Raw genomic sequence first — 230,686 nt, forward strand, 5'->3', positions numbered from 1 at the left:
GCGAGAGAGGCGCCGGGTCATCGTGCCCACGCGAATGCACCGGCAAACGGTTGGAATGGGCGAGCATTTCCGGTTCGCTCGCGTGGGCACGATGAGGCCGTGCCCACCCTACGATACTGCCGGCTTGGTCGTGGCGGAGTACAGACAATTTCATCAACCGCAAGCGGGCCATTCGGTGCAATGCCCTTTGGTTATAGCACCCGACGATCATTACCGATCGGGATAAAAATGCTTGCACAGACAGTCATTTGCGCTATTCTTTACCGAACGGTAAAAATATCCCCTCAAAGAAGCTGGCACCATGAAAAATAGCCCGATCGGTAAAAAAAATCCGGTGCATCCGGCAATCATGTCGGTTCCCGAGCTGGGTGCACTGGTGCGTCAGGCGCGCAAGGCCCAGGGCCTGACCCAGGCCGACATCGCCGGGCTGGCCAATACCGGTACCCGCTTTCTGGTCGATCTCGAAAACGGCAAGCCTACCATCCAGCTGCAAAAAACATTGGACGTGATGGCCTTGCTGGGCTTGGAACTGGTGGTGGCGAAGAAGGGAGCGCCACGATGAAGATCACCGGCAACGACGATACCCTTGCCGTGTTCGTGGAGTCGGCGTTGGTCGGCACCCTGTACAACGACCAGCCGCTGGCGTTTGAATATGCCGCAGCAGCGACCCGGGCGCTGACGCCGGAAATCCCGCTGCAAGCCGGCAAGATCAACACCTCCTTTGTTCATGCCTTTTTCGAGAACCTGTTGCCGGAAGGTGACCAGCGCACGCTGATCAGTCTGCGACACCACGCCTCCTCCGTTTTCGGGATGCTGGCGATCATCGGCGGGGACACCGCCGGTAGTACCGTGTTACTGCCATCCGGCCAGCTGCCGCAGCCCGCGTCTTACCAGCGTAGCAGCTGGGAGGCGGTCAATGCGCTGCTGCACGGTGGTGATGGCGCTGCCGGGGAGAGTGGCGAATTGGCCGGTGGTAGCGAATCCGGACCGCGGCTCTTGATTTCCGGCGCGCAGTTCAAGTTGCTCGTTTCAATTGATCCTGACGACAATCCGCTGCTCCCGCTGGGTAACTCACCCTCGACCCATATCCTGAAGCCGGATATGGTGCGGTCCGATATCAAGCTATTCGCATCGGCCCTCAATGAAACCATCGTCATGCGCGCAGCCCATTTGTGCGGCCTGCCCACGGCTGCGGTGCGCTACCGCCGCGAGGTCAAGGCTTGCCTGGTGGAGCGCTATGACCGCTACCGCGATGCCGCCGGCGTCTTGCGACGGCACTGGCAAGCCGACTTTTGCCAGTTGTCCGGCAAGGCATCGGACGTCAAATACGAAGCCGACGGCGGGCCGACATTCGCACAATGTTTTGCGTTGTTGCGCACGCATTCAGTCCTGCCGGCAATCGACCAGCGCAACTTGCTGCGCTGGCTGTTCTTCAATTTGTCCGTCGGGAACAATGACAGCCACGCAAAGAACCTCTCGATCCTGGCGACGCCAGACGGACCGCGTCTGGCACCGTTCTACGATTTGATGAGTACGCGGGTTTATGCGGGACTGGGCAAACAGTTTGCCTTCCAGATCGGTGGGGAGAACCTGCCCGGGAAAATCGGTGCGCCGCAAGTGCAGTCGCTGGCGACATCGCTGGGTGTCACGCCGAAGTATTTGCTGACGATTGCCGGCGACATGGCCAGTAAGGTGGACGCTGCTATCGCGCTGGCAGCCAATGAAATCGGTCGGGATCTTAGCCCGGCCGAGATGGTCATCGCCGGGCGACTGCAGCTGAAAATTGCCGGGATCGTGAAGCAGATGCGGACGAGGATTTTGTCGCGGTGTTGACGTAGCCGGTTATCCCCGCGCCGCCCCGATCTCCCGTTCCAGAAACCGCCACACCCCCGCATCCTCCATCGTCGCCACATTGATCCGCATGCGGTGCGATGGCAACTGGCGTGGCGAGAACAGGCAACCTGGTGCCAGCAGCATGCCGTCGGCCATGGCTTTTTCGGTCAGCGCATTGGTGTCGCAGCCGGCATCGGCCCAGACAAACATGCCGCTGGTGCTGGCGTTATCGACACGGATGCCGATGCGTTCGAGCCGGCGTAGCGTCTTTTCGCGCACGCTGTCGAGACGGCTGCGCAAGCGGTCCAGATGTTTGCGATAGCGGCCTTCGGACAGGATTTTGTAGATCACGCGTTCGCCGATTTCGCTGGTGGTCAGCGTCGACAGGATCTTGCGATCGGCCAGCTGGATCGCCAGTTCGGGCGAGGTCGCAATGAAGCCAACGCGCAAGTTGGCGGCCAGCGTCTTCGAAAATCCGCCGAGGTAAATCACGCGCTGCAACTGGTCCAGCGCCGCGATGCGCGTGGTACTGCCGGCATGCATGTCACAGTAGATATCGTCCTCGACGATCATGAAGTCATGCTGCTCGGCCAGCCGCAAAATCTGGAAGGCCTTGGCCGCCGAGAGCGAGGTCGAGCTCGGGTTGTGCAGCACCGAATTGATCACGTACAAACGTGGCTTGTGCAGCGCGGCCATCTCGGCCAGCCGCACAATATCGGGACCATCGGCCAGGCGCGGGATGCCGATCACCTTGGCGCCTAGCAGCGAGAACGAACCGAACATCAGGAACCACGCAGGGTCATCGACGAAGATGGTGTCGCCCGGCTGCAGAAAATGCCGCGCCACCAGATCGAGCCCCTGCGTCACGCCGGTGGTGGTGATGAATTGCTCGGGCGTGGCGGTGATGTCGAGCTCGGCTAGCTTCAGTTGTAGTTGCTGGCGCAGCGGCAGAAATCCCTGCGGTACGCCGTATTGCAGCAGCAGGTTCTGGTTGCTGCGGGCGACCGAACGCAACGCATTGCCGATCAGGTCGGCATCAAGCCAGTCGTTCGGCAGCAAGCCGCTGCCGGGCATTTTTTGTGGCGGCAACTGGCGGAACATATTACGCACCAGCCAGACCACGTCGAGTTTGGGCGGGGGCGCAGCCGAGGCATCCGGATGCCGTCCGGCGCTGACCATCGCATGCCGCTCGCGCACGTAAAAACCCGAGCCGCGCCGCGATTCCAGATAGCCTTTCGCGACCAGCCTGTCGTAAGCTTCGACCACGGTAAAGCGCGAGACATCGTGCAGGTCCGAGAACTGCCGGATCGACGGCATCCGTGCGCCGATGCGCAACAGCTTGTCGTCGATGCGCAGGCTGACCGAGCGGACGATCTGTTCGACCAGGGATTCGGCGCTGTCGCGCACAAGGAGCGGAGGATTTGTACTGGCCATGGCACCGTGACAGTCTAGAGAAATGAATGGGTAATTGTACTGGTGCTGTACTGGTGTTGTCGATTACGATGAAGCCTCTTCCTGCTTGCGGTGCTGATCATGTCATCCCTGTTTTTTTCTCTGGTTCCTCTGATGGTGTTTGCCTTCGTATCATCGATCACGCCGGGACCGAACAACATCATGCTGACGTCGTCGGGCATCCGCTTCGGCTTCGTGCGCTCGATTCCGCACATGCTCGGTATTGCGTTCGGCTTTGGCGGGATGCTGGCGCTGTGCGCCATGGGCATTGGCAGCCTGATCCTGGCGGTGCCGGTGCTGCACCTTGGACTGAAGGTGGCCGGTTCCGGGTATCTGGTGTACCTGGCCTGGCAATTGCGCCGCATCGCGTTTCGCAAGGACGAGGGCGAGGACCAGCGGCCGATGACTTTTCTGGGCGCTGCGCTGTTCCAGTTCGCCAATCCCAAAGCCTGGGTCATGGCTATCACCGGCGTCGCGGCTTTCCTGCCGGAAGTGCAGCCGGTGGCGCTGGCCATCGCGCTGTTCTGCTTCGTATTCTGTGCGGTCAACCTGCCGTGTATCGCGGTGTGGGCCGGTGCCGGCTCGGTGCTGCGGCGCTATCTGGCACAGCCGGAATGGCAGCGCGTGTTTTGCGTCGTGATGGTCGTGCTGACGCTGTATGCGGCAGCAGCGATCTGGATGTGACGACTGCCGCCGTATAGCGGCGATAATGCGGGGTCAAATTTTTTACTGGCCGGTGGCAGGTGCCGCCGGCAATCTTATTTTCTGGAGACCACCATGTCCGTCTACGACAAACTGACCGCCCTCAATATCGAACTGCCCGCCACCGCCGCGCCAGCCGCTGCCTATGTGATGGCGGTCCAGACCGGCAACACCGTGTTCCTGTCCGGCCATCTTGCCAAAAAAGACGGCAAGGTCTGGGTCGGCCAGTTTGGCAAGAACATCACTACCGACGAAGGCAAACTGGCTGCGCGCGGTATCGCCATCGACCTGCTTGCGACCTTGCAGGCAGCCTGCGGCGGCGACCTCAACCGCGTCACGCGCATCGTCAAGTTGATGAGTCTGGTCAATTCGACCGGTGATTTCACCGAGCAGCATCTGGTCACTAACGGCGCGTCGGAGCTGATCGGCGAACTGTTTGGCGAGCAAGGCAAGCACGCCCGTTCGGCTTTCGGCGTCGCGCAAATTCCGATGGGTGCCTGCGTTGAAATCGAAATGATCGCCGAGATCCGCCCGGCCTGATCGCGTTCAGTCTTACCGGACGCTGCCTATCCGGCATCGTCCGTTCCCGGGGCGGCCACAAGCAGCCCGAATTTTTTATCTCCGGAGACATCATGCCCACCGAAAAAACACCCGCCTTGCAATGGCACTTTGCCGAACGCGCTTTGCGCCTGCAAGGCTCGGTTATCCGCGAAATCCTGAAGATCGCCCAGCGCCCGGAAGTCATTTCGTTCGCCGGCGGCTTGCCGTCGCCGGATACCTTCCCGATCGCGCACATGCAGGCCGCTTTCGACAAGGTTCTGTCAGCCAATGGCCGGATCGCGCTGCAATACGGACCGACCGATGGCTACCTGCCGCTGCGTGAGTGGATTGCCAATTCGCTGTCGATTCCCGGTGTGGCGATTGCGCCGGAGCAGGTACTGATGACGTCGGGCTCGCAGCAGGCGCTCGATCTGATCGGCAAAGTGCTGATCGATGAAGGCAGCAAGGTACTGGTCGAGACCCCGAGTTACCTCGGCGCGCTGCAGGCGTTTTCGGTCTACGGTCCCGAGTTCGTATCGCTGCCGGGCGACGAGGCCGGTTTGCTGCCGGAGGCGGTGGCGTCGGTGGGTGCCGGCGCACGGCTGTTGTATGCGTTACCGAATTTTCAGAATCCGACCGGCCGCACGCTGTCGCTGGAGCGCCGGCGGGCGCTGGTCGAGACCTGCGCCCGCCTTGGTCTGCCGCTGATCGAAGACGATCCGTACGGCGCGCTGAGCTATCGTGCCGCGCCGTTGCCCAAGATGCTGACGATGCATCCCGACGGCGTGGTCTACATGGGATCGTTCTCGAAAACGCTGACGCCCGGTATCCGCCTCGGCTATGTGGTGGCGCCGCTGCCGCTGGTGCGCAAGCTGGAACTGGCCAAGCAGGCGGCTGATCTGCACACCGCGACACTGACGCAAATGGTGGTGCACGAAGTGGTCAAGGATGGCTTTCTGGACACGCACATTCCGACTATCCGTGCGCTGTATGCGGAGCGCTGCGCGACGATGCTGGCGGCACTGAGCGCATTCTTTCCGGCCGGCGTCACGTGGACGCAACCGGAGGGCGGCATGTTCATTTGGGTCACGCTGCCGGCGCACATCGACAGTACGCAATTGCTCGACAAAGCGATCGCACAAAACGTCGCTTTCGTGCCGGGCGCGCCGTTCTATGCGACCAATCCGGTGCGCAATACGCTGCGCCTGAGCTTCGTCACCGTGACGCCGGAGCGCATCCGCGAAGGCATCGAAAAGCTGGGCAAACTGATCGCCGCACAATGCTGACCATGCGCACCTTCGATGCCGACCAGACCGTGTTGGCGCTGCCGTACTCACGTCTGGTGCCGGCCATCGCAATTGCCGCGCGCGAGCTGGCAGCGGGGCAGATCCGCTCACCTGACCGGTTGGTCGTGCCTCTGGATGGCGGCGGCGTCCTGTTGTGCATGCCGGCCACCGCCAGTGACATCGGCGTGACCAAGCTGGTCACTGTCCATCCGGACAATGCGCGCCGCGCGTTGCCGGTGATCCAGGGCGAAGTCGTGGTCTTCGATAGCGCAACCGGTCAGCGGCTGGCGCTGCTCGATGGCCCGACCGTCACCGCGCGCCGTACTGCTGCCGTCACGCTGCTGGGTATTCAAACGCTACTGCCGCGAGCACCGCAATCTGCGCTGCTGATCGGCACCGGCGTGCAGGCGCTGGCGCACGCGGAGGCGCTGATCGACTTCTTCGGTATCGGCGATTTCCGGATTGCGGCACGTGACGTTGGCAAGGCCGAATTATTCTGCGCGGTGCTGCGTTTGCGGTACCCGCAGATCACGGCAACGGCGCTGTCGAGTACGTTCGACGAGGTGCCGGTGACGGACGTCGTCATCGCCCTCACGACCTCGCGCACGCCGGTGATTCCCGCGCAGCTTGATGCAAGCACGCTAGCCATCGGCGTCGGTGCATTCAAGCCGGAGATGGCGGAATTTCCGGCCGCGCTGCTCAACACCCGCACCATCGTCGTCGATGACCTCGCCGGTGCGCACCACGAAGCGGGCGACCTGATTCAGGCGCAAGTCGACTGGACAGCAGTGCGTGGCTTGGCATCGGTGCTCGATGGCGGCTTGCCGGCATCGGCCGTGCTGCCGGTGTTCAAGACCGTCGGGCAGGCTGCCTGGGATCTGGCGGCGGCGCGGGTGGCGCTGGGCGCCTGACGGTCGTTCAACTTCATCAAGGAAAATCCCATGCTTGTCCTGCGCCCCGGCTGCGAAACCTGCGACACCGACCTGCCACCTGATTCAGGCAGCGCCATGATCTGTTCCTACGAATGTACGTTTTGCAGTGATTGCGCCGGCACGCTGCTGCACAATACCTGCCCGAATTGCGGCGGCGAACTGGTGCGCCGGCCGGTGCGGCCGCAAGCCCGGCTGGTGAACAGTCCGGCCTCGAGGGAACGTGTCTACCAGCCGCTGACCGGCGAGCGGTTGACGCGCCATGCTGCACTGGTCGCGCAGTACCACGGTGTGTTGCCAGCGCAGCGCTAAACCGCCGGGTGGTGGAAGACTTGCCGCAAATACGCCAGAAAAGTTTCGTCGGTACACAGCGTCTTGCCCGGCGAATCCGACAGCTTGGCCACCGGCTGGTCGTTGCAGATGATCAGCTTCATCACGATATTCAAGGGCACCAGGCCGACATCATTGGTCAGGCTGGTGCCGATGCCGAAGCCGGTCAGCACGCGGTCGGCAAAATGCCGGTACAGCGCCAGCGCGCGAGGCAGGTCGAGGCCGTCGGAAAACACCAGCCGCTTGGTCTGCGTATCGATGCGCAGTTTGGCGTAGTGAGCCAGCGCTTTTTCGCCCCAGATCACCGGGTCGCCCGAATCGTGGCGCAAGCCATCGAACAGCTTGGCGAAGTACAGGTCGAAGTCGGCCAGGAAGGCATCCATGCCGACCACATCGGTCAATGCGGTGCCGAGGTCACCGCGATATTCCTGCACCCAGTCTTCGAGGGCCGCTTTCTGGAAATCGCGCAGGCGCACGCCGAATGACTGGTACGACTGCAGGTATTCGTGCGCCATCGTGCCGATGGGCGTGAGTTGGTATTTGCGCGCCAGCCAGACATTCGAGGTGCCCTTGAAATACTGCGGCACGCTGGTGGCCAGCGTACGCACGACCTCGTCATGCCAGGCACCGGAGTAGCGCCGGCGCAGGCCGAAATCAAAAAATGCGAAACCGTTTTTGCGTAATGGTTCATCACCGAATGCGGTCAGCGTGGCGATCTTTTGTTGCAGGCGATGGCGTCCTTCTGCCAGCGCCGCCGCCTGATCCGAGCCCCGGAAATACAGCTCGTTGACGATCACCAGCACGAAGATCTCGAAGCCGGTCACATGCACTTGCGGACCGCGCGCATGGATAGACAGCGTGTCGCCTTCGACGGTGACATGGATGAACTTGCGCTGGAAACGGAACACCGTCAGGAAGTCGACGAAGTCGCTTTTCATGTAGCGCAGGCTGCGCAGGTAATCGAGTTCATCGTCGGCAAATGCGAGCGTGCACAGGTGATCGAGCTCGCGTTCGACATCGGCCTGCAGTTGCGCCAGCGGATACGCCGGCGTGTTGCGACAAGTGAAGGCGTATTCGGTTTGCGCATCGGGGTGGCTGTGCAGCAGCGCCTGCCACATCGTGAACTTGTAGAGGTCGGTTTCGAGCAGGCTATGGACGATGGGAGGCATGGGTGTGGTTCAGAATTTGACGGTTTCGCCGTGACGCAGTACGCCAAATTCACCGGCCGGTACGGCAGCATCCTTCAGCGCCTGAATAAGCGCCTTTGGTGGTTCATCGAGTGGCTCATCGGTCAGCTCGAAGGTGCCCCAATGGATGCCGATCGAGCGTTTCGCGCGCAGGTCACGATGGATGCGTACGGCTTCGGTCGGGTTGATGTGCTGCGGCGCCATGAACCAGCGCGGCGCGTACGCACCAATCGGCAGGAGTGCCAGATCGGTTTGCGGAAAGCGTTTGGCGATGTCGGTGAAGTCGGCCGAATAACCGGTGTCGCCGGCAAAGAAAAACGAAAACGGCTTCGTTGCCGCCGCATCGGTACGCACCATCCAGCCACCCCACAGCGTCTCGAAACGGTCGGTCAGCGTGCGCGCCGACCAGTGCTGCACCGGCACCAGATGCAGGTCCAGTCCGGGCACGCTGGCATGCTGCCACCAGTCCAGTTCGCGCACGTTGGTGATGCCGGCGTCGGCCATCCATGCCTTCAGCCCGAGCGGCACCAGAAACAGCGGCGGCCCGCCGGCCTGTTTGTTGAGCTGCTGCACGCTAGGCTTATCCAGATGGTCGTAATGGTTGTGCGAGATCAGCACCACGTCGACATGCGGCAGCTGCGCAACGGTCATCGGTACGCGCACCTTGCGCTTCGGGCCATAAAAACTGACCGGCGACGCGCGCTCCGAAAAGATCGGGTCGGTCAGGACATTGACGCCATTGACCTGCATCAGCACCGTTGCATGGCCGATCCAGGTCGCGCTGGTGACGCGTTGGTTTTGCGCCAGCCAGGGCAGATCGGGACTGTCGACCGGGAACTGGTAATTGTTGGCCGGTGGCTTGGGCAAGCCTTGCGTGATGCGCTCCCATTGCCACTTGAAGAACGAGCCGCCGCTGATGGCACCCTCCAGATAATTATTCTGGTAGCCGTCTTTCGTGTGATGCGACGGCGGGGGCGCACTGGCCGGTTCGGCCACTACGCAACCCATGCACAGCAGTGCCGTGGCCAGCGTGACCAGGCGCTCGAGCGCTCTCATGAGATCGCCGTCAAGGTGTGCGGCTTGAGCTTGGCTTCCAGCGCCTTGCCTTTGCGGGCGCGCTTGCCGGTGTGCAGCGCCATGCCGTTGGCCGATAGACTGACTTCCTGCGCCTTGCCGCCACGGCCTATGCCGGATACAAGCACGCCGCGCTGGCTGACCGGTTGCGCAGCCAGCAGTTTTTCGCCGTCTTCGAGTGCCATCAAAATCATCCCGCGCCCGCCGCTCATGGTCTTGAGTTCATCGAGACCGAACACCAGCAGCCGGCCTTCCCCGGACAGGCAGGCCACGGAACTGGCCGACGGCGTTAGCACCTGTGGCGGCAGCGGCAAGTCGCCAGCGTCCAGCGTGATGAAAGCCTTGCCGGCCTTGTTGCGACCGACCATGTCGGCGGCGCGGGCAATGAAGCCGTAACCGGCGGTCGACGCGAGCAGCATCGTGGTCGCGGCGCTGCCGGCAAAGTAATGCAGCACCGTGCTGCCGCTGGCCAGCTCGACCAGTGCGCTGATCGGCGCGCCATCGCCGCGCGCGCCGGGCAGGGCAGACACGGCGATCGAATAGATCCGGCCGTTCGAGCCGAAGGCCAGCAAGGTGTCGAGCGTGCGGCATTCGAAGGTGCTGTACAAGTCATCGCCGGCCTTGAACGCAAACTGCGCCGGGTCGTGGCCGTGGCCGGTGCGCGCGCGCAGCCAGCCTTTTTGCGAGATCACGACCGTCACCGCTTCGTCGACCACTTTCTGTTCGACGGTGGCGCGTTCCGCCGCCTCGATCAGCGTGCGGCGGGCGTCGCCATAGCGTTTTTCATCGGCTTCGATTTCCTTGATGATCAGCTTCTTCATCGCGCCGGGATTGTTCAGCAATTCTTCCAGCGTGCTTTTCTCAGTGCGCAAACCGGCCAGCTCCTGCTGGATCTTGATCGCTTCGAGCCGGGCCAATTGACGCAGGCGGATTTCGAGGATGTCTTCGGCCTGCCGGTCGGATAATTTGAAGGCACCCATCAGCGCGGGTTTCGGCTCGTCCGACTCGCGGATGATGCGGATCACTTCGTCGATATTGAGCAGGATGGTTTCGCGCCCTTCGAGGATGTGGATGCGGTCCTCGACTTTTTTCAGGCGGAAATGGCTGCGCCGGGTCACGGTGTCGAAGCGGAACGCGATCCACTCGCGCAGGATGTCGCCCAGACCTTTCTGGCGCGGCCGGCCATCGCCACCGATCATCACGAGATTGATCGAGGCGCTGGTCTCCAGCGAGGTTTGCGCCAGCAGCATGTTGGTGAATTCGGTCTGGTCCTGGTTCTTCGACTTCGGTTCGAACACCAGTCGCACCGGCGCTTCGCGGCCGGATTCGTCGCGTACCGCATCCAGCAGCGACAGCATCAGCTGCTTCTGCGCCATCTGTTCGGGCGAGAGCGCTTTCTTGCCGAGCTTGATTTTCGGGTTGGTCAGTTCTTCGATTTCTTCCAGTACTTTTTGCGCCGAGGTGCCGTGCGGCAGTTCCGTGACGACCGCTTGCCACTGGCCGCGCGCCATCTCTTCGATCTTCCACAGCGCCCGTACTTTCAGCGAGCCGCGTCCGTTGGCATACATCTCCGACAGCGCTGCCGCCGACGTGATGATCTGCCCGCCGCTCGGAAAATCCGGACCCGGAATGATGGCCATCAGCTCGGCATGCGTCAGCGCCGGATTGCGGATCAGCGCCACCGCAGCTTGGGCCACTTCACGCAAATTGTGCGACGGGATTTCAGTGGCCATGCCGACCGCGATGCCCGACGCGCCATTGAGCAGCACGAACGGCAGGCGTCCCGGCAGCAGCGACGGCTCTTCGGTCGAGCCATCGTAATTGGGCTGGAAGTCGACCGTGCCGAGGTCGATTTCATCGAGCAGCAAACTCGATATCGGTGTCAGACGCGCTTCGGTGTACCGCATCGCCGCCGCGCCATCGCCATCGCGCGAACCGAAGTTGCCCTGGCCATCGATCAGCGGATAGCGCAATGAAAATCCCTGCGCCATCCGCACCAGCGCGTCGTAGACCGACTGGTCGCCATGCGGATGCAATTTGCCGAGCACGTCGCCGACCACCGCCGCAGATTTGCGCGGCTTGGCGGCAGCGTTCAGGCCGAGCTGGTTCATCGCGAACAGGATGCGACGCTGTACCGGCTTCTGGCCGTCGCTGACATCGGGCAAGGCGCGACCCTTGACGACCGAGATCGCATAGTCGAGATAGGCACGCTCGGCGAAAGTCGCCAGCGTCAGGGTTTCGGCGCCGTCCGGTGGTTCCGGGGTGTCGCCGTCAAACAGGGTGGCTTGTTCAGTCATGGATACTCAGGAAATCAGTTGGTATTAAGAGTCAGCGGGGCAGGCATGTTGCTGCGCCCGGGAATGGTCAGGTGGATGCGCCCGGTAGCGACAGGTAGCGCAGGCACTTGCGGCAGATAAAACTGATAGAACTGCGTCACCAGCCGGACGTAGTTGCGCGTCTCGGGATACGGCGGAATTGTATTGCGGTACTTCTGCACCGCGCCTTCGCCGGCGTTGTACGACGCGATCACCAGCGCCTGCTGGTTCGGGAACAGCGCACTCAGTTCGCGCAGGTAGCGTGCGGCCAGGCGCACGTTGGTGGTCGGGTCGGTCAATTTTTGCTGGATGCTTTTTCTGGCATCGCCGACCAGTCCGTAACGCTCGGCGGTGGCGGGCATGATCTGCATCAGGCCGATCGCGCCCTTCGGTGAAATCGCAGCCGGATTGAAGCCCGATTCGGCCGCCATCATCGCCTTCATCAGGGCCAGGTCGACCTTGAATTCGGCGGCAGCGGCCGCCAGCACCGCTTCGAATTTTTTCAGGTTCGGATGTTCGGTGAGTACCTTGAACAACGGTGTGCGCAACGCTTCCGGCGCGGCCGGTGTCAGCTGCGACGAATCGAACACGCCATCGCCCTTGATGAACAACTGATAGCGCTCGTCGAGGGCTTCGGTCGAAAAGTGCGTGTCGCCTTGCGCATCGACGTAGCCGTACACATCGGCGCGGGCGGCCGATGACAGCAGGCAGGTCGCCAACAGGATGACCTTGAACGTCACGTCAAATATCGGCTTCAGCTTCATTGCCGTGCTCTTCGATCCAGGCCCGTCGCGCGGCGGCTTCGCCTTTGCCCATCAGCATATTGAAGCGCTCTTCCGACGAGACCAGGTCGAACTCGCCGAACGCCACCGGCAGCAGGCGTCGGGTGTCGGGATTCATCGTGGTTTCCCACAACTGCTCGGCATTCATTTCACCGAGACCCTTGAAGCGCGAGATGCTCCAGGCACCTTCCTTGACGCCGTCCTTGCGCAGCTTGTCTTCGATCGCGACCAGTTCGCCGCTGTCGAGCGCATAGATTTTTTGCGCCGGCTTCTTGCCGCGTGCCGGTGCATCGACCCGGAACAGCGGCGGACGGGCGATGCAGATGTGGCCGTGATCGATCAGTTTCGGGAAGTGTTTGAAGAACAGCGTCAGCAGCAGGACCTGGATGTGCGAGCCGTCGACGTCGGCGTCCGACAGGATGCAGATGCGGCCGTAGCGCAGGTTGCTCAGGTCAGGCGTGTCGTTCTTGCCGTGCGGGTCGACGCCGATGGCCACCGCGATATCGTGGATTTCATTGTTCGCAAAGAGCCGGTCGCGCTCGGTTTCCCAGGCGTTCAGGACCTTGCCGCGCAAGGGCAGGATGGCCTGGAATTCCTTGTCGCGGCCCATCTTGGCCGAGCCGCCGGCCGAGTCGCCCTCGACCAGAAAAATCTCGTTGCGCTTGATGTCGTTCGATTCGCAATCGGTCAATTTGCCGGGCAATACCGCCACGCCGGACGACTTTTTCTTTTCGACTTTCTGGGACGAGCGCAGTCGGGATTGCGCCTGCTTGATGACCAGGTCGGCCAGCTTCTTGCCGTATTCGACATGCTCGCTGAGCCACAATTCGAGCGACGGCCGCACGAAGGTAGAGACCAGTTTGACCGCATCGCGCGAGTTCAGGCGCTCCTTGATCTGGCCCTGGAATTGCGGGTCGAGCACCTTGGCCGACAGCACGAACGAGACCCGTGCGAAGACATCTTCGGACAATAATTTCACACCCTTGGGCAGCAGCGAGTGCATCTCGGCGAAGCTTTTCACCGCACCAAACAAACCTTCGCGCAAGCCCGATTCATGGGTGCCGCCGGCCGAGGTCGGGATCAGGTTGACATACGATTCGCGCACCACGCCACCGTCTTCGGTCCACGCCACGACCCATGCCGCGCCTTCGCCTTCGGCAAATCCCTCGGCATCCTTGCCTGCATATTGCTCGCCTTCGAACAGCGGAATCAGCGGGTCCGAACTGGTCGCTTGCGCCAGGCATTCGACCAGATAACCGCGCAAGCCCTGCTCGTATTGCCAGGTCTGCGATTCGCCGGTCTTGCCATTGACCAGCGTGACTTTCACGCCCGGCAGCAGCACCGCTTTCGAGCGCAGCAAGCGCTGCAGTTCGGATTGCGAGATGGCCGGGGAATCGAAGTATTTGGGGTCCGGCCAGGCAGTGACGCGGGTGCCGGATTTTTTGTCGTCGCGGGTGATCGCACGGGTGCTGATTTTTTCAATCAGGTCGCCACTGGCAAAAGCCAGGCTATGCACGCCGCCTTCGCGCCAGACCGTAATTTCCAATCGTGTCGACAGCGCATTCGTGACCGACACGCCGACGCCATGCAAGCCACCGGAAAACGCATACGCGCCGCCGCTGCCCTTGTCGAACTTGCCGCCGGCATGCAGGCGCGTGAAGACGATCTCGACGGTCGGCACGCCTTCTTCCGGATGGATGCCGACCGGGATACCGCGCCCGTCGTCATCGACGGTGACGCTGCCATCGGCATTCTGGGTGACGGTGATGTGCTTGCAATAGCCGCCGAGCGCTTCATCGGAGGCGTTGTCGATGACTTCCTGGATGATGTGCAGCGGGTTCTCGGTGCGGGTGTACATGCCGGGACGCTGCTTGACCGGTTCGAGTCCTTTCAGGACACGGATCGATGATTCGCTGTAATCGGAGGGGGCAGTTTTCTTTGTGGCCATTCAGGTTGGTGCTCTAGTGACGGTATTGCTGGTGGGCGGGTGTGTTTGTGCAGTGCATTCTAATGGGGTTTGCGGGGGCGGGGGATTTGGCGAGGGGAAAAAGAGTGGGGGCGGTGCGACGGTAAGACGTTGAAAGGGTTCAAGCCAGGCGGTATTTTTTATGACTTGGCAGCTTGAATCTCTTGCCGCGTTGGTATTGGCGACGGTCGGCGGTGCGCTCGGTGCAATGTCCTTTGGTTATTGCACCCTGCGCGAGAGGCCGTGGCTATTGTCGTGATGATGCAGCCGGATTCTCCAAAATCGTAGGGTGCAATAACCGCAGGGCATTGCACCGGCTGAGTTCGCAGTATTGGCACCGGGCTGAGGTGCATTTGGTGCAATGCCCGTTGGTTATTGCACCCTTGTATTATGGTTTTGAAGTTGTCTTAGTTTTGAAGTTGTCTTAGTTTTGAAGTTGTCTTAGTTTTGAAGTTATGCCGGCGCGGCACTGCCGGGATAAAGCTGTAGCAGTTCTTGAGGGGCACCTCAAGATCGAGTGGCTGGATGCCGTTTGCACCCTTTGGCTTCGCGCCAGTGTCGTAGATTTTTGCAGCAGTCGCTCACCTCCACATGAAGATCGGACAGTATCTTTGGCCCGGCTTGCCGGTAGCCCGCATTCACAAGGTAGATCACGAGAGGATGTTGTATGCACAAATATCATTTGGGAATCGATGTCGCAAAAGCCAAACTTGATTGCGCCCTGCGCATGCCTGATGGCAAATACAGAAACAAAGTCGTTGCCAATACGCCCGCCGGTTATACGACGTTGAGCCTATGGCTCAACAAGCACGGCGCAACGCTGCCTCATGTGTGTATGGAAGCCACCGGGGTCTACTGGGAAGCCGTCGCAGAGTATCTGGCTAGCCAGAACATGGTCGTCAGCGTCATCAATCCTGCTCAAATCAAGGCGTTTGGCACCTCCCGCATGGTGCGCACCAAGACCGATCGCGTCGATGCGCAGCTAATTGCGGCATTCTGCGTCGAACGTTGCCCCGACGCCTGGCAAGCGCCATCACCCGCCGAACAGGCCTTGCGCGCCATGGTGTTGCGCCTCGACGCGCTGCAGAACATGCGCACCCAGGAGAGCAACCGGCTTGACGTAGCACGCGACGCGGTACAAGACGGCATCGCCGGGCATATCACCTGGCTTGATACCGAGATCAAGAAACTTAGTGCCATGATCAAGAATCATATGAACGACGATCCTGACCTCAAGGACAAGCAGGCTCTGCTTGATAGTATTCCGGGCTTGGGCGAACGTACCATTGCTGTTCTGCTGGCCTTTTATGCCGACACCCAACGCTTTGATAACGCCAGAAAGGCGGTCGCGTTTGCTGGCCTTGATCCGCGCCAGCACGAGTCCGGCAGCAGCGTCAAAGCCAAGCCCCGCATGTCCAAAGTCGGCCATTCCTTTTTGCGCAAGGCGCTTTACATGCCAGCAATGGTGACCTTGTACAAAACAGCATGGGGCAAATCCTTTCGCGCGCGCTTAGCCGCTTCCGGAAAACCGCCCATGCTCATTATTGGCGCCATGATGCGAAAACTTGTTCATGTCGTCTTCGGTGTCCTCAAATCAGGAAAATCTTTCGATCCTGCGCTGCATGGCAGTTGACCGGCATAACAGTATCTACGGGCTGAATACATGTTGTGCTCTACAAATTGGAAACGGGGTATTGACGCTGTTTAATCCTCACTTGCTCAACAAGCGCATCCCCCGCTCCAGCCCTTCTATCGTCACCGGAAACATCCGGTTATTCATCAACTGCTTGATCACCGCGATCGATTGCCGGTACTGCCACAGGCCCTCCGGCTCTGGATTGAGCCAGATGAATTTCGGGAAGGCGTGCGTGAAGCGCTGTAGCCATTCGGCACCGGCTTCTTCGTTGTTGTATTCGACCGAGCCGCCGGCTTGCAGGATTTCATAGGGACTCATCGTCGCGTCGCCGACGAAGATCAGCTTGGTGTCGGCCGGGTATTTGCGCAGGATGTCCCAGGTCGGGAACCGCTCGGCGTGGCGGCGCCGGTTGTTCTTCCACAGGTAATCGTAGACGCAGTTGTGGAAGTAAAAAAACTCCATGTTCTTGAACTCGGTCTTCGATGCCGAAAAAAGTTCTTCGGTGCGGGCGATGTGGTCGTCCATCGTGCCGCCGACGTCCAGCAGCATCAGCACCTTGATCTTGTTCTTGCGCTCGGGCTGCATCTTGATGTCGAGGTAGCCGGCATTGTTGGCGGTGGCGCGGATGGTGGCGTCGAGCGCGAGTTCTTCTTCGGCGCCTTCGCGGGCGAACTTGCGCAGGCGGCGCAAGGCGACCTTGATGTTACGCGTGCCGAGTTCGCGTTCGGCATCGTAGTCGCGGTAGCTGCGCGCTTCCCAGACTTTGACCGCAGTGCGGTTGCCACCTTCGCCACCGATGCGGATGCCTTCGGGATTGGTGCCGCCGTGGCCGAACGGCGAAGTGCCGCCAGTGCCTATCCATTTGCTGCCGCCTTCGTGACGTTCCTTCTGCTCAGCCAGCAAATCCTTGAGCCGGTCCATCAGTTTGTCGTAGCCGAATTTTTCGAGTGCCACTTTTTGCTCGTCGGTCAGTTCGCGCTGCATGCGCTTGACCAGCCAGTCGAGCGGGATCTGCGGGTTCTTGTCGAAGATCGCATCAATGCCTTTGAAGTACAGGCCGAAGGCGCGGTCGAACTTGTCGAAGTGGGCTTCATCCTTGACCAGCGTGATGCGCGACAAATAATAAAACTCGTCGAGCGAATTGCTGATTACGTTCTTTTGCATCGCTTCGAGCAGGATCAGGAATTCCTTGATCGAGACCGGAATTTTTGCATCCTTGAGCGTGAAGAAAAAATCGATCAGCATCGTTTGCCTCGCTGTGCCAGCTTGTAGGTCAGGTGCGCGTTGATCTCGGGCCACTCGCCGGCGACGATGCTGAACATCACCGTGTCGCGCACGGTACCGTCGCGGCGCAGCGCGTGATGGCGGATCACGCCGTCGCGTTTTGCACCGAGCCGGGCGATGGCGTCTTGCGACACCAGATTGAAATTGTCCGCTCGAAAACCGACCACGCCACAGCCGAGCACTTCGAACGCATGGCGCAGCAACAGCCATTTGCAGGTGGTGTTGACGTGGGTGCGCTGCCAGGTCCTGGCGTACCAGGTGTGGCCGATTTCGACGCGGCCCAGAGCGGGTACGATATCGTGAAAACTGGTGGTGCCGATGACTTCGTTGCTGGCGATATCGCGTACCACGAAGGGCAGGCGAGTGCGGTCGTTGAGTGCGGTGGCTATGTACGCTGCTTCATCGCCGGGAGCGGGTGCCGAGGTCACGCGCAAGGTCCAGAGTTCGCCATCGGCCGCCGCTGCGGCAAGTGCCGGCGCGTGTTCGGATGCCATGGGTTCGAGGCGTACGCCGTGCAATTCCAGCGTGACGGGAGCGATCGGGATCATCTGATTACGCTCAGCGATTGGTGCGCGACATGAACACCAGTCGCTCGAACAGATGCACGTCCTGCTCGTTTTTCAGCAGCGCGCCGTGCAGCGGCGGCACGATGGATTTGGCGTCCTTGCTGCGCAGTGCTTCCGGCGGAATATCTTCGGCCAGCAGCAATTTGAGCCAGTCGAGCAGCTCGGAGGTCGATGGTTTTTTCTTCAGGCCGGGCACGTCGCGTACTTCATAAAATGTCTGCAGCGCTTGCGCCAGCAAGTCTTTTTTCAGGGTCGGGTAATGGACATCGACGATCTGCTGCATCGTGTCCTTGTCCGGGAATTTGATGTAGTGGAAAAAGCAGCGGCGCAGGAAGGCGTCCGGCAATTCTTTCTCGTTGTTGGACGTGATGATGACCAGCGGCCGGTGCTTCGCCTTGACCATCTCGCGCGTTTCGTAGACATAGAATTCCATGCGGTCCAGTTCGCGCAGCAGGTCATTCGGGAATTCGATGTCGGCCTTGTCGATTTCATCGATCAGCAGCACGACCTGTTCGTCGGCCGTGAAGGCTTGCCACAGCACGCCTTTGACGATGTAGTTGGCGATGTCCTTGATGCGCTCGTCGCCGAGTTGCGAATCCCGCAGGCGCGAGACGGCGTCGTATTCGTACAGGCCCTGCTGCGCCTTGGTGGTCGACTTGATGTGCCATTGCAGCAGCGGCATGCCGAGCGCGGCAGCGACTTCTTCGGCCAGCATGGTCTTGCCGGTGCCGGGTTCGCCCTTGATCAGCAAGGGCCGCTGCAAGGTGAGGGCGGCGTTGACGGCGAGTTTCAGGTCGCCGGTGGCAACGTAACTGTCGGAACCTTCGAAGCGGGTGACTGGCGGCATGGTGGGTGGTCCGTTGAAAAATGGAAAAACGAGTATAAGCGAGAAAGTTGACACTAAGTTGGCAGCAAGTGGAGTCCAACTGCCAGCCAGTCAGCGCGATTGCGCGAGTTTGTTACGTGGACTGGGCGAAGTTCTTGCGGTAGAATTCGCGGGTTTTGGTGCCGGGCGGCACGGATGTCCCGGGCTTGGAAGAGCGTTTGGATCATCCCAATCCAGTCTGCGCTCCACGTTTTTTTCGCATTAACTACCTTAGCTGACATGAAAAAACTACTTGCACTTCTCGTGCTGGCCGGATTGGCCAACTACGCTGCCGCAGCCGAGCTGGTTGGCGATGCCAAAGCCGCTGAAAACAAGATCGCACAATGCGTCGGCTGTCATGGCATTTCAGGTTACAAGGCTTCTTTTCCTGAGGTGTATTCAGTGCCGATGATAGGCGGGCAATCTGCCAAGTACATCGAGAGCGCGCTGCACGCCTACAAGAAAGGCGAGCGCACCCATCCATCAATGCGCGGTATCGCTACCAGCCTGAGCGAGCAGGACATCGTCGATGTCGCTGCCTACTACTCGCAAAAAAAATAACGGGGACCCACAGATGAATAAATTTTTCGCCGGCGCGGTCTTCGCGCTCTGCACTACAGCTGCGTTCAATGTGGCGGCGGCTGGTAATGTCGACAATGGCAAGGCACTGACTGCCAAGTACAATTGCGCCGCTTGTCATGGCGCTGACTACAACAGCCCGATCGATCCGACTTATCCGAAACTGGCGGGCCAGCATGCTGACTACCTGGCGCATGCGCTGTTGGCGTACAAGCGCGGTGGCGAAGGCCTCAATGGTCGCGGCAATGCGATCATGGGCGGGATGGCCAAGCCTTTGTCGACCAAAGACATGGCCGATATCGCGGCCTATCTGCATAGTTTGCCGGGTTCGCTGGTGATGGTGAAACAGTAACCTCGCCTTCGGGTCGATAAAAAAGCCACGACGCGTCGTGGTTTTTTTACGCCTGTCGATTCAGCAGCGTCGTCGTACGCTCTCGATGTAGGCCACGCCGTCCGGCGGCAAGCCGCTGCGCTGCGCGGTCCACATCATCTCTCCCAGACATTCCATGATCTGGTGATGTGCTTCGTGTTCGGAGTCGAGCTTGCGTGCCAGCGTTAGGAATGCCGCGCGGATACCGGGCGGCTGATCGATCGAGACCTGCTCGGCGATCGACAGGTGCATCGACAAATGCAGGAAGGGATTGCTTTGTCCGCGTTCAACTGAATAGTCGGCTGCCAGCGCACTGTCGAGGTCGTCCAGCGAATTTGCATATTCCGGATGCTGTGCAATCCAGTCGCGTGCAATCGCTTCGAGCGGACTGAGGATGGCACCGCTGTGATGCTTGTCGTAGGTGGTACAAAAAAAGCGTCGTACATCATCTTGCGAAGGTGTGAACATGGTGATGGTGCCGGGAAGAAAAGGGCGATTGTACGGGGGATAAGGCTGGCACGTGACCGGCTCGCTTCGATTACCATGTGCGCCAGTTCAACCATTACCGGAGTCTTCCATGATCGATCAAGCCGCCCTCGCTACCTTGTTTTCCGATGCCCGCAGCCACAACGGCTGGCTTGACCAGCCGGTCAGCCAGGCTCAGTTGCAGCAACTGTACGACCTCATGAAATGGGCCCCGACCTCGGCCAATTGCGAACCGGCGCGCATCGTCTTCGTGCAATCGGACGACGCCCGCGCCAAGCTGGCCGGCTGCATGGCCGCGGGCAATGCCGACAAGGTCAAGGCAGCGCCGGTGACGGCGATCATCGGCATGGACATGGCGTTTCTCGACAAGCTGCCGCAATTGTTCCCGCATGCCGACGCGCGCTCCTGGTTTGCCGGCAATCAGCCGCTGATCGAGGCGACGGCGTTTCGTAATTCATCGCTGCAAGGTGCTTACTTCATGCTGGCGGCGCGGGCGATTGGCCTGGATGTCGGGCCGATGTCGGGCTTCGATGCCGCCAAGCTCGATGCGGCATTTTTCAGCGGTACGACGGTCAAGGTCAATTTTGTCTGTAGCATCGGTCATGGTGATGCCAGCAAACTGTTCGCCCGTTCGCCGCGGCTGTCGTTCGAGGACGCCTGCTCGGTAGTTTGATCAGACGGCTTTGGCCGGGACCGGTGTCTTGTCCCGGTAATCGCACAGGTCCGCAATCATGCAGTTCCAGCATTGCGGACTGCGCGCCATGCAGGTGTAGCGGCCATGCAGAATCATCCAGTGATGGGCGTCCTGCAGGAACTCGCGCGGCACGAATTTCATCAGCTTGTGCTCGACCACATCGACATCCTTGCCGGGTGCCAGGCCGGTGCGATTACCGAGCCGGAAAATATGCGTGTCGACCGCTATGGTCGGCTCGCCGAACGCGGTATTGAGCACCACATTGGCGGTCTTGCGACCGACGCCGGGCAGCGCTTCGAGGCCGGCGCGGTCACGCGGTATCTGACCGCCATGTTCGGTCAGGATCAGCCGACAGGTTTCTATCGTGTTCTTTGCCTTGTTGCGATAAAGCCCGATGGTCTGGATGTACGGGATCAGCCCGTCGACACCCAGCGCGTAAATGGCGGCCGGCGTGCTGGCCATCGGAAAGAGCTTGCGGGTGGCCTTGTTGACGGCGACGTCGGTGGCCTGCGCCGACAGCAGTACGGCAATCAGCAATTCGAACGGTGTGCTGTAGGCCAGTTCGGTGGCCGGATTCGGATTGGCGGCTTGCCAGCGCTCAAAAATGAGGCGGCGCTTTTCGGCGTTCATCGGGCTTCTCCGGCATCGGTTTCTCGCTTGATCCTGGCCCGTTCGATGGCTGCCTGAATGATCGCTTTCTTGCGATCGCGTTCGGCACTGTCGGCCGCCGACAGGGTCGGCGCGCTTTCGACTTCCTTGAGTTTGGCAGCGGCTTTGGCGAGCAGGCGGGCATCGTTGTCGCGGCGCTCGCGCAGCAAGCGCGCGGCACGGAAATCATGCCGTGCGCGTGCCTCGCCGGCCTGTTGCTCAGTCCATGCCTGCCAGCCGGTCGTGGTGGTGACTGCGACCATCGCAATGCAATCGACGGGGCAAGGCGCCACGCATAAATCGCAGCCGGTACACAGGTCGGGCAGGATGGTGTGCATCTGTTTTGGCGCACCGAGGATGGCATCGACCGGGCAGGCCTGGATGCACAGCGTGCAGCCGATGCACAGTGCTTCGTCGATGATGGCGACCGGACGTGGTCGCTCGATGCCATGGACCGGATTGAGCGCAATGACCGGGCGATCCAGCAGGCTGGCCAGCCGGACAATGCCTTCCTGTCCCCCGGGCGGGCACTGGTTGATGCCGGCACTGCCATCGGCGATGGCCTCGGCATAGGGACGGCAGCCGGCATAGCCGCACTTCGTGCATTGGGTTTGAGGCAGGGCATCTTCGATGCGATCGGCGAGGGATTTCATGACGGGGTGCGACACGGCAGCAATCGGGTTTTCAAAGACCGCATTATCCTGCATATCGGGCCGCGCCGACTCCGGCTGTCACAAATGAAAAAGCCGTTCGACCCGGGGGGTGAACGGCTTCGCAGTCGGACGGTATGAAATCAGGAATGCGCCTTGATGAACGCGCCCACTTTCGGGCAGATCAGTTCACGCCAGCGACGTCCGGCAAAAATGCCGTAATGACCGCAACCTTCGGCGATGTAGTCTTCCTGCATGTCGGCCGGGATGCCACTGCACAGCGTGTGCGCAGCCTGGGTTTGGCCGGCACCGGAGATGTCATCGAGCTCGCCTTCGACAGTCAGCAGTGCCACTGTCTTGATGTCTTGCGGGCGGACCAGTTTGCCGCCTACTTCCCATGTACCCAATGGCAGATTGAAATCTTGAAACACGGTCTTGATGGTTTCAAGGTAGTACTCGGACGGCATGTCGAGCACGGCATTGTATTCATCGTAAAACTTGCGATGCTCTTCGGCCGAGGCGTCATCGCCCTTGCGCAGTTGCATGTAGAACTCCCAATGACTTTGCGCGTGGCGATCCGGGTTCATGGCGACAAAACCCGCATGCTGCAGAAAGCCCGGATAGACCTTGCGGCCGGCACCGGGATAATTCGCTGGCACCGTGTAGATCACGGTATTTTCGAACCACGAGAACGGTTTTTTGGTCGCGAGGTTGTTGACTTCGGTCGGCGATTTGCGCGGATCGATCGGGCCACCCATCATCGTCATGGTTTTTGGCAGCATCGGATCTTTGGCCGTTGCCATCAGCGAAATGGCGGCCAGTACCGGTACGGTCGGCTGACACACCGAAATTACATGCACGTCCGGCCCGAGCTGGCGGATGAAATCCTGGACATAGTAAATGTAGTCATGCAGATGGAATGCACCGGCGGCCAGGGGAACCATACGCGCATCGGTCCAGTCGGTAATGTAGACGTCATGCTCCGGCAATAACGCCTTGACGGTATCGCGCAACAAGGTCGAATGGTGACCGGACAGCGGCGCGACCAGCAGCACTTTCGGCTGGTTCAGCGCAGTGCGCTCGGCGACGGTCAGGTTCTTGGCGAAATGGACCAGCGTACAGAATGGCTTGACGGTGGAGGGCGCTTCGAGGATGCCAACGTCTTCGCCGTTGATGGTTGTCGATTTCAGGCCGAATTGCGGTTTTTCGTAATCTTTGCCAAGGCGGAACATCAGTTCGTAACCTGCAGCGATGCGCTGCGAAAACGGTGTGTGTGCCAATGGCGAAACAGGATTGGTGAACAGTTTTGCCGACGCTTCAGCCCACTGGATCAGGGGGCTCATTAAGCTGCGGTTCATTTCATGAAAGTGGTAGAGCATGATGGCCTCGTCGGTGATTGCCGTGCGTCGATCGGGTCGAACTCACGTTGTTGCACTGCATCTTAGACCAGATCATTCAGGATGTAATCTGGGTAATTCGGTAATTTTTTCCATGAACCAAGAGTGACGGAAGTGTTTTTCAGCGCCTTATAATAGAACGCGCTGGCCGTCATCATTGCCAATATTTTTCTTTTTGAGACAATTCCACCCGGTCGTGAACATCGACGATAACGATTTCGCACCAGATAAAGCCAAATGGCTGCGGAATTAAAACCGTCTTGTAAGAATTTCCTACTACTTACCTTCATACGTCGTCGCAGTGTACGGCACGCAGAAAGATTGCGTGCAATTCATTGCAATTCATCGCAATTCATGTAAAAAAACACGAGGTCTCCGAAGAGGCATCGTGCTTTTTTGATTGCCCATCAATACAAATTTAGTCGAAGACCGGACTTTCGACACCGAGGATTTTGTGCAGTTTCGGTGATGTCGTCGTGTACTGCATATGGATTTTCTTGTCAGGGAAAATATACGGTGCGGCTCCGAACGCTGCCAGTGCAGCTTCGTGAAAACCCGACAGTATCAGTTTCTTCTTGCCCGGGTAGGTGTTGATATCGCCGACGGCAAAGATACCTGGCACGTTGGTTTCAAACTTTTCAGTCCCCACCTTGATCTGCTTGCGCTCGATGTCCAGGCCCCATTCCGCGATCGGGCCGAGTTTTGGTGACAGACCGAAAAAGACCATCAGATAATCGAGTGGCAAACGACGTGTCACGCCATCGGTACCAGTGACTTTGATACCGCTTAATGTGCCATCGGCAGCCGATTCAAAGCCGGTAACCTGGCCGATGATCAGTTGCATTTCGTAGTTGTCGCACAGTTCGCGCATCTTTGCTACTGATGCCGGGGCGGCACGGAATTCGTCGCGACGATGCAGCAGAATCACGGATTCGGCCTTGCCGACAAAATTCAGTGCCCAGTCGAGCGCCGAGTCGCCACCGCCGCAAATGACAATATTTTTGCCGTCGAAACGAACCGGGTCGCGTACGCGGTAAAACAGCTGCGTGTTGTCAAACTGATCGATGCCTTCGACTTTCAATGTGCGCGGCTGGAACGAACCGACACCGGCGGCGATGAAAATGGTCTTGGTCACGAAGCGCGTACCGGCGGACGTTTCAAGATTGAAGCGGCCGTCTTCGCGTTTCTCTACGAGCGTAACTTCCTGATTCAGATGGAAGGTCGCACCGAAAGGCTCGATCTGCTTGAGCAGGTTGTCGGTCAGTTCCTGGCCGGTACAGACGGGGACCGCCGGAATGTCGTAAATCGGCTTGTCCGGATACAGTTCGACGCATTGGCCGCCGACGGAAGCCAACGAATCAATGACATGTGCCTTGATTTCAAGCAGGCCGAGTTCGAACACCTGAAACAGTCCGACCGGACCTGCACCGATGATGACAGCATCGGTTTCGATAGCCATGTGGGACGTCACGATGGAGGGAGTTGAGGAGGCAATGGCTCCTGATTCAAGAGTGGCGCTGGTAGTCATGCGACGTTGTGCTTCCTGTTTCATTGAACAATAAATTACCGCCAGACAGGTGGCCTGGCGGTGGGTGAGGCTTTGTTAGCGCTTCAGCAGGTGCAATTTTGCTTGCATATCCTTGAATTCGTCGGCTTCAGGCAGTGCTGCCTTGGTCTTCGTAATCGATGGCCAGCCACGCGACAGGTCGATATTCAATTTGATGAATTGCTGCTGATCCGCCGGTACGTCTTCTTCGGCGTAGATGGCATTGACTGGACATTCGGCCACGCACACGGCGCAATCGATGCATTCATCGGGGTCGATCGATAGAAAGTTCGGGCCTTCGCGAAAACAATCCACCGGACATACATCCACGCAATCGGTATAGCGGCACTGGATGCACGATTCGGTCACAACGTGGGTCATAACTATCCTGATTCTGTAAGGGTGAGGCGGGTTGCAGGGCTGTGCGTCACTATTCAGAGTATCGAAGCAGGACGCAGCATGAAAAGGGCAGCCGCAGAGGGGCGTATTTTAAGTCAGTTCGGGTATTCCTACAAATTGAGCTTAGACAGAATGCGTATAAGCAAATTCGGCGGCTTGGATGAGGAGTTTTACGCGGTGTTGATGCGCTGATTACAGCATTTTCAACTGCCTTTGCATCAGATTTTTCCGTGATTGTGAAAGATTGTGATTTTTTTCAAGGTGTTATTAAAGTGCCTATTGTTTTTATTTCTATTGAGATATTATCAACACATCTTAGTGCGCCATGGGTTGTTAGCTTGATTGGTGTTGCTGAAAAGAAATCCCCTAACCTCGTCATCTCTATTTGGAATAATCATGAAATTTAAGTTCGCCGCTGCTACTGTTGCGCTCGTAGCCATATTTGCCTCGCCGGTTGCGTTGGCAGCAGATTACTACTTTGATCTAACTGACCGTACTGGTAGCGGTGACTACACCGGTGGTTTTAGTGTTCTGCACAACGTTGCAGGTGACTTTTCGGATAAGTTAGTGTTCACCTTTAATGCGATGCCTGCTACCTCAGGCATGGTTGATGTATTGACGGCCTCGGCATCCGTTTATAAATTTGGCGGCATTTTTTTGAATGCCCTCACTTATACGAATAATTCGTCGACCTATGGAACCGTAAGTTCGAAGTACTCGAACAGTTTTTTAAAGTTAGATGCTCAATTCTTGGATAACGGTGCGCCGTTCGATGGCACGTTGACATTACTCGCCTCTGGCACAACTTTGCTAGGTGGTGGAACTTATTCGGGAAATATCACCGCAACGCCCGCTTTTGCAAGTCCGCCTGTTTCACCAGTACCGGAGCCAGAAACCTACGCAATGATGCTCGCCGGCCTCGGCCTACTTGGATTCGCTGCGCGTCGCAAAGCAAAAGTAAATCAGGGTTAATGAGTTAGTAGTGTTAATCCTGCCGATGCAGGATCGCAGTCCGAAGAAAAAATGCCTCGCTTTGCGGGGCATTTTTATTGGAAAATTGAAAATCAGAAGTAAATGTAAATCATGGTCGCAAATTGTAAATCGTAGTTGACCGGATTCAGTTTTTAAAATCGAATTTGTTTTGTACGAAGAGTCATATTTTCTTAATCGAATGTTACCAAGAAATTATCCGTGTAATTTCCTCTCCGTATTCCCTCACTAAAATATCGTCAAAAATCTCTTTGTATCTTTTGAGATAGTAAGTGCATCCCTACTTCGCTGATGCAGGAGTGTTGCCCTCATCAGTCGCAGGGGGCAATGCCCTACGGTTATTACCCCCTGCGACTGCCGGACCGCTCCCGGCTTGGTCGTGGCGGAGTACAGACAGTTTCATCAACCGTAATCCCAACGTCCCAACGCGCCGGCGAACAGGTAACCGATCATCCCTCGAGATGTTCGACCGAGTCTTGGCACGTCATTTCTCTCTTTGATAATTCTACGTCTCGTATCCGGTCGGTGAAATTTGTCGCGTTTCCTCCAGTGTCTTCGTCGTCTTCATTCTTTTTTGCAAGAATATCCACCAAGTAATAAATATTTTATTTGTAGTGAAATCCTGGAATAAAGTTTTCCATTAGTAATGCTAATAAGCAGCTATCGGTTTAATTTCGATAAAATTACTGCAGTAAAGAAACAGTCGATTAGGCAATAGTTCTTCATATAAATATATTTCAAAAGTAATAAAATGCTTGAAAGGATTATTTATGTAGGCGCTTGTGAATTTATTTGTAGGAATCAAGGAAGAGGTATGTAGGAGTTATAAAAAATCAAGTAGGTAAATAAGTGAATAGTTACTAAACCCGATTTTTATCAACACATTATCAAAATAACCACATATTTTTTTAATCCCTGCGATAAGATCCTCATTAGTTTCTGGTTCAAGCGTAGTCGTTTTATTGATATGTCTGATTAGAAATATTTCAGCATGTTAATTGCTTATTGATGTTGCTATTAACTGGTCACTTTCTTCCACCTACTTATAATCGAGATACTCATGAAACTTCAATACGCCGTCGCCGCATTAGCACTTTCATCTGCATTTGCCATGCCAGTTGCCTTCGCAGATACCGCTCCTATACAAACCGTTGCGCTTTCTGTTGACACCATGTCGGGAGATTTGTCGTCAGATTTCGGCGGTATTCATTCCGGGACATCGGTTTTTAACGATGTGTTCAATTTCACGCCGGTACTGGACTCCGGTTTCGCGTCAACACTGGTCAGCTCGTTCACGATGGCTGGTAGCGGGATTACTTTTAATTCAGCAACTCTGAATGGATACAATCTGGTCGCGCTTACGCCACTGAGCCCATCCACTGGGTTCACCATTTACAATCTTGTGTTAGGTGCGCAGCAGTTCACAGGTCCCTTGCAACTGCTGGTGAGTGGCAACTCATTTGGTAGCATCAGCAGCTACAGCGGAACAATCTCGGTATCAGCCGGCTCTCCCATCCCTTCCCCTGTCCCCGAGCCAGAGACCTATGCAATGATGCTGGCCGGCCTCGGTCTGCTTGGTTTCGCGGCGCGTCGCAAGGCGAAGTCCATTCAGGGCTGATGCGCCACCTGGTTCGGATGCCGCGATCGCGGCACCGGGCTGACACCAATGAAAATGCCTCGCCTAGCGAGGCATTTTCATTGGTGCGCCGTGCCTCTGGGCTAGAATGCAGGCCTCCCGGTAACAGGTATCCTGCCCCGCCATTTCCGGATCACTCCTTTCACGATTGCCCGCCATGACCAAGAAAAAAATCCTGATCGCCCGTGCGATATTCCCCGACATCCTTGCCGGGCTGGAGCAACAGTTCGATGTCGAGTCCAACCAGGCTGACACTATTTTTTCGCCGGCAGTCTTGCTTGAAAAAGTCCGTGGCAAGGACGCCGTGATGGTGACGGCGAGCGAGCAAATCAGCGCCGCGCTGGTCGCCGCCGCGTCGCCGCAACTCAAAGCGATCTGCAATATCGCTGTCGGCTACAACAACATTGCGCTCGACGCCGCCACGCAAGCCGGCATCCTGATCACCAACACGCCTGATGTCCTCAATGAAACCACCGCCGACTTTGGCTGGGCATTGCTGATGGCAACGGCGCGACGGATCACCGAATCCGAGCACTGGCTGCGTGCCGGTCACTGGAAAAAATGGAGCTACGATGGCTTCCTCGGTGCCGATCTGCATGGCAGTACGCTGGGGATCATCGGCATGGGCCGCATCGGGCAGGCAATTGCACGGCGGTCCATGGGTTTTGACATGAAAGTGGTTTATCACAACCGTTCGCGCCTGGCCCCGGAACTGGAAGCGCGTGCCAACGAGGCCGTATATCTCAGCAAGGAAGATGTGCTGCGCCAGGCCGACCATGTGGTACTCGTACTGCCGTATTCGGCAGCGACCCACCACACGATCGCGGCAGCCGAGCTGGCACTGATGAAGCCATCGGCCGTTCTGGTCAATATTGCGCGGGGCGGGATCGTCGATGATGCGGCACTGATTGCGGCCTTGCGCGAGCAGCGCATCGCCGGTGCCGGCCTTGATGTGTTCGAAGCTGAGCCGGCATTCAATCCGGAATTCCTGGCGTTATCGAACGTGGTGCTGACGCCGCATATTGCCAGTGCCTCGGCACCGACGCGCCGTGCGATGACCCATTGCGCCGCAGACAACCTGATCGCCGCCTTGGCTGGCCAGTTGCCGCCGAATTGCCTGAACCCGCAAGTGCACACGAAAGGATAAGGCGATGGCCGATATCAGCATTACCCAGCAACATCAACTGACACGGGACAGCGCCATTGCTGCCGCACAAACCGTGGCAGACAAAATGGCCGCCGATTACGACGTCGCAAGTGTGTGGGAGGGCGATGTGTTGTCGTTCACGCGCAGCGGCGTGGCGGGCACGCTGGCCATCGACGTGCATGAAGCCCGGCTCGATATTACGCTGGGCTTTCTGCTGAAATCATTTGCCCCGATGATCCAGGAAAAAGTCACCCGCAACATGGCAAAGGTGTTTGCCAGTCCGGGTTGAATGATCAGTTCTTGAGCCCGGCAATCAGGTCGATGTACTGCTGCATCGCGTCGTCCTGGCTAATCCCCTTCAACGCATCCCAGGCATCCCATTTGGCACGGCCGACCATATCGGTAAAGCCGGGACGGTCGCCATCGGTATCGCCTTTGCTGGCTTTCTTGTAGAGCGCGTACATTTTCAGCATCGTCATATTGTCAGGACGGTCGTCGAGATTTTTCGAGTCGGCGAGCGCCTGCTCGAACTGGCTTTGTAGTGTCATGGTGTGTTCCCGATAGAGATCATCGAAATAGTCAATTGACCAGCAGGCCGGCGGTGCCCTTGACGGCACTGCCGGCCACGCTGACTGCCGCCGAGCCGACGGTCACGCCGACACCGACGACCGTGCCGGCCACCGATACGGCTGCCGCTCCCACGGTCATGACGGCACAACCGCCAAGTGACAGCAGCATCAGGGCTGCAACAAGGCGGCTGATCATGCGCGTCAGAGACCGAGCAATTCCACGTCAAATATCAGCGTGGCACCAGGCGGAATCACGCCGGCCGCACCGCGCTGACCGTAGCCGAGCGCTGCCGGAATGACCAGACGGCGCTGACCGCCAACCTGCATCCCTTGCACGCCTTCATCCCAGCCGCGAATGACCTGGCCGCCGCCCAGCGGAAACTGGAATGGCTGTCCGCGGTCCCGGCTGGAGTCGAACTTCTTGCCGGTGCTGCCGTCCGGATTTTGCAGCCAGCCGGTGTAATGCACATTGACCTTGCTGCCAGACTTGGCGACGGCACCGGTGCCAAGCTTGACATCCTTGTACTGCAGCCCGGACGGCGTCGTCACCATCGCTTTGGCATCGACCGGAGCGACCGCATCCGCGGCAATACCGGCACCTGCCATCAAGCTCAGCAGCGCCGCAGCACACACATGTTTGAGGAAAGGTTTCATGCCTGGCCTTAGACGCCGAGCAGTTCGACGTCAAAAATCAGCGTGGCATTGGGCGGAATTGCACCACCTGCACCGCGTGCGCCGTAGCCGAGCGAGGCAGGAATCACCAGCGTACGGGCGCCGCCAACCTTCATGCCTTGCACGCCTTCGTCCCAGCCTTTGATCACATGACCGGCGCCGAGCGGGAAGTTGAATGGATCGTTGCGATCCTTGCTGGAATCGAATTTGCTACCGGCAGTGCCGTCGGGTTTTTGCAGCCAGCCGGTGTAATGGACGCTGACGTGATCGCCTGCTTTGGCTTCTTCGCCGGTGCCAACCTGGGTATCTTCGTATTGCAGGCCTGAGGCCAACATGGTGAGGGACATGATTTTTTTCCTGGAATGAGTGAGTGGGCGGGTAAAAACGCGTGACGATTGTAGCAGGCCGTACCGGTGCAGCGCCGGATGCAGGATGAAACACATGACTGCTACCAGTGCCTTGGCCGAAGCGGTAAAATGCGGATCGTTCCAACCCTCTTCAAGTGGTATTCATGCTTCGTCATTTAGGTAGTGCTTGCGCGGTCCTGGTCGCGCTGTGGAGTGCAGCGCCAGTTCACGCCACCGTCGTGGTGGTTCTTAATTCTCGTGATGCAACGGTAAGCCTGATTGATCAGGACACTTTCAAGGTCACCGATACCTTTTCGGTGGGCAAGGAACCACATCATCTGATGGCGACGCCCGATAACAAATCGCTGATCGTGGCCAGTGCCGCCGGCGATGAGCTGGTCTTCCTGGATCCCGCCACCGGAGAGATCCAGCGCCGCGTCAAGAATATCGCTGACCCGTACCAGATTGGTTTTTCTCCGGATCAGAAATGGTTTGTCGCCAATGCGCTGCGGCTCGATCGCGTCGACATTTATCGCTATGACGGCAAGGACATGACGTTGGCCAAGCGTGTGCCGCTGCCCAAGCTGCCCAGTCATATGGCCTTCACCGCTGACAGCAGCACCGTGTTCATTACCCAGCAAGGTAGCGACGAGATCAGCGCGATTGATCTGGCCACCCAGACCATCAAATGGACTATGCCGGTTGGCAAGCTGCCCGCCGGTATCACGCTCACTCCCGATGACAAATATCTGATGGTGGGCATCATGGGTAGCGACGTGGTGGAAGTCATCGACTGGCGCACGCAAAAGGTCGTCAAGCGCATCAAGGCCGGTGCCGGAACGCACAATTTCCATCCGAAGAGCGATGGTCGCCACATGTTTGTCTCGAACCGGGTGTCGAACACGATCAATCTGATCGACATGAAGACGCTCGAAAACGTCGGCACCATCAACGTTCCCGGCGGACCGGATTGCATGGAGCTGACCGCCGATGGCAAGACCCTGTGGGTCACGCTGCGCTGGATCAAGAAAGTGGCCGTGATCGACGTCGCCAGCCGCAAGGTCATCAAGCTGATTCCGGTCGGTCGTTCGCCGCATGGCGTGTATTTCATCAACCGTGCAGCCAGCTGACCAACGTGGACAAGCGCGCATGACCATGATGACTTTTCCTGCCGGCCCGATGCGACTGGCGTGCCTGTTGCTGGCATGGACTGTCGCCGGCAATGTGGCAGTTGCGGCGCCCGCCGCTTGCAAGGGCACCATTTACCTGACCTTCGACACGGGCAGCCAGTCGCAAGCCACGCTGATCGCCGACACGCTGCGGCGGCACCATGCCAAAGCGACGTTCTTTCTGGCCAACGAAAAAACCGTCAACGGCGACTTCTCGCTGGACCCGTCGTGGGCTCCGTACTGGAAAGCGCTGGTCGCCGAAGGCCATGCCTTCGGCACGCATACCTTTGACCATGTGTATGTCCAGCGCGATCTGCCCGATGGCAGGATCGAAATGAAACCGCAATTTGGCGCCCAGGCAGGCAAGAAAGTCGCCTGGACCAGCCAGCAGGTTTGCGATGAACTCAAGCGGGTAGCAACGCGCTTTCATGCGCTGACCGGTGCCACGCTCGACCCGCTGTGGCGCGCGCCCGGCGGCAAGCTGACACCGCAGTTGCGGGCCGCCGGCGCAGCCTGCGGCTATGCCCATGTCGGCTGGGCACCGGCCGGTTTTTCCGGTGATGAATTGCCGAGCCAGACCTGGTCGAATGCGAAGCTATTGCAAAAAACACTGGCCGGCCTGAAGGACGGCGATATCGTCATGGCGCACCTCGGCATCTGGTCGCGCAAAGACCCGTGGGCACCGGCCGTGCTCGAACCCCTGCTGAGCGGGCTGGAGCAAAAAGGTTTTTGCTTTGCGACCTTGCGCGACCATCCTGATTACCGGCAGCACATTGCGGAGCAACGTCGATGATTGCGTTCCTGGTCGATCTGTTCGGACAAGTTCAAGGCTGGTTGTTCCAGAGCGTGATCGAGCCCTTCATTTACCTGACCGGCCTCGGCGAATTTACCGAGCAAGCCTTCGAAGGCACCGAATGGCTGCTCATCGGCGTGTGCGAAATCATCTTGCTGTTCGTCCTGTTGCGACCGCTCGAAGCACTATTGCCGGCGCAGGTGATCACCGACAAGCGGGCGCGCCGCATCGATTTTCTGTACACCGCCATCCATCGCCTCGGCGCGTTTACGGTCGCGGTGTTCTTCGTGCTTGATCCGCTGATCGATCACCTGACCGGCGCGCTGCATCTCGAAGGCGTGCGTCCGTTTAATCTCGACGACCTCTGGCCCGGTGTGACCGATCTGCCGCTGGTGACCTTCCTGCTGTACCTGTTCGTGCTGGACTTTTTCGATTACTGGTATCACCGCGGCTCGCACCAGATCAACTGGTGGTGGGGGCTGCACGGCCTGCATCACAGCCAGCAGGACATGAACCTGTGGAGCGACAACCGCAACCACCTGCTCGATGATTTCATGCGCGATATTTACATGGCCGTCATTGCGCTGGCCATTGGCGTGCCGCCCGGTCAATACGTGTTGCTGGTGGCGGCATCGCGCATCCTGCAAAGCCTGCAGCATGCCAACGTCAAGCTGTATTTCGGCTGGCTCGGCGAACGGCTGCTGGTGTCGCCGCGCTACCACCGCGTCCATCATGGCATCGGTATCGGCCACGAGAGCTACGGCAAAGGCTCGCTGGGCGGCCATAATTTTGCCGTGCTGTTCCCGCTCTGGGACATCGTTTTCCGGACCGCGAACTTCAGCGAGAGCTTCGGTCCTACCGGCATCCGCGATCAGCTTCCAGCGCCGCTCGGCAGCGGCCGCGACTATGGCCGCGGCTTCTGGGCGCAGCAATGGCTGGGCCTCAAGCGCATGACCGGCTTCGACAAGCACCGCTCCTGATGTCGCCTGTACTCGCTGCTTTTTTTCGCGCGGTCTGGTCGCAACTGCATGCGCGCATGCTGCTGCTGACATTGATGCCGTTCCTGTTGTCGGTGCTGATCTGGGGTGTCGTGCTGTGGCTCGGTTTCCAGCCGCTGATCGACTGGATCCATGGCTGGTTTCTTGATAACGATGGCTTTCGCATCGTCGGTGACGTGCTTGGCTGGTTCGGTCTGGGCGCGATCAAGGCGGTCATCGTGCCGCTGCTGGCGATGTGGGTGTTGCTGCCGCTGATGATACTGACTGCGCTGGTATTCATCGGTACGCTAGCCATGCCGGCCATCGTCAGGCATGTTGCCAGCCGGCGTTTTCCAACGCTCGAACAGCGCGGTAGCGGTTCCCTCCTCGGCAGTCTCTGGATTGCCTTCACGTCCTTCGTCATCTTCCTGCTGCTGTGGCTGGTCACGCTGCCGTTGTCGGCGCTGCCACCGCTGGGATTTCTGGTGCAGCCGCTGTTGTGGGGCTGGCTGACCTATCGGGTACTGGCGTACGATGCGCTCTCGGTGCATGCGGACACCCTTGAGTTGCACGCCATCTTGCGCCAGCATAAATGGCCGTTGCTGGTGATAGGCGCGATTGCCGGCGCGCTCGGCGCGATGCCTACCTTGCTCTGGCTGGGCGGCGCGCTGTCGGTGGTGTTCTTTCCGCTGCTGGCGGCGCTGTCGATCTGGCTGTACGTGCTGGTGTTCATCTTTACCGGACTCTGGTTCGAGCATTACTGCCTGGCGGCGCTGACGCGATACCGCCTCGCCAATCCCCCAACAAATTCCCAACCGGACTGACACCATGGCCATCGGACTCATCATCATCGGCGACGAAATCCTTTCCGGAAAACGCGCCGACAAGCATTTCCCCAAAGTCGTCGCCTTGCTCGCGGCGCGTGGCCTGCAACTCGGCTGGGCTGAATACGTCGGCGACGAGCGCGCCCGCATCACCGCCACGCTGGCCCGCACGATGGCCACCGGCGACATCGTGTTCTCATGCGGCGGTATCGGCGCGACACCGGATGACCACACGCGCCAATGCGCGGCGGCTGCCTTCGGTACGCCGCTGGTGCAGCATCCGGAAGCCAAGGCCTTGATCGAAGGCCGGATGATCGAGATGGCACGCGAAAGCGGCACCGAACTCAAGCTGTCTGCGCCGGAAAATCTGCATCGGCTGCATATGGGCGAATTCCCGGCGGGTTCGTCCATCATCCCGAACCCGTTCAACAAGATCCCCGGTTTTTCATTGCTGACCGGCGATGGCGGCGCGCATTATTTCGTGCCGGGTTTTCCGGTAATGGCGTGGCCGATGATCGAATGGGTACTCGATACCCACTACAGCCACCTGTTCCATCAAGTGCCGCGCCTCGAAAAAGCCGCGCTGGTGTATGGCTCGATGGAGTCGACGTTGACGCCGCTGATGGAGCAGATTGAAGCGCAATATCCGCTGGTGAAAGTGTTCAGCTTGCCCAGCGTCGGCGATGCCGAAACGCGGCGGCATATCGAGCTGGGCGTGAAGGGCGAGCCGGCGCAGGCAATCGCCGCCTTCGATCAGATGATGGCAACACTCGACCGGATGGCAGTCGAGTATGTTTTGCTCACGATTCCATCAAGCCTTCCCGCCGGATAAATTCAATCACCTTCTCGACCCCATCGCCGCTGCGTAAATTGGTGAACACGAACGGCCGTTCGCCACGCATGCGTTTGGCGTCGGTGGCCATCACGTCGAGGCTGGCGCCGACATACGGTGCGAGGTCGGTCTTGTTGATGATGAGCAAATCCGAGCGTGTGATGCCGGGGCCACCCTTGCGCGGGATTTTCTCGCCGCCGGCAACATCGATGACGTAGATCGTCAGGTCGGACAATTCCGGGCTGAAAGTGGCGGCCAGGTTGTCGCCGCCGGATTCGATCAGGATCAGGTCGAGGTCGGGGAATTCGGCGCTCATGCGGGCGATGGCTTCGAGGTTGATCGACGCATCTTCGCGAATCGCAGTGTGCGGGCAGCCGCCGGTTTCGACACCCATCAGCCGTTCTGCCGGCAGCGCATCAGCACGCAGCAGGATCTCCATGTCTTCCTTGGTATAGATGTCATTGGTGATGACGGCCATGTCGTACTGGTCGCGCATGCGTTTGCACAGCAGTTCGCACAACGCCGTTTTGCCGGAGCCGACCGGGCCGCCGATGCCGACGCGTAGAGGATTGGAAGTTGTCATGGTCAATTCAAGGTAGGTTGATAGGACATCGGTAGTGGCGACGGTGATTGGTGCATTTGGTGCAATGCCCTTCGGTTATTGCACCCTACGCGATGGTTTGAAAATGGTTCTCCGTCGTTGGTGCAAACGGATGAACGGGTAATGTCACGCTCAAGACCGGTACAACCGGCTGTACTGCACCTCATGCCGCATCGACAATAAGGACAAGCCCGGCGACCAGCTCGACATATCCTCGTCGGCAAGCGTGCTGGCGACCGAAGCAGCCAGCGCCAGCTCCGGCTGCAACGACAACAGCAAACGCTGTCCCGCCACTTGCCCGAGCGGCACCGACTTCACGCACACCAGCACCTGGTTCTCGGCCCACGAAAACAGCATCCCGAGCAGCGCCGCCGCCGCCGGCACTTTCAGCGCGACTGCCGCATACGCATACGCCGTTGGCAGCGGTATCTCCGCTTGCGCCTGCAACAGCGCCAGCAAGCCGCCGTCATCGATCTGCAAATCGGTCATCAGCTTGCCCAGCGAATAGCCCATCTGGATCGTCTCGGCACGGAACTCGGCGGTGTCGCGCGCCGCAATGAATTGCTCGGTCCAGCTCGCGACGGCGACTTCATCACGCGTAGAAAACGCCTGCAGCAAGCGCCACAGCACCGGTGCTTCGAAACGCGCAACGACCTGATGCAAGGTGTCGACAATCCATGCACGCGCCATTGCGGCATCGGTCACAAGGCCGCTTTCCATCGCCGCTTCCAGCCCCTGCGAATAGCTGTACGCGCCGATCGGCAGCGACGGACTGGCCAGTTGCAGCAAGTGGAGCAGAGCGGTGGCGTGCATCTATTCTGTCGCCTTGTCCGTGACTTGCGCGGGCCGGTGAATGCGCTGGCGCAGTGGAACCGGTGCCAGCAAATTGCCATCGTCCCGATGCGCATGTCCGCCGCCATACGCGCCCGATTCCGGCTCGAACGGTGCCAGCTCCTCGGTCACGTTCGCGCCCAGTCCTTGCAGCATTTCCTTGAGCACCGGATCGGCGCGGATGCGCAAAAAGCCATCGCCGACCTGCGCCTGCGTATGGCGATTGCCGAGATGAAAAGCGCAGCGCAGCAAGTCATGCGCGGTCGGACAATCGATACGGCAGGTCGCTTCGGCAGCTGCCGTAATCCTGACCACGCGACCATCGTCGCCGCGCAGCAAATCACCGTCGCGCAGCACGGTGCCGCGCACGGTGAAGACAGCGACGACTTCGCCGCTGACAAGAGTCGCGCGCAAGCGGCTTTTTTCGCGCAGTTCGAAAGGCAGGACCAGCTCACCATCGATCTGGTCGGCACGGTCAACACGGGAATTCAGAGTCAGCATCAGTAGGGTCGATTCAGAATAAAAAGTAGCGCTGCGCCATCGGCAGGACCTTGGCCGGTTCGCACACCAGCAGCTCGCCATCGGCGCGCACTTCATAGGTTTCGGCGTCGACTTCCATCACCGGCGTGGCGCCGTTGTGGATCATGTCGGACTTGCGCAGCTGGCGCATGTTTCTGACTGCGAACAGCGTTTTGTTCAGCTTGAGTTTGTCGCCGATACCGTCATCCATCGCCGCTTGCGAAACGAAGGTAAACGAGGTCTTCAGGCCGCCGCCATACGCGCCAAACATCTTGCGGTAATGGACCGGTTGCGGTGTCGGGATCGACGCATTCGGGTCGCCCATCAGCGCCGCCGCGATCATGCCGCCCTTCAAAATCATCGATGGCTTGACGCCGAAAAACGCCGGCTTCCACAACACCAGATCTGCCAGTTTGCCGACCTCGATCGAACCGACCAGATGGCTGATGCCATGCGTGATAGCCGGGTTGATCGTGTACTTGGCGATGTAGCGCTTGACCCTGAAATTGTCATTGCGGCTGCTGTCTTCCTGCAATGCGCCGCGCTGGATTTTCATCTTGTGGGCGCTTTGCCAGGTGCGCAGAATCACTTCGCCGACCCGCCCCATCGCCTGCGAATCCGACGACATCATGCTGATCGCACCGAGGTCATGCAGGATGTCTTCGGCCGCAATCGTCTCGCGCCGGATGCGCGACTCGGCAAACGCGATGTCTTCGGCAATGGCCGGGTCGAGATGGTGGCAGACCATCAGCATGTCGAGATGTTCGTCGAGCGTGTTGACGGTGTACGGCCGGGTCGGATTGGTGGATGAGGGAAGGACATTCGCTTGCCCGACCGCGGCGATGATGTCCGGTGCATGACCACCGCCGGCACCTTCGGTATGGAAGGTGTGGATGGTGCGGTCCTTGAACGCGGCCAGCGTGTGCTCCAGAAAGCCGGCTTCGTTGAGCGTGTCGGTATGGATCGCGACCTGCACATCCATCCGGTCGGCTACGGCCAGGCAATTGTCGATCGCGGCGGGCGTGGTGCCCCAGTCCTCATGCAGCTTTAAGCCGATCGCGCCGGCGCGCACTTGTTCTTCCAAGGGCACGGGCAAACTGACATTGCCCTTGCCCAGAAAGCCGAGGTTCATCGGGAACGCATCGGCGGCTGAGAGCATCGCGTGTAAATGCCACGGGCCCGGCGTACAAGTGGTGGCCGAGGTGCCGGCGGCCGGGCCGGTGCCGCCACCGAGCATCGTCGTCACGCCCGACATCAGCGCGTCATCGATCTGTTGCGGGCAAATGAAATGGATGTGCGAATCGACCCCGCCGGCAGTGACGATCATGCCTTCGCCGGCGATGATCTCGGTCGCGCCGCCAATCGACATTGTCACGTTCGGCTGGATGTCCGGATTGCCGGCCTTGCCGATGGCGGCGATGCGGCCGTTCTTCAGGCCGATGTCGGCCTTGACGATGCCCCAGTGATCGATGATGACGGCGTTGGTGATGACGGTGTCCATCACGTCAGCATGATTGCGCTGCGACTGGCCCATGCCGTCGCGGATCACCTTGCCGCCGCCGAATTTGACCTCTTCGCCGTAGGTCGCGAAATCCTTTTCGATCTCGATGAACAGATCGGTATCGGCCAGCCGGACGCGGTCGCCGGTGGTGGGGCCGAACATTTCGGCATAGGCTTTGCGGCTCATCGAACTCAAGGGCGAACTCATTTCAAGGCTCCCATCACTTTGGCATTGAAGCCATAGACTTCGCGCGCGCCGGCCAGGTCGACCAGTTCGACCGTGCGCTGCTGGCCCGGCTCGAAACGCACGGCGGTGCCTGCCGCGATATTGAGGCGCATGCCATAGGCCGCGTCGCGATCAAATTGCAGCGCCGGATTGGTCTCGAAAAAATGGAAGTGCGAACCGACCTGTATCGGCCGGTCGCCGCTGTTGGCGATGACCACGGTGGCCGTGCGGCGCCCGACATTGAGGGTGATCTCGCCCGGTTCGATCAGCATTTCACCTGGAATCATGGCGGCCTCTAGGGTATCGGTTGGTGGACCGTGACGAGCTTGGTGCCGTCCGGGAAAGTCGCTTCGACCTGGATGTCGGGGATCATCTCGGCGATGCCGTCCATCACATCGGCACGGGTCAGGATGCGGGTGCCGGCCGACATCAGTTCGGCCACGGTGCGGCCATCGCGCGCGCCTTCCATGATGGCCGCGCTGATGAGCGCGATGGCTTCCGGATAGTTCAGTTTTACGCCGCGCGCCATGCGGCGTTCGGCCAGCAGTGCTGCGGTAAAAATGAGCAGCTTGTCTTTTTCTCGGGGAGTCAGATCCATGGGTTTGCCTAGGGTAAAAGTTCAGGTATTCCAGATGCGCGGCACGACCGCCTCGCGCGCCAGTAGCAGCGGGCGCAGCGCCTGCCAGGCCTGCATCATCAGGCCTCGCGCGACTTCACTGGAGTCGCCCAGATGGCGCACGACGAGGATGGCTTTCAGTTGCGTGATGCCGACGTGCGGGCCGAGCCTCTCGCGCAGTGCGGTCAGTGCGCTTGGCGTGAGCGATTTGCCGGCCACCAGCAGCGTCGCGCAGACGGTCTTGCCGGCCAGTCCGAGCGGACTGTGCATGACGCTGCCGGTTCCCTCGATGCGGCCCTGCTCGAACCAGATCAGCTTGCCGTCGCGGCGTATCGTGCTGTGCTGTGCGATGGTGCCCGCGTTAAAAGTTTCGCCGGACGCAGTGCGACCAAAGCACAGGATGTCGCAGCCGACATAGGTCGCGTCACCCTGCAGCGTGATGGCGCTGTCGAGGCGCACGTGGGCGTTGTTGAAGAAGATGGTTTCCTGCGGCAGCCATTCCAGCGACGCCCCGGCGGCGACGTCGAGGCGCACGGTCTGGCGCGACACATGGCCATTGGCGCGATACCACTTGGCCGCGCCCGGCGTGCTGATGAAGACCGCCGCATCGCTGCCGACCCGCACCGTGATATCGAGCTGGTCGCCACCGACGACGCCACCGGGCGGATGGACGATGACCGCGTGGCAGACCGACGGATGTTCGGGATACAGCGTCTTCTGCACGCGTAACGGCCCGACATGTTCGCGCCCGGTCAGGCGCGTGGTGCCGGCATCGTTGACGAAGCCGAGCGACAGGCGCGCGTGCCAGTAGCTGCGGGTAGAAGAGGGCGATGAATGGCTGGCGTCGGGCATGTGGGAAGTAGGATGGTCGATGCTAATCGTGGGTAGCAGTATATGTGCCAACCGATTGGAGCCGATCACCGCCCTGTTTGCCAATTTCAGGTGCGTGACCGCTTCGCTCCGGTGCAGCAATTGCGCCTGGCCTGCAATTGCGCACGAACGCTGCGCCATCCATTGTTATGATGACGTTCCTTTTTTCTGCTGCGGCCTGCCATCCATGTTCGATTTCCTTTTCAAGCGCAAACCAAAAACTCCGCCGGCTCCTGTCGTAGTGGTCGTACCTGCCGCCGTCGCACCGACTGCGCAGCGCACTGCCGCGATGGCGGCAGCGACCGACCTGCAACATGATGAGGCGGCCAGTGTTGCCTTCCTGCTCGCCTGTGACTTTGCCGATGCCCGCTTGCTGGCGGCGCAGGGCGTGCACTCGGCAACGGCCTTGCAGCAAGTGCTGGGGGCAATGCGCAATACCGACCGGCGCGTCGCCAAGCTGATGCAGGCCAGGCTCGACCAGCTCGACGCGCAGCGCAAGCTGCTGACTCTGGCCACTGCCTGCATCGCCGATGCTGAACGACTCGCGGCCGACCCGGCCTTGACGCCGAACCAGGTCAGCGAACTGGATCGCCGCTGGCAGGCGCTGACGGCGATACCCGAACCCGAACTACAGGCTTTTGCCACAGTGCGCGTCACGCTGGCCGCACGGCTCGCCGCGCAAGCAGCCTTGCAGCGCGCGGTCATCGATACGCTGGCGCAATTGCGCGCCTTGCCCGGCGAGCATGCACCGGATGTCGTGCGCTCGACGCTGGATGCGCTCGATGCCGCGCTGGCCGGCTATCGTACCTCTGCCGATATCGCCGCCGTGCCGAAGCAGTTGCTGATCCAGTGCGACGAGGCCGCGCAGGTCTTGCGCGCGTCGCTGGTGGCGATCGAGCAGCAACACGCAGCCCGTCAGGCGCGTCTGACTCTGCTGGAAGAATGGGAAGCCGCCGCGCCGGAATCCTTGCAGGAATCGACCTTGCGACGCAGCTGGCAAGGCGAGGTCGCGCCGGACTGGCAGCAGCGTTTTGACGAACTGCTGCAGCGCGTGGTTGTTGCGCGTCCGGTCAAGGTCGCTGCCACCGTGACGGTCTCAGTGTTCCCGGTATCCGAACAGAAGCCGGTTTTTATCGAGGCCCTGCAAGCAATGGAGCAGGCGCTCGATGAAGGCAGCCTGCAAATCGCCGCCGAGGCTGACAAACGCTTGCGCGCGCTCGACCTCGCCGCCGTGCGGCCGACGGAAGCGCAGACCGCGCAACTGTCGCGCCTGCGGGCCGAACTCGGTCGCCTGCAGGGCTGGGCGCGCTGGGGCGGCAACGTCTCGCGAGAAGAATTACAGAAGGCCGCCGAAGCCTTGCCCGAACAGGCTCTGGCGATTGCCGAGCTGGCAAAAAAAATCGGCAGCCTGCGCGAGCGCTGGAAGTCGCTGGATGTATCGGCCGGTCCTGCGCCAAAAGAACTCTGGCATGGTTTTGATGCCGCCTGTACCGCCGCCTATGCACCTGTCGCTGCGCATTTCGGCAAGCTCGCTGAAGAACGTCAGGCCAACGTCGTGGTCGCCTCAGACATGATCGCCGACATGCAGCGCAATGCCGACGCACTGGCCGGCGTCGACCATCCCGACTGGAAAGCGGTGGCGCTGTTTTGCCAGCGCAGCCTGCAAAGCTGGCAGCGTCTGGGACCGACAGAGCGCAAGGAAAAGAAACGTCTGGATACCGAATTCAATACCGTCCTGCAGCGCCTGCGTGAGCCATTGGCCGCCATCCGCGCCACCGAAATCGGCCAGCGTGAACAGATGATCGCCGACGTCGAGGCGCTGTCCGCCAATGATCGCTCCGCACTCGACACGCTGCGCGCGCTGCAGGATCGCTGGCAGGAATGCGCGAAGGCCTTGCCGCTGGAGCGCAATGACGAGCAGGCGCTGTGGAGCCGCTTCCGTGCGGCCTGTGATGTGGTCTTTGCCCGTCGCAAGGAAGCCGCTTCCGAAGCCGATGCCGGCCGGATCGACAACCTGCAGGCCAAAGAAGCGCTGTGCCTCGCGCTGGAACAGGCCGGCACACTGGCGATCCCGGAAGTGGCCAGCCTGCTGCGGGAAACCGCCACTGCGTGGCAACGCGCCGGCCATGTGCCGCGCGCCTCCGAAAACGCGATCGACACGCGCTACCGCCAGGCTGTGGCCGGCTTGCAGTTGCAGGTGGATCATGCACAGCGGGCCCGCGATGCGCTCGCCAAACAGGCGATCCTGGTCAAGCTGCAGTTGTGCCAGCAAGTCGAATCCACACTGGTGAGTGGTGACGGCGATGCGGCCGCGTTGCAGGATCAGTGGCAGGCACTGCCGGCGCTGACAGCACCGTTCGAGCGCGCGCTGGGCCAGCGCTTCGGGCAGGCGCAGGTCGCGGCGCAGCAAGCCGACACCGGCTACGCGGCGACTCTGGAAGCCAACCGCGCGGTGCTCGGGCGCGAATTGCTGCGTATGGAAATTGTCTTGTCGCTCGATAGTCCTGCCGAACTGATGCGCGAACGCTTGCAATTACAAGTCGAGGTTTTACAGGTAGCGCTCAAGTCCGGCCAGCCGGTGGCGACCGAACAGCAGATGCTGGTGGCTTTGTGCAATTTGCCGGCGCTGGCAGATGGTCCGGCGACCGCGCGCTTGCAGCGGGTTCTGGAACGGGTGCTGTAGCGGGGTGCAGGCGGGGCCTGGAATATTTGTTCCGGTCATTCAAAACTGATCGGATCGCGCTCTCCCGGAAATAAAAATGCCCCGACACATTGCGGGGCATTTTTTGCGATGCAGCGTGGCTGCGTGGCTTGTGATAGCAGTGGACTTACTTTTTTGCGGCAGCGCGGGGGGTGTTTTTTTCGACGGCTTCCGACATCTGGGTGACGGCAGTATTGACGTTGCCTTCGATCGTGGCGACTGCTTGCTTCGTGGTGCGCGAGAGTTGCTCGTAACCGGCGTTGGCATTGCCCAGCGCGGATTTGAACATGGCGATGACTGATTCGGAACCTGCGGGTGCGCCCTTGGTCGCATCGTCGATCAGCGTGACCACTTTCTGGTTCATTTCGCTGATTTGAGTTTCAGTGACCTTGGTGAATTCAGCTTGCACTTCGGCAGCAATGCCGGCAACGCTGCGTGCATAGGCAACAGCCTTTTCGGTGCCAGGCTGCGACTGTGCCGAGCCGAGCGCAAAAAACTCTTGCGGGGTCTTGGCTGACAGCATGTGCTTGAGTGCGGTATTGGATTCTTCCATCGAGGTGCGTGCTGCATTCATATTCAATGCAGTCAGTTTTTCGACGCCTTCAAATGCCTTATGGGTGAGCGCCGTCATGACGGCAAGTTGAGACTCAAAAGCGGACTTGGTGCTTGCCGAGAACTGTTCTGGTGTTGAAAACATGTGTTTCTCCTGTGGGTGGGATCGGTCTGCCGCGACTAACCTGCGCTTTCTTGGTGCACTGCAGCACGAGATATTCTAAGGGCTGATGATGTCGTGTCAAGCAGATTATTTGCCGCACGATCGCGCTATTTTGGCAATGGTTCATTGACAAAACCATTTTATAGTCAACAAACCTGGTTGATCGCAAGTTGGTTCGTTCCGGTGTTGCCATGCCGATGCTAAACTCGGACCACATTTTTTTGGACATCCCCGCCTTGAAAGCTTTTTACAGCGATCACTTCGTTCTGCCTCTGCCTGCCGGGCATCGTTTTCCGATGCAGAAGTACCGCCTGCTGCGCGAGCGCGCCGCCAGCGTCGCGCCGGGCATTAGCTTTGCCGAAGCACCTGATATCGGTAATGGCGTACTGGCACTGGCGCATCATCCGGATTACATCCGGCAGGTGAGCGCCGGCGAGCTATCAGACAAAGAGCAGAAACGTATTGGTTTTCCCTGGTCTCCCGGCATGGTCGAGCGTTCACGGCGGGCCTCCGGTGCCACCATCGCTGCCTGTCGCGCCGCGTTCGAGGATGGCGTCGCGGTCAACCTGGCGGGTGGCACGCATCATGCGCATGCGTCGCACGGCGAAGGATTTTGCGTCTTCAATGATGCGGCCATTGCTGCGCGGTTGATGCAGGCGGAACGGCGCGTCAGACGGGTCGCTATCGTCGACCTTGATGTGCACCAGGGCAATGGGACGGCCGAGATCCTCGCGCGGGACGACTCGGTGTTCACGCTGTCGCTGCATGGTGAACGCAACTATCCGTTCGAGAAAGCGGTCAGTGATCTCGATGTCGGCTTGCCGGACGATGTCGGCGATGCTGCCTATCTGGAGGCGCTGGCTAACGCGCTGACAACTCTGTTTGCGTGCTTTGATCCGCAACTGATTATTTTTCTGGCGGGTGCCGACCCGCACGAGGGCGATCGGCTCGGCCGCATGAAGCTGACGTTCGAGGGCCTGGCACAGCGCGACCGGATGGTGCTTGAAGCAGCCCGGCAGCGGCGCATTCCAGTCGCCATTTCAATGGCCGGTGGTTATGGTAGGGACATTGAGGATACCATTCGGGTCCATTTACAAACCATCGCCATTGCTGCGCAATACGCGGCGCACTGGACGATGCCACCTGCCATGCTGGCGACCCCGACACAATGAACAGAACGGCTACTCCTGCGATGGCGGCAATGCACCCGTCACCTTATCTGGCGGCAATGCCGTGGCTGTTCGTGCTGCTCTGGAGCACTGGTTTTATCGTTGCCAAGTTCGGGCTGCCGTACGCGCCACCGTTGACTTTTTTGCTGCTGCGGTTTGCCGGCGTGCTGCTGGTGTTGTTGCCGCTGGTGCTGATCCTGCGCGCACCATGGCCGACCGGGCGCGTCGGCCATGTCGCGCTGGCCGGCGTCTTGGTGCAGGCCGGCTATCTGGCCGGCGTCTGGTGTGCGATCAAGCTGGGCATGCCGGCCGGCCTGTCGGCATTGATCGTCGGCATGCAGCCGGTGCTGACCGCATTTGCCGCGCCGCTGATCGGTGAATCGGTACGCGGCAAGCAGTGGATCGGGCTGGCACTGGGCCTGTGCGGCGTGGCGCTGGTGGTGGCCAACAAGATCAGCCTGATCGGCTTGTCGACCGGGAGCATTTTGCTGTGCCTGATGGCGCTGCTGTCGATTACCGCAGGCACGCTCTACCAGAAGCGCTATTGCGCCCACTTCGATTTGCGCACCGGCACGATCATCCAGTTCGCGGCGTCGGCCGCCGTGGTGCTGCCATTCGCAATCCTGTTCGAAGGTTTTTCGCCGGCGCTTGATGCGGTGCAGTGGACCCCGAACTTCATCGGTGCATTGCTGTGGTCTATCCTGGCGCTGTCGATCGGTGCGATCTTCCTGCTGTTTTCGCTGATCCGCAAAAGCGCAGCGACCAGCGTGACGAGCTTGCTGTACCTGACACCGCCGACGACCGCATTGATGGCATGGCTGGCGTTTGGCGAGCAGTTCAGCTGGATCGGGCTGGTCGGCATGTTGCTGGCCGTGGCGGGCGTGGTTTTCGTGGTGAAGAAATAATGCGGCCTACAGCACACCGGCGCGTCGACTACGCGCACTTCCATCCGATCACGACACGCTGGCTCGATAACGATGCCTACGGTCACGTCAACAACGTGGTCTATTACAACTGGTTCGACACCATCGTCAACGAGCTGCTGATCTCCGGCGGCGCGCTCGATATTGTCCATAGCCCGGTCATCGCACTGGTGATCGAATCGGCATGCACGTACTTCGCACCGGTGGCATTCCCGGACCGGATCACTGCCGCGCTGCGCGTGGCGACGCTGGGCAATTCCAGCATCCGCTACGAGGTCGCTATTTTCTGCAACGACGATGATCGCGCAGCCGCCCAGGGGCACATGGTGCATGTCTGCGTGGAGCGTGCCAGCCGTGTTGCCACCCCCATTCCTGCAGCGATGCGGACCCTGCTTCACTCCTTACAGCTTCCTTCCCTTTCCGCGAGCCCGCCATGATCCAGACACCGCAGCAGCAGCATGTTGATGACGCCATTGTTTCCCGCCACTCGATCAGGGCGTTCCTGCCGGACCCGGTCAGCGCCGGAGACATCGAACAGTTGCTGGAGGTCGCGGCCCGTGCGCCCTCCGGCACCAATACCCAGCCATGGAAAGTCTATGTACTTACCGGTGCCATCAAGCAGCGTTTGTCGGCGGCGGTACTCGCGGCGCACAACGATCCTGACGGCGCGACCAAGTACGTCCAGGAATACAACTACTACCCGCTGAAATGGAATTCGCCATTCATTGATCGCCGTCGTAAAGTGGGTTGGGATCTTTATGCATTGCTGGCTCTGACGCGCGACAATAAGGCGGGCATGCATGCGCAGCACGGCCGCAATTACGCGTTCTTTGATGCGCCGGTCGGGCTGATGTTTACGATCGATCGCAGTCTGGAGTTGGGTTCATGGCTGGACTACGGCATGTTCCTGCAAAATGTGATGATCGCCGCGCGCGGTCGTGGCCTTGATACCTGTCCGCAGGCAGCCTTCACGCAATATCACAAGGTCATTGCCGATGTGCTGCAGTTACCTGAAAACGAAATGCTGGTCTGCGGTATGTCGCTCGGTTATGCCGACAACAGTAAAATCGAGAACACGCTCATTACCGAACGTGAACCGGTTGCCGGGTTTGTCCGCTTTCTTTTCGAGTAGTATTTTTTAAACCTGGTTAGCTTAGATAATGTACCGCAAAGTAAAAAGTATTGGCAAATTAGTATTCTTAGGTCGAATTCAAGTTAAAAGTACGCGCTAAGTCGTTAATTCGCTTGTAGTTGACCTTCTTTTTGCTACACTGCAAGGCGATCCTTTTTGCCCATACCCGGGAGCCCTGATGTCCAAGTCTGCCTTTTTAATTTTGTTGATGTGTTCGTTTTTTCTGTCTACGGGCACCGCAGCAAATGCTGCAGACAAGCCGGAGCGCGCGGCATCCGCAAAAAAACACACCAAAAAATCCACCGTCAAGAAATCAACGCGCCGGCATACCGCCGCTGCCAAGCCTAAGCGGGTTAGCCGCAGTCGCGCAGCGATCGCCGTGGTGCCGGCCGTCGTCAGTGCGGGTGATCTGGCCGGTCTGAACCTGACCCGTGATCCGCTTGACCTGAAATCGAATGTCGCGCTGGTGATGGACCAATCGAATTCGAAAGTCCTGTTCGAAAAAAATTCCAATGTAGCCTTGCCGATCGCCTCGATTACCAAGCTGATGACCAGCATGGTAGTGGTCGAGTCGAATCAGAACATGGACGAAATGATCGAAGTCACCAGCGAGGACATTGACCGTGAAAAAAATTCGTCATCGCGCCTGCGGGTCGGCTCCATCCTGTCGCGGTCGAACATGCTGCACATTGCGCTGATGAGTTCCGAGAATCGCGCCGCATCGGCACTGGGCCGGAATTATCCGGGCGGCTTGCCGGCGTTTGTCGGCGCGATGAATGCCAAGGCCAAGTCGCTGGGCATGCTCGATACCCGCTATGTTGATTCAACCGGCCTGTCGAGCCACAACGTGGCTAGTGCGCAGGATTTGGCCAAACTGGTTATTGCAGCGCGCCAGCACCAGATCATCGGCCAGTATTCGACCGATACCAAGTACGCGGTCAAGCCGGGCAGCGGTGTACTGCAATATTCGAATTCCAATCATCTGGTCGGTAATCCGGCCTGGGATATTGACTTGCAAAAGACCGGCTACATCAACGAAGCAGGTCGTTGCCTGGTCATGCTGGCGAATATCGAAGGCCGTCCTATCGTGATGGTGTTCCTCGACTCGAAGGGCAAGCAATCACGTACCGCCGACGCCGGCCGGATCCGCAAATGGATCGAGGCGCTGAAGCCGGACAACCTGACCAATCCACTGGCGGCACCTACCGCGCGCAACTTGCCGCTGGTGCATAGTTGATCCGGTAGCTGACGCGCACCACAATAAAAAAACGGGCCGGGGTCCGTTTTTTTGTTGTGGTGCGCGATCGCGTCGGTGGCCTTGCCCGCCAGCCGGCATTCGTGTGTTCTTACGCCTCTTGCGCGGAATATCCCAGCACAGCCGAAATCTGGTTCACGGTCAGCATCAAGTCCTCCAGCCATTCTTCCTGCAAGCGATCGGCTGGTGCCGAAATCGACAGTCCGGCGATCAGGCGACCCGAGTCATCGCGGATACCGGCGGCCATGCAGCGCACGCCCAGTTCGAGTTCTTCGTTGTCGCGCGCAAAGCCGCGCGCCCGCACCAGGCTGAGTTCGCGTTCCAGCGTCGTCAGCTCGGTGATCGAATTCTTGTTGTGTCCCGACAGGCCGGTGCGGGTTGCGTACGAGCGCACGGATTTGGGATCATCCACCGACAGGAACAGCTTGCCGGTCGAGGTCAGGTGCAGCGGGGCCCGACCGCCGATGGCACGTACCACCTGCATGCCGGAACGTTCCGAAAAAGCCCGGTCGATATAAACGATTTCATCGCCCTGGCGCACTGACAGATTGACTGTCTGGAAGGTTTTGCGGTGCAGCGCCCGCATGAAATCCACCGCCGCTTCGCGCACGTTCAGCCGGCTCTTGACCACATTGCCCAATTCCAGCAAGCGCATGCCGAGGCGGTAGGCCCCCGGCTCCGCCCGTTCGACGAAGCGCTTCAGTACCAGGTCGTTCAGGATGCGGTGGGCGGTGGATGGATGCAGGCCGGTATCGGCCGAGAGCTGCTTCAGGCTGACCGGATCCGGATAGCGGGCCAGCGCATCAAGCAGCGAGGTCAGGCGTTCGATAACTTGAATGGACGTTTTGTCTGTCTCTGAATGCGCTGTCGTGGTCATGACGTTTTCGTGGCGAATGGAATGCAAAGGGTTATACCACAATGCGAAAAGGTTCCTTGCATCCCTGACTGGCTGCCGGTGTTTTATGTCAGCGCGATGACCTGTCATATGGGGCGTCGATAAAGCGATCACGACGCTGATGCGCTGTTAAAATCCGCCGGCGACAAGCGTATCCGAGACGATTTTTGCGACCGCTTGTCCCCCATTTATTTCGACGATTTGTTTGATAACGCAATCCAGCCAGGGCCAGCATGAGCGACGACAATCAACCGATCAGCCAGTTCAAAAGCAAGAGTGGTCTCAAGCGCATCGCCGGTGCGTTTTTTTATTCGATGGAAGGATTCAAGGCGGCGTGGAAGGGCGAGCATGCGTTTCGCCAGGAGCTGGTGGTGATGGTGGTGGCGACCATCATCGCACTGGCGCTGCCTGTGCCGGCCTTGCAGCAACTGATGCTGATCGGCGTGTTCGTGCTGGTGCTGGTGGTGGAGCTACTCAATTCGGCAATTGAGGCAGTAGTCGACCGGGTGTCGCTGGAACGCAATCCACTGTCGAAAAATGCCAAGGACTTTGGCAGTGCTGCGGTATTTTTGACTTTTTCGCTTGCGGCGGCGACGTGGGGGGTGATCGTCTTGCCGCTGCTGCGGGGGCTTTGGGGCTGATTGATTTTTAGTCGATGTGACGCGGTCTCGTTTCCGTTTGTCTGGGGTCTGCCATAGAGAGTTTGTCGAAGGCGCGCAGGACAGTGTGCCTTCGACAAACTCAGGCCTGAGGGTCACTGGTCTGCAGGTGTTCTTGCGACCCCACCCATTGATCACTTACTCACGTAAATCCTGTCAAATTCGCCGCCATCATCGAAGTGTTTTTTCTGCGCCTGCTTCCAGCCACCAAACAGCTCATCAACCGAGAACAGCGCGATCGGTTTGAAGCTGGCCTGGTATTTTTTTGTTACTGCATCAAGGCGCGGACGCAGGTAGTGCCGGGCGGCGATTTCCTGGCCTTGCGGTGAATACAGGAATTGCAGGTAAGCCGTAGCCTGCTTGCGGATGCCGCGTTTGTCGACGACTTTATCGACCACGGCTACCGGCGATTCGGCCAGGATCGATACGTCCGGATAGACCACGTCGAAGTCGTCGCCAAATTCTTTGCGCACCAGTTGCACTTCATTTTCGAACGTCACGAGTACATCGCCGATGGCACGCTGGGTGAAGGTCGTGGTCGCCGCGCGCCCGCCGGTGTCGAGGATCGGGACGTTCTTGAACAGCTTCGTCACCAGTTCACGCGCCTGCGCTTCGGTGCCGCCTTTTTTCAGAACCGAACCCCATGCCGCCAGATACGTGTAGCGGCCATTGCCCGAGGTTTTCGGATTCGGCACGATGACCTTGATGCCTGGCTTGGCCAGATCATCCCAGCCCTTGATCTGCTTCGGATTGCCCTTGCGTACCAGGTACACCATCGTCGAATAGAACGGCGCGGCACCGTTCGGGAATTTCTTTGCCCAGTCCGCCGCCAGCAAACCGCGATCGGCCAGCAAGTCGATGTCGTTGGCCTGGTTCATCGTCACGACCGATGCTTCAAGGCCATCGGCGACCGAGCGCGCCTGCTTGCTGGAACCACCGTGCGACTGGTTGATGGTGAGGGTTTCGCCGGTGTTTTTTTTCCAGTCGGCAATGAAGGCCGGGTTGATGTCCTTGAACAGTTCGCGGGTCACGTCATACGAGACGTTGAGCAGGACTGTGTCAGCGGCGCTGGCGGTGCGGGCAAACGGAAATGTCGCTGCCACCAGAATCAGGAACTGGCCAACGCGGCGCAACAGGGCAGGGCGTTCGAAAAATAGAGTGGACATAAGCGTGCCTCGGGAAAATGGACTGATGATTGTGCAAACTGCGGCCGCGAAAGCCAACAATCCATTCGTCATAAGCTTAGGGAATTTACGGTAAGGGAATTTTTTCCGGGCATCACTTCGGTAAGATGGCGCGATTCTTTCAGGTAAGGCAATCGATGGCATCTGATCCGGACTCAGGCAACCGCTACGGCGTACTGCGTTACCGCAATTTTCGTTTCTACCTGGCAGCGCGATTGCTGTCGACGCTGGCCGTGCAAATGCAAAGCGTGGCAATAGGCTGGCAGGTCTACGCCATGACCGGCGATGTTTTCGACCTCGGCCTGATCGGGCTTGCGCAGTTCGCGCCGTTCCTGCTGCTGATCCTGTACGCCGGCCACGTGGCTGATCGCTACGACCGGCGCAGGATCATCACCGGCTGCATCGTTGCGCAACTGGCGTGCGGCCTCGGCCTGCTGGCATTCACCTGTCTGAACCTGCAAATCGTCTGGCCGATCTTTGCGGTGCTGGTGCTGTTCGGCAGCGCGCGCGCCTTCATCATGCCGGCCAGCCAGGCCATCCTGATCAACATGGTACCGGCCGACAGCTTCGGCAAAGCTGTCGCGCTGAGTTCATCGACCTTCCACGTCGCCGTCATCGCCGGTCCGGTGCTGGGCGGCGTGCTGTATCTGGCCGGACCAAAGACGGTTTATCTGATTGTCGCCGGCCTGCTGACGTTGTCTGCGGTGCTGATGCTGATGACCAGCAGCACGCCGCAAGTGACTCACAAGGAACCGGCCACCTGGCACAGCGTGATGGGAGGCTTGCGCTTCGTCTGGTCGCGTCCGGTCGTGCTCGGCGCGATTTCGCTGGACCTGTTTGCGGTACTGTTCGGTGGTGCCACCGCGCTGCTGCCGGCGATTGCCAGCGATATCCTGCATGTCGGTCCGACCGGCCTCGGCCTGCTGCGTACGGCACCCGCCATCGGTGCAGCGGTTACTTCGATCGCGCTGACCTTCCGGCCGATCACACGCCGGGTCGGCGTGTGGATGTTTGGCGGCGTCGCGCTGTTCGGTGCCGGCACCGTGGTGCTCGGCCTGACCGGTAGCATTGTTGTGGCAATGATCGCACTGGTGCTGATGGGGGTCGGCGACATGGTTAGCGTGTACATCCGGCACTTGCTGGTGCAGTTCGAAACACCGGATGCGATCCGTGGCCGCGTCAGCGCAGTCAATTCAGTCTTCATCGGTGCCTCGAACGAGCTCGGCGAATTTGAATCCGGCATCACCGCAGGCTGGTTCGGACTGGTGCCGGCGATCTTGATCGGCGGGGTGGCGACACTGGCGGTGACGGCGGCTTGGTCACTGGGTTTTCCGGTGCTGTCGAAGATGGATCGGTTTCCGCATGCGAGCAAGGATGCTGAAAAAACCTAGCCAAGCAGATGCCGCAGCCCATCCCAGCTCAGCTTCAACCCGGTCAGCAGCAGGAATCCATACGAGATCCGGTAAAACACGTTCGCATCGATACGGTCATGCATCCACGCACCGAGCTTGACGCCGATCGGTGCCAGTGGCGACAGCACTGCCGCCGTGGCGAGGTTGTCCAGGCTGAGTTGGCCGAGCAGCGCATACGGCACGATCTTGGCGTAATTGATGGTCGTGAACAGGATGGTCACGGTGCCGACATAGACCGCCTTATCGAGATGCTTTGGCAGCAAATAAATCGCCATCGGCGGACCGCCTGCATGCGAGACAAAACTCGTGAAGCCCGACAGAAAAGACCATAGCCCGGCACTGGCCTTGTCCGGCAAATGCACCGGCACGCGCACTTTACCTTTTAGCCAGTAATTGAGCGCGAACACCAGCGCCATCACGCCGACCATCGCCGTCACCATCGCATCGTTCAATTGATGAAACATCAGCGCGCCGATCAGGATGCCGACCAGCGCACCCGGCAGCAGCAGCTTGAGCAAGGCGGGATCGGCGCGCTTGCGCCAGGTCACGAAGCCGGTCAGATCCATCACGCACAGGATCGGCAGCATGATGCTGGCGGCCTGCGTCGGCGAGATCGCCAGCGCCATCAACGGTACCGCCACGATGCCGAGGCCGCCGGCAAAGCCGCCTTTTGAAATACTGGTGATCAGCACGGCCGGAATGGCGGCGGCGTAGAACAACGGGTCCTGGATGATCTGCATGATTGCTAGTTGGTAACTTGGCGGAACGCGGAGCATATCTGAAATCTGCATATCGAACCGCGAAAGCATTCGTTCGGTTCTGCCGGTACGGCGCATATTGTGGAGGCCTCAGAAACTACCCGCCCCGGGAAACGCCGATGTCATTCACCCCTTTGCTCAAGTCGCTGCTCGTAGCCGCCGTGCTGATCCCCGCCGTGCACGTCGCCAGTGCCGCCGGGCTGTCGCTGCTCAACGTATCGTACGATCCGACCCGCGAGCTGTACCAGGATGTCAACCAGGCCTTTGCCAGGCAGTGGGCGTCCAGGGGCGGCGACACGATCCGCTTCAAGCAATCGCATGGCGGTTCGGGCAAGCAGGCCCGTGCGGTCATTGATGGTCTCGAAGCCGATGTCGTCACGCTGGCACTGGCCTATGACATCGATGCGATTGCCGAACGTGGACTGATCGCACCGGGCTGGCAAAAGCGCTTGCCGCACAACAGTGCGCCGTACACGTCGACGATTGTTTTTCTGGTCCGCAAGGGCAACCCGAAAGGCATCACCGACTGGAGTGATCTGATCAAGCCGGGTATCGCCGTCATCACACCGAATCCGAAAACCTCCGGCGGCGCACGCTGGAACCATCTGGCCGCATGGGGCTATGCGCTCAAGCAACCGGGCGGCAATGAAGCGACGGCCCGTGAGTTCCTCGGCAAGCTTTACAAGAACGTACCGGTGCTCGATTCCGGCTCCCGCGGCGCAACCACGACCTTCGTCGAGCGCGGCATCGGTGACGTGCTGATCGCGTGGGAAAACGAAGCGCTGCTGGCCATCAAGGAACTCGGTCCGGACAAGGTCGAGATCGTCGCGCCGCCGCTAAGCATCCTGGCCGAACCACCGGTGGCCGTGGTCGATAAAGTGGTCGACAAGCGTGGCACCCGCAAGCTTGCCGAAGCCTATGTCCAGTATCTGTATTCGGACGAAGGACAAGAGATCGCGGCCAAAAATTATTACCGCCCGACCTCGGCCGCCGCCGTTAAAAAATACGCCGCGCAATTTCCGAAAGTGCAATTACTGACCATCGAGGAAGTCGCCGGTGGCTGGACCAAGGCACAGAAAACCCACTTCGCCGATGGCGGCGTGTTCGATCAAATCTACCTGCCTGCCCGCAAATGAGTGCATGCGAGCGTCCCGACGAAGCCGCAAGCGCGTAATAATCCGGTTAGTTCCTGCAAGCCGATTGCGTCGGCACCATGCCGCAACGCAAAGCGCTCGGTGCCCGGATAAACCACGAAACGCTGCGTGATGCCAAGGTCATCGCAGGCAATGGCAAAGCCTTTTGCCGGACTCGGCGAGGACGAGCGTTTGACCTCGATGGCCATCTCGATCCGGCCCCCTTGTTCGAACAGTAAATCCAGTTCGGCACCGGCCTGGGTGCGGTAGTAATACGGCATCCGGTGCGGGCCCGCGGCGGCGATCAGGTTGTCGATGCAATGCCCTTCAAAACTGGCACCACAGACCGGATGGCCGAGCACGTCATCCGTGGTTTCCAGTGACAGCAGCGCATGCACGATGCCGCTGTCGCGCACGTACACTTTCGGAGTCTTGACCAGGCGCTTGCCGACGTTGCCGCTCCATGGACGCAGTCGACGCAGCAGTTGCAGGTCGACCAGCAAATCGATGTAGCGATTCACGGTTGGATTGGCCACGTCCAGGGCGCTGGCCAGGCGCGTCTGCGTCAGCACGCTGCCTTGCTGATGCGCCAGCATGGTCCAGAGCCGGCCAATAGTTTCGGCCGGCAGGCGCGGGGCAAACATCGGCACGTCGCGCTCCAGATAGCTGCGGATGAAGTCGCGTCGCCAATCCAGGCTGCGCCTGTCGTCAGTCGCCAGCAGGCTGTCGGGGAACCCGCCGCGCAGCCACAGCGTGGCGTCGGCGATGCCTGCGCCGCTGGCTTCGCCGGTGTCGATCGGGCCGATTTCCATATAGGCGATGCGTCCGGCCAGCGTTTCGCTGGATTGGCGCATCAGGTCCAGCGAGGTCGAACCCAGCAGCAGGAACTGGCCGTTGCGCTGGCCGGCGCGGCGGTTGTCATCGATGATGCCGCGCAGGACTTCAAAGACGCCGGGCGCGCGGTGGATTTCATCGAGGATGACCAGCTTGCCTTGCTGCGCGCGCAGATAGCTGTCGGCATCTTCCAGCCGCAGCCGGTCAGCCGGGCGTTCCAGGTCCAGATACACCGCGCCACCGGGCCAGCCATCGGCGACGGTGCGCGCCAGCGTGGTCTTGCCGACCTGGCGTGGTCCCAGCAGCACGACGGCCGACGTGTGCGAGAGCTTTTCCTGAAGCAATAATAACAAGGTAAAAATATGAATTCGCGGCGTTTCAGGCAAAGACATCGATCTTTCCGCTAACGCCCGCAGGCGCGGCCGCGGCGTTTGCCGACGCAGGCTGTCGTGCAGCACTGCCGGAGGCGACCTCGTCGATGCGAAGCCGAAGGCTGCTGATCTTGCCGCTGATCGCCTCGATATCGGCTTTACCCTGCGGCGTTTTTGCGGAGGCGCAATTCACGCATTCCGACAATTGTTTTTGGTAGCGCGACAGTTGATACTCGAGACCGGCTGCTCTGGCAGAATTGGAGTACGTCACATTTGTCGCGGTCCCGCCGATTGCCTGCACCATGAGAACTCCTTGTCGTGATTGCCGCAGACTGCTTGTTGACGGGCTTACCAACGCAAAATACGGGGCCCGATCAGCGCACCGATGGCGGCCGGAATCAGCATGCCAAGCAGGTACCAGAACGCCACGAACGGCGCTTCGATTTCAGGGCAATGCAGACAATAAATGGTCGCCGCCGTGGCACCGGCAGTGAATCCGGCGGCCGCGCCAGCCAGACGCAAGCGGGTCGGTGCCAGATCGCGCATCGCCATCAATAGCGCTGCAAAAATCGGCAATGAAAGACCTGCGATCAGGAAGGCGCAGATGCGCCATGTCGAACCCCAGAAAAGCTGTGCGCGCTGGCCTGGCGCGGCATCCATCAGAACAAGGCCCGCCGCCACAAACATGATCACGAGCGGCAGCGCGATTAACGCCGGCAGCATCGCTGTGCGCGCGCCGGGTAAGGACAGGCGCGCAACCGCGATTTTTCCAGTCCATGCCAGGGCGGCGACAAAGGCGACTTTCAGCAGGAATGCGGGCTGCGTGGCCACTTCGATCAAGTCTTTGCGCACGCCGAGCAATATCATCATCAGTGACATGCTGACCAGTACGGCACTCGCCATTAGCAGCGTGTTGCGCCATGCCGGTAGCGCTTGTGCGCTTACGTCCGGCCCGGTCGCCAGCATGTTGATCAACTCGTCGGTTTTCATGATTCCTCTCGTAAGGTTGCTGCCAATGTCTTCAAGCCCCGGTGCACGGCCACCTTCACCGAGGCTTCCGATATGTCCATCGCAGCGGCGGTTTCACGGACCGACCAGCCATCAATCTTGGTGTAACGGATCGCCGCTTGCTGTTGCGCCGGCAACTGCGCCAACAAGGTCGCCAGATCGCGCCGCGCTTCGCTGGCGTTTTCGTCGGCACTGGAAAAAAGTTCATGTTCGTCGTCCAGCGGCTCGTTACGCAGTTCGCGTCGCGCGTGCCGCCGTAACCAGTCAATCAGCTTGTATTTCGTAATCGCCACCATCCACGATGTCAGCGGCACGTTTGCGTCATAGGTCAGGCGCTGGTTGTGGATTGCCAGCAGCGATTCCTGCACCAGATCTTCGACTTCGTCAGGCCAGCGGCTCAGGCGACGGCGCAGAAAGGCGCGCAGATGCACGGAGGTCGATTGCAAAAAACTGCGGTAAGCCACGGTATCGCCGGCCATGCCCCGTTGCAGCAGATCATGCAGGCGTGACTCGGTGGTTCGCATCACTTCACTCTGCTGTATTCGTTCCATCTGCGCCTTAAGTTACATCGTCCGGAAAATAAACAGGTGCGCCACAAATTAATTTTTTCGCACTGTAACCAAAGTCGTCGTGATGACGAACTACCTTGCACACCACCACTGGATCGGGAAGCACCATGACTCTCATCACTCTGCAATCGATTCGCCTCACTGTCGTAGCTTGTGCCTGTTGCCTTACATTGCCTGCCTATGCCGGCAATGTCTGCAAGGTAAAAAGCGGTGCGGCGACCGCCGCGCTGGTCGAACTCTACACCAGCGAAGGTTGTTCCAGCTGTCCTCCGGCTGACCTGCAACTGCGCCAATTGAAGCAAGTGCTGGATGCCGGTGCGGTGGTGGTGCCGCTCGCACTGCATGTCAGTTACTGGGACCGGATCGGCTGGAAAGACGTCTTTGCGCAGCCACAATTCGATGCCCGCCAGAGCGCGCTCCTGACCGGCCGGGCAAGCCGTATCGTCTACACCCCGCAGTTTTTTGTCAATGGCGATGAGCTGCGCAGTTGGCGCAACGATCTTCCGGCCACGGTGCGCCGTGTCAATGCCCGCGCCGCACCAGTGACAATCACCTTGACGTCGGCACCGAACGGCAGCGATGGCGTGGCACTGGAGGCGGACGTTGTTGCGGCCGATCCGCAACTGAGCGGCGCGCTGTACCTCGCCGTCAGCGAGAGTGCATTGGTGTCGCAAGTGACGCGTGGCGAAAACAGCGGTACGACGCTCCGCCATGACAACACGGTACGCAAGTGGTTCGGCCCGATCGCCCTGAAGCAAGGGCGCGCGCAATTGCAACAGCAGATCGCGCTGCCGGCAGACTGGCACCGTGAAAACCTGCAAGCCGTTGCCTTTGTCCAGAATCAGGATGGGGTGCTGCAGGCCCTTAGTACGGCGCAGTGTCAGCCGGCGCGGGGACTGTGATGGGGGCCGTCATGCGTACCCACCAGGGCGCCAAGCCCGCCATCATTCACCCATTCTGGCTGCGTGCCACGCACTGGATCAATGCCGTTGCGGTCGTGCTGATGATCGCCAGCGGCTTGCGTATTTATAACGCATCACCATTTTTCGACTTCACGATTCCGGCCGCGTTGACGCTGGGTGGCTGGCTGGGCGGCGCGCTGCAATGGCATTTCGCGGCGATGTGGCTGCTGGCTGTCAACGGTATCGCTTATCTGGCGATCAACCTGTTCTCGGGTCGCTTGCGCCGCCAGTTCTTTCCGCTCTCGCCGCGCCAGTTCCTGCGTGATCTGGGTGCCGCACTGAAAGGCAAACTGGCCCACGCCGATCCGCGCCACTACAACGCGGTACAACGTGCGGCGTATCTGTTCGTGATCCTCGACATCGTCCTGATCGTGTTGTCCGGGCTGGTGCTGTGGAAGTCGGTGCAGTTTTCGATGCTGCGCGAGCTGCTCGGCGGTTACGAAGCAGCGCGGCGCATACATTTTTTTGCGATGTCAGCGCTGGCCGGTTTTATCGCACTGCATCTGGTGATGGTCGCTCTGGTGCCGCGCACGCTGCTGGCCATGCTGCGCGGCCGTTGATGGTCGACGTCTAATAAAACTTCCAGGAGGATCCCATGAAGAAAAAAAATATCGTGATCAATGTCGACGGTGCAGCGATGCTGGCCGATGCGATCCGGCAGATCAGCGTGCCATCGCGGCGGGCGTTCCTGCAGCGCACGGTGACGCTAGGCGGCCTGGCACTGCTGACCGGTTGCTCCACTAGCGATGCCGACAGCATCGATGCCGCGCTGACCGGCATGTCACGCTTCAATGACAAGGTGCAGGGCCTGCTGTTCGACCCGACCCGATTGGCACCGACCTATCCCGAGTCGATGATTACGCGACCATTTCCGTTCAATGCGTTTTACGGCGAAGACAAAGTCAAGGAAGTCGATGGTGAGGCCTGGCGGCTCGAATTAAGTGGCCTGATCGCCGATCGCAAGCCGTGGTCGCTGACGCGTTTGCGTGGTTTGCCGCAAACCGATCAGGTCACCCGTCATATCTGCGTTGAAGGCTGGAGTGCGATCGGCAAGTGGGGGGGCGTGCCGTTTTCGACATTCCTGCGCCAGGTCGGCGCTGACCTCACGGCCAAGTACGTCGGCTTCAAATGCAGCGACGATTACTTCACCAGCATCGACATGGCGACCGCACTGCATCCGCAGACGCTGATGGCGCTGACCTACGATGGCCGGCAACTGCCACCGCGCTACGGTTTTCCGATGAAGCTGCGCATGCCGACCAAGCTCGGCTACAAGAATCCCAAACATATCCAGGCGATTTTCGTCACGAATACCTACCCCGGCGGTTACTGGGAAGACCAGGGGTACAACTGGTTCGGAGGCAGCTGAACACAACGGCTGCACTGAAGTTTCAATGTCCGTCTCATTATTTGCAGTTCAACCGTACGACCTTAACCACCCCAAGGAAAACACCATGAAAATCATCACACTTGTACTCTCCGCTTGCCTGTTGATCTCCGGTACCGCCTTTGCCCAGGACGCCATGAAGAAAGATGGCATGGCAATGGACGGCATGGCCAAGGACGGCATGATGAAGAAAGACCCGATGGCCAAAGACGGCATGATGAAGAAGGACCATATGGAAAAAGACGGCATGATGAAGAAAGACCACATGGCCAAGGACGGCATGATGAAGAAAGACGGGATGGCCAAGGATGGCATGATGAAAAAAGATGAGATGGGCAAGGATGGCATGGCGAAGTAACGCATCCGGGTAGTCGGCTTATGTAGAATCCGACTATCCACATGCATAAAAAATCGTTTTCGTTACTCGGTACGGATGCAATGATCGCGCCTCGATAGTTGGATCGGTAATAACGAGGCGTCAATGACTACTGCAGCAACCTCTCTTCCCGGCCGGGCATCCGCATTTCGCGTGATGCCCGGCTTTAATTTGTCGCTCGGGTTCACCGTGTTTTACCTGAGCCTGATCGTGCTGCTGCCGTTGTCGGCGGTATTCCTGAAAACCTTCGGCATGACCTGGGAAGCGTTCTGGGGCGCCGTCAGTTCCGAGCGCGTGGTGGCGTCCTATCGGCTCACCTTTGGCGCGGCGCTGATCGGCGCGTTGCTCAACGTGCTGTTCGGCGGGATCGTCGCCTGGGTGCTGGTGCGCTACGAATTCCCCGGCAAAAAAATCATCGATGCACTGGTCGACCTGCCGTTCGCGCTGCCGACCGCGGTCGCCGGTATCGCGCTCACCGCGCTGTATTCGTCCAATGGCTGGCTCGGGCGTTATCTCGAACCGCTCGGCATCAAGGTCGCATTCACGCCGCTGGGCATCATCGTGGCGCTGACCTTCATCGGTTTGCCGTTCGTGGTGCGCACCGTGCAACCGGTGCTGCAGGATGCTGAGCGCGAACTCGAAGAAGCCGCCGCCAGCCTCGGTGCCTCGCGCTGGCAAACCTTCATCCGCATCATCATGCCGACGATTTTGCCGGCCTTGCTGACCGGTTTTGCGCTGGCGTTTGCGCGTGCCACCGGCGAATACGGCTCGGTGATTTTTATCGCCGGCAACATGCCGATGGTGTCCGAAATCACGCCGCTGTTGATCATCACCAAGCTCGAGCAATACGATTACGCCGGCGCGACAGCGATTGCGACGGTGATGCTGACTGCCTCATTCGTACTGCTGCTGACGATCAACCTGTTGCAAGCCTGGACCCGCAAGCGCGGCCAGTCGGAAAGGATTTGACATGGCGGCAACCCGGATTTCCTCTACCGTCGAACCGGCATGGATACGCTGGACGCTGATTGGCGTCGCGCTGACTTTCCTGACGCTGTTTTTGTTCGTGCCGCTGGTGGCGGTGTTTGTCGAAGCCTTCAAGAAGGGCTGGGAGACCTACCTCGCGGCGGTCGTCGAGCCGGATGCGCTGTCGGCGATCCGCCTGACTTTGCTGATCGCGGCGATTGCGGTGCCGCTGAACCTGGTGTTCGGCGTGGCGGCTGCGTGGACGATTGCCAAGTTCGAATTCCGTGGCAAGAACATCCTGCTGACGCTGATCGATTTGCCGTTCTCGGTGTCGCCGGTGATTTCGGGCCTGATCTACGTACTGCTGTTTGGTGCGCAAGGCTGGTTCGGACCGTGGCTGCAAGCGCATGACATCAAGATTTTGTTTGCCGTGCCGGGCATGGTGCTGGCGACGATCTTCGTGACCTTTCCGTTCGTGGCGCGCGAGCTGATTCCGCTGATGCAGGCGCAGGGCAGCGAAGAAGAAGAGGCTGCGCTGGTGCTGGGCGCGTCGGGCTGGAAGACCTTCTGGCATGTCACGCTGCCCAATATCAAGTGGGGTTTGCTGTATGGCGTGATCCTGTGTAATGCCCGGGCCATGGGCGAATTCGGCGCGGTGTCGGTGGTGTCGGGCCACATCCGCGGCGAGACCAACACGATTCCGCTGCAGGTCGAGATCCTCTACAACGAATACAACTTTGCGGCTGCCTTTGCCGTCGCCTCGCTGCTGGCCTTGCTGGCACTGGTGACACTGGCACTCAAATCATTCATCGAATGGCGCTTGCAGGACAGCGGCGCCCATCAACCGGAAGGACATTAATCATGGCCATCGAAGTCAGGAACATCCATAAGCGTTTCGGCAATTTCATCGCCCTCGATGACGTGTCGCTCAATTTCCCGGCTGGAGAATTAACTGCACTCTTGGGGCCGTCCGGCTGCGGCAAGACCACGCTGCTGCGCATCATCGCCGGCCTCGAACAAGCCGATCGCGGCCAGGTGCTGCTCGATGGCGAAGACGCGTCGGCGCGCCATGTGCGCGAGCGCCAGGTCGGTTTCGTGTTCCAGCATTACGCGCTGTTCAAGCACATGACCGTGTTCGAGAACATCGCCTTCGGCTTACGCGTGAAGCCGCGTGCGACCCGTCCGTCCGAAGCGCAGATCCGCGACAAGGTCAAGAGTTTGCTTGAGCTGGTGCAGCTCGACTGGCTGGCCGACCGCTTCCCGCCGCAGCTCTCCGGCGGCCAGCGCCAGCGCATCGCATTGGCCCGGGCGCTGGCGGTTGAACCGCGCGTGCTGCTGCTCGACGAGCCCTTCGGCGCGCTCGATGCGAAGGTGCGCAAGGAGTTGCGGCGCTGGCTGCGCCGCCTGCATGACGAGCTACAGGTGACCAGTATTTTCGTCACGCATGACCAGGAAGAGGCGCTCGAAGTGGCCGACCAGATCGTCGTCATGAACAAGGGCGTGGTCGAGCAGATCGGCGCACCGAAGGATGTCTACAACCATCCGGCCTCGCCATTCGTCTATGGCTTCCTTGGCAACGTCAACCTGTTCCAGGGCCGCGTGCATGAAGGCGTGCTGGAGTCCGGCGGCGTCACCTTCGATGCGCCCGATCACGCACTGGCGCAGGACGCGTCCGGAGTCGGTTTCGTGCGGCCGCATGACATCGAGATTGATCGTTATTCAGTGGGTGCCGAAGGCATCGTCGCAAAACTGCGCCGCGCTCACGCGATCGGTCCGCTGGCCCAGCTTGATCTCGAACGCGACGACAACGGCGAGATGATCGAGGCGGTGATTCCGAACGAGCGCTTCATCCAGCTCAACCTGAAAGAGGGCGAGACACTGGTGGTGCGGCCGAAGCGCTTGCGCGTGTTTGTCAATGAACCGGTCGACGAATCGCTATGAATTTCCAGCAGCTGCGCTCGATCCGCGAAGCCACCCGTTGCAACTTCAATCTCACTGAAGTAGCCAATGTGCTGTTCACGTCGCAGCCCGGCGTGAGCCGGCAGATCAGAGAACTCGAAGACGAGCTCGGCGTCGAGATTTTCGAGCGCAACGGCAAGCGCCTGACCGGCCTGACCGATCCCGGCAAAGGCATCCTCGACATCGTCGAGCGCCTGCTGATCGAAGCCGACAACCTGCGCCACGCCAGCGCAGAATATGCCGGCAAAAAGAGCGGCACGCTGACGGTGGCGACCACCCACACGCAGGCGCGCTATGTGCTGCCGCGCGTGGTGCAGGCGTTCCGCGCGGCCTTCCCGGAAGTGCGCATCGCCTTGCAGCAAAGCTCGCCCGAACACATTGCCGAATGGGTCCTGTCGGGCAAGGCCGATGTCGGCATCGCCACCGAAGGCCTGAGCCAGTTCGACGAACTGGTGTCGTTCCCGTGCTACGCGTGGAATCACGCGATCGTGGTGCCGGACGGTCATCCGCTATTGGCGCTGGCTAGCGTGTCCTTGCAGGATTTGGGCGCGTACCCGTTGATCACATACGACGTCGGCTTCACCGGGCGCGGCCATATCGACGACGCGTTCCGGCAAGTCGGCATCGCCACCGACATCGTCCTGACAGCGATGGATTCGGACGTGATCCAGCAGTATGTCGCGCTCGGCATGGGTGTCGGCATCGTCGCCTCGATGGCAATTGAAGCGAGTCAGCGCAATGGTCTCAAGGCGATTTCCGCAGGCCATCTGTTTGCACCGAACGTAACGCGATTGGCCGTCCGGCGCGGGGCCTACCTGCGCTCGTACACGCGCGACTTCATCCTGCAATTTGCGCCGGAGCTGACGCGGGCGGATATTGATGAGGCGATGAAGCACGGGGGGTGATGTCGGCTTATTCGTCCTGACAAAGCCTTTTTGCGCAGGTCAGCACGACATTGATTCAGACAAAACATTCTCTACACCGTGTGTAGAGAATTGGGCTGGAGCCATTTTCACGCGCACTTACAAGTGCTTGCGCTATTGCCCCGGATTCGTGATCTCTTTGTGGATCACATTGATTGCGGCAATCACCTCGTCGCTCAGCACGACCGTGTGCGCGTCGATGTTTTCTTTGAGTTGCGCCAGGCTGGTCGCTCCGATGATGGTCGAGGCAACGAACCAGCGCGAGTAGCACCACGCCAGCGCCAGCGCGGCGGGCGTCATGCTCTGCTCGGCAGCCAGTGCAGCATAGCGGCGTGCGGCGGCAATCACGGTCGGGCGTAAATAGCGCGGGCTCCAGGTCGGCGGGAAAATCGTCAGCCGGCCGCTGGCTTTCGCATCGTTCAAGTATTTGCCGGTGAGCTGGCCGAACGCCAGCGGGCTGTAAGCCAGCAAGCCGACCTGCTCGTGGAAGCAGACTTCGTCGAGGGCACCTTCGAAACTCCGGTTGGCCAGATGGTAGCCATTCTGGATCGAGACGATGCGTGGCGTGCCGTGCAGTTCGGATTGCTTGATGAATTCGCTGACACCCCAGGCGCTTTCGTTGGACACACCGATCTGGCCGATCTTGCCTTCCTTGATCAGCTCGCCGAGCACGGCTAGCGTCTCGGCGACCGGCGTGCACGGACGTTCGGCTTCCGGATTGAATGCCAGCTGGCCAAAAATCGGCACGTTGCGGCTTGGCCAGTGCAACTGGTACAAATCGATCCGGTCAGTTTGCAGCCTCTGCAGGCTGGCATCGACGGCGGCACGGATGTTGACTGCATCATGGTTGCTCTTGCCACCGCGAATCCAGTGCATCGCCGGATTCGGGCCGGCAATTTTGGTGGCCAGCACGATGTCGTTGCGGCGGCCGGATTTTTTTAGCCAGGTGCCAATGAAGCGTTCGGTGGAACCCTGGGTTTCGGCGCGCGGCATGACCGGATACATTTCGGCGGCATCGATGAAATTGATGCCGCGTTCTAGCGCGTAATCGAGTTGTGCGTGCGCTTCGGCTTCGCTGTTCTGTTCGCCGAAAGTCATCGTGCCGAGGCAGATGGGTGTCACCTGCAGATCGCTGCTGCCGAGCCGGATTTTTTTCATGAGTTCCCTTTGAGGGCGCTGGCGCATTCGCGCACCAGTGCCGGACCGCGATAAATCAAACCGGTGTAAAGCTGGACCAGCGCGGCACCGGCATCCTGTTTTTCCTTTGCATCGACACCTGACAAAATGCCGCCGACACCGATGATTGGTACCGTATCGCCGAGTTCGGCTTTCAGGGCGCGGATCACGGCGGTCGACAAATCTTTCACCGGTGCGCCCGACAAGCCGCCGGCTTCGTCGGCATGCGTCATATCTTTGACGGCTGCGCGGTTAGTCGTGGTATTCGTCGCGATGACGCCGTCGATGCCATGGCGAAGCAGGGCGGCGGCAATGGTCTTGATCTGTTCGGTGTCGATGTCAGGCGCGATTTTCAGGGTCAGCGGCACGTAGCGGCCATGCTGGTCGGCCAGTCGCTGTTGCGCGCTCTTGAGTTGCGACAGCAAGGCATCGAGCTCGTCGGCACCTTGCAGCTGGCGCAGGTTCTTGGTGTTCGGCGACGAGATGTTGACGGTCACGTAGCTGGCGTACGGATAGACTTTTTCCAGGCAGATCAGGTAATCCCCGGCGGCGCGTTCGATCGGCGTATCGGCATTCTTGCCGATGTTCAGACCCAGGATGCCGGTCTTTTCCTGATAAAAACGCGAGGCTTGCACGTTGCGCACGAAGGCATCCGCACCACCGTTATTGAAGCCCATCCGGTTGATCAGTGCGTTGGCTTGCGACAAGCGGAACATGCGTGGTTTCGGATTGCCCGGTTGCGCGCGCGGCGTGACGGTGCCGACTTCGATGAAGCCGAAACCGAGCGCGGCGAGGCCGTCGATGTAGGCGCCATCCTTGTCGAGTCCGGCGGCCAGGCCGACCGGATTCGGAAAACGCAAGCCCATCACGGTGCGCGGATCGGCGGCGGGTTTCGGGATCAGGCCGGTCAGGCCGAGCGCGGCGGCGCGGCGCAAGGTCGGTAACGTCAGGTTGTGGGCGTCTTCGGCATCAAGCAAAAAGAGGAGCGGGCGGGCGGCAGCGTAGAGAAGTTTGTCGGACACGGGTCAGGTCAGGAAAAAGTAAATGGATGGGAATAATGGGGCGTGTGGTCGCGTCAGAGTCGCGCCCAGACACCGAGTCGCAGCGCTTCGAGCGGTTTGAAATTGACCTTGTAGGCCATCTTTGGACTAGCTTCGATCCAGTAGCCCAGGTAGACGAAGGGCATGCCCAGCGTTTTGGTCTGCTCGATTTGCCACAGCACGTTGTAAGTGCCGAACGACATGCCTTCGATGTCGGGTTCGTAAAACGTATAGACCGAGGACAGGCCATCATCGAGGACGTCGATGATGCTGACCATGCGCAGCGTGCCATCGTCTTCGCGGAATTCGACCAGTCGCGTGTTGACTTTGCTTTGCAGCAGGAACTGTGCGTACTGGTCGCGACTGTCCTGGTCCATGCCTCCGCCGGCGTGGCGTGCGGCCTGGTAGCGCAGATACAGGTCGTAGTGTTCGTGGCTGTAGGCGAGTTTGGTGACGGCGATGGTCAGGTGCTGGTGCTGCGCCCAGGCGCGACGCTGGCTGCGGTTGCGCTTGAAGGCATTGACGTCGACGCGTACCGGCGTGCAGGCCTGGCAACCGTCGCAATAAGGGCGATAGGTGAACACACCGCTGCGCCGGAAACCGGTCTTGACCAGTTGCGAATAGACATCTGCATTGATCAGGTGCGACGGCGTGGCGACTTGCGAGCGGGCTTGCCGGTCGTCCAGATAGCTACACGGATACGGTGCCGTGGCATAAAACTGCAAGGTGGAAAACGGCAGGTCTTTAAGGTGCGTCATGAGAATTCTGGCCTGTTCGCGTTGCCGCTGATGATAAATCGACGGGTGCCCAGTGTTCGATCTGCGGTTGCGCGATAGCGTCGCGCAGATGCCGGAGGAACGCGGCACGGCTGATCGGCGTGGCTCCCAGGGAAGCCAGGTGCGCCGTTTCCTGCTGGCAGTCTATCATCGAAACCGACTGGCTTTTCAGGAAGCCAACCAGATGGGCGAGGGCGATTTTGGACGCATCGGTGACGCGCGCGAACATCGATTCGCCGTAGAACATGCGACCGATGCTCACGCCGTAGGCACCGCCGACAAGTTCGCCATCACGCCAGACTTCTGATGAATGGGCGTAGCCAAGACGATGCAAGCCGCAGTAACCGGCAACGATATCGTCGCTGATCCAGGTTCCCGGACCGTCGCGGCGCGGCGCAGCGCAAGCGCGCATGACGTCTTCGAAGGCAGAGTCGAAGCGGACTTCCCAGCGGCTGTCGCGCGCGACCTTGCGCAGGGTTTTTTTCAGGCTGTCAGAGACAACAAAGTGCGCAGTCTGCAGCACCATGCGCGGGTCAGTGCTCCACCACAGGATGGGCTGACCCTCGGAAAACCACGGAAAGATGCCCTGCCGGTAGGCTTGCAACAGCCGCTGCGGCGACAGATCGGCACCCGCCGCCAGCAAGCCGGGCGCGCCGTCAGCGTCGACCAGCGCCTGTCCGACATCCGGAAACGGCTCGTCGCGATCTAGCCAGGGGATGTTCACTGCCGTCGTATCCGCTTAGCTGGCTTGCATCGGTTTCAGGATGTCCCGGGCATGGAAGCCGAACTGACCACCTTCACGGACCTTGCGTAGATCAGCGAAAAAGAGTACGAGCGTGAGGCCGACCGTCGGAAAGGCGATGTCGTCCCAGGGGATTGTTGCCTCGGAAAACAGTTGGACTTCCAGGCTTTCGATCCCGGCCACGTAATCAAGATCGAGCAGCGTGGCGCGATAGAACAGATGGACCTGATGTACGTGCGGCACATTCATCATCGTGAATACGTCGTGCAGTTCGATGCGCGCGCCGGCTTCTTCTTCGGTTTCGCGTTGTGCCCCGGCGGCAGTAGTCTCCGCGTTTTCCATGAAACCTGCCGGCAGAGTCCAGTAACCCATCCGTGGCTCGATGGCGCGGCGACACAGCAGTACCTGCGCGTCACCGGCCTGATCCCATACTGGAATGGAGCCAATGACCAGCTTTGGATTCTGATAATGAATCACGCCACATCCGGAGCAGACGTAACGCAAGCGGTTATCGTCGGGAGGAATCAGTAGCGTGACGGGTTGCGCACATTCGGAGCAGAAGTTCATGGCTTGTCGCTTAGTGAGGAGGGGAGGTACGTGAGTCGGTGCCGGTGCAGTGGGGCAGGCGGTGTCAGAGTGTATCACTGCAAAATGCCGGCCGAAGTCGTTGCAATGTGCTCCGATAGGCTGTATATTTCGTGCCATCAGACGCGGGGTGGAGCAGTCTGGCAGCTCGTCGGGCTCATAACCCGAAGGTCACAGGTTCAAATCCTGTCCCCGCAACCAAGTCTCTTTCAGCAGCACCAAATCACAACGCACAATAATGACTTCCCGCTCATCCGCCATCTCCATGGTTCGAGCGACGGAACGCAAGATCAACGGGTTCTCTGACCTGCAATCATTCGCATGATTGCCGTTGAATATAAAACGACTACACGCTGACACGATAAAAAGCCGGACAACAATTATTAATGAATACCGCTGAGGCGAAAAAAGTCCTCGAAACAGCCCTTTTGTGCGCGCATGAGCCATTGTCCATTTCTGCGCTGAAAAAACTGTTCGTTGATCCCGATGGTCGTGGCGATGACGTCGGCGCTGATACTATCCGTTCGTTGCTCGAGCAACTGCGCGGCGACTGGGCTGGCAAGGGGATCGAAGTGGTTAGCCTGGCGACCGGCTGGCGTTTCCAGAGCCGCCCGGAAATGAAAATTTATCTTGAACGCCTTAACCCCGAGCGGCCGCCGAAGTACTCGCGTGCGACCCTCGAGACCCTGGCGATCATTGCGTACCGACAGCCCGTGACGCGCGGCGATATCGAAGAAATCCGCGGCGTGGCGGTCAATTCACTGACGATCAAGATGCTTGAAGAGCGCAACTGGGTAGAAGCCATCGGGCATCGTGATGTGCCGGGACGGCCTGCCTTGCTGGCGACTACCCGGCAATTTCTTGATGACCTCGGGCTGGCGTCGCTGGACCAAATGCCGCCTCTGCAGCAGGCCCTCAAGGGGGCTGAGCAGGAAGGCTTGCTGGAGCAGATACAAAGCCTGGATGCCGGCCTGAAGTCCTGGGTGGAGCGCGATGGTGCTCCGCGGTTCTCCGTAGTACCGCATTCCGAATCAACCGAATCAACCGTAGCGCCGGCAGCGTCACTGGGTCAGGTCGTAGTTCCTGACGAAACGCATGTCCCTGACCCGATGGCCGACACCTTGTCGGTCGAGCACAATAAAGAATCCAATAATGAATCCGCCTAAGCCGAACGACGACAGCACGATCGATGCCACTCCTGCCGCATCTGCCGAACCCAAAGTGCCGCGCAAGCGCACTCCGCGCGCAAAGCCGCCGGTTCAGGCAGGCGCTGAGGCGTCCGACGCGCCGGCAATTGCTACGGTAGCGAGCGCCGCGCCGGAAGCGCCGTCGCTGTCGCTGTCGTCGACGCCGGATGCCGCCGCTGCGCCTCGGCGTAATGTGCGCGGTCCGCGCAACCTGCGACGCACCCGGGATCCGGTCGAACGTAATGCTGTCGCGCAGGACGGCGCGGCAGTCGTTGCGCAGGAAGGCGTTTCTGATCCGGTTCAGCCGGCACAGGTCCGGCCGCCGCGTCAGCATGCCCCGCGTGAGGCGCGTCCCCGTTCCAATGAAGATCGTCCGAAAGGACAGGGCGGTGCCCAGAAGTCACGTCAAAAGACACCTGCCGGCAACGCACCGCGCAATGCGCCGCGCGGTACTGACGCGGATTCGGTGTTTTCTTTTGTGACTTCGGCAGCGTTCGATGATTCCACCGGTGAAGAGTCAGGCAATGGTCGCTCGCCAGCGCCCAAGGTCGTACGTCGCGACCTGACGGCCGATGATGACGCGCCTAAGCTGCACAAAGTTCTGGCCGAAGCCGGACTTGGTTCGCGTCGCGACATGGAAGAGCTGATCATCTCGGGGCGCGTCTCGGTCAATGGTGAGCCAGCCCATATCGGTCAGCGCATCCTGGCGCAGGACCAGGTCCGCATCAACGGCAAACTGATCCAGCGCCGTGTTAGCAAGAAGCCGCCGCGCGTTCTGGTGTACCACAAGCCGGCCGGTGAAATCGTCAGTCATGATGATCCCGATGGTCGCCCATCCGTCTTCGAGCGCCTGCCCAACATGAAGGCCGGTAAATGGCTGGCGGTGGGTCGTCTCGACTTCAATACCGAAGGCTTGCTGTTGTTCACCACCTCGGGTGACCTGGCCAATCGACTTATGCACCCGCGTTATAACATCGACCGCGAATACGCCGTGCGTACATTGGGCGAGCTCGAAGAAGGCATGCGCCAGAAGTTGCTGGCTGGTGTTGAGCTCGACGATGGTGTCGCCCAGTTTTCGCGTGTTGCCGATGGTGGTGGCGAAGGTGTCAACAAGTGGTATCGCGTCACGATTGGCGAAGGCCGTAACCGCGAAGTGCGCCGGATGTTCGAGGCGATCGGGTTGACGGTATCGCGCCTGATTCGTACGCGCTACGGTGCGATGGTGCTTCCGCCTAACCTCAAGCGTGGTCGCTGGGAAGAAATGGACGAGCATTCAGTGCGGGATCTGCTGAAGATCAGCGGTCTCGAAAAAACCGTCGGCAAGAGTGAGCCATCGCGCGGTCGCAGTGATGAACATGACAGCGAAGGCGGCGTCAATGGCAATCGCATCGAGCGTGCGCCCGCGACGGCGCGCCATAGCGCACCAAACGGCAACCGTGCCAATGCGCCGGAGCCGGGTCAATGGCAAGGCAAGGGTCGCAGTGGTCCGGCGCGTGGTCCCGGTGGTTTCGCCGGTCAGGGTCAGCCACGCGGACCGGGTGCCTATCCGGCGCAAGGGCAGGGCGGACAAGGTCAGGGCCGTGGTGCGCCAGCCAAGCCGCGCAGTCGTCAGCCGGATCCGATGCAAACCGCGCTCGGCTTTCCGGGTATGGGTCAGCCGCGTCGCTCGAACGGGCCGCGCAGTCCGGGTCAGGGCGGTCAGGGCGGGCAGGGTCGCGGTGGCCAGAGTGGATTTGGTGGTGGTCAAGGCGGCAATCAGGGTGGCGGTCAAGGCGGTTTTGGTGGTAATCAGGGCGGTCCCGGCGGTCAGCGACGTCGTTCGCGCGGTTGATGCGCGGCGACTGCGAAGCTGAAAAAAACCTGTTTCATGCAGCGGTTCCGGCACCTTGTTTCGCCTGATTTCATACCCGAAATCAAGCGACTTCAGCATTGCAGCGCACAAAGTAATGGACTATACTGCGGCAGTTATTAAAATCGTCGAAAAGCCTGCGCACGTACTTGTACGCAAATAAAAGCTACCGGCGAAGCAGAATTGTAAGATGGGCATCTGCCCATTTTTTTTTTGTTAAACAGATTGTGTCGATCGTGCTTGCATGGCAGCGGACTGGTTCTGCTGCTCAATTTGGAGAATCGCCTTGCAGTTGCTGGAATTAATAGAAAAAACAGTGGTTGGCATGGAGTATGAGCTGGTCGATTTCGAGCAGGCCGCACGCGGTCTGCTGCGCGTGTACATTGACTTTCCTCCCGAGCAGGCCGCGCGCGGCATGATTACAGTCGAAGACTGCGAGAAAGTCACGCACCAGTTGCTGCATGTGCTGACTGTCGAAAATGCGGTCTACGAGCGTCTTGAGGTTTCCTCTCCCGGTCTTGACCGGCCGCTGAAGAAGCTGGCGGACTATCTGCGTTTCGCCGGCATGGAAGCGATCGTCAAGCTGCGCATGCCGATGCCGGGCGCTGCCAACCGGAAGTCATTTCAGGGCGTGTTGCATGCCCCGGAAGGCGACCAGATCAAGCTCGAATTTGAAGGAAAAGAAGGGTCGGCGATGCTGGAGTTTACGCTCGCCGATGTGGACAAGGCACATTTGGTGCCGAAGGTGGATTTTAGGAGTCGCAAAGCATGAGTCGCGAAGTTTTATTGTTGGTTGATGCGCTGGCGCGCGAAAAAAATGTCGACAAAGATATCGTCTTTGGCGCTCTGGAGCACGCGTTGTCCCAGGCGACCAAGAAACGCTATCAAGGTGATGTCGACATCCGGGTAACGATCGATCGTGATACCGGACTGTTCGAATCGTTCCGCCGCTGGCATGTCGTGCCCGATGAAGCCGGGCTGCAATTGCCTGACCAGGAAATCCTGCATTTCGAAGCGCTTGAGCAAATCAGCGACATCGAAGTCGATGACCACATCGAAGAGCCGATCGAGTCCGTTGATTTTGGCCGTCGCTTTGCTCAGGACACCAAGCAAGTCGTGTTGCAACGTATCCGTGACGCCGAGCGCGAACAGATTCTGCAAGACTTTCTCGACCGCGGCGATTCAATGGTCACCGGCACGATCAAGCGCATGGAGCGCGGCGACGCAATCGTTGAATCCGGCAAGATCGAAGCCCGCCTGCCGCGTGACCAGATGATCCCGAAAGAGAACTTGCGTATCGGGGATCGCGTCCGCGCTTTCATCCTGCGGGTTGACCGCAATGCACGTGGTCCGCAAGTAATCCTGTCGCGCACTTCGCCGGAATTCATCATGAAGCTGTTTGAGCTTGAAGTTCCCGAGATCGAACAAGGCTTGCTGATCATTAAGTCGGCAGCCCGCGACGCCGGTGTTCGCGCCAAGATTGCCGTATTCACCAGTGATAAGCGCATCGACCCGATCGGTACCTGCGTCGGCATGCGCGGCTCCCGCGTTCAGGCCGTCACCGGCGAGCTCGGCGGCGAACGCGTCGACATCGTGCTGTGGTCCGAAGATCCGGCGCAATTCGTCATTGGTGCACTGGCGCCGGCGAACGTGTCGTCGATTGTGGTCGATGAAGAAAAACATGCGATGGACGTCGTGGTCGACGAAGAAAACCTGGCCATTGCGATCGGTCGTGGCGGACAGAACGTCCGTCTGGCAGCAGAACTGACCAACTGGCAAATCAACATCATGACGGCCGAAGAGTCCGCCAGCAAATCCGCCAATGAGACTGCCGCGATTCGCGCGCTGTTCATGGAAAAGCTCGATGTAGATCAGGAAGTCGCCGACATCCTTGTCGATGAAGGTTTTGCCAGCCTCGAAGAAATCGCTTACGTGCCGATCAGTGAAATGCTGGAGATCGAATCGTTCGATGAAGACACTGTCAATGAGCTGCGCACCCGCGCCCGCGACGCCCTGGTCACGGAAGCGATTGCTTCCGAAGAAGGTCTCGAAGGCATGGATGATGCGTTGGCCACGATGGAAGGCATGGACCGGGTTACCGCCGGCAAGCTCGGACTGGCTGGCGTGAAAACGCTGGCAGCATTTTCCGGTTTGGCCTACGACGAGTTTGGCGCGATCCTGGCTTTGCCAGCAGACCGCGCACGGCAATTGATAGACGATGAATTTAAAGATGTGACCGATGAAGAGATGAAGCTCATCGATGCCAAGTACGATGATCGTGTCAAGGCGCTTCAAGCCAAGGCATGGAACCTCGCGGAAGCCAAATGATCCGAGAAGTTCGATTATCATCTACCGCGCCACATAGAAAAGAGGACTGAATGGCGAGTAACAACGTAGCCCAATTTGCGACCGAGTTGAAGATGCCGGCTGACCTGCTGCTGACTCAGCTGCGCGCTGCTGGCGTAGAAAAAAATACGACCGAGGATGTGCTGTCGAATGAAGACAAGAACAAGCTTCTTGATCATCTGCGACGTGCGCATGGCTCCGTTGCGGCCAGCGAAGCAAAGAAAATCACCTTGACCCGCAAGGAAACAACCGAGATCAAGCAGGCTGATGCCACAGGGAAGTCACGCACCATTCAGGTCGAAGTCCGCAAGAAACGTACTTTCGTTCAGCGTGATGAAACACCGGTCGCGCAGCCTGCCGTGGTTGCAGCGGTCGTGCCAGTCATTGACGAGGCGGAAGTTGCCCGTCGTGCCGACGATGCCCGTCGCCAGGCCGAGTTGATTGCGCGTCAGGAAGCCGAGTTGCGCGAAAAGCAGGAACGTCTTGCCAAGCTTGAAGCGGATAATCTGGCACATGCCAAGGCCGTGCAAAAGGCGGAACTTGATGCCCAGAAAGCCGCCGCTGCGGAGGCTCCCGTTGTAATCGCCAAGCCGGATGAATCAGTGATCGAAGAGAAGAAACGGTTAGAAGCCGAAGAAGCGAAGAAGAAATCCGCCCAGCTGGCGAAGGATGCTGCCAGGGAAGCCGCCGAAAAAGCCGCTGCCTCGGACAAGGCCCGTCAAGCTGTCGCCGATGAAGTCGCCCAGATCAAGGCGATGATGAGCGCGCCGCGTCGGGTGATCAAGGCACCGGAGCCAGTGGCACCGGTCGTCGTGACCAAGGTTGCTGAAGGCACGTTGCACAAGCCGGCTGACAAGAAGCCGGGTGAAAAGAAAGACGACAAGAAGCCAGCCGTTGCGGTCGACAAGAAGGCCATCAAATCAGCCAATGTCTCGTCGACCTGGCAGGACGACGCCAAGAAACGCGGCGCCGGTATCAAGACCCGCGGCAATGCCGGTGGTGGTCGCGATGCATGGCGCGGTGCCAAGGGTCGCCGTCCGTCGCACGGCGGCGCGGATGATCGCGAAACGAATTTCCAGGCCCCGACCGAAGCGGTCATCAAGGATGTGCTGGTGCCGGAGACGATTACCGTCGCCGAGCTGGCCCACAAGATGGCAGTCAAGGCCTCCGAGGTCATCAAGCATCTGATGAAACTGGGTCAGATGGTCACGATCAACCAGGTACTCGACCAGGAAACTGCGATGATCCTGGTCGAAGAGATGGGCCACACCGCCCATCCTGCGAAGGCCGATGATCCGGAAGCATTACTCGAAGATGGCGTCGAACACGCCGATGCAGAACTATTGCCACGTGCTCCTGTGGTGACCGTCATGGGTCACGTTGACCATGGTAAAACCTCGCTGCTCGATTACATCCGTCGCGCCAAGGTCGCCTCCGGTGAAGCCGGCGGTATCACCCAGCACATCGGTGCGTATCACGTCGAGACACCACGCGGCATGATCACCTTCCTCGATACCCCGGGTCACGAAGCCTTTACGGCCATGCGTGCCCGCGGTGCGAAAGCAACTGACATCGTCATTCTGGTGGTTGCCGCCGACGATGGCGTGATGCCGCAAACCAAGGAAGCGATTGCTCACGCCAAAGCTGCCGGCGTACCGCTGGTCGTCGCGATCAACAAGATCGACAAGCCGGGTGGCAATCTGGATCGTGTCAAGCAGGAACTGGTCACTGAAAACGTCTTGCCGGAAGAGTACGGTGGCGATTCGCCATTCATCTCTGTGTCCGCCAAAACGGGTCAGGGTATCGATGACTTGCTCGAAAGCGTGTTGTTGCAGGCTGAAGTGCTCGAACTGATGGCGCCAATCGCGTCGCCAGCCCGCGGTCTGGTGATCGAGGCGCGCCTCGACAAGGGACGCGGTCCGGTCGCAACAATTCTGGTGCAATCCGGTACTCTGCGTCGCGGTGACGTGGTGCTGGCAGGTTCGGCCTACGGCCGCGTTCGGGCCATGCTCGACGAGAACGGCAAAGCGATCAACGAAGCTGGTCCATCGATTCCGGTCGAGATCCAGGGTTTGACCGAAGTGCCGATCGCCGGCGAAGAGGTCATGGTCATGCTCGACGAGCGCAAGGCGCGTGAAATCGGCTTGTTCCGTCAAGGTAAATTCCGCGACGTGAAGCTGGCCAAGCAGCAAGCCGCCAAGCTCGAGAACATGTTTGATAATCTGGGCGAAGGTGAAGTCAAGAACCTGCCAATGATCATCAAGACCGACGTGCAGGGTTCGCAAGAAGCGCTGGTGCAGTCGCTGCAAAAGCTGTCGACTTCCGAAGTCCGGGTTCAGGTCGTGCATGCCGGTGTCGGTGGTATCACCGAGTCCGACGTCAACCTCGCCGTGGCATCGAAAGCCGTCATCATCGGCTTCAATGTCCGCGCCGATGCACAGTCGCGCAAAGTGGCCGAATCGAACGGTGTCGACATTCGTTACTACAACATCATTTATGATGCGGTCGACGAAATCAAAGCCGCGATGTCGGGCATGTTGTCACCTGAAAAGCGCGAGCAATCCCTGGGTCTGGTCGAAATCCGCCAGGTTCTGCTGGTCAGCAAGGTCGGCGCGATTGCCGGTTGCTACGTACTCGAAGGCCTGGTACGTCGCGGCGCGTCGGTCCGGCTGCTGCGCGACAACGTCATTCTCTGGTCGGGCGAGATCGATTCGCTCAAGCGCTTCAAGGATGACGTCAAGGAAGTCAAGTTCGGCTTCGAGTGCGGCCTGACCTTGAAGAACTTCAACGACATCAAGGAAGGCGATCAACTGGAAATCTTCGAAGTCCAGGAAGTCGCGCGGTCCCTGTAAGACAGTTTGTGAACATGCGCAGGCCTGCGTGGCTGCGCGAGTATCCGACCTTCACGGTCGGGTCTCGCGCGGGCACACAGGCCTGTACTATTTGGGGCAGCCCATTTGCAGTACTTCGACCGGCCGGCGTTGTTCCGCCGTCGAATCTATCGAGTCATCATCATGGCAAAGCACAGCAAAACCATTCCCGTCCGCGGTATCCGCGTGGCCGACCAGATTCAGCGCGACCTCGCTGAAATCGTCGCGTATGAACTAAAAGATCCGCGCGTTGGCATGATCACCGTCACCGAAGTCCAGCTCACGCCGGACTACGCGCACGCCAAAGTATTTTTCACGATGCTCAGCGATGACAAGGAAGCGATCAAGAATACCGTCACCGGCCTGAAGATTGCCTCCGGTTTCATTCGCGGTCAGCTTGGTCGTCGCCTGCATGTGCACACGCTGCCGGAGCTGCATTTCGTGCACGACACGTCGACCGCGCGCGGCATGGAATTGTCGAAGTTGATCGATGAAGCCAACGCGACCCGTGCCAAGGATGACGATCAGGCGTAAGCCCGGTCGGATCCGGCATCACGATGGCAACTTTTCCACCCCGTAAAAAACGCGTTCCGGTGCATGGCGTGCTGCTGCTCGACAAGGCAGCAGGGCACTCGAGCAACGATGCGCTGATCAAGGCCAAGCGCTTGTTCAATGCCGAGAAGGCCGGTCACACCGGTACGCTAGACCCGTTCGCGACCGGCTTGCTGCCGCTGTGTTTCGGCGAAGCGACCAAGTTCGCACAGGACTTGCTCGAGGCCGACAAGACCTACGAAACCGTGGTGCATCTTGGCTTGCGCAGTGATACCGGCGACACCGAAGGCCAGATTCTCGAGACCTTGCCGGTGGATGTGACGCGGGCGCAGATCGACGCCGTGCTCGAAAAATTCCGTGGTCCTATCGATCAGGTGCCACCGATGTATTCGGCCCTGAAACGTGACGGCAAACCGTTGTACGAATATGCACGCGCCGGCATCACGCTGGAACGCGAAGCGCGTCCGGTAGTGATTCATTTGCTGGAGTTCGTCCGTTACGAAGCGCCTTTTCTGACCTTGCGTGTGAGCTGCAGCAAAGGCACTTACATCCGCGTACTCGGCGAAGACATCGGTGCGGCGCTCGGTTGCGGCGCTCATCTGAACGCGTTGCGCCGGACCCGGGTGGGCGATCTGGTATTGGCCGATGCAGTCACGCTCGAACAGATCATGGCCTTCGCGGAAGACCAGCGCGGCACCATGCTCGCGCCGGTCGATGCCTTGCTGGCGAGTTTTCCGCTGCTGTCACTGACCGATGAACTGGCGCGCCGCTTCCTGCACGGACAGCGCCTGTCGCTGGGCAAGGAAGCCATTGCGCTGCCAGCGACCGAAGGCAGGGTGAGAGTGTTCCGGGAGTCCGATGCGTGCTTGCTGGGTACTGGCCTGATGCAGGAATTCGGCGTACTGGCACCGGAGCGTCTGGTTTCTACAGCAACGTGAACATGATGGCGATGTCACTGAAAAGTCATCTGCCATTGTGCGGTTCGTGCAGCGCAACATGTTAGAATGCACGGTTTTCGAAATTACACACTCATCTCTTGACGCTTCAGGCTCGAAGCAAGCACCCCAACCAGCACCAAACGAGCACTGAGCAAGAACGAACCACGCAAGAATTCAGCCCGAAAAGATCATGTCAAATACAAAACGCGCCATCCGTAACATCGCCATCATCGCTCACGTTGACCATGGCAAAACCACCCTCGTTGACAAGTTGCTGCGTCAGTCGGGTACCTTCCGCGATAACCAGCAAGTCGATGCACGCGTGATGGACTCCAATGACCTCGAAAAAGAACGTGGCATCACGATTCTGTCGAAAAATTGCGCCGTCGAGTATGAAGGCACTCACATCAACATCGTTGACACCCCGGGCCATGCCGACTTCGGTGGTGAAGTCGAGCGCGTCCTGTCGATGGTCGACAGTGTGCTGCTGCTGGTCGATGCACAGGAAGGTCCGATGCCGCAAACGCGTTTCGTGACCCGCAAGGCACTGGCGCTGGGCCTGAAGCCTATCGTTGTCGTCAACAAGATCGATCGTCCGGGCGCCCGTCCTGAATGGGCCATCAACGCCACCTTCGAATTGTTCGACAAGCTCGGTGCGACCGAAGAGCAACTCGATTTCCCTGTCGTGTTCGCTTCCGCACTGAACGGTTATTCGAGCCTCGACTCGACCGTCCGTGACGGCGACATGAAGCCACTGTTCGACGCTATCCTGCGCCACGTGCCAGCGCGCGAAGATGACCAGGACGGTCCGCTGCAGCTGCAAATTTCTTCCCTTGATTATTCGTCGTACGTCGGCAAGATCGGCATTGGCCGCATCACCCGCGGTCGCGTGCGCGGCCTGCAAGACGTCATCATCATGGACGGCCCGGACGGCGTGCCACGCAAGGCCCGCGTCAATCAAGTCCTGAACTTCAAAGGTCTCGATCGCGTGCTGGTCGACGAAGCCGTTGCCGGCGATATCGTCCTGATCAACGGTATCGACGAACTCGGTATCGGCACCACGGTGTGCGCTCCTGACATGCCGGATGCATTGCCGATGCTGACCGTCGACGAGCCAACCCTGACGATGAACTTCATGGTCAACAACTCGCCACTGGCTGGCCGTGAAGGCAAGTTCGTCACCAGCCGTCAGTTGCGCGAGCGTCTTGACCGCGAACTGAAAGCCAACGTTGCCTTGCGCGTTGCGCCTACCGACGACGATACGATTTTCGAAGTCTCGGGTCGCGGCGAATTGCACCTGACCATCCTGATCGAAAACATGCGTCGCGAAGGTTTCGAGCTGGCGGTTTCGCGTCCGCGCGTCGTGTTCAAGATGGTCGACGGCGTGCGTCATGAGCCGTTTGAACTGCTGTCGGTTGATGTCGAAGAAGTCAACCAGGGCGGCGTCATGGAAGAGCTGGGTCGTCGTCGCGGCGATCTGCAGAACATGGAATCCGATGGTAAAGGTCGCGTGCGTCTTGAATACCGTATCCCGGCCCGTGGCCTGATCGGTTTCCAGGGCGAGTTCATGACCCTGACCCGCGGTACCGGCTTGATGAGCCATATTTTTGACGAGTACGCACCGGTCGACAACACTCGTGGCGAAATGGCTTCCCGTCGTAACGGCGTACTGGTCTCGCAAGATGACGGCGCTGCCGTTGCCTACGCGCTCTGGAAACTGCAGGATCGCGGCCGTATGTTTGTGGTTCATAACGACCCGGTGTACGAAGGCATGATTATCGGTATCCACTCCCGTGACAATGACCTGGTCGTCAACCCGATCAAGGGCAAGCAATTGACCAACGTGCGTTCGTCGGGTACCGATGAAGCCGTGCGCCTGGTCCCGCCTATCCAGATGTCGCTGGAATACGCTGTCGAATTCATCGATGACGATGAACTGGTCGAAATCACGCCGAAGAGCATTCGTCTGCGTAAGCGTTACCTGAAAGAAGCTGACCGCAAGAAAGCATCGCGCGACGCGTAATTTACCGTGAACGGATCGGACTTCAGGTCTGATCCCTTGCATCGAATTTGCAATGAGCCCGTCGGGTTCCTGCTGCCTTCACCGGCAGTATGGATCCGGCGGGTTTTTTACTTCGGGAGCCTTATGTTTTCGCTGTTGAATCACCGCCGTGCCGTCTTGCTGATGATCATTGCCGCTGTCTTGTGGAGTAGCGCTGGCGTCATGACGCGCCAGCTCGACGCGGCGCGCGGCTTTGAAGTGACCTTCTGGCGCAGCTTTTTTGCTGCCGTGTTTGTGGTGGGCGCATTGCGGTGGCAGCAGCGCGGCCGCGTGCTGACTAAGCTGCGCAATCTGGGACCGGTCGGGCTGGTGTCCGGTGCGATGTGGGCTACGATGTTTTGCTGCTTCATGATTGCATTGACGATGACCACGGTTGCCAACACCCTGATCGTGCTCAGCGTCGCGCCGCTGCTGACCGCCTTGCTAGCCTGGCTGTTGCTGCACCAGCGCATCGCGTCGCGTACCTGGCTGGCAATCGCGGTGGCCTGTGTTGGCATCGGGTGGATGTTTTCGAGTGGTGTCTCGCACGTTAGCGGTACCTCGTTAATCGGCATGGGGATCGCGTTTGGCGCACCGCTGGCGGCCTCGGTTAATTTTATTTTGCTCAAGAAGGCCGGGGCGCAAGTCGATCTGATTCCGGCTGTGCTGGTGGGGGCCACTTTATCGGCATTGGCGATGTTACCGTTCAGCTGGCCGATGCAGGCATCGCTGCATGATGTCGCGATCCTGGCCGGCCTCGGATTTTTTCAGCTCGGGCTGCCGTGCATGATGGTAGTGACGGCATCGCGGGCGTTATCGGCGCCGGAAATGTCTTTACTGGCGTTGGTCGAGGTATTGCTGGGCCCGGTCTGGGCCTGGCTCGGTGCCGGTGAAATCCCGGCAACCGACACACTGGTTGGCGGCGCGCTGGTGATCGCCGCACTGGTGTTCAACGAGCTGGTCGCATTGCGTCGACCAGCCGCGGTTGCCTGAAATCAGACCGTCATTTCTTCGACATCCGGCACGGTCTTCTGGCTCTTGAGGATTGCGCCTATCGCACCGAATAGCTGATCGATCTGCGGCTTGTCGATGATCAGCGGTGGCGACAGCGCAATGATGTCGCCGGTGGTGCGGATCAGTACGCCTTTTTCCCAGAAGGCTTTCAGAAACACATCGAACGCACGCATGCCCGGCTTGCCGGCGACGCCATCGAGTTCGATGCCGCAGACCAGGCCGAGGTTGCGGATGTCTTTCACGTAGGGCAAGCCTTTCAGGCTGTGCGCCGCCTGTTCGAAATACGGTGCCATCGCGGCGGCGCGCTCGAACAGGTGCTCGGATTTATATACGTCGATGGTGGCCACCGCTGCAGCCGCCGCCAGCGGATGGCCGGTGTAGGTATAGCCGTGATAGAACTCGATCGCATTTTCGGGGGCCATGCTCATGAAGGTGTCATGGACATCCTGGCGCACGATGACCGCACCCATCGGCACCGTGGCGTTGGTCAGGCCTTTGGCGCAGACGATCATGTCCGGCACGACGCCGAAATAATCGGCACCGAACGGCGTGCCGAGTCGCCCGAAGCCCGTGATGACTTCATCGAAGATCAGCAGGATGCCGTATTTATCGCAGATCGCACGGATCTTTTGCAGATAGCCTTTTGGCGGCAGGATCACGCCGGTCGAGCCTTGCAACGGTTCGATGATGACTGCTGCCACGGTGGCCGGATCGTGCAGCGCCAGCAGGCGCTGTTCGAGCTCGTCGGCCATCTCGGCACCATGTTCCGGCAAGCCTTTTGAAAACGCATTCTTGCTGATATCAAGCGGATGGCGCAGATGGTCGACCGCTGGCAAGCCGGGGCCGAAATGCTTGCGGTTGCCGGCAATCCCGCCGACTGAAATACCGCCGAAACCGACGCCGTGATAACCGCGTTCGCGGCCGATCAGCCGGTGCCGCATGCCATCGCCACGGACACGGTGATACGCCAATGCGATCTTCAGTGCCGAGTCGACTGCTTCTGAGCCGTCATTGCAAAAGAAGACCCGGTTCAATCCTTCCGGTGCCAGCGACACCAGCGCCGTGGCTGCCTCGAAGGCTTTCGGGTGACCCATCTGGAACACTGGTGCGAAGTCCATTTCGCCGGCCTGGCGGCGGATGGCTTCGGTGATTTTCGGATGACAGTGACCGGCATTGCTGCACCACAGGCCAGCGGTGCCATCGAGGATCTGGCGGCCATCGTCAGTTGTGTAATGCATGCCGGAGGCGGCGACCAGCATCCGCGGTTTGGACTTGAACTGGCGATTGGCGGTAAACGGCATCCAGAAATGGTCGGTGTTGAGCATGGCAGCAGGTCCGTGGGTGGTGAGGGAAGGCAATCATGGTAGTCCTGTTCGCGGGCAGGCGGGGGCGTATTTCGGGTTGCTTATGGGGCGTCGTCGCTACCGGCAAGTTCGCGCTCGATTTGTTCAATGCTGGGCAAGCTGGTTTGTAATTCCGCAGGCAAGGATTCCAGCAGCTTGTATTCGGCCACGCCGAGCGGCTGGGCAGTGTTGCGCAGCGCGTATTCAGCGACCACCTTGTTCTTGCTCGTGCAGAGCAACAGACCAATCGTCGGGCCGTCCTGCGGATGCTTGATCTGGGCGTCGACGGCAGTGAGATAAAACCCCAGCTGGCCGAGATGGTCCGGCTTGAACTTGCCGCCCTTGATTTCGATTACCACATAGCAGCGCAACTTCAGATGGTAGAACAGCAGGTCGATGAAGAATTCGTCACCTCCCACATCCAGCAGCACCTGTCTTCCGACGAAGGCAAAGCCGGCGCCCAGTTCCAGTAAAAAATCGGTGACATGTTTGATCAGGGCGATTTCGATCTCGCGTTCGCGCGCCTTGTCGGTCAGTCCCAGAAAGTCAAAACGGTAGGGGTCTTTCAGTGATTCGCGGGCCAGATCGGACTGCGGTTTGGGCAGGCTGGTACTGAAGTTGGTGACGGCAGCTCCTGTACGTTCCAGCAGTCGGGCGTCGATTTGCATGGCCAGAATATTGCGGGACCAGTTGTGTTCGATGGCTTTTGCGGCATACCAGCGGCGGGTTTCCGGACCGGGCAGTTTGTCCAGTAACACTAAATTGTGACCCCATGGCAATTGTGCAGCAGCTTGCTGCACAAATTGCGCATCCGGCCACGCCTCTGCAAAAGCACGCATGTACTTGAGATTGCGCGGTGAAAATCCTTTCATCTCCGGAAAGGCTGCGCGCAAATCCAGCGCCAGTCGCTCGATCACTTTGGCACCCCATCCCTGCGCCGCTTGCCGCGTCAGAATATCCCGTCCGATCTGCCAGTACAGCAGCACCAGCTCCCGATTGACCGCGAGCGTGGCGCGCTGTTGTGCGGTGTGGATGCGGCTTTTCAGTTCGGTGAGCCAATCGGTATAGCCCTCGGGAGGCGGTGTCAGACCAACAGCTTGATCGTTCATGGGTACTTTCCCTTCGTTGTCGGTTTTTCAGCTGGTTGGCACCGCCTTTGCAGCGGCGAGCCTGGATGACGTGCTGCCGATTCTCGGCAATGTGGCACCCGCTCGTCCGGCATATTGTCGTCACCGCTATGGAAGTGCTTGCAATCGTCCGCACATGTTGGTATCTGTGCTGATCGATTTTGGGTTTGCACCGCACGCGACCCAAAGAAATTTCTCTAATCATCCAATTCAAGTCAATGAAAACAAGCACGTACAAGAGCCGGCGCATCTCCGCCGCCCCGATGATGGATTGGACAGACCGCCACTGTCGCCTGTTCCACCGCCAGATTTCCCGCCACACCTGGCTCTACACCGAGATGGTCACGACCGGGGCGCTGGTCCATGGCGATGTCGCGCGGCACCTCGATTTCAATGACGAAGAACACCCGGTGGCGCTGCAACTCGGCGGCAGCGATCCGGCCGATCTGGCGCACAGTGCGCGGCTCGGCCAGCAGTGGGGCTACGACGAGATCAACCTCAATTGCGGTTGCCCGTCCGAGCGTGTCCAAAAAGGCGCCTTCGGTGCCTGCCTGATGGCCGAGCCGCAACTGGTCGCCGATTGCGTCAAGGCGATGCGCGATGCGGTGTCGATCGATGTCACGGTCAAGCACCGGATCGGTATCGACAAAAACGAGTCGTACGCCTTCATGCGCGACTTCGTCGGTACCGTCGCCGAGGCAGGTTGCACGACCTTCATCGTCCATGCCCGCAATGCCATCCTCAAGGGGCTGAGTCCGAAAGAAAATCGCGAAGTGCCACCACTGCGTTACGACGCCGTGTACCAGCTCAAACGCGAATTCCCCGACCTGGAAATCATCATCAACGGCGGCATCAAGACCGAGGCCGAAATCGACCTGCATCTGCAGCACGTCGATGGCGTCATGCTGGGACGCGAGGCCTATCACAACCCCTACCTGATGGCCGGCTTCGATGCGCGCTACTACGACGATCCAGCCACGCCGCGCACGCGCACCGAAGTGCTCGAAGCGATGCTGCCCTATATCCGCAGCCAGCTCGGCCCGACGCCCTCGATACCCTTGAAAGCCGGTCCGCGCCTCAATAGCATCACACGCCACATGCTCGGATTGATGGCCGGTTTGCCCGGTGCAAGGCATTTCCGGCAGACTTTATCGGACTCGAAACGGTTGGCCATCGGTGACGCGGGATTGCTGCTGGAGGCGATGGAAAGCATGCAGGTCCGTTGAAGAAGCAGACTTGAGCAGGATCAAAGGCAGCAAGAGCGATCACGCTACGCTGTCCGCAGGCCTCCCGCCTGTCGAAAACAGACTGCATTCCCGCGGTCTTTACCTTAAGGGAACATCAATGAAAGTGACTTCTTCTACCCTGACATTCGTAGTGACTGCAGCACTGGGCGCTGCCTTGCTGGGCGGTTGCGACCGCCGTTCGCCAACGACAGACCAGCCCGGTGCGGGCATGCCGTCCTCCGGCACACCGGCCAGTCCGCCGTCCTCGATGATGCCGAGCCCGCCGGCCATGCCAGGCGCATCGCCGCCGCCAGAAACTGGCAAGTAACGACGTCTAAGAATTTCAAGCAAGGTGATACGTAGGTGCGGTCAGGCAGCCGCATCGCTGTCCAGGTCGAGCGCTTTGGTTCGCCCTGGACAGCGCAGTCACGACGATGCAGCGGCGGTGTGGCTATCAGCTGTCATCATCATGCCGCTGCGGCGAACGCAGGAAGGAATCGAATTGCATGTCGATTTTTTGCAAGGCTTTTTGCGCGTTTTGCATCTGCTTGCGAAATTCCGGCCCGCGTCGTAGCGCAAGACCCACGGCGAGGATATCGATCACGACCAGATGAGCCAGACGCGCCGAAATCGGCGTGTAAGGGTCGGTATGGAAGTGAAGATCAATCGGCACCAGTACGGTCGCCAGGTCGGCCAGAGGCGTACCGCTAGGCGATAACGCAATCACGTCGGCACCCACCTTGCGTGCCAGTTGCACGCTGCGCAGCAAAGCCACGCTATTGCCGCGCTGCGAAATCGCCAGCACGACATCGCCTTTTTTCAGGAGCGATGCAGCGATGCTGTGAATATGCGGATCGGAATACGCCACCGTCGGCACGCCGGAGCGAAAGAACTTGTGCTGCGCATCGGTGGCAATGATGCCGGACGATCCCTGTCCATAGAATTCGATCTTGCGCGCCTTGGCCAGCAAATCCAGCGCCCGTTCGATGGCAGCCGGATCGAGCGTGTTACGCAAGTCGAGTAGCGCATTGATCGAGCGGCTGCAAATTTTGCCGACCAGGTCCGCCGCCAGGTCGTTGGGTGTCAGGTTTTCATTCGCGCCGGGCAGGGCGACCGCCAGTGCCTGTGCCAGTTTCAGCTTGAACGCTTGCCAGCCGTCAAAGCCGACGGCGCGACAAAACCTTACCACCGTCGGCTCCGATACCTGGGCGCTCCGTGCCAGCGCAGTGATATTGCCGGAGACCGCCAGCGTCGGATCGCGCAGCACCGCCAGGCCGACCTTGCGTTCGGATTTGGAGAGCGCGTCCAGTTGCGTGCGTACGGAATCGAGCAGCATCGTCGTCACATTTCCGGCAGCGCTTCTTCGCGCCATTGCAAGCCGTCCCGACCGATCAGCGCGCTTGCGGCAGCCGGTCCCCAGGTGCCGGCCGTGTACGGAATCGGTTCGTTTTCTTCCTGTTCCCAGTGGTTCAGGATGGGCTCGATCCACTCCCAGGCGGCTTCGAGTTCATCGCTGCGCATGAACAGGGTCAGCTGTCCGCGCAGCACATCGAGCAGCAGGCGTTCGTAGGCATCCATGCGCGGTGTCTTGAAGGTCTCGCGGAAATCCAGTTCAAGATCGACCGGCTTGAGGCGCATGTTGTCGCCCGGTGTCTTGGCCATCAGGTTCAGGTGCAAGCCTTCATCGGGTTGCAGCCGGATCACGAGACTGTTGGGCTGAAAGCTGCCACTCGATTGCGCGAAGATCGAATGCGGAATGGCCTTGAAGCGGACCACGATTTCGGCCAACTGGTCGGCCATGCGCTTGCCGGTGCGCAGGTAAAACGGTACGCCAGCCCAGCGCCAGGTATCGATTTCGGCGCGCACGGCGACAAAGGTTTCGGTCTTCGATTCCGGATCGGCACCGGGTTCCTTGCGATAGCCGGGCACCGCCACGCCATTGACGTGGCCAGCGCGGTACTGGCCGCGCACGACGTTTTGCGTCAGCGTCGTGGTGGTGAATTTTTTCAGGGCGTGCAGCACCTTGAGTTTTTCATCGCGCACCGCATCCGGCGTGATCATCGTCGGCGGCTCCATCGCGACGATGCACAGCAATTGCAGCAAATGGTTTTGCAGCATGTCGCGCAGCGCGCCGGACGTGTCGTAGTAACCGGTGCGATTGCCGACCCCGAGTTCTTCGGCGATCGTGATCTGTACATCCGAAATCCACTCGCGCCGCCACAGCGGTTCGAACAGGATATTGCCGAAGCGCAGCGCCAGCAAATTCTGCACTGCTTCCTTGCCGAGATAATGGTCGATCCGGTAAATCTGCGATTCAGTGAAGACGCTGCCGACATCGGCATTGATCTGGCGCGCGCTGGCCAGATCGCGGCCGAGCGGTTTTTCGAGCACCACGCGCGAATTCGGCGTGGCGCTGCCGCAAGCGGCCAGGTTCAGGCAGATGGTGGCAAACAGCGTCGGCGGCGTCGCAAGATAAAACACCCGCACCAGCCCCGGATCATCACGCAAGGCCGCGGCCAGCGTGCAGTAGCTGCCGGGTTTGCCGGCATCGACGGCCACGTACTGGATGCGCTGGCAAAAGCGCTGCCAGACAGCTGCATCGAGGCTGCCAGCGGTCAGGTTTGGCTTCGCGTTTGCCTCCACCGATGCGAGAAACTCCGCCGTCGTCAAGTCATGCCGGCCAACGCAAATGATGCGCGCGGTGGCGGGAAAATCCCGGGCGCGGTCGCGGGCATACATGGCCGGCAGCAGTTTGCGCATCGACAGGTCGCCGCTGCCGCCAAATAGTACGAGATCGAAATCAGTCAGAGCCATGGGTTTCATCAGGTTGTGTGCAAGTTAATCGGGTGCGATGGGATTGTGCATCAGTGCGGCTCTGGCCATCGCGATGAGCGCGTTAGTTGAGCTGTCATGCTGCGCCGGTTGCGCCGTGCCGGTCAACTCCTGCGCGATCGTTTTGGCCAGCACCTTGCCGAGTTCGACACCCCACTGGTCGAAACTGTTAATCCCCCAGATCACGCCCTGCACGAACACCTTGTGTTCGTAGAGTGCCACGAGAGCGCCTAGCGTTGCCGGTGTCAGTGCCTCCATCAACAGCATGTTGGACGGGCGGTTGCCGGAGAAGGTCTTGTGCGGCACCAGCGCTTCGGCCGTCGCCGCATCGAGTCCCTGCGCTACCAGATCGACACGGACTTCGTCGGCGGTCTTGCCGCGCATGAAGGCTTCGGCTTGCGCAAAACAATTGGCCAGCAGTGCCGCCTGATGTCCGGGCAGCGTGTGGCTGGCACCGAGCACCGCAATGAAATCAATCGGAATGAGGTCGCTGCCCTGATGCAGCAACTGGAAATACGCATGCTGGCCGTTGGTGCCGGTATCGCCCCAGATGACCGGGCCGCTGGCGGTAGTCAACAGTTCGCCGTCGGCACTGACGTGCTTGCCGTTGCTTTCCATATCGAGCTGTTGCAGGTAGCCGGCAAACAGGCTCAGGTCTTGATGGTAAGGCGCAATCGAGACCGAACTGCTGCCAAGAAAATTGCGGTACCAGACACCCAGCATCGCCAACAGGACCGGCATGTTGCGTTCCAGCGGGGCTTCCCGGAAGTGGGTATCCATTTGGTAGGCACCGTCCAGAAAAGCGCGGAACGCAGGGAAGCCTACCAGTATCACGACCGACAGCCCGATCGCCGACCAGATCGAATAGCGACCGCCGACCCAATCCCAGAACGGGAACATGTTGACCGGATCAATGCCGAAACCGGTCACACCGGACAGATTGGTCGACACCGCGACGAAGTGTTTTGCCAGGTCGCTTTCGTTACCACTCTGCAGGAACCAGCTGCGCGCTGACCGTGCATTCGTCATCGTTTCGGCGGTGGTGAAGGTTTTCGAGGCGATGATGAACAGAGTTGTGGCCGGATCGATGTGCTCCAGAATCGCCGCAAGATCATGGCCATCGACGTTCGAGACGAAGTGGCAGCGCAGGCGCGGATGGGCAAAGGTGCGTAGCGCCTGGCAGACCATCTTCGGTCCGAGGTAGGAGCCGCCGATGCCGATGTTGACGATGTCGGTGATGGCGCGTCCGTCGCGACCGGTCCAGTCACCCGAGCGCACTCGTTCGCTGAAGATCTGCATCCGTGTCAGCACTGCTTGCACATCGGCGTCGATGTCCTGGCCATCGAGCACGAACCCCTGTCCTGCCGGCGCGCGCAAAGCGGTGTGCAGCACGGCACGCTGCTCGGTCGTGTTGATTTTTTCGCCGGCGAACAGCTTGTCCCGATGGCCTTCGATATCGCGTTCGCGGGCCAGCTCGAGCAGTAAATCCAGCGTGCTGCGGTCGATCCGGTTCTTGGAATAATCCAGCGTCAGGCCGGCAGCATGCATCGAGAATTGCCGGAAGCGATCCGGCTCGCCGTCAAACCGGGTGCGCATTGTCGTGGAACAGGTTTCAGCATGGCGGGTCTGCAAGCGCCGGAAAACCGGACTGTCGTTCAGTGGTGTCGAAGCCATGTCAGGAGTCCTTTGAAGTAGGATGGTTGTGGTCAACTATACATTAAGTGAAGGTAATTTCACTACAAAAAATCAGGGCTTGTGAGGTTTCCACCGCTTTCAAGCAAGGCGATTTTTGGCTTGGATAGGGTTCTATTGCACTTTTGCAATTAGCAGAGTCAGGTAAATCGCGCTGTACCGTCAATTAAATGTTTGTAGTAAAATTACGTATTCAGTCCTCACGCAAGGAGTTTCCATGAAAATGCATTCCGTTCTGACCGCCGTCACCGACCGCATCATCGAACGTAGCCGCCCATCACGTGGCGCTTACCTGACCCGTATTGAAGCGGCCTTGCAGCAGGGCGTTCAGCGCAACGCGCTGTCCTGTACTAACCTGGCGCATGGTTTTGCCGCCTTCCCGACCAACGACAAATTGGCGTTGCGGCAAGCGCGCTTGCCGTCGGTGGCGATCATTTCTGCCTACAACGACATGCTCTCGGCGCATCAGCCGTTCGAGCGTTTTCCGCAATTGATCAAGGAAGCCGCGCGCAAGGCCGGCGGCGTGGCGCAGTTTGCCGGTGGTGTTCCGGCCATGTGCGATGGTGTCACGCAAGGCCAGCCTGGTATGGAGCTGTCGCTGTTTTCACGCGATACGATTGCGATGGGCACGGCCGTGGCGCTGTCGCACAACATGTTCGATGCCGCCGTGTACCTCGGCGTGTGCGACAAGATCGTGCCGGGCCTGCTGATCGGCGCGCTGCACTTCGGTCATTTGCCGGCGGTGTTCATTCCGGCCGGCCCGATGACCAGCGGCATGTCCAATCCCGAGAAAGCCCGCGTGCGCCAGCTTTACGCGCAAGGCAAGATCGGCCGCGCCGAATTACTCGAAGCCGAATCGCAGTCCTATCACGGTGCCGGTACCTGCACGTTCTACGGCACGGCCAACAGCAACCAGATGTTGATGGAAGTCATGGGTCTGCACTTGCCGGGTGCCGCCTTCATCACGCCGGGCACGCCGTTGCGCGATGCGCTCACCGCTGCGGCGGCCGCGCGCGCAGTCAAGATCGCCACGCACACGCCCGACTACACGCCGGTCGGCCGCCTGGTCGACGAGAAAACCATCGTCAATGCGATCATCGCTCTGCTCGCCACCGGCGGTTCGACCAACCACACGCTGCATCTGGTGGCCATCGCCAAAGCAGCGGGTATCGTCATCGACTGGAATGATTTTGCGGCGCTGTCGGCGGTGATCCCGCTGCTGACGCGGATCTATCCGAACGGCGACGCTGACGTCAATCATTTCCATGCGGCCGGCGGTACCGGTTTCGTGATCCGCGAGTTGCTTGATGCCGGCTTGCTGCATGACGATGTCCTGACCGTTCTCGGCAAGGGCTTGCGCTCGCATTGCAGCGAACCCTTCCTGCAGGATGACGTCGTGGTCTGGCGGCCGGTACCACTGGAAAGTGCCGACCGCAATGTCGTGCGCCGCGCCGCCGAACCGTTTTCGGCCGATGGTGGATTACGCCTGCTGACCGGCAACCTCGGACGCGCCGTCATCAAGGTCTCGGCTGTCAAACCCGAGTACCGCCGTGTCGAAGCACCGGCCATCGTGTTCGATTCGCAGGAAGCCTTCATGCAGGCCTACAAGGCCGACGAACTCAATCGCGATTTCATTGCAGTCGTGCGCTTCCAGGGACCGCGTGCCAATGGGATGCCGGAACTGCATGCGCTGACACCGGCACTGGCCAATCTGCAGGATGCCGGTTTCCATGTTGCGCTGGTGACTGATGGCCGCATGTCGGGTGCCTCCGGCAAGGTGCCGGCAGCCATCCATGTGTCGCCGGAAGTATTGGCTGGCGGACCGCTGGGACGACTCCGCACGGGCGACCTGTTGCTGCTCGATGCCGAAAACGGCGTGCTGCAAGCGCAGGTGCCGGCTGCGCAATGGGATGCGCGCGAGCAGGCCACGGCTGATCTGCGCAGTAATCAGGTCGGCATGGGACGCGAGCTATTCAGCATGTTCCGCGCGACCGTCAGCGCTGCCGAAGAAGGCGCGACCACCTTTGATTTGCCACCCGTGTTGCCTGTCGTCGAGAAAGTGACCGTATGAATATGACTCCCAACCTGATGCCCGACCTGCTACACATCATGCGTGTCTCGCCGGTCATTCCGGTCATCGCCATTGATGACCTCGAGCATGCGGTGCCGCTGGCACGCGCGCTGGTCGCCGGTGGCATCCGCGTGCTTGAAGTGACCTTGCGCACGGTCCACGGACTGGCCGCGATCCGTGCGATGGCCGAGCAGGTGCCTGATGCGATCCTCGGCGTCGGTACGCTGACGCTGCCCGAAGAATTCGCTGCCGCACGCGACGCCGGCGCGGTATTCGGTGTCTCGCCCGGCCTGACACCGGCACTGATCGCGGCGGCACGTGCGAGCGGCTTGCCCTTGCTGCCGGGCGTGATGACGCCCTCCGAAGTGATGGCGGCGCGCGAAGCCGGCTTTCGCCAGCTAAAACTGTTTCCGGCCGTGCCGGCAGGTGGTGTTGGCATGCTCAGTGCGATCGCCGGGCCGCTCGGTGACGTGATGTTTTGCCCGACCGGCGGGATTTCGCTGGCGACGGCACCGCAATTTTTGGCTTGCAAGAACGTCGCCTGCGTCGGCGGTTCATGGCTCACGCCAAAAGACGCGATACTCGCCGGCGACTGGGCCCGCATCACCGCGCTGGCCAGCGCAGCGAGCGCATTGCGGCCTGCCTGATCCGCGCGTAGTTACTTCCTGATGGCTACCCGGTGTGGCGTTATCGTGCCGGTTTGGTGCGCCAGCGCACGGACGGTATGGTTACTTCTGCTTAATCTCGAGACGTCTTCGGTGATGAAGAAAACCGCAGTTCAATCCGTTCAGGAGGTCGCTATGGGCACTATTTTATTGATCATCCTCATCCTCGTGCTGATAGGCGCGTTCCCATCCTGGCCGCACAGCCGCAGCTGGGGTTATGGCCCGAGCGGGTTAACCGGCCTGATCGTCGTGATTCTGATTATCATGTTGCTGACCGGGCGACTTTAACCGTCGCCTTCACCCGATTGCGTGACGCAATCGGGCAGCCACCCTGACGCAGGAATCCGATGAAGTACAAAGACTATTACGACACGCTCGGGATCGAGCGCGATGCGACCCTTGATGACATTAAAAAAGCCTACCGCAAGCTGGCGCATCAATATCATCCGGATGTCTCGAAAGATCCGAAGGGCGAAGAGAAATTTAAGGCAGTCGCTGAAGCCTATGCCACCCTGAAAAATCCCGAGAAGCGGGCCGAATACGATCAGCTCGGCAAGCGTTCGGCGGGCGACAATTTCGCCCCGCCACCGCAATGGCAGCAACGCTATGGCTCGGGTGCCGAAGCCTTTGATGATGTCGACTTGTCCGACCTGATGGGCGCATTCCGCTCCGGTGGTACGGGCCGGCGCACGCGGGCCAATCTTCCCGAAGAGGGTACCGATTATTCGGTCAACGTCGAAGTCACGCTCGAACAGATTTACAGCGGTGCAGAAACCGACGTATCGGTCGAGCTGCCCGAAATGGACACGCACGGATTACCGCACCGGGTCGCGCGCACCTTCCGCATCACGGTGCCGAAAGGGGCGACTGATGGCCAGCGCCTGCGACTGGCCGGCAAGGGCGGTGCCGGCCGGCATGGCGGTAAAACCGGCAACCTGTACGTCGTGCTGGCTATCCTGCCGCATCCGCTGTACCGCCTCACGGGACGCGACCTGGTGCTCGACCTGGCACTGGCGCCGTGGGAAGCGGTGCTGGGAACGACGGTTGAAATTCCTACGTTGGGCGGCAAGGTCGAACTCAACATCAAGCCCGGCACGTCGTCAGGGCAGCGCCTGCGTCTCGGCGGTCGCGGGCTGCCAGCTGCCACGGGTGCGGCCGGTGACCTGTTTGCCCTGGTGCGTATCGTGGCACCAAAAACTCTCAGTCCGACCGAGCGGACCTTGTATGAACAGCTGGCGACGCTCTCGGATTTCAAGCCGCGCAGCGCTGGTTACACGGAGGCATGATGAAGCTGACTATCGCAGAAAGCGTCCCGCTCGATGCCGGGCATGTCTGCACGATCGCGCACCTGGCCGAGGTATCGGGCTTGTCGCGCGAAGAGCTGGAGGAGCTGGTCGGTATCGGCCTGATCGTGCCGGCGGATGCGCAGACCGAGCCGTTGCTGTTTCAGTTGCGTACCGTTGTCACGGCCTGTACCGCACGCCGCTTGCGCGACGATTTCGAGCTTGACCACAACGGCGTAGCGCTGGCCTTGACGCTACTGCAGCGCATCGAACAGCTGCAGCAGGAATTGACTGCATTGCGTGCACGATCACGGTAAGCCTGCAGTACGCCATTCGTCACGACCACGACATCACCAGATTGCCAGAACCGGCGCGCAACAAGTCATCCTGACAGCGTAGCCACTTTTTTCGGAGGCATCATCATGAGCGACACAACTCTCGCCAATTTTCAAGAATTTGACACCCTGTTGCGGCAGCGCCGTGAGGAATTGCAAGCCAAAATCGACCCGCAGACGCACCGCTCGGCCAGTGCCGGCGAGTCGGTCGCGACGCCGCCGGAAGCCGTCGATGACGAGGCCGCCAACGCCGGCGTGCAAAACGACACTGACCTCGCCCAGCTCGAATTAGAGCTGGCCGAACTGGTCGACATCGACGCTGCCCTGGGGCGCATCAAGGCCGGTACCTACGGAATCTGCACTGCCTGCGACGAAGCGATTCCGCCGGCACGTTTGCGCGCGATGCCATCGGCGCATTTCTGTATCGGCTGCCAGTCAAAAAGCGAACAGCGCCAGGGTTTCCCGCACAACACCTCGCTGTAACCGGCCTTGCATTCAAACCGAAAGGAAACACCATGAGCTATCCCACTATCCTGGTCCATGTCGATGCGTCCGTCCGCACCGCCGAGCGCATCCGTATCAGTGCCGAACTCGCCCTGCGAACCGATGCCCATCTGACCGGCACCGCCAGCACCGGCGTGTCGGGGCTGTTCTATTTGCCGGGTGCCATCGGCGAGGGCAATCTGCAGCTCGGTGCCATGCTCGACATGCTCAAGCAGCGCGGCACCTTTGCGCTCGAAGAGTTCGAACAGATGGTTACCGGGATGGGTGTGAAGTCCTTTGAAAAACGCCTGGTCGATGAAGAAGCCGGTCCCGGCGTGAGCCTGCAGGCGCGTTACAGCGACCTGGTCATTGTCGGCCAGACCAATCCGGACGAGCCATCGCCATCGACCGCCGACGAGTTCCCCGAATACCTCGTGATGCACTCGGGACGGCCGGTGCTGATCATTCCGTACATCGGCCATTTTGAACATATCGGCCGGAAAATCCTGGTGGCCTGGGATGGCAGTATGCAGGCCACCCGTGCCGTGACCGCCGCTATTCCACTGCTGCAGCAAGCGCAACAGGTACAACTGGTGGTCTTCAATCCGGAAGCCAAGCCGGACGTACATGGCGACGAACCCGGTGCCGACATCGCGCTGTATCTCGCGCGGCATGGCATCAAGCTCGAGGTCACTATTCTGACCACCACCGAAAAAGCCTCGAAGAGCGGACGCATGGACGACCTCGACGTGGGCAATGCCTTGCTGTCGCATGCGGCGGACGTGGACGCGGACCTGATCGTCATGGGTGGCTATGCCCATTCGCGCTTTCGGCAGGTGTTGCTTGGCGGGGTGACAAACACGATCCTGACATCGATGACGGTGCCGGTGCTGATGGCACATTAATCATTCTTGCTGGATATTTTTGGTGGAATGCGTGTGGCACCGTACAGACGTATTTTTCCGTGCCGGCTAGGCTTCCGGTAGATCGACGGACGTGTCCGATACTGGCACGTCGTCGTAACGAAAGGGAGTCCAGCATGAACAAGAAAGCCATCGTCAGCGTCATCCTCGCCATGTCGCTCGGCACCAGCGGATTTACATTTGCGCAAGGCCGGTCGGACCACGACCGTGGTGACGACCGCGGCGATCGTGGCCGTCACGAACAAGCCCAGCGTGGCGGTCCGCCGGATCGCGGCGACAAGGGCCGTGGTCCCGATCGACGTGATGATGATCGTGGCCACGACAAGCGCGGCTATGACAACCGCGGCCATGACAACCGTGGTCACGACAGCCGCGACCAGGTCCGCTACCACGACGGCCGCGATGGCCGCGGTGCCGGACCGAATCATAATTACCGCAAGGGCGACCGCATGCCACGCGACTATCGCAGCCGCCAGTATGTCGTCGACGACTGGCGCGGCCATCGCCTGTCGGCGCCACCGCGGGGTTACCACTGGGTCCAGACCGGCGGCGATTATGTCCTGGTCGCGATTGCCAGCGGCATCATCCTGCAGCTGTTTCTGGGGAATTGATGGCGTCCCTCTTTGCGTGCATCCGGGATTGAATTCGGATGGTGCAATGCCCTTCGGTTAGTGCACCCTACGGTTTTTAATGCCGTTAGGTCATTGCATCGGACGGTTCTTTAATGCTGCTTGCGTAGGGTGCAATACCCGAAGGGCATTGCACCGGATGCACCGGCCACCGTCATCAATCCGGATTGGCTCGCGCCAATCCATCCGCTTCAAAACTCTTTCCAGTCAGCACCAGATTCTGATGCAGGCAACAGCTTGCGCACCACCGGTTTCTGAGTGCGCGGTGTCGCAGCCAAAGCCGGCGCGCGCGCAGGCACGCTGTGCCTGGCAGGCGTTAGTCCGGCATGTGTGCCATTGGTCTTGAACACACTCACCACTTCGACCAGGCCACCGGCCTGATCTTGCAGCGACGCCGCCGCCGCTGCCGCCTGTTCCACCAGCGCGGCATTCTGCTGTGTCACGTCATCCATCTGCATGATGGCCTGGTTGATCTGGTCGATGCCGGCGGTCTGTTCCTGGCTGGCGGCCGTGATCTCGCTGATGATGTCCGAGACCCGCTTGACGCTGGCCACCACTTCGTCCATCGTCGCGCCGGCCTGATCGACCAGCCGTGCGCCGGCATCGACTTTCTCGACCGAATCCCCGATCAGCGCCTTGATTTCCTTGGCGGCACCCGCACTGCGCTGCGCCAGATTGCGCACTTCCGATGCCACCACGGCAAAGCCGCGACCCTGCTCGCCGGCACGCGCTGCTTCGACGGCGGCATTGAGGGCAAGGATGTTGGTCTGGAAGGCAATGCCATCGATGACGCCAATGATGTCGGCGATCTTGCGGGCTGATTCATTGATCGATCCCATTGTCTCGACGACCTGCGCGACCACGGCACCGCCCTTGACGGCAATCTGCGATGCCGTCGCTGCCAGCTGGTTGGCTTGGCGCGCGTTGTCGGCGTTCTGCTTCACGGTGCCGGTCAGTTCTTCCATCGACGAGGCGGTTTCTTCAAGCGCACTGGCCTGCTGCTCGGTGCGTGACGACAGGTCAAGATTGCCACTGGCGATCTGGCCGGAGGCGGTGGCAATGGTATCGGTCGATTGCCTGATCGTGCCCACCGTTCTGGCGAGATTCTGCTGCATCTGCTGCATCGCAAACAGCAGGCTTTGCTGGTCATTGGCGCGCGTGTTCACGGCCACGGACAGGTCACCGTCGGCAATCGTGCGCACGATCTGTGCAGCATAGGCCGGTTCGCCACCCAGCTGCCGGTAGACGCTACGGATCAGGAGCACGCCGCTGAGTGCGGCAAGCAGCGCGCCAAGCACGATGGCGGTGACGACGGCGGTGCGCAGGACGCCGTAGCGTCGGGTCGAGAGATCGAATTCTTTCCTGGCTTCGTTGACTTGCAACGCGCGCAGCGCTTCGACGCCATTCGTCACCGGCACGAATAGCGCCAGGTAAGGCGCTTCAAGCTGAAGGGCCTCCCCTAACTTTCCATGGCGCAGCGCGGCAACGATGGGTTGTAAACCGCCCTTGACCATACTTTTGCGGTCGTTTAAAAATTTGTCAGCGAGAATTTTTTCTTCCGGGGTCAGGTAGGTCGACGTGTAGTCGGCCCATAGCTTGTTGATACGGTCAATATTGCTGTTGATTAGATCGATCCGTTGACTGATGCCGGCACCCTTGGTATCGCGCAGCGCTTCAGCGACGGCCAGCCGGTTTTGCAGCAGCATCCGGTCGATGCTGGCGATCTGTTCCAACGCCACGGTGCGGTCTTCATAGACCGTACGCAATCCTTCATTGGCTTGGCCCATGCCGAATACGCCAGCCAGCCCGACGCCAATCGTCAGCAGGATCAGAAAACCGATGACGGCGCCTAAACGTGTCTTCAAAGTCATGTTCATTGTTTTTTCCTGGTAGCGGAGTCGCGATCTGGAGTAGAAGTGCTTGACCTTCGTTAAGGCTCGGCATTAGTTCCGTGAATAAACATACCAATTGTAACAATGTATTGCAACAAAATTTGCCATGTGGAAATATTGCTGCAGCTCACTACGTGCCAGCAGCCCCGTTTGTACCCTGTCAAATTCATCGACGCCCTCACGTTTGCGTCTACACTACCGGCTCGTCCACTTTCCACCCCTCCATGCAAGACTTCATGCTGATTTTCCTGGCGCTGTTTCTGGTTGCCCTCAATGGTTTTTTTGTTTGTGCCGAATTCGGCATGGTCAAACTGCGCGAGACCCGCATCCGCGAGATCGCCAAGACGCAGGGCCTGCGCGGACGCATCCTGGCTACCGTCCATCGCGAGCTCGATTCCTATTTGTCAGCCTGCCAGCTCGGCATCACGCTGGCCTCGCTGGGCCTCGGCTGGGTTGGCGAACCGGCTTTTGCCAGCCTGTTGCATCCGGTCTTCATCGCCATCGGCGTGACCTCGGAAAGCTTTATCCAACTGGTGTCATTCGGTTTTGCCTTCCTGGTCATTTCGTTCCTGCACATCGTGGTCGGCGAGCTGGCCCCGAAGTCGATGGCGATCCGCAATCCCGAGGCCGTCGGCTTGTGGTGCTCGGTGCCCTTGTACGGTTTTTACTGGAGCATGTATCCGGTCATCTGGGTACTCAACAAGAGCGCCAATGGCGTCTTGCGACTGGCCGGATTGGGCAGTTCGAGTGGCCATGACACCGCGTATTCTTCCGATGAACTCAAGATCATTTTGCGCAGCAGCCATTCCGGCGATAAATTCAGTTCGGACGAATGGAAGGTGCTGGCGCAGACGCTCGATTTCAGCGAACTCGATGTCGGTGATTTGATGCGTCCGGCGCATGAAATGGCCGCCTTGCATGCCGGTCAGTCGCTGGCGGAGAACCTGCAGGTGGTGTATCGCAGCCGCTTCAGCCGCTATCCGTATTTTGATGCCGAGCAACGCGAAGTGCTGGGCGTGATCCATCTGAAAGACCTTTTTCTGGGCCAGGAACAAGGCAAGGCGATCGAGAGCCTGGAGCCGTTTTTCCGGCCGGTGCAATATGTCTCGCCGCGCATGCCGGCACCGGAATTGTTCCGCCTGTTCCGCCAGGGTGCACCGCATTTTGCGGTGGTCGGCCAGCCCGGCCGGAAGCCGGTCGGCTTCCTGACACTGGACAATTTGCTCGGTGCGCTGGTCGGTGAAATCCGCGATGAATTCCGCCAGAACGATCAGGACTGGAGTCGTCTGGATGACGGCACGCTGGTCGGCAAGGGCAGCCTGCCGATTTACACGCTCGAACGCATCCTTGCCATCGACATCGAAAACGAAGCGCTCGACCTCGACGATATCGATTCGGTCGGCGGCCTCGTGATGGCCAAGCTGGGCGACATACCGACCGAAGGCCAGCGTATCGCATTCGACCAGTTCGACGTGATGGTCAAAAAAATGACTGGCCCGCGCATCGTGCTGGTCTATGTTTTCCCGAAGCAGGTCGATGTCGATGAATTCGGCCTGTCGGGCTGATCACTCTCTTTTTATTTTTTTACGATAACGACCATGACCCAAGACGAACTCAAACAAGCGGTCGCCCGCGCCGCCCTCGACTATGTGGTTGACGGTGACATCATCGGTGTCGGCACCGGCTCCACCGCGAATTTTTTCATTGATGCGCTGGCCGGTATCAAGCACCGCATCAAGGGTGCCGTCGCGTCTTCCGAAGGTACTGCCGAACGGCTGATGGCGCATGGCATCACCGTGGTCGACCTCAATGATGTCACGTCGATGTCGGTCTATATCGACGGGGCGGATGAGATCACCAGCGCCGGCGCGATGATCAAGGGCGGCGGCGCGGCACTGACGCGCGAAAAAATCGTCGCCTCGGTCGCGACAAAATTCATCTGCATCGCTGATGGCTCCAAGCTGGTCGATGTGCTGGGCGCGTTCCCGTTGCCGGTCGAAGTCATCCCGATGGCGCAGGCCGTGGTTATGCGCAAGCTGGCCGCACTGGGCGGCACGCCCCGTTTGCGCGTCAAGGATGGCCAGACGGTGCTGACCGATAACGGCAATATCATCATCGATGTGCTTGGCCTGCAGATCACCGATCCGGTCGCGATGGAGCTGGCAATCAATGCGATTGTCGGTGTCGTGACGGTGGGATTGTTTGCGGCGCGGGGTGCGGATGTGGCGTTGCTGGGGACGGCGGATGGGGTGCGGACGCTGGTGTTTTAAGGGCCGTTTTCAGGGCGCTTGGTGCAATGCCCTTCGGTTATTGCACTCTACGTTAGTCCCGTAGGGTGCAATAACCGAAGGGCATTGCACCGTGTCAATCAATCCGCTGGCGGTACATAGCCTACGGCCGCATCGGCACCATCACCAAAGAAATGCTTTTCCATTTGCGTCGCCAGATATTTGCGGGCGCGCAGGTCGGCCAGGTTCAGGCGGTTTTCATTGACCAGCATGGTCTGATGCTTGAGCCAGGCGGCCCAGGCTTCTTTCGAGACGGTCTCCCAGAGTCGCTTGCCGAGTTCGCCCGGGTACGGTGGAAAATCCAGGCCTTCGGCTTCCTTGTCGAGTTTGATGCAGTGAATCATGCGTGCCATGTGTGTTTCCTTGTGCGATTGAATGAGGGGGAGGGCTGGTTCAGAGTGTCTTGACCAGCACCAGTGATTTGCGCTGCCAGTTATACATGTGCTGGCGATCTTTGGGTAAGGCGTCGACCGAGGCCGCCACGAAGCCGCGCTTGAGAAACCAGTGCGCGGTACGGGTCGTCAGCACGAACAGTTTCTTGAAGCCCTGTGCGCGCGCGCGGTTTTCCATGTGCTTGAGGATGCGTTCGCCGTCGCCTTGCGCCTGCACTTCCGGGTTCACCGTCAGGCAGGCCATCTCGGCCATTTTTTCGGCCGGGAACGGGTACAGCGCAGCGCAGCCGAAGATCACGCCATCGTGTTCGATCACTGAAAAATTCTCGACTTCGCGCTCGATGAGTTCACGACCGCGCTTGACCAGCGTGCCATCGTTTTCGAGCGGTTCGATCAGCTTGAGGATGCCACCGACGTCTTCGATGGTCGCTTCGCGCAGGGTTTCGAGGTTTTGGTACGAGATCATCGTGCCGACGCCATCATGCGTGAACAATTCCAGCAAGGCCGAGCCGTCGAGTGCAAACGGCACGATGTGCGCGCGGGCGACGCCACCGTTGCAGGCCTTGATCGCATGCTGCAAATAGAACGAGGCATCGCTCGGCAGAAAGCCGGCCCCGAGCACGGCTTCGGCCTGGTGCGATGACAGCTCGCGGATATCTTCGCCTGCGGCATCGATCATCATCGGGATTTCGCTGATGAAGATCAGCTTGTCGGCGCGTAGCGCGATGGCCGCAGCGACGGCGACGTCTTCCATGGTCAGGTTGAAGATCTCGCCGGTCGGCGAAAAACCCAGCGGCGACAACAACACCAGGCCGCCGGCATCAAGGATCGGATGGATGGTTTCGTACGCGACCTTGCGCGCCACGCCGGTCAGTTCGAGGTCGACGCCATCGATCACGCCTAGCGGTTTGGCGGTGACGAAATTACCGGAGATGATGCGGATCGCCGCGTGTGCCATCGGCGTGTTCGGCAAGCCCTGGCTGAACGCGGCTTCGATATCAAGGCGCAATTCGCCGGCGGCTTCTTTGGCGCATTCGAGGGCGGCACTGTCGGTGATGCGCAAGCCGTTATGAAAACGCTCCTTGGCATTGCGCAGCGCAAGCTGTTCGGCCACTTGCGGGCGCGAGCCATGGACGATGACGACCTTGATGCCGAGCGCGTGTAGCAGTGATAGATCCTGGGCCAGTACGGGCAATGCACCGGCAAGCACCAGTTCTCCGGGGAACGCCACCACGAAGGTCTTGTTGCGGAAGGCATGGATGTAGGGTGCGACTGAGCGCAACCACTGGACGAACTCAATGGGGGTTTGCATGTTGCGCATTATAATTCGCTCCGCCATGACATCCCCCCAACCGATACAAAAAAGTCCGCCCGGCGATCGCGCCCGCCGACCTTCCCGCCCGCCTGCCGGTTCCGTCCGCCCTGCGCCCGTGCGCAATCGGCTGCCGCCGATTACCTATCCCGAAGAATTGCCGGTCTCGGGCCGGCGCGAAGATATCGCTGCCGCGCTGCGCCAGCATCAGGTCATCATCGTCTGCGGTGAAACCGGTTCCGGCAAAACCACCCAGCTGCCGAAGATCTGCCTCGAACTCGGACGCGGCCTGACCGGCATGATCGGCCACACGCAACCGCGCCGGATTGCCGCCTCGGCGACAGCCAAGCGGATTGCGCAGGAACTCAATTCGCCGCTGGGCGAGCTGGTCGGTTTCAAGGTGCGCTTCACCGACACGCTGTCGGCCGGCGCGTGGATCAAGCTGATGACCGACGGCATCCTGCTGGCAGAAACCCAGACCGATCCGCTGCTGCGCCAGTACGACACCATCATCATCGACGAGGCCCACGAGCGCAGCCTGAACATTGATTTCCTGCTCGGCTACCTCAAGCAATTGCTGCCGAAGCGGCCTGACCTGAAGATCATCATCACCTCGGCCACGATCGATGCCGACCGCTTCGCGCGCCACTTCGGCAGCGACGACAAACCGGCACCGGTGATCGAAGTCTCGGGGCGTTTGTATCCGGTTGAAATCCGCTACCGTCCGGTCGATTCGACCGACCGCAGCGAGGTCAAACCCGGCGGCGTCCAGAGCAATGCGCAAAAGGAACGCGGCCAGCGCGACCTGATGGAAGCGCTGACCGAAGCCGTCGATGAACTGTGCCGGATCGGCTCCGGCGACGTGCTGGTGTTCCTGCCCGGCGAGCGCGAAATCCGTGACGCCGCCGAAGCCTTGCGCAAGCACCATCCGCCGCATGTCGAGATCCTGCCGCTGTTTGCGCGACTGTCCGCGCAAGAGCAGGAGCGGGTTTTTAAACCGTCCGGCGCGCGTCGCATTGTGCTGGCGACTAACGTCGCCGAGACTTCGCTGACGGTGCCGGGTATTCGTTACGTGGTCGATGCCGGTCTGGCGCGCGTGAAACGGTACAGCTACAGGAATAAGGTCGAACAACTGCAGATCGAAGCGGTTGCGCAGTCTGCCGCCAACCAGCGCGCCGGTCGTTGCGGCCGCGTCGCCGCCGGCGTCTGCATCCGCCTGTACGAAGAAAAAGATTATCTGGCGCGCCCCGCCTTCACCGAGCCGGAGATCCTGCGCTCGTCGCTGGCCTCGGTCATCTTGCGCATGAAGTCGCTGCACCTGACCGATGTCGAGACCTTCCCGTTCATCGAACCGCCACCGGGGCGGGCGATCGCCGATGGCTACCAGTTGCTGCAGGAGTTGGGCGCGGTCGATGACAATAATGACTTGACGCCAACCGGTCGCCAGCTCGGCAAATTGCCGCTGGACCCGCGCGTCGGCCGCATGATCCTGGCCGCGCTCGATAACGTCTGTTTGCGCGAAGTGCTGATCATTGCGTCGGCGCTGTCGGTGCAAGACCCGCGCGACCGGCCACTGGAAGTGCAGGCCGCCGCCGACCTCGCGCACAAGAAATTCGCTGATGAGAAATCCGAATTTTCGAGCTACCTGAAAATCTGGAGCTGGTTCGAAGAGGCCATCGAGCACAAGAAAACCAATCGCCAGTTGCAGGACAGTTGCCGCGCCAATTTCCTGTCGCAGATGCGTTTGCGCGAATGGCGCGACGTGCATTCGCAATTGCTGACCATCGTCAAGGAGCAGGGCTGGCGCCTAAACGAGACACTGACCACCTACGAGAACCTGCACTCGGCGCTGCTGACCGGCTTGCTCGGCAATGTCGGTTTCAAGTCCGACGAAGACACGCATTACCTCGGCGCACGTGCGATCAAGTTCCATATCTGGCCCGGTTCCAGCCTGCTCAAAAAAGCCGGCAAGTGGATTATGGCTGCCGAGCTGGTCGATACCACGCGCTTGTATGCGCGCTGCGTCGCGCAGATCCAGCCGGAATGGCTGGAGCGCGTTGGCGCGCATCTGCTGAAAAAATCGTATGGCGAACCGCACTGGGAAAAGCGCACCGCGCAGGTCACCGCGTCCGAGCGCGCGACGCTGTACGGACTGGTGGTGTACAGCCAGCGCCGCATCAATTTCGGCCTGATCAATCCGGTCGAGGCGCGCGAGATTTTTATCCGCGATGCGCTGGTCGGCGGCGAGTTCGATACCCGCGCCCCGTTCTTCGCCTTCAACAACAACCTGATCCGCGAGATCGAAAACCTCGAACACAAATCGCGCCGGCTCGATGTGCTGGTCGACGATGAATTGATCGCGGCGTTCTACGACAAGATGCTGCCGGCCGACATCTGCAATGGCATCAGCTTCGAGAAGTGGCACAAGGACGCGACCCGCGCCGAACCGAAACTGCTGTACCTGAACCGCGATGACCTGATGCGGCACGAAGCGGCCGGCATCACCACCGACCTGTTTCCGAAACTGCTGCCGGGCATCGGCATCGAGATGCCGCTGGCGTATCACTTCGAACCCGGCACGCCGCGCGATGGCGTCACGCTGACGGTGCCGCTGTTCGCGCTGAACCAGCTGTCGGCAGCGCGCTGCGACTGGCTGGTGCCGGGCATGCTAAAAGAAAAAGTCCATCTGCTGCTGAAGTCGATGCCGCAAAAACTGCGCCGCAATTGCGTGCCGCTGCCGCATTACGCCGCGGCTTTTCTGGACCGGGTCAGCGAGCAAAAAACCTTTGGTCGCGGCAGCCTGATTGAAGCGATTATTGCCGACGTGCGCGTGCATGCGCACATCACGCCGCTGCTCAGCGACTTCAAGGCCGAGACCTTGCCGGCGCATCACTTCATGAATTTCAAGGTGGTCGACGAGCATGGCCGGCAGCTTGAAATGGGCCGCAACCTGAGTGCGCTGCAAGCCGAATTCGGTGGCCAGGCGCGCGAGAGTTTCCAGAAAATCGCCGAGTCGACCGCGATCACGAACGTACCGGTGGCGCAGGCCAAAGTGCTTGGAAAATCGATGCAGCCAGCCGTGTCAGTCGTTGCCTCGACAGCCGCGCCAACCCAGCACCAGAAGCTGACCGCGTGGACCTTCGGTGAATTGCCCGAGCTACTTGAAATCCAGCAGGGCAAGCTGACGCTGATCGGCTTTCCGGCTTTGGTCGACAAGGGCGCGCATTGCGACCTCGAAGTTTTCGATGATCCGACCGAAGCCGCGCGCATCCATCGTGGCGGCTTGCGGCGTTTGCTGGCGCTGCAGTTGCGCGAGCAGCTCAAGTACCTCGAAAAGAATATCCCCGGCCTGCAGCAGATGGGCATGCAATTTATGGCGCTCGGCTCGCAGGAAGAACTGCGCGACCAGATCATCGAGGCCGGCCTGGAGCGGGCCTGCCTGCAGGAGCCGTTGCCGCGCACGGCCATCGAATTCGATGCCCGCAAGGAAGCCGGCAAGTCGCGTCTCGGTTTACTGGTCAATGAAATCGCGCGGCTGGTCGGGTTGATCCTGACCGAGTACCACGCGCTGCCGAAGAAGCTGCAAGGCGCCAAGGGACACGCTGCCACTGTGGCTGATATCCAGGCGCAATTGCAGGGACTGGTCGGCAAGCGCTTCGTGACCGAGACCAGCTACACCAGCCTGACCCAGTTCCCGCGTTACCTGAAAGCGGTCAATGTCCGGCTGGAAAAGTTGCGCATCGATCCGTCGCGTGATGTCCGCTGGATGACCGAGTGGCAGCAGGCCGCCTTGCTGTGGCAGCGCGGCCTGAAAGAAAAACAGACCGGCCGCACGGCGGACCCGAAGATGGCGGAATTCCGCTGGTTGCTGGAAGAGTTGCGCGTATCGCTGTTTGCGCAGGAATTGAAAACGCCGATGCCGGTGTCGGCCAAGCGGCTGCAGAAGGTGTGGGAGTCGATGCAGCGGTAGATCTACCTTGTTTTGAAGTACGCGGTAACGCTGACGCGGTCGGGTTAGCTTTGCAGCAGTGCACTGACTTGCTGTTGCAGGCGTGTGGTCGCGGGTGCTTGCTGATCTGCCGGCAACTTACGGATTTTGCCTGCCAGCCCGCACAATGCATTGCGCTGATGATGCGCCGGCAGTGTCTGTACCTGGCGCGCAATCGCATCGAAGGCGGCGGTGCGCCGGCCTTCGGGCAAGACACCAAGATGCCGGATCAGGCCAGGCAGCGTGCGTCCTTGCGCGTCGGTATCCAGCGTCAGCGTCCTGGCGTGTACGGCATGAAACTGACCGGCATCCTTGCCACTGGCGGGAAGCGCACGGGTCAGCGCCGGCAAGGCGATGGTCCGGCCCGCTTGCGGCAACCGGTCAATACTGGTGGCGAGAGCGGCGAAACCGCTGCGGCGTGCGCTGGTGGGTAAGGTGCGCAGGCGCGCTGCCAGTGCGGTTAGTACGCGGGCTTGCTGGTCGACGGGCAGCCGTTTTGTCATGGCCAGCATCAGACGGAAGGCGTCGGCCTGGCGCGTCTGACTGAGTTGTGGAAGCTGGCGCGCCTGCGCTTGCAGTTCACGCGCCTGGCTATCCGGGGACAGCGTATCGGTGCGGACAATATCAAGAAAAAACCGCGCGGCGCGCGCCACAGCCATCGGATTATCCGGCGTGCGGTGTGCTGTATGACGGTGTAGTTCGGCTTGGCGAGGCGAGGCAGGCAGCGGCTTAGTGAGGGTGTTTTTTGCGCGTAGCGTCGCGTCGAGTGCCGTTCTGAGTTGCCTGCTGCGCAGCTGTCCGGCGCGTTGCGGCAAGCGATTATCGGGATTTTTTTGTGATGCTTGATCAAGAGGGGGCGGGTTCGCCATCCCGGCCGGGAGAGCGCGGGCGGTCCGAACGGAGGGCAATGCAGGGTGCAGTGAGTGTGTTCGCATGATCGGATCCCATCGCTTATCAAAGTGGCTCACCGTCAGTGGCATCGGCGCGATCTAGGTTCCAACTCTTTTAGGTCGATAACGGGTGCCGATGTGGCGGGGTTCAAACAACTTTTCTGTGAGCGACTACACTGCCCCCCTGTCGCGGAGCGGTGAACCTGGCGCTCCCGGCCAACTTTTAGTTTGGAAATCATGGACAGCATCGACCTCGACGTACTCAAAACCTGTGACCAGTGGCTGCGTGACGGTCACCGTTGCGAACTCGTTACCGTGATCCGCACCTGGGGTTCCAGCCCGCGTCCGCAGGGCGCAACGCTGGCCATTTGTGATGACGGCCGGGTGGTCGGTTCGGTCTCCGGTGGCTGCATCGAAGACGACCTGATCGCGCGCGTGCGTAGCGAAGGCATTACCCGCACCGTGCCCGAAATCGTGACTTACGGCATCACCGCCGATGAAGCGCACCGCTTCGGCTTGCCCTGCGGCGGCACCATCGAACTGGCGCTGGAGCCCTTGTCGGCGCAAAGCCGGATCGGCGAATTGCTGGCACGGCTGGCACAACATGAACTGGTCGCGCGCCGGCTTGACCTGTCCAGTGGCGCGGTGGAATTGTCCCTCGCCGACGCCGGTGCAGGCCTGCTGCATAGCGCCACGGCATTGACGACGATTCACGGACCGCGCTGGCGCTTGCTGATCATCGGTGCCGGCCAGCTGTCGAGCTTTCTGGCGCAGATCGCACTCGGCATGGAGTACCACGTGACCGTCTGCGATCCGCGCGAAGAATACCGCGCCGGCTGGCAGGTGCACGGCGTCGAAGTGCAGCACATGATGCCGGACGACCTCGTCATGGCCATGCAGCTCGACAGTCGCAGTGCCGTTGTGGCCCTGACGCATGATCCGAAACTCGATGACCTGGCACTGATGGAAGCCCTGAAGTCCGAGGCGTTCTATGTCGGTGCCATTGGTTCGCGTGTCAACAATGCCAAGCGTCGCGAACGGCTGGCATTGTTCGATGTCACGCCGGCCCAGATCGACAAACTGCATGGCCCGATCGGGCTGTACATCGGCAGCAAGACACCGTCCGAGATCGCCATTTCCATCCTGGCCGAGCTCACTGCCGTCAAGAACGGTGTGCTATTGCCGGCCTCGGCACAGGTCGCCCAAGCCAAGCAGGATGCCGAAATACTGGCGTCGGCAGCGGCCTGCAGCATCGACTGACGACGTGACAACGCCCCGCCTGACGGTCTCGACAGCGCTGCTGCTGACCGTGCCACCGCTGATGTGGGCCGGCAATGCCATCGTCGGCAGGCTGGTGCACGAGATGGTGCCGCCGATGACGCTCAACCTGTTGCGCTGGGTGATTGCTTTCCTGATCCTGTTGCCGCTGGCCGGCTCCGTGCTGCGGCCCGTCAGTGCGCTCTGGCGCAGCTGGCGGCGCTTTGCGTTGCTGGGTTTGCTGGGCATCGGACTGTACAACTCGCTGCAATATCTGGCGCTGCAAAGCTCGACGCCCATCAACGTCACACTGGTGGCGGCCGGCATGCCGGTCTGGATGATGCTGGTTGGCGGGCTATTTTTTGGCGCGACCGTCAGACGCCGGCAAATGCTGGGAGCGGCGCTGTCGATTGCCGGCGTGCTGCTGGTGCTCAGTCGTGGCGACTGGCATCAGTTGCTGAGGTTGCAGCTGGTGCCGGGTGACCTGTTCATGATCGCCGCGACGATTGCCTGGTCGTTCTATAGCTGGCTGCTGATGGTGCCGGACGAACCGACAGAAATCCGCAGCAACTGGGCGGCATTCCTGCTGGCGCAAGTGAGTTTTGGTGTGGTCTGGTCGGGGCTGTTCACGACGATCGAATGGCGCATCAGCGAGCCGCACATCGCTATGAGCTGGACGCTGGCGGCGGCGGTACTGTTTGTCGCGGTCGGGCCGGCGCTCATTGCGTTTCGTTGCTGGGGTGCCGGCGTGCAGCGGGCCGGACCCACCGTAGCCGGATTTTTCAGCAACCTCACGCCGCTGTTTGCGGCGCTGATGTCATCGGTCTTTCTGGGGGAACTGCCGCATGTGTATCACTTTGCGGCGTTCGGGCTGATCGTCGGCGGCATTGTGCTGTCGTCGATGCGCTGACCGGTCTTTCAAACACTCAGGCCAGCGCTTCCTTGGCCGCCTGTTCCGGTGTCAGGCCATCGTAGAACTGGTCGGTGAACCACTCGACTTCGTCTTCGATATGTTCCTGTGCCTGCGCCAGTGTCGCGCCGCCGGCCACCAGAAAACCTTCGACTTCGGTGCACCACTGGATCAGTGCCAGCGTGTCGGGATCGAGTACTTCTTCTTTCTTGGCCATGGTGTTTCCTTGGTAATTGGGGAGGAGGGTTGCCGGATGAATTCGGCGTGCGTATTTTCTCATGGTTGCTTCCGGCCGGGCCAGAGATGACATGCCCCGGCATCCTTCCATATCGGCTGCTACAGGTGGCTAAGTGCGGAGGAAATTGCAACAGATACGCCCTTGTAAGGTGCTTTTTGCAATATTGCCAACGTGTAGCCCTATGTGGTTTGCCGTACGCAGTGCCGGACGGTGTGCATGCTATCTTGCGAATAGAAATTTCACCTCGAGGAGACACAATGAATGCAATCCGACTGCTGGGCGCAGCCCTGATTATTGCCGGCGTCCTGGGCCTCGCCTACGGCGGCTTCAGCTATACCAAGGAAACTCAGGCCGTAAAAATAGGACCGATGGAACTCAACGTAAAAGAAAAAAAAGACGTCAACATTCCGATGTGGGCCGGGATTGCCGCCATCGTGGCCGGTGGGTTGATGGTGGCAGCCGGCGGGAAAAAGGGCTGATGGCAGACTGAGGCTTGCCTCGAACGCAGCATTGTTCGGGTGAAATCGTCAGGCGAAGGCATACCGGCGAGATCGCCCGTCCGCCGCCGGTCCATCAGTACCGACGGTCTCGACCTGAATGATGTCTGATTGGCGAGGCGTGGCGGTAGCGCTGCGGTCTGTAATTGGCGCTACGATTTTTTGTGCAAGGTGTTCCGGGGCAAGGTGCGGGTGCCGGCGCGTGACGGATGGTCAGCCGTGCCGGCAATTAGGACGAAGTGCAAGACGACTTTTCACGTAAAATCCCGATTTGGCATTTTGCCTGCTGTTGTATCGGCACTTCGCTGCACCGGTACAGCGCCCGCCACCCACCGCACCATCACTGCCCGAGAAAACAATGAGCATCAAGTCCGACACATGGATCCGCCGCATGGCCGCCGAAACCGGCATGATCGAACCGTTCGAGCCGAACCAGGTGCGCGAAGCCAATGGCCAGAAAATCGTTTCCTACGGCACCTCGTCGTACGGCTACGACATCCGCTGCGCCGATGAATTCAAGATCTTCACCAACATCAACTCAACCATCGTCGACCCGAAGAACTTCGATGAAAAATCCTTCGTCGATATCAAGAGCGATGTCTGCATCATTCCGCCGAACTCATTTGCGCTGGCCCGGACGATGGAGTATTTCCGGATACCACGCAGCGTATTGACCATCTGCCTCGGTAAATCGACTTATGCGCGTTGCGGCATCATCGTCAACGTCACGCCGTTCGAGCCGGAATGGGAAGGCTACGTCACGCTGGAGTTTTCCAACACGACGCCATTGCCCGCCAAAATTTATGCCGGCGAAGGCTGCGCCCAGGTGCTGTTCTTCGAAGCCGATGAAGTCTGCGAGACCTCGTACAAGGACCGCAACGGCAAATACCAGGGACAGCGCGGCGTGACCTTGCCGAGGGCTTGACGCCGGCGATTGATCCACTACAAGTAGCAAGGTCGCGTGTGCGACACTTTGCCGCGCGCGTCTGTCCAAGTAGCTTTGTCAACTGTCCGGATAGGCAATGAAAGTACTTGAATACATCGGCCTCGATACCAACGCGGTCACTGCCGCCTATCGCAAGGTCGTGGCCGCCATCGAGCGCGATGATTTTTCGGCTGCGCAGGTCAAGAAACTGGTCAGCCTCAGTCACGGCAAGTTTTATCGCGCCAAGCTTGGCGACGCCGACCGCTTGCTGTTTTCGCTGGTGCGGCATGGCGAGCAGGTCTGTGCGCTGATGCTCGAAGTGATCCTCAATCACGACTATGACAAGTCCCGTTTCCTGCGCGGTGCGCGTGTCGACGAAGCGCGCATTCCGGATCTCGACATTCCCGAAGCACTGCGTGAGGCCCAACCGCTGCGCTATCTGCATCCCGATTCGCTCACTATCCATTTGCTCGACAAGCCGATCTCGTTCGATGCGGCGCAAGAAGACATTTACCGTCAGTCGCCGCCGCTGATCGTGGTCGGCAGCGCCGGCAGCGGCAAGACCGCGCTGACCCTCGAAAAACTCAAGCAGGTCAGCGGCGAGGTGCTGTATGTCACGCACTCGGCTTTCCTCGCCCGCAACGCCCGTGATCTGTATTACGCCAACGGCTACGAGCAGCCCGGCCAGGAAGCGATCTTTTTGTCGTACCGCGAATTCATCGAATCGATCCGGGTGCCGCCCGGACGCGACGCGCAATGGCGCGATTTTGCAGGCTGGTTCGAACGCGTGCGGGTCGGCTTCAAGGGCATCGATGCGCATCAGGCCTTCGAAGAAATCCGCGGTGTCATCACGGCCGGCAGCGCTGGCGTGCTCGATCGCGCAGCTTATCTGGCGCTGGGTGTCCGGCAGTCGATTTTCAGTGACGAGCAGCGCCCGGCGCTCTACGACCTGTTCGATAAATACCGCGTCTGGCTCGACGGGAGCGGCCTGTTCGATGTCAACCTGGTGGCGCAGCAATGGCAAGCGCTGGCCGCGCCGCGCTATGACTTCGTCGTCATTGACGAGGTGCAGGACCTGACCGCCGTGCAGCTCGCGCTGGTGTTGCGCACATTGAAGCAGCCCGGCCGGTTCCTGCTGTGCGGCGACTCGAACCAGATCGTCCATCCGAACTTTTTTTCGTGGGCTACCGTGCGCAGCGTGTTCTGGCACGATCCGGCGCTGGCCGAGCGCCAGGCGCTGCGCGTGCTGACCGCCAATTTCCGCAATGGCACCGAAGCCACCCGCGTGGCTAACCAGCTGCTGAAGATCAAGCAGCAGCGTTTCGGCTCGATCGACCGCGAGAGCAATTTCCTGGTCAGCAGTGTCGGCGGCACGACCGGGCAAGTCGCGCTGATGGCCGACAAGGACAACGTCAAGCGCGACCTCGATCGCCAGACCCGCCAGTCGACCCGCTTTGCGGTGCTGGTCATGCGCGATGAAGACAAGCCCGCTGCGCGCCAGCATTTCGGCACGCCCTTGCTGTTCTCCATCCATGAAGCCAAGGGGCTCGAGTACGACAACATCGTGCTGTACCGCTTTGTCTCGGATCATCGCGCCGAGTTTGCCGGCATCGCCGACGGCGTCGACAAGCAGGCGCTCGACATCGACACGCTGGACTACCGGCGTGCGCGCGACAAGACCGACAAGTCGTTGGAGGTCTATAAATTTTTCGTCAATGCGCTGTATGTGGCGCTGACGCGGGCGATCTCGAACCTGTATCTGGTCGAGTCCGATGTCTGCCATCCGTTGTTCGATCTACTCGACCTGGCCGCCGGCGGCGCGGTACAAGTCGAGGCCGGTCGCTCGTCGATGGAAGACTGGCAGAAGGAAGCGCACAAGCTCGAACTGCAAGGCAAGCAAGAGCAAGCCGAAGCGATCCGGCGCGACATCCTGCGTCAGGCTGCCGTGCCGTGGCCGGTCTTCGATACCGGCAAGACGCGCGAATTGATGGAGAAAGTCTTGCGTGACCACGTGCCCGGCAACAAGCAGCGTCAGCAGCTCTATGACATCGCTACCTGCTTCGATTTGCCGCTACTGGCGCAGTGGCTGGTGGTCGAGGCCAGGTTCGATGTGGCCAAAAATTTTGCGGCGCAACGCACCGCGTTGCAGGGCAAGAGCTATTCGCCGTATTTTACGAATCACATCAAGGACGTGCTGCGCCAGTGCGATCAGTACGGCGTTGATCACCGCCTGCCGCTGAACCAGACACCGCTGATGGTGGCAGCGATCGCCGGCAATATCGCGCTGGCCGGCGCCTTGCTCGACCGTGGTGCCGACCGCGAGGCCGTCGATCACTACGGCTGGAATGCGCTGCACTGGGCCATGCGCGAAGCCTTCCGCGACAAGGACTTCGCACGCGGCCCGTTCGCTGCCCTGTATGAATTGCTGGCACCATCCTCGATCGATGTCAGCAGCGGAGACCGGCTGGTGCGTATCGATCGGCATCTGGCCGAATATTTGCTGTTCCAGACGATGTGGGTGCTGTTTTCGTCGCGTTTTACGCAGCCCCAGCGGCGACGGTATGCGGCCTTCGAGTCGGCCGCCATCCTCGACGCGTGGCAGCACATGCCAGCCAACGTAGTCCGGCCCGAGCGCCGCCAGCGCCAGCATATTTCCAGTGTGCTGTCACGCAACGAAGTCGAGCGCGACTATGCCCACAACCGGGCCTTGTTCGTGCGGGTGATGCAGGGTTGGTACCAGTTCAATCCGCAGTTGCGGGTGCGCCGCAACCTGCAGGGCAGTGATACCTGGGTGCCGGTGTTCGAGGCCTTGAACCTGCCGCTGATTGGCGAGTTTGCCGCGCCGTTTCTGGCCGATCGCATCGCTGCCTATCTGCAGGCAGGCTGATCAGCACAACCTGATTAGCGTGTGCAGTCCGGTCAGCCTGAGCTCGCATAAAACAAGCCTGCGAGGCCGACTCCGCCCGGAGCCGGCTGGCCGGATCTACTTGCGCACGCAATCCACGAAGTAGCCGCGCTTGCCATCCACCTCGCGCGTCACCAGACCATGCACATCGGTCTCGAAGCCCGGAAACTTCTCATTGAAATCCCGCGCGAATTTCAGGTAATCGACGATGGTCTTGTTGAAGCGCTCGCCAGGAATCAGCAGAGGAATACCCGGCGGATAAGGCGTCAGCAGGATAGACGTGACACGACCTTCGAGTTCGTCGATCGGTACCCGGTCGATTTCGCGGTGCGCCATCATTGCAAACGCATCCGACGGTTTCATCGCCGGCTGCATGTCCGACAGATACATCTCGGTAGTCAGGCGCGCGATATCGTAGGCCTTGTAAAAATCATGGATCTGCTGGCACAAATCGCGCAGGCCGATGCGCTCGTAGCGTGGATTGGCTGCCGCAAATTCGGGCAGGATGCGCCACAGCGGCTGGTTTTTGTCATAGTCGTCCTTGAACTGCTGCAATGCGGTCAGCAGCGTGTTCCAGCGACCCTTGGTGATGCCGATCGTGAACATGATGAAGAACGAATACAGCCCGCACTTCTCGATGATCACGCCATGCTCGGCCAGGTACTTGGTGACGATCGACGCCGGGATGCCGGTCTCGCCGAACTTGCCGTCGAGCGACAGGCCCGGGTTGACGATGGTGGCCTTGATCGGGTCGAGCATGTTGAAGCCCGGCGCGAGGTTACCGAATCCATGCCAGTCGTCTTCGGCGCGGATCATCCAGTCGTCGCGCTCGCCGATGCCGTCTTCGGAAAAGGTGTCCGGTCCCCAGACCTGGAACCACCAGTCGTGGCCCCATTCGAGGTCGATCTTTTTCATCGCACGGCGGAAGTCCAGCGCTTCGAGAATGCTTTCCTCGACCAGCGCAGTACCGCCCGGTGCTTCCATCATCGCCGCCGCGACATCGAGCGAAGCGATGATCGAATATTGCGGTGAGGTCGAGGTGTGCATCAGGTAAGCCTCGTTGAAGGCATCCTGGTCGAGTTTCACGGATTCGGATTCGCGCACCAGGATTTGCGAGGCCTGTGACAGGCCGGCCAGCAACTTGTGCGTCGATTGCGTCGAAAAAATCATCGACTTCTTGGCGCGCGGGCGGTCCTTGCCGATCGCGTGCATGTCCTTGTAGAAGTCATGGAAGGTCGCATGCGGCAACCATGCTTCGTCAAAATGCAGCGTATCGATTTCGCCGTCAAGCATCTGCTTGAGGGTTTCGACGTTGTAGATCACGCCGTCGTAAGTCGATTGCGTGATGGTCAGGATGCGCGGTTTCTTGTTCTTGGCTTCGCGCGCAAACGGATTGGCTTCGATCTTCTTGCGGATGTTTTCCATCGTGAATTCCGACAGCGGAATCGGGCCGATGATGCCGAGGTGATTGCGCGTTGGCATCAGGAATACCGGGATCGCACCGGTCATGATGATCGCGTGCAGGATCGACTTGTGGCAGTTGCGATCGACCACGACGATGTCGCCCGGCGCGACCGTCGAATGCCAGACCATCTTGTTGCTGGTGCTGGTGCCGTTGGTGACGAAGTAGCAGTGGTCGGCATTGAAGATGCGTGCCGCGTTGCGTTCGCTGGCAGCGACCGGACCGGTATGGTCGAGCAGCTGGCCGAGTTCTTCGACAGCATTGCAGACGTCGGCGCGCAGCATGTTCTCGCCAAAAAATTGATGAAACATCTGGCCGATCGGCGACTTCAAAAATGCTACGCCGCCCGAGTGACCCGGGCAATGCCATGAGTACGAACCGTCATTGGCGTAATGCACCAACGCGCGGAAGAACGGGGGCGACAGGCCATCGAGGTAGGACTTGGCTTCGCGGATGATGTGGCGCGCGACGAATTCCGGTGTGTCTTCGAACATGTGGATGAAGCCGTGCAGTTCGCGCAGGATATCGTTGGGGATATGGCGCGAGGTGCGGGTTTCGCCGTACAGGTAAATCGGGATGTCGGCATTCTTGTGGCGGATTTCGGCGACGAAGGCGCGCAGCGATTTGAGCGCGTGGTCGGTTTCTTCGTGCGAACCGGCACCGAACTCTTCATCGTCGATGGAGAGGATAAAAGCAGAGGCACGTGATTGCTGTTGCGCGAACTGCGACAGGTCGCCGTAGCTGGTCACGCCGAGCACTTCCATGCCTTCTTTTTCCATCGCATCGGCGAGGGCGCGGATGCCCAGGCCGGAGGTGTTTTCAGAGCGGAAGTCCTCGTCGATGATGACGATAGGGAAGCGGAATTTCATGTGTTCTCCAGTGGCCGTATGGGTCACGCGGCAAGTGAGGCGCACCGCAGGTCGGGGTACGCCGTGAATCGGTAAATTGCCGACAAAATACGGGAACGCGAATTCTCGCAGAAATAGGACGATGGCGGGATGTCCGTTACGTGACATCGCGCCGTGCCGGACACCGGCTTAGTGCGCTGCGCCCAGCAAATGCGGGTACCAGGCCAGCACACCGAGACCAAGGCCGACAGCTGCAATGCCGTAGGCAAGATACTGCATCCAGCGCCGCCGCGTCAGCAGTGTGATTGCTGCCAGAGAAATTGCGATCTGCTCGGCCGTGGTGGCCAGGGCCCAGCGGTGGTGTTCATGCATTTGCGCTTCGGACTGCGCGTTGAAGTCGAGCGAGGCTGCTTCCAGTTTTTCGGCGGCTTTCTTGATCTCTTCTTTTTCGGATTTGTAGCGCGCAGCGTCTGCTTTGTACTTCTCGACGTTGACGCCCGGCAGCGACATCGCCAGTTCGGCCAGGTTTTGCTTGTTCGATTTGGCCTGGTAATAATTCCACTGATTCGAGGCTTCGGTTTTCTTGATGGCGGCATCGTTCTTGAGCATCGCCGCATTGTTCTGCGTGGCACCGCCCAGGTAGCCAAACAGCGCGCCGACCGTGGCCAGAATTGCCGTCATGACCGCGATGCGGCCCGAAAATTTGTCGCCGTCGTGACCGGCGTGTTCGACCGCGTGATCGTGGGGTCCGTGGACATGAAAACCGTCTGACATGATTAACCTTTCTGGCGTTGGTAAGTGACGAAGGCGAAATCGAATCCGTTCGATATCGACTGGTGGGGTTCGCGTGCGGTGGCAACCCATTCTGCCTGATCGATCGCCGGGAAGAACGCATCGCACTCAAAGCGCTGGTTGATTTCGGTAATGATCAAACGGTCAGCCAGCGGCAGCGCCAACCGGTAGATTTCTGCACCGCCGATGACGAAGACCTCGGCCGCCTGCGGCAAGTCCAGTGCCGCCTGCAGCGAGGCGACGGTCTCGACGCCTTCGTGCTGCCAGTCCGGGTTGCGGCTGATGACGATGTTGCGGCGGTTTGGTAGCGGCCGGCCGATCGACTCGAAGGTCTTGCGGCCCATCAGGATCGGATGGCCGGTGGTGGTGCGCTTGAAATGGGCCAGATCTTCCGGCAGTTTCCACGGCAACGTGTTGCGGATGCCGATGCCGCCGGCGTTATCGGTGGCGACAATCAGGGTCAGAGTAGTCATGGGGCGTCTGGGTTTCCGGCAGGCAAAGTGAGCGGGTCGCACGCGATGCGGGATCGCACGTGCCGCCGAATTATACCGGCGCACGCGCTCGTGGCAACTCTGCACTACGGGCGGCGATCTGTCGGTTAGTCCCCACGAATATCGATGTTGTTCATGCGATCTCGGTGGCCGGTTCGGTGTGGCAACCGAAGCGGACCGGAGCGGGTTACGGATGCATTACTTTCGGATGTTTTCGTCATCAATTCAACGGGGAGTCGTACGCATGAAAGTCAGTCAGAACGTCAAATCATGGACCATAGCCGCAGTGAGCGCGTTGCTCATTGCCGGATGCGGCGGTGGTGGTAGCAGCAACGACGGGGCGACATCACCCCCGGCCGGCGATGCGCCGCCGGCAGCCGCGGGCGCATCAGGTCGCGTCACCGGCACCGCCGTCGCCAGCGATACCGGCTTGCCACTCGGCAGCGTGCAAGTCCAGCTCGCCGGCAAAACCGTCCTCACGGCGGTCGATGGCAGTTTTAGCCAGGACGAGGTCGCCAGCGCTGAGCGGCTGGTCGTGCGTCTCGTGCGTGACGGTTACGCCGATGCCTACGCCACCACCGCGGTCACGGCCGGCGCGACCGCCAGCGTCACCGCCCGCATGACGCCCATTTCTGCCAGTGCCACGTTCGATAACAGTGCCGGTGCCACCGTGACCGACAGCACCAGTCCGGCCCGCGTTACGCTGCCACCTTCCAGCATCGTCGACGCTGTCACCGGCGCAGCGCCGCAAGGTGCCGTCACCGTCCGGCTCGCCGCCATCAACCCCGCCACCAATCCGGCCAACATGCCGGGGGACTACACGACCAGCGCCGGTTCGACGATCGAGAGTTTTGGTGCGTTGTCGGTGCAGTTGCGCGATGCTGCGGGCAAGTCGCTCAACCTCGCACCTGGTAAAACTGCGACGATCCGCATCCCGCTAGCGAGCCGCTCGGGTTTGCCGCCACCGACAATTCCGCTGTTTTATTTCAATGAGACGACCGGCTTGTGGGTCGAGGAGGGCGTGGCGACGCTGGCGGGGGTTGCACCGAATCAGTATTACGAAGGAAGCGTCAAGCATTTTACGGTTTGGAATGCCGACAAGGTGGCGGACACCATCTTCGTCAATGGGTGTGTGGCAAGCGCCGACGGCAAATTATTGAGCGGGGCTACCGTGCTCAGTAGCGGCATCGATTACTCTGGATCCACCACCGGCAACACCGATTCACAAGGAAAATTCCGAATCGCAATGCGTCGTAATGGGTTGGCCAGCATCGGTGCAACTTACCCGCGCTCATCGTTAGCGGTAAAGGCCGGGCCATCATCGACTGACATTACCTTGCCTGCCTGCCTGGAACTTCTTTCGCCCGGAGCTATTGTTCCCCCGTCATTTCTTGCATCGCCGGATTCGATCAGCGCACCCAACGGCACGCCAGTGGACTTCCGGGCAGTGATGGCAAATGGCGATACGGTTACCTATCAATGGTCACGCAACGGACGTCCGATTACTGGCGCTACCGAATCCAGATACCGTTTGCCTGCTGTTTCTCCAGCCGACGATAAGGCGCAATTTACTGTGACTGCGACCAATAAAGCGGGTTCTGTGACCAGCGCACCGGCAACCCTGACAGTGACCCCTGGCGTACCTCCTGCCGAGCTGTCGAAGCTGGTGAAATTGCTGCTTCAATCTTTTGATCTGGGGACAATGGTCTCTTCCCCGTCAAGCGAGTTTATCGACGGCGACGTCGTGGATAAAATGCGCTGGCTAAATCCTGCTCTCGCCTGCCGCACGGGCAGCGCTACCGGGTCATTCAATGGCCAGGCAATACCGGTTGGTACGGAGTTAGCCAGCGGTAGCAACCGTATTAGTGGCACCTTCAATGATTGTGCGGTTGTTAGCAATTCTGGTGTGGTGCTCAATGGCACTGCGAATATCAGCTATACGCTCGATGCCGGCTTGACCCGTTATAGCGATATCGGTGAAATCACCAACTTCCGCCTCAGGAAGGATGTGGGTACGCCGGATGCAACCGACCTGACGGGTAACGGCAGCGTGCAATTTGTGTCTACAAGGTCGCGTGCCACTGGGCCCACAGATTTTTTAGCCACGATGACGCCGGTTCCCGGCTCGACATTGCGCGATAACCTGACCGGTCAACTGACCCAATTTACCGGCGGGGATATCGTATTTTCGGGTTTCGTGAACGCGACAGGAGTAGTTCTGGAAGGCAGCACCGAGCATCGTAATGTCAGTTTTATCTTTGATGGTGTGCCCTACGTGGCAAACGGGACCTTATCGTTCAAGTCACCTGTGGGGGGGATCCCCAGTGGGTCCGGGCAGCTAAGCCTGATGCGCAACGGCTTCCAGGTCGGGCGGATTTTTGTCACGCCGGACGGCTATTTCGTCGAGATCAACGGCGTGGTGCAACGCTTCTGATCTAACTGGCTTATCCATAAAAAAAGCCACTGTCGCAATCCGCGCCAGGGGCTTTTTTTCATACCCGATTCACACCGCCACCGGTGCCTTGATATGCGCATCCGGCGTGTACCCCGTGATCTCGAAATCCTCAAACCGGTAATCAAAAATCGACGCCGGCTTGCGCTTGATGACCAGCGTCGGCAGCGCTTGCGGCGTGCGCGTCAATTGCAGATCGACCTGCTCCATGTGATTTGAATACAGGTGGCAATCGCCGCCGGTCCAGACAAAGTCGCCCACTTCCAGCCCGGCCTGCTGCGCCATCATGTGCGTGAGCAGCGCATACGACGCGATGTTGAATGGCACGCCCAGAAAGATATCGGCGCTGCGCTGATACAACTGGCACGACAGCTTGCCGTCGGCCACGTAGAACTGGAACAGCGCGTGGCAGGGCGGCAGTTTCATGTTCGGGATATCGGCGACGTTCCAGGCCGACACGATCATCCGGCGCGAATCGGGATTGGTCTTGATCTGCTCCATGACCTGCGTGATCTGGTCGATGTGGCTGCCGTCCGGCGTCGGCCACGAGCGCCATTGATAGCCATAGATCGGCCCGAGGTTGCCGTCGGCATCGGCCCAGTCATCCCAGATCGAGACGCCGTTTTCTTTCAGGTAGGCGATGTTGGTTGCGCCATTGAGAAACCAGATCAGTTCGTGCAGGATGGATTTCAGATGCAGCTTCTTGGTGGTCAGCAGCGGGAAGCCATCCTGCAGCGCAAAGCGCATCTGATGGCCGAACACCGAGCGTGTGCCGGTGCCGGTGCGGTCGGTTTTTTCGGTGCCATGTTGCTGGACATGGCGCATGAAGTCGAGGTATTGGCGCATCGGGGAAGCCTGGAAAAAGGATGCGTGATTGTAGCGCAAGCCTTGCTTGTTTCTTTTCGTTGGCGGAGCTGATTTTATGCTCTCTTTTTGATGGCGATTTGTCGCGCGTAGCACCTCGAATGCGGGTGGGCGGACCCGAACGGTCGGGAATACTCCGCCGTTTCATGCACGGATTGCAAACTCTCGCTCTGTTCACTCCTTGATCAAATTTCGGCCAGTAGGTGTCGCGCTTGTTAAAAGCCAACGCATAAATTTCATATCGATTTTTTTCTCTGGTTCATAGCTAATACGAGTTTCAGCATCTAATGCGATAACTTGTTTAATGGTGGAAACAATGCGTGAAAAATTTTCTACTTTGGCAGACAGTGATCGGTCGATTATTTTGACGTTCGCTGCATCGCGCAAAAATGTAGTGGCTTCTGCTACATATTTTTTAAGTTCGTCCATGGAGAGTTGTGACCCCATTTTTTTAGATAATTCTTCCGCTATGTGAAGTTGTCTTTCTTTCATTTCCTTGATCGTCATGACAGTGTCTGGATTATGAACGCCTGTGTTTTTGACTCCACTTTTTACTGTTAGAGATGCAATTTCCGGCTGTAACCTGATAGCAAGATCCATCCATTGTCTAGATTCTGTCTCCAAAAAATCAACATAGCCATGCGATTTCCATTCCACAATCTGTTGCACATCAACGGGCATTTCTCTTAATAGAAAATCGGCCAGGACAGGATCGCTCTTTGCGTTTTTTTGTAAATTTGAAAAATCTCGTAAATCAGGTACGATAATTAGTCGATCAAAGCAAGCTTGATTTTCAAGAATAATCTTGTTTTGGTTCGCTGGACTAGGTATCTTTAAAGTACGTGTTTTTAATGGTTGAGGTAGGCGTTTTTCATTAGAAATCGCAATTACTTTCGAAATTATTCTTTTTGCTTCCGCGTCGTCCAGAATGCTGTCATTGAAAAAAGGGGTATCAGCAATTTCGGAAAACTGAATACGCTGATGCGGCTCAGGAAGAAGCATCTTGTTGACAGCATCTGAATAGGCTAAGTTCACGGAATAAGTGCCGGGTTGATGTTGCACCTTATTATGGTCATCGCGAATAGTTGTGAGACGTTTATACAATCCATCCTTTGGAGCGACGTTATAACAATCTTCCGTGCCTGGGTAATAAGGTGCGGTGTCCGTGTTATAAAAAATTTCCTCATTTTTTTTAAAGCCGATACGGCCTTCGATGCCGTTCACTAGCGTTGCTCCTATTGTAAAGAGATCGCTTAGTTCGCTGAGTGGTCTCCCATTACGTGCTTCGGGTGACATGAAAATCGGTGTTCCTGCTATTTTCCTTCCGCCCTTTTTTTTCCAAAGACCTAGATCGATCAAAATAGGTTCGCCCGTCTTGGCATTAACTAAAAAATTTTCCGGTTTTATATCGTTATGTACAATCCCTGCCTTGCCCAGATGTTCAGTTACGGCAAGTAATTTTCGGCCGATGAACTGGTGTGCGCTATAGTATTCGGCGGTCGAGATTGCCCCTCCGTCCCATGCAGAACGCAGATCGGCAAATAATTTTTCACCGCTTGGTCCCGGGACTTTTTCCATTAACAATGTTCGTTTTGGACCATCGGCAGTCGGAATTATTGCAATGCCATACACATTCACCAAATTTGGATGCGGTCCCAATCTCGGGTTTTTATAGATGGTTTGATAGGCTTTCATTTCATCGGCAAGATCATCCTTGACTCTGCCATTACGACCTATCATTTTGTTTTTGCTTATTTTCCCGATAAAGGTGTCGCCATCTTTATTCGTAAATATAGACACACTACCAAAAGCGCCGTTTGCGATGTCAGCCGTCTTTAATGTGATTCCCCGAAATGATAATGTGCAGTCCGGATGGATGGGGCCCACGCCGGCTTCCCATTTGATATGATCTGATAAAGCAACGCGCAGTTCTGGCCTTATCGTGATAACGCTGTCAAAAATAAAGTCATCGATATTTTTTTTAAATTTATCGGTTTTCAGTTGTTTTATTTTTACGTCTTTATCGGAATTGTTGTCATTTTCAAAAATACTTTGTAATTCCTTGCTTATAGAAAGTTTTGATTTTTCTGTAAGAGCTGCAATATCAAGCTTTAAAGAGGCAATAGACTGCTCTGTAATATATTTTCTTTTGTTTAATAACTTATCAATATCCAAGGCGATGTCCGACGTTATTTTTTCCAAAAAGGCATCTTTTTTTTGGATCTTGCGAAATGGAATCTTTGACTGGTGCAAGCGTATGCTGCGGGATAGTGTTACTGAGTCCGATTGAAGGAATGTTTTTGAAAGAGTATCGGATTTTTTAGAATTCGGATTAATCTCCGTTGGGCTAGTTGAATGTCCTTCCATCGTGAATGAATTCGTCCCTGACGAACTGGCAGTAGCAGTACTCTTCATGTACGAGAGCGTCCCTGACGAACTGGCAGTAACAGTACTCTTCATGTACGAGAGCGTCCCTGACGAACTGGCAGTAGCAGTACTCTTCATGTACGAGAGCGTCTCTGACGAACTGACTGAAGGCATGATATTTGCAGATGTCTTTTTTTCGGCAGGATTTATTTTCGAGAAAAATTTTAATAAAGCCGTTGGTATATTTCCTCGGAAAGCGGAGAAATTTTTCTTGCCGCTTTGGTTCGCCATGCCAGACCTGTCTGGCGCTTCATTTTCTTTGCTGGCTTTTGGCGCGGCTTTACTCTTAAAAAAAACTGGGATGCTGAATTTGGTTAGGTTAAACATCGTTCATCTCTTTTCATGATTGGTCGTCGATGGTATCGAACAGGGCGGACACGCGCCGTAATGAAAAGTTGGTTTTGATGAATGAGCGCCGCGTGTTTATGTGTCTCGCGAACCCAACGAAGGTTCCGGACAGGGCCGACCCCCAATTAGCGGGGGCACTTTATTGGAGTTCGGAGATGCCGTCCAGGTATCTGCTGGCAGGCTGCCGGGCCTGATTGCCTCGCTACTCGTTACTCGTTCCACCCGCGCGAGCGCTCCACCGCCCGCCGCCACAGTCGCAAGCGCTCGTTGCGTTCATCACTGCCCATCGCCGGTTCGAAGCGGCGCTCCATTTGCCAGTGCGCGGCGATTTCTTCCTGCGAGTCCCAGAAGCCGACCGCCAGTCCTGCCAGATACGCGGCACCCAGCGCCGTGGTCTCGGTGACTACTGGCCTGACCACCGGCACGCCCAGGATGTCGGCCTGGAATTGCATCAGCAAGTCATTGCACGACGCGCCGCCGTCGACACGCAATTCAGTCAGCGCGATCAGCGCATCTTTCTGCATCGCCTCCAGCACATCGACGCTCTGGTAAGCGATGCTGTCGAGCGCAGCGCGGGCAATATGCGCGCTGGTACTGCCGCGCGTCATGCCGACGATGGTGCCGCGCGCATGGGCATCCCAGTACGGCGCACCCAGGCCCGAAAAGGCCGGCACGAACATCACGCCACCGGTATCCGGCACGCTGGCTGCGAGCGCTTCGACCTCGCACGAATGCTTGATGATGCCCAGCCCGTCGCGCAGCCACTGTACCGTGGCGCCGGCCATGAAGACGCTGCCTTCGAGCATGTAGTCGGTCCTGCCCGGCAAGCTGTCGCCACAGGTCCAGCCTATCGTGGTCAGCAAATTGTTATGCGACGAAATGACTTCCTGGCCGATGTTCATCAGCATGAAGCAGCCGGTGCCGTAGGTATTTTTTGCCATGCCCGGCTGATGGCAGGCCTGGCCGAAGGTAGCGGCTTGCTGGTCACCGGCGATGCCGGCAATCGGGATCGCCGCACCGAGCAGGTCGGCGCGGGTGGTGGCGACAACGCCGCTGCTGGGCATCACAGTCGGCAGCATGTTGCGCGGGATGTTCAGTAACGCCAGCAACTGGTCATCCCACTGCTGGGTGCGGATGTTGAACAGCAGCGTGCGCGAGGCATTGCTGGTGTCGGTCACGTGTTCGCCGCTCAGTTTGTAGACCAGCCAGCTGTCGACGGTGCCGAAGGCCAGTTCGCCACGTTCGGCGCGGGCGCGGGCACCGGGTACGTTGTCGAGCAACCAGGTCAGTTTGGTGCCTGAAAAATAGGCATCCAGAACCAGTCCGGTCTTGTGCTGAAAAATCCCGGCCTTGCCCTCGGCCTGCAGTTTTTCACAGAGTGCCGCATTGCGCCGGTCTTGCCACACGATGGCGTTGGCGATCGGCTCGCCGGTCTGGCGGTCCCAGACCACCGTGGTCTCACGCTGGTTGGTGATGCCGATGGCGGCGATGCGGTCGGCGCTGACATGGTGTTCGGCCATGACTTGCTGCATCACGGCCAGTTGCGTTTCCCAGAGCGTGTTGGCGTCGTGCTCGACCCAGCCGGGTTGCGGAAAAATCTGGCGGAATTCCTGTTGCGCCATGCCGCATAGCTTGCCGGCATGGTCGAACAGGATAGCGCGGGAACTGGTGGTCCCTTGATCGATGGCGAGGATGAATTCGGGTTTCATGCGAGCCTGTCTGTAATCGGTGTTGCGGTGGTCATGCCCGGGTGGGGATGACGGCGAGGTCGTCCGGTGTGCGCCGGGCGACCTCCTTGCAGGCTTACTTCACGCGACCTTCTTTCCACGCTTGCAGCAACTTCTCGTAGGCGATGGTTTCGCCCTTGGGCTTTTCATTGACCAGCTTTTTCCACGGGGCGTGATCATCCGACAGATACTTGGCCGGATCGCCTTTCGGGTTGAGCTTAGGCGGGCAGTGGGACATTCCGGCTCGTTCGAGACGGGCCATGATCTGGTCCATTTCTTCGGCCAGATTATCCATGGCAGCTTGCGGGGTTTTTTCACCGGTGACGGCGACAGCCACATTCTTCCACCACAGTTGCGCCATTTTCGGATAGTCCGGCACGTTATTGCCGGTCGGCGTCCACGCCACGCGGGCAGGGCTGCGATAGAACTCGATCAAACCACCGTACTTGGCGGCATTCTTCGTGAAGTACTCGCTACGGATATCCGAATCGCGCACGAAGGTCACCCCGACAATCGATTTTTTCAGCGAGACCGTCTTCGCATTGACGAACTGCGCATACAGCCAGGCTGCACTCATGCGATCCGGCGGTGTGGTCTTCAGGAAGGTCCATGAACCGACATCCTGATAGCCGTTCTGCATGCCTTCTTTCCAGTAAGGGCCATGCGGACCCGGTGCCATGCGCCACTTCGGTGACCCATCGGCATTGCTGACGGCTTCGGCCTTGGTCATCGGCGCGGTGAACGCGGTGTACCAGAAAATCTGCTGGGCGATTTCGCCCTGGCCAGGTACCGGGCCGGACTCCGAAAAGGTCATGCCATTGGCAACCGGTGGTGCGTATTTTTTCATCCATTCGATGTACTTGGTCAGCGCATACACGGCCGCCGGCGAATTGGTCGCGCCACCGCGCGACATCGAGGCACCGACCGGCGTGCATTTGTCGTCGGCGACACGGATGCCCCATTCATCGATCGGCATGCCGTTCGGCAAACCCTTGTCGGCGGCACCTGCCATCGACAGCCAGGCATCGGTGAAGCGCCAGCCCAGCGACGGATCTTTCTTGCCATAGTCCATGTGGCCATACACCTTGTGGCCGTCGAGTTCTTTCACGTCGTTGGTGAAGAAGGCCGCGATGTCTTCGTAGGCCGACCAGTTTTGCGGTACGCCGAGCTCATAGCCGTACTTGGCCTTGAACTTGGCCTGCAAATCCTTGCGCGCAAACCAGTCGGCACGGAACCAGTACAGGTTGGCGAATTGCTGGTCCGGCAGCTGGTACATCTTGCCGTCCGGCGCCGTCGTAAAACTGGTACCGATGAAGTCCTTCAGGTCCAGGCCCGGATTGGTGTAGGCCTTGCCGGCAGCGGCCATGTAATCGGTCAGCGCGATGGTCTGGCCATAGCGATAGTGCGTGCCGATCAGGTCCGAGTCATTGACCCAGCCGTCATAAATCGATTTGCCTGATTGCAGCGATGTCTGCATTTTTTCAACCACGTCGCCTTCCTGGATCACATCGTGGTTGACCTTGATGCCGGTGATTTCCTCGAAGGCCTTGGCCAGTACTTTGGATTCGTAGACATGGGTGTCGATGGTTTCCGACACCACATTGATTTCATTGACGCCCTTCGCTTTGAGCTTGGCGGCGGCATCAATGAACCATTTCATTTCTTCGAGCTGCTGTTTTTTGGTCAGCGTCGAGGGCTGGAATTCCTTGTTCACCCAGGATTCTGCTGCTTTCATGTCGGCCCATGAGGACCCGCTGAGCAGCATCGCCGCCATCGCGACGGCCGTTAATTTTATTTTCATTTCTGTCTCCAATTGAATCCTCGCCTGACTTGTTCCACCTGCCGCAGGCGAAGGCGACGGCAAGCGTTGAGGCAGCAGCCGACCCGCAGGTCAGCCCCAGCGCATCACGATCAACAACACGATAAAACTCAGTACGGTGCCCGGCCATTGCGCACCCGTGGTCAGCGCGGTCCAGCCCAGGTTGATATAGGCGGCGCTCAGCAAGCCGATGAACAGGCGGTCGCCGCGTGTTGTGATCATCGGAATGAAACCCTTGCGTTCAATGGTCGGCGACTTGAGTTCCCAGATCGTCATCCCGGCCAGCATCAGGCCGACTGACACAAAGAAAATCGCCACCGGTGTGGTCCATGCCATCCAGGCAAATGCGTTACCCATATCAGACCCTCCCCATCGCAAAACCCTTGGCGATATAGTGCCGCACGAACCAGATCACCAGCGCGCCCGGCACGATGGTGAGCATGCCGGCAGCGGCCAGCGTGCCCCAGTCCATGCCGGAGGCCGAGACGGTGCGGGTCATGATGGCCGCGATCGGTTTGGCATTGATCGAGGTCAGCGTACGCGCCAGTAATAGTTCGACCCAGCTGAACATGAAGCAGAAGAACATCGTCACGCCAACGCCGGACTTGATCAGCGGCAGAAAAATCCGCACGAAGAAACGCGGAAAACTGTAGCCGTCGATGTAGGCGGTTTCGTCGATTTCTTTTGGCACGCCGGACATGAAACCTTCCAGAATCCAGACCGCCAGCGGCACATTGAACAGCATGTGTGCCAGTGCCACGGCCAGGTGCGTATCCATCAGGCCGACCGTCGAATAGAGCTGGAAGAACGGCAGCAGAAACACTGCCGGTGGCGTCATCCGGTTGGTCAGCAACCAGAAGAACAGGTGCTTGTCGCCCAAAAACGAATAGCGCGAAAAGGCATACGCTGCCGGCAATGCGACGGCCACCGACATCACCATGTTCATCAGCACATAGATGATCGAATTGAGATAGCCGCTGTACCAGGACGCATCGGTGAAGATGGTCTTGTAGTTGCCCAGTGTCAGCTCGCTTGGCCACAGCGTCATCACGCCAACGATCTCGTCGTTGGACTTCAGGGACATGTTGAGCATCCAGTAAATCGGCAGCAGCGACGGCAGTAGGTAGAACGCCAGCATGGCGCCGCTAATACGCTTGTTCATCATGATTTATCCCCTGTACCGGCACGCTGCATCCAGTTGTAAAGCACAAAGCAGAACAGCAGGATGATGAAAAAGTAGATCAGTGAAAAGGCTGCCGCTGGTCCGAGATCGAACTGGCCGACCGCTTTCTGGGTCAGGTATTGCGACAGGAACGTGGTCGCATTACCCGGTCCGCCGCCGGTCAGCACGAACGGTTCCGTGTAGATCATGAAGCTGTCCATGAAGCGCAACAGCACACCGATCATCAGCACGTTGCGCATTTTGGGTAGCTGGATGTAACGGAACACCGCCCAGCGCGATGCGCCATCGATGCGCGCGGCCTGGTAGTAGGCATCCGGAATAGAGCGCAGGCCGGCATAGCCGAGCAGCACCACCAGCGGCGTCCAGTGCCAGACATCCATTACCAGCACCGTGACCCACGCATCCATCGAATTGCCGGTGTAGTTGTAATCGATGCCGAGCTGGTTCACCACCACCCCGAGCAAGCCGATATCGCTGCGCGCAAAAATTTGCCAGATGGTGCCGACCACGTTCCACGGGATCAGCAGGGGCAGGGCGATCAGCACCAGCGCGAGCGAGGCGCGCCAGCCGGTGGCCGGCATGGTCAGCGCGATCAGCACGCCGAGTGGCAATTCGATAGCCAGCACCGATAGCGAAAAAATGATCTGACGCAGCAGTGCGCCGTGCAGTTCGTCATCCTGCATGATGATCTTGAACCACTCGGTGCCGACGAAGACGCTACGGGTCGGACTGAGGATGTCCTGTACCGAATAATTGACCACTGTCATCAGCGGCAGGACAGCCGAAAATGCCACGCAGATCAGGACGGGCAAGACCAGCAGCCAGGCGCGGTTGTTATAGGTTTTCATGGTAGGCCACCCGTTTGTCGTTGACGTAAAACAGCGTGCGCTGCGGCGGAAACACCAGCCATGCGGGGGCACCGGCATCACCCGCGCTGACCGGTAATTTGGCGGCGATGATGTCGTGACCGAGCTCGAATTCGGCCAGGAAATGGGTGCCGAGGTTGCGCATCGAGCGCACCGTGGCAGGCAGCGCGTCGGCACGCGGCGCAGTCAGGCATTCGACAAATTCCGGTCGGATGCCGACGGTGGTTTTTCCTGGCGTCTGTGCCAGCCGGGCTTGCACCGTGGCTGGCAAAGGCACGCGGTTACCGGCCAGTAGCGCGTGGCCATCACTGACTTCGCAGCGCATCAGGTTCATGCCGGGGTTGCCGATAAAGTAGGCGACAAAGGTATGGTCGGGTTGCTCGAACAGGTCTTGCGCCGAGCCGATCTGCACCACTTCGCCTTGCGTCATCACGACCACTTGATCGGCAAAGGTCAGTGCCTCGACCTGATCATGCGTGACGTAGATCAGCGAGAGCTTGAGCTCGTGATGGATTTCCTTGAGCTTGCGGCGCAACAGCCATTTCAGGTGCGGGTCGATGACGGTGAGCGGTTCATCGAACAGCACGGCGGCGACATCGGGACGCACCAGTCCGCGTCCGAGCGAAATTTTTTGCTTGGCATCGACGGCCAGTCCGGCAGCGCGATGCTTGAGCTCAGGGGTCAGTTCCAGCATGTCGGCGATGTGCAGCACGCGCTGGCCGATGGCGGCCTCTTTCCAGCCGCGATTGCGCAGCGGAAAAGCCAGATTGTCGTACACCGTCATCGTGTCGTAGATCACCGGGAACTGGAATACCTGCGCGATGTTGCGCGCTTCCGGTGGCAGCTGCGTGACGTCCTTGCCATCGAACAGCACCTTGCCATGCGAGGGTTTGACCAGTCCGGAAATGATGTTGAGCAGCGTGGTCTTGCCGCAGCCCGATGGTCCGAGCAAGGCATACGCACCGCCGTCATCCCAGGTCATTGTCATCGGGCGCAAGGCGTAATCGCTCGGATTCTGCGGGTCCGGCAGGTAGGCGTGCGCCAGTTCCTGTAATTCGATGCGGGCCATGGTTACGCTCCTGCCGTTGGCTGGACCGGCGCAAACAGCAAGGCACCGTCGGGGTCGAAAATGAACAGGTCATCGGGCTTGAAATAGACCGTGCAGCGCGCGCCGATGTCGAGCGCATGGACGCCGCTCAGTTGCGCCACCAGCGACAGATCGCCGCGGTGCAGGTGGGCATAGGTTTCGGAGCCGCTGATTTCGGACAGGTCGACTTCGGTCGCTATCGGCAAGGCTCCGGATTGCTCCGGTGTCAGGCGCAGACTGTGCGCGCGCAGTCCGAGGATGACTTGCGGGTGCCCGGCAAGTTGCTGGCGCTGTTGTGGCGTGAGCGGGATCGTCAGTCCGTCGCCGAGTTGCGCGAACCCTTTGCCATCGACGCTGGCCGGCATCAGATTGATAGGCGGATCGCTGAAGGTGCGCGCGCTGTTGATGCAATTGGGTGCGTTGAAGACATCGAGTGTCCTGCCTTGCTGCAGCAAGCGGCCCTCGTGCAGCACGGCGATGTGGCCACCGAGTTGCAGTGCTTCCAGCGGCTCGGTGGTGGCATAGACGACGGTGGTGCGGCCATCGGAAAACAGCTCCGACAACTCCTTGCGCAGTTCTTCGCGCAGCTTGTAATCGAGGTTCACCAGCGGCTCGTCGAGCAGCAGCAGTTCGGTATTCTTGATCAGTGCGCGGGCCAGCGCGCAGCGTTGCTGCTGGCCGCCGGACAGCTGGGCCGGCACGCGTTCGAGATGCGGCGTGATGTGCAGGCGTTCGGCCATATCGTGCACGCGGGTACGGATTTCGGCTTCGGGCACGCGCTGGATGCGCAGCGGCGAAGCGATATTTTCAAATACCGAAAACGACGGATAGTTGATGAACTGCTGATAGACCATCGCCAGATTGCGCTGCCGTACCGGCACACCGGTGACGTCCTGGTCATCGACCAGAACGCGGCCGCGGGTCGGGCGATCGAGTCCGGCCATGATCCGCATCAGCGTGGTCTTGCCGGCCTGCGTGGTACCGAGCAGCACGTTGATCGTGCCGGGTACCAGGGCCAGGGACAGCGGATACAGATGGTGCTGGGCACCCTGCTTCTTGCTGGTGTTTTCTAATACGAGGCGCACTGTGTCTCCTGCTATGTTGTCGCGTCGGCCTTTTTGTCCGGTCGATCGCGAGGTTGTCGTGGCTAGTTGTTGTGTTGTGCTGCCATCCAGCTGTCGAGTCGTTGCGCTGTGTCGGCTGGCAGGTGTAATCCCAGCTTTGAGCGGCGCCACAGGATGTCGGCGGCGCAGCTTGCCCATTCATGCTGCATCAGGTAGTGCACTTCCGTTGCGTACAGACCGGTGGCGATTTCTTCGCCAAGGTCGGCGATGCCGGTTTTATCTGCCAGCAGCAAATCGATCCGGGTGCCGTAAGCGCGCGCGTAACGCGCGACCAGTTTTGCCGGCAGCCATGCGTATTTTTTCTGCAGGCCCTGCACGTAGCCGTCGAATTCCAGCACCGCACGGTTGGCCGGGACCGGGCCGTACAGGTCGCCGCCGGGCAGGCAGGCATCGGCGGTCCAGCTTGGCGTGTGGTTGCCGAGTGCCGGAGCGAGCAGGTCGACCGCTTCTTCGGCCAGCTTGCGGAAGGTGGTGATCTTGCCGCCGAAAACCGAGAGCATCGGTGCGCCGCCGTTGCCAGCGTCAGCGCCGGTGTCGAATTCGAGCCGGTAATCGCGCGTCACTTCCGAGGCAGCAGCCGACGCATCGTCGACCAGCGGACGTACGCCTGAGTAGGACCATACCACGTCGGTCGGCACTATCGGTATTTTAAAATACCGGCTGGTTAGTTCGCACAAGTAATCAATTTCATGCTGTTCGATGACGACCTTATTGGTATCGCCGTGGTATTCGAGATCGGTGGTGCCGATCAGCGTGAAGTCATCTTCGTAGGGAATGGCAAACACGATGCGGCCGTCCGGGTGCTGGAAAATATACGCATGCGGATGCGTGAACAAACGCTTGACGACGATGTGGCTGCCCTTGATCAGGCGCACGGTTTTGGTCGATGGCTGGTGAGCAGCATCCTGCAGGAAGTGGGCAGCCCACGGACCGGCGGCATTGACGATGCTGCGCGCATGCACCACGACGGTGTCGCCGGCCTCATTGCGCAAGGTCACTGCCCAGTATTTGTCATGGCGTACCGCCGAGACGCAGGTGGTATGCGTATGGATTTGCGCGCCGCGACTGGCCGCATCAATGGCATTGAGGACGACTAGTCGAGCATCGTCGACCCAGCCATCGGAATACATGAAGCCGCGGGTAAAAGTGGATTTGAGTGGCGTGCCGGTCGGGTCGGTGCGCAGGTTCACGCCGTGCGAGCCGGGCAGCATCTCGCGGCGGGCCAGTTTGTCATACAGGAACAGGCCGATGCGGATCATCCAGGCCGGGCGCTGACCGCGATCATGCGGCATCACAAAGCGCAGCGGCCACATGATGTGCGGTGCCGAGCGCAGCAGCACTTCGCGTTCGATCAATGCCTTGCGCACGAGATTGAATTCGTAATGTTCGAGGTAGCGCAAGCCACCGTGGATCAGCTTGGTCGAGGCCGACGAGGTGTGCGCGGCGAGGTCGTCTTTTTCGCACAGAAGCACCGACAGTCCGCGGCCGGCAGCGTCACGGGCGATGCCCGCACCATTGATGCCACCGCCTACGACCAGCACATCTACTTCGATGTTGGATTGATTCTGGACCATCTTGATCTCGCCTCCGTCTGCAAAGTTAGCTATGATTCAGGGAACAAGATACGACATATACCGAACAGTAACCAACATTTATTTTGTTTATTTATTTTCGTTTGGGTTCGTTTTAACGGTAATCACCTCATCCGGAGAATTTTGATGACGCTCAATCCTCGTCAACGGCAGTTGCTGGACGTAGTCCGCAAGCGCGGCACGATCTCGGTAGAAGAGCTGGCGCAGCAGCTCGACGTGACGCCGCAAACCGTACGACGTGATGTCAAGCAGATGGAACTGGCGCGCCTGCTGGCGCGCTATCACGGTGGTGTCGGCTTGCCCTCGTCGGTCGAGAATATCGACTACCGTCAGCGCCAGATCCTCAACAGCGATGCCAAGCAGCGTATCGCCGCTGCCGCCGCCGCGCGAGTGCCGGCGGGCAGTTCCCTGCTGATCAATATTGGTACGACCACGGAAGCGGTTGCCCGCGCACTGATGAAGCACAAAGGCCTGCACGTGGTGACCAACAACCTCAATGTCGCCACCATCCTGTCCGACAATCCGGATTGCGAAGTGATTGTCACCGGCGGGCTGGTACGCGGACGTGATCGTGGCATCGTCGGCGAAGCGACCATTGATTTCATTCGTCAGTTCAAGGTCGACATCAGCATCATTGGTGTTTCGAGCATCGAGGCGGACGGCACACTGCGCGACTTCGATTCGCGCGAGGTCAAGGTCGCCCAGGCGATCATCGAACAGGCGCGCGAAGTCTGGCTGGTGGCCGACAGCGACAAGTTCGGCCGGCAGGCGCTGGTGCGCATGGCGCATCTGTCGCAAATCGATGTACTTATCACGGATGCTCCACCGCCGGAGGCGCTGGCCGCGGTGCTGGAAGCCGCACAGGTCTTGGTAGTGGTGGCGGCGTAAAAAGACGCTTACTGGTCACTTTCAACATCGTTTCCGGATGTGTGCGACAGTAGCTCTACAGTTTCGGCAGAACCGAAAACCAAGTTCATCTGTTCTTTCCACTTCACTTTATCAAAGGGATTACATCATGAAAAAAATTATATTAGCCGCCGTCATCGCCTCCGCCGCCTTCGCCGCACAAGCCAAGGACATCGTTGACACCGCAGTCGGCGCTGGTAATTTCACCACACTGGTTACCGCGATCAAGGCCGCCGGCCTGGTCGACACGCTCAAGGGCAAAGGCCCGTTCACCGTCTTCGCACCAACCGATGCCGCCTTTGCAAAAGTACCAAAGGCTGACCTGGATGCACTGTTGAAAGACAAAGCCAAGCTGACCGCCGTACTGACCTATCACGTCGTGCCAGGCACCGTGATGGCGAAAGACATCAAGGCCGGTGACGTCAAGACCGTTCAAGGCTCAAACGTGACACTGGCCACCACCGGTGGAGTGACAGTCAACAAAGCCAAAGTCACCACGGCTGACATCGTCGCCGACAATGGCGTGATCCATGTGATCGATACCGTGCTGATGCCGAAGTAAAAGCAAGATATTGGCGGTTCCGGAAGTCGCGTCATGATCTGGCGCTGCGACAGGAACCGGTCGATTGCATTAAACAAAAAACCCGCCGTTACCATCGGCGGGTTTTTTGTTTAATGCGCGTCCGGTACAGGTATTTTGGTCCACGATGATGGTTCTGCGGTGCATCCGCGTGCGCACAAAAAAACTCTGCCCAAGTCACGGCAATACAGGAATTTGCAGGGTGGGCACAGGTTCATCGTGTCCACGCGAGCGACACAAAAACGTGGGCATTGATGGCATTTTCCGGTGCGCTCGCACGCCGACCCGAAAGGTGGGTGCCAGTCCTGGAGGGCAGTGCACCGTCTGTCCGTTAGTCGGCCATCTTCGCCGCACGCCGCTGTACATCTCCCAGATCGCCGCTGATGGCTGCCGTCAAACGGCTGCCGAAGATCGGATCCGCCTTGTAGAAGTGCATCAGCATGATCTGCTTGATCTCGCTGTTATTGACTTTGCCGAGATCTGACGCGAGGTTGCCGATCAGGTTGGTTTGCTGCGCGCTGTTGAGCCCACGGAAGAACTCGCCGGCCTGCGTAAAGTTATCCGTTTTCTTGATCGGTGCCTGGATGGTCGTGCCGGTCAACGGGGTTTCGACATATTTGTAGTCAGGGTTTTCAGTGGCTGTTCCGGCCTGACGGGAAGGTTGGTAATTGACTTCACCGGAGCGTCCGCCGCGATTGCCCTGACCGTCCGAGTTACCGTTGCTCACCCTGACCAACGGCGCATTGATCGGCAAGGTCTTGCTGTTGGCACCCAGTCGGTGGAGTTGCGTATCGGCGTACGAAAACAAGCGTCCCTGCAGCATCTTGTCTTCGGACGGTTCGATGCCGGGCACCAGATTCGATGGCGCAAAAGCAGCCGACTCAGTGGTTTCAAAGAAGTTATCCGGCACCTTGTTCAGCGTCATCGTGCCCAGCAAGGTTTCGGGCAAACCGGGCCATGTCTTGGTTGCGTCAAGCGGGTTGTAAGCGTACTTGTCGAGGTCGGCTGGCGGCATCGTTTGCACATACAAATCCCACTTTGGCAGATCACCGTTGCGGATGGAGCCGTACAGGTCGTTGGTCAGGTTATTGAAATCCTCACCCTGTACACGCGCTGCCTCGGCACGGGTCAGGTTCTGCTCACCCTGCCGGCTCTTCCAGTGGAACTTCACATAGGTCACGATGCCGGCCTGGTTGACCATCTTGAACGCATGCACGCCGTGGCCATCCATTTTCCGGTAGGACGCCGGAATACCCATGTCCGAGTACAGACGGGTCAACTGGCTGGTACTTTCCGGCACGTGACTGAAGAAATCGAAGAAGCGATTCGGGTCCTGCACGTTGGTCACAGGGGAGGGCTTGAGAGCATGAATCATGTCCGGAAACTTGATCGCATCACGAATGAAAAAGATCGGTAGGTGGATGCCGGCCAGATCCCAGTTGCCTTCCTGGGTATAAAACTTGGTCGCGAATCCACGCGGATCGCGTAGTGTTTCGGGTGAGCCTTTCGGATGGATGACCGTCGAGAAACGGACGAAGACGGGTGTCTTTCTGCCGGCGGCGGCAAACATATCGGCGCGCGTCAATGCTGATGCATTGCCGGACGAGACAAATTCGCCGAACGCACCGGTACCACGGGCGTGCACCACGCGTTCCGGAATCCGTTCGCGGTCAAAACGCTGCAGTTTTTCAATCAGGTGGGAATCTTGCAGTAACGAGGGACCATTCGGTCCGGCCGTTTGCGAATTCTGGTTGTCGCCGACCGGCGATCCGTTATCGCGAGTCAGCGTCTGGGCATGGGCGCTACTGGCCAGTACGGTAATAAGGCCAAGCACGGCCAGGCGGGAAGCGGACAATCGGGGGGATGCAAACATCATGTGACTCCAAGTTGAACTGCGCAACAGCGCGCGATGGAGTCTTTATAGCTTGATAGAAGAAAACTATATATTTGCAATTACTGATTGGGTTTTAAGATTATCGCTATGAGTGACAATACTCGAGTTACTTTTGCTACCACTGTTGTGTAAAAAGAAGGTTTTGACCGTTCGGTGACGGCCTTTTCGTTACCCTGTAAGTACTGTCAGCGTCAGCCTTGCACGCCGAACTGCAGCGCCGCCAGACTCGCATACAAACCATCGAGTGCGACCAGTTCCGCATGCGTACCCATTTCGACGATGTGGCCGTGTTCGAGTACGACGATGCGATCGGCCCGCTTGACGGTCGCCAGTCGATGCGCAATGACCAGCGTGGTCCGCCCGACCATCGCTGCTTCCAGCGCGCTTTGCACCAGCCGTTCGGACTCGGCATCGAGTGCGCTGGTGGCTTCATCGAGCAAGAGCAGCGGCGGGTTTTTCAGCATGGCGCGGGCGATGGCGATGCGCTGGCGTTGACCGCCGGACAGGCGCACACCGCGTTCGCCGAGGAAAGATTGATAGCCTTCCGGCAGGCGCTCGATGAACTCGTGCGCGGCAGCCATCCGGGCGGCGGCAATCACCTCCTCATCGGTGGCGCCGGCACGGCCGTAGCGGATGTTTTCCATCGCATTGGCCGAGAACACCACGGTGTCCTGCGGCACGATGCCGATGGCACCGCGCAGTGTGTGCAGATCGAGTTCGGTGATATCGACGCCATCGAGCAGGATACTGCCCTGCTGCGGGTCATACAGGCGCAACAGCATCTGGAACAGCGTGGTCTTGCCGGCACCGGAAGGCCCGACGATGGCGATGGTTTCTCCGGCCGGAATGGTCAGCGACAGGTGCGTCAATGCGGGGCTGTCCGGACGTGATGGATAGTGAAACGTGATGTCCTTCAAGGTCAGCGTGGCACCGCCGGCACTCTGTTGCGGCAAAGGTTTCGGAACCGCTGGCGACTGGATCGGCGACTCTTCGGCCAGCAGTTCAAGCAGGCGCTCGGTGGCTCCGGCAGCGCGCTGCGCTTCGCCGAGCACTTCGGACAACGCGCCGATCGAGCCGGCGACGATGGCTGCGTACAGGATGAACTGCCCGAGCGATCCGCCGGTCATCGTGCCCTGGATGACCGCATGGGCACCCAGCCACAGCACAAACACAATCGCGCCAAAGACCAGCAGGATCGCAATCATCGTCAGCAGCGAACGCGCACGGATGCGCCGCATCGCTGTCACGAAGGCGTTTTCGACGAGGCTGCTGAAGCGCTGCGATTCGATTTTTTCATGCGTGAAGGCTTGTACGGTTGGCATCGCATTGAGGATTTCACCGGCCATCGCCGAGGCATCGGCAATGCGATCCTGGGTGTCGCGCGACAGCTTACGCACGCGCCGGCCAAAGATCACGATCGGTGCGACCACCAGAAACAGTGCGCCGAAAATGATGGCCGTCAGCTTCACGCTGGTGATGAACAGCATCACCATGCCGCCGATAAACAGCAGCACATTGCGCAGCGCCATCGAGATGCTGGTGCCGACGACCGACTGGATCAGCGTCGTGTCGGTAGTCAGGCGCGACAGCACTTCGCCGCTTTGGGTCGTCTCGAAAAACTGCGGGCTTTGTGTCACCACATGCGCGTAGACCGCGCTGCGGATATCGGCCGTAACGCGCTCGCCGAGCCACGACACCATGTAAAACCGCGCCGCTGTCGCAATGGCCAATACGCTCGCCACGCCGAACAGCGCCAGAAAATACAGGTCGATGTGGTCGGCGCTTCTGGTGCCGTTGCCGCCGAAACCGAGGTCGATCATTTGCTTGAAGGCATACGGCACGGCCAATGTCGCGCACGCCGCCACCAGCAGGGCAACGCCCGCAAGGAGGAACTGGCGCAGATACGGTTTCAGGAATGGCAACAACTCGGCCAGCGTGGCGAGGCTGGCTTTTTTGGCGACGGGTGTTTCGGGTGCGTTGGCAGGTTTGGCGATGTGCGCGGTGGTACTGGAGTTCGTGGTCGTCGTGGTCATAGTTTCAAAGGTTTTACGTAGCCGGTCATTTCGAGGTAACCGCGGCCTGCCGGTTGCCCTGCGCGCAGAATCGTCACGCCACCTTCCCAGTACACCGAGCCGGTCGACTGGCGCGAATCGAGCTCCTGATCGTCCTGCAGCGGGATCAGTTGCCAGGTCGTGCTACCGGTCGTGATCCGTGTCGCCACGGGATACGATGCGTTGGTCCGCGGCGAGCGCCAGTGGCGCTGCGGCGCGAAGTGTACTTGGTCCGGCTTGAATTGCGTGACGACACCGGATTTATCGCGCAATGCAGCGTGGGCCCAGAGTTTATCACCCTGCTTGTTACGAATCTGGAAAGCCATCAATGCGCCGCCATCGTCGAGGTTGGCACCGAGCCAGTCCCAGCCGCTGGCATCGGCATCGAGCACGCTGGTCGACCATTCATGATCGAGCCACGCGGTACCGGTGATGGCCACCGGCGCGCCATTGCGGGCGAGCTGGCCGCTGACCTGCAATTGCGGCTGGCTGTAGTAATAGCTGGCCTGTTCGATGCGCGGCCCCTTGCGCGAAAAACCGCCATCGCCTTGCACCAGCGGTGGCTGGGTCGGCACCAGCGATAGGTTCAGCGTGAAGTCGCGGGCCGTGATCGTTGCGTCGTAACTGCCGTCGGCATGCCGCAGCAGGTGCCAGTCATCGAGCAGGATGTCGGTGTTGCCTTCGCGGGCGTAGGCCAGCCCGAAGCCGGCGCGCGCCGTGCGCTGGTCGTGCACCAGCTTGCCGACGGCGGGATCGGACAAGGCCGCATGCGCGATGATCAGTTGCGACGGCGCGAACGCGCTCGGGTTGCTGCGGTCATGCTCCGTGGCTGAGCGGAAGAAGGTGATCTGGAAGCCGAGCGGCTTTTTGTCCGGTGTTTCGATCCAGCCGGTGGCGTACCACCATTCGGTGCGGAAGTCCGGATGCGATCCGAAGTCGGCAGGAAATCGCAGCGGCATGTCCGGCCTGACGGTGGCGAACACCGGCGGCGCGGCGTGCGCCCAACCGCACAAGGCCAGCAGCACGATCAGCCAGCGCATCACCAGTCCTCCCGCACGGCGCGGATGGCGTCACCGGCCACCGCCCGCGAACCGGCGATGACGGCCGTTGCCGCCGATGACACCAGCAGCAAACCGGCCACCGATCCCAGCATGATCCAGGGCATGTGCAATTGCATACTCCAATGAAAAGATTGCGGATTGACGATAAAGATCAGCACCAGGCTGATGACCCAGCCGAGCACGAAACCGACCGTGATGCCCAGGCCGGTCAGCAAGCCGCCTTCGATCCCGAGCACCAGCAGGATTTGCCGGCGCGTCACGCCGACATGGCGCAGCATGCCGAACTCCTTGGCGCGCGCCAGCGTCTGCGCCGAAAAAGTCGCCGCCACGCCGAACAGGCCGATGACGATGGCGACCACCTCCAGCAAGTAAGTCACCGCGAAACTGCGGTCGAAAATTTTCAGGCTGAGGGCGCGGATTTCACCGGGATCGGAAAACTCGACAGCACTGCCGAACGGCAGCGCCCGGAAATCGCGGATCACCTGGCCGGTCGTCACGCCAGGCTGAAAAAATAGCGCGGCATCGCTGACATTGAGGTCACCTGTCAGTCGCTGGTAATCGGTCAGCCGGATTTGCACCGCACCCGACTGCCGCGCGTAATCACGCCATACCCCGACCACCTTGAACGGTGGCGCGTTGGCCCCCAGTGGCAGCGTCACTTGCTGGCCGACCCGATAGCCGTACAAGTCCAGCATCGCTTCCGAGGCCCACAGCGGCAACACCCCGGCCGGCAGTTGCGTCGCATCGATGACATCCTCGGTCAGCGGCAAGGTGCGGTCAGGATTGGCAGCGTCGATAGGACGCGCCAGCAAGGCCACGGCCGGACGCGCCGGATCCAGCGTCAGCGGCAAGGTGCGTAAAAATTCGGCACGCTCCACGCCGGGCAGGGCGCTGATCAGACGCTGTTCGGCCGGCTTCATCGCACCCGTGTCACCACTGGTCGCTGAGCGCACATACAGATTCGCTGACAACAATTGCACCAGCCAGTCATCGACCGAGACCCGGAAACTCGACACCATGATCGCCATCGCCACCATCAAACTGAAGCTCGACAGCACGCCGCCCAGCGCGATCGAGGCCTGGTTGGGAGCATTGGCCAGCCGCGCCAGCGCCAGCATCGTGACCGGTTGGCGTTGCCCGCGCCGGCTCAGCGCGGCAAACACCAGTGCCGCACAACGCGGCATCAGCGCGATCCCGCCGACCAGCAGCAAGGCCACCGCAAGATAACCGAATAGCGGCAGCTCGAACACCGGCGGTAAGGTCGTCAGTAACGCCGCCAGCAGCAGACAGGCCAGCGCCGGCCACGGCGTCGACAGGCGCGACAGGGCGACGTCTTCGCTGCCGGATTTGAGTGCCGGTGCCGGTTGCGCACGGGCCGCTTCGAGTGCCGGCGCAAGACTGCCGAGCAGCGCAATGCCGGTGCCGAGCACGAAGAAAATAATCGCTGTCGTCCAATTTAATTGCACGCTAGGCCGGATGCCGGGGAAGTACCCGCCGCCCAGATCGCCACCAAAAAATCGCAGCGCCAGCGCCGCCAGCACGTAGCCGCCAACCAGCCCGACCAGCGAGCCGAGTGCGCCCAGCAAGCCACCCTCGAGCAATACTTGCCGCAGCAGCAGGCCGCGGGTCAGGCCGATCACGCGCAGCAGCGCGAACTGGGAGCGGCGTCGCAGTACCGACAAGGCTTGCGTCGAAAACACCAGGAACGCGCCGGTGAACAATGCCACCAGCGCCAGCACGTTCAGGTTGACCCGGTAGGCGCGCGACATGTTGGCGCTGCGTGATTCCAGGTCGGCATTCTCGGTCACCAGCAGCGTCGGGAATTGGCTGGCCAGCGTGCGGCGAAAGGTCGCGCGCGAGACACCGGTCGCCAGCTTCAGGTCAATACGTGACAGCTTGCCGAGTCGCTCGAAACGCCACTGCGCGGCAGCGATATCCATCACCGCGATGCGCTGGCCGGGGCGCGCACGGACGATGCCGCCGGCCACGCGCAGGCTCACCGTGCCGGTGCCGTTTTGCAGTTGCAAGGTATCGCCGACCTTGACCTCGAGCCAGTCCTGCGCGGCCGGTGACAGAAAGATCGCGTCATCGGCCAGCGTGTCGAATGGCTGGTCGGCGGACGGCACGCCGAGCAGATCGGGAGCGAGGGCAGAGGCGCGGAACAGATCGATGCCGAGGATCTTCAGCGCGCCGCGCTGACCCGGAATGGTGGCATCGATGTCCAGCACCGGATTGGCCAGCACGACGCCGTCATGGCGTGCCAGTTGCGGATAGACTTTTTCATCGAACAGCGGTTGCGCACCGCGCACCTGCAAGTCCGACTGGCCAGTCAGGCTGCGCGCGGCAGCCGAGAATTCATTGAAGGCCGCGCCATTGATCAGGTCGATGGCAAAGCCCAGTCCGACGCCGAGCGCGATCGCCGCGATCGCTGCCAGCGCGCGCCACGGGTGTGCGCGCCATTCGCCGAACACCAGCCAGCGCGTCAGCAGCGCGATCATGCAGCAGGTAGCGGATGCAAGCCGGCGCTGGTCAGGATCAGGATGCGGTCGGCGGTCTCTGCGGCTGCCAGCGAATGCGTGACCATGATGGCCGAGGCACCGTTGGCCTTGATCTCGGCGCGCAGCAAGTGCAGCACGTCGGCAGCGGTGTCGGGGTCGAGGTTGCCGGTCGGTTCATCGGCCAGGATCAGCGTCGGCCGGTGCACCAGCGCACGCGCAATCGCCACGCGCTGCATTTCGCCGCCTGATAACTGGCGCGGAAAATCATGGCCGCGTCCGCGCAGGCCGACCTGGTCGAGCATGTCGGTGGCGCGTTCGAGCGGCGCGCCATTGAGCAGCAGCGGCAAGCCGACATTTTGTGCCAGCGTCAGATGTGGCAGTACATGGAAGGCCTGAAAAATGAAGCCGAGTTTTTCGCGTCGCAGGCGGGTCGCGGCGTCGTCGCTGAGGCCCGATATCGGCACGCCATCGAGCAGCACGCTGCCGCTGTCGGGCATATCGAGGCCGGCGATCAGGTTGAGCAGTGTCGATTTGCCGACGCCGGATTCGCCCATGATCGCGATGTATTCGCCGGGCTGCAGCACGAAGTCCAGCTGCGCCAGCACCACGCGGCCATTGCCGTAAGCCTTGCGCACGGCACGGCATTCGAGTGCTGCCGGTAGGGCGGGCGAGGTCATTTCCATCCGACCACCCACACGGTGGCATCGTCGAGCTCGCGCCAGAAAATAGTTTCAGTGCGTAGGGAATGGACGGCCTGCAAATCCACTTGGGTGATCGGCGAGCCATCTTCCGGCACGACGACGCGTGACACCAGAAAATGTTTTTCGCGATTGACCGGTGTCAAGGCTGTCCACTTTGAAAGGAGGAGTTTTTTGGGCGAGATCGTCATGCGGTGATTTTTTGTTGGGTAAGCTAAACTTGGTCCAGTTTAGTGTGGATTGCAAAACAGGGTTGGCGCTCCGGGCGTGGCCGCAATCTGCGACAGCCCAGTTAATTTATTTCTTCAGGGAACACCATGGATCGTCGTACCTTCCTTAAAACTACCGCCATTGCCTCGGCCGTCTCCGTCATCCCGTTCGGCCAGGCAGCATTTGCCACCGAAGGTCCGTGGCGCACGTTCGACGTGACGACCCGCGTCGAACTCAACAGCACCGGCGCAGCGAGCGTCTGGTTGCCGATCCCGACTGTCAATACCGATTATCAGAAAGTCCTGGAGACCACCTTCAAGACCGCCGACGGCAAGGCGCAGATCGTGCAGGACGCCAAATACGGTGCCGGTATCCTGGTGGCCGAATTCAGTGGTGGCGGCAAGCCGGTCGTCGAAGTCACCACCCGCATCATGACGCGTGATCGCCGTGTTGACCTTACCGCCGCACCGAATAACGAACAACTCGATCCTGCCGAACGCAAGCTGGCACTGGCTGCGACCGACCTGCTGCCGACCGATGGCATCGTGCTCTCGACAGCGCAGGACATCACCAGGGGAGCGAAGACTGACATGGCCAAGGCCCAGGCCTTGTACGACTGGGTCGTCGACAATACCCGCCGCGATGCCAAGGTGCGCGGTTGTGGTGTTGGCGATATCAAGGCGATGCTCGAATCAAATAACCTCGGCGGCAAGTGCGGCGACCTCAATGCTTTGTATGTCGGGCTGGCCCGTTCGGTCGGCATTCCGGCGCGGGATGTCTATGGCGTGCGCGTCGCTGACTCACGGCTGGGCTACAAATCGCTCGGCAAGTCAGGCGACATCACCAAGGCGCAGCATTGCCGCGCTGAAGTCTATCTGGCCGGTTACGGCTGGGTGCCGGTCGATCCGGCCGACGTGCGCAAGGTTGTGCTCGAAGAAGGCGGCGGCTTGCCTCTGACCGACGTAAAAGTCGAGGCGGCCCGCAAGCGCTTGTTCGGTTCGTGGGAAATGAACTGGATGGCCTTCAATTACGCCCACGACGTGCAGCTGCCCGGCGACAAAAAAGGCGCGATCGGCTTCTTCATGTATCCGAACGCGATGATCATCGAAGACGGCAAGGCGGCCCGCGTCGACAGCCTCGATCCGGACAACTTCAAGTACCAGATCACGTCACTTGAAATCACCGGCTGATCGGGCTTGATGCGCACCTCATTACGAACGCTGCTGCTGGCGGCGATGACCTGGCTGGCATTGGTGGCGGCACCGGCGGTGCAGGCACAAGCCAGCTGGATGGCGTTTTCCGGCCAGGGCCAGCCGCCTATGCCGCTGCTGCTCGATGACCTTGACGGCAAGCCGGTTGATCTCGCGAGCCTCAAGGGCCAGGTGGTAGTGGTGAATTTCTGGGCTACCTGGTGTGATGGCTGTAAAGCAGAAATCCCGGCGCTGAACCGCCTGCAGCAACGCTTCAAGGACCGCAAGCTACATATCCTCGGCATCAACATCGGTGAAGGCAAGGCGCGCATCGGCCAGTTCACCCAGCGCATCCCGATCCAGTACACCATTCTGCGGGACGCCGATTCGGTCGCCATGAAAGCCTGGCACGTGCGCATCATGCCGACCACCTTCCTGATCGACAAGCAGGGCCGGCTGCGCTACGAGCTGGTCGGCGAAGCCGATTGGGACGACCCCGTAATTCAGGCACCTGTCCTCGACCTCTTGAAATAGGAGACTGACCTTGGCCCAATTCATCCAGCGTTTTCACGCCGACAAATCTGCCATCCGCGATGAACTGCTGTCCGGTTTGCAAGAGCCGCAAGCCATCACCTCGCCCAAATATCTGTATGACGCGCTTGGCTCGAAACTGTTCGAAGCCATCTGCGAACTGCCCGAGTACTACCCGACCCGCACCGAAGCGGCGATCTTCGACGCCCACGCCGACGAGATCGCTGCCTCGGTCGGTCGCGGCCGCACACTGGTCGATCTTGGTGCCGGTAATTGCGCCAAGGCGGCGCGGTTGTTTCCGGTGTTGCAACCGGCGCATTACGTGCCTATCGATATTTCCGTCGACTTCCTGCGCGACTCGGTCGATACCTTGCAACAGCGTTTTCCGGCGATGGAAATCACCGCGCTGGGGGTCGATTTTTCGGCACCGTTTGCCTTGCCTGACCATGTCGGTCCGGCGCAGCGCCTGTTTTTTTATCCCGGCTCATCAATCGGCAATTTTGCGCCCGCGGACGCTACGGCGTTCCTCGCCCGGCTGGCGCAGGCCGGTGACAATGACGGCGGTCTGCTGATCAGTGTTGATCTGGTCAAGGCCAAGCCATTGCTCGATGCCGCGTACGACGACGCGCTCGGTGTCACTGCCTCGTTCAACCTGAACCTGCTCAACCACCTCAACACGGTACTTGAGGCCGACTTCAATGTACGCGGCTGGCAGCATGTCGCCTTTTTTAATACCGACCAGAGCCGTATCGAAATGCACCTCGAGGCGAAGGCTGCACAGACGGTGCGCTGGCGCGGTGGCCAGCGTCACTTCGCCGCCGGCGAGCGCATCCATACCGAGAACAGCTACAAATACACGGCCGCAGGTTTTGCCGCCTTGCTCGAGCGCGCCGGCTTCACGCTGCAGCAGAGCTGGACGGATCCGCAGGGCTGGTTCATGGTGTGTCACGCGAAGGCCAGCGGAAACCGGCCATGAACGCGCCGGCCGAATTGGCCCGGCAGCAGCCGGCAGAAGCACTGGCCGCGCAGTTTGCGGCAGTGCGCGCGCACACGGTCGCACTGGCCGCACCGCTCTCGCCCGAAGACGCGTGCGTGCAATCGATGCCCGATGCCAGTCCGGCCAAATGGCATCTGGCGCATACGACCTGGTTTTTCGAGACCTTCATTCTGGAGCGCTTCGAAGCTGGTTTTCAGCCGCATCATCCGGCCTTTCGCGTACTGTTCAATTCGTATTACAACGGCATCGGTGACAAGCATGGGCGGGCGCAGCGCGGCCTGATCACGCGGCCGTCGCTGGCTGCGGTGCTGGCGTATCGCGTGGCTGTCGATGCGCGGGTTAGTGCCGTGCTGATGGCACCATCGCCCGAGCTGGCCGCGCTGGTGCGGCTTGGATTGCAGCACGAACAGCAGCATCAGGAATTGCTGCTCACCGACCTCAAGCATTTGCTGTCGATGAATCCGCTGCATCCGGCGTATGCACCCGGGGCAGCGTTACCGCCGGCGTGTCGTGCACCGCTTGACTGGCATCAGGTCGAGGCCGGCATTGTCGGGATCGGAGGCGATGACGACGGGTTTTGTTTCGACAATGAACGGCCGCGCCACCGGCAATTCGTCGAAGGATTTGCGCTGGCCACCACGCTGGTCAGCAATGCCGACTATCTGGCATTTATCGATGCCGGCGGGTACGCCGATTCTGCGTTGTGGCTTTCGGAAGGCTGGGACTGGGTCTGTCAAAACGCGCTGACGCAGCCGCTGTACTGGCAGCGCAGCGACACGGGCTGGCGCGAGTTCACCTTGCGTGGACTGCAGCCACTGGACTTGCAGTGCCCGGCGATTCACTTGTCGTATTTTGAAGCCGACGCTTACGCGCGCTGGGCCGGTGCGCGTTTGCCGACCGAAGCGCAATGGGAATCGGCGGTGCAATCAGCCGGCCCCGACCGCTTCGATGACCTGTTCGGCGCGTGCTGGCAATGGACTTCGAGTAGCTATGCGCCGTATCCGGGTTTCGTCACCGCCGACGGCGCGCTGGGCGAATACAACGGCAAGTTCATGGTCAACCAGTACGTGTTGCGCGGCGGCTCGTGCGTCACGCCGGAAGGGCACGCGCGCAGCACCTATCGCAACTTCTTCCCTGCCACGGCGCGCTGGCAATTCAGCGGTGTGCGTTTGGCGAAGTAGTTATTGAAAGAGGCTAGTTCGATCAGCCGGAAAATCAACATTGATATTGAAGTATGACAATGTATAAAGCCACAAGGCTATATAGTTATATACAAACTTATACATTGCTATAATTTTTCTGTTTTTATCATTTATTCGATCACCATCCTATGGATCCAGTCCACAACCCGTTTGCCCCCGGCGCAGGCAGCCAGCCGCCACAGCTTGCCGGCCGGCAAGCCATCATCGACGAAGCTGGCGTCGCCATTCAACGGGCCTTGCTATACAAATCGACCCGGCCACAGATGTTTCTCGGGCTGAGGGGCGTGGGCAAGACGGTACTGTTGAACAAAATTCAGGAAATGGCCGAGCAAGCCGGTCACCTGGTGTCTTTCGTCGAAGCGCCGGAGAACCGGTCGCTGGGCGAACTCCTGATGCCAAAAATTGATCAACTGCTGCACAAGCTGTCCGTGACAGCGAGTGCCAAGGCCAAGGTGTACAGCGCGCTGCGGGCCTTGCGCTCGTTTGGCTCGGCGTTCAAGCTGACCTATGGCGACGTCTCACTATCCGTGGAAGCCGAACCCGGCGTTGCCGACAGTGGTGATCTGGAAAGTGATTTATCGGAGCTGTTTGTTCAGGTCGGTGAGGCGGCGAAGGCGGCAGGAAGGGGCTGGACCTTGCTGATTGATGAGGTGCAATACCTGAGACCCGCAGACCTCGCGGCATTGATCGTCGCCCTGCACAAAATCAATCAGAAACGGTTGCCGGTTTTGTTTTTTGGCGCTGGCCTGCCTCAGGTTGCTGCCTTGTCCGGGGATGCCAAGTCCTACGCTGAACGCCTTTTTCTCTACCCTGTTGTGGGGCCGCTGGAAGTTGCCGATGCCAAAATGGCGATCAGGCATCCGGTGAACGAAGAAGGTGCCCGCATTTCCGAGCAGGCCCTGGATGAAATTATAGACAAGACGCATTGCTATCCCTATTTCCTTCAAGAGTGGGGGCATCAATGCTGGAACATTGCACAGGCGGGCAAGATCGATCTTGCCGACGCGAAGAATGCCGCGCTGCGGGCGACCAAGCGACTTGATGAGGGATTTTTCAAAGTCCGGTTTGAGCGACTGACTCCCAAAGAGCGTGAATACGTGATCGCCATGGCCAGGCTCGGTGCCGGGCCGTACCGGTCATCCGACATTGCTGATGCGCTGGGTGAGACGTCCCAAAGCCTCGGACCGCGACGGGCCCAGATTATCAACAAGGGGATGATTTACAGCCCCTCGCACGGCGACATTGCTTTTACGGTGGCGATGTTTGACCAATACCTGATGCGAAATTTTGTGACGAAAGACGATGGCTCGTCATCTGCATGAAGTCCCGGTCGTCACTGTTTTCCTGTCACGGCGCGCCAGCAATTCAGCGGTGTGCGATTGGCGAAATAGTCATTTTCAGGAGATCCCTTGATCCAGCTCTACTACGCCCCCGGCAATGCCAACCTGGCACCGCACATCCTGCTCGAAGAACTCGGCATCCCACATGAACTGGTGCTGGTCGATCGCGACAATCAGCTCCATCGCGGCGAGGTCTACCGCAAGCTCAATCCGAACGGGCTGATCCCGGTGCTGGTCGATGGCGAACTGGTGCTCTACGAAACCGCCGCGATCTGCCTGCACCTGGCCGATACCCATCCTGGAGCGCAACTCGCGCCACCGCTGGCCAGCGCCGCACGCGCCCATTGCTACAAGTGGCTGATGCACCTGACCAACACCGTGCAGGCCGAAATGATCACGTACTTCTATCCCGAGCGGATGGTCGACGACGCGGTGGCCGCAGCCCAAGTGAAAGCCCACGCCGAAGCACGGCTGGCGCACATGTTCGATCTGATCGACGCCGAGCTTGCCGCCAACGGACCGTACTTGCTCGGTGCGCAGTACAGCATCGTCGACCCCTACCTGTTCATGCTGTCGCGCTGGAGCCGGATGATGGCGCGGCCGGCACGGGAGCGCGGCGCGCTGGGAGACTATTTGGCAATGATGGCGCAGCGGCCGGCGGTGCAGCGGGCGTTTGCGGCGGAGGGGATCGCTGCGCCGTTTTGTTGAGATTGCTTTTTGCGTAGTTGAATCATCGGCTTGAACTTTTGCCGTGACGACTTACGCCGCAATTTTTTTCGGCGCAGTGGCATTCCCGCGTCCAGCGAGCAAACCGGCAATCGAGATATCTTCATCGAGTGCCTCCCAATGAATACCATTGACCGAGAGCTCGCATTGCTGGCGCTGCTCCGGGGTCGCATGAAGCAGCCTCGGGAACCATGCCAGCGGCACACCGAGTGTGCGGCCGTCCGACAAAGCGAGCCACATATTGTTGTCGTCGAAATGTACGGATTTAGCGGAAGTAGTCATTCCAGGTCCTTTCAATCAATGCGGCATTTTGTTCTGCGACGTCGGCAAGTTCTCGTAACGTTCGTGCGTCAAACCCATTGCTGTCACTCAAACAAACGGTGGGATGTAGCTAGAATTTTGCTTCATCGTCACTGCTGCGAACATGCACATGCAATGGCTCCCTTGGACTGCCTTCGTTCGAGTAGAAGAAAAATCGGTATCCCTTGTATCGAAACACAACTGGCATTGGTTTTCCCCGAACGATGTTTGTTATCGCGAGTCATCGTGTGTTCCAAACCGATTGACCCGAGAACGTGCCTTCGCATGAATCAGGCATGGCTTTCAAGCGTAATCGGTGCTGATCGTTTTGGAACTGACCTGTTTGCGGGGGCACTCACTGGCTAGCTGCGATGGCCGGAAGGCGATCGCTTTCATCGGTTTTTATAGCGGGTAATGAAAGTCATCACATGAAACTGCCAACGTTCCTCGGCAAGGTGTTCCGCATGTTCGGCGGAAATGAAAGGCAGACAGCCAGTAGTGCGTCGCCGCCACGGTCCGGGGTCGTACCGCGCTCAGCGGTCAGTATGCCTGCCCGTGACGCCGGACTGGCGCGGTCTTCGCATGTCAGGCAAGAGTTGCTGGACAAAATCCTGCTGACGCGGAGTGCCGAAGAGCGGGCCCTCCACGCCAACATTGAAGCGATTATCAACGCCCATTCGATGCCAGCACCGGATGCCGCGATCGTTGCAGCCCCGCCAGCGTTGCCGGTGTCGCAGCGGTTGATCGAACTGCCGGCCGCGCCGGCGACAGTGACCGTGTTTCATTTGCTCAATGTGAATGCACCGGCGCTGGTGGGCAGTCTTGAAGCGACCCACCAGTCCAAGAATATTTCAGGTGCCGGCGCCAAGTGTGCCTGGCGTTCCGCGTGGACGGCGGTGATGCTGACAATGACACCGGAACAACTGCATGACGCAATCATCAACACGCTGGGCAACGCGCATGCATCGAAGGCGATCCAGATGCGTGAAGCCTGCGCCGCGGTTGAGCGTAACGGCATCCTGTCTATTTTTAATGACAAGAATTTGCAGGGAAATAGCCAATTGCATGTGCCCGGGTTTGTCAGCGAACGTGGCGAAGAATTGCTCGACGAACTCACCTACCTGTTTCTGCGCAAGGGCGGCGCATCGGATGACAAGGCCACGGCATTGGTCTATCGCGAACAGTTTGCAGAGGCGGATGACGTGATGAAACTCTTTCGCCCGTTGGGCGTTATCGCGGCAGTCCTGGAAACCCGCCAAGAACCGGTAGCGGATAGTCCCGGCCGGGAAATAATGGCAGCCACGCTGACGGTCTGTGCAACGCATGCCATGCGAATTCCTGATCCCGAGGATAGCGCCGGTACGATGGAAACACGCACCGGCGTCCTCAAGGGCTTGCTGGCGGATATGCCGGTGCTGAGAATTTCGGGTTCCCACTTCACGGTACAGATTCCGAACAAGGACTTGCCAGGCGGGCCTCGGTGATCGGTTACGGGGGAGTTGGCCGTATTGTGAAAATTACCCTGGCTCCAGGAACTTGCGTTTGCGTTCTTCGGTGTTGACGTAAGCCACTCACACTCACACTCACACTCACATTCCCGCTCCCGTTTCCGTTTCCGTTTCCGTTCGGCCTGAGCCTGTCTAAGGCGCACCGACCTGTACGCCTTCGACAAGCTTCCTTCGACAAGCTCAGGACGAACGGTTTTTAATTTATCAGCATCAGCATCAGCCGCCAACCCTAAGCCCCCCGCAACTTCCGCCACAACGTCGTCCTGCTCACCCCGAGATACTTCGCCGCCGCTTCCCGGTTGCCATCAAACCGCGCCAGCACGTCGGTCAGCGATTCCGCCGGAGCAGACGCCAGCACCATCGGTGCGACCGCGCCGGCGCGCATCAATTCCGGTGCCACTGCCAGCAGCAATCCCGGCGACAAGGCCTGCAGCGGTTCGGCTGCCAGATACAGCGCGACCCGTTCCATCATGTTGCGCAGTTCGCGCACGTTGCCTGGCCAGCCATAACCGGCCAGCAGCGTCGAGCACGCCTGCAACTCGGCTTGCAGGTTCGGATGCGGCCGCAAGCCCATCGCGGCTAGCGCATTTTTGAGGCACCAGGCCGCCAGTTCGACCTGATCGTCGGGCCGCTCGCGTAGCGGCGGCAAGGTCATCCGCAATACGCCCAACCGGTAAAACAGGTCGGGCCGGAAGCGGCCTTCCTGCATGCGCAAGTCGAGGTCGCAGTGTGTCGCGCTGACGATGCGTACATCCACCGGAATCGGTCGGGTGCCGCCGACGCGCACCACTTCGCGTTCTTCCAGCACGCGCAACAGGCGCGTTTGCAGCGGCAGCGCCATTTCGCCGATTTCGTCGAGGAATAGCGTGCCGTGCTGCGCCGCTTCGAACAGGCCGGCGTGACCGCCACGGCGCGAGCCGGTGAACGCACCTTCTTCATGGCCGAACAGTTCGGCTTCCAGCAGCGACTCCGCCACCGCGCCGCAATTGAGGGCCACGAACGGCTGCCGCGCACGCGTGCTTTCGCGGTGGACCGCTTGCGCCGCGAGTTCTTTGCCGGTGCCGGTTTCGCCCTGGATCAGCACGGTTGCCGGCGAGCGGGCGAACAGCGTGATGGCTTGCCGGGCTCGTTGCATCGCCATCGATTCGCCACGCAAGTCGTTGAGACCGTGGCGCGCCCGCAGCGTATCGGCAGGCGGGGCAGGGCGACGCCGGTTGCTGTCGATGCGGGTGAAGCGGGCGATGTCGAGCGCGTCGTCGAAGGCGAGCCGGATCGACGCGGCCGAGTACACGAACACGCCAGCCAGTCCTGCTTCTTCGGCCAGGTCGGTGATCAGGCCGGCGCCGACGATGGCCTGGATGCCGGCGGCTTTCAGTTCGCTGATCTGGGCGCGCGCATCTTCTTCGGTGACGTAGCTGCGCTGGACGATGTCGAGGCCGAAGGTGGCCTGGAAATCACTCAGCTCCGGCATGGTCTGCTGGTAGCTGATCAGCCCGATCCGGGGCGTGATCTTGCGTGCCCGCGCCAGCGCCTGCAGTACGTCGAAGCCGCTGGCCTTGGCGATGATGACAGGCACCGATAAGCGACTTTTGAGGTAGGCGGCATTCGAGCCGGCGGCGATGACGGCGTCGCAGCGCTCATTGACGAGGCGTTCGCGGATATGACGTACCGCATCTTCGAAGCCGAGATTGATCGGCTCGATGGTGGCGGCGTCGCCGTACTCCAGCATGATGTCGCGGAACAGGTCGAACAGGCGCGAGATCGAGACGGTCCAAATGACCGGCTTGTCGTTCGGGTCGATCGATACGGGGAGGTTGGGACGGTGCATGTTTCACTTTGGCGTTTCAGTGTTGCGAGTGTAACGCAGATTGAAACGTTCCCGGGGCCACGAAACACCGGTGTAATTGCGCCAGCGCCAACATTGGCGGGACTTGCCGCCAGTCCGCAAAAGGTGGCACGGCGATTGCAATAGAAGCCGCAAGCAATTCCGATGAAACACACTCGAAAGTGACCTTCCCATGTCCCAGTATTCCGCAGGTGCTGCCTTCCGCAAGGCGATGCAAGAAGAATCCCCGTTGCAAGTCGTCGGCGCGATCAATGCCAACCATGCGTTGCTGGCCAAGCGCGCCGGCTTCAAGGCGATCTATTTGTCGGGTGGCGGTGTGGCTGCCGGTTCGCTGGGCTTGCCGGACCTGGGCATCACCACGCTCGATGATGTGCTGACCGACGTGCGCCGTATTACCGATGTCTGCGATGTGCCGCTGCTGGTTGATGTCGATACCGGCTTCGGTTCGTCGGCCTTCAATGTGGCCCGCACGGTCAAGTCGATGATCAAGTTCGGTGCCGCCGCGATGCACATCGAAGACCAGGTCGGCGCCAAGCGCTGCGGTCATCGGCCGAACAAGGAAATCGTCACGCTGCAGGAAATGGTCGACCGTATCAAGGCCGCCGTCGATGCGCGCACCGACGAAAACTTCGTGATCATGGCGCGCACCGATGCGCTGGCCGTCGAAGGCCTGGAAGCCGCACTGGAACGCGCGATTGCCTGCGTCGAAGCCGGTGCCGACATGATCTTCCCGGAAGCCATTACCGAACTGGCGATGTACAAGCAGTTCGCCGCTGCCGTCAAGGTGCCGGTACTGGCCAACATCACCGAGTTCGGTGCCACGCCGCTGTTTTCCGTCGATGAACTGAAGTCGGCCGATGTCGGGCTGGTGCTGTATCCGCTGTCGGCTTTCCGCGCGATGAACAAGGCTGCCGAAAACGTCTACACCGCGATCCGCCGCGACGGTTCGCAGCAGGCCGTCGTCGACACGATGCAGACCCGCAAGGAGCTGTATGACCGCATCGATTATTACTCGTACGAAGACAAGCTCGACGCGCTCTTTGCTGCACAGAACGCCAAAAAATAATCCCTGCCAAATTCAAAAAGAGAGACACCCCATGACCGAATCCGTACCGGCCTTCAAGCCGAAAAAATCCGTTGCGCTGTCCGGCGTCACTGCCGGCAATACCGCGCTGTGCACCGTCGGCAAGACCGGCAATGACCTGCACTATCGCGGCTACGACATCCTCGATATCGCCGACACCTGCGAGTTCGAAGAGATCGCCCATCTGCTGGTGCACGGCAAACTGCCGACCAGCGCCGAACTACATGCCTACAAGACCAAACTGAAAGCCCTGCGCGGCTTGCCTGCCAATGTGAAGCTGGTGCTCGAAGCGCTGCCGGCGTCGTCGCATCCGATGGATGTGATGCGCACCGGTGTCTCGGCGATGGGTTGCATGCTGCCGGAAAAAGACGATCACAACACGCCGGGCGCACGTGATATCGCGGATCGCCTGATGGCGTCGCTGGGCTCGATGCTGCTGTACTGGCATCACTACAGCAGCAACGGCAAACGCATCGAAACACAGACCGAAGACGAATCCATAGGCGCGCATTTCCTGCATCTGCTGCACGGCAAGAAGCCATCCGAAGCATGGGAAAAAGCCATGCACACCTCGCTGATCCTGTACGCCGAACACGAATTCAATGCCTCGACCTTCGCTGCGCGCGTGGTTGCTGGCACGGGTTCCGACATGTTCTCGGCCATCACCGGCGGTATCGGTGCCTTGCGCGGGCCCAAGCATGGCGGTGCCAATGAAGTCGCGTTCGAAATCCAGAAGCGCTACGACAATCCCGATGAAGCCGAAGCCGACATCCGTCGCCGCGTCGACAACAAGGAAGTCGTGATCGGTTTTGGCCATCCGGTCTACACGGTTTCGGACCCGCGCAACAAGGTCATCAAGGATGTCGCCAGGTCACTGTCGATCGAAGAAGGCTCGACCAAGATGTTCGACATCGCCGAGCGCCTCGAGACCGTGATGTGGGAAGCCAAGCGGATGTTCCCTAACCTCGACTGGTTCTCGGCCGTGTCATATTACATGATGGGCATTCCGACCGCGATGTTCACGCCATTGTTCGTTATTGCACGGACCTCCGGCTGGGCTGCGCATATCATCGAGCAACGCATCGACAACAAGATCATCCGTCCGAGCGCCAATTATGTCGGCCCCGATGATCTGGCCTTCGTGCCGATCAGCAAGCGCAAGTGAGCGCAAGTGAGCGCTTCCACACCTTCTTCCAAGGACGCCATGAATAGCGACTACCGCAAACCCCTGCCGGGCACCACGCTCGACTACTTCGACACCCGCGCCGCCGTCGATGCCATCACTCCCGGCGCTTACGCCACCTTGCCGTACACGTCGCGCGTGCTGGCCGAGAACCTGGTGCGCCGCTGCGGTCCGGCGACGCTCAAGGCCTCGCTGTTGCAACTGATCGAGCGCAAGCAGGAGCTGGATTTTCCGTGGTTCCCGGCGCGCGTGGTCTGCCATGACATCCTCGGCCAGACCGCGCTGGTCGACCTGGCCGGCCTGCGTGATGCGATTGCTGCCGAAGGCGGTGACCCTGCGCTGGTCAATCCGGTCGTGCCAACCCAGCTGGTGGTCGACCACTCGCTGGCGGTGGAATTTGCCGGCTTCGACAAGGATGCGTTCGAAAAGAACCGCGCCATCGAAGACCGTCGCAATGATGACCGTTTTCATTTCATCGACTGGACCAAGAAGGCGTTCAAGAACGTCGACGTGATCCCGTCGGGCAACGGCATCCTGCATCAGATCAACCTCGAAAGCATGAGCCCGGTGGTGCAGGTGAAAGACAACGTGGCCTTCCCGGACACGCTGGTCGGTACCGACTCGCACACGCCGATGGTCGATGCGCTGGGCGTGCTGGCGATTGGCGTCGGCGGTCTCGAAGCCGAGAGCGTGATGCTCGGACGCGCGTCGTACATGCGCCTGCCGGACATCATCGGCGTCGAGCTGACCGGCAAGCCGCTGCCCGGCATCACCGCCACCGATACGGTGCTGGCGCTGACCGAGTTTTTGCGCAATGCCAAAGTCGTGTCGGCGTACCTCGAATTTTTCGGCGCCGGTGCGGCCCACCTGACGCTGGGTGACCGCGCGACAATCTCGAACATGGCACCGGAATATGGCTCCACCGCAGCGATGTTCTACATCGACCAGCAAACCATCAAGTACCTGAAGCTGACCGGACGCGATGACGAGCTGGTCAAGCTGGTCGAACTGTATGCGCGTGAAACCGGCCTGTGGGCCGACACGCTGACCGAAGTGAAGTACGAACGCGTGCTGCACTTTGACCTCAGCACAGTCGTGCGCACGGTGGCTGGTCCGTCGAACCCGCACAAGCGCGTGCCAACGTCGGAGCTGGCCGCACGCGGCATTGCCGGCAAGGTCGAGAATGAGCCCGGCCTGATGCCGGACGGTGCGGTCATCATCGCCGCCATCACCAGCTGCACCAACACCAGCAATCCGCGCAACATGATTGCTGCCGGCCTGCTGGCACGCAATGCCAACCGGCGCGGCCTGACCCGCAAGCCGTGGGTAAAAAGCTCGCTGGCTCCTGGCTCGAAAACTGTCGCGCTGTATCTGGAAGACGCCAAGCTGCTGCCGGAACTCGAGATACTGGGTTTCGGTGTGGTCGCCTTTGCCTGCACGACCTGCAACGGCATGAGCGGTGCGCTCGATCCGGTGATTCAGGAAGAGCTGATCGCGCGCGACCTGTACGCCACGGCTGTGTTGTCGGGTAACCGCAATTTCGACGGTCGTATTCATCCGTATGCGAAGCAGGCCTTCCTGGCATCGCCGCCGCTGGTGGTGGCGTATGCGATTGCCGGCACCATCCGTTTCGATATCGAAAAAGACGTGCTTGGTCTTGATCACGATGGCAAGCCGGTGCTGCTGGCCGACATCTGGCCGCTCGATGAAGAGATCGATGCCATCGTCGCTGCCAGCGTCAAGCCGGAACAGTTCCGCAAGGTCTACACGCCGATGTTCGCGCGGCAGGCCGACGATGGCGTGAAGGTCAGCCCGCTGTATGACTGGCGTCCGGCCACCACCTATATCCGCCGTCCGCCGTACTGGGAAGGCGCGCTGGCAGGCTTGCGCACCTTGTCCGGCATGCGTCCGCTGGCGGTCCTCGGAGACAACATCACCACCGACCATCTGTCGCCCTCGAACGCGATCATGCTCGACAGCGCTGCCGGTGCGTATCTGGCCAAAATGGGCTTGCCGGAAGTCGACTTCAACTCGTATGCGACGCATCGCGGCGACCACCTGACGGCGCAGCGCGCGACGTTTGCGAACCCGACGCTAAAGAATGAAATGGTCCTCGAGAACGGCAAGGTCAAGGCCGGTTCGCTGGCCCGCATCGAGCCTGAAGGCCAGGTCACCCGCATGTGGGAAGCGATCGAAACCTACATGGAACGCAAGCAGCCGCTGATCATCATTGCCGGTGCCGACTACGGACAAGGTTCGTCGCGCGACTGGGCAGCCAAGGGCGTGCGGCTGGCCGGCGTGGAAGCGATTGCGGCCGAAGGCTTCGAGCGCATCCACCGGACCAATCTGGTCGGGATGGGCGTGTTGCCGCTGGAGTTCAAGGCTGGCGTGAACCGCCTGACTCTGGGCATCGACGGCACCGAAACCTTCGATGTGATCGGGGATCGCACACCGCGCAGTACGTTGACACTGGTGATCACACGCAAGAATGGCGAACAGGTCGCCGTACCGATGACCTGCCGTCTCGATACTGCCGAAGAAGTCGCGATCTACGAAGCCGGTGGCGTACTGCAGCGCTTTGCGCAGGACTTTCTCGAGTCGACCAAAGCGGCGTAATCTGCGCTGATCATCCGTAGCCGGAATCAGCCTCGCGGGGTGGTGCAGCGATGTGCCACCCCGTTATTTTTTTCAGGAGAATCATCTATGTTCCACCCACCCCAGATCAAGATTCCCGCCACCTACATGCGCGGCGGCACCAGCAAGGGCGTGTTCTTCCGCCTGCAGGATTTACCTTTTGCGGCACAAGTCCCCGGCGCGGCGCGCGATGCGCTGCTGCTGCGCGTCATCGGCAGTCCCGACCCGTACGGCAAGCAGATCGACGGCATGGGTGCGGCCACGTCCAGCACCAGCAAGACCGTCATCCTGTCCAAGAGCAGCAAGCCCGACCATGACGTCGATTACCTGTTCGGCCAGGTCGCCATCGACAAGGCCTTCGTTGACTGGAGCGGCAACTGCGGCAACCTGTCAGCTGCCGTCGGCGCGTTCGCGATCAGCAGCGGACTGGTGCATGCCAGCCGCGTGCCTAAAGACGGCATCGCCATCGTCCGCATCTGGCAAGCCAACATCGGCAAGACCATCATCGCGCACGTGCCGGTCACCAACGGCGAAGTGCAGGAAACCGGCGACTTCGAACTCGACGGCGTGACTTTTCCGGCGGCCGAAGTGCAACTCGAATTCATCGATCCGGCAGCTGATGAAGAAGGCGCAGGCGGCGCGATGTTCCCGACCGGGAACGTGGTCGATCAGCTTGAGGTGCCCGGCGTCGGTACCTTCACGGTGACAATGATCAACGCCGGTATCCCGACGATTTTTGTCAACGCCGACGCGATCGGCTACATCGGTACCGAGTTGCAGGACGCGATCAATGGCGATGCAAAAGCACTGGCCATGTTCGAGACGATCCGCGCTTATGGTGCCGTGCGCATGGGCCTGATCAAGCACATCGACGAAGCCGCCAAGCGCCAGCACACGCCGAAAGTGGCTTTCGTCGCGAAGCCGGCGGCCTATGTCTCTTCGAGCGGTAAACCGGTCGCCGTCGGTGATGTGGATTTGCTGGTGCGTGCGCTCTCGATGGGACAGTTGCATCACGCGATGATGGGCACGGCGGCTGTCGCCATCGGCACGGCGGCAGCGATTCCGGGCACGCTGGTCAATCTGGCGGCGGGTGGCGGGGCGCGTAATGCGGTGCGCTTCGGGCATCCGTCGGGGACATTGCGGGTGGGGGCTGAAGCCAGTCAGGTCGATGGCCAGTGGCGTGTCGCGAAGGCGATCATGAGTCGTAGTGCGCGGGTGTTGATGGAGGGGATGGTGCGGGTGCCGGGGTGAATGGGGTAATCGCTGGAAGAATGGGGTAATTTGGTAGAGAAATACCTCGATTCTCGATTAGAGTTTCCCCTTTTATGCCGACCCACGCGCCATGTACTCAGCCACGCATTGTGGATGCGGAAGAAGAGAATAAAAGGGGCACAAAATTAGCATGAATGAAGCTTTGTCTTGGGTGGTCTTCAGTAAAATTATTTTATTAGCCAGTACCCAGTCTTGTTGGAACCTATTCGGGCAATCACGCCTTGGTCTTGCAGTACCTTTAACGTGTATTTGATGCCGTCTTCACTAATGGCGTTTATTGCCTGACTTAATTCCTGACGGGTAGCCGAAGGGTGCAGCCGCAAATAGTCTAGAACCTCTTGTTGCTTTTGATTTAGTCTTGGTTTCGGTAGTTTGCCGGAGATCGTTTCGTGGGTAGTTTCTTGGGTAGTTTCTTGGGTAGTTTCTTGCGGAGTACTACCCCAATTCAGTTCCATCACTGTCTGGTCAAAAGGTGCCGCTTCGTCCAATAAACGCAGGTTATTCCCTTGTTCTGTCCAGCCTTGCCGAATTTTTGGCACACCTGATCCAGCACGTTCACCCAGTCCGATTATTAGAAACAATTCATCCTGTGTTTCGCGATCGCGTCGCCAGCAACCCAGGCAAGTTAAAAAATCCTGATCATTCAAGCTCAGCCAGGGATGGCTGTTTTTATGTGCAGACAATAAGTGGCGAAAACTTTGCACGGTTTCCTTGTCCAGATCGGCAAGAGAAAAGCCTTTTAAAATCTGCTCGTCACGACTTTGATCCTGCCTCAGGTCGTCCGGTCCAGTGTCAAGCAGCGCATCGATCCCGGCAAGTTCACCCATTGCGTGTATGGTCCGCACGATGGTGCCCCATGCCACAGTGCCATCGTCTTTTTTCAGGTTGCGTAATGTCGCCACCGAAATGCCGATACGATCCGCCATCGATACTTGGGGTTGGCGGATGAGCACGCCCGGCGGCATTGCTTAAAGCAGTTCCCTGGCCCGCTCCATCTGCACATGTTCAAACGCCGGTGCGAAGTCCGCAAGGTCACGCGCCAGCATCCCGATCGGTTTGGTCATCGCCATGTCGCGCCATCCACCGATGGCCTTGACGACCTGCGCGAGGATAGCTAGTGATTGCTCCGGCTTGAGCCAGAAATAGCCGGCGAGTTGCATGACTTCCGTGATCGACGACACCGGGCCTGATTCTTCGGATAGCCAGGTCTTGAGTTCCTGCTCCTTGTCAGGGAATGGATTGATATCGAAGGCGGGTGCCAGCCGCCATTGCCCGTGGCCGGCATGCAGGAATCCATGATTGTGCAAATGATCGTCGACATTGGTGATCAGCAGGTTGAAGACGATCCGTCGCCACAGTTCGGCCAGGTCGCGTTGCGGGTCGGGGCTGCTGGCGATGAGGCAATCGGCGATTTCGGTATAGGCGCGTTCGTCGTCCCGTCTGGCCTGCAGCATCGATGCCGCTGACAAGTACGGAATCCGGTTGCCGTTGGCGGTGCGGTCGAACCGGCGTATCACGGCAACCGGATCATCACCGGTGCAGACGATGCGGGCTTGAGCGGCGTTGATGCCGGCCGCTTGTGCCAGATGCAGCGCCAGCACTTCTCCGCGGGTGACGCTGCGTGCGTCGTTCACGCTAGCGAATTTACCGATGGCCAACTGCCCGTCCTCGTCGACGATGCTGCACTTTGGACGGAGTCCGCCGAGCGACGTACCGCGTCCGCGCAGATAGCGCAAATCGGCAGCGGATTCGGTGCCGCGCTCGACGGCATGGCTCGCATCGAGCAGATGGTCCAGTTCCAGCAGCGGTGGCGTTGCACGTTCGCCGGCGTCGATATTGCGCAGAAAATGGCCCTGGTCATCCCGCAGGCGCAATGCACCGATGCGACTGATGTCATCAACGCCAGTCAGATAATCCCATTCGGTGAGCGCCGCAAAAGTGACGTCGCTGCCCTTTGCGAGGGCCGACTTGCGACGCTTGGCATGATCCCTTGCGATCACGCGACAGCCCCAGCCATCGGGTGCAGTATCGGCAATCGCCAGATGGAACACGGAATCGTTTTTGGTTGCCGCCTTGTGAAACTGGTTGCCGCTGAACAGTGGCAAATCCGGCGACAGCATGAAGCGGTCGGCACTGTCCAGCCATGCTGTGCTGTAGGCAAACGTCGTGTTTTCGCGGGTACCGCTTTTGGCATAACCGAGCGTTCCAGCGAGGGTGCCGGCTTCCCCTATGCACACCGCAACATTCCGGACCATCGCCGCGCTCATAAGCCTCCACTTTCCGGATTGGTCTTCTTGCGACGGATGCGTTGCGGCAGTTGCTGGTCCAACAGTGCCAGTCCGAGGTCGTCCTGTCCGGTGTCAAGCAGCGTATCGATCCTGGCCAGTTCGCCCATCACGTGCATGGTCCGCACGATGGTGCCCCATGCCACGGTGCCATCGCCTTTTTCCAGGCGGCGCAATGTCGCCACCGAAATGCCGATACGTTGCGCCATCGAGACTTGCGAATAGCGCCGGCGGCGGCGTGCGAGGGCGAGATCGTGGCCGAACTTGGCCAGCGCGCGCCGGACCGGCAACGGCGGCGGTGATGATACGAGTTTAGCGCTCGTATCTGATCGGTTAACTGGTTTAATCGCTTTCATACGAGCGATTGTCGTGCAAGCGATCCGCCATTGCAAGCGCATTGAGCGCACCAAACCACCCCGCAGCCCGCCCTATGCCAGAATAGCGTCCCCATCACCCCACCCCCGGAGCCCCCGTGAGATCCACCCGTGCCACTGCCGCCGTCGAACGCCTGAAGTCCCGCAGCGGTAATCCCGATTACGCGATGATGCGCACCTCCGCCGGCCTGTTCTGCCTGCTGCTTGGCCCGGCTGCCGACCCGGCGTCGCGCTTGTCCGCATTGCTGGAACTCGATGACTTCGTCGCCTTCGTCAACACCTTCGGCCCGCAGATTCCACGCCGCATGACGAAGAACGATGCCGCGTTCGAGAAGCAACTGGTCGGCAAAAAACCACTGGCCTGAGCCGCGCTACCGCCACAAAGCCCGGATAAGTGAGCCGTCGCACATACGCCACCGATTAAGTACTGCGATCATCTTCGCGAAGGAACTGACGCGTGTCGCGTTCGTCATACTGGCAGTCGGGTGCTGGCTACACCAACCGTGCCACCGGCATTCCCGACGCACCACTTATTCATTGAGCTTACGGAGAACGCATGAACAAACTTTCCCTCGTCATCCTGATGACCTTCGCCGGCCTAGCCGGCACCGCCAACGCACAACTGTCCGCCGGTATTACCGAGAGCACCGACCCCGCAAAAATCGCCGCCATCGAGCAGCGTGCGCAGGCACTCGGCTACGCTCAATCGGCACCTTCCGGCAGCAACATGCTGGACGGCACCAAGACAATGCGCAAAATGGAATACGGCAACAAGCCTCATGGCGAGATGCACGGCGACAAAATGCATCATGGTAAGAAGCACCACGGCAAGAAGCATCACCGCATGATGCGTGGCGACAAAGCCGCCGCTGCTGAGATGCCAGCCGCTACCGCGAAGTAATCGCAGCGCGCACCGGAGCGACGCCAGTGGCGCTGCTCTTTTTTTCTGCTGTGCCGCCACCGATAATTTTCTGGAACCAGTTCCAGAGAACGGTTACTCACCGGTGGTTTCAATGGATCGTGGCAGGTCGCGTTCGTAGCACCCCGCGTTTTATTTCCCCCAAGGCATGATGCATTGATCCCGGTACGGCGCCGCGCGCCGGTTTTTTTGGGATTAACTCATGCCTCCTCGCGTTGCTACTTCTCGCCGCTCCTTTTCTACCCGTTCCAACACCCCATCAGGAAACACACCTTCTAGCTCGCCCCGGTCACCAGGTGTACGCGAGTACATAGCAACGCTGTGGACGACGCTAAAAGAAAACGTGATGCAGCGAGTCCCAGTCACTTTTTATGCGCCAACGATTGTTCGGCCTAACTTGACTAAAATCCAATGCGTCAAGAACGACAAGACGATCTCGGTCGGAGAGCCCGGCAAGGGCCCGAAAATCCATGCCCACATGCTTACGACCAATGGACGCAATTACGCAGTGGGACAGTCGCCTTCCGACGAAGACTCGTGCAAGAATTTTGTGCTGCAGGGAGTTGAGTCTGGGCAGGGTATTTTTCAGTTCGTTTCCACCAAGGCGCATCGCTTTGGCGAGGATTCAAAGGGCAAAACAATGGCGGTGATGCTTCAGGAGATGTTGGACAAAAATGAAAGCAATCCCATAGAACTCAACGGGCGTTATAGCCTGACCAGTATTTCGCAAAACCATGACGGTAGCGAGGATGGCAGGTCTTTTAGCTTGACGGTCACCGACAACGATTCTCCGACCCACTCACTGACCATCCCGCTAGTACAAGCGGGCTATAAGTTCACCAATAAATTGTTGGACGCACGTCAGATCGATCGCGCAAGCAAGCTGCTGGATATGCACCAAGCACCCCCATCGGCAAACGAGAACCCACTTGATCAGTGCGATCCGCTGATACTCAGCACCGCCGGCTATGGCCGTAATGCGGTCCTGATGACGTATCGGGAAATTTGCCGGCAAATAGCGGACGGCACGGTAAGAGACGAAGCTCAATTACGCAAAGCATTGAAGCCCACCATCGACGAGGGGCGCGAGATCCGTAGTTCGCATTTTGTGCATTCGGAGGCGCAGTTGTGGGAGTTGTACGGGGCGTTGGAAAAGAAGTTGGGGGACGTGTCGCCGCGCAGGGCGAGTCCCGTTAGTCCCGGAGCAAGTGCGGCAGCGCAGAGCTTGCGTTTAGATGTGGCGAGTACCTCGAGGCAAGGCGAGACGCCTCCACAGCCTAACGATGACGTTTTGCAAGGTCCCAGCATCCCTTCAGTCAAAGACGAAATAATTATTACTTAAAAAATATTGGAAGATTTATCGAAACCAGAAAAAATATTATCTATAGATAATATTTTGGAGTGTCGGGATAATCCAGAAATAATAAGAAATATTTCAGATAAATTTCATCGAACCCTAAAGGCGGGTAATCTCATATTAAATGGAAGTGTAGTCGTAAAATCCGCAGGTATTGAACCGTCGAATTATCCATGGATACTATCTTCGGCTGACGATAAGGCATTTTCAACCGCCATCCGTTCCATGAGTCTTTTTGGTAAGTCATTAGAGGCAAAAGCGTTATTTAATGTGTTGAAAGAAAATGTTAATTCGAATGACAAGGACATTAGGATAAATTCTTTCAGAGCAGCTCTTTTGAAGCCGGAATTACTATCCAAGCCTGGCGAAATGTACGAATCCTATTTGTTTCCTTGTAAAACACTGCCGGATTTAGCGATGTTCGAATTGAATTCAAATAAGGAAGCTTTATTCAAGCAACAAAATATACTGTATGCAGAACACCGAAGTCACGCGAACGCACCGCTAGCGGAACCGCCGCTGAAGGCGTTCTTTTCAAAGGCGGCGACGGTTGACTCATACCGCGATGGCAATCATCTGGAAAAGGAAATTGGCGACCCTGACCAATGCACGGTCAGCAGCGATCCAGCTTTTTATTTTGCATCGAAGAAAAGTCCCGAAGTTGGCGCGGCGTCAGCCTCGCAGCCTGTGCCCCGGAAACCGGTCTATGAAGTGCATGTTGACTTCGCGAATTCCTGCCTGGGTGGAAGCTGGAAGCGTGACGATAACTTCGCACAAGAGGAGATAGCGTTCATCGAGAATGTCGGATTGGGCGCGATTGCCAGCTACGCGCAAGAGGACGACATGACTGCACTTGCTCATCTGACCAATGACAATTTTTTTAAAAAAGAAAAGGAATTTCCAGCGCACTATTCTTACGGACGCAACTTCTTGACGAGGCGGCCTGACAACAATGCGCCCGCGTCTATTTTGATTGAAGGTGCCGAACGCGTAGCGAATTTTTTATCTTACGGCGGCAAAGCGGCACACCTTGATAAAGATAAATTATTAGGCGAAATCTATAAAAAAATAGACGACTGTCTGCAGACAAATTGGCTTGCGATTGCTGCGCCGAATTTTAGTTTCTATGTCGGCAGGAAAAAATTCAGGCCAGATTGGAAAAAAGCAGAAGAGGCGGACATTAATTCCGCGTTCATGGATATTTTTTCAACTGCGCATGCCGGCTTTGCAATGGCGAAAAATAATGCAGGTAATGAGCGGGAATTACGTATTCATACCGGCCAGTTTGGCTGTGGCGCATTCGCTAACAATCTGGCTATTTCGACGGCAGCACAAATGCTGGCAGCGAAAATAGTCGGGGTGGATGACATCGTCTTCCATGATTTTTCCGATGACCGCGCTAAGGACTTGCTCGGTAAGCTCGAACCTATCGTTTCAAGGCATGTTGTCAGTGCGCAGGCAAAGAACGCGACGGTACAAGTCTCGATCAACTCGATTCTGGCCGATCCGGAATTTCGCGGTCTAATCTAGTCCTGATCAGCCCAACCCAACCTAATCGTCGCCACCACCGGCGTGTGATCCGACGGCTGCTCCCACTTGCGCGGCACCTTGTCGATCACGCAGGACGTACAGGCCGCCGCCAGTTCCTTCGACAGCAGGATATGGTCGATCCGCATGCCGGCATTGCGGCGGAATCCCATCTGCCGGTAATCCCACCAGCTGAACAGTTTGTCGGCCTGCTCGAACAGCCGGAACGCATCGGTCAGTTCCAGCGCGATCATGCGCTGGAAGGCGGCGCGTTCCGGTTCCGACACCAGGATCTGCCCGACCCACGCAGCCGGATCGTGGACGTCACGGTCTTCCGGGGCGATGTTGTAATCGCCCAGCAACGCAAACTTCGGATGCGCCGCCATCTCCAGCGCCAGCCATTGCTGCAAGCCATCCAGCCAGCGTAATTTGTACTGATACTTGTCGGAATCCGGCGCTTGCCCGTTCGGGACATACGCGCAAATCACGCGCACGCCATCGATGGTCGCGGCGATCAGGCGCTGCTGCTCGTCGGCAAAATGCGGGTTGTTGCGCACCACGTCCGTCATCGGCTGCTTCGACAGGATGGCCACGCCGTTATAGGTTTTCTGGCCGCTGAACGCGACGTGATAACCGGCCGCCTCGATCTCGGCCTGCGGAAATTTTTCATCGATGGTCTTGGTCTCTTGCAGACAGAGCACATCAATCGGGTTGTCGGCCAGCCATTGCAGCACTTGCGGCAGGCGGACTTTGAGGGAGTTGACGTTCCACGTTGCTATTTTCATAAGTAATCCATCAGATTGATTTTAAATACGGGTATCTTTTTAGTTCTTTGCAGGCCCCGAAGTGGCCGCAAACGGCATCTCTTACAGCCCTTGGACAACGAGTCAAGTGAAGCCTGTGCTTCTGTCCTCGGTCCCATCAAGCCCGCTCATGAACTCTTTCCCTCGTTGAGGCCATAGGCCAGTGCGATTCGATCCAGAAAATCGGCGAGCGGCGCCCGGCCAAGTCCCAGGGTCTTGGGATCAATGGTGTTGTCGGTTACCGCGGCATCCAAAAATCTTCTCATGTCATCTGCGATTTTCGCTTCGAGAGGGATGCGCGTTGTGGGCGCGAGCAATTGCGAAAGTCGCAGGACATCGTTGGCATGCTTGCGGATGTTCTTGGCGTCTATCTGTTCGCCCTGTTCCCGGCGGGCGCTCAGGTCCAGCCAGGCGATGGCTTTCAACGGGATCAGGCGATCCTCGCCGACCCAAGGCAAACCATTGATCTCGCGCCGCCCGGCCAAGATGAACGCATAGTAGGCGTCGTCGAGCAGGATGGCCGACAGGCTGGAAACTGCTTCGTCGAAAGGGATAGGCGTGAGCTGCCCGTTCGCGACGGGTCGCAGGCTGTCGGGCGCACGAGAGAATAGTTCGACCATGACCGGAAAGCTGTTGTCGGCTGGCTTCTGAAAGCGGTAGAAAGCCGGTTTGCCCGTGTCGCTGGTTTGCCGGATCGTATAGCCACCGGCTTCGATGAACCGCCAAAAGGTTGCGCCGAATGCGGGCGTCAGCGCCTCGACATGCAACACGACATCCAGGTCCCTGGTGGCGCGGAAGTCCAGCCCCGCCTCTTCCATAGCCAAGGTGGCCGCCGTGCCGCCGATCAGGACGTACTGGTCCTGGTAGTCGGCGAACCATGCCCGGAAAACATCGAGCCCCTTCACCATGGCAATTGCTCCTTCAAGGCGTCCAGTGCGCTTTGGACACGTTCATCGGTGCTTTCCCGCAAGCTCAGCATCAGCGAGAGCGGGTCCACCGTGTCGCTGTCTGGTTGTAGCGTCGGGGTGTAGTTCCACAACTGCCATTGGCTGGCCCCGGGCATGGCTTCTGGCAGTTCGACGATGTCTGCCTTCAGTGCCTGCCATGCGGAGCGGCTCACGGCGAATACCTGCGATGCGGGTTCCGTGAGCATCGAGCGTTGCGCCAGTGCGCTCAGGCCAGCCAGGCGCACCGGTAATTCGGTCGGTGTCTGCGTGGATGTCCAGACGGTGCGCTGCACGGGATTGCGCAGCAGCGGGATTGCTCGCTCCCAAGTCTCGCGCGCAGGGTGCGTCATGTTCAGATACTGCGACCGGCCGGCCTTGTGGGCCTGTGCGAGTCCTGCCGCCACCAGCTCGCGTACCGCGCGCGAGAGCGTCATCGGCGTGTAGCCCAGGATGGTGGCGGTCTCTGCAGGGTGCCATTCTGTCTCCCAGCGGGGGCGCAGCAGAGCGGCGATCAACATGGCCTGGGCCGAAGGGCTGAGCGGAACGTCTGCCGGGCTGGGGCGCTGGCGGAAGTATTCGCGCAGGTCCAGGCCCAGGTCGGGCAGATAGAGCTGGTTGCCGGGAACAATGAACGGCACTTTTTGTGCGATCAAGCGTTTGCGTTCGTAGGAGGCGAGTGCCTCTGTCACATAGACCACCGGCTGTCCGGCGACCGACCGCAACTTGTCCAGCCGGTTCCGGATATCGGCAATGGACGGTTGGTCCGGATGTCGTTCCAGGGCCAGCAAAACCTGGTGGCCAAGGATGTCCAATTGCCAGAAGTCGAAGGCGTCCCGCAAAAAATAGGGCAGGTTCTCTAGGCCCGCCCACGGCTGGTGTTTCGACGTGGCGACGCCGAGTGTTTCATGCAGGTAGTTCTGAGCGCTGGTGGCAAGGGCGGGCACGGTGTTTGGGATTTGTAACTCGATAAACGCACGATAACATTGCTATTGTTATCGTGCAAATGGAAGTTATTGTTGATGGCAGTTAGAGGCAAAGTTAGGGATCGGGGGGCCGTCCATCTAGTCACCGATCGTGATGATCTGGTTTAGCAGCTTGCCAGCCGAAGTCATGACGTCTGTCGGTATTTTTTTCCACGGATGCGGTTTAGCTCCGCGCAACTGCCAATCAAAGCTTTTCGGCTGGTGCGCGAGGATGTAACCCGCCTTTCCTTTTTCGCCAACGAATTTCACGGCAAATGGATTGGAGTCGTTGGATTGCGATGTCGTCATCGGCAATCCAATCACGATCCGGGTGCGAGCATTGAATTCTTTGGGCGACAACACCAACAGCGGGTGCATGTCCTTCATTTCACGTCCGACTTGCGGATTGAAATCGATCCAGATGATGTCCTGGCGATCTGGGACCCAGATTTTGCTGGCCATCAGAACACTTCGGCACCAAGACGTCCTGCGGCCATGGCTTCTCCACCATGTTTTTCCGGATCGAATGCGGCCAGTCTTTGTGCGAGAGTCATTGGTGGCGACCCTTTGCGATGAACCACCACACCCAGATCATCCGTCGTCACCTCCACCGATTGTCCTGCTACAAAATTGACTTTGCGGGCAAGCGCGGCGGGAATCCGAACAGCGAGGCTGTTGCCCCACTTCTGCACGGTCAAAGTAGCGGTTTTGCTCATGGTTGCTCCTTGGTTGTTGACAGGCTCAGTGTAAACAAAGCGGATGACGTGTCAACGTGTATATCCGTCTTGTGCATTGCTTAAAATAGGGGGTGGAACGACGCAATAACTGGCATGCCCTGCGCACTGGACACGCCATCTTCGTCACATCCGGCGTCAATGTGCCGGACTCTACTGATGGCGTTGTCCGCATGACGGCGCTATCACCGGCTCGCCTTACTCAAAAAATTTCCGAACAGCCGGCGGCGGTTGCTGTCCTCCTTCGGATCCGGTAGCGGCTTCACGGTCTCGTCCCCCAGCCTTCCTTGCAGGTCGGTAATCGCCAGCGACATCAGATTGGCGTGTGCCTTCACTTCTTCGAGGTCAGCCTGTTGACCTGTCGCACCTCGCCGGCCTTGTGCGCGGCTCAGCTGAACCTGTACTTGACCACTTCCTGACGGTGCGCCGGGATCGGCCTCTGCTTCCAGTTTGCTTACCGACTGTTCCAGCTTCCGCACCACGCCGTCAGAACGCTGGTTGGCTTGCACCAGCCGAGCGACGTGATCGCCAAGTTTGACTAGCTCGACTTTTGCGGGCGTATCGTCAAGCGTCGCCTGCATGGCGTTGATTCCTGCGCTCAGATCGACCAGCGTGGCCTGTTGTGCTTGCCGCTCGCTATGCAGCTGCGCGTTCTGCTGCCGCGCCTGTTTCATTTGCATTCGCGTATCGAGCTGTCCCGCCGCATTCAGCACCTCGTCTTCATCCCCCGACAGGTACATCTTGTCCAGCAAGCGCCGTGATATCGGTGAAATGGCCTCGCCGGCCGCAGGTTCCTTAGTTCCCATCTCGTTCACCAAGTCCTGCCGCACGGCCTCCTCGGCCTGACCCATCCTGATGAACTGCGCAGGTCACGCACATTAATTGTCCGCAATGCTGGGCGCGCCGGTGCCGTGTCGACAGGTCCGGCATTTGCCTCCAGCCTGCCGATGATTTGTCCGTGTCGTTCGGCGAGCTGCATGGCTGTTTTTCTTGCCTCCGCAGACGATCGTTTGAAGCTGGTCAGCGCCCCGGTAAGCAGATGGGTGATGACGTCATCCAGATTGCCAGCCTTGAAGACATTCGCTGACTCCGACGACATGATCGCGTCGGTTATTCTCACTGCATAGTTCTGGAAATTGGTGATGCTGCGGTCGTCTATGCCGAGCATGCTCTTGGCGGACCGCATGACCATGCCGTCCTCCCGCGACAGTTTGTCGCAGTGGTGCAAGGTCAGCCGGTACACCAGTGCATGGGTGAGTCGTTGCATCGCCGGCTCCTGCTGCAGCCGCGTGCCGGTATTGCCGATCGATGCCATCGCATTGAGCCCCGTCAGCAAGTCTCTCGCCACATGTTGTTGGTCGATTTTGTCGAAGGCGGCGCGTGCCGCCGATGCCAGCTGATTGCCGCCCATCGGCATGAGGTTCAACACGTTGAGGGCTTTGCCAATCAGTGCCCCGCCCGACGACGCCGCGCCGGCGTTGATGTTCGCCGCGCCGGAAAATAATTGTGGCGAGTTCTTGTGCAGGCCGATCAAGGTACCGAACAGCAGGTTATAGAGCAGCAATCCGCTTTTGGCAGTCGCCGCATGCACCGTTTTCAGCGCCCCGATTTCGGCTTCCCACTGCTGTTTTTCAAGGTCGTCGGCAAATTTGATTTGCATGAAATTGATCAGCTTGTTCATTTCTTCGTGGGGTATCGATGCGCCCGGTGCTGGCGCTGGCTGGATGATGAGGGTGTTGATGGCGTCCTGTATCGATAAAAACGTGTTCAGGTTGGTGCGGTCTTCGGTGGTGAATGTGGGGTGGTTCGATGCGGGGTTAGCGGCCAGGAATTGCTCGATGCGGTGGTGTTGGTCGGGGGTGAGGGTGGGTTGGTCGGTGGGCGAAGCGGTGATCGTGTCCGTCGCTAGGCTGGCGTGCGGGGCTGGTGTTGGTGGTGTATTAGGGAGGTGCAGGAGTTCGTGATTCCTTGAACTTCCCTCGAACGCTGGCATGTTGCGGACTCGTTCGGACGAAAATAACAATGGGTTGACAGAAACCTCCAAGTAGAAAATTTTTGATGATTTTGCGACCCATTCAGGTAATTCCGTGAGTTGATTGTTGTCTACAATCAAAGCACAAAGCTTTGACAAGTCGGCGATGCTGTCAGGCAGTTCTGTTAGTTTATTGTGGTTGATAAATAAAAATCCAAGCTTTGACAAGTCGCCGACGCGGTCAGTCAATCTTGTGAGTTTATTGTCCATGACTGCCAGTAGTTGAAGCGATTTCAAGTCGCCGATGCAATCCGGCAAAGTTCGCAATGCAAGCTTATCCAAGAATAATTCAGTGCCATTTTCCCGAAAGCACTCAGAAATTCTTCTGGCAGCCTCCGTTCGGTTTTCATTCCCCTTGGCTTTCGCAACCCATTCGTTAAGCTCCTTTTCAAACTGCTCAGTGCTGACCGGTCCGCTCAGCGACCGAATCAGCTCTCTCCGTGTCGCGGGCCGCATGCGGCCCGCGCGGCACAGACGAACCACCCGCCGTTGGTGAAGCAGGTTGATCAGGCTGACGCGAGGCGGCCAGTTCGGGTAGTTCTGAAGTTGAGGCACGAGGTGACGCACGGTGATCAAGTTTGTTCAGCATGGCAATGGAGAGTGACGGTGGTTGGTTGGCGTATCCGGCACAAGCCGGTGCATGAAATGGCAGCATTGAGTGATCATCCCTAGCCGACAGTTCCATTACAGCGCGCATGACGTTGCCGGGCGCAGGGTGATTTACGCGATACAGCTTGCGGAAAAAATGCCGACCCTGGCAAATCGCGTTTGCAGCGAGCAACCTCCGGCACAACCCGCGCTTGCAGACCGTCGCGAGCCACCGGCATTGGCGACGGTGATCAGTGCATTCGGTGCAATGCCCTACGGTTATTGCACCCTACGACTTGGCAATGATATTCAGTGGCAAATCCGTTTCCAATCAGGTGACAGATTGCTCGCAAAAACTCACCCCACCACCAGCTCCACCCGATGCTCCCGACCATCATCCACCATCGCGACCGTCGCCCCGTCGACCGCAACCCCATCCACCATCAACCCCGCCACCGCCCCACGCCGCACCGTGATCAGGTACGCACTATCCCGATACCGGTAGCGCAGCGTGAACGTATTCCACCCCGCCGGCAGCAACGGCGCCAGATGCAGCCGATCGACTTCCAGCGTAATCCCCAGCAGCGATTCGATGATCAGCCGGTACATCCAGCCTGACGAGCCGGTGTACCAGGTCCAGCCGCCGCGTCCGACATGCGGTGACACGGCATAGACATCAGCCGCGACCACGTACGGTTCGACCTTGTACAGCGCCACCTCGTCGGCGGTGCGGGCATGGTTGACCGGATTGATCATGTCGAGCAATTCCCAGGCGCGCGCGCCGTCGCCGAGTTTGGCGAAGGCCATGGCGGTCCAGATCGCGGCGTGGGTGTACTGGCCGCCGTTTTCGCGCACGCCGGGGACGTAGCCGCGGATGTAGCCGGGGTTCAGGTCGGAGGTGCTAAACGGCGGATCGAGCAACTGGATCAGCGCGGCGTCGCGTCGCACCAGGCGCTGGTTGACCTGCTCCATTGCGTGGGCGGCACGGACCGGGTCGCCGGCACCGGACAGTACGGCCCAGCTTTGCGAGATCGAGTCGATCTGGCATTCGTCATTGCCGGCCGAACCGAGCGGCGTGCCGTCATCAAAATACGCGCGCCGGTACCAGTCGCCATCCCAGGCGTTGGCTTCGATATTGGTGCGCAACAGCGCGGCCTGTTCATGGCAGCGCGTGGCGAACGGCAGGTCGTCGACCAGGGTCGCGACTTCGGCAAAGCGCTGCAGCACGTCGACCAGGAAGAACGCCAGCCAGACACTTTCGCCCTTGCCGTGTTCGCCGACCTTGTCCATGCCATCGTTCCAGTCGCACGAGCCGATCAGCGGCAAGCCGTGGCTACCGAAGCGCAAGCCGTGTTCGATCGCGCGCACGCAGTGCTGGTACAGGCTGGCGGTGTCGACCGAGCGTTGCGGCAAGTCGTAATACGAATCCTCGCCGGCGGCGAGCGGCCGGCCTTCGAGGAAGTGCGTGACTTCGTCAAGCACGCCACGGTCGCCGCTGGCGGTGATGTAACGATGCGCTGCCAGCGGCAGCCACAGGTAATCGTCCGAGCAATGCGTGCGCACGCCGCGGTCGGCCGGCGGATGCCACCAGTGCTGGACATCGCCCTCGACGAACTGGTGCGCGGCGCAGCGCAGCAGTTGGTCGCGCAGCAGCCGCGGTTCGGTATGGATCAGCGCCATCGCATCCTGCAACTGGTCGCGGAAACCGTACGCACCGCCCGATTGGTAGTACCCGCTGCGGGCCCACAGCCGGCAGGCGATGGTCTGGTACATCAGCCAGCCGTTGGCCAGCACGTTGACGGCCGCGTCGGGGGTCTCGATCTGCACTGCGCCCAGCACGTGAAGCCAGTGCGCATGCACCGCATCGAAGGCCGCGCGGGCCGGGCCGGTGCCGCGGTTGCGTTGCACCAGGTCGCTGACATCGGCACTGCGCCGGCCGGCCACGCCGAGCATGAAAATGACTTCGCGCTGCTGGCCATCGACCAGCTCCATCGGCACCTGAATCGCCGAGCACGGATCGAAGCCGGCACCGGTCTTGCCGGACAAGCGCACCCGGCTCAGCGCTGCCGGATTCTCCAGCGTGCCGTTGCGGCCGATGAATTCGGTGCGGTCGCCGGTGACGCTGCGCTGCGGTGTATCGACATCGAAGAAGGCGATGCGCTCGGCGAATTCGGTGTTGTACGGATTGCGTGCAAACAGCGCGCCGGTCAGCGGATCGAGCTCGGTGACGATGTGCATCGACGACTTGGCGCGCAGGTCCGCCAGCACCCATTCGACATAGCCGGTGGCCGACATGCGGCGCGGCCTACCCGAGCGGTTGGTGACCTTCAGCACCGAATACTTGATCGCCGCATCGAGTGCGACATACACCCACAGTTCGGAATGGATGCCGTCCTGCTGGTGCTCGAAGACGCTGTAACCGAAGCCATGCCGGGTCTGGTAAGTGCCACTGCCGCGACACGGCAACGGTGTCGGCGACCAGAATGCGCCGCTGTCGTCGTCGCGCAAGTAAAACGCTTCGCCGCTGCTGTCCGAGACCGGGTCGTTATTCCATGGCGTGAGGCGGAATTCATGCGCATTCTCGCTCCAGGTGTAGGCCTGTCCGCTCTCGGAAATCACGCTGCCGAAATGCGGATTGGCCAGCACGTTGCTCCACGGTGCCGGCGTGCGCTGGCTGGCCGAGGTCGTGATCAGGTATTCGCGGCCATCCGCACTGAAGCCGCCCAGGCCATTATCGAGGACGCGTTCGGCAGCGGGGATCGTTACCGGCGGCATGGCGGATGCATCGGGGGCCACGCGCAACGGCACCAGTGGCGGCACGCGCAGTTCGGGGATGCTGCGCCGATTGATCTGTTCGGCCAGCGTGCCGCGCTGGTCGCTCAGGATGGCGCGGGCCACCGACTTGATCAGGATGCGGTCTTCCGGCCCGATCTGTTCGGCCTGGCGCACGAAGATGCCGCCGGGCCGGTCGATCGCTTGCGCATCGATGCCGGAAGCGATCAGTCCGATGATCTGTTCGTGCAGTTGCTGGCGGTAGCTGGCGTGGTCTTCATTCCAGATCACGAGGTCGACCGCGAGGCCTTTCAGGCGCCAGTACGCATGCGCCTGCACCAGCTGGCGCACCAGTTCGATATGGGCCAGCTCCTTGATCTGCACCAGCACGATCGGCAGGTCGCCCGAAATCGCATAGCTCCACAGGCCCGACTGGCCGCGCCGGTTCTTGATCAGCGTACTGGCATCGGCGCGCAGGGCCGGGTTCATGCTGACGATGGAGCCGGCCAGCCGGCCATACAACTGGGCATCGGTTTCGCTGGCATTGAGCTGGCGCAGCACGACCTGGCTATGGGTCCAGGCCAGCTCGAAGACGCGGTCGGCCAGATAGCGGTCGCGGTATTTGGCGATCAGGTAGAGCGCCGCGTCGCGCGTGTCGACCACGCCGGTGACGATGTCGACGATGACCGATTCTTCGGGCGCGAGCGTGATCTGGTAACGCACCGCGACGATCGGATCGAGCACCGAACCGGCGCTGTTCGACAGCGCCCCGGCGCGCGTGGTCAGTGCCGCCGGTGCCGTCAGGGCATTGCCGCGGCCGATGAAAGCCAGCCGGTCGGTTTCGAACGAGACCGTGCCGACGGCGCGGCCATGGACCACGACCTGATGCAGCATCCACGGCAGCTGTTCGCCGAACGCACGCGGGCGGCGCGTGCACAGGATTGCACCGCTGTCGGCCAGCAGTTCGGTCTGCACGAACAGGTTGCTGAACGCCGGATGGGCAGCGTCGGCGGCGGCCGGTGCCAGCACGACTTCGGCGTAACTGGTGAGCTCGATGGTGCGGCGATGGCGTGAGCGGTTGGTGATTTTGCTGCGGCGGATTTCAATGTCGTCTTCGGGCGAGACCACGACTTCGGTATGCATGTCGATGTCATGGTCGGTACGGCGGAACTCGGCCCGGCCTTCCGAAAAAATCACTTCGTAATGCTGCGGTTCGACCAGCGTCGGCTGATAAGTGCTGGACCAAAAATAGCCGTCGTCGACATCGCGCACGTAGCAGAAGCTGCCCCAGTTGTCGCGCGTGCTGTCGGCCCGCCAGCGCGTCACGGCCAGGTCTTTCCAGCGGCTGGCACTGCCGCCGGCATGACTGATCATGACGTGGTAACGGCCATTCGAGAGCAGCTGGATTTCGGGGATGCGGCTGTCGGTGCGCTGGAACACCCGCATCGGCATCGCGTGATCGCTGGCGCTGGTGCGGATATCGGCCAGATCGGTGGTGTTGGCATAGCCGGCCGAGGCTTTCGGGATACGTTCGTGCAGCAGCAGCATGGTGGCCTGGAACAGCGGGTCGGCGGCAAAGCGGCGCTGCATCGGTTGCTCGCGCAGCAGGTAGGCCAGGCTCAGAAAACCCATGCCCTGGTGATGCACCATGTACGACTGGATCACTGCAAAGGACTGGCCGCGCGGCAGCCGCGACGGCGTGTAATCGATTGCCTCGATCATGCCGTAGCGGCCTTCGAAACCGTCACCCGAGAGCCGCTGCAGATTCAGGCAGGCCGCTTCGGGCGCGACCATCAGCGCCATCATCGTCGCATACGGCGCGACCACGAGATCGTCGCCCAGCCCGCGCTTGAGGCCCAGTCCCGGCACGCCGAACGCGCGGTACTGGTAATTGAGCGCGGCGTCGAAGGTGTTGTAGCCGGACTCCGAAATGCCCCACGGGACATCGCGCTGCGCGCCGTAATCAATCTGGCGCTGGACCGCGGCGCGGCAGGTCTGGTCGAGCAGGGTGTTGTCGAAGGTCGGCATCACCAGCAGCGGCATCAGGTATTCGAACATCGACCCGCTCCAGGACAGCAGGATAGGGTCGCCGCCGGCGATCGTCAGCTGACGACCGAGCGCGAACCAACTGATCTGCGGCAACTGGCCCTGGGCGATGGCCACAAAGGTGGCCAGCCGTGCTTCGGACGCCAGCAAATCATAGAAGCTGTCGTCACGCCGGCGCTCGCTGACGTTGTAGCCGATGGCCAGCAGTTTGGTGGTGTGGTCGACCAGGAAGTCGACATCGGCACGGGCAAATTCGCCGGCCTGCAGGGCCAGCCGTTCGAGTTCGGCGATGCGCCCGGCGGCGCACTGACTGCCTTGCTCCAGGGCTGCCATCAGCAGGTGGGAACTACCGTCGTCTTCCGGCAGACCGGCGCGCTGGGCATCGAGCAGTGGCTGCAGCGTGCCTCTGAGTCGAGCCAGGCCGGCCAGCGTCGGGACATCGTCGAGTGCGCTGCGCAGGGCCGGTAACCATGCCTGCTGCTGCGCCACCGGCAACAGCAGCCACGGTGCCAGCACGATCAGTTCATCATGCAGTTCGCGGCACTGGCTGGCCAGCGCAGTGGCCCACCAGTGCAGATCGATATTGGCGCTTGCCGGCAGGCCGGTACGAAAGGCTGCCGCATCAGCGGCCAGCGCAGCGAGCATCGCGCAGGCACCGTGCAGGCTGACTACGGGCGTGCCGCCGGCCTGTTCGAGGCGTGCACGCAAGGTGGCCAGCGGTGCCAGCACGGTCTTGTCGCCACTGGCCACCAGAGCCGCCAGCGTATCGGCAATGCCATCGATGCTCTGGGGCGGCAGGATGGGGGCATGTACCAGCATCAGCAGGCCGGGACGCAGTGTCAGCAAGTGGCCGGACAGGTTGCCGCTGTCGACGCTCGAGACATACATCGGCGTGAGCGGCTTGAGGCTTTGCGTGTCGTACCAGTTATAAAAATGGCCCTGGTAGCGCTCCAGTAAATCCATCGTGCGCAACGTGTTGCCGGTGCGTTCCAGTAGCCGGCCCAGCGTCAGATAGCCGAAGTCCCAGGCGGCCAGATTGGCCAGCAGCGACAGGCCGATATTGGTTGGCGAGGTGCGTCTGGCGATCACGGCCACTGGTTGCTCCTGCACGTTGTCGGGCGGCAGCCAGTGGTCATCGGGACCGAGGTAGGTCTCGAAAAAGCGCCAGGTCTTGCGTGCCAGCCGGCGCAGGTAGGTGGTTTGCTCCAGCGTCAGCGCGGTCGCGCGACGCTGTTGCGGCCGGCTGATCCACCAGGCCACGGTCGGCGAAATCCACCACAACAGCAGCAACGGCGCAGCGAACACCAGCGCCATCGGCCGCACCGCCATCAGCCAGCCGGCACTCGCCAGCGCCAGAGCCGGTGCCATCCACATCGTGCGCCAGCTGTCGAGCAGGCCGGACCCGTCGCGGCGCGCCAGGCTGCCCGATGGCTGCCATTCGAGCAGGTGGCGTTGCGAGATCAGCATGCGCCATAGCGTGCGGCCAATCGCATCGAGGCTGTAGACCGCTTCGTGCGGCAAAAAGGTCAGCTGCAGCGCGCCATGCGCGAGATGCTGGCCGGCGCTGCGGCCGACTTCATTGAGATGCTGCACCAGCAGCACTTCGGCCGGCTTGCGCAGCACGCCGACCAGTATCGTGATGCAGCTGGGTGTCAGTACGATCAGCAGCGCCACCAGTGTCCAGATCCAGCCGCTCTCGAGCAGCGTCCAGCCGACCAGCACCAGCGCCGTCAGTGCCGGTGCTACCAGACTGCGACGCAGGTTGTCGAGTACTTTCCAGCGTGCCAGTGCCGACAGCGGATTGCGCTGGCGAGGCGCGGGCGTACCGGTGGCCCTCGTCGGTCCGGGCACGCGCGGCAACAGCCACGCCAGCAATTGCCAGTCGCCGCGTATCCAGCGATGGCGGCGCCGGACGTCATCGCCGTAGCGCGATGGATATTCTTCGTGCAGCTGGGCGTCGCTGATCAGGCCGGCGCGGGCATAGCAACCTTCGAGCAGATCGTGGCTGAGAATCCGGTTATCGGGCAGCCGGCCGTCGAGCGCCTGTTCGAAGGCGTCGACATCGTAGATGCCCTTGCCGATGAACGAGCCTTCGTGGAACAGATCCTGGTAGACATCCGACACGGCGCGCGTGTAAGGATCGATGCCGGGCACGCCGGTGCAGAGTTTTTCGTAGAGCGACGCGTGAGTGCCGGGCAGGCTGGAAGTCACGCGCGGTTGCAGGATGCCGTAGCCCCCGGTGACCCGTTGCAGGCGCGCGTCGTAGCTGGCACGGTTCAGCGGATGCGCCAGCGTAGCGATGAACTGGCGCGCCGCATCGCGCGGCAGCAGCGTGTCGGTATCGAGCGTGATCACGTAACGCACCTGCTGCAGCGCTGCGGTGTCGCCGACAATGCACGCAAACGCGGCAGCGCCGCCGCCGCGCAGGAAGTGGTTCAGATTGCTCAGCTTGCCGCGCTTGCGCTCGAATCCCATCCAGACCTGCTCGTGCGGATTCCAGCGTCGCGGCCGGTGCAGCAGCACGAACGGACTGCCGGACTGACCGGCGTATTTGCGGTTGAGAGCGGCGATGGCATCGGCGGCATGGGCCACCAGTGCCTCATCACCGGGCAGGGTTTCGGCAGGGGCGTCCGGCAGATCGGTCAGCAGGCAGCAGCGCAGATGCGCATCGCGGTTGGCCAGGTAGCGTACTTCGAGCGCTTCGCACAGGCTGTCGATACCGGCGATCGAATACAGCATCGTCGGCACCACCACCAGCGCACTCGCCTCAGCCGGTATGCCTGCCGAAAAATCCATCCGGGGCAGCGGTTGCGGTATCGCCAGCATTGTTGCTAGCCAGTTCACCAGCCCGAGCGCCAGCTGGCTGCTGCTCAGTACGGCCAGCACGATGACGATGGCCAGCAGCCAGCCCTGCACATCGCCGGCTTGCAGCACGATGGCAGTGCAGCTCAGTGCCAGCAGGACCAGCATCGCGCCGAGATAAGCGCGTAGCGGCCAGCGCTTGACGATGTGCCGCAGTGCCTGCGGCACTGTGCGACGAAAGCCGATGTCGTGTTCCAGCGCAGCCAGGCCGTGACCGAGCAAATAGGTACCGACATGCGCGTTGCGGTGTTCGGCACCATGGACGATGACGGCTTGCTGCGCCAGTGCGATGGCGCGGGCAGCGACTTCTTGTTCGGTCAGCGTGGTACCGCGGGTCAGTTGCTCGACGATGTGGCGGTAGCAGTCGCGCGTGGCAAAGTCCATCGCCCGGTAGGTCTGATGCGGATCTTGCTGCAGCGTTTCTTCGACGGCGCTGAGTGCCTCGACAAAATCGCGCCAGTCCATCGCGCCCAGAAAACGCAGGCTGCCGATGCTGTTGCTGATCGAAACCTGGTCGCGCGCCTGTTGTTGCGCATCGAGCTGCACCAGGTGTTCGATGGTTTCGCCGCACTCCGACAGGCGTTGCGTGATCCACGTCAGCGGTAGCGCCAGTGCCGGATTCTGGCCCTGCAAGCGGCGCGACAGTTCGGCCACGAACGATGGCACCAGCGGTGGTGCGGAACGGGCCATGTCGGCCACCACCAGAATCAGATTGCCGGGTGTTTTGTCGGCGGTCTCGGTCATGCGGTCGGCCCAGGTATCGGCCAGCGTGCGATTGAGCAGACTGATATCGAGCCGCGCAGCGACACGCCGCAGGTTGTCGATCAAGGCCAGGCGCAGCATGATCGGAATCGCCCAGAGTTCGCCCAGTTTGAGCGGCAGCACGCGCTGGTAGGCCGCGACAAATAGCCGCAGGCTTTCCGGATCGACCCGGCCATCGCCATGCGCGATGGTCTCCAGCGCGAGGTCATAAACGCGCGGCCAGCCGGCCGACGCGCCGGTGGCGAGGCGCGGCAGCTGCTTGCTGTAGGTCTTGGGTAGATGGCGCTTTGCGGTGCGGATCTGTTCTTCGATCAGATAAAAATTATCCAGCAACCACTCGGCCGCCGGCGTGATCTGGCGGTTCTCGCGTACTGCTGTCGTGAGCAGATTGCAGGCATCGATGATGATGGTTTCATTGCTGGCCAGACGTGCCAGCAACTGGTCGCGCCCCGGTTCTTCGATGACCGTATGCGAGGCCGCCAGCACCGCGCCATGCTGCTCCATCTGCGCTGCGCCATAGAGCTCGGCGCGTAACGGCGGTTCGTCACCGGCAGCGGAACGGGCCGCGTCGACAGCTTGAAGCGTCGCCATCGCAGGCACGGAATCGAACAGGAGTTTGCGCAGTACGTTCATCAATGTCGGACGTCTCTTTCTGGCAGACGACTCCTGCGGCGTGCACGGCGGGCGGCAGCGCGGGCGCGACAAGCTTATCGGGGCATGCAGGCGTCGAAGGTGTTCAGGGGAGATGCGCGTGTAAAACGCGCCGATAACGGATTTAGGCTAGCGCGGGACGGAAAACGGCGCTGTGCGATAGCGCACATAGGGGTGGGATTGTCGATTGTCGCTCGGGGCGATCAGGGCTTTTCGGCGAGTCTGCCGGTAAGGTACTTGTGCAATACGCTGGCAATCAGCGTCTGGTAAGGAATGCCTTGTTCAAGTGCCTTGGCCTGAATGCTATTGAGGTCACCGGACGAGAGCCGGATATTGACGCGCCGGTCCTTGATGCCGGTCGCTCGTGCAACGGCCTTGAACCTGGCGAGTTCGGTTTTCGTGGCGATCGATGCCAGCTTGCCTTTTTCATAGGCGCTCAGGATAGTGCGTTCGTCATCGTCTATCGGCTTCATGGTGACGCTCCTTGTGCAAGATAGTCGCGGGTTGCCTTGCGACTTGGGATGATTGTTTTTAGAAAAATGAAGGCGTCTTCTTCGACAAACGGCACCAGATAAACATAGCTGTCCCAGGCAACGACAAAGATCTTCTGTCCCGGGTATTTGGTTTGGTTTGGATGAATCAACATGTCAAGCAGCCCCTCCGATTCGATCGCGATAACGACATTTTCGAAGGAGATTCCTCTGTCCATTTGTAAAGCGGCGTTTTTTTCGGAGCTCCATCGGAATGATTTCATACGACGATGCGACTTTTGTGTATGCCGTTTGTCGTCGACTATATCGACTTTTATTCACTTCTATCAAGGAGTTTTGCGCCGGATCACATCATTGATCCAGCCAGGCGTGCGTCATCCCGACGCACCCCGTTTTTTCAGCTTACTGCACGTACGTCCACAACCGCGCCAGCTCGGCGCTGCCATCCCTTGCCTGCAGCGTCTTCAGGACAGTCGCCGCCCTGGCTTTGTCGCCCGACTGCTGCAGCGCGATGCCCAGATGCAGCGTGGCTTCGTCGGGGCGTTTCAAGCCGCCCTTGGCAATGCCCTGGTCGAGCAGGGCAATGGCGCGCGGATACTGTTTCTGGCCGAGATAGTTGGTGCCGAGGTTGACCAGTGCGGTACCGGCAGCGGCTTGTCGTGCAGCGCTTTCGCTACCGGCCAGTACTTTCTGGTCGGCGGCGGCCTGGCTGCGTGCCTGCGTGCGCAGTCTGGTGTGGCGCGCGGTCTGCGGACCGGTGCCGAGCAGGTTGGCAGCGTAGCCTTCGTCGAGTACCGCCAGCGCTTCGGCCGGCAGGTTGGCTTGCAGCGCCAGTTCGGCCAGATCGGCGTAATCCAGCGCGTTGGCCAGCGTGCCGGTGGCGCGCTGCAGGCGCAGCACGTCGAGCGTGTAGCGATCCGAAAAGCCGGCCTGGCGCGGCACGCGGTTGATCAGGTCGGTCCAGTAGGACGGCTTCGGATAGGTCTTCAGCAGGCGCTCCAGCGTGGCCACGTACAGCGCATCGTCACTGGTTTTGCGGGCGCTGTCGGCCAGCATCTGCAGCTGGATTTCCGGCATCGGCTGACCGGCTTTGTCGTCGGCTTGCAGACGGCTTGTGAGGCTGCTGACCACACCGGCATGGTCATTGATCAGGTATTGCGATTGCACCAACATCGTGCCGACGGCCTCGCTGGTGCCGCCTTGCTTCTGGTAGCGCTGGGCCCAGACAATGGTCTTCGGATAGTTCTTGGCATTGTAAAAACTACCGGTCACGCCTTCGATCAGTTTGAGTTGCTCGTCGGCCGGCAGGCGACCGCTGTCAATGATGCGGGCGAAGACGATGCCGGTCAGCTCGGCATTGCCGGACGCCGCCGCTGCCGCGCCGCGGGTGCGGTCGACCGAATAGATTTCAAAGGGTGTGCGGTCGGGCAGGGCATCGATGCTGTCAAGTTTGGCGAAGGCCTCATCGAACTGCTTGGCCTGGATCATGGCCTGCGCTTCCTGCAAGGGCTTGCCGACGATGGCACGTACTGTTTCAGGGGCGGCCGGAGTCTGGGCATGGACAGCGGGAACGCTGGCGGCGAAGGCGAGTGACAGCAGCGCCGACAGCAAATAAGAACGTGATTTCATGACGGGGATTCCTGAATTGAAAACGGCGTTCGCAGTGCATGGGTGGATGCCTGCGAACGCCGTGATGAGCCGGTCTGGATTACTTTGCGGCGGTGACCCGATTTTGCAGGAAGGTCGTCAGCAAGGGCACCGGCCGGCCGGTTGCGCCTTTGGCGGCACCGCTTTTCCAGGCGGTGCCGGCGATGTCGAGGTGGGCCCACGTGTATTGCTTCGTGAAGCGCTCGAGGAAGGCAGCGGCGGTGATGCTGCCACCGCCCGGCGTACCGATGTTGGCCATGTCGGCGAAGTTGGACTTCAACTGTTCGTTGTAGGCTTCTTCGATCGGCATGCGCCAGGCGGTGTCGCCGGCGGTCTTGCCGGCTTCCAGCAGCTCGTCGGCCAGGCTGTCATGGGCTTCGTCGTGACGGGTGAACAGGCCGGTGTTGTGGTTGCCGAGGGCCACCACGCAGGCGCCGGTCAGGGTCGCGATATCGACCACGGCAGCGGGCTTGAAGCGTTCGACATAGGTCAGTGCATCGCACAGTACCAGCCGGCCTTCGGCATCGGTATTGAGCACTTCAATGGTCTGGCCCGACATCGAGGTGACGATGTCGCCCGGACGTGTGGCGCTACCCGATGGCATGTTCTCGCAGGTGGCGATGACGCCGATGACGTTGAGCTTGAGCTTGAGTTCAGCGATCGCGCGGAAGGTGCCGAGCACGGTGGCGGCACCACACATGTCGTACTTCATTTCATCCATGCCGGCACCCGGCTTGAGCGAGATACCACCGGAATCAAATGTGATGCCCTTGCCGACCAGGACCACCGGCGCGTCTTTTGCCTTGCCGCCCATGTGCTTGAGGACGATGAATTTTGGCGGTTCGACGCTGCCGTTGGTGACCGACAGGAAGCTGCCCATCTTCAGTGCTTCGAGCTGCTTGCGGTCCAGCACTTCGATGCCCAGCTTGAATTCCTTGGCCATCTTGCGTGCGATTTCGGAGAGGTAGGTCGGGGTGCAGATATTCGGTGGCAGGTTACCGAGGTCCTTGGTCAGGTTCATGCCATGGGCCAGTGCGACACTGCTGCTGATGCTGGCCTTGGCGGCGTCGGCATCGTCGGCGGTGACGGCAAAAATGACTTTCTTGACGTTGTCGGGCTGCGGCTCTTTCTTGCTTTTCATTTCATCGAAACGATAGGCGTTGCTTTCGATGGCAACGACCGCGCAGTTGATGGCCCAGGCGGTGCTGCTGTCCTTGACGTCATCGAGTGGCAGGGCGATCACGGCATCGCTGGCACCGATGCCGGCGAAGACGCCGGCGACGGCGCGCACTGCACTACCAAAATCTTTTTGTGACAGCGGCGTGGCTTTGCCCAGACCGACCAGCAGGACGCGCTCTGCCTGAACCCCGGTGACACTGCGCAGTAGCAGCGTGCTGCCGGCTTTGCCGGTGATGTCGCCGGACTTGACGGCAGCGGCGATTTCGCCACTGCTGTCGAGTGCCTTGGCGGCGCTGGATAATTGCTTGCCTTCGAAGATACCCACTGCGATACAACCGGCCTTGATGTTGACCAGCGTGGTCTTGGCGTCAAAAGTTTTTATGCTAAAGTCCATCGGTTTTCTCCCATTTTGCGTAAGCGATTATAGCCCCACATGATTTTCCAGCGCGCGCTCCGACGCGAATTGATCAGCACAGCCGGCGCGGTCTTCACCACTCTTTTTACGATCACCATCACTGTGATGCTGATCAAAATCCTGGGCCAGGCCGCGGGTGGCAAAGTCGCGTCCGAAGATGTCCTGGCGCTGATCGGTTTCGCGGCCCTGAACTACATGCCGGTGATCCTGATCTTGACCACATTCATCTCGGTGCTGCTGGTAGTAACCCGCAGTTATCAGGATTCCGAAATGGTGGTCTGGTTCGCCTCCGGCCTGAGCCTGACACGCTGGATTCCAACCGTGCTGAGCTGCGGCCTGCCGGTGGTGCTGGTCATTGCGCTGCTGAGTTTTTATGCGACGCCGTGGGCCAATCGCTCCAGTTCCGAATTCCGCGAGCGCTTTGAAAAACGCGCCGATATCGCCAAGGTCGCCCCCGGTAAATTCCAGGAATCGGCCTCGTCGAACCGCGTGTTCTTTGTCGAAGGCGTCACCGGAGACGCGATGAACGTACGTAACGTGTTCGTCAATACGGTCCGTGATGGCAAGAACAGCATCGTCGTCTCGAAAGAAGGCCGCACCGAAGTCGATGCCAATGGCGATAAATTTCTGGTGCTATCGAACGGCCGGCGCTACGAAGGCACGCTCGATGAGCGCGATTTTCAGTTGATGGAATTTGAACGCTATGGCGTGCTGATTTCCAGCGCGGTGCCGGGCCTGATGGCCGACCTGTCGTCGCGTTCGATGAGCACGATGGCCTTGCTGGCCAATCCGGACGGCTTTAATCAGGGCGAGTTGTTATGGCGCCTGTCGCTGCCACTGATGTGCTTGTTTTTGATGCTGCTGGCAATTCCGCTGGGCTTTGTCAATCCGCGCGGCGGTCGTTCTGCCAACCTCATCATTGCGCTGTTGCTGTTCGTTTTTTACAGCAACATGATCAGCCTGATGCAGGCGGCGGTGGCGCAGAACCGGCTGTCTATCTGGCTGGCGTGGTGGCCGGTGCATGTGCTGGCCATGATGGTCATTGCGCTGCTGTTTTCCTGGCGTCTGAAAATGAATAGCACTTATCACCCGTTGTTCTGGCTCGCGAAAGCCCGGCGCAGGGGCCTGGCCAAGCGGAGTGCACCATGACCGTTCTGCAAAAGTACTTTGGCAAGGAAATCCTGCGTGCGGTGCTGTTTGTGCTGCTCGCCTTTCTGGCGCTGTTCGCCTTCTTCGACCTCATTAATGAATTGCCGGCGGTCGGTCGCGGCGGCTACCAGATACAGCACGCATTTTTCTACATCGCGCTCGGCTTGCCCGGTTACACCTACGAACTCATGCCGATCGCGGCCCTGATCGGATCGATTTACGTGCTGGCGCAAATGGCATCGAATTCCGAGTTCACCATCATGCGTGTATCCGGACTATCGACCAGGCAGGCCGGCTTCATGCTGGCGAAGATCGGACTGATATTCGTGCTGATCACCTTCCTGTTCGGCGAGGTGATTTCGCCGCTGACGGCCGAGCGCGCCGAGCGTCTCAAGCAGCAGGCGCAAGGGACCTCTTCCAAGGAATTTCGATCCGGTTTGTGGACCAAGGACCAGATCCGCGATGACAGCGGCGCGATGATCGGTTCGCGGTTTGTCAATGTCGGCGAGCTGTTGCCGAACGGCCGGCTCAAGGACGTCAAGCTCTACGAGTTCGATAGCGAACTGCGCCTGACATCGATGGTGACCGCGAGCACGGCGGATTTTCAGGGGGACCGGCGCTGGCTGCTCAGTGATGTCGCGACGACCCGTTTTGCACTGACCGTGTTCAATCTGGCGGTGCTGCCGGACGCCACCTCGGGTATTGCGACCACCACGGCACCGACCCGCGAGCTGATGTCTGACATCACGCCCGATATCCTGTCGGTGACGTTCGCCGACCCGGACCGGATGTCGGCGTTTGACCTTGCGACCTATACCCGCCACCTCGCCGAAAACCGGCAAGTGACCGAGCGCTACGACATCGCCTTCTGGAAAAAAATCATCTATCCGTTTGCGGTTTTCGTGATGATGGCGCTGGCCTTGCCGTTCGCCTATTTGCATGCACGCAGTGGCGGCGTCAGCCTGAAGATTTTTATGGGCATCATGATCGGTGTCAGCTTTAAATTGATCAACAGCCTGTTTTCTCACGTCGGCTTGCTCAACACCTGGCCACCGCTGGCCACGGCGATCGCTCCCAGCCTGCTGTTTCTGGCCGGCGCGGTAGTCGCGTTGTGGTGGGTCGAACGACATTAACTTTTTACTCAGCATCGACCGAAACCATGACCCAAAAAGCGTTAATTCTGTTTGCCCACGGTGCCCGCGCAGCGGGGTGGGCTGCACCGTTCGAACGTCTGCAGCAGATGGCCGGCGCGCAGTTGCCGGAGGTGGCGGTACGTCTTGCATTCCTTGAACTGATGACGCCGCAGTTGCCCGAGACCTTGGCCGCGCTGGTGGCCGATGGTCGCTGCGACATCACGATCGTGCCGGTGTTTCTGGGGCAGGGCAGCCATTTGCTGCGCGACTTGCCATTGATCGTCGATGAGTTGCGCACCACCTATCCGCAAGTACATATCCGCGTGGCCGCTGCTGCCGGCGAAAATGCGGATGTGCTTGATGCGATTACGCGCTATTGCATTGTCAGCATGGGCTAGCAGGCGGTTAATGCAGACAGAGCGCAGGCCGCTCTGTCTCGCCACTGGCCATCATCAGCGCCGGCGCACCGGCGTCAAGCCAGCCGTGCAGTGCCTGGGCCCGCTCATTAAAGCAGGCAAACCAGTAACCAAGCGCGTCGGCGGTGGCTTCACCGCCAGCCATGCGTGACCAGATCAGCACGTTGGCCGGCGCTTCCGGCACCAGGCCGACGTTGATGACGGGCAAATCTTCTTGATATTGATTTTCGGCCAGCAGCGTTGACAGCGTGGCGTTTGTGGGTTCCGTCAGCGCGCCCGGATAACATTGCAGGGTCAGGCATTGTGTGGCGGATTCGGTCAGTTCGATATCGATATTGCCGACCGTTAGCGTGCAGGACAGGCCCGAGGGCGTGCTTGACAGCGGTTGTTCCAGACCCAGCTGGGTCAGGAGCAAGGTGATGATGCGAGGGGGTGTTGACTGGATCATCATGGCAGTCTCTCCGGAGTGAAGTCTAACTATAGGTTTGCCCTGGTCACAACTTGGTTCCCTGTTGCTGTCACTGCGCTGGCAGAGGTGGATGGATGCCGCATGCAGGTCAGTGCGGCGGGTTCGGGCCTGCCGATGCCATAGCCCTGGGCGTAATTGACGCCCATCGTGCGCAGACACGCGCGTGTCGCGTCGTTTTCGACAAATTCGGCGATGGTCTGTTTGCCCATCACGTGGCCGATGTTGTTGATGGCCTCGACCATGGCCTGGTCGATAGGATCAGTGAGCATGTCCTTGACGAAGCTGCCGTCGATTTTCAGATAGTCGACCGGCAAGTGTTTGAGGTAGCTGAACGACGACATCCCGGCGCCGAAGTCATCGAGCGCGAAGCGGCAGCCGAGCTCGCGCAAGCGCGTAATGAGTGCGGCAGCCTTGGCCAGGTTCGCAATCGCGGCTGTCTCGGTGATCTCGAAGCACAGCATCGACCACGGCACGTGATGCAGGCGCTGCTGTTCCAGCAGATACGCAAAAAAATGTTCGTCGTCGATAGATCCGCCCGACAGATTGATGGCGCAAGTCGTGATGCCGATGCCGGGTAGCGCCAGCATCCGGAAAGTATGACGAATGACCCAGCGGTCGATCTGCGGCATCAGCCCGTAACGTTCGGCGGCAGGAATGAAGGCCATGGGTGCGATCAGGCGGTCGTCCTCGTCGAGCAATCGCAACAGGATTTCGACATGGGCGTAAGGCATGTCAGGGCCGCTTGCCGTGGTTTGCAGCGACACGATGGGCTGGGCATACAGGCAGAAGCGGTCGCGTTCCAGCGCATTACGGATGCGTGCCACCCAGGTCATTTCATGGTGGCGTACCGTCAGTTCGATATCGTCAGCACGGTAGACATGCACCCGGTTGCGGCCTTTTTCCTTGGCCATGTAGCAGGCGGCATCGGCGGCTTTCATCACTTCCTTGAGCGTGCTGCTGCCGCGCGTGAGCGCCACCATGCCGACACTGACGCCGACAGTAAATCGCTGGCCGGCCCAGATGAAGCGGATGTCGGCCGCGCTTTCGCGCAATTGCCCGGCAATCCGGATCGCATCGCTATCGCCACAGTCCAGCAGCACGATGCCGAATTCGTCGCCACCAAGCCGGGCCAGCAGGTCGCCCTCGCGGATACTTTGTTGCAGGATCATGCTGATCTGGCAGATCAGTTCGTCCCCGGCGGCATGTCCGCAGGTGTCATTGACGATCTTGAACTGGTCGAGGTCAAGGTAGAGCACGGCGTACTGCCGCTGCGACGACGTGTCGCTGATCAGCGCATTGAGCCGGGCTTCGAAGGCGCGCCGGTTGAGCACGCCGGTCAGAGCGTCGTGGTTGGCCTGATGCTTCAGTTCAGCGGCATGGCGGCGTTCGTCGCTGACATCGTGCAGCACGACGACAGCACCGATGATGGTGCCGGCAAAATTATGGATGGGCGCAACCGAATGGTCGATCGGAATGATGCTTTCGTCCTGCTTGTGCAGCAGCAGCGTATCGGCGGACACGGGTGTAGCCAGGCCGCGTATGGCCGGGCCGACCAGATCACTGATCTGGAGGCCGCTGGTCTCGCTGACGATGCAGCAGGCCACTGCCAGCGCCCGGTTGCGCAACGCGGCGGCCGGTTCGCCCAGCAAGTCTTCGGCGACCCGGTTGCAGTACGTGATATTGCCGTCGGTATCGGTGGTGATGACGGCGTCGGCGATCGCGGCCAGTGCGACCTGGGCCAGCTCTTTTTCGCTGAATGCGCGCGCTTCGGCGGCCTTGAGGTCGCTGATATCAGTGAGGGTGCCGACCATGCGCACCGGTGTGCCCTGTTCGTCGCGGACCACTTGCGCGCGCGAACGGCACCACAGATAGTGGCCATCGCCGGTCTTCAGACGGAACTCGATGTCATAGGGGGTCGAACTACGGAAATGCAGGGCGGCAGCGGCCCGGCAGCCGGGACGGTCATCGGGATGCATCAGCTCCATGAAGGCGGAAGGAACGTCGTTAAGCACGTCGTCGTGATAGCCCAGCAACTGGCTGATCCAGGGCGAGTAATAGACCGTGTCGGCGCGGATATCCCAGTCCCACAGGCCGGCGCTGCTGCCGGTGAATCCCAGCGACAGGCGTTCTTCGCTGTGGCGTAGCTGCGATTCCAGTTGCTCGCTGCGGCGGGCAACGAGCCGCATCAGAACAATGCTGGCGGCGATGAGCAGCAAGGCAATACTGCTGAATGCGACGATCAGCAGGTTGCGGCTCAGGCGCGACGCGTCACCCAGTGCGCGCGAAAAACCGGCTTCTAGCGGTGTCAGGAGGTCATTGATCCGGTTAATTTCTGCCAGTACCGCGGCCGGGGACTGGCGTGCCCGGCCGCTGGCGAAATCCTCGTGCAGCGTCGTGCCGATCAAACGCAATTCGGTCATGTGGATGTCGGCCTGTTCCCAGTAGCCGATCGCGCGGGCGATATCGGGTTGCCACTTGAAGTAGCGATACAGCCGGATCATGCCGTCGATGTCGTGCGGGTCGACGCCGCCATCCATAAAGCCCTGGCGGGCGATGGCCGGATCCGGAGCGGGTTTGTTCATTTCGAGGCGGGCGCGGCGGTCGCCGGCGGGCACTTCAAGGAGGGCCAGGAATTGCCGGTAATCGCTCTCGTTGCCACTGCCGGCGTAGCGGCTGAGCTGATGGATCGCTTCTTTCTGGGCCTTCGACCACAGGCTTTCGGCACCGACATAGGCCCGCAGTATCGACATCACACTGATGCTGATCACGGTCAGCGTCGTCAGTGTCAGCACGACGGAGACCAGCAGGGCCAGAAAAACAGAAGTGCGCTTGATCACGGTGAGTACCTCAAACCAGGTGGCTGACGTGGAACGCTGAAGCTTTTTTTCGACGGTCGATTATTGCACCGGACGCCTGCCGGCAACGGATATCGACAAAATAAACCCGTTAAAACCAGCTGTTGCCGGTGCTGAGGTTAAAGCCGGTGGTGTCAGCGGCGCGCCGGCAGCGTCAGCCCGACCAGCACCGGATCATGGTCGGAGGCGCGCCATGGCGTGGCGGCATAGCGATCATCGGGTTTCGATTCGGTGTTGTAGTCGAGCACTGCGGGTTCGTCGGCATTGGCATGCCAGATCGTCACGCCACTGACGTGCGGTGCCAGCGTGCGGCTCGCAAAACCATGGTCGAGCGCCCCGGCCATACCGGCAAACACGTACGAATAACGCTCGGCCGGCGGCAGGCGGCGCAGCAGGTCGGCATGGCCGGCGGCTTCGATCACCCGGATAGGATCTTCGTCCAGATACGCATTGAAGTCGCCCAGCATCAGCACATCGCCATCGCCGGAGCGGGCCACCAGCGTATCGACCCACTGCAGCAGAGCGCCGGCCTGACGGGTACGCGCCGCATTCCAGCAACCCTGGCCGCGATCGCGCTCGACGCTGCGCGTATCGGACGGACAGCTGCTCTTGCTCTTGAGATGACTGACCACCATCCAGAAACTGCCATTGTTGTCGCGCGCGGCAAAGCGCTGCGCCAGCGGCGGACGTACACCACCGTCGACCAGGAAGCCGCGCGTCGGCGGCAGTTCGCGCGGGCCGAGCGTGACCACGCGGGCCGGCTTGTAGATCAGCGCGACCTTGATCACATCGCTGCCCGGCACGCCACTATCGATGGCGGCATATGTGTTGCCACCGAGCCGGGCGTTGACCGCACCGACCAGGTCCGCGAGCGCGGCCGGGTTGTTTTCGATTTCCATCAGGCCGAGCACATCGGCATCGAGGCCGGCAATCGCGGCGACCAGCTTGTCGCGCTGGCGGGTACGTTCGAGGGCGCTATCGGCACCGCGCGCACCGAGTGTAGTGAAGTAATTAAGCACGTTCATGCTGGCGACCCGCAGCGTCCCGCCGACCGCAGCCGGTGCCGGCGGACGCGGATTGGCCGGCGTGAAGACCACCGGCGCGGTTGGCACGATGCGCCAGCCGCTGGTGCTCCAGCTCAGGATGCCTTGCAGTCCGCTGACGGTATCGCCGCTGCGGCGCGTGCCGCTGCTGTCGTTGGCCGACAGGTATGGCACCGGCACCGGCGAGACCACGTTGGCACCGTCGTCGAGCAGAATTTGCGAGCGCGCATTGGCTGCGACGACGGTGGCCGCGTCGCGTCCGGCCGGATCATTGTTCGGTTGCCACAGACGGCCGTTGGCCGACAGCAGCAGTTCGCCATGGCGACCGAGGTCGTGGTTGTCGGTCACGGTCAGGGTTTGCGGCAGTTGCACCAGCATGCCTTCGAGTGCTTCGAATTGCTTGTCGCCGGCCACTGGTAATTGCAGGATATGGGGCGTGATCTGCGGGCCGGTACCACAGACCGAGATCGTGCTGACGCTGCTGATGCGGGTCAGCCGGTCCGGATCGGCACTGCTGCTTTTGTATTCTTCGATGGTGCCGCTGACCTGCACGTACTGGCCGCGCGCGACCCGTTTTGCGCCGGACGGCAAGTAGACAAAGATGCCTTCCGAGGTGGCGGCGTTACCGTCCGGTTCGACTTGCTGCAGAAAAAATCCGTGCAGCTGGCGGGTCTCCTGGAAGTCGCCGGTGACGACGCCGCGCAGCGTGACCAATTGGCCGGTGCGCGGACTCAGGCGACCGCTGCCCTGGACCGAGGTGATATTGCGCAGCGTGTTCGGCGCAGCCGGGCAGGGCGGCGCGCCGGCCACGGCGCGAATCGCGCTGGTGCGGGTCAGTGGCGCGGCCTGGCCGCTGTCACTGCTGCCGCCGCAGCCGGTCAGCAACAGGGCAAGGTAGAGGAAGGTACGGCAAGAAAAATACGGCATGGAGTCTCCCGGGGATCAGACTACGGATGCGCCTGGCAGGCGCTCTGCGTAGTAGATCCCGGGTTGACGCGGGCTGGCAATCGGGCTGGTGATTGGCTGTGCTGCAGTACGGCTGTACGAGAACAAACCGGCTGGTCGGTGGCGAGCTAGCGCAACAGATTGGCAGCTACCACCACATGCGCTGAAACACACCATCCTTGTCGACCAGCAAATGCTTGAGCCCGGCCAGTGCATGCAGTGCCACCAGGCCGACCAGTACCCAGGCAGCGATCGAATGGATACCAAAAAACTGTTCGGACAGATCATGGTCAGGCGTCGCCCACTGCGGCAGCGCAAGGCCGAAAAACGCCACGCCATCGTTGCTCAGTGATGCCCCGATGAAGCCGGTTGCCGGCATCACGACCATGCACGTATAGAGCAGCCAGTGGGTCAGTCTGGCGAACTTCATCTGCCATTGCGGCAGATGCGCCGGCAGTGGCTGCGGCGCATGTGTGGCACGCCACAACAGGCGCAGTGCGACCAGCGCAGCGACGATCAGGCCGGTGGATTTATGCAGGTCGAAGTACCAGCCGCTGCCTGGTGTACTTTCGATATCCACCATGTACCAGCCCAGTGCCACCATGCCCGTCAGCAGCAGCGCCAGCAGCCAGTGCAGAAAAATCGCCGGTCCGCGATAGCGCCAGCTGGAGTTCAGTGCGGAGAAACTGCTCGAGGCCTTGATCATGCGGAGTCCTTGTGGGTGCGATGCGGGATGGTTAGTGCGCGCAGTCTACCGTATCGCTACGGTGCCGAAGTCGGTGATGCGCTCCCGGCACCGCTGCCAACGCGTGTATTTGTTGAGCGAGGCACGCAAGTCGACGGCGGGGTGTCCGTAGCAGTGCCTGAAGAGGCATTCATTGACGTTATCAATTTTGCGCCTGCACGACCCAGGCACCGTCCCGGTAGACTTCCTCGTCGTCCAGCCGGACTGACTGCGTGACGGCAAAGACATCGACGTGATGGCGCACCACGCCGCGCTTGAAGCCGGCTTTCGGATAGATCCCATGCTTGGCCCCGAGCGACAGGTGAATGCCGCACATGCGTTCGAAGGTGCCGATATCGCTGACCGTGCAATCCTTGCTGAACGCGCGGTTCATGCCGAAGCCCAGTTCGCGCAGCCAGACTTCGCCTTCGTCGGCGCGGATGTTGGCCAGCACCTGGTCGAATTCGGGCGTGCTGTCGATGGCCTCGATGACGCGGCCCTTGCGGATGACCAGCGTGATCGGCTGCGCCGGCTGGTTGACCGAGAACGCGGTATCGCCGAACACAAAAATGCGTACCCGGCCATTGACGGTCTCGAGGTCGCGCGCTTCGGTGAACACTTCACCGATCGGGAACTGCCCGCCGACATTGGTCATGCTGCGGTAATCGCCAATGTTGATCTTGGCTGATTCCAGCGCACCGCCGAAGACCAGCAGTTCGCCGCCGCTATCGAGCACGGCCGAGCCGGCGCGATCGATGCGCTCCTTGAGGGCCATGCCGGTACCGCGGTAATAGGCCTGATCGTAGGCAAGGGCGGCGATGTAATGCAGCGATTGCTCGCCCGGCATGCGCGCCAGATGCGGATGCTCGATGACCTTCAGGCCGCGCTTGAACAGCTCGACGCGGATCCGGTAGGCATCGAGCCGGAAATTAGTCGACTGCACCAGCACTACCAGATCGCCGGCCGACAGCGTCGCAAACAGCGCCTGGATTTGCTCCGGTGCGACCGTGTCGAAATCAATGAAGGTGGCACCCGGCAGGCAGCGCCGGTAGGCCGCTGTCAGCGCCTGCGCCAGCGGGCAGCCGGCATCCGACACCACCACGGCGGCATGCTGCGGCATGTATTCGATAGCCAGATCCAGCACATCGCGCAAATGCGCCGTGGCGGCATCGATGGCGCTGTCGGGCAGCAGCGCGGCGGGTACATCAGGCAAGGTGGAAAGCATGGGCGACGCCATTGAAAGGAGAGCCGCATTTTACCTTCAGCCGGTCCGGTTTGCCTGATGTGTAAGCCTTTATCTGAATTGCGTGCAATTTAATTTGACGCGATATCGTGAATTCACTATTTTGCATGGAGACCATCATGACAACGACTGTAAAGCGCATTCTTTTTGCCGCTGCAGCACTGATTCTCAGCACCGCGGCGCTCCTGCCCGGCACCGCCTCGGCACAGGTGGGCGTCAATATCATTATCGGCAATGCGCCACCACCACTGCGCTATGAAGTCCGGCCGGGACCGCGTCGCGGCTACGATTGGGCGCCTGGCTACTGGAACTGGAATGGCCGCAGTCATATCTGGGCGGGCGGTCACTGGGAACGTTCGCGTCCCGGCTATCTGTATTCGCAGCCGCAATGGCAGCGTGATGGCCAGCGCTGGCGCCTCAACCGGGGTGGCTGGCATCAGGGCGGTGGCCCGCGTGCCGAACATCACGGACGTGGCCACGGCGGACGTGACCGCGACCACGATGGTCGTAAAAACCGCCACGACCGTGACCGGGATGGCGACGGCGTGAGGAACCGCAACGATCGTCGTCCGGACAACGGCCACCGGAACTGATGGCCGCAGCGCGCCTCATGACGGCGAAAATTTTTCCAGAATTTTTGCTGCCGGATCGCTGCACACCAGTACCAGTTTCAGGCTGGCCCGGGTCATCCCGACAAACAGCTTGCGCACGGTGCGCTCATCGAGCTCCTTGAAATCGAGCTCGGTAAAAATCACCGCCGGTGCTGACTGACCCTTGAACCGGTACACCGATTCGGCCAGCAGCCCGCCCTTGCGAAACATCGGATTGCCGAGCAGGTCGTAGCCGCCGGTGAACGAATGCAGCGCGTGCTGGCCGAGTTGATCGAGCTTGAGCAGCGCGGATTTTTCGCGTCCCTTGAACGACAGCAGCACGATGTCGTTGCGCGCAAAACCGGCCGCCAGACAATGCGTGATGGCTTCTTTGGTCGCTTCCAGCAAGCTGTCGTTGTCGCCGTCGGCATAGCGCAATTGCACCAGTCCTGCGCTGACAAACGGGCTGGCGGCCAACGCCGGTGCGTCACCGCCGGTGATCGCCCCCAGCAGGTCGACGATCTCGCGCGGATTGCGGTAATTGGTATTGACGCGCAGCGTGACCCAGTCGGGCAGCGCCACCGGCGCGCGGCCGTACAGGTTTTGCATCGGGTCTTCCAGCCACAGCACGCGGCCGGGCACCCGCACCAGTCGCAGCACCGCGTCGCGCCAGCCTTCCGAAAAATCCTGTCCTTCGTCGATGATCACCACGTCATGTTGCCAGTGCGGTGGCACCGTGCCGTGGTCGAACACGGTCTCCATGTTTTGCCAGGTGCCGGGATTGCTGTAGTCGGGTGCCGAGCCGTTTTCGCGGCCATACGCATCGCACAGCATGTGGAAATTAGCGACCCGGCCATGCGGCCCGAGCAGGTCGCGCATGTGGTCGGCCAGCGGCCGGTTGTAGCAGACATACAGCGGTTGCAGCCCGGCCGCCAGCGCCGCGCGGAATTCGGCCACCGCGAGTTGGGTCTTGCCGCTGCCGGCGGTGCCGATTACGCGCAGCCGGAACGGCGTGAATTCGATGTGGCGCGCCCAGGTGGCCAGTCCGTCGGCCAGTCGTGTGACCAGCGCGCCGGCACGGCCGACCATCGCGCTGGCATCCGGGATCAGGCGCAGGGTGTCGTTGAAGAAGCGGCTCACGGCGGTGCGTTGCGCGGTCGGTTCGGTCAGCGGCAGCAGTTGCCGGATCACGGCGATGAGCTCGTCGGCCTTGTCGGCATCGACGATGCGGGCCGGATCAAGTCCGGCCAGTGACGGTTGCAGCACGCGGTAGTCGGGGCAGTACAGCAGGTAATCGATATCGAGCGTGCCGCCGGTCTGCGCGAAGCGGTTGCGCAAGGTGCCGATGGTGCGGATCAGCGCGAGATGGACTTTTTCGGAACGGCCCGGATAGCGCTTGATCAGGCCGTCATCGGTTTCGGTCAGGAAGCCGGCTTTCTGTTCGATCACCAGCACGCGGCCATCCGGCGCGACCAGGATGAAGTCGATTTCGCCATAAACCGAATAGCGCTCCTCGACATTGGTCCAGTGCACGCCGTGAAAGATCAGATAGGCGGTATCGAGATGTTCGGCAAAGCGGCTCAGCGTGGCGATCTCGCGGGCAGCAGCTCCGGTGGTGGCCAGCTCGCGCCAGCCGGAGGGGACGATATTCGGCATGAAAGAGGGGTCGTTAAAATGTGTTTGAAATCCATTCGGATTGTAGGCGATTTGTTGCTCTTGCCGGGAGCGCTGTCCGGTCAGCGCGAGCGGCTTCCTTTGTATTATGATCATCCGCGCAGACCGGAGAGCCTCTCCGGCACAAGGAGACATTATGTTCAGTCACATCATGGTCGGTACCAACGACATCGAACGGTCAAAGAAGTTTTACGATGCGGTACTCGGAACGTTCGGTGCCAGTGCGCCGTTTCGCAATGTGGCCTCGACTGGCCATACCCGGCTTTTTTACCGGCACGAAAATAGTACCTTCTGCATCAGCGAGCCGATCAATGGCGAACAAGCGACCCCGGCGAACGGTGGCACGATAGGTTTTGCATGCACTTCGCCGGAGCAGGTGCAGCAATTTCACGCTACTGCGCTCGCGCATGGCGGCCAGGCTGCCGAAGATCCGCCAGGCCTGCGCGAAGGCGCGATGGGACCCATGCATCTGGCTTATGTGCGCGACCCGGACGGCAACAAGCTCTGTGCTATTTACAGGGCGGCTTAGCGTCGTTGGGTGCAATAACCGCAGGGCATTGCACCGGATGCACCGCTAGCGGTTGATAAAACTGTCTGTGCTCCGCCACGGCCAAGCTACCGACGACCCCAACCCAACCTTCGAACCGGGCTTTCCAGGAACGTCAGCGCTTGTGCGCGATCCCCCGCACGATCACATTCATGCCTGCGGGATGGATGGCTTGTCACGGATGAGCGACACCACAAGAGTGATGATGGTCAGCGGCACCACGAAACCGAGCATGACTGACGAGAAGCCGGTCAGCGTTTCGTGCTGCTGTGACGCCAGGATCAGGTAGGCCACATACGCGACGTAGTACGCCAGGAAAACGCCACCTTCCCAGCGTGCGATTTCGCGACCACTCAGGAACACCGGCAGACAGGCCAGTAGCGCCGCCAGCATGACCCAGATATCAAATGACATCACCGACGGCCCCAGCGGCAATCCGGACGCACCCGACGCCAGGCTGGCCAATCCCAGGCAGCCCAGCAGGTTGAAGGTGCAACTACCGACCACGTTGCCCACGGCGATGTCGCGCTCTCCCTTGAACGCAGCGGTGATCGAGGTGGCCAACTCGGGCATCGATGTGCCTGCCGCGACAATAGTCAGACCGATCACGAGGTCGCTGACACCGAGCGCCTTGGCGAACACCACGGAAGCCGAGACCAGCCAGTCCGAACCGAGTACGAGCAGCACCAGACCGGCCAGGATCAAGGCAGTCTGGGCTGGCCATTTGGCATCCCAGGCATGCGCGCTGGCCGGCTTCAATTCGCTATCGAATTGACTGGCCCCGGCCGATGAGGCGCGGCGCGATTGCACTATCAGGAATACGGTATAGACCACCACCAGCGTCAGGAGCAGGGCACCATCCCACCGGCTGAGCGTGCCATCCAGGCCGAGCGCCACTAGCAGCAAGGCCGAACCGATCATGATCGGAACCTCCTGACGGATCAGCTGGCTATGGACGACCAATGGTGCCACCAGTGCGCTGAGGCCGAGAATGAACAGCACGTTGAAGATATTGCTACCCACGACGTTGCCGACGGCAATCGCGGTCTGGCCGCTGAGTACCGCGCCGGTCGACACGGCCATCTCGGGAGCGCTGGTACCGAAGGCGACGATGGTAAGGCCCACCACCAGTGGCGATATCCCGAACGACAGCGCCAGTTTCGATGCCCCGCGTACCAGGGAGTCGGCACCGACGACCAGCGCAACGAGACCCGCGATAAAAAGAAGGGATTGCATCAACATGAAGAACTTTCAGAAAGCGGGGATCAAGACGATCGCCCGGCGGGTTGCCGGCACCTTACCCGAGACGGTGAAAACAACCAACACGGAAACCGGAATGGAAGCTGCGGCTTGTGCAACGCCCTACACGCTTTGATGCACATCACATCCCGAAGGATTCCGCAGTGTGGGCACAGCATCATGTGCCCACGCGCGCGACCCGGTGATGCTGGTTATCTCCGTCGGTCGGCGGTGCATTTGCGTGGACACGATACCTGCATACCCACCCTACACCTCACGCGCCGCCATCGCCGCACCAATCATCATCAGCACCGGTCCGCTGCATTTGGCCAGGCCGTCTTCGAGCTGGCTCAGTGGCAGCCGGTAGATATGCTCGTCGGCGCGGCTGCAGTTTTCCACCACGATCACCGGGGTGTCGGGTGGATGACCCAGCGCCAGCAGGTTGCGTGCGGTCTTCACGGCTTCGCGCCCGCCCATGTACTGCACCAGCGTGTCGCAGGCCGGCAGGGTGGTTTGATCGGGCATGTCGGGTGCGGTGCTGGACGTGAAAAACGCGACGCTGCGGGCGATACCGCGTCGGGTCAGCGGTTGCTTGCTTGATGCCGCCGCTGCCAGCGCTGCGGTGATACCCGGCACCACCGCGCATTCAATGCCGTGCGATTCAATGGCACGCAATTCTTCATCGGCCCGACCGAACAGCATCGGGTCGCCACCTTTCAGGCGCACCACGCGACGGTATTTGGCGGCGGCGTCGATGATTTGCTGGTTGATTATCGGCTGGGCCATCGAGCGCAGGCCGCAGCGCTTGCCGACCGCGATCAGCACCGCTTGCGGACACAGCGCCAGCATGTCTTCGGTAACGAGGGCGTCATACAGCACGACCTCGGCCTCGGCCAGCAAGCGCGCACCGCGCACCGTGATCAGGTCAGCCGCACCCGGGCCGGCCCCGACCAGCCAGACCTTACCGTAGATCGTCACCGCTTCAGGCCAGACGGATCATGCCGGCGGCCACCGTCTGATGCGTGACTTCATCGATCAGGATGAAGGCACCCGTGGCGCGGATGTCGTCATAGGCGTCGGCGGCCAGCGGTTGCTGGACGGTCAGGCTGATGCTGGCGATGTCGTTGAGTGTCAGGCCGGTGGCAGGACGTTTTTCCTGGGTATTGATATCGAGCAGCGTATCGACGCCGGTGACCTTGGCCGCGACCTGGCGGGTGGTGTGCTTGAGCCAGTACTTGCGCCGCATGTCGAGCGGTTCTTCGGACAGCCAGCAGACGTCGGCAATGACGTTCTTGAGCAGTGTGGCCGGACGATCAGCCGAGACGATCATGTCGCCGCGCGAGATGTCGACATGCTCGTTGAGCAGCAGTGTGATCGACTGGCCGACTACCGCGGTCGTCAGTGAACCGTCGAGCGTGACGATGTCTTTCACGGTTGCGCTCTGGCCGCCTGGTTGCACCGTCAGCTTGTCGCCGACACTGACCTTGCCGGCTTCGATACGGCCCATGTAGCCACGGAAATCGTTGGCTTCATGACCGGCATGACGCGCCACCAGTTGCACCGGAAAGCGCAATGGCTCGTCGTGCGATTCATCGTAGACGCTCAATGATTCGAGCAGGTCGATCAGCGTCGGTCCCTGATACCACGACAGCTTGTCGCCACGGGTGACGACGTTGTCGCCGGCCAGTGCCGACAGCGGAATCGGCTTGATGTCTTTCAGGCCCAGCGTGGCAGCGAATTCCATGTAGGCAGCGACGATGCGGTCATAGACTTTCTGGTCGTAATTGACCAGATCCATCTTGTTGACGGCGACGACGATATGCTCGATGCGCAGCAGATGAGCGATGGTCGAATGGCGCTTGGTCTGGATCAGCAATTCCACGCTGCCGTCGTCACCCAGCTTCACTTTCGAGACATCGATCAGGATGATCACTGCGTCGGCGGTCGATGCACCGGTGACCATGTTGCGGGTGTACTGCTCGTGGCCCGGGGTGTCGGCGATGATGAACTTGCGCTTCGGTGTCGCAAAATAACGGTACGCCACATCAATCGTGATGCCTTGCTCGCGTTCTGCTTCGAGGCCATCGGTCAGCAGCGACAGGTCGATGGTGTCGCCAACGGTGCGCTTGTGCTTGGCGCGTGACATCGCGTCGAGCTGGTCGGCAAAGATGCCCTTGCTGTCGAACAGCAGGCGGCCGATCAGCGTGCTCTTGCCATCGTCGACCGAGCCGGCGGTAATGAAGCGCAGCAGGCCGCGTTCGGCGGTTTGTTTTGTGGTTGGAGTGGCTGGAGCGACTGCGGCATTCATCAGAAATATCCTTCTTTTTTACGTTTTTCCATCGAGGCTTCCGAGGTCTGGTCATCCATCCGTGTCGCGCCGCGTTCGGTGATTTGCGTCACTGCGGTTTCAGCGATGATCGCGTCGACGGTGTCGGCGTCCGACGCGACCGGGCAGGTGCACGAAATATCGCCGACGGTACGGAAGCGCACCATCATTGTTTCGACTTTTTCGCCGGGCAGCGGCGGGGTCAGGTCGGTCAGTGGTACCAGCAAGCCGTTGCGCGGAATGACTTCGCGCTCATGCGCAAAATAGATCGGTGGCAGTTCGAGTTTTTCGCGGGCGATGTATTGCCAGACGTCGAGTTCGGTCCAGTTTGAAATCGGGAACACGCGCATGTTTTCACCGGCATGGACGCGGGTGTTATACAGGTCCCACAGTTCCGGGCGCTGGGCTTTCGGATTCCATTGGCCGAATTCGTCGCGGAAGGAAAAAATCCGCTCCTTGGCGCGGGCTTTTTCTTCATCGCGACGGGCGCCGCCTATGCAGGCGTCGAACTTGTACTTGGCGATGGTTTCGAGCAGCGTTACGGCTTGCGCGGCATTGCGCGAATCGGTGGCTGGATTGCGCAGGCGCACGGTGCCGCGCTGTATCGAATCTTCGACCGAACCGACGATCAGGCGCTCGCCCAATTCCGCTACGCGCTTGTCGCGGAAGGTGATCACTTCAGCAAAATTGTGACCGGTATCGATGTGTACCAGCGGGAATGGAAAGGCACCCGGACGGAAGGCTTTCTCGGCCAGGCGCAGCATCACCACCGAGTCTTTGCCACCTGAAAACAGCAGCGCCGGATTGGCGCATTCGGCAGCGACTTCACGCATGATGTGGATGGCTTCGGATTCGAGCCAGTCAAGATGACGGCTACTTGCCGCATCGAGAAAAAGGTTTTCGACTGCAGGATTCATGGTGTCTTTACTAGGTAAGTTGTTGGGTCACGCTGTTGCTTGGGTGGCTGCTCAGGTGGCTGGTTTGATCCGGATGAGCTTGCCATCGACTACATGCAAACCGCATTCCTTCGAGTCCGGGTTTTCCCACCACCAGCGACCGGCACGCACATCTTCGCCAGGTTCGATGGCGCGGGTGCACGGCTCGCAACCGATAGACGGATAACCGCGATCATGCAGCGGGTTATACGGCACGTTGTTGTCGCGGATGTATTTCCAGACATCGGCTTCGGACCAGTCCGCCAGCGGATTGAACTTGGTCATGTCGTGCGCTTCATCGCGTTCCTGCACGTCGAGTTCGGCGCGGGTGCTGGACTGGGCGCGGCGCTGGCCGGTCACCCAGGCGGTATTGCCGGCCAGGGCGCGATTGAGCGGATCGACCTTGCGGATGCGGCAGCATTCCTTGCGCAGATCCACGCTGTCATAAAAGCCATTGAGCCCGTTGTTCTGGACGTAGGCATCGACGGCGACCGGATCCGGTTTCATGCGCAGGACCTCGTACGCGTAGTGGTCCTTGATCGTGTCGAGCATGCCTAATGTTTCAGCATGCAGGCGGCCGGTCTCCAGCGTGAAGATGCTGACCGGCAGACCGGTGCGCAGGATCATGTCGGTCAGGACCATGTCTTCGGCGGCCAGGCTGGAGGCAAACACGGCCGGCGAAAAATCGACGGCGATGCGACCCAGCGTGGCCTTGGTGGCGGCGACCAGATTATCGTAGTCGGTTGGCGCGGCGCTCATGATGCGGCGACCGGCCGGTGGGCGCGCCGGAACAGCGGCGTCTTCTGATCCAGCGAGGTCTGGTACGACTCCGAGAAATCGGTCAGGCCCTTGAGTGCATCATGGATGCTGCGGTCTTCGCGCGTGGCGAAGGCATCGAAACCGACCCGGCTCATGTAGAACAGCTGGTCGCGCAGCACATCGCCAATGGCGCGCAGTTCGCCTTCATAGCCCATGCGGGCGCGCAGGTTGTAGGCCGTCGAATAACCGCGGCCATCGGCAAATTTCGGGAAGTCGACGGCGATGACGGCGAAGCAGCCGAGGTCGTCCTTGATGTCTTCGGCACGTTCGCTGCTGGCCAGCCAGACACCGAGTTCGGTGCGGCCGGCGAGTTCTTCACGACGGGCTTGCCAGACGCTCAGCGGCACGATGACTTTGCCGGCGGGCAGGGCGATGGTCTCGGCGGTGTCGCCTTCGGCCAGGCGCAGTACGGTCCAGTCGTCGCTGACGACCGTGCGGTGTTTGATGATGTCACGCATGGGCGTCTTCTCCGGCGATGTGATGTTTGGTTTTGATCGGGGTCGCGTAGACGTGTTCCTTGAACGGGGCGACGCCGACACGGCGGGTGGTGTCGATGAAGCGTTCGTCTTCGTAGCGGTCGCGCACATAGACTTCCAGCAGTCGTTCGATGACGGTCGGCATTTGCTGTGCCGAGAACGACGGGCCGATGATTTTGCCGATCGAACTTTCGTTGCCTTGCGCGCCGCCTATCGAGACCTGGTAAAACTCGGCACCGTCCTTGTCGACACCGAGGATGCCGATATTGCCGACATGATGGTGACCGCAGGCGTTGATGCAACCCGAGATATTGAGTTCGATTTCGCCGATGTCATGCTGGAAGTCGAGGTTGTCGAAACGCTCGGAAATGGCCGCGGCAATCGGGATCGACTTGGCATTGGCCAGCGAGCAGAAATCGCCACCGGGGCAGCAGATGATATCGGTCAGCAGGCCGATGTTCGGCGTGGCCAGGCCGTGTGCCTTGGCTTGCTTGAACAGTTCGGGCAGTTCGGATTGGCGGACATCGGCCAGCACCAGATTCTGTTCGTGCGTGACGCGGATTTCGCCGAAGCTGAAGCGGTCCGCCATCCGGGCGATGAAGTCCATCTGCTCGGCGGTGGCGTCGCCGGGCGGCACGCCGGTCTTTTTGAGGGACAGCAAGACGATCGCATAGCCCGGCACTTTGTGCGCCTTGACGTTGCGGCGGGTCCAGGCACCGAAGGCCTTGTCGCTGGTCTTCAGGGCCGTGATGTCGGCATCGTCGCCGGCCAGCTTTGCGTAGCCGTGCGGTACGAAGTACGACGCGACGCGGTCGAATTCTTCTTGTGTGAGCGTGCTCGGGCCGTCTTTCAGGTCGACCCATTCGGCCTCGACCTGACGCTGGAATTCTTCGATGCCGATGGCCTTGACGAGGATTTTGATGCGCGCCTTGTAGATATTGTCGCGCCGGCCATGCTGGTTGTAGACGCGCATGATCGCTTCGGTGTAGGTCAGCATGTGCCGCCATGGCAGGAAGTCGCAGACCACGCTGCCGAGGATAGGCGTGCGGCCCATGCCGCCACCGGCCATCACGCGCAGGCCGAGTTCGCCGTCGGCGTTGGTCAGGACCGTGAAGCCGATGTCATGTACGGCAGTGGCGGCGCGGTCTTCGATGGCACCATTGAAGGCCAGCTTGAACTTGCGCGGCAGGTAGGCAAACTCCGGATGAAAGGTGCTCCACTGGCGCATGATTTCGGCCAGCGGGCGCGGGTCGATCAGCTCGTCGGCGGCGACGCCGCAGTATTCGTCGGAGGTGATATTGCGGATGCAATTGCCCGAGGTCTGGATCGCATGCATCTCGACCGAGGCCAGGTCGGCCAGGATCTGCGGCGTATCTTCGAGATTGATCCAGTTGTACTGGATATTCTGACGCGTCGTGAAGTGGCCGTAGCCGCGGTCATACTTGCGGGCGATCTCGGCAAACATGCGCATCTGGTCCGACGACAGCATGCCGTACGGGACGGCCACGCGCAGCATGTACGCATGACGTTGCATGTACAGGCCATTTTGCAGGCGCAGCGGTTTGAATTCTTCTTCGGTCAGTTCGTCGGCAATGCGGCGACGGACTTGATCGGCATATTGTGCGATGCGTTCCTTGACGATCTGGTGGTCGTATTGGTCGTAGTGATACATCGTGGATCCTGTCTTCAAATGATACGAAATGAGGTGATGACCGCGCGTCTGAACGCTGTGCGGTGGCCTAGAACACCAGCTTGAATGCGACTCCGGTCAGGGTGACGGCCAGCAGGCCGCGCAATAGTTTGTCCGGTACGGCACGTGCTGCCAGCGATCCGATCGTAATGCCCGGCACCGAACCGATCAGCAGCATGATGAGCAATGCCCAGTTGATCGATCCTATCCACCAGTGGCCTAGCGCGGCGATGGCCGTCAATGGTACGGCATAGGCAATGTCAGTGCCGGCAATTTCTGCCGGCTTGAGTTTCGGATACAGCAGCACCAGCAGCGTGGCACCGACGGCACCGGCACCAATCGATGAAATCGTCACCAGCGTGCCGAGCACGACACCGGCGATGATGGTGGCGTTGGCCTGGCGGGAACCTTCGAGCTGGTATTGCGGGTGCGCTGCCATCCAGCGCTGCATGCGGGTGCGGAACAGGATCGCTATCACGGTCAGCATTACCGAGCCGGCGATCGAATAGCGGATGATCTGGCCGATGGACTCGTCGAGTCCGCCAAAGTGCTTCAGCGCCAGCGTAGTCAGTACGGCGGCCGGCAGCGCGCCGAGGCACAGGCGGCGCACGATGTCCCAATGGACATTACCGCGAAAACGATGCGCGAACGTGCCGGCGACTTTGGTGGCCGAGGCGAACGCCAGATCGGTGCCGACTGCTACCGTGGGCGAGATGCCGAACATGAGCGTCAGTAGTGGTGTCATCAGCGATCCGCCGCCGACACCTGTCAGGCCAACCAGCAAACCCACTGCAAAACCGGAAACTATATAAGAAAGAGTCATGACATCCTGATCAAAGTAGCCCGAATCGTAATAAAATTCGGCACCATCGCCAACTACAGAGTAACTATTTGCTTATATGCGCTGCAGGCATAAGCAAACTCGGCGAACTCAACAAATACCCTGTTGCGCCGTCTTGCCTGATCCATTAGAAAGTCGTCATGAATTTGCATCAATTCCGCTTCGTGCGCGAAGCCGTGCGCCAGAACTACAACCTGACCGAAGCGGCCAAGGCCTTGTTCACGTCACAGCCGGGCGTCTCGAAAGCCATCATCGAACTCGAGGAAGAACTTGGCGTCGATATCTTCACCCGTCACGGCAAGCGCATTCGCGGCCTGACCGAACCGGGCCGCGCAGTGCTCAAGGCGGTCGAAGTCATCATGCAGGAAATCGACAGCCTCAAAAGCATCGGCAAGGAATTCGCCGCCCACGACAGCGGCAGCTTCACGATCGCCACCACGCACACGCAGGCGCGCTATGCGTTGCCAAAGGTGGTGCAGGCGTTCACACAGCGGTTCCCGAAAGTGCGGCTGTCGCTGTTGCAGGGCAATCCGAAACAGGTCGCCGACCTGGTACTGAGCGGTCATGCCGACATCGCGCTGGCGACCGAATCGATCACCACCATCGCCGGTCTGGTGTCGATTCCTTGTTATCAGTGGGAGCACGTGGTGGTGGTGCCGCCCGAGCATCCGCTACTGAAATCGAAGTCACTGACGCTCGACGAGATTGCTGCCTATCCGCTCATCACGTATGACAGCGCCTTCACCGGCCGCGCCAAGATCGATCACGCTTTCCAGTTGCGCAACCTGAAGCCGGATGTGCTGCTCGAAGCCATCGATGCCGATGTCATCAAAACCTATGTCGAACTGGGCCTGGGCGTTGGTATCATCGCCGGCATGGCGTACGATGCCGATCGCGATAAAAATCTGCGGATGATCTCTGCGGGCCACCTGTTCGGCACCAATGTGTCGCGGGTCGCGCTCAAGCAAGGGGCTTATTTGCGCAGCTATGTCTACACGTTCATCGAACTGCTGACGCCGACCCTGAACCGCAAACTGATCGAACAGGTCATGAGCGGTGAAAAAGAAATGTATGAACTGTAATCCGACAATAGAGACCACCATGAGTATTCCCAAAAGCGCCAACCAGAGTATCAGCACCGACATGGCCGAGTACTACGCCAAGCGTGCCGACCAGCATGACAACGTGTATGCCAAACCGGAACGCCAGGCCGACCTGCCCATCGTGCGCGAGTGGCTGCAAAATGCAGTGGCCGGCCACCGCGTGTTGGAGATCGCCTGCGGCACCGGTTACTGGACTGCTGAAGCGGTCAAGACCGCCGAACATGTGCTGGCCACCGACATCAATGCCGAAGTGATCGCGCTGGCCCAGGCCCGCAATCTGCCGGCCGACAAAGTCGAGTTCGCGCTGGCCGATGCCTTCGCGATCGAGACCGCACAACCGTTCACCGCCTGCCTGGCCAGCTTCTGGTGGTCGCATGTGCTGCGCGAGCAGCAGGACAGTTTCATGGAACGCCTGCGCGACCAGCTGGGCAAGGACACGCTGGTGGTGATGATGGATAACGTGTATGTCGAAGGCATCAGCACCTCGATTGCGCGCACTGATTTGCAGGGCAACACCTTCCAGATTCGCCGGCTTGGTAGTGGTGAGCGTTATGAAGTGGTGAAGAATTTTCCGAGTGATAGTGGCTTGCGCAAGCGGTTGTCACCGCATTTGAAGGACATTCGGATTCAGCGGATTGAGCATTATTGGATGTTGACGGGGCGGTTGAAGTAAGTTGTTTTGCCATGGCGCGATGACAGATTCAACCGAAACTGCCACCACCCTACGTGTTGTAACGGATCACCTGATATTCAAGCCGCCGTCAATTCCCCATACAACGCCGAAAACTCACCACTAAGCTTGTGGTTCTTATCCAGATGAATCATCGGCAGACACCGACCATGCGATTCGCGGATCACGATCGAGCTCGACAGTTTGCTGTTGAGCACCGGCAGACCCTCGGCAATCAGTTCGTTGACCAGCCGTTGCGGCAGGTTGGCGCGCGGCTGGAACTGGTTGACGACGATGCCTTCGATGACCAGTTCCGGATTATGGTCGGCGCGGATTTCGGCGACGTTGTTCATCAGCGTGTAGAGCGCCTCGCGCGAAAAATCATCGCAGTCGAACGGGATCAGGCAGGTGTCGGCGGCAATCAGCGCTGACATCGTGAAGAAGTTGTAGGCCGGTGGCGTGTCGATGATGATTTCGTCGAACTCCTTGGCCAGTTCAGTGAGCGCGTCGCGCAGCTTGTAGATCTTGTGGCGCGATTCGAGCTTCGATTGCAGGTCGCCGATCGAGGCATCGGAGGGCAGCAAGAACAGATTCTCGAACGGGGTCGGATGCACGTAGGTGCCGGCCGGTTTCGGATAGAAACTGAAGCCCAGCATCTCTTCAAAAAATCCGGCGATGGTTGGCGTGACTTCCTTGGCCGCGTCCCCCAGCAGATAGCGGCTGGAATTGCATTGCGGGTCCAGGTCGATGAGCAGGGTCTTCTTGCCATCATGGGCGGCGACGGCCGCCAGGTTGACCGCAATGGTCGATTTTCCGCAACCACCTTTTTGATTGAAAATTACGCGTTTCATCCGTGTTGTCCCCGTGGTGATCGATTCATGGAAGTGCCCCGGTGGCGAGCATTGCAGCGTTCGACCGAGTAGGCGCAGTCATTATGACAAACAATAGTGGCTTTACTGACAGGTATTCGGCATCAATAGGCTATTTCATTGGTCTGCAGCGGCCCGCGTACTTGACGTGCGCGGATTATTTAGCGGTTTTATTCTTCGTGGACGTGAAAAACTGTTTAAGCGGGTTGGTACTGGAAAAGCGTTTGTGCCAGTTGTGCCAGTTGTGCCGGATGTGGGCATCTCGAAAAGTTACCGATTTTTTTCGGTTGTCAGGATTTTTGTTCTCCCGTTCTGCGATCTGGTCGAGCAATGCCGCATACAGCGCAGCAAGTTGCTGCTGCGAATGCAGGAATCGCGGACCGCGTGAGAGGCGGCCTTCTTTGATCAGCTCGAAGAGCTTTTCCTCGAGATTGCTGGCATCAATCCGTACGTTCAGACCCGGGTTGTGAATCAGTTTGTAGATTCTGTCGTAAGTAATGAGCGTGGCATTGCGGCCAATACCGGCGTGGCTGAGGATGAGTGGATCGATTTGGGCTGTGTTGGCGCGGCAGCTTTTATTCGCCAGAATTGCACGATGGCCTTCCAGCGCCAAACGGGCCATATTGATGGCCGCAGGTTTTAGTACTGCGCCAGTAAATTCCAGGCCCGCTTGCGTGATCGGGATGGATATTATGTTGCGCGGGTTGGTGTTGATTTCTTCGACCTCTAAAATGTATTGGGAATAAGGGTCGTAATGGTCTTGTAAGTCGTCAAAACGAAGGACTTTGTATTTGCCCGCGATAATTGTTCCGTCGCTATTCTCGGAATTTTTTTCGTGCTCGATTCGTTCATTCAGCATTGCCAGAATTGTTTTTTTGCTGCTGTTGCAATCGGTTGTATGGGCTCTGTGGGAAACGAACTGGTAAATACCAAGACCGGATTCAATGCCTTGCACAAGCATATTGTCCAGTGAGAAATTCTGTTGTGGCGATTGCCCTGCAGCGTAATACGGTGCCGGACTTCCCGTATTCGGGCCAATTTTGTTGGCATGGACCGCGGTCTCGCGTCCGTTCGGCGCGGGGACCTTAATGACATTGTTCCGGCCGCAGGGTACGCGCGATGCGTTGCTGGGAACCTCGTTGTCGTCGAAGGCCCAGTTCTGCCGGTGGCTTAAATTTTCCAGCCGTGCCCACAATGCATCGACTCTTGCTTTGGTTTCGTCACTTTTCGCGCTGGTCGTGGGCGAAGCTGGCCGTGGCGATTGCGAACCGTTGCTGGAGCTGGAGGAGGGGATACAGGAAAGTGGCATGGCGGATCCGGAGAGTGGGCAGTCGATTGGTCCCGGCACCACAGCGGCACCGAAACCACCTGTCAGTGTCCGCAAGCCCGCTCCGGTTCCATCACCGCCGCTTTCTGTCGCCGCTCACCACTTCTGCGGTACAGTCGACGCCTCCCCATTCACCCGAAGCCGCAATGAAGCTAGCCACCCTCAAAGACGGTACCCGCGACGGCCAGCTTGCCGTCGTTGCCCGCGACCTGAAAACCGCCGTCTTAGCCGATGCCATCGCACCGACGCTGCAGCGTGCACTCGACGACTGGAATTTCATTTCGCCGCAGCTCGAAGACCTGTACGCCGAGCTCAATGCCGATCGCGCCAGCCGGTCGTTTGCCTTCGATGCCGGCCAGTGCATGGCGCCGCTGCCACGGGCTTTCCAGTGGGCCGATGGATCGGCCTATGTCAATCATGTCGAACTGGTGCGCAAGGCGCGCCACGCCGAGATGCCCGACTCGTTCTGGCATGAACCGCTGATGTACCAGGGCGGGTCGGATGATTTCATCGGGCCGACCGACGACATCGTGCTCGGCTCCGAAGAGTGGGGCATCGACTTCGAAGGCGAGGTCGCCGTCATCACCGGTGACGTGACGATGGGCAGCGATGCCGAACAGTCCGGCCGGCAGATCCGCTTGCTGATGCTGGTCAATGATGTCTCGCTGCGCAACCTGATTCCAGCCGAACTGGCCAAGGGCTTCGGGTTCGTGCAATCGAAACCGGCGTGCAGTTTTTCGCCGGTGGCGGTGACGCCCGATGAACTCGGCACGGCCTGGAAAGACAGCAAGGTGCACCTGCCGTTGCGGGCAACGTGGAATGACGTGCTGGTCGGCCAGCCCCATGCCGGCACTGACATGGTGTTTAGCTTCGCGCGGCTGGTCGAACATCTGGCGCTGACGCGCAACGTGCGCGCCGGCAGCATCATCGGTTCCGGCACCGTGTCGAACAAGGATGCCCGCAAGGGCTACACCTGCATCGCCGAAAAACGCTGCCTCGAAATGATCGCCGACGGCGTCGCCACGACGCCGTTCATGCAGTTCGGCGACAGGATTAAACTCGAGATGCTCGACGCCGCCGGCAAGTCGATTTTCGGCGCGATCAACCAGACGCTCAAGCAGGCGGCACCGGTCATCCGGCGCGGCCGTCATGCCTGATACCAACAAGGAGAGTCACATGAATACCCTCGCCAGTGCCGTCACCGGTCAGCTCGCTGCCCTGCCTGTCGCCGTCCCGATCAACGGGCTGCATCATTTTGCTTACCGCTGCCGCGACGCCGAAGAGACGCGCCACTTTTACGAAGACGTGCTGGGCTTGCCGCTGTTTCATTACATCCGCGCCGACACCGTGCCGTCGACCGGCGAGTACTGCCCGTACGTGCACATTTTTTTCCGCATGACCGATGGCTCCTGCCTGGCCTTTTTCGACCTCGGCGACAACCAGCTGGCTGCGCCCTCGGCCAACACGCCGGCGTGGGTCAATCACATTGCGATGCGGGTTGATAGTGTCGAGCAGCTCGAAGCCATGAAGACCCGCATCGAGGGCCATGGCATCGAGGTGCTGGGCGTGACCGACCACCGGATTTTTCGCTCGATTTATTTCTTTGATCCGAACGGCATCCGGCTTGAACTGTGCGCGCAACTGGCCGATCCGCAGCAGATGCAGCAGGAGCAGCAAGGCATCCACGAGCGGCTTGATGCCTGGTCGCGCGAGAAGTCGCTGCGGCTGGCCGTGGTCCGGCAGACGCTGCTGGATTGACCGGTACGGTATCCTGCGCACTTCGTTATTCAATGCTTAGCCCTGGAATCCTGATGCCTTCACCTTTGCGTACTAGCCTGATCGCCGCCAGCCTGCTGCTGTTTGCCACCGCTGCCACCGCGCAACTGCGGATCGGCGTGACGATCTCGACCACCGGCCCGGCCGCCGCGATAGGCGCACCGACCAAAAACGCGATGCTGCTGTGGCCGAAAGAAATCGCCGGCCAGAAGGTCGAGTACGTCATTCTCGATGACGGCTCCGACGTGACTAATGCAGTACGCAATACCCGCAAGCTCATCAGCGAAGAAAAAGTCGATCTGATCGTCGGTCCCAACACCACGCCGAATGCGCTGGCAATGATCGATGTGGTGGCCGAAAACAGTACGCCGCTGATCACGCTGGCGGCTTCGGCGGCCATCGTCGAACCGATGGATGCGAAGCGCGCCTGGGTCTTCAAGATGCCGCAAAACGATAGCCACATGGCGACCATCCTGACCCAGCACATGGCCGATACCGGCATCCGCACCGTGGCCTTCATCGGCTTTGCCGATGCCTATGGCGAAGGCTGGTGGCGCGAGTTTTCCAAGCTGGCCGAGCTGCGCAAGATCAAGGTCGTCGCCAGCGAACGCTATGCCCGCAACGACACTAGCGTCACCGGCCAGGTCCTGAAAATGATGGCGGTCCACCCCGACGCCATCCTGGTGGCCGCCTCGGCCACGCCGGCGGTGCTGCCGCAAAAAACGCTGGTCGAACGCGGCTACAAGGGCCGCATTTACCAGACCCATGGCATCGGCACGCTGGACTTCCTGAAGGTCGGCGGCAAGGATGTCGAAGGCACGCTGTTCCCGACCGGACCGGCAGTGGTGGCACGCCAGTTGCCGCCGACCAATCCGGTACGCAAGGTCGCCTTGCAATTCACCGATCGCTATGAAGCGGCCTATGGCGCCGGCAGCGTAACCCAGTTCGCAGCCGATGCATGGGGTGCCTATATGCTGATCGCCAACGCAGTACCGCAAGCGCTGAAAGTCGCGCAACCTGGCACACGCCAGTTCCGTGCCGCGCTGCGCGATGCACTGGAAAACACCCGCAACTTGACCGTGCCGCAAGGCGTGATCAACATGAATCCGCAAGACCATGTCGGGCTCGATCAGCGCGCCCGCGTGATGGGCATCATCAAGGACAACAAGTTTGCGTATGCCTTCGGCGGATGATGCCCGCCTGATGAAACGAGCGCCTTATCGATAATTCGACCCTGTGGTTTCTGATCGTCGGTTCCTTGCTGGTCGTGATGGCCTTGATGGAATCGCTGCTGCATAAACTGCCGTTCAGTCCGGCCATGCTGTACCTGCCAGTCGGCTATGCACTCGGGCCCGGCGGCATCGGCCTGATCGACCTCGACCCGGTCCGGCATGCCGGCGCGCTGACCCTGGTGACTGAAATTGCCCTGCTGATTTCGCTGTTCACGGTCGGCCTCAAGTTGCGCCTGCCGCTCAGTGACCGGCGCTGGTGGATGCCGGTGCGACTGGGAACCTTGACGATGCTGGTGACGATAGGCTTGCTGACAGCCGTCGGGGTATTCCTCCTCGGCCTGTCGCTAGGGCCGGCGATTCTGCTGGCGGCCATCATCGCGCCTACCGATCCGGTGCTGGCATCGGACGTGCAGGTGCAAGACCCCCGCGACCATGACCGGCTGCGTTTTAGCCTGTCCGGTGAAGGCGGCATGAATGACGGCACCACGTTCCCGTTCGTGATGATCGGACTGGGCCTGATGGGCGTGCCGATGGCCGCGCGGTTCACGGGTGTCAGTGCCATCGGGATGGTGTTGTGGGGAATTGCGGCCGGACTGCTGTGCGGCTGGCTGGTCGGTCGCCGGGTCGGGCGCTTGGTCCTGTATTTGCGGCAGCGCCGTCAACTGGCAATGGGCATGGAAGAGTTCCTCACGCTGGGCTTGATCGCCTTATCGTTCGGGATTGCCGAATTGATTCACGGCATCGGGTTTGTGGCGGTGTTCGCCACCGGGGTGGCGATGCGCCGCATCGAGCACAAGGCCAGTGGTGTCGAGGCCGATGTCACGCTCAGTGATCAGGCCATCGACGCCGCCAACATGACGGAAACCGTGCTCGGCTTCAATCAGCAACTGGAACGGCTGGCCGAATTTGTCGTCGTTCTGCTGCTGGGCATCCTGCTGTCGGGCTATGGGATTTCGCAGGAAGGCATGCTGGTCGCAGTGCTGTTGCTGGTCGTGATCCGGCCGGTGGCGGTCAACCTGGCACTGCTCGGTGCCACGGTGACGCGCTCGCAACGGCTGCTGCTGAGCTGGTTCGGCATACGTGGTATCGGTTCGCTTTACTATCTGATGTTCGCATTGCAATACGTGGCGTCGGTGAACCTCGGCAGTCGCATGGTCAGCGAGCGCTTCGTGCCGCTGGTACTGACCGTGCTGGCGGTGTCCATCGTCGTGCACGGCATGTCGTCGACGCCGCTGATGCAGTGGTATCGTCGTCGCCGCCGTTCCGCCTGAAGGTCCATTCACAGAAAGTGGTCATGGTTATTGATGTTGCTGTCCTTGTCATCGTTGCGGGCCTGTCCAGCCGGCCAAGCGCATGATCCCCACCCGCAAATCCCTCGATGGTCCGGGTACTGCCCTGATGCTGATCCTCTGTCTTTGCTGGGGCTTGCAACAGGTGGCGATCAAGATCGCCGCTCCCGATATGGGCACCGTGCTGCAGACCGGCGTGCGCTCGCTGATTGCGGCACTGCTGGTGAGTGCATTGATGCTGTGGCGCGGCTCGTCGTTTTCGATGCGGGACGGCACCTTCTGGCCTGGGCTGGGTGCCGGTGCACTGTTCGCTGCCGAGTTCGCCTGCATCGCACTGGCACTGACGCTGACGAGTGCCTCGCATGTCGTCGTGTTCCTTTACACGGCACCGATTTTCACGGTGCTCGGCTTGCACTGGCTGGTGCCCGGCGAACGGCTGCACAGTCGCCAGTGGAGCGGCATCCTGCTGGCTTTTTTCGGGATCGCGCTGGCGTTTTCCAGCGGCTTCGATGCGAGCGTTTCGTCGCAGGTCTTGCTCGGCGATGCGCTTGGTCTGCTTGGCGCGATGATGTGGGCGGCGACGACAATCCTGATCCGCCGTTCCAGTTTGTCCGAAGCCGCGCCGACCCGCACCTTGCTGTATCAGCTCGGGGTGTCGGCGCTGCTGCTGTTGCCGCTGGCCGGCGCCATGGGGCAGATGGGACGCGTCTCGATGACCGGACTGAGCTGGGCCAGCCTGCTGTTCCAGTCCGTGATCGTGACGTTCGCCAGTTACCTGGCGTGGTTCTGGATACTGCGCAATTACCTGGCCTCGCGCGTGTCGGTGTTTTCATTCCTGACGCCGCTGTTCGGCGTAGCCTTCGGGGTACTGATCCTGCATGAATCCGTGGGCGCGCGCTTTTCGATTGGCGCGTTACTGGTGCTGACAGGGATCGTCCTGGTCAACCGGCGCTAGGGGCTACGCGCAGGGGGGGGCATGCTGTCAATTTCCTACAACTACCAATAGTCAGCATTAAGTAATTACCAATACATGGGAAAAATCGTGGTCGTGCGGCATACTTTATTTCATCTTTTTTAGAAATATTCGTCACCGCGCTTCCACCCGATGCCGTGTCGGTGGAAATCATTTCATTCTCCTGCAGGAGTTTCCATGACACGTCGTTCCGCCTTTGCCGTGCTCTCCATTGGCCTGTTGATGACCCTATTGCGGTCTGTCCCGGTCCAGGCTGCCGGCACCCTCGTCGATGCCGCCACCATCAATAGTGGTGATACCGCCTGGATGCTGACGTCGACGGCACTGGTGCTGCTGATGACGATTCCCGGACTGGCGCTGTTTTACGCCGGCATGGTACGCAAGAAAAATGTACTCGGCACGATGGCGCACAGCATCGTGACGGTGGCCATCGTCAGCGTCTTGTGGGTGGTGGTCGGCTACAGCCTCGCGCTCACGCCCGGTTCGATGTTGCTCGGCGGGCTGGACCGCGTGATGCTCGACGGCATGATGTTCCTGAAAGAGGCCGGAAAGTTATCCGTGAGCCCGCTGGCCACTACCATTCCCGAGAGCGTTTTCGTGATGTACCAGATGACTTTTGCAATCATCACGCCGGCCCTGATCACGGGTGCCTTCGCGGAACGCATGAAGTTTTCCGCACTGATCCTGTTCATCGGCACCTGGTCGCTGGTGGTCTACGCGCCGATTGCGCATTGGGTCTGGGAGCCGGGTGGCTGGCTGGCGATGGAGGGTGTGCTCGACTTTGCCGGTGGTACGGTGGTGCACATCAGTGCCGGTATTTCGGGCCTGATGGCCGCACTCATCGTGGGTCCGCGGATGGGCTACGGCGACGAGCCGATGCCGCCGTACAATCTTGCGCTCACGCTCATTGGCGCGGCATTGCTCTGGGTGGGCTGGTTCGGTTTTAATGCCGGATCGGCGCTGGCGGCAGACGGTCGTGCCGGCATGGCGATGCTGGTCACGCAAGTGGCAAGCGCCACCGGTGCGCTCGGATGGATGGCTGCCGAATGGCTGCGGCGCGGTAAGCCATCGGTGCTGGGATTGGTGTCCGGTGCCGTGTCGGGACTGGTGGCGATCACGCCGGCCTCGGGTTTCGTGGGGATTTCCGGTGCGCTGGTGATCGGGGCCGTCGCGGGCGTGGCCTGCTATCTTGGCGCTATCGCTCTGAAGGGATGGCTGGGGTATGACGATACGCTGGATGTGTTCGGTATCCACGCCATCGGCGGCATCACCGGTTCGCTGCTTACCGCGGTCTTTGCCGACAAGGCTATCGGCGGGGTGTCGACGACACTGACAACGCAGGCGTTCGGCGTCGGCGTCACGATCCTGTATGCGGGGATGGCAACCGCCGTGATCCTGATCGTAGTGCAAGTGCTGGTCGGACTGCGGGTGAGCAGCAGCGACGAAGTCGATGGCCTTGACTCCGAGCAGCACGGCGAATCGGTATCGTAATCTTTGCGGGCGGATGACTTCGACGGAGACACCATGAGCGAGCTCAGACAACCCAACCTTGCGGATATCGAAACGAGCACTGACTTGCGGGGCAGTCGTCGATGCGGCACCAGTGGAGAACGCACCTGATCCGGCTGCGCCTGAACGGTCGTATCTGAAGAGGATCCGCTGATTGCATGCCGCCATTAAAAACGAATAGCAAGTCGCATCAGCGGATCAACGCTCGATGAATCAGGGTTCGGAATTAGGGAGATAAGGAAAGGTCAGTGGGGCGACCGACGGGGCTCGAACCCGCGACAACCAGAATCACAATCTGGGACTCTACCAACTGAGCTACAGCCGCCACTGATGAAGACTTCCTCTGCTACTGCATTGAGGAAGAGGCCGAATTATACAAACATGTCGGCAGGCTGGCAATTACTATTCGCCTGAATCAGCCGGTATTTGCTGGTATCGACGCGTGTCAAACGTCGGCATGCAGGACACGCACCGTCAAGCCCAGCAAGCGCATGAAAGCGCGTTCCAGATCGACCGCATTTGCGCTCGACAGACCGGCGACCGATGGTGCGGCGTCCTGTCGCGATAGTCCGTGCGCGCTCAGTTGGCTGGCCAGTTGCCGTGCCACCGCCGCGCCGGTGTCGATGATGGTCAGGCGGTGCATGCCGTGTGCGCTGGCGATCGCTGCGATCTGTTCCTGCACGAATGGATAGTGGGTGCAACCTAGTACCAGCGTATCGGCACCCTGGTCGAGCAAGGGCAGCACGTAGCTGCGCAACAAGGCCATTGCGTCGGGCAGATGCATGCTGTCCTGCTCGATGCGCAGTGCCAGTCCCGGACACGGTTGGGCTAAAAAAGTGACGCCGGTCGCATCCGACAATGTCATGCGCAGACGGGCAAAACGTTCGCTGGCCAGCGTCGCTTCGGTGGCCAGTACACCAACGATTCCGGTAGTCGAGACCGCCGCCGCCGGCTTCAGGCCGGGCTCGACACCAACCACGATCAATGCCGGATACGCGTGGCGCAAGGCCGCAATCGCTGCTGCAGTGGCGCTATTGCAAGCGACCACCAGCGCCTTCACTTGATGCGTAACAAGCAGCGCGCCGATGGCCAGTGCGCGTTCTTCGATCTGCTGTTCGGGTCGTCCGCCATAGGGCGCAAATTGCGCATCCGAAAAATACAGCAGCGTTTCCTGCGGCAGGCTGGCGCGGATATGGCGCAGCACCGACAGGCCGCCGATGCCGGAATCAAAAACGCCGATGGGCGCGTTGGCAGCCATCGGCGTTGTCGTCATGGTGCGTGCCAGGATCAGGCAGCGACGACCGGGATCTGGCTCAGTGCCGAATGCGCGATCTTTTCCTGCCATTCCTTTGGTCCGGTGTTGTGCACCGAAATACCGCTTGAATCGACTGCTACCGTGACCGGCATGTCCTGCACGTCGAATTCGTAAATCGCTTCCATGCCGAGGTCGGCAAAGCCGACCACGGTGGCCGACTTGATCGCTTTCGAGACCAGATACGCCGCGCCGCCGACCGCCATCAGATAGGCCGACTTGTGCTTGCGGATCGATTCGATCGCTTCCGGTCCCCGCTCGGCCTTGCCGACCATCGAAATCAGGCCGGTCTGTTCCAGCATCATGTCGGTGAATTTATCCATCCGCGTGGCGGTCGTCGGACCGGCCGGCCCGACTGCCTCGTCGCGTACCGGATCGACCGGACCGACGTAATAGATGACGCGATTGGTGAAGTCGACCGGCAGTGCTTCGCCTTTGGCCAGCATGTCCTGGATACGCTTGTGTGCAGCGTCGCGACCGGTGAGCATCTTGCCGTTCAGGAGCAGGGTCTGACCCGGCTTCCATGAGGCGACTTCTTCTTTGGTCAGGGTATTGAGGTCGACGCGCTTTGATTTTTCGACGTCGGCGACCCACTTCACATCCGGCCAGCTCGACAGCAGCGGCGGTTCCAGATACACCGCGCCGGAACCGTCGAGCACGAAATGCGCATGGCGGGTGGCCGCGCAATTGGGGATCATCGCCACCGGCTTCGAGGCCGCATGGGTCGGTTGCATCATGATTTTTACATCGAGCACGGTCGTCAAACCACCAAGGCCTTGCGCGCCTATGCCGAGCGCATTGATCTTGTCGCACAGTTCGATGCGCAATTCTTCGGTCTTGTTTTGCGGGCCGCGCTGACGCAGCTCATACATGTCGATGTCTTCCATCAGCGATTGCTTGGCCATCAGCATCGCGCGTTCGGCAGTGCCGCCGATACCGATCCCGAGCATGCCCGGCGGGCACCAGCCGGCACCCATGAGCGGCACGGTTTTCATGACCCAGTCGACCAGCGAATCGGACGGATTGAGCATGACGAACTTGGATTTGTTTTCCGAGCCGCCGCCTTTTGCCGCGACCTGCACGTCGACGGTATTACCCGGCACCAGTTCCATGTGGACTACGGCAGGCGTGTTGTCCTTGGTGTTCTTGCGCTCGAAATGCGGGTCGGCCACGATCGAGGCGCGCAGCTTGTTGTCGGCAAAATTGTAGGCCCGACGCACGCCTTCGTTGACCGCATCGGTGACCGAGCCCTTGCCGAATCCTTCAAAGCGTACTTCCATGCCGATCTTCAGGAACACGTTGACGATGCCGGTGTCCTGGCACAGCGGACGCTTGCCTTCGGCACACAGGCGCGAGTTGGTCAGGATCTGCGCGATCGCATCCTTGGCGGCGGGACTTTGCTCGTTGTCGTAGGCGCGCGCCAGATGGGCAATGTAATCGGCCGGATGGTAATAGCTGATGTACTGCAATGCGGCGGCGACGGATTCGATCAGGTCTTCCTGCTTGATGATGGTCATGGTGGCTCGATGGTCAGTGATTCTGGTTGCGGGACATGTTCTGGGTGTCGGTCATGATGCGATCGCAATAGGCAATGGCCAGTGCCGACAGCAGGAATGCGATGTGGATGCCGGTTTGCGCCATCAAGGTCTTGGAGTCGTAGTTGGCAGCATTGATGAAAGTCTTGAGCAAATGGATTGACGAAATGCCGATGATGGCCATCGCCAGCTTGACCTTCAGCACCGAGGCATTGACATGCGAGAGCCATTCCGGCTGGTCCGGATGGTCGGACAAATTCATCCGCGAGACAAAGGTTTCGTAGCCGCCGACAATCACCATGATCAGCAGATTAGAGATCATCACCACGTCGATCAGGCCGAGTACCACCAGCATGATGGTGGCCTCGTTGAGCTTGGTCGGACGGATAGCGCCGGCGGTGGAGACCGCATCGAGGATGTGCTGGAGCGAGCTGGCATTGCCCATGGCTGCACCGATCAGATCGGTCAGTTCTACCCAGAAATGGAAAACGTAGACGCATTGCGCCAGGATCAGGCCGAGGTAAAGCGGTACTTGCAGCCAGCGCGTGGCAAAGATGAAATTGGACATGGCGCTGATGCGTTTTGGTACCGGACTGATTTTCGACTCGTTGGAGGACATGGGGATCGGGCTCAGGGAGCAAGAATTTGGAAGTCGCATTTTACACGCGGTCTACAGGCGTAAGCTGTGCGGTGCTGTATCGTTTGACCAATTCATGTCTTGAAGCGCAGGTAAGCCCGCATGTAAGGCTGAAGTAAGAGTGAGCGCTTATCTTTTCGGCAAACAAATTCTTTCAATTAGGAGACACGTAATGGCTGGCATCGAGACACTCAAGCAGGAAACCCGCATCTTCAATCCCTCCGACGCATTCAAGGAAGCCGCTACCATTTCCGGCATGGAGGCCTACAACGCGATGTGCGCCGACGCCGAACAGGACTATGAAGGTTTCTGGGCCAGCCTGGCCCGCGAAAACCTGTCCTGGAAAAAGCCGTTCACCACGACGCTGGATGAATCCGATGCGCCGTTTTACAAATGGTTTGAAGACGGCTTGCTTAATGTCAGCTACAACTGCCTGGACCGCAACCTCGAGAACGGCAACGCCGACAAGCATGCGGTGATCTTCGAAGCCGATGGCGGTGCCGTCACCAAAATTACTTACCGCGAACTGCATCAGCAAGTCTGCAAATTCGCCAACGGCCTGAAATCACTCGGCATCAAGAAGAGCGACCGCGTCGTGATCTATATGCCGATGTCAGTCGAAGGCATCGTTGCGATGCAAGCCTGCGCCCGCATCGGCGCGACGCACTCGGTGGTCTTCGGCGGCTTCAGCGCCAAGTCACTGCAGGAACGCATCATCGATGCCGGTGCCGTCGCCGTCATCACCGCCGACCAGCAAGTCCGTGGCGGCAAGAACCTGCCACTGAAAGCCATCGTCGATGAAGCGCTGGCGCTCGGCGGTTGCGAAGCCGTTCGCAATGTCATCGTCTATCAGCGCACCAACGCCGACGTCGCCATGACCGCCGGTCGCGACCTCGTCATGAGCACGCTCGTTGCCGCGCAATCCGATGTCTGCGAACCGGAATGGGTCAGCGCCGAACATCCGCTGTTCATCCTCTACACCTCCGGTTCGACCGGTACGCCAAAAGGCGTCCAGCACTCGTCGGGTGGCTATTTGCTGTGGGCCATGTTGACCATGAAGTGGACCTTCGACATCAAGCCCGACGATGTTTTCTGGTGCACCGCCGACATCGGCTGGGTCACGGGTCACACCTATATCGCTTACGGTCCGCTGGCTGTCGGCGCAACCGAAATCGTCTTCGAAGGCATCCCGACCTTCCCGAACGCCGGCCGTTTCTGGGACATGATCGCGCGTCACAAGGCGACCATTTTCTACACCGCGCCCACCGCAATCCGCTCGCTGATCAAGGCCGCTGACGCCGACGAAAAAATCCACCCGGATCGCTACGACCTGTCCAGCCTGCGCCTGCTCGGTTCGGTCGGCGAGCCGATCAATCCGGAAGCCTGGATGTGGTACTACAAAAACATCGGCCGCGAGAACTGCCCGATCGTCGATACGTTCTGGCAGACCGAAACCGGCGGCCACATGATCACACCGCTGCCGGGCGCGACACCAATGGTGCCGGGTTCCTGCACCCTGCCGCTGCCGGGCATCACCGCCGCCATCGTTGATGAAACCGGTACCGACTTGCCGAACGGGCAGGGCGGTATCCTGGTCGTCAAGCGTCCGTGGCCATCGATGATCCGCACGATCTGGAACGATCCCGAGCGCTTCAAGAAAAGCTATTTCCCGGAAGAGCTGGGCGGCAAAACTTACCTGGCCGGCGACGGCGCAGTCCGCAATGCCGAGACCGGTTATTTCACCATCACCGGTCGCATCGACGATGTGCTCAACGTGTCCGGTCATCGGATGGGCACGATGGAAATCGAATCCGCGCTGGTGGCGCATCCGCTGGTGGCTGAAGCCGCCGTGGTCGGCAAGCCTGACGACACGACGGGCGAATCGATTTGCGCTTTCGTCGTACTCAAGCGTTCGCGCCCGACCGGCGACGAAGCCAAGCAGATCGCCAAGGAACTGCGTGACTGGGTCGCCAAAGAAATCGGTCCTATCGCCAAACCAAAGGAAATCCGTTTCGGCGATAACCTGCCGAAGACCCGTTCCGGCAAGATCATGCGCCGTCTCTTGCGCTTGCTGGCCAAGGGCGAAGAAATCACGCAAGACATCTCGACACTGGAAAATCCGGCCATCCTGGACCAGCTCAAGGACGCGCAGTAAGGCGATCGGGTCTGCGATCAGGACTAAAGCACGCTTGATCGCGACGCCGCTGGTGTGATCCAGTCGCGACGCGCTCGCAATCGCAGTTTATTTTGCCGGCAAGTCAAAATCAGCTGCAGGTTCTGGTGTTTGAAGCCGATTTATTGCTATACTTCGGCGCTTCGCTGGATGGCTGGTTGTTCCGGTGAACGCAATGCAGGAGAGGTGGATGAGCGGTTGAAGTCGCACGCCTGGAAAGCGTGTATAGGTTTATAGCCTATCGGGGGTTCGAATCCCCCTCTCTCCGCCAAGGATGTTGTTTAAAAAAAGCCGACTGAACCAGTCGGCTTTTTTGTTTTTTGTGGTGACGCGCGCGTACTGGAAACGCTCTTCAATTCCGGACGTTCGTCGGTCCATTCGCGTGGGCAAGATACCGCCGTGCCCACCCTCCGAGAAAGCAAGCCGATCGCCTCACGATCAATTTGAGAACCACTATGAAATCACTTTCCAAGCAAGAAGCCGCCGAATTCCTCTCTAGCGCAACGATCACCGAAACCAGTATCGAGGAGGGCATCGAGATTGCTCATCGCGGCACCAGCGCGGACGGTACGCCGTTTGTGCTCATCAGTGGCCGGGATGACGGCATGGCAATGCTCTTTACGACTGAATTATCAAGCGCGCTTGAAACGCTAGGCCTGCTCTGACGGGCTTCCTGTTTTGAAAGCACATCAGGTTTGATTCTCATAGGTCAGGTCTTGAAACAGACTTCCGGCAATGATTTGATCGGTGCCTCCGGGCCGGATTCTATCGGGCCTCTTCGGCGTTGGCGTTCGCGCAGTTTCTTCACTTGACGCCGGATTTGTTCTTGCGAACGGGGCCGTTGACTAATGCGTTGTCGGTTGCCGGTGGCCGTTGCAGGAATGCCGGCACTTTCGCAGCGGTGAGCCGGTTGATCTGTTGCAGGAATCGTGGATCGACTTCGCGGATACCGTAGCGCTCGCCCAGATGGGCGGCAATAGATAGCATGAGAGCAGAAGCGACTTCGGCATCGGCTTCGGCGCGGTGGGCCGTGCCTTTGAAGCGGATGCCCAGCGAGCTTGCCAGCGAACCCAGTGCATAGCTGCGCAATCCGGGGAAGACGCGCCGGGATAACTTGACCGAACAGATGACACCGGCGTGAGCTGGCACGATGCCAAGACGGGCGCTCTCGGCCAGCAGAAATTTTTCATCGAAACTGACGTTGTGGGCGGCCAGCGCATCGCTGCCGATGAAGCGCACCAGCTCCGGCATGACCTGCTCCACAGGCGGTGCTCGATCGACCATCGCTTGCGTGATACCGGTGAGCTGGCTGATGAAGGGCGAGATCCGGACATCGCAATTGATCAGCGAGACAAAGCGATCGACCACGACGCCGCCGACGATGCGCAGCGCGGCGACTTCGGTGACGCGGTCGCCCAGTGCGGGACTCATGCCGGTGGTTTCGAAGTCCATCATGACGACGGGTTGGATATACATGGTGTGCGGGTGGGGCTGGCGGGCAAGGGCGCTCAGTCTAGCGCAAGCGATGGGCTTGGGCGGGTTTTGATGCAAGCTAGATAGGTAGTAGCCCGGATACCTTTTTTGGTCGCCCGCCGCGTTGGCCGTTTTTGCGGGCCGCGACGGCTTTGGCTTCGCTCGATGTTTTGCCACCGGCTCTGCCGATTTGTGCAGCCATCCAGCGCTTTGATCCAAGGAATCCTTCCAGCAGCGCCGGGATATCGAGGTCGACATCCAGCTGGGGGAAATGCACTCCCAGACCGGACGGACTGATGACCGCATCGGCCAACTCCTCTGGGTGCGCCTTCTCCAATCCTTGTACATCACGCGGGAAAAATGCAATTTGCAGTCCGGAGGCAAGCGTGATTACGACGCGGGCTGCGCGCTTGTCGTACCGCACGTTAAGTGCTTCCGGGAAGGCCGCTTTTTTAGCTGCGCCGCGCTGGTTCGCGGCGGCAAAATCGGTATCAGTAATTGCCATGGTGTTATCTCCATGCGGCGCATAGCGCCGCCAGGTTTGCCGACAGTTCGTCAGCGATTTTCCCCAGTTCTTTTTGCGAAAATCCGTAGTTTTCGCGCAATTCCGGAAGCCCTTGCGGGCAATGCAGGTTGAATACTACCTCGCAGCCCTTTTCCTGAATATGCACATGGGCGGGGCGATGGTCGTTGGGGTAGATGACCACGCGTAAACCAAACATTGTCAGTACAGTTGGCACTTTATAGGAACCTAAGCCGGTTGGGTTATGTGTTTCCGGCCATCGTTCGCGGCAGTCGTTTCACAACGCCATCCTGGCGCGGGCAGGCTGTCAGCGCTGTGAGCTGGTCATCGGCGCGTGGCGATGGCCAAGTCCTATTGATGGGTGTGTCCATCAGAAGACAAACCGTGCGTGAACTCCTGATTCGCATTGCTGCACGGTGCGATTCATGTTCAGTCACGACGTCACTATTTGTTTTATGCGTTGAGGAAAGCACGGCGTTTGAATAGTAAGCTGGCGGCTTTCGCCAATAAGAGCGACTTCCCCTCTGGAGACCCCCGCATGAAAATCGTCGACATCCGCGAAAAAACCATCCCGATCAGCTCCCCGATCCGCAATGCCTATATCGACTTCAGCAAGATGACGTTGAGCCTGGTGGCGGTCGTCACCGATGTCATCCGCGACGGTAAACCGGTGATCGGCTACGGTTTTAATTCGAACGGGCGCTACGGACAGGGCAAGCTGATGCGCGAACGGTTTATTCCGCGCTTGCTGGAAGCCGATCCGCTCAGTCTGGTCGATGACAGCGGTAGCAACCTTGATCCGCACAAAATCTGGAACTGCATGTTCACCAACGAAAAGCCGGGCGGCCATGGCGAGCGTTCGGTGGCGATCGGAACCATCGACATGGCGGTCTGGGATGCCGTGGCCAAGATCGCCGGCCAGCCCTTGTTCCAGTTGCTGGCCGACCGGTACGGCAACGGCACGCCGGACCGGAATATTTTTGTTTATGCGGCGGGTGGTTATTACTATCCGGGCCAGAGTCACGACCAGCTCAAGGACGAGATGCGCAGCTACATCGACCGCGGCTACACGGTTGTCAAGAAGAAGATCGGCGGTGCCACGCTGGATGAGGATTTGCGCCGCATCGATTCGGTCCTGAGCGTGCTGCAGGATGGTCAGAAGCTGGCGGTCGACGCGAACGGGCGGTTTGATCTTGATACCGCGATTGCCTATGCGAAGGCACTGTCGCAGTACGACCTGTTCTGGTATGAAGAAGCCGGTGACCCGCTCGACTTCGAATTGCAGGCGACGCTACGCAACTATTATGCAAACCCGATGGCGACCGGCGAGAATCTGTTCTCGATGCAGGATGCGCGCAACCTGATCCGCTACGGCGGCATGCGTGCCGACCGTGACTGGCTGCAGTTCGATTGCGCGCTGAGCTACGGGCTGGTCGAGTACCTGCGCACGCTGGACATGCTGCGAGAGCACGGCTGGTCTGCCAAACGATGCATCCCGCATGGCGGGCATCAGATGTCGCTTAACATTGCCGCCGGCCTGGGGCTGGGTGGCAATGAATCTTATCCTGATCTGTTTCAGCCGTATGGCGGTTTTCCGGATGGCGTGAAGGTCGAGAACGGCCACATCTTCCTGCCGGAACTGCCGGGGCTGGGTTTCGAAGGCAAGGCGGATTTGTATCGGGAGATGGTCAAGCTGACGCAATAGCCGGCCCGGGCAGGCCCGGGGTGGCCTTGCCTTATTGTTTTATGTAGCGCAGCCAGACGCTGCCGCCCTCCTGGATTTCTGCCGAGGTCAGGGTCAGGTAGGCCGGGTTGGTCCAGGTTTCCTTGCTGACTTCGAACGAGGCCGGATGATCGCCACGGCCGTCGATCAGCGGCAAGACGAGGACACTGACTTCGTCGACCAGTCCGGCATTGACGAAGGATCCGCTGACGTGCGGGCCGCCTTCGACGATCAGGCGCTTGGTGCCGAGTTCGTCGGCGAGGAGGGCCACGACTTTGGCGAGGTCGATGTCGGTCTTGCCGCCAAAGAGGTACGACACCTTGATCGATTGCAGGTAGGCGAGGTAATCATCGGCAACTGCTTCGGTGACTACGGCGATGACATGGGAGTCGAGTGCCTGGTTGCTTTTCCATTCGACCTTGCCGTGCGGATCAATGGCCACTGCGTAGCAGGTGGCATTTTTGTCGGCAAAGTGATGAGTGCGCGGGATAGGCTTGGTGGCAAGGCCTGCCGGATAGCCGTCGCCGTGAGCGATTTCCTGCATCGTGACGCGGCCGCAGATCCAGGCGTCGAACTTGAATTGCTTGGCGAGCGTTTCGTAAAGTGTGCCGGCGTTCTTTTTGAAGGCACGGTCCCAGCCGTCCGTGAGGGCGTGGCCATCGAGTGACGACATCATGTGACAAATGACATAAGGCTTCATGCAAAACTCCTGACCGTATCTGGTGATGAATCCGTCCGGATGGGCGCGCGCGGCATGATTAGCGTAAGGCCATCACGGTGCGATTCCGGGAAGAACGAAATCCATCTTACCGGTTTTAAAAGATACTGGCTCGGTGGCGTTTTCTCATCGGGGGCTGTGTCAATACCCGATATAACGGCCCGGGCGATGCCAGGCGATCACCATTGCACTCATCGAAAATGCGCTCAGCGCCGACCACGCCAGCCGGTCCGGTGCGATCACCGTCGTCGAGACCAGCAAGATGCCGACGTCAATGATGATCTGGCTGCGGCCGGCATTGATGCCGCGCTTTTTTTGCAGCCACAGCGTGATGACACCGGTGCCACCGACGCCGGCACCATGGCGGGCGAGGGCGAGAATACCCATTCCGCACAGAGTGCCTCCGGCCAAAGCCGCGAAGGCCGGATTGATGAAATCGATGTGCAGAGCTTTAGGCATCAGCGTCATCAGGCAGGTAACGCCGAGATTGACCGCAATCGTCTTCAGGGCAAATTGCCATCCCATTGCAAAATAGGCAAAGACGAAGAACGGGATATTGACCAAGGTAAAAATAAGTCCGACGGGAAGCGGAAAGACGTAGGAAGCCAGTAGCGCGATGCCGGCGATGCCGCCGGTGACGAGGCCGGCGGTTTTTAGTAGCAGCAAACCGATGACGATGAAGGTTAAGCCGATGATGAGTGCGTAGACGTCTTCTGTCAGGCTGTGCGGATGTCCGCCCGGAGGCGGAATAGTCAACTTGCTCATGCTGTTCACGTCAGGTGATGCACCCATGACTCGGTATCTTCAAGGCGACCGCGTTGTATGCCGGTTAGCAGATCGCGGATGCGTGTCGTCACGGGGCCGACGGCACCGTCTGCGATAACGAGTTCGCCGCCTACATGGCGAATCCGGCCGACTCCGGCAATTACCGCTGCCGTGCCACAAGCGAAAACTTCACGCAATTGGCCGCTAGCGATATCGGCGCACCACTGATCGAAGCTGTATGGACGTTCTTCCACTGTCATACCTTCGCGCCGTGCCAGATCGATTACCGAACTACGCGTGATCCCGGGCAGGATCGTGCCGCTTAATGGCGGGGTAACGAGCGTGCCGTCTGCCATGCAGAAAAAGACATTCATGCCACCCAGTTCCTCGACCCAGCGATGTTCGACTGCATCAAGGAACACTACCTGATCGCAACCGTTGGCCGTGGCCTGGGACTGCGCCAGCAAACTAGCTGCATAGTTGCCGCCGCACTTAGCTGCGCCAGTGCCGCCTGGTGCCGCGCGGGTATATTCATCGGATACCCAGACGGTGACGGCAGAGTCGCCATTTTTGAAGTAGGGACCAACGGGTGAGGCGATTACGCAGAAAATATATTCGAGTGATGGGCGCACGCCAAGAAAGGTTTCCGAGCCAAACATGAACGGACGCAAATACAAGCTCCCGTCTCCTTCCGGTACCCAGTGCTTGTCAATCTTGACCAAGGCTTCGACGGCAGCCAGGAACAGGCTGTCCGGTACGGGCGTCATTGCCATGCGCGCAGCGGAGCGCTGGAATCGATGTGCATTTTCTAGTGGACGGAACATCAGTATGTCGCCGTCGGCACCACGGTAGGCTTTCATGCCTTCAAAAATCTGTTGTGCGTAGTGAAGGGCGGCACACGCCGGATCAAGCAAAAACGGCTTTCTGGACTCGACCATCGCATCGTGCCAGCCCTTTGCTTCGTTCCAGCGCACGGTGACCATATGGTCAGTGAAGACGCGGCCGAAGCCGGGGTTGGCCAGCAGGGCGGTAACTTCCGCAGTGGTAGCTAGGCGCGGATGGGTTTCCTGAGTGAACAGCCATTCTGTATTCGTCATCGTCTTTTTCAATGCAAAAGTGGAAGCAGGAATTATGCGCTTTGAGATCGTTGCCACCAACTGGCAGTAATCTTTTTTCGCAATTAATTTATCGGAAATTGTCTGGCATCGGCGGTATCTTCCCGTCGCGCCAAGCGAGTCGAAAATATCATGTCGCAAACACTTGCGCTGAGGCTTCGACATAGCTATAGTTCGCCTCCTGTTTCAGCGACATCGAAGCGCAGACAAACAAAACGCTTTGTCAGCAGCACACAAGACGGCACGGTCGGTGAGGGTAATCGAAGTGTTGTGGATGGTGCGGTAAGTTCTTTAACAATTAACAGTTGATAAGTGTGGGCACTTGGTGGAAGTGCACTGTGGTGACTTAGGTTGCTACGGAGTCTTTACATATAAGCAAGTGCTCACGAAGAAATATAGGAAAGATTGAAAGATTGATCCTGTCAGTATTTTGAGTGAGCGACCGGTCAGCGATGACCATGTCCGAGAGGACATAAAACACAGAGATTAAACTGAAGAGTTTGATCCTGGCTCAGATTGAACGCTGGCGGCATGCCTTACACATGCAAGTCGAACGGCAGCACGGGGGCAACCCTGGTGGCGAGTGGCGAACGGGTGAGTAATATATCGGAACGTGCCCTGGAGTGGGGGATAACGCAGCGAAAGTTGCGCTAATACCGCATACGATCTACGGATGAAAGTGGGGGATCCGCAAGGACCTCATGCTCGTGGAGCGGCCGATATCTGATTAGCTAGTTGGTAGGGTAAAAGCCTACCAAGGCGACGATCAGTAGCTGGTCTGAGAGGACGACCAGCCACACTGGAACTGAGACACGGTCCAGACTCCTACGGGAGGCAGCAGTGGGGAATTTTGGACAATGGGGGCAACCCTGATCCAGCAATGCCGCGTGAGTGAAGAAGGCCTTCGGGTTGTAAAGCTCTTTTGTCGGGGAAGAAACGGTTCATCTTAATACGGTGGGCTAATGACGGTACCCGAAGAATAAGCACCGGCTAACTACGTGCCAGCAGCCGCGGTAATACGTAGGGTGCAAGCGTTAATCGGAATTACTGGGCGTAAAGCGTGCGCAGGCGGTTATGTAAGACAGATGTGAAATGCCCGGGCTCAACCTGGGAACTGCATTTGTGACTGCATGGCTAGAGTGTGTCAGAGGGGGGTAGAATTCCACGTGTAGCAGTGAAATGCGTAGAGATGTGGAGGAATACCGATGGCGAAGGCAGCCCCCTGGGATAACACTGACGCTCATGCACGAAAGCGTGGGGAGCAAACAGGATTAGATACCCTGGTAGTCCACGCCCTAAACGATGTCTACTAGTTGTCGGGTCTTAATTGACTTGGTAACGCAGCTAACGCGTGAAGTAGACCGCCTGGGGAGTACGGTCGCAAGATTAAAACTCAAAGGAATTGACGGGGACCCGCACAAGCGGTGGATGATGTGGATTAATTCGATGCAACGCGAAAAACCTTACCTACCCTTGACATGGCTGGAAGCTTTGAGAGATCAGAGTGTGCTCGCAAGAGAACCAGTACACAGGTGCTGCATGGCTGTCGTCAGCTCGTGTCGTGAGATGTTGGGTTAAGTCCCGCAACGAGCGCAACCCTTGTCATTAGTTGCTACGAAAGGGCACTCTAATGAGACTGCCGGTGACAAACCGGAGGAAGGTGGGGATGACGTCAAGTCCTCATGGCCCTTATGGGTAGGGCTTCACACGTCATACAATGGTACATACAGAGGGCCGCCAACCCGCGAGGGGGAGCTAATCCCAGAAAGTGTATCGTAGTCCGGATTGTAGTCTGCAACTCGACTGCATGAAGTTGGAATCGCTAGTAATCGCGGATCAGCATGTCGCGGTGAATACGTTCCCGGGTCTTGTACACACCGCCCGTCACACCATGGGAGCGGGTTTCACCAGAAGTAGGTAGCTTAACCGCAAGGAGGGCGCTTACCACGGTGGGATTCGTGACTGGGGTGAAGTCGTAACAAGGTAGCCGTATCGGAAGGTGCGGCTGGATCACCTCCTTTCTAGAGCATGCGCGGAAGCCCTGTGTCCACACTTATCAGCTGTTAGTCGAGAGAAGAACAGCAAGCAGTAAAAACAAGCAAGCGATGACAAGGAAGTGCACGAGAGTGTGGTGATATGTCGTGGTGAAGTGGCGCGGGTTCAAGCGGGTCTGTAGCTCAGTTGGTTAGAGCACCGTGTTGATAACGCGGGGGTCGTTGGTTCGAGCCCAACCAGACCCACCAAGACAGAGTAGGGTGGTAAGCAGCAAGTAGTTAAGCAGTCAGTGAAACACCTGGGGGGTTTAGCTCAGCTGGGAGAGCACCTGCTTTGCAAGCAGGGGGTCGTCGGTTCGATCCCGTCAACCTCCACCAGAGAACGATGAATAAATGCAGTGAAGTAAAAATGCAAACCTAAGCAGCGTCATTCGCGAAGCGAATGACAAGGTATTAGGTTTGGTTTTTTATAACAAGAAACCATGAGCTGTTCGCTCTTTAACAATTTGGAAGAAGTAAAGATTTATCAGTGTCGATGAGACTCGTGAAAGCGAGAATTAAAGGCGCTGGTGGGTAGTGATTGTAATCAACAAACATGGATTCAACATGCTTGCATCTAGCTGGGCTACGCAAGTAGCTACAAAGGTGCAAGTGCATACGTAGTACTCAGTTGTTCTAACCGTCTTTGTGTCACCGGTGCATTTCGAAAGAAAGACGCTGGTGGTACAGAGGTCAACGTTATAGGGACAAGTGACTAAGTGCACATGGTGGATGCCTAGGCGATATCAGGCGATGAAGGACGTAGTAGCTTGCGATAAGCTGCGGGGAGCGAGCAAACACGCTGTGATCCGCAGATTTCCGAATGGGGTAACCCGGCCTTAATGGTCATTGCAACCTGAATACATAGGGTTGCAAAGCGAACGCGGCGAACTGAAACATCTAAGTAGCTGCAGGAAAAGAAATCAACCGAGATTCCCAAAGTAGCGGCGAGCGAAATGGGAAGAGCCTGCAAGATCTAGCATGAGACATAGTGGAAGCCACTGGAAATTGGCGCCATAGTGGGTGATAGCCCCGTACACGAAATGTCTGGTGTGGAACTAAGCTTGCGACAAGTAGGGCGGGACACGCGAAATCCTGTCTGAAGATGGGGGGACCATCCTCCAAGGCTAAATACTCGATATCGACCGATAGTGAACCAGTACCGTGAGGGAAAGGCGAAAAGAACCCCGGAAGGGGAGTGAAATAGATCCTGAAACCGTGTGCATACAAACAGTAGGAGCGGACTTGATCCGTGACTGCGTACCTTTTGTATAATGGGTCAGCGACTTACATTCAGTGGCAAGGTTAACCGTATAGGGTAGCCGTAGAGAAATCGAGTCCGAATAGGGCGTTCAGTCGCTGGGTGTAGACCCGAAACCAAGTGATCTACTCATGGCCAGGATGAAGGTGCGGTAACACGCACTGGAGGTCCGAACCCACTAATGTTGAAAAATTAGGGGATGAGCTGTGGGTAGGGGTGAAAGGCTAAACAAACTTGGAGATAGCTGGTTCTCTCCGAAAACTAT

General features: G+C 59.7%; 211 protein-coding genes, 5 tRNA genes and 2 rRNA genes (1 of these 218 running past the window's edge). 106 read left to right on the forward strand and 112 right to left on the reverse strand.

Going from position 1 to position 230,686, the window contains the following annotated elements; translation table 11 throughout:
- The first annotated feature begins 301 nt into the window (after positions 1–301).
- Both RHM62_RS06655 and RHM62_RS06660 read left to right on the forward strand, forming a co-directional pair.
- The gene (locus tag RHM62_RS06655) at positions 302–562 is read left to right on the forward strand and encodes a helix-turn-helix transcriptional regulator (RefSeq protein WP_009666417.1); all 261 of its coding nucleotides are present in this window, start codon (positions 302–304) and stop codon (positions 560–562) included.
- Positions 559–1,833, forward strand: coding sequence for a type II toxin-antitoxin system HipA family toxin (locus tag RHM62_RS06660; protein WP_322124749.1), 1,275 nt, complete (start codon positions 559–561; stop codon positions 1,831–1,833). Before RHM62_RS06655 ends, RHM62_RS06660 begins: the two co-directional genes overlap by 4 nt.
- A 9-nt stretch (positions 1,834–1,842) precedes the next feature.
- Here RHM62_RS06660 and RHM62_RS06665 read toward each other — a convergent pair whose 3' ends face one another.
- On the reverse strand, positions 1,843–3,267 hold the full coding sequence (locus RHM62_RS06665; RefSeq protein ID WP_322124750.1) for a PLP-dependent aminotransferase family protein: 1,425 nt from the start codon (positions 3,265–3,267) through the stop codon (positions 1,843–1,845).
- Between the two features lie 99 nt (positions 3,268–3,366).
- On the opposite strand from RHM62_RS06665, the gene RHM62_RS06670 reads away from it, so the two are divergent.
- The 5 genes from RHM62_RS06670 to RHM62_RS06690 all read left to right on the forward strand — a co-directional run bounded on the left by RHM62_RS06670 (position 3,367) and on the right by RHM62_RS06690 (position 7,054).
- Positions 3,367–3,969, forward strand: a complete 603-nt coding sequence (locus RHM62_RS06670; protein ID WP_322124751.1) for a LysE family translocator — start codon at positions 3,367–3,369, stop codon at positions 3,967–3,969.
- A gap of 93 nt (positions 3,970–4,062) precedes the next feature.
- On the forward strand, positions 4,063–4,527 hold the full coding sequence (locus tag RHM62_RS06675; protein ID WP_322124752.1) for a RidA family protein: 465 nt from the start codon (positions 4,063–4,065) through the stop codon (positions 4,525–4,527).
- Between the two features lie 92 nt (positions 4,528–4,619).
- Complete coding sequence (locus RHM62_RS06680; RefSeq protein ID WP_322124753.1) at positions 4,620–5,813, forward strand: PLP-dependent aminotransferase family protein; 1,194 nt, start codon at positions 4,620–4,622, stop codon at positions 5,811–5,813.
- Between the two features lie 2 nt (positions 5,814–5,815).
- A complete protein-coding gene (locus RHM62_RS06685) occupies positions 5,816–6,724 on the forward strand; it encodes a delta(1)-pyrroline-2-carboxylate reductase family protein (protein ID WP_322125341.1) in 909 nt (302 codons plus the stop codon).
- 30 nt (positions 6,725–6,754) lie between these two features.
- Positions 6,755–7,054 (forward strand): DUF1272 domain-containing protein, encoded by a 300-nt coding sequence (locus RHM62_RS06690; RefSeq protein ID WP_322124754.1) that lies wholly within the window; start codon positions 6,755–6,757, stop codon positions 7,052–7,054.
- On the opposite strand, the gene pncB is transcribed toward RHM62_RS06690, so the two are convergent.
- Genes pncB through RHM62_RS06715 form a run of 5 tightly spaced genes read right to left on the reverse strand, consistent with a single transcriptional unit; the run spans position 7,051 to position 14,378 of the window.
- The gene (gene pncB / locus RHM62_RS06695) at positions 7,051–8,241 is read right to left on the reverse strand and encodes a nicotinate phosphoribosyltransferase (protein ID WP_322124755.1); all 1,191 of its coding nucleotides are present in this window, start codon (positions 8,239–8,241) and stop codon (positions 7,051–7,053) included. The two genes, RHM62_RS06690 and pncB, sit on opposite strands and share 4 nt — an antisense overlap.
- Before the next feature lie 9 nt (positions 8,242–8,250).
- Positions 8,251–9,315: an MBL fold metallo-hydrolase gene (locus RHM62_RS06700; RefSeq protein WP_416172294.1), complete on the reverse strand. Its 1,065-nt coding sequence runs from the start codon at positions 9,313–9,315 to the stop codon at positions 8,251–8,253.
- Positions 9,312–11,630, reverse strand: a complete 2,319-nt coding sequence (gene parC / locus RHM62_RS06705; protein WP_322124756.1) for a DNA topoisomerase IV subunit A — start codon at positions 11,628–11,630, stop codon at positions 9,312–9,314. The genes RHM62_RS06700 and parC overlap by 4 nt, the downstream gene beginning before the upstream one ends.
- A 14-nt stretch (positions 11,631–11,644) precedes the next feature.
- A complete protein-coding gene (locus RHM62_RS06710) occupies positions 11,645–12,412 on the reverse strand; it encodes a lytic transglycosylase domain-containing protein (RefSeq protein WP_322124757.1) in 768 nt (255 codons plus the stop codon).
- Entirely contained in the window at positions 12,390–14,378 is a 1,989-nt protein-coding gene (locus tag RHM62_RS06715) for a DNA topoisomerase IV subunit B (RefSeq protein WP_322124758.1), read from the reverse strand. Before RHM62_RS06715 ends, RHM62_RS06710 begins: the two co-directional genes overlap by 23 nt.
- A gap of 685 nt (positions 14,379–15,063) precedes the next feature.
- Here RHM62_RS06715 and RHM62_RS06720 point away from each other — a divergent pair.
- A complete protein-coding gene (locus RHM62_RS06720; RefSeq protein ID WP_322124616.1) occupies positions 15,064–16,029 on the forward strand; it encodes an IS110 family transposase in 966 nt (321 codons plus the stop codon).
- 78 nt (positions 16,030–16,107) lie between these two features.
- Here the strand turns inward: RHM62_RS06720 and RHM62_RS06725 are convergent, their stop codons facing one another.
- The 3 genes from RHM62_RS06725 to RHM62_RS06735 are packed head-to-tail and all read right to left on the reverse strand — an operon-like array spanning position 16,108 to position 18,729.
- Complete coding sequence (locus RHM62_RS06725) at positions 16,108–17,277, reverse strand: hypothetical protein (protein WP_322124759.1); 1,170 nt, start codon at positions 17,275–17,277, stop codon at positions 16,108–16,110.
- Positions 17,271–17,864 carry a GNAT family protein gene (locus tag RHM62_RS06730; RefSeq protein ID WP_322124760.1) on the reverse strand — a complete coding sequence of 198 codons (594 nt, stop codon included), beginning with the start codon at positions 17,862–17,864 and terminating at the stop codon, positions 17,271–17,273. Before RHM62_RS06730 ends, RHM62_RS06725 begins: the two co-directional genes overlap by 7 nt.
- Before the next feature lie 10 nt (positions 17,865–17,874).
- Positions 17,875–18,729: a MoxR family ATPase gene (locus RHM62_RS06735; protein WP_322124761.1), complete on the reverse strand. Its 855-nt coding sequence runs from the start codon at positions 18,727–18,729 to the stop codon at positions 17,875–17,877.
- 258 nt (positions 18,730–18,987) lie between these two features.
- Between RHM62_RS06735 and RHM62_RS06740 the strand changes: the two genes are divergently transcribed.
- Both RHM62_RS06740 and RHM62_RS06745 read left to right on the forward strand, forming a co-directional pair.
- On the forward strand, positions 18,988–19,308 hold the full coding sequence (locus RHM62_RS06740) for a cytochrome c (protein ID WP_322124762.1): 321 nt from the start codon (positions 18,988–18,990) through the stop codon (positions 19,306–19,308).
- A 13-nt stretch (positions 19,309–19,321) separates the two neighbouring features.
- Positions 19,322–19,678 (forward strand): cytochrome c, encoded by a 357-nt coding sequence (locus tag RHM62_RS06745; protein WP_322124763.1) that lies wholly within the window; start codon positions 19,322–19,324, stop codon positions 19,676–19,678.
- 60 nt (positions 19,679–19,738) lie between these two features.
- Here the strand turns inward: RHM62_RS06745 and RHM62_RS06750 are convergent, their stop codons facing one another.
- Positions 19,739–20,164 carry a DUF1841 family protein gene (locus RHM62_RS06750; RefSeq protein ID WP_322124764.1) on the reverse strand — a complete coding sequence of 142 codons (426 nt, stop codon included), beginning with the start codon at positions 20,162–20,164 and terminating at the stop codon, positions 19,739–19,741.
- Between the two features lie 109 nt (positions 20,165–20,273).
- On the opposite strand from RHM62_RS06750, the gene RHM62_RS06755 reads away from it, so the two are divergent.
- Entirely contained in the window at positions 20,274–20,855 is a 582-nt protein-coding gene (locus RHM62_RS06755) for a malonic semialdehyde reductase (protein ID WP_322124765.1), read from the forward strand.
- Here the strand turns inward: RHM62_RS06755 and nth are convergent, their stop codons facing one another.
- The 5 genes from nth to fdxA all read right to left on the reverse strand — a co-directional run bounded on the left by nth (position 20,856) and on the right by fdxA (position 25,498).
- The gene (gene nth, locus RHM62_RS06760) at positions 20,856–21,506 is read right to left on the reverse strand and encodes an endonuclease III (RefSeq protein ID WP_322124766.1); all 651 of its coding nucleotides are present in this window, start codon (positions 21,504–21,506) and stop codon (positions 20,856–20,858) included.
- Positions 21,503–22,177 (reverse strand): electron transport complex subunit RsxB, encoded by a 675-nt coding sequence (gene rsxB / locus RHM62_RS06765; RefSeq protein WP_322124767.1) that lies wholly within the window; start codon positions 22,175–22,177, stop codon positions 21,503–21,505. The genes nth and rsxB overlap by 4 nt, the downstream gene beginning before the upstream one ends.
- A 140-nt stretch (positions 22,178–22,317) precedes the next feature.
- Positions 22,318–23,553, reverse strand: a complete 1,236-nt coding sequence (locus RHM62_RS06770; protein WP_322124768.1) for a polyhydroxyalkanoate depolymerase — start codon at positions 23,551–23,553, stop codon at positions 22,318–22,320.
- 436 nt (positions 23,554–23,989) lie between these two features.
- The gene (locus RHM62_RS06775) at positions 23,990–25,030 is read right to left on the reverse strand and encodes an NAD(P)/FAD-dependent oxidoreductase (protein ID WP_322125343.1); all 1,041 of its coding nucleotides are present in this window, start codon (positions 25,028–25,030) and stop codon (positions 23,990–23,992) included.
- A gap of 144 nt (positions 25,031–25,174) precedes the next feature.
- Complete coding sequence (gene fdxA / locus RHM62_RS06780) at positions 25,175–25,498, reverse strand: ferredoxin FdxA (RefSeq protein WP_009666966.1); 324 nt, start codon at positions 25,496–25,498, stop codon at positions 25,175–25,177.
- 414 nt (positions 25,499–25,912) lie between these two features.
- On the opposite strand from fdxA, the gene RHM62_RS06785 reads away from it, so the two are divergent.
- The 4 genes from RHM62_RS06785 (at position 25,913) to RHM62_RS06800 (ending at position 29,578) form a co-directional block, all read left to right on the forward strand.
- Positions 25,913–26,488, forward strand: coding sequence for an FxDxF family PEP-CTERM protein (locus RHM62_RS06785; RefSeq protein WP_322124769.1), 576 nt, complete (start codon positions 25,913–25,915; stop codon positions 26,486–26,488).
- A gap of 1,078 nt (positions 26,489–27,566) precedes the next feature.
- Positions 27,567–28,124 (forward strand): FxDxF family PEP-CTERM protein, encoded by a 558-nt coding sequence (locus RHM62_RS06790; protein WP_322124770.1) that lies wholly within the window; start codon positions 27,567–27,569, stop codon positions 28,122–28,124.
- A 175-nt stretch (positions 28,125–28,299) separates the two neighbouring features.
- On the forward strand, positions 28,300–29,289 hold the full coding sequence (locus RHM62_RS06795; RefSeq protein WP_322124771.1) for a D-glycerate dehydrogenase: 990 nt from the start codon (positions 28,300–28,302) through the stop codon (positions 29,287–29,289).
- A 4-nt stretch (positions 29,290–29,293) separates the two neighbouring features.
- Complete coding sequence (locus RHM62_RS06800; protein ID WP_322124772.1) at positions 29,294–29,578, forward strand: polyhydroxyalkanoic acid system family protein; 285 nt, start codon at positions 29,294–29,296, stop codon at positions 29,576–29,578.
- 4 nt (positions 29,579–29,582) lie between these two features.
- On the opposite strand, the gene RHM62_RS06805 is transcribed toward RHM62_RS06800, so the two are convergent.
- The 4 genes from RHM62_RS06805 to RHM62_RS06820 all read right to left on the reverse strand — a co-directional run bounded on the left by RHM62_RS06805 (position 29,583) and on the right by RHM62_RS06820 (position 30,877).
- Entirely contained in the window at positions 29,583–29,837 is a 255-nt protein-coding gene (locus RHM62_RS06805) for an acyl-CoA-binding protein (protein WP_322124773.1), read from the reverse strand.
- A 31-nt stretch (positions 29,838–29,868) separates the two neighbouring features.
- Positions 29,869–30,054 carry a hypothetical protein gene (locus tag RHM62_RS06810; protein ID WP_322124774.1) on the reverse strand — a complete coding sequence of 62 codons (186 nt, stop codon included), beginning with the start codon at positions 30,052–30,054 and terminating at the stop codon, positions 29,869–29,871.
- Between the two features lie 5 nt (positions 30,055–30,059).
- Positions 30,060–30,410, reverse strand: a complete 351-nt coding sequence (locus tag RHM62_RS06815; protein WP_322125344.1) for an FKBP-type peptidyl-prolyl cis-trans isomerase — start codon at positions 30,408–30,410, stop codon at positions 30,060–30,062.
- Between the two features lie 110 nt (positions 30,411–30,520).
- Entirely contained in the window at positions 30,521–30,877 is a 357-nt protein-coding gene (locus RHM62_RS06820; RefSeq protein ID WP_322124775.1) for an FKBP-type peptidyl-prolyl cis-trans isomerase, read from the reverse strand.
- A gap of 164 nt (positions 30,878–31,041) precedes the next feature.
- Here RHM62_RS06820 and RHM62_RS06825 point away from each other — a divergent pair, with 164 nt between their 5' ends.
- Genes RHM62_RS06825 through RHM62_RS06845 form a run of 5 tightly spaced genes read left to right on the forward strand, consistent with a single transcriptional unit; the run spans position 31,042 to position 35,472 of the window.
- A complete protein-coding gene (locus tag RHM62_RS06825) occupies positions 31,042–32,007 on the forward strand; it encodes a cytochrome D1 domain-containing protein (protein WP_322124776.1) in 966 nt (321 codons plus the stop codon).
- A 19-nt stretch (positions 32,008–32,026) separates the two neighbouring features.
- On the forward strand, positions 32,027–32,839 hold the full coding sequence (locus tag RHM62_RS06830; protein WP_322124777.1) for a polysaccharide deacetylase family protein: 813 nt from the start codon (positions 32,027–32,029) through the stop codon (positions 32,837–32,839).
- On the forward strand, positions 32,836–33,819 hold the full coding sequence (locus tag RHM62_RS06835; RefSeq protein ID WP_322124778.1) for a sterol desaturase family protein: 984 nt from the start codon (positions 32,836–32,838) through the stop codon (positions 33,817–33,819). Before RHM62_RS06830 ends, RHM62_RS06835 begins: the two co-directional genes overlap by 4 nt.
- Positions 33,819–34,640, forward strand: coding sequence for an EI24 domain-containing protein (locus tag RHM62_RS06840; RefSeq protein ID WP_322124779.1), 822 nt, complete (start codon positions 33,819–33,821; stop codon positions 34,638–34,640). The genes RHM62_RS06835 and RHM62_RS06840 overlap by 1 nt, the downstream gene beginning before the upstream one ends.
- 4 nt (positions 34,641–34,644) lie before the next feature.
- A complete protein-coding gene (locus RHM62_RS06845; RefSeq protein ID WP_322124780.1) occupies positions 34,645–35,472 on the forward strand; it encodes a competence/damage-inducible protein A in 828 nt (275 codons plus the stop codon).
- Here RHM62_RS06845 and ureG read toward each other — a convergent pair.
- The 7 genes from ureG to RHM62_RS06880 form a co-directional block, all read right to left on the reverse strand.
- Positions 35,441–36,061 (reverse strand): urease accessory protein UreG, encoded by a 621-nt coding sequence (gene ureG / locus RHM62_RS06850; protein ID WP_322124781.1) that lies wholly within the window; start codon positions 36,059–36,061, stop codon positions 35,441–35,443. The two genes, RHM62_RS06845 and ureG, sit on opposite strands and share 32 nt — an antisense overlap.
- Before the next feature lie 144 nt (positions 36,062–36,205).
- Positions 36,206–36,886: an urease accessory protein UreF gene (locus RHM62_RS06855; RefSeq protein ID WP_322124782.1), complete on the reverse strand. Its 681-nt coding sequence runs from the start codon at positions 36,884–36,886 to the stop codon at positions 36,206–36,208.
- A complete protein-coding gene (gene ureE, locus RHM62_RS06860; RefSeq protein WP_322124783.1) occupies positions 36,887–37,405 on the reverse strand; it encodes an urease accessory protein UreE in 519 nt (172 codons plus the stop codon).
- Between the two features lie 13 nt (positions 37,406–37,418).
- Positions 37,419–39,119, reverse strand: a complete 1,701-nt coding sequence (ureC, locus tag RHM62_RS06865; protein ID WP_322125345.1) for an urease subunit alpha — start codon at positions 39,117–39,119, stop codon at positions 37,419–37,421.
- A gap of 8 nt (positions 39,120–39,127) precedes the next feature.
- A complete protein-coding gene (locus RHM62_RS06870) occupies positions 39,128–39,436 on the reverse strand; it encodes an urease subunit beta (protein WP_322124784.1) in 309 nt (102 codons plus the stop codon).
- An 8-nt stretch (positions 39,437–39,444) separates the two neighbouring features.
- Positions 39,445–39,747: an urease subunit gamma gene (locus RHM62_RS06875; RefSeq protein WP_322124785.1), complete on the reverse strand. Its 303-nt coding sequence runs from the start codon at positions 39,745–39,747 to the stop codon at positions 39,445–39,447.
- Positions 39,748–39,768: 21 nt separating this feature from the next.
- Positions 39,769–40,617 carry an urease accessory protein UreD gene (locus RHM62_RS06880; RefSeq protein WP_322124786.1) on the reverse strand — a complete coding sequence of 283 codons (849 nt, stop codon included), beginning with the start codon at positions 40,615–40,617 and terminating at the stop codon, positions 39,769–39,771.
- 205 nt (positions 40,618–40,822) lie between these two features.
- On the opposite strand from RHM62_RS06880, the gene RHM62_RS06885 reads away from it, so the two are divergent.
- Positions 40,823–43,318, forward strand: coding sequence for a DUF349 domain-containing protein (locus RHM62_RS06885; protein ID WP_322124787.1), 2,496 nt, complete (start codon positions 40,823–40,825; stop codon positions 43,316–43,318).
- A 145-nt stretch (positions 43,319–43,463) separates the two neighbouring features.
- Here the strand turns inward: RHM62_RS06885 and phaP are convergent, their stop codons facing one another.
- Positions 43,464–44,033, reverse strand: coding sequence for a TIGR01841 family phasin (gene phaP / locus RHM62_RS06890; protein ID WP_322124788.1), 570 nt, complete (start codon positions 44,031–44,033; stop codon positions 43,464–43,466).
- A 209-nt stretch (positions 44,034–44,242) separates the two neighbouring features.
- On the opposite strand from phaP, the gene RHM62_RS06895 reads away from it, so the two are divergent.
- From RHM62_RS06895 to pbpG, 5 genes are all read left to right on the forward strand, one after another.
- Positions 44,243–45,223 carry a histone deacetylase gene (locus tag RHM62_RS06895; RefSeq protein WP_322124789.1) on the forward strand — a complete coding sequence of 327 codons (981 nt, stop codon included), beginning with the start codon at positions 44,243–44,245 and terminating at the stop codon, positions 45,221–45,223.
- A 29-nt stretch (positions 45,224–45,252) separates the two neighbouring features.
- The gene (locus RHM62_RS06900) at positions 45,253–46,125 is read left to right on the forward strand and encodes a DMT family transporter (RefSeq protein ID WP_322124790.1); all 873 of its coding nucleotides are present in this window, start codon (positions 45,253–45,255) and stop codon (positions 46,123–46,125) included.
- Complete coding sequence (locus RHM62_RS06905; RefSeq protein ID WP_322124791.1) at positions 46,125–46,580, forward strand: thioesterase family protein; 456 nt, start codon at positions 46,125–46,127, stop codon at positions 46,578–46,580. The genes RHM62_RS06900 and RHM62_RS06905 overlap by 1 nt, the downstream gene beginning before the upstream one ends.
- The gene (locus tag RHM62_RS06910; protein ID WP_322124792.1) at positions 46,577–47,275 is read left to right on the forward strand and encodes a nitroreductase; all 699 of its coding nucleotides are present in this window, start codon (positions 46,577–46,579) and stop codon (positions 47,273–47,275) included. The genes RHM62_RS06905 and RHM62_RS06910 overlap by 4 nt, the downstream gene beginning before the upstream one ends.
- A gap of 178 nt (positions 47,276–47,453) precedes the next feature.
- Positions 47,454–48,512, forward strand: coding sequence for a D-alanyl-D-alanine endopeptidase (pbpG, locus tag RHM62_RS06915; RefSeq protein WP_322124793.1), 1,059 nt, complete (start codon positions 47,454–47,456; stop codon positions 48,510–48,512).
- 109 nt (positions 48,513–48,621) lie between these two features.
- Here the strand turns inward: pbpG and RHM62_RS06920 are convergent, their stop codons facing one another.
- Positions 48,622–49,407, reverse strand: coding sequence for an IclR family transcriptional regulator (locus tag RHM62_RS06920; protein WP_322124794.1), 786 nt, complete (start codon positions 49,405–49,407; stop codon positions 48,622–48,624).
- Between the two features lie 251 nt (positions 49,408–49,658).
- Between RHM62_RS06920 and RHM62_RS06925 the strand changes: the two genes are divergently transcribed.
- Positions 49,659–50,066, forward strand: coding sequence for a diacylglycerol kinase (locus RHM62_RS06925; RefSeq protein ID WP_322124795.1), 408 nt, complete (start codon positions 49,659–49,661; stop codon positions 50,064–50,066).
- Positions 50,067–50,218: 152 nt separating this feature from the next.
- On the opposite strand, the gene RHM62_RS06930 is transcribed toward RHM62_RS06925, so the two are convergent.
- Positions 50,219–51,250, reverse strand: coding sequence for a sulfate ABC transporter substrate-binding protein (locus RHM62_RS06930; RefSeq protein WP_322124796.1), 1,032 nt, complete (start codon positions 51,248–51,250; stop codon positions 50,219–50,221).
- Between the two features lie 155 nt (positions 51,251–51,405).
- Between RHM62_RS06930 and RHM62_RS06935 the strand changes: the two genes are divergently transcribed.
- Complete coding sequence (locus tag RHM62_RS06935; protein ID WP_322124797.1) at positions 51,406–52,659, forward strand: MFS transporter; 1,254 nt, start codon at positions 51,406–51,408, stop codon at positions 52,657–52,659.
- On the opposite strand, the gene RHM62_RS06940 is transcribed toward RHM62_RS06935, so the two are convergent.
- Positions 52,656–53,420, reverse strand: coding sequence for a sulfite exporter TauE/SafE family protein (locus RHM62_RS06940; RefSeq protein ID WP_322124798.1), 765 nt, complete (start codon positions 53,418–53,420; stop codon positions 52,656–52,658). The two genes, RHM62_RS06935 and RHM62_RS06940, sit on opposite strands and share 4 nt — an antisense overlap.
- Before the next feature lie 137 nt (positions 53,421–53,557).
- On the opposite strand from RHM62_RS06940, the gene RHM62_RS06945 reads away from it, so the two are divergent.
- Complete coding sequence (locus RHM62_RS06945) at positions 53,558–54,574, forward strand: sulfate ABC transporter substrate-binding protein (protein ID WP_322124799.1); 1,017 nt, start codon at positions 53,558–53,560, stop codon at positions 54,572–54,574.
- Here the strand turns inward: RHM62_RS06945 and RHM62_RS06950 are convergent.
- Genes RHM62_RS06950 through RHM62_RS06965 form a run of 4 tightly spaced genes read right to left on the reverse strand, consistent with a single transcriptional unit; the run spans position 54,553 to position 57,335 of the window.
- Positions 54,553–55,797, reverse strand: a complete 1,245-nt coding sequence (locus tag RHM62_RS06950) for an ATP-binding protein (RefSeq protein WP_322124800.1) — start codon at positions 55,795–55,797, stop codon at positions 54,553–54,555. The genes RHM62_RS06945 and RHM62_RS06950 overlap by 22 nt on opposite strands.
- Positions 55,784–56,080: a hypothetical protein gene (locus tag RHM62_RS06955; protein ID WP_322124801.1), complete on the reverse strand. Its 297-nt coding sequence runs from the start codon at positions 56,078–56,080 to the stop codon at positions 55,784–55,786. The genes RHM62_RS06950 and RHM62_RS06955 overlap by 14 nt, the downstream gene beginning before the upstream one ends.
- Before the next feature lie 44 nt (positions 56,081–56,124).
- Positions 56,125–56,766: a DUF1109 domain-containing protein gene (locus tag RHM62_RS06960; RefSeq protein WP_322124802.1), complete on the reverse strand. Its 642-nt coding sequence runs from the start codon at positions 56,764–56,766 to the stop codon at positions 56,125–56,127.
- Entirely contained in the window at positions 56,763–57,335 is a 573-nt protein-coding gene (locus RHM62_RS06965) for a sigma-70 family RNA polymerase sigma factor (protein WP_322124803.1), read from the reverse strand. The genes RHM62_RS06960 and RHM62_RS06965 overlap by 4 nt, the downstream gene beginning before the upstream one ends.
- A 125-nt stretch (positions 57,336–57,460) precedes the next feature.
- Between RHM62_RS06965 and RHM62_RS06970 the strand changes: the two genes are divergently transcribed.
- From RHM62_RS06970 to RHM62_RS07005, 8 genes are all read left to right on the forward strand, one after another.
- Positions 57,461–58,255 carry a DUF1223 domain-containing protein gene (locus RHM62_RS06970; protein WP_322124804.1) on the forward strand — a complete coding sequence of 265 codons (795 nt, stop codon included), beginning with the start codon at positions 57,461–57,463 and terminating at the stop codon, positions 58,253–58,255.
- Between the two features lie 11 nt (positions 58,256–58,266).
- Positions 58,267–58,875 (forward strand): cytochrome b/b6 domain-containing protein, encoded by a 609-nt coding sequence (locus RHM62_RS06975; RefSeq protein ID WP_416172295.1) that lies wholly within the window; start codon positions 58,267–58,269, stop codon positions 58,873–58,875.
- 35 nt (positions 58,876–58,910) lie between these two features.
- Positions 58,911–59,684, forward strand: coding sequence for a molybdopterin-dependent oxidoreductase (locus tag RHM62_RS06980; protein ID WP_322124806.1), 774 nt, complete (start codon positions 58,911–58,913; stop codon positions 59,682–59,684).
- Between the two features lie 85 nt (positions 59,685–59,769).
- Positions 59,770–60,060 (forward strand): pentapeptide MXKDX repeat protein, encoded by a 291-nt coding sequence (locus RHM62_RS06985; RefSeq protein ID WP_322124807.1) that lies wholly within the window; start codon positions 59,770–59,772, stop codon positions 60,058–60,060.
- Between the two features lie 123 nt (positions 60,061–60,183).
- Positions 60,184–61,047, forward strand: a complete 864-nt coding sequence (gene cysT / locus RHM62_RS06990; protein ID WP_322124808.1) for a sulfate ABC transporter permease subunit CysT — start codon at positions 60,184–60,186, stop codon at positions 61,045–61,047.
- A 1-nt stretch (position 61,048) separates the two neighbouring features.
- Complete coding sequence (gene cysW / locus RHM62_RS06995; RefSeq protein ID WP_322124809.1) at positions 61,049–61,903, forward strand: sulfate ABC transporter permease subunit CysW; 855 nt, start codon at positions 61,049–61,051, stop codon at positions 61,901–61,903.
- A gap of 2 nt (positions 61,904–61,905) precedes the next feature.
- Positions 61,906–62,985 carry a sulfate ABC transporter ATP-binding protein gene (locus tag RHM62_RS07000; RefSeq protein ID WP_322124810.1) on the forward strand — a complete coding sequence of 360 codons (1,080 nt, stop codon included), beginning with the start codon at positions 61,906–61,908 and terminating at the stop codon, positions 62,983–62,985.
- Complete coding sequence (locus tag RHM62_RS07005) at positions 62,982–63,908, forward strand: CysB family HTH-type transcriptional regulator (protein WP_322124811.1); 927 nt, start codon at positions 62,982–62,984, stop codon at positions 63,906–63,908. Before RHM62_RS07000 ends, RHM62_RS07005 begins: the two co-directional genes overlap by 4 nt.
- A gap of 132 nt (positions 63,909–64,040) precedes the next feature.
- Here RHM62_RS07005 and RHM62_RS07010 read toward each other — a convergent pair whose 3' ends face one another.
- Genes RHM62_RS07010 through RHM62_RS07030 form a run of 5 tightly spaced genes read right to left on the reverse strand, consistent with a single transcriptional unit; the run spans position 64,041 to position 68,227 of the window.
- Entirely contained in the window at positions 64,041–65,084 is a 1,044-nt protein-coding gene (locus RHM62_RS07010) for an aldo/keto reductase (protein ID WP_322124812.1), read from the reverse strand.
- Positions 65,081–66,124, reverse strand: a complete 1,044-nt coding sequence (locus tag RHM62_RS07015; RefSeq protein ID WP_322124813.1) for a quinone-dependent dihydroorotate dehydrogenase — start codon at positions 66,122–66,124, stop codon at positions 65,081–65,083. Before RHM62_RS07015 ends, RHM62_RS07010 begins: the two co-directional genes overlap by 4 nt.
- Positions 66,125–66,177: 53 nt before the next feature.
- Complete coding sequence (locus tag RHM62_RS07020) at positions 66,178–66,900, reverse strand: arginyltransferase (protein WP_322124814.1); 723 nt, start codon at positions 66,898–66,900, stop codon at positions 66,178–66,180.
- Positions 66,887–67,642, reverse strand: a complete 756-nt coding sequence (aat, locus tag RHM62_RS07025) for a leucyl/phenylalanyl-tRNA--protein transferase (RefSeq protein ID WP_322124815.1) — start codon at positions 67,640–67,642, stop codon at positions 66,887–66,889. Before aat ends, RHM62_RS07020 begins: the two co-directional genes overlap by 14 nt.
- A gap of 15 nt (positions 67,643–67,657) precedes the next feature.
- On the reverse strand, positions 67,658–68,227 hold the full coding sequence (locus RHM62_RS07030; protein WP_322124816.1) for an NUDIX hydrolase: 570 nt from the start codon (positions 68,225–68,227) through the stop codon (positions 67,658–67,660).
- 142 nt (positions 68,228–68,369) lie between these two features.
- On the opposite strand from RHM62_RS07030, the gene RHM62_RS07035 reads away from it, so the two are divergent.
- The 10 genes from RHM62_RS07035 (at position 68,370) to RHM62_RS07080 (ending at position 81,021) form a co-directional block, all read left to right on the forward strand.
- Positions 68,370–68,446 (forward strand) — tRNA-Met (locus tag RHM62_RS07035).
- Positions 68,447–68,631: 185 nt separating this feature from the next.
- On the forward strand, positions 68,632–69,411 hold the full coding sequence (scpB, locus tag RHM62_RS07040) for an SMC-Scp complex subunit ScpB (RefSeq protein WP_322124817.1): 780 nt from the start codon (positions 68,632–68,634) through the stop codon (positions 69,409–69,411).
- Complete coding sequence (gene rluB / locus RHM62_RS07045; protein ID WP_322124818.1) at positions 69,398–71,263, forward strand: 23S rRNA pseudouridine(2605) synthase RluB; 1,866 nt, start codon at positions 69,398–69,400, stop codon at positions 71,261–71,263. The genes scpB and rluB overlap by 14 nt, the downstream gene beginning before the upstream one ends.
- A 304-nt stretch (positions 71,264–71,567) precedes the next feature.
- Positions 71,568–72,053 carry a ribosome maturation factor RimP gene (gene rimP, locus RHM62_RS07050; RefSeq protein ID WP_322125346.1) on the forward strand — a complete coding sequence of 162 codons (486 nt, stop codon included), beginning with the start codon at positions 71,568–71,570 and terminating at the stop codon, positions 72,051–72,053.
- Positions 72,050–73,609 (forward strand): transcription termination factor NusA, encoded by a 1,560-nt coding sequence (gene nusA, locus RHM62_RS07055; RefSeq protein WP_322124819.1) that lies wholly within the window; start codon positions 72,050–72,052, stop codon positions 73,607–73,609. The genes rimP and nusA overlap by 4 nt, the downstream gene beginning before the upstream one ends.
- Before the next feature lie 50 nt (positions 73,610–73,659).
- Positions 73,660–76,479, forward strand: a complete 2,820-nt coding sequence (gene infB / locus RHM62_RS07060; RefSeq protein WP_322124820.1) for a translation initiation factor IF-2 — start codon at positions 73,660–73,662, stop codon at positions 76,477–76,479.
- A gap of 162 nt (positions 76,480–76,641) precedes the next feature.
- Complete coding sequence (gene rbfA, locus RHM62_RS07065; RefSeq protein WP_009665751.1) at positions 76,642–77,031, forward strand: 30S ribosome-binding factor RbfA; 390 nt, start codon at positions 76,642–76,644, stop codon at positions 77,029–77,031.
- Positions 77,032–77,054: 23 nt separating this feature from the next.
- Positions 77,055–77,987, forward strand: a complete 933-nt coding sequence (gene truB, locus RHM62_RS07070) for a tRNA pseudouridine(55) synthase TruB (protein WP_322124821.1) — start codon at positions 77,055–77,057, stop codon at positions 77,985–77,987.
- Between the two features lie 190 nt (positions 77,988–78,177).
- Positions 78,178–80,010 (forward strand): translational GTPase TypA, encoded by a 1,833-nt coding sequence (gene typA / locus RHM62_RS07075; RefSeq protein WP_322124822.1) that lies wholly within the window; start codon positions 78,178–78,180, stop codon positions 80,008–80,010.
- A 123-nt stretch (positions 80,011–80,133) separates the two neighbouring features.
- Complete coding sequence (locus tag RHM62_RS07080) at positions 80,134–81,021, forward strand: DMT family transporter (RefSeq protein ID WP_322124823.1); 888 nt, start codon at positions 80,134–80,136, stop codon at positions 81,019–81,021.
- Positions 81,022–81,023: 2 nt separating this feature from the next.
- Here RHM62_RS07080 and RHM62_RS07085 read toward each other — a convergent pair whose 3' ends face one another.
- The gene (locus RHM62_RS07085) at positions 81,024–82,367 is read right to left on the reverse strand and encodes an aspartate aminotransferase family protein (RefSeq protein ID WP_009665755.1); all 1,344 of its coding nucleotides are present in this window, start codon (positions 82,365–82,367) and stop codon (positions 81,024–81,026) included.
- Positions 82,368–82,447: 80 nt separating this feature from the next.
- A complete protein-coding gene (locus tag RHM62_RS07090; protein ID WP_322124824.1) occupies positions 82,448–83,494 on the reverse strand; it encodes a PDDEXK nuclease domain-containing protein in 1,047 nt (348 codons plus the stop codon).
- 236 nt (positions 83,495–83,730) lie between these two features.
- On the opposite strand from RHM62_RS07090, the gene dusA reads away from it, so the two are divergent.
- Both dusA and RHM62_RS07100 read left to right on the forward strand, forming a co-directional pair.
- Positions 83,731–84,738: a tRNA dihydrouridine(20/20a) synthase DusA gene (gene dusA, locus RHM62_RS07095; protein WP_322124825.1), complete on the forward strand. Its 1,008-nt coding sequence runs from the start codon at positions 83,731–83,733 to the stop codon at positions 84,736–84,738.
- A gap of 118 nt (positions 84,739–84,856) precedes the next feature.
- Positions 84,857–85,066: a hypothetical protein gene (locus RHM62_RS07100; RefSeq protein ID WP_322124826.1), complete on the forward strand. Its 210-nt coding sequence runs from the start codon at positions 84,857–84,859 to the stop codon at positions 85,064–85,066.
- A gap of 126 nt (positions 85,067–85,192) precedes the next feature.
- On the opposite strand, the gene RHM62_RS07105 is transcribed toward RHM62_RS07100, so the two are convergent.
- The 3 genes from RHM62_RS07105 to pgi are packed head-to-tail and all read right to left on the reverse strand — an operon-like array spanning position 85,193 to position 89,244.
- Positions 85,193–86,074, reverse strand: coding sequence for an SIS domain-containing protein (locus RHM62_RS07105; protein WP_322124827.1), 882 nt, complete (start codon positions 86,072–86,074; stop codon positions 85,193–85,195).
- Positions 86,075–86,079: 5 nt separating this feature from the next.
- Positions 86,080–87,552, reverse strand: a complete 1,473-nt coding sequence (zwf, locus tag RHM62_RS07110; protein ID WP_322124828.1) for a glucose-6-phosphate dehydrogenase — start codon at positions 87,550–87,552, stop codon at positions 86,080–86,082.
- Positions 87,553–87,576: 24 nt separating this feature from the next.
- Entirely contained in the window at positions 87,577–89,244 is a 1,668-nt protein-coding gene (gene pgi / locus RHM62_RS07115; RefSeq protein ID WP_322124829.1) for a glucose-6-phosphate isomerase, read from the reverse strand.
- A gap of 235 nt (positions 89,245–89,479) precedes the next feature.
- Here pgi and edd point away from each other — a divergent pair, with 235 nt between their 5' ends.
- The 8 genes from edd to RHM62_RS07155 all read left to right on the forward strand — a co-directional run bounded on the left by edd (position 89,480) and on the right by RHM62_RS07155 (position 95,633).
- A complete protein-coding gene (edd, locus tag RHM62_RS07120; protein ID WP_322124830.1) occupies positions 89,480–91,333 on the forward strand; it encodes a phosphogluconate dehydratase in 1,854 nt (617 codons plus the stop codon).
- Positions 91,334–91,350: 17 nt separating this feature from the next.
- The gene (gene eda / locus RHM62_RS07125) at positions 91,351–91,980 is read left to right on the forward strand and encodes a bifunctional 4-hydroxy-2-oxoglutarate aldolase/2-dehydro-3-deoxy-phosphogluconate aldolase (protein ID WP_416172318.1); all 630 of its coding nucleotides are present in this window, start codon (positions 91,351–91,353) and stop codon (positions 91,978–91,980) included.
- Positions 91,981–92,133: 153 nt separating this feature from the next.
- Entirely contained in the window at positions 92,134–92,286 is a 153-nt protein-coding gene (locus tag RHM62_RS07130; protein ID WP_322124832.1) for a DUF3309 domain-containing protein, read from the forward strand.
- 59 nt (positions 92,287–92,345) lie between these two features.
- Positions 92,346–93,284 (forward strand): DnaJ C-terminal domain-containing protein, encoded by a 939-nt coding sequence (locus RHM62_RS07135; protein ID WP_322124833.1) that lies wholly within the window; start codon positions 92,346–92,348, stop codon positions 93,282–93,284.
- Positions 93,281–93,598 (forward strand): chaperone modulator CbpM, encoded by a 318-nt coding sequence (locus RHM62_RS07140; RefSeq protein WP_322124834.1) that lies wholly within the window; start codon positions 93,281–93,283, stop codon positions 93,596–93,598. Before RHM62_RS07135 ends, RHM62_RS07140 begins: the two co-directional genes overlap by 4 nt.
- 105 nt (positions 93,599–93,703) lie before the next feature.
- Positions 93,704–94,099, forward strand: a complete 396-nt coding sequence (locus RHM62_RS07145; protein ID WP_322124835.1) for a TraR/DksA family transcriptional regulator — start codon at positions 93,704–93,706, stop codon at positions 94,097–94,099.
- Between the two features lie 32 nt (positions 94,100–94,131).
- Positions 94,132–95,004, forward strand: coding sequence for a universal stress protein (locus tag RHM62_RS07150; protein WP_322124836.1), 873 nt, complete (start codon positions 94,132–94,134; stop codon positions 95,002–95,004).
- 134 nt (positions 95,005–95,138) lie between these two features.
- Complete coding sequence (locus RHM62_RS07155; protein ID WP_322124837.1) at positions 95,139–95,633, forward strand: RcnB family protein; 495 nt, start codon at positions 95,139–95,141, stop codon at positions 95,631–95,633.
- A 209-nt stretch (positions 95,634–95,842) separates the two neighbouring features.
- On the opposite strand, the gene RHM62_RS07160 is transcribed toward RHM62_RS07155, so the two are convergent.
- Positions 95,843–97,528: a methyl-accepting chemotaxis protein gene (locus RHM62_RS07160; RefSeq protein WP_322124838.1), complete on the reverse strand. Its 1,686-nt coding sequence runs from the start codon at positions 97,526–97,528 to the stop codon at positions 95,843–95,845.
- A gap of 239 nt (positions 97,529–97,767) precedes the next feature.
- Here RHM62_RS07160 and RHM62_RS07165 point away from each other — a divergent pair, with 239 nt between their 5' ends.
- Together RHM62_RS07165 and rpiA are read left to right on the forward strand one after the other, a co-directional pair.
- Positions 97,768–99,108, forward strand: coding sequence for a hemolysin family protein (locus tag RHM62_RS07165; RefSeq protein ID WP_322124839.1), 1,341 nt, complete (start codon positions 97,768–97,770; stop codon positions 99,106–99,108).
- 33 nt (positions 99,109–99,141) lie between these two features.
- Positions 99,142–99,813 (forward strand): ribose-5-phosphate isomerase RpiA, encoded by a 672-nt coding sequence (rpiA, locus tag RHM62_RS07170; RefSeq protein WP_322124840.1) that lies wholly within the window; start codon positions 99,142–99,144, stop codon positions 99,811–99,813.
- A 98-nt stretch (positions 99,814–99,911) separates the two neighbouring features.
- On the opposite strand, the gene RHM62_RS07175 is transcribed toward rpiA, so the two are convergent.
- Both RHM62_RS07175 and argA read right to left on the reverse strand, forming a co-directional pair.
- Positions 99,912–100,184, reverse strand: coding sequence for an oxidative damage protection protein (locus RHM62_RS07175; protein WP_009667266.1), 273 nt, complete (start codon positions 100,182–100,184; stop codon positions 99,912–99,914).
- Between the two features lie 40 nt (positions 100,185–100,224).
- Positions 100,225–101,535: an amino-acid N-acetyltransferase gene (argA, locus tag RHM62_RS07180; RefSeq protein ID WP_322124841.1), complete on the reverse strand. Its 1,311-nt coding sequence runs from the start codon at positions 101,533–101,535 to the stop codon at positions 100,225–100,227.
- A gap of 25 nt (positions 101,536–101,560) precedes the next feature.
- Between argA and hrpA the strand changes: the two genes are divergently transcribed.
- Complete coding sequence (hrpA, locus tag RHM62_RS07185; protein ID WP_322124842.1) at positions 101,561–105,505, forward strand: ATP-dependent RNA helicase HrpA; 3,945 nt, start codon at positions 101,561–101,563, stop codon at positions 105,503–105,505.
- Positions 105,506–105,549: 44 nt separating this feature from the next.
- Here the strand turns inward: hrpA and RHM62_RS07190 are convergent, their stop codons facing one another.
- The gene (locus RHM62_RS07190; RefSeq protein WP_322124843.1) at positions 105,550–106,458 is read right to left on the reverse strand and encodes a hypothetical protein; all 909 of its coding nucleotides are present in this window, start codon (positions 106,456–106,458) and stop codon (positions 105,550–105,552) included.
- A gap of 192 nt (positions 106,459–106,650) precedes the next feature.
- On the opposite strand from RHM62_RS07190, the gene RHM62_RS07195 reads away from it, so the two are divergent.
- Together RHM62_RS07195 and RHM62_RS07200 are read left to right on the forward strand one after the other, a co-directional pair.
- Positions 106,651–107,673 carry an XdhC family protein gene (locus tag RHM62_RS07195; protein ID WP_322124844.1) on the forward strand — a complete coding sequence of 341 codons (1,023 nt, stop codon included), beginning with the start codon at positions 106,651–106,653 and terminating at the stop codon, positions 107,671–107,673.
- Positions 107,630–108,580, forward strand: coding sequence for a DMT family transporter (locus RHM62_RS07200; RefSeq protein WP_322124845.1), 951 nt, complete (start codon positions 107,630–107,632; stop codon positions 108,578–108,580). The genes RHM62_RS07195 and RHM62_RS07200 overlap by 44 nt, the downstream gene beginning before the upstream one ends.
- Before the next feature lie 16 nt (positions 108,581–108,596).
- Here RHM62_RS07200 and RHM62_RS07205 read toward each other — a convergent pair whose 3' ends face one another.
- The gene (locus RHM62_RS07205) at positions 108,597–108,797 is read right to left on the reverse strand and encodes a hypothetical protein (protein ID WP_009667100.1); all 201 of its coding nucleotides are present in this window, start codon (positions 108,795–108,797) and stop codon (positions 108,597–108,599) included.
- 278 nt (positions 108,798–109,075) lie between these two features.
- Here RHM62_RS07205 and RHM62_RS07210 point away from each other — a divergent pair, with 278 nt between their 5' ends.
- From RHM62_RS07210 to RHM62_RS07220, 3 genes are all read left to right on the forward strand, one after another.
- The gene (locus RHM62_RS07210) at positions 109,076–109,297 is read left to right on the forward strand and encodes a hypothetical protein (RefSeq protein ID WP_322124846.1); all 222 of its coding nucleotides are present in this window, start codon (positions 109,076–109,078) and stop codon (positions 109,295–109,297) included.
- Positions 109,298–109,673: 376 nt separating this feature from the next.
- Positions 109,674–110,240, forward strand: coding sequence for a dCTP deaminase (gene dcd / locus RHM62_RS07215; RefSeq protein ID WP_322124847.1), 567 nt, complete (start codon positions 109,674–109,676; stop codon positions 110,238–110,240).
- 97 nt (positions 110,241–110,337) lie between these two features.
- A complete protein-coding gene (locus tag RHM62_RS07220) occupies positions 110,338–113,127 on the forward strand; it encodes an AAA family ATPase (RefSeq protein ID WP_322124848.1) in 2,790 nt (929 codons plus the stop codon).
- Between the two features lie 96 nt (positions 113,128–113,223).
- Here RHM62_RS07220 and RHM62_RS07225 read toward each other — a convergent pair whose 3' ends face one another.
- From RHM62_RS07225 to RHM62_RS07235, 3 genes are all read right to left on the reverse strand, one after another.
- Positions 113,224–115,476 (reverse strand): arginine/lysine/ornithine decarboxylase, encoded by a 2,253-nt coding sequence (locus tag RHM62_RS07225; protein ID WP_009665888.1) that lies wholly within the window; start codon positions 115,474–115,476, stop codon positions 113,224–113,226.
- 168 nt (positions 115,477–115,644) lie between these two features.
- A complete protein-coding gene (locus RHM62_RS07230; RefSeq protein ID WP_416172296.1) occupies positions 115,645–116,229 on the reverse strand; it encodes a DUF4337 domain-containing protein in 585 nt (194 codons plus the stop codon).
- A 2-nt stretch (positions 116,230–116,231) separates the two neighbouring features.
- Entirely contained in the window at positions 116,232–116,720 is a 489-nt protein-coding gene (locus RHM62_RS07235) for a dihydrofolate reductase (RefSeq protein WP_322124849.1), read from the reverse strand.
- Between the two features lie 262 nt (positions 116,721–116,982).
- On the opposite strand from RHM62_RS07235, the gene RHM62_RS07240 reads away from it, so the two are divergent.
- On the forward strand, positions 116,983–119,172 hold the full coding sequence (locus tag RHM62_RS07240; protein WP_322124850.1) for an immunoglobulin domain-containing protein: 2,190 nt from the start codon (positions 116,983–116,985) through the stop codon (positions 119,170–119,172).
- 69 nt (positions 119,173–119,241) lie between these two features.
- Here RHM62_RS07240 and thyA read toward each other — a convergent pair whose 3' ends face one another.
- Both thyA and RHM62_RS07250 read right to left on the reverse strand, forming a co-directional pair.
- A complete protein-coding gene (gene thyA / locus RHM62_RS07245) occupies positions 119,242–120,036 on the reverse strand; it encodes a thymidylate synthase (protein ID WP_322124851.1) in 795 nt (264 codons plus the stop codon).
- A gap of 192 nt (positions 120,037–120,228) precedes the next feature.
- Complete coding sequence (locus tag RHM62_RS07250) at positions 120,229–122,421, reverse strand: protein kinase domain-containing protein (protein WP_322124852.1); 2,193 nt, start codon at positions 122,419–122,421, stop codon at positions 120,229–120,231.
- A 1-nt stretch (position 122,422) separates the two neighbouring features.
- Here RHM62_RS07250 and RHM62_RS07255 point away from each other — a divergent pair, with 1 nt between their 5' ends.
- Positions 122,423–122,827 (forward strand): hypothetical protein, encoded by a 405-nt coding sequence (locus tag RHM62_RS07255; RefSeq protein WP_322124853.1) that lies wholly within the window; start codon positions 122,423–122,425, stop codon positions 122,825–122,827.
- Between the two features lie 211 nt (positions 122,828–123,038).
- Here the strand turns inward: RHM62_RS07255 and glpK are convergent, their stop codons facing one another.
- From glpK to glpD, 8 genes are all read right to left on the reverse strand, one after another.
- On the reverse strand, positions 123,039–124,538 hold the full coding sequence (glpK, locus tag RHM62_RS07260; protein WP_322124854.1) for a glycerol kinase GlpK: 1,500 nt from the start codon (positions 124,536–124,538) through the stop codon (positions 123,039–123,041).
- Positions 124,539–124,632: 94 nt separating this feature from the next.
- Complete coding sequence (locus RHM62_RS07265; RefSeq protein ID WP_322124855.1) at positions 124,633–126,357, reverse strand: ABC transporter substrate-binding protein; 1,725 nt, start codon at positions 126,355–126,357, stop codon at positions 124,633–124,635.
- A 90-nt stretch (positions 126,358–126,447) separates the two neighbouring features.
- On the reverse strand, positions 126,448–126,732 hold the full coding sequence (locus tag RHM62_RS07270) for a DUF2160 domain-containing protein (protein ID WP_322124856.1): 285 nt from the start codon (positions 126,730–126,732) through the stop codon (positions 126,448–126,450).
- A gap of 1 nt (position 126,733) precedes the next feature.
- Entirely contained in the window at positions 126,734–127,540 is an 807-nt protein-coding gene (locus RHM62_RS07275; RefSeq protein WP_322124857.1) for a carbohydrate ABC transporter permease, read from the reverse strand.
- Positions 127,537–128,406, reverse strand: coding sequence for a sugar ABC transporter permease (locus RHM62_RS07280; protein ID WP_322124858.1), 870 nt, complete (start codon positions 128,404–128,406; stop codon positions 127,537–127,539). Before RHM62_RS07280 ends, RHM62_RS07275 begins: the two co-directional genes overlap by 4 nt.
- Positions 128,393–129,493, reverse strand: coding sequence for an ABC transporter ATP-binding protein (locus tag RHM62_RS07285; RefSeq protein ID WP_322124859.1), 1,101 nt, complete (start codon positions 129,491–129,493; stop codon positions 128,393–128,395). The genes RHM62_RS07280 and RHM62_RS07285 overlap by 14 nt, the downstream gene beginning before the upstream one ends.
- 2 nt (positions 129,494–129,495) lie before the next feature.
- Entirely contained in the window at positions 129,496–130,596 is a 1,101-nt protein-coding gene (locus tag RHM62_RS07290; protein ID WP_322124860.1) for an ABC transporter ATP-binding protein, read from the reverse strand.
- Between the two features lie 62 nt (positions 130,597–130,658).
- Entirely contained in the window at positions 130,659–132,209 is a 1,551-nt protein-coding gene (glpD, locus tag RHM62_RS07295; protein WP_322124861.1) for a glycerol-3-phosphate dehydrogenase, read from the reverse strand.
- A gap of 144 nt (positions 132,210–132,353) precedes the next feature.
- On the opposite strand from glpD, the gene RHM62_RS07300 reads away from it, so the two are divergent.
- Positions 132,354–133,115 carry a DeoR/GlpR family DNA-binding transcription regulator gene (locus RHM62_RS07300; RefSeq protein ID WP_322124862.1) on the forward strand — a complete coding sequence of 254 codons (762 nt, stop codon included), beginning with the start codon at positions 132,354–132,356 and terminating at the stop codon, positions 133,113–133,115.
- Positions 133,116–133,242: 127 nt separating this feature from the next.
- Entirely contained in the window at positions 133,243–133,695 is a 453-nt protein-coding gene (locus tag RHM62_RS07305; protein WP_322124863.1) for a fasciclin domain-containing protein, read from the forward strand.
- A gap of 349 nt (positions 133,696–134,044) precedes the next feature.
- On the opposite strand, the gene RHM62_RS07310 is transcribed toward RHM62_RS07305, so the two are convergent.
- The 6 genes from RHM62_RS07310 to RHM62_RS07335 all read right to left on the reverse strand — a co-directional run bounded on the left by RHM62_RS07310 (position 134,045) and on the right by RHM62_RS07335 (position 142,106).
- A complete protein-coding gene (locus RHM62_RS07310) occupies positions 134,045–135,589 on the reverse strand; it encodes a catalase (RefSeq protein WP_416172297.1) in 1,545 nt (514 codons plus the stop codon).
- Positions 135,590–135,798: 209 nt separating this feature from the next.
- Complete coding sequence (locus tag RHM62_RS07315) at positions 135,799–137,640, reverse strand: ABC transporter transmembrane domain-containing protein (RefSeq protein WP_322124864.1); 1,842 nt, start codon at positions 137,638–137,640, stop codon at positions 135,799–135,801.
- Positions 137,637–138,698 (reverse strand): carotenoid 1,2-hydratase, encoded by a 1,062-nt coding sequence (locus RHM62_RS07320; RefSeq protein ID WP_322125349.1) that lies wholly within the window; start codon positions 138,696–138,698, stop codon positions 137,637–137,639. The genes RHM62_RS07315 and RHM62_RS07320 overlap by 4 nt, the downstream gene beginning before the upstream one ends.
- The gene (locus tag RHM62_RS07325) at positions 138,698–141,217 is read right to left on the reverse strand and encodes an ABC transporter permease (protein ID WP_322124865.1); all 2,520 of its coding nucleotides are present in this window, start codon (positions 141,215–141,217) and stop codon (positions 138,698–138,700) included. The genes RHM62_RS07320 and RHM62_RS07325 overlap by 1 nt, the downstream gene beginning before the upstream one ends.
- A complete protein-coding gene (locus RHM62_RS07330; RefSeq protein ID WP_322124866.1) occupies positions 141,214–141,900 on the reverse strand; it encodes an ABC transporter ATP-binding protein in 687 nt (228 codons plus the stop codon). The genes RHM62_RS07325 and RHM62_RS07330 overlap by 4 nt, the downstream gene beginning before the upstream one ends.
- Positions 141,891–142,106, reverse strand: a complete 216-nt coding sequence (locus tag RHM62_RS07335) for a TIGR02450 family Trp-rich protein (protein ID WP_322124867.1) — start codon at positions 142,104–142,106, stop codon at positions 141,891–141,893. Before RHM62_RS07335 ends, RHM62_RS07330 begins: the two co-directional genes overlap by 10 nt.
- Before the next feature lie 126 nt (positions 142,107–142,232).
- Here RHM62_RS07335 and RHM62_RS07340 point away from each other — a divergent pair, with 126 nt between their 5' ends.
- The 6 genes from RHM62_RS07340 (at position 142,233) to RHM62_RS07365 (ending at position 148,093) form a co-directional block, all read left to right on the forward strand.
- On the forward strand, positions 142,233–143,315 hold the full coding sequence (locus RHM62_RS07340) for a transglutaminase-like domain-containing protein (protein WP_322124868.1): 1,083 nt from the start codon (positions 142,233–142,235) through the stop codon (positions 143,313–143,315).
- 9 nt (positions 143,316–143,324) lie between these two features.
- Positions 143,325–143,849 carry a TlpA disulfide reductase family protein gene (locus tag RHM62_RS07345; RefSeq protein WP_322125350.1) on the forward strand — a complete coding sequence of 175 codons (525 nt, stop codon included), beginning with the start codon at positions 143,325–143,327 and terminating at the stop codon, positions 143,847–143,849.
- Positions 143,850–143,859: 10 nt separating this feature from the next.
- The gene (gene egtD, locus RHM62_RS07350) at positions 143,860–144,822 is read left to right on the forward strand and encodes an L-histidine N(alpha)-methyltransferase (RefSeq protein WP_322124869.1); all 963 of its coding nucleotides are present in this window, start codon (positions 143,860–143,862) and stop codon (positions 144,820–144,822) included.
- Positions 144,819–146,024 carry an ergothioneine biosynthesis protein EgtB gene (gene egtB / locus RHM62_RS07355; protein ID WP_322124870.1) on the forward strand — a complete coding sequence of 402 codons (1,206 nt, stop codon included), beginning with the start codon at positions 144,819–144,821 and terminating at the stop codon, positions 146,022–146,024. Before egtD ends, egtB begins: the two co-directional genes overlap by 4 nt.
- Positions 146,025–146,173: 149 nt before the next feature.
- Positions 146,174–147,367: an ATP-binding protein gene (locus RHM62_RS07360; protein WP_322124871.1), complete on the forward strand. Its 1,194-nt coding sequence runs from the start codon at positions 146,174–146,176 to the stop codon at positions 147,365–147,367.
- Between the two features lie 87 nt (positions 147,368–147,454).
- Positions 147,455–148,093 carry a glutathione S-transferase family protein gene (locus RHM62_RS07365; RefSeq protein ID WP_322124872.1) on the forward strand — a complete coding sequence of 213 codons (639 nt, stop codon included), beginning with the start codon at positions 147,455–147,457 and terminating at the stop codon, positions 148,091–148,093.
- 51 nt (positions 148,094–148,144) lie between these two features.
- Here the strand turns inward: RHM62_RS07365 and RHM62_RS07370 are convergent, their stop codons facing one another.
- Both RHM62_RS07370 and RHM62_RS07375 read right to left on the reverse strand, forming a co-directional pair.
- Positions 148,145–148,393, reverse strand: a complete 249-nt coding sequence (locus RHM62_RS07370) for a DUF2442 domain-containing protein (protein WP_322124873.1) — start codon at positions 148,391–148,393, stop codon at positions 148,145–148,147.
- Between the two features lie 109 nt (positions 148,394–148,502).
- Positions 148,503–148,619 carry a DUF4160 domain-containing protein gene (locus RHM62_RS07375; protein ID WP_322124874.1) on the reverse strand — a complete coding sequence of 39 codons (117 nt, stop codon included), beginning with the start codon at positions 148,617–148,619 and terminating at the stop codon, positions 148,503–148,505.
- A gap of 220 nt (positions 148,620–148,839) precedes the next feature.
- Between RHM62_RS07375 and RHM62_RS07380 the strand changes: the two genes are divergently transcribed.
- Positions 148,840–149,895, forward strand: a complete 1,056-nt coding sequence (locus RHM62_RS07380) for a hypothetical protein (RefSeq protein ID WP_322124875.1) — start codon at positions 148,840–148,842, stop codon at positions 149,893–149,895.
- 253 nt (positions 149,896–150,148) lie between these two features.
- Here the strand turns inward: RHM62_RS07380 and prpR are convergent, their stop codons facing one another.
- Positions 150,149–151,747: a propionate catabolism operon regulatory protein PrpR gene (gene prpR / locus RHM62_RS07385; protein WP_322124876.1), complete on the reverse strand. Its 1,599-nt coding sequence runs from the start codon at positions 151,745–151,747 to the stop codon at positions 150,149–150,151.
- Between the two features lie 190 nt (positions 151,748–151,937).
- Between prpR and prpB the strand changes: the two genes are divergently transcribed.
- From prpB to prpF, 4 genes are all read left to right on the forward strand, one after another.
- Positions 151,938–152,831, forward strand: coding sequence for a methylisocitrate lyase (prpB, locus tag RHM62_RS07390; protein WP_322124877.1), 894 nt, complete (start codon positions 151,938–151,940; stop codon positions 152,829–152,831).
- A gap of 31 nt (positions 152,832–152,862) precedes the next feature.
- A complete protein-coding gene (prpC, locus tag RHM62_RS07395; protein WP_322124878.1) occupies positions 152,863–154,014 on the forward strand; it encodes a 2-methylcitrate synthase in 1,152 nt (383 codons plus the stop codon).
- 39 nt (positions 154,015–154,053) lie between these two features.
- On the forward strand, positions 154,054–156,648 hold the full coding sequence (gene acnD / locus RHM62_RS07400; RefSeq protein WP_322124879.1) for a Fe/S-dependent 2-methylisocitrate dehydratase AcnD: 2,595 nt from the start codon (positions 154,054–154,056) through the stop codon (positions 156,646–156,648).
- 87 nt (positions 156,649–156,735) lie between these two features.
- Positions 156,736–157,917 (forward strand): 2-methylaconitate cis-trans isomerase PrpF, encoded by a 1,182-nt coding sequence (gene prpF, locus RHM62_RS07405; protein ID WP_322124880.1) that lies wholly within the window; start codon positions 156,736–156,738, stop codon positions 157,915–157,917.
- A gap of 188 nt (positions 157,918–158,105) precedes the next feature.
- Here prpF and RHM62_RS07410 read toward each other — a convergent pair whose 3' ends face one another.
- From RHM62_RS07410 to RHM62_RS07420, 3 genes are read right to left on the reverse strand one after another with little or no spacing between them, the layout of a single operon-like run.
- Positions 158,106–158,903: a hypothetical protein gene (locus RHM62_RS07410; RefSeq protein WP_322124881.1), complete on the reverse strand. Its 798-nt coding sequence runs from the start codon at positions 158,901–158,903 to the stop codon at positions 158,106–158,108.
- Positions 158,904–158,906: 3 nt separating this feature from the next.
- On the reverse strand, positions 158,907–160,205 hold the full coding sequence (locus tag RHM62_RS07415) for a type II toxin-antitoxin system HipA family toxin (protein ID WP_322124882.1): 1,299 nt from the start codon (positions 160,203–160,205) through the stop codon (positions 158,907–158,909).
- A complete protein-coding gene (locus tag RHM62_RS07420; protein WP_322124883.1) occupies positions 160,202–160,513 on the reverse strand; it encodes a helix-turn-helix domain-containing protein in 312 nt (103 codons plus the stop codon). Before RHM62_RS07420 ends, RHM62_RS07415 begins: the two co-directional genes overlap by 4 nt.
- A 182-nt stretch (positions 160,514–160,695) precedes the next feature.
- On the opposite strand from RHM62_RS07420, the gene RHM62_RS07425 reads away from it, so the two are divergent.
- From RHM62_RS07425 to RHM62_RS07440, 4 genes are all read left to right on the forward strand, one after another.
- Positions 160,696–160,962, forward strand: coding sequence for a hypothetical protein (locus tag RHM62_RS07425; RefSeq protein ID WP_009667343.1), 267 nt, complete (start codon positions 160,696–160,698; stop codon positions 160,960–160,962).
- A 191-nt stretch (positions 160,963–161,153) separates the two neighbouring features.
- Entirely contained in the window at positions 161,154–161,498 is a 345-nt protein-coding gene (locus tag RHM62_RS07430; RefSeq protein WP_322124884.1) for a hypothetical protein, read from the forward strand.
- A gap of 415 nt (positions 161,499–161,913) precedes the next feature.
- Positions 161,914–162,858 carry a hypothetical protein gene (locus RHM62_RS07435; protein WP_322124885.1) on the forward strand — a complete coding sequence of 315 codons (945 nt, stop codon included), beginning with the start codon at positions 161,914–161,916 and terminating at the stop codon, positions 162,856–162,858.
- A 6-nt stretch (positions 162,859–162,864) separates the two neighbouring features.
- The gene (locus RHM62_RS07440; protein ID WP_322124886.1) at positions 162,865–164,403 is read left to right on the forward strand and encodes a hypothetical protein; all 1,539 of its coding nucleotides are present in this window, start codon (positions 162,865–162,867) and stop codon (positions 164,401–164,403) included.
- Here RHM62_RS07440 and xth read toward each other — a convergent pair.
- From xth to RHM62_RS07500, 12 genes are all read right to left on the reverse strand, one after another.
- Complete coding sequence (gene xth / locus RHM62_RS07445; protein ID WP_322124887.1) at positions 164,400–165,185, reverse strand: exodeoxyribonuclease III; 786 nt, start codon at positions 165,183–165,185, stop codon at positions 164,400–164,402. The genes RHM62_RS07440 and xth overlap by 4 nt on opposite strands.
- 146 nt (positions 165,186–165,331) lie before the next feature.
- Positions 165,332–166,111: a hypothetical protein gene (locus RHM62_RS07450; protein ID WP_322124888.1), complete on the reverse strand. Its 780-nt coding sequence runs from the start codon at positions 166,109–166,111 to the stop codon at positions 165,332–165,334.
- Positions 166,105–167,094: a hypothetical protein gene (locus tag RHM62_RS07455; RefSeq protein WP_322124889.1), complete on the reverse strand. Its 990-nt coding sequence runs from the start codon at positions 167,092–167,094 to the stop codon at positions 166,105–166,107. Before RHM62_RS07455 ends, RHM62_RS07450 begins: the two co-directional genes overlap by 7 nt.
- Before the next feature lie 117 nt (positions 167,095–167,211).
- Positions 167,212–167,574, reverse strand: a complete 363-nt coding sequence (locus tag RHM62_RS07460) for a type II toxin-antitoxin system PemK/MazF family toxin (RefSeq protein WP_322124890.1) — start codon at positions 167,572–167,574, stop codon at positions 167,212–167,214.
- Positions 167,574–167,828: an AbrB/MazE/SpoVT family DNA-binding domain-containing protein gene (locus RHM62_RS07465; protein WP_322124891.1), complete on the reverse strand. Its 255-nt coding sequence runs from the start codon at positions 167,826–167,828 to the stop codon at positions 167,574–167,576. Before RHM62_RS07465 ends, RHM62_RS07460 begins: the two co-directional genes overlap by 1 nt.
- A 203-nt stretch (positions 167,829–168,031) precedes the next feature.
- Entirely contained in the window at positions 168,032–168,661 is a 630-nt protein-coding gene (locus RHM62_RS07470) for a hypothetical protein (protein ID WP_322124892.1), read from the reverse strand.
- On the reverse strand, positions 168,658–170,454 hold the full coding sequence (locus RHM62_RS07475) for a hypothetical protein (RefSeq protein ID WP_322124893.1): 1,797 nt from the start codon (positions 170,452–170,454) through the stop codon (positions 168,658–168,660). The genes RHM62_RS07470 and RHM62_RS07475 overlap by 4 nt, the downstream gene beginning before the upstream one ends.
- 369 nt (positions 170,455–170,823) lie before the next feature.
- Positions 170,824–179,541, reverse strand: a complete 8,718-nt coding sequence (locus RHM62_RS07480; protein ID WP_416172298.1) for a GH36-type glycosyl hydrolase domain-containing protein — start codon at positions 179,539–179,541, stop codon at positions 170,824–170,826.
- Positions 179,542–179,762: 221 nt separating this feature from the next.
- Complete coding sequence (locus RHM62_RS07485) at positions 179,763–180,032, reverse strand: hypothetical protein (RefSeq protein ID WP_322124894.1); 270 nt, start codon at positions 180,030–180,032, stop codon at positions 179,763–179,765.
- Positions 180,029–180,313, reverse strand: a complete 285-nt coding sequence (locus RHM62_RS07490) for a hypothetical protein (protein WP_322124895.1) — start codon at positions 180,311–180,313, stop codon at positions 180,029–180,031. Before RHM62_RS07490 ends, RHM62_RS07485 begins: the two co-directional genes overlap by 4 nt.
- 139 nt (positions 180,314–180,452) lie before the next feature.
- Positions 180,453–181,679: a hypothetical protein gene (locus RHM62_RS07495; RefSeq protein ID WP_322124896.1), complete on the reverse strand. Its 1,227-nt coding sequence runs from the start codon at positions 181,677–181,679 to the stop codon at positions 180,453–180,455.
- A gap of 79 nt (positions 181,680–181,758) precedes the next feature.
- Positions 181,759–183,270 carry a leucyl aminopeptidase gene (locus RHM62_RS07500; RefSeq protein ID WP_322124897.1) on the reverse strand — a complete coding sequence of 504 codons (1,512 nt, stop codon included), beginning with the start codon at positions 183,268–183,270 and terminating at the stop codon, positions 181,759–181,761.
- 39 nt (positions 183,271–183,309) lie between these two features.
- On the opposite strand from RHM62_RS07500, the gene lptF reads away from it, so the two are divergent.
- From lptF to RHM62_RS07515, 3 genes are read left to right on the forward strand one after another with little or no spacing between them, the layout of a single operon-like run.
- The gene (gene lptF, locus RHM62_RS07505; RefSeq protein WP_322124898.1) at positions 183,310–184,440 is read left to right on the forward strand and encodes an LPS export ABC transporter permease LptF; all 1,131 of its coding nucleotides are present in this window, start codon (positions 183,310–183,312) and stop codon (positions 184,438–184,440) included.
- Positions 184,437–185,573, forward strand: coding sequence for an LPS export ABC transporter permease LptG (lptG, locus tag RHM62_RS07510; protein WP_322124899.1), 1,137 nt, complete (start codon positions 184,437–184,439; stop codon positions 185,571–185,573). Before lptF ends, lptG begins: the two co-directional genes overlap by 4 nt.
- Positions 185,574–185,599: 26 nt before the next feature.
- Positions 185,600–185,971, forward strand: a complete 372-nt coding sequence (locus RHM62_RS07515) for a CbiX/SirB N-terminal domain-containing protein (RefSeq protein WP_322124900.1) — start codon at positions 185,600–185,602, stop codon at positions 185,969–185,971.
- Positions 185,972–185,978: 7 nt separating this feature from the next.
- On the opposite strand, the gene RHM62_RS07520 is transcribed toward RHM62_RS07515, so the two are convergent.
- From RHM62_RS07520 to RHM62_RS07540, 5 genes are all read right to left on the reverse strand, one after another.
- The gene (locus RHM62_RS07520; protein ID WP_322124901.1) at positions 185,979–186,440 is read right to left on the reverse strand and encodes a hypothetical protein; all 462 of its coding nucleotides are present in this window, start codon (positions 186,438–186,440) and stop codon (positions 185,979–185,981) included.
- Between the two features lie 26 nt (positions 186,441–186,466).
- Entirely contained in the window at positions 186,467–189,295 is a 2,829-nt protein-coding gene (locus RHM62_RS07525; RefSeq protein ID WP_322124902.1) for an EAL domain-containing protein, read from the reverse strand.
- Positions 189,296–189,447: 152 nt separating this feature from the next.
- Positions 189,448–191,283, reverse strand: a complete 1,836-nt coding sequence (locus tag RHM62_RS07530) for an ExeM/NucH family extracellular endonuclease (RefSeq protein WP_322124903.1) — start codon at positions 191,281–191,283, stop codon at positions 189,448–189,450.
- 166 nt (positions 191,284–191,449) lie between these two features.
- Entirely contained in the window at positions 191,450–192,007 is a 558-nt protein-coding gene (locus RHM62_RS07535; RefSeq protein WP_322124904.1) for a cytochrome b, read from the reverse strand.
- A 181-nt stretch (positions 192,008–192,188) separates the two neighbouring features.
- Positions 192,189–193,250, reverse strand: a complete 1,062-nt coding sequence (locus RHM62_RS07540; protein WP_322124905.1) for a hypothetical protein — start codon at positions 193,248–193,250, stop codon at positions 192,189–192,191.
- Positions 193,251–193,387: 137 nt separating this feature from the next.
- On the opposite strand from RHM62_RS07540, the gene RHM62_RS07545 reads away from it, so the two are divergent.
- Positions 193,388–193,861, forward strand: a complete 474-nt coding sequence (locus tag RHM62_RS07545; protein WP_322124906.1) for a hypothetical protein — start codon at positions 193,388–193,390, stop codon at positions 193,859–193,861.
- Positions 193,862–193,876: 15 nt separating this feature from the next.
- On the opposite strand, the gene RHM62_RS07550 is transcribed toward RHM62_RS07545, so the two are convergent.
- Positions 193,877–195,514, reverse strand: a complete 1,638-nt coding sequence (locus RHM62_RS07550) for an ATP-binding domain-containing protein (RefSeq protein WP_322124907.1) — start codon at positions 195,512–195,514, stop codon at positions 193,877–193,879.
- Between the two features lie 154 nt (positions 195,515–195,668).
- Here RHM62_RS07550 and RHM62_RS07555 point away from each other — a divergent pair, with 154 nt between their 5' ends.
- Positions 195,669–196,061: a VOC family protein gene (locus tag RHM62_RS07555; RefSeq protein ID WP_322124908.1), complete on the forward strand. Its 393-nt coding sequence runs from the start codon at positions 195,669–195,671 to the stop codon at positions 196,059–196,061.
- A gap of 168 nt (positions 196,062–196,229) precedes the next feature.
- Here the strand turns inward: RHM62_RS07555 and RHM62_RS07560 are convergent, their stop codons facing one another.
- Entirely contained in the window at positions 196,230–197,321 is a 1,092-nt protein-coding gene (locus RHM62_RS07560; protein ID WP_322124909.1) for a calcium/sodium antiporter, read from the reverse strand.
- Between RHM62_RS07560 and RHM62_RS07565 the strand changes: the two genes are divergently transcribed.
- Positions 197,320–197,454: a hypothetical protein gene (locus tag RHM62_RS07565; protein ID WP_322124910.1), complete on the forward strand. Its 135-nt coding sequence runs from the start codon at positions 197,320–197,322 to the stop codon at positions 197,452–197,454. The two genes, RHM62_RS07560 and RHM62_RS07565, sit on opposite strands and share 2 nt — an antisense overlap.
- Before the next feature lie 131 nt (positions 197,455–197,585).
- Here RHM62_RS07565 and cobA read toward each other — a convergent pair whose 3' ends face one another.
- The 7 genes from cobA to RHM62_RS07600 form a co-directional block, all read right to left on the reverse strand.
- The gene (cobA, locus tag RHM62_RS07570; protein ID WP_322124911.1) at positions 197,586–198,296 is read right to left on the reverse strand and encodes a uroporphyrinogen-III C-methyltransferase; all 711 of its coding nucleotides are present in this window, start codon (positions 198,294–198,296) and stop codon (positions 197,586–197,588) included.
- Between the two features lie 4 nt (positions 198,297–198,300).
- Positions 198,301–199,626, reverse strand: a complete 1,326-nt coding sequence (locus RHM62_RS07575) for a sulfate adenylyltransferase subunit 1 (RefSeq protein ID WP_322124912.1) — start codon at positions 199,624–199,626, stop codon at positions 198,301–198,303.
- A complete protein-coding gene (gene cysD, locus RHM62_RS07580; protein WP_322124913.1) occupies positions 199,626–200,561 on the reverse strand; it encodes a sulfate adenylyltransferase subunit CysD in 936 nt (311 codons plus the stop codon). The genes RHM62_RS07575 and cysD overlap by 1 nt, the downstream gene beginning before the upstream one ends.
- Before the next feature lie 51 nt (positions 200,562–200,612).
- On the reverse strand, positions 200,613–201,338 hold the full coding sequence (locus RHM62_RS07585; RefSeq protein WP_322124914.1) for a phosphoadenylyl-sulfate reductase: 726 nt from the start codon (positions 201,336–201,338) through the stop codon (positions 200,613–200,615).
- Positions 201,335–201,856 carry a DUF934 domain-containing protein gene (locus RHM62_RS07590; protein WP_322124915.1) on the reverse strand — a complete coding sequence of 174 codons (522 nt, stop codon included), beginning with the start codon at positions 201,854–201,856 and terminating at the stop codon, positions 201,335–201,337. Before RHM62_RS07590 ends, RHM62_RS07585 begins: the two co-directional genes overlap by 4 nt.
- The gene (locus RHM62_RS07595) at positions 201,849–203,546 is read right to left on the reverse strand and encodes a nitrite/sulfite reductase (RefSeq protein WP_322124916.1); all 1,698 of its coding nucleotides are present in this window, start codon (positions 203,544–203,546) and stop codon (positions 201,849–201,851) included. Before RHM62_RS07595 ends, RHM62_RS07590 begins: the two co-directional genes overlap by 8 nt.
- A gap of 67 nt (positions 203,547–203,613) precedes the next feature.
- A complete protein-coding gene (locus RHM62_RS07600) occupies positions 203,614–204,387 on the reverse strand; it encodes a sulfite exporter TauE/SafE family protein (protein WP_322124917.1) in 774 nt (257 codons plus the stop codon).
- Positions 204,388–204,545: 158 nt separating this feature from the next.
- Here RHM62_RS07600 and RHM62_RS07605 point away from each other — a divergent pair, with 158 nt between their 5' ends.
- Positions 204,546–205,487 carry a CysB family HTH-type transcriptional regulator gene (locus RHM62_RS07605; protein ID WP_322124918.1) on the forward strand — a complete coding sequence of 314 codons (942 nt, stop codon included), beginning with the start codon at positions 204,546–204,548 and terminating at the stop codon, positions 205,485–205,487.
- 19 nt (positions 205,488–205,506) lie between these two features.
- Positions 205,507–206,181: a class I SAM-dependent methyltransferase gene (locus RHM62_RS07610; protein WP_322124919.1), complete on the forward strand. Its 675-nt coding sequence runs from the start codon at positions 205,507–205,509 to the stop codon at positions 206,179–206,181.
- Positions 206,182–206,258: 77 nt separating this feature from the next.
- On the opposite strand, the gene RHM62_RS07615 is transcribed toward RHM62_RS07610, so the two are convergent.
- Positions 206,259–207,029, reverse strand: coding sequence for a ParA family protein (locus tag RHM62_RS07615; RefSeq protein ID WP_322124920.1), 771 nt, complete (start codon positions 207,027–207,029; stop codon positions 206,259–206,261).
- Positions 207,030–207,204: 175 nt separating this feature from the next.
- Positions 207,205–208,431 (reverse strand): hypothetical protein, encoded by a 1,227-nt coding sequence (locus RHM62_RS07620; protein ID WP_322124921.1) that lies wholly within the window; start codon positions 208,429–208,431, stop codon positions 207,205–207,207.
- A gap of 89 nt (positions 208,432–208,520) precedes the next feature.
- On the opposite strand from RHM62_RS07620, the gene RHM62_RS07625 reads away from it, so the two are divergent.
- The 6 genes from RHM62_RS07625 to RHM62_RS07650 all read left to right on the forward strand — a co-directional run bounded on the left by RHM62_RS07625 (position 208,521) and on the right by RHM62_RS07650 (position 215,135).
- Positions 208,521–209,531 (forward strand): fumarylacetoacetate hydrolase family protein, encoded by a 1,011-nt coding sequence (locus RHM62_RS07625; RefSeq protein WP_322124922.1) that lies wholly within the window; start codon positions 208,521–208,523, stop codon positions 209,529–209,531.
- Positions 209,532–209,550: 19 nt separating this feature from the next.
- Complete coding sequence (locus tag RHM62_RS07630) at positions 209,551–210,132, forward strand: VOC family protein (RefSeq protein WP_322124923.1); 582 nt, start codon at positions 209,551–209,553, stop codon at positions 210,130–210,132.
- A 53-nt stretch (positions 210,133–210,185) separates the two neighbouring features.
- Positions 210,186–211,343, forward strand: coding sequence for an ABC transporter substrate-binding protein (locus RHM62_RS07635; protein WP_322124924.1), 1,158 nt, complete (start codon positions 210,186–210,188; stop codon positions 211,341–211,343).
- 77 nt (positions 211,344–211,420) lie between these two features.
- On the forward strand, positions 211,421–212,653 hold the full coding sequence (locus tag RHM62_RS07640; protein ID WP_416172319.1) for a cation:proton antiporter: 1,233 nt from the start codon (positions 211,421–211,423) through the stop codon (positions 212,651–212,653).
- A gap of 82 nt (positions 212,654–212,735) precedes the next feature.
- Complete coding sequence (locus RHM62_RS07645; RefSeq protein ID WP_322124926.1) at positions 212,736–213,626, forward strand: DMT family transporter; 891 nt, start codon at positions 212,736–212,738, stop codon at positions 213,624–213,626.
- A gap of 240 nt (positions 213,627–213,866) precedes the next feature.
- Positions 213,867–215,135 (forward strand): ammonium transporter, encoded by a 1,269-nt coding sequence (locus RHM62_RS07650; protein WP_322125352.1) that lies wholly within the window; start codon positions 213,867–213,869, stop codon positions 215,133–215,135.
- 267 nt (positions 215,136–215,402) lie between these two features.
- On the opposite strand, the gene RHM62_RS07655 is transcribed toward RHM62_RS07650, so the two are convergent.
- From RHM62_RS07655 to RHM62_RS07670, 4 genes are all read right to left on the reverse strand, one after another.
- A tRNA-His gene (locus RHM62_RS07655) sits at positions 215,403–215,478 on the reverse strand.
- Between the two features lie 120 nt (positions 215,479–215,598).
- Positions 215,599–216,498, reverse strand: coding sequence for a glutamate racemase (murI, locus tag RHM62_RS07660; protein WP_416172299.1), 900 nt, complete (start codon positions 216,496–216,498; stop codon positions 215,599–215,601).
- Complete coding sequence (locus RHM62_RS07665; protein ID WP_322124928.1) at positions 216,441–217,982, reverse strand: fumarate hydratase; 1,542 nt, start codon at positions 217,980–217,982, stop codon at positions 216,441–216,443. Before RHM62_RS07665 ends, murI begins: the two co-directional genes overlap by 58 nt.
- A 13-nt stretch (positions 217,983–217,995) precedes the next feature.
- The gene (locus RHM62_RS07670; RefSeq protein WP_322124929.1) at positions 217,996–218,619 is read right to left on the reverse strand and encodes a TIGR00645 family protein; all 624 of its coding nucleotides are present in this window, start codon (positions 218,617–218,619) and stop codon (positions 217,996–217,998) included.
- A 190-nt stretch (positions 218,620–218,809) separates the two neighbouring features.
- On the opposite strand from RHM62_RS07670, the gene acs reads away from it, so the two are divergent.
- From acs to RHM62_RS07685, 3 genes are all read left to right on the forward strand, one after another.
- Complete coding sequence (gene acs, locus RHM62_RS07675) at positions 218,810–220,792, forward strand: acetate--CoA ligase (RefSeq protein ID WP_322124930.1); 1,983 nt, start codon at positions 218,810–218,812, stop codon at positions 220,790–220,792.
- A 198-nt stretch (positions 220,793–220,990) separates the two neighbouring features.
- Positions 220,991–221,081 (forward strand) — tRNA-Ser (locus RHM62_RS07680).
- 184 nt (positions 221,082–221,265) lie between these two features.
- Complete coding sequence (locus tag RHM62_RS07685) at positions 221,266–221,475, forward strand: hypothetical protein (protein ID WP_322124931.1); 210 nt, start codon at positions 221,266–221,268, stop codon at positions 221,473–221,475.
- A gap of 139 nt (positions 221,476–221,614) precedes the next feature.
- Here the strand turns inward: RHM62_RS07685 and RHM62_RS07690 are convergent, their stop codons facing one another.
- The 3 genes from RHM62_RS07690 to RHM62_RS07700 all read right to left on the reverse strand — a co-directional run bounded on the left by RHM62_RS07690 (position 221,615) and on the right by RHM62_RS07700 (position 223,005).
- The gene (locus RHM62_RS07690) at positions 221,615–222,286 is read right to left on the reverse strand and encodes a 3'-5' exonuclease (protein WP_322124932.1); all 672 of its coding nucleotides are present in this window, start codon (positions 222,284–222,286) and stop codon (positions 221,615–221,617) included.
- Positions 222,287–222,362: 76 nt separating this feature from the next.
- Complete coding sequence (locus RHM62_RS07695) at positions 222,363–222,788, reverse strand: DUF2442 domain-containing protein (RefSeq protein ID WP_009665164.1); 426 nt, start codon at positions 222,786–222,788, stop codon at positions 222,363–222,365.
- Positions 222,789–222,792: 4 nt separating this feature from the next.
- A complete protein-coding gene (locus RHM62_RS07700) occupies positions 222,793–223,005 on the reverse strand; it encodes a DUF4160 domain-containing protein (RefSeq protein ID WP_322124933.1) in 213 nt (70 codons plus the stop codon).
- Between the two features lie 339 nt (positions 223,006–223,344).
- Between RHM62_RS07700 and RHM62_RS07705 the strand changes: the two genes are divergently transcribed.
- On the forward strand, positions 223,345–224,511 hold the full coding sequence (locus RHM62_RS07705; protein ID WP_322124934.1) for a mandelate racemase/muconate lactonizing enzyme family protein: 1,167 nt from the start codon (positions 223,345–223,347) through the stop codon (positions 224,509–224,511).
- A 31-nt stretch (positions 224,512–224,542) separates the two neighbouring features.
- On the opposite strand, the gene RHM62_RS07710 is transcribed toward RHM62_RS07705, so the two are convergent.
- The 3 genes from RHM62_RS07710 to RHM62_RS07720 form a co-directional block, all read right to left on the reverse strand.
- Positions 224,543–225,229, reverse strand: a complete 687-nt coding sequence (locus RHM62_RS07710; RefSeq protein WP_322124935.1) for a dihydrofolate reductase family protein — start codon at positions 225,227–225,229, stop codon at positions 224,543–224,545.
- 159 nt (positions 225,230–225,388) lie between these two features.
- Positions 225,389–226,012, reverse strand: a complete 624-nt coding sequence (locus RHM62_RS07715) for a YitT family protein (protein WP_322124936.1) — start codon at positions 226,010–226,012, stop codon at positions 225,389–225,391.
- Between the two features lie 5 nt (positions 226,013–226,017).
- Positions 226,018–227,109 (reverse strand): branched-chain amino acid aminotransferase, encoded by a 1,092-nt coding sequence (locus tag RHM62_RS07720; RefSeq protein WP_322125353.1) that lies wholly within the window; start codon positions 227,107–227,109, stop codon positions 226,018–226,020.
- A gap of 506 nt (positions 227,110–227,615) precedes the next feature.
- On the opposite strand from RHM62_RS07720, the gene RHM62_RS07725 reads away from it, so the two are divergent.
- The 4 genes from RHM62_RS07725 to RHM62_RS07740 form a co-directional block, all read left to right on the forward strand.
- Positions 227,616–229,148, forward strand: a 16S ribosomal RNA gene (locus RHM62_RS07725).
- Positions 229,149–229,293: 145 nt separating this feature from the next.
- A tRNA-Ile gene (locus RHM62_RS07730) sits at positions 229,294–229,370 on the forward strand.
- 53 nt (positions 229,371–229,423) lie between these two features.
- A tRNA-Ala gene (locus RHM62_RS07735) sits at positions 229,424–229,499 on the forward strand.
- Between the two features lie 366 nt (positions 229,500–229,865).
- Positions 229,866–230,686, forward strand: a 23S ribosomal RNA gene (locus RHM62_RS07740) (it continues 2,065 nt past the right edge of the window).
- The 16S and 23S rRNA genes sit together here with 2 tRNA genes alongside, the layout of an rRNA operon.

The sequence above is a fragment of the Actimicrobium sp. CCC2.4 genome (genome assembly GCF_034347385.1).
In the GTDB taxonomy this organism is placed as follows: Bacteria; Pseudomonadota; Gammaproteobacteria; order Burkholderiales; family Burkholderiaceae_D; genus Actimicrobium.

Coding starts and splice junctions, on each gene's coding strand:
- hrpA (WP_322124842.1), top strand. CDS start 101,561: ATGACATCCCCCCAACCGATACAAAAAAGTCCGCCCGGCGATCGCGCC.
- RHM62_RS06980 (WP_322124806.1), top strand. CDS start 58,911: ATGAAGAAAAAAAATATCGTGATCAATGTCGACGGTGCAGCGATGCTG.
- RHM62_RS07000 (WP_322124810.1), top strand. CDS start 61,906: ATGGCCATCGAAGTCAGGAACATCCATAAGCGTTTCGGCAATTTCATC.
- RHM62_RS07560 (WP_322124909.1), bottom strand. CDS start 197,321: ATGTTGATGCAATCCCTTCTTTTTATCGCGGGTCTCGTTGCGCTGGTC.
- phaP (WP_322124788.1), bottom strand. CDS start 44,033: ATGTTTTCAACACCAGAACAGTTCTCGGCAAGCACCAAGTCCGCTTTT.
- RHM62_RS07460 (WP_322124890.1), bottom strand. CDS start 167,574: ATGGCCAGCAAAATCTGGGTCCCAGATCGCCAGGACATCATCTGGATC.
- RHM62_RS06710 (WP_322124757.1), bottom strand. CDS start 12,412: ATGAAGCTGAAGCCGATATTTGACGTGACGTTCAAGGTCATCCTGTTG.
- prpC (WP_322124878.1), top strand. CDS start 152,863: ATGACCGAATCCGTACCGGCCTTCAAGCCGAAAAAATCCGTTGCGCTG.
- RHM62_RS06720 (WP_322124616.1), top strand. CDS start 15,064: ATGCACAAATATCATTTGGGAATCGATGTCGCAAAAGCCAAACTTGAT.
- RHM62_RS06885 (WP_322124787.1), top strand. CDS start 40,823: ATGTTCGATTTCCTTTTCAAGCGCAAACCAAAAACTCCGCCGGCTCCT.
- RHM62_RS06875 (WP_322124785.1), bottom strand. CDS start 39,747: ATGGATCTGACTCCCCGAGAAAAAGACAAGCTGCTCATTTTTACCGCA.
- RHM62_RS06735 (WP_322124761.1), bottom strand. CDS start 18,729: ATGCCGCCAGTCACCCGCTTCGAAGGTTCCGACAGTTACGTTGCCACC.
- RHM62_RS07360 (WP_322124871.1), top strand. CDS start 146,174: ATGGATCCAGTCCACAACCCGTTTGCCCCCGGCGCAGGCAGCCAGCCG.
- RHM62_RS07720 (WP_322125353.1), bottom strand. CDS start 227,109: ATGACGAATACAGAATGGCTGTTCACTCAGGAAACCCATCCGCGCCTA.
- RHM62_RS07140 (WP_322124834.1), top strand. CDS start 93,281: ATGATGAAGCTGACTATCGCAGAAAGCGTCCCGCTCGATGCCGGGCAT.
- RHM62_RS06660 (WP_322124749.1), top strand. CDS start 559: ATGAAGATCACCGGCAACGACGATACCCTTGCCGTGTTCGTGGAGTCG.
- RHM62_RS07515 (WP_322124900.1), top strand. CDS start 185,600: ATGACCCAAAAAGCGTTAATTCTGTTTGCCCACGGTGCCCGCGCAGCG.
- RHM62_RS07495 (WP_322124896.1), bottom strand. CDS start 181,679: ATGAAATCACGTTCTTATTTGCTGTCGGCGCTGCTGTCACTCGCCTTC.
- argA (WP_322124841.1), bottom strand. CDS start 101,535: ATGCAAACCCCCATTGAGTTCGTCCAGTGGTTGCGCTCAGTCGCACCC.
- eda (WP_416172318.1), top strand. CDS start 91,351: ATGCCCGACCTGCTACACATCATGCGTGTCTCGCCGGTCATTCCGGTC.
- RHM62_RS07320 (WP_322125349.1), bottom strand. CDS start 138,698: ATGCGCTGGCTGATCGTGCTGCTGGCCTTGTGCGGTTGGGCGCACGCC.
- RHM62_RS07315 (WP_322124864.1), bottom strand. CDS start 137,640: ATGACCACGACGACCACGAACTCCAGTACCACCGCGCACATCGCCAAA.
- RHM62_RS07410 (WP_322124881.1), bottom strand. CDS start 158,903: ATGCCGCCGGGCGTGCTCATCCGCCAACCCCAAGTATCGATGGCGGAT.
- RHM62_RS07370 (WP_322124873.1), bottom strand. CDS start 148,393: ATGACTACTTCCGCTAAATCCGTACATTTCGACGACAACAATATGTGG.
- rsxB (WP_322124767.1), bottom strand. CDS start 22,177: ATGAAATCCCTCGCCGATCGCATCGAAGATGCCCTGCCTCAAACCCAA.
- truB (WP_322124821.1), top strand. CDS start 77,055: ATGGCAACTTTTCCACCCCGTAAAAAACGCGTTCCGGTGCATGGCGTG.
- RHM62_RS07005 (WP_322124811.1), top strand. CDS start 62,982: ATGAATTTCCAGCAGCTGCGCTCGATCCGCGAAGCCACCCGTTGCAAC.
- RHM62_RS06715 (WP_322124758.1), bottom strand. CDS start 14,378: ATGGCCACAAAGAAAACTGCCCCCTCCGATTACAGCGAATCATCGATC.
- RHM62_RS07300 (WP_322124862.1), top strand. CDS start 132,354: ATGACGCTCAATCCTCGTCAACGGCAGTTGCTGGACGTAGTCCGCAAG.
- RHM62_RS07030 (WP_322124816.1), bottom strand. CDS start 68,227: ATGAACTTCTGCTCCGAATGTGCGCAACCCGTCACGCTACTGATTCCT.
- RHM62_RS06900 (WP_322124790.1), top strand. CDS start 45,253: ATGCACCCGTCACCTTATCTGGCGGCAATGCCGTGGCTGTTCGTGCTG.
- RHM62_RS07430 (WP_322124884.1), top strand. CDS start 161,154: ATGAACAAACTTTCCCTCGTCATCCTGATGACCTTCGCCGGCCTAGCC.
- RHM62_RS06685 (WP_322125341.1), top strand. CDS start 5,816: ATGCGCACCTTCGATGCCGACCAGACCGTGTTGGCGCTGCCGTACTCA.
- RHM62_RS07635 (WP_322124924.1), top strand. CDS start 210,186: ATGCCTTCACCTTTGCGTACTAGCCTGATCGCCGCCAGCCTGCTGCTG.
- RHM62_RS06665 (WP_322124750.1), bottom strand. CDS start 3,267: ATGGCCAGTACAAATCCTCCGCTCCTTGTGCGCGACAGCGCCGAATCC.
- RHM62_RS06975 (WP_416172295.1), top strand. CDS start 58,267: ATGCGTACCCACCAGGGCGCCAAGCCCGCCATCATTCACCCATTCTGG.
- RHM62_RS07265 (WP_322124855.1), bottom strand. CDS start 126,357: ATGAAAATAAAATTAACGGCCGTCGCGATGGCGGCGATGCTGCTCAGC.
- RHM62_RS07690 (WP_322124932.1), bottom strand. CDS start 222,286: ATGTATATCCAACCCGTCGTCATGATGGACTTCGAAACCACCGGCATG.
- RHM62_RS06680 (WP_322124753.1), top strand. CDS start 4,620: ATGCCCACCGAAAAAACACCCGCCTTGCAATGGCACTTTGCCGAACGC.
- RHM62_RS07195 (WP_322124844.1), top strand. CDS start 106,651: ATGGACAGCATCGACCTCGACGTACTCAAAACCTGTGACCAGTGGCTG.
- RHM62_RS06830 (WP_322124777.1), top strand. CDS start 32,027: ATGACCATGATGACTTTTCCTGCCGGCCCGATGCGACTGGCGTGCCTG.
- zwf (WP_322124828.1), bottom strand. CDS start 87,552: ATGGCTCTGACTGATTTCGATCTCGTACTATTTGGCGGCAGCGGCGAC.
- RHM62_RS07085 (WP_009665755.1), bottom strand. CDS start 82,367: ATGCTCAACACCGACCATTTCTGGATGCCGTTTACCGCCAATCGCCAG.
- glpD (WP_322124861.1), bottom strand. CDS start 132,209: ATGGTCCAGAATCAATCCAACATCGAAGTAGATGTGCTGGTCGTAGGC.
- dcd (WP_322124847.1), top strand. CDS start 109,674: ATGAGCATCAAGTCCGACACATGGATCCGCCGCATGGCCGCCGAAACC.
- RHM62_RS06880 (WP_322124786.1), bottom strand. CDS start 40,617: ATGCCCGACGCCAGCCATTCATCGCCCTCTTCTACCCGCAGCTACTGG.
- RHM62_RS06820 (WP_322124775.1), bottom strand. CDS start 30,877: ATGTCCCTCACCATGTTGGCCTCAGGCCTGCAATACGAAGATACCCAG.
- pbpG (WP_322124793.1), top strand. CDS start 47,454: ATGTCCAAGTCTGCCTTTTTAATTTTGTTGATGTGTTCGTTTTTTCTG.
- RHM62_RS06740 (WP_322124762.1), top strand. CDS start 18,988: ATGAAAAAACTACTTGCACTTCTCGTGCTGGCCGGATTGGCCAACTAC.
- RHM62_RS07155 (WP_322124837.1), top strand. CDS start 95,139: ATGAACAAGAAAGCCATCGTCAGCGTCATCCTCGCCATGTCGCTCGGC.
- RHM62_RS07275 (WP_322124857.1), bottom strand. CDS start 127,540: ATGATGAACAAGCGTATTAGCGGCGCCATGCTGGCGTTCTACCTACTG.
- RHM62_RS06970 (WP_322124804.1), top strand. CDS start 57,461: ATGACTCTCATCACTCTGCAATCGATTCGCCTCACTGTCGTAGCTTGT.
- RHM62_RS07605 (WP_322124918.1), top strand. CDS start 204,546: ATGAATTTGCATCAATTCCGCTTCGTGCGCGAAGCCGTGCGCCAGAAC.
- nusA (WP_322124819.1), top strand. CDS start 72,050: ATGAGTCGCGAAGTTTTATTGTTGGTTGATGCGCTGGCGCGCGAAAAA.
- typA (WP_322124822.1), top strand. CDS start 78,178: ATGTCAAATACAAAACGCGCCATCCGTAACATCGCCATCATCGCTCAC.
- RHM62_RS07090 (WP_322124824.1), bottom strand. CDS start 83,494: ATGAACGATCAAGCTGTTGGTCTGACACCGCCTCCCGAGGGCTATACC.
- RHM62_RS06690 (WP_322124754.1), top strand. CDS start 6,755: ATGCTTGTCCTGCGCCCCGGCTGCGAAACCTGCGACACCGACCTGCCA.
- RHM62_RS07585 (WP_322124914.1), bottom strand. CDS start 201,338: ATGAGCGCCGCGCCAACCGACTACGATAATCTGGTCGCCGCCACCAAG.
- RHM62_RS07160 (WP_322124838.1), bottom strand. CDS start 97,528: ATGAACATGACTTTGAAGACACGTTTAGGCGCCGTCATCGGTTTTCTG.
- RHM62_RS07650 (WP_322125352.1), top strand. CDS start 213,867: ATGACCCTATTGCGGTCTGTCCCGGTCCAGGCTGCCGGCACCCTCGTC.
- RHM62_RS07340 (WP_322124868.1), top strand. CDS start 142,233: ATGGATCGTCGTACCTTCCTTAAAACTACCGCCATTGCCTCGGCCGTC.
- RHM62_RS06845 (WP_322124780.1), top strand. CDS start 34,645: ATGGCCATCGGACTCATCATCATCGGCGACGAAATCCTTTCCGGAAAA.
- RHM62_RS06940 (WP_322124798.1), bottom strand. CDS start 53,420: ATGCAGATCATCCAGGACCCGTTGTTCTACGCCGCCGCCATTCCGGCC.
- RHM62_RS07345 (WP_322125350.1), top strand. CDS start 143,325: ATGCGCACCTCATTACGAACGCTGCTGCTGGCGGCGATGACCTGGCTG.
- RHM62_RS07080 (WP_322124823.1), top strand. CDS start 80,134: ATGTTTTCGCTGTTGAATCACCGCCGTGCCGTCTTGCTGATGATCATT.
- RHM62_RS07565 (WP_322124910.1), top strand. CDS start 197,320: ATGAAGAACTTTCAGAAAGCGGGGATCAAGACGATCGCCCGGCGGGTT.
- RHM62_RS06655 (WP_009666417.1), top strand. CDS start 302: ATGAAAAATAGCCCGATCGGTAAAAAAAATCCGGTGCATCCGGCAATC.
- acnD (WP_322124879.1), top strand. CDS start 154,054: ATGAATAGCGACTACCGCAAACCCCTGCCGGGCACCACGCTCGACTAC.
- RHM62_RS06910 (WP_322124792.1), top strand. CDS start 46,577: ATGATCCAGACACCGCAGCAGCAGCATGTTGATGACGCCATTGTTTCC.
- RHM62_RS06700 (WP_416172294.1), bottom strand. CDS start 9,315: ATGAGAGCGCTCGAGCGCCTGGTCACGCTGGCCACGGCACTGCTGTGC.
- RHM62_RS07710 (WP_322124935.1), bottom strand. CDS start 225,229: ATGAAGCCTTATGTCATTTGTCACATGATGTCGTCACTCGATGGCCAC.
- RHM62_RS07625 (WP_322124922.1), top strand. CDS start 208,521: ATGAAGCTAGCCACCCTCAAAGACGGTACCCGCGACGGCCAGCTTGCC.
- xth (WP_322124887.1), bottom strand. CDS start 165,185: ATGAAAATAGCAACGTGGAACGTCAACTCCCTCAAAGTCCGCCTGCCG.
- RHM62_RS07235 (WP_322124849.1), bottom strand. CDS start 116,720: ATGACTACTCTGACCCTGATTGTCGCCACCGATAACGCCGGCGGCATC.
- RHM62_RS07540 (WP_322124905.1), bottom strand. CDS start 193,250: ATGCTTTCCACCTTGCCTGATGTACCCGCCGCGCTGCTGCCCGACAGC.
- fdxA (WP_009666966.1), bottom strand. CDS start 25,498: ATGACCCACGTTGTGACCGAATCGTGCATCCAGTGCCGCTATACCGAT.
- RHM62_RS07700 (WP_322124933.1), bottom strand. CDS start 223,005: ATGTTTGGTTTACGCGTGGTCATCTACCCCAACGACCATCGCCCCGCC.
- RHM62_RS07105 (WP_322124827.1), bottom strand. CDS start 86,074: ATGCTGCTCGATTCCGTACGCACGCAACTGGACGCGCTCTCCAAATCC.
- RHM62_RS07630 (WP_322124923.1), top strand. CDS start 209,551: ATGAATACCCTCGCCAGTGCCGTCACCGGTCAGCTCGCTGCCCTGCCT.
- cysT (WP_322124808.1), top strand. CDS start 60,184: ATGACTACTGCAGCAACCTCTCTTCCCGGCCGGGCATCCGCATTTCGC.
- RHM62_RS06730 (WP_322124760.1), bottom strand. CDS start 17,864: ATGATCCCGATCGCTCCCGTCACGCTGGAATTGCACGGCGTACGCCTC.
- prpR (WP_322124876.1), bottom strand. CDS start 151,747: ATGCACCGTCCCAACCTCCCCGTATCGATCGACCCGAACGACAAGCCG.
- RHM62_RS07190 (WP_322124843.1), bottom strand. CDS start 106,458: ATGCGAACACACTCACTGCACCCTGCATTGCCCTCCGTTCGGACCGCC.
- dusA (WP_322124825.1), top strand. CDS start 83,731: ATGAAAACAAGCACGTACAAGAGCCGGCGCATCTCCGCCGCCCCGATG.
- RHM62_RS06870 (WP_322124784.1), bottom strand. CDS start 39,436: ATGATTCCAGGTGAAATGCTGATCGAACCGGGCGAGATCACCCTCAAT.
- rbfA (WP_009665751.1), top strand. CDS start 76,642: ATGGCAAAGCACAGCAAAACCATTCCCGTCCGCGGTATCCGCGTGGCC.
- RHM62_RS07575 (WP_322124912.1), bottom strand. CDS start 199,626: ATGAATGCCGCAGTCGCTCCAGCCACTCCAACCACAAAACAAACCGCC.
- RHM62_RS07165 (WP_322124839.1), top strand. CDS start 97,768: ATGCAAGACTTCATGCTGATTTTCCTGGCGCTGTTTCTGGTTGCCCTC.
- RHM62_RS07595 (WP_322124916.1), bottom strand. CDS start 203,546: ATGTATCACTACGACCAATACGACCACCAGATCGTCAAGGAACGCATC.
- RHM62_RS07330 (WP_322124866.1), bottom strand. CDS start 141,900: ATGGAAATGACCTCGCCCGCCCTACCGGCAGCACTCGAATGCCGTGCC.
- scpB (WP_322124817.1), top strand. CDS start 68,632: ATGAATACCGCTGAGGCGAAAAAAGTCCTCGAAACAGCCCTTTTGTGC.
- RHM62_RS06920 (WP_322124794.1), bottom strand. CDS start 49,407: ATGACCACGACAGCGCATTCAGAGACAGACAAAACGTCCATTCAAGTT.
- RHM62_RS07020 (WP_322124814.1), bottom strand. CDS start 66,900: ATGACGCACCTTAAAGACCTGCCGTTTTCCACCTTGCAGTTTTATGCC.
- RHM62_RS07465 (WP_322124891.1), bottom strand. CDS start 167,828: ATGAGCAAAACCGCTACTTTGACCGTGCAGAAGTGGGGCAACAGCCTC.
- RHM62_RS06815 (WP_322125344.1), bottom strand. CDS start 30,410: ATGGTGACGACGCCGTCCGGGCTGCAGTACAAGGATGTCAAGCTTGGC.
- RHM62_RS07145 (WP_322124835.1), top strand. CDS start 93,704: ATGAGCGACACAACTCTCGCCAATTTTCAAGAATTTGACACCCTGTTG.
- pncB (WP_322124755.1), bottom strand. CDS start 8,241: ATGCCTCCCATCGTCCATAGCCTGCTCGAAACCGACCTCTACAAGTTC.
- RHM62_RS06840 (WP_322124779.1), top strand. CDS start 33,819: ATGTCGCCTGTACTCGCTGCTTTTTTTCGCGCGGTCTGGTCGCAACTG.
- prpB (WP_322124877.1), top strand. CDS start 151,938: ATGTCCCAGTATTCCGCAGGTGCTGCCTTCCGCAAGGCGATGCAAGAA.
- RHM62_RS06960 (WP_322124802.1), bottom strand. CDS start 56,766: ATGAAAACCGACGAGTTGATCAACATGCTGGCGACCGGGCCGGACGTA.
- RHM62_RS07210 (WP_322124846.1), top strand. CDS start 109,076: ATGAATGCAATCCGACTGCTGGGCGCAGCCCTGATTATTGCCGGCGTC.
- RHM62_RS06835 (WP_322124778.1), top strand. CDS start 32,836: ATGATTGCGTTCCTGGTCGATCTGTTCGGACAAGTTCAAGGCTGGTTG.
- RHM62_RS07010 (WP_322124812.1), bottom strand. CDS start 65,084: ATGAAAAAAATCCGGCTCGGCAGCAGCGATCTGCAGGTGACACCCATC.
- RHM62_RS07225 (WP_009665888.1), bottom strand. CDS start 115,476: ATGAAATTCCGCTTCCCTATCGTCATCATCGACGAGGACTTCCGCTCT.
- RHM62_RS07305 (WP_322124863.1), top strand. CDS start 133,243: ATGAAAAAAATTATATTAGCCGCCGTCATCGCCTCCGCCGCCTTCGCC.
- cysD (WP_322124913.1), bottom strand. CDS start 200,561: ATGAATCCTGCAGTCGAAAACCTTTTTCTCGATGCGGCAAGTAGCCGT.
- RHM62_RS07715 (WP_322124936.1), bottom strand. CDS start 226,012: ATGAGCAAGTTGACTATTCCGCCTCCGGGCGGACATCCGCACAGCCTG.
- RHM62_RS06965 (WP_322124803.1), bottom strand. CDS start 57,335: ATGGAACGAATACAGCAGAGTGAAGTGATGCGAACCACCGAGTCACGC.
- RHM62_RS07240 (WP_322124850.1), top strand. CDS start 116,983: ATGAAAGTCAGTCAGAACGTCAAATCATGGACCATAGCCGCAGTGAGC.
- acs (WP_322124930.1), top strand. CDS start 218,810: ATGGCTGGCATCGAGACACTCAAGCAGGAAACCCGCATCTTCAATCCC.
- RHM62_RS07550 (WP_322124907.1), bottom strand. CDS start 195,514: ATGCCGAATATCGTCCCCTCCGGCTGGCGCGAGCTGGCCACCACCGGA.
- RHM62_RS06755 (WP_322124765.1), top strand. CDS start 20,274: ATGATCGATCAAGCCGCCCTCGCTACCTTGTTTTCCGATGCCCGCAGC.
- RHM62_RS07310 (WP_416172297.1), bottom strand. CDS start 135,589: ATGATGTTTGCATCCCCCCGATTGTCCGCTTCCCGCCTGGCCGTGCTT.
- RHM62_RS07535 (WP_322124904.1), bottom strand. CDS start 192,007: ATGATCAAGGCCTCGAGCAGTTTCTCCGCACTGAACTCCAGCTGGCGC.
- RHM62_RS07205 (WP_009667100.1), bottom strand. CDS start 108,797: ATGGCCAAGAAAGAAGAAGTACTCGATCCCGACACGCTGGCACTGATC.
- RHM62_RS07135 (WP_322124833.1), top strand. CDS start 92,346: ATGAAGTACAAAGACTATTACGACACGCTCGGGATCGAGCGCGATGCG.
- egtB (WP_322124870.1), top strand. CDS start 144,819: ATGAACGCGCCGGCCGAATTGGCCCGGCAGCAGCCGGCAGAAGCACTG.
- RHM62_RS07150 (WP_322124836.1), top strand. CDS start 94,132: ATGAGCTATCCCACTATCCTGGTCCATGTCGATGCGTCCGTCCGCACC.
- RHM62_RS07480 (WP_416172298.1), bottom strand. CDS start 179,541: ATGAACGTACTGCGCAAACTCCTGTTCGATTCCGTGCCTGCGATGGCG.
- RHM62_RS06750 (WP_322124764.1), bottom strand. CDS start 20,164: ATGTTCACACCTTCGCAAGATGATGTACGACGCTTTTTTTGTACCACC.
- thyA (WP_322124851.1), bottom strand. CDS start 120,036: ATGCGCCAATACCTCGACTTCATGCGCCATGTCCAGCAACATGGCACC.
- RHM62_RS07610 (WP_322124919.1), top strand. CDS start 205,507: ATGAGTATTCCCAAAAGCGCCAACCAGAGTATCAGCACCGACATGGCC.
- edd (WP_322124830.1), top strand. CDS start 89,480: ATGAAAATGCATTCCGTTCTGACCGCCGTCACCGACCGCATCATCGAA.
- RHM62_RS07500 (WP_322124897.1), bottom strand. CDS start 183,270: ATGGACTTTAGCATAAAAACTTTTGACGCCAAGACCACGCTGGTCAAC.
- RHM62_RS07230 (WP_416172296.1), bottom strand. CDS start 116,229: ATGTCAGACGGTTTTCATGTCCACGGACCCCACGATCACGCGGTCGAA.
- RHM62_RS07545 (WP_322124906.1), top strand. CDS start 193,388: ATGACAACGACTGTAAAGCGCATTCTTTTTGCCGCTGCAGCACTGATT.
- RHM62_RS06800 (WP_322124772.1), top strand. CDS start 29,294: ATGGCCGATATCAGCATTACCCAGCAACATCAACTGACACGGGACAGC.
- RHM62_RS07600 (WP_322124917.1), bottom strand. CDS start 204,387: ATGACTCTTTCTTATATAGTTTCCGGTTTTGCAGTGGGTTTGCTGGTT.
- RHM62_RS07175 (WP_009667266.1), bottom strand. CDS start 100,184: ATGGCACGCATGATTCACTGCATCAAACTCGACAAGGAAGCCGAAGGC.
- RHM62_RS07250 (WP_322124852.1), bottom strand. CDS start 122,421: ATGGAAGGACATTCAACTAGCCCAACGGAGATTAATCCGAATTCTAAA.
- RHM62_RS06955 (WP_322124801.1), bottom strand. CDS start 56,080: ATGGTGCAGGCAATCGGCGGGACCGCGACAAATGTGACGTACTCCAAT.
- RHM62_RS07520 (WP_322124901.1), bottom strand. CDS start 186,440: ATGATGATCCAGTCAACACCCCCTCGCATCATCACCTTGCTCCTGACC.
- RHM62_RS07130 (WP_322124832.1), top strand. CDS start 92,134: ATGGGCACTATTTTATTGATCATCCTCATCCTCGTGCTGATAGGCGCG.
- RHM62_RS07285 (WP_322124859.1), bottom strand. CDS start 129,493: ATGGCCCGCATCGAATTACAGGAACTGGCGCACGCCTACCTGCCGGAC.
- RHM62_RS06945 (WP_322124799.1), top strand. CDS start 53,558: ATGTCATTCACCCCTTTGCTCAAGTCGCTGCTCGTAGCCGCCGTGCTG.
- RHM62_RS06810 (WP_322124774.1), bottom strand. CDS start 30,054: ATGATCAGCCGCCTTGTTGCAGCCCTGATGCTGCTGTCACTTGGCGGT.
- RHM62_RS07100 (WP_322124826.1), top strand. CDS start 84,857: ATGAAAGTGACTTCTTCTACCCTGACATTCGTAGTGACTGCAGCACTG.
- pgi (WP_322124829.1), bottom strand. CDS start 89,244: ATGGCTTCGACACCACTGAACGACAGTCCGGTTTTCCGGCGCTTGCAG.
- RHM62_RS07705 (WP_322124934.1), top strand. CDS start 223,345: ATGAAAATCGTCGACATCCGCGAAAAAACCATCCCGATCAGCTCCCCG.
- rpiA (WP_322124840.1), top strand. CDS start 99,142: ATGACCCAAGACGAACTCAAACAAGCGGTCGCCCGCGCCGCCCTCGAC.
- lptG (WP_322124899.1), top strand. CDS start 184,437: ATGACCGTTCTGCAAAAGTACTTTGGCAAGGAAATCCTGCGTGCGGTG.
- prpF (WP_322124880.1), top strand. CDS start 156,736: ATGTTCCACCCACCCCAGATCAAGATTCCCGCCACCTACATGCGCGGC.
- RHM62_RS06675 (WP_322124752.1), top strand. CDS start 4,063: ATGTCCGTCTACGACAAACTGACCGCCCTCAATATCGAACTGCCCGCC.
- nth (WP_322124766.1), bottom strand. CDS start 21,506: ATGAACGCCGAAAAGCGCCGCCTCATTTTTGAGCGCTGGCAAGCCGCC.
- RHM62_RS06775 (WP_322125343.1), bottom strand. CDS start 25,030: ATGGCTATCGAAACCGATGCTGTCATCATCGGTGCAGGTCCGGTCGGA.
- RHM62_RS07695 (WP_009665164.1), bottom strand. CDS start 222,788: ATGGCAATTACTGATACCGATTTTGCCGCCGCGAACCAGCGCGGCGCA.
- RHM62_RS07200 (WP_322124845.1), top strand. CDS start 107,630: ATGCCGAAATACTGGCGTCGGCAGCGGCCTGCAGCATCGACTGACGAC.
- RHM62_RS06670 (WP_322124751.1), top strand. CDS start 3,367: ATGTCATCCCTGTTTTTTTCTCTGGTTCCTCTGATGGTGTTTGCCTTC.
- RHM62_RS06790 (WP_322124770.1), top strand. CDS start 27,567: ATGAAACTTCAATACGCCGTCGCCGCATTAGCACTTTCATCTGCATTT.
- RHM62_RS07485 (WP_322124894.1), bottom strand. CDS start 180,032: ATGAAGCCGATAGACGATGACGAACGCACTATCCTGAGCGCCTATGAA.
- RHM62_RS07220 (WP_322124848.1), top strand. CDS start 110,338: ATGAAAGTACTTGAATACATCGGCCTCGATACCAACGCGGTCACTGCC.
- RHM62_RS06925 (WP_322124795.1), top strand. CDS start 49,659: ATGAGCGACGACAATCAACCGATCAGCCAGTTCAAAAGCAAGAGTGGT.
- RHM62_RS07270 (WP_322124856.1), bottom strand. CDS start 126,732: ATGGGTAACGCATTTGCCTGGATGGCATGGACCACACCGGTGGCGATT.
- RHM62_RS07590 (WP_322124915.1), bottom strand. CDS start 201,856: ATGCGTGACATCATCAAACACCGCACGGTCGTCAGCGACGACTGGACC.
- RHM62_RS06795 (WP_322124771.1), top strand. CDS start 28,300: ATGACCAAGAAAAAAATCCTGATCGCCCGTGCGATATTCCCCGACATC.
- cysW (WP_322124809.1), top strand. CDS start 61,049: ATGGCGGCAACCCGGATTTCCTCTACCGTCGAACCGGCATGGATACGC.
- RHM62_RS06950 (WP_322124800.1), bottom strand. CDS start 55,797: ATGTCTTTGCCTGAAACGCCGCGAATTCATATTTTTACCTTGTTATTA.
- RHM62_RS06905 (WP_322124791.1), top strand. CDS start 46,125: ATGCGGCCTACAGCACACCGGCGCGTCGACTACGCGCACTTCCATCCG.
- lptF (WP_322124898.1), top strand. CDS start 183,310: ATGATTTTCCAGCGCGCGCTCCGACGCGAATTGATCAGCACAGCCGGC.
- infB (WP_322124820.1), top strand. CDS start 73,660: ATGGCGAGTAACAACGTAGCCCAATTTGCGACCGAGTTGAAGATGCCG.
- RHM62_RS06930 (WP_322124796.1), bottom strand. CDS start 51,250: ATGTCCACTCTATTTTTCGAACGCCCTGCCCTGTTGCGCCGCGTTGGC.
- RHM62_RS07375 (WP_322124874.1), bottom strand. CDS start 148,619: ATGCCAGTTGTGTTTCGATACAAGGGATACCGATTTTTCTTCTACTCG.
- RHM62_RS07450 (WP_322124888.1), bottom strand. CDS start 166,111: ATGGTGAAGGGGCTCGATGTTTTCCGGGCATGGTTCGCCGACTACCAG.
- RHM62_RS06725 (WP_322124759.1), bottom strand. CDS start 17,277: ATGCTGATCGATTTTTTCTTCACGCTCAAGGATGCAAAAATTCCGGTC.
- rluB (WP_322124818.1), top strand. CDS start 69,398: ATGAATCCGCCTAAGCCGAACGACGACAGCACGATCGATGCCACTCCT.
- RHM62_RS06805 (WP_322124773.1), bottom strand. CDS start 29,837: ATGACACTACAAAGCCAGTTCGAGCAGGCGCTCGCCGACTCGAAAAAT.
- RHM62_RS07280 (WP_322124858.1), bottom strand. CDS start 128,406: ATGAAAACCTATAACAACCGCGCCTGGCTGCTGGTCTTGCCCGTCCTG.
- RHM62_RS07645 (WP_322124926.1), top strand. CDS start 212,736: ATGATCCCCACCCGCAAATCCCTCGATGGTCCGGGTACTGCCCTGATG.
- RHM62_RS07335 (WP_322124867.1), bottom strand. CDS start 142,106: ATGACGATCTCGCCCAAAAAACTCCTCCTTTCAAAGTGGACAGCCTTG.
- RHM62_RS06745 (WP_322124763.1), top strand. CDS start 19,322: ATGAATAAATTTTTCGCCGGCGCGGTCTTCGCGCTCTGCACTACAGCT.
- RHM62_RS06985 (WP_322124807.1), top strand. CDS start 59,770: ATGAAAATCATCACACTTGTACTCTCCGCTTGCCTGTTGATCTCCGGT.
- RHM62_RS07640 (WP_416172319.1), top strand. CDS start 211,421: ATGGCCTTGATGGAATCGCTGCTGCATAAACTGCCGTTCAGTCCGGCC.
- RHM62_RS06935 (WP_322124797.1), top strand. CDS start 51,406: ATGGCATCTGATCCGGACTCAGGCAACCGCTACGGCGTACTGCGTTAC.
- RHM62_RS06855 (WP_322124782.1), bottom strand. CDS start 36,886: ATGCACGCCACCGCTCTGCTCCACTTGCTGCAACTGGCCAGTCCGTCG.
- RHM62_RS07685 (WP_322124931.1), top strand. CDS start 221,266: ATGAAATCACTTTCCAAGCAAGAAGCCGCCGAATTCCTCTCTAGCGCA.
- RHM62_RS06895 (WP_322124789.1), top strand. CDS start 44,243: ATGCCGATGCTAAACTCGGACCACATTTTTTTGGACATCCCCGCCTTG.
- RHM62_RS07490 (WP_322124895.1), bottom strand. CDS start 180,313: ATGAAATCATTCCGATGGAGCTCCGAAAAAAACGCCGCTTTACAAATG.
- RHM62_RS07380 (WP_322124875.1), top strand. CDS start 148,840: ATGAAACTGCCAACGTTCCTCGGCAAGGTGTTCCGCATGTTCGGCGGA.
- RHM62_RS07415 (WP_322124882.1), bottom strand. CDS start 160,205: ATGAGCGCGGCGATGGTCCGGAATGTTGCGGTGTGCATAGGGGAAGCC.
- ureE (WP_322124783.1), bottom strand. CDS start 37,405: ATGCTGACTCTGAATTCCCGTGTTGACCGTGCCGACCAGATCGATGGT.
- RHM62_RS07325 (WP_322124865.1), bottom strand. CDS start 141,217: ATGATCGCGCTGCTGACGCGCTGGCTGGTGTTCGGCGAATGGCGCGCA.
- RHM62_RS06825 (WP_322124776.1), top strand. CDS start 31,042: ATGCTTCGTCATTTAGGTAGTGCTTGCGCGGTCCTGGTCGCGCTGTGG.
- RHM62_RS07530 (WP_322124903.1), bottom strand. CDS start 191,283: ATGCCGTATTTTTCTTGCCGTACCTTCCTCTACCTTGCCCTGTTGCTG.
- RHM62_RS07670 (WP_322124929.1), bottom strand. CDS start 218,619: ATGTCCTCCAACGAGTCGAAAATCAGTCCGGTACCAAAACGCATCAGC.
- RHM62_RS07615 (WP_322124920.1), bottom strand. CDS start 207,029: ATGAAACGCGTAATTTTCAATCAAAAAGGTGGTTGCGGAAAATCGACC.
- murI (WP_416172299.1), bottom strand. CDS start 216,498: ATGGCAGGAAAAGATCGCGCATTCGGCACTGAGCCAGATCCCGGTCGT.
- RHM62_RS07665 (WP_322124928.1), bottom strand. CDS start 217,982: ATGACCATCATCAAGCAGGAAGACCTGATCGAATCCGTCGCCGCCGCA.
- RHM62_RS06770 (WP_322124768.1), bottom strand. CDS start 23,553: ATGCTCTACCACTTTCATGAAATGAACCGCAGCTTAATGAGCCCCCTG.
- parC (WP_322124756.1), bottom strand. CDS start 11,630: ATGACTGAACAAGCCACCCTGTTTGACGGCGACACCCCGGAACCACCG.
- RHM62_RS06785 (WP_322124769.1), top strand. CDS start 25,913: ATGAAATTTAAGTTCGCCGCTGCTACTGTTGCGCTCGTAGCCATATTT.
- glpK (WP_322124854.1), bottom strand. CDS start 124,538: ATGAAACCCGAATTCATCCTCGCCATCGATCAAGGGACCACCAGTTCC.
- RHM62_RS07555 (WP_322124908.1), top strand. CDS start 195,669: ATGTTCAGTCACATCATGGTCGGTACCAACGACATCGAACGGTCAAAG.